Raw genomic sequence first — 230,686 nt, forward strand, 5'->3', positions numbered from 1 at the left:
CTCAGAAGTGAAACGTTGTAGCGCCGATGGTAGTGTGGGGTCTCCCCATGTGAGAGTAGGGAACTGCCAGGCATTAAATAAGACGAGAAAGCCAACCCAATGGGTTGGCTTTTTTGCGTTTGGAGTTTTTTATAGCTTAAAAGTCCAAAAATACAAGTCGCTTGTTTTATATTTAGGCTGTTAATAAGATAATTGCTAAATAATACCTTGGCTCCAACGAGAAAATTGCTCAATTCCCATTCGATTTAATATATAACGAAACCAAACACTGTAATTTTGTGCATTCTCTTCAATATCTTGATAAAGAGAATCGAGAGAGATCCAGCGATAATTCATAACTTCATCTGGATTGCTATGTGGTAATTCGTTACTAAACCCAAGAAATAGGTGATCAAATTCATGCTCTATCAGATCATCTGTCACTTTTTCGTTATACAGAATGGTTCCAATAGATTGCATATCACATTTCATACCTAATTCTTCATCTAAACGACGATGAATGGCATCTGAAAGTAATTCGTTTGGAAGCGGGTGACTACAACATGTATTTGCCCATAAACCACCAGAGTGATATTTAGATATTGCACGTTGCTGAATAAGTAATTGCTGTTTTGAATTAAAAATAAATATTGAAAAGGCTCGATGTAAGGCGCCTACAATATGAGCTTCCAGCTTTGGCATTGTTCCCAGCTCATTATCATTTTTATCTACGAGAATGACAGCGTCTTCCACAAGAAATCACCTTAATAAAATAATATATTGTTATAGCGTGAATATAACATGACTGTATATCAAATAACGATTTATTGTGTTGTTCTTTTTATGGCATCACAGGAATGATGCCTAGAATAAAAGGAAAGGAAGATCTAAGGGGTATAATATTGAACACCAATCTTAATAAGTTCTCTACCTTGTGATTTGCGATGCTTATTTGTATCTCTTAATGAATAAATACAGCCGCAATATTCTTGTTGGTAAAATTGTTCGCGTTTACTTATTTCGATCATTCTGGCAGAGCCCCCTTTTTTACGCCAATTATAATCCCAATAAACCATATTAGAATAAGGCGCTACTGCTCTTTCACCACAGCCATTTATCTGTTTCATATCTTTCCAGCGTGAGATCCCAAGCGAACTGGAAATGACGGAAAAACCATTTTCAGCGGCATAAAGTGCAGTTCTTTCAAAGCGCATATCAAAACACATTGTGCATCGAATACCACGTTCAGGCTCTTTTTCCATTCCTTTAGCTCTTTCAAACCAATTATCAGTATCATAATCAGCATCAACAAAAGGAATATTATGTTTTTTAGCAAAACGAATATTCTCTTCCTTACGAATTAAATACTCTTTTTGGGGATGAATATTGGGATTATAGAAAAAAATAGTGTAATCAATACCTGAAGCTTGTAATGCTTCCATGACTTCACCAGAACAAGGAGCACAGCAAGAGTGTAGTAAAAGCTTATTTGCATTTGCAGGTAATGTGAGCTTTTCTCGTATAAGAGTCATAGATGATCCTAAATAATATTATTTTAGTTGTAAAATGATGCCTTTATTATAGTAACAAATACGTAGATAATCTGCTTTTTTAAAATTATTTAAAAATAACCATTTGTTTTATATGAATTAAATATAATGAACGAAAATGATTTAGGTAATGACTATCAGAGAGTTTACTAGATTCATATTATGATGAGAGGTAAGATGAAATACTAATTCTGCTACTGTTTGTAGCAAAATCTAAAATAAAGGAATTTAGTTATGTCATCTATATTACCTCGCTCTGTAACCTCGCCAAAAAAATTCTTTATTGGTAGCCAATTACTGTCTTCTGTCGGTAAATATGTAAAAGATTTTGGTGATAACGCATTTATTATTAGTGATGAGTTTTTTTTAGAAAAAGTAACTAAAGAAGCAGTTCCTTCTCTAAAAGAAAATGGCATTGTCTCACTGGTTGAAAAATTTAATTATGAATGTACTGAGGCAGAAGTTAATCGCCTAGGTAAAATTGCCGTTGAAAATAAAGCGAATGTTATTATTGGTATTGGGGGCGGTAAGACATTAGATGTGTCTAAAGCTGTTGCTTATTATCAGCACATTCCTGTTATTTTATTCCCAACTATCGCTTCAACGGATGCACCTTGTACTGCATTGTCTGTACTATATAAAGAAAATGGTGAGTTTGATAAATATTTATTCTTACCACAAAACCCCGATGTTGTTATCGCAGATACCGCTATTATCGCATCAGCTCCACAACGCTTTTTCTCAGCGGGTGTTGGTGATGCACTAGCAACTTACTTTGAAGCTCGCGCTTGTTATCAAGCTGATGGCTTAAATTTAGTCAATCAACGTCCATCACGTACAGGTCTTGGTTTAGCAGAACTTTGCTTTGAAATGCTAAGTGAAAATATTGATAAAGCAATGGATGCGATTCGCCATAAAATTACCACTCCTGCATTAGAGCAAACTATTGAAGCAACAATCTACCTTAGTGGTGTTGGTGCTGAAGCAGGTGGCTTAGCAGCAGCTCACGCAGTAAATAATGGTATGTCTGCAGTTGAGTCTTTACACCGTGTCCAACATGGTGAAAAAGTCGTATTTGGTTTATTAACTCAATTAGTGTTAGAAAATGCACCACAAGAAGAAATTGATGAAGTGATCCGTATTATTAAAGCGGCAGAATTACCACTGACACTTGAAGATATGGGCATGAAAGAATTCATTGAAAACGAATGGCGCACTGTTGCTAAAATTGCCTGTGCTGAAGGTGACACTATGGGCAATATGCCAATGAAAGTAACTGAGGAAGATGTTTATAATGCAATGATTGCAGCTAACGCATTGGCTCATCGTTATAAATAATTCTTAGCTTGGCAAATGATTATCTTAAAACCCCAAATAGATTTTGGGGTTTTTCTTTAATCTAATGTTGGATTCATTTGGGCAAGATCGAACGGTGTTATCTGATAAACATAGTAGTTCAACCAATTAGCAAACAATAAATGCCCATGACTACGCCAAGAAGCGATAGGTTTTTTACTCGGATCATTATTAGGAAAATAGTTTTCTGGTAATTGAGGATCTAGTCCTGCTTTAACATCACGATGATATTCATCTGCTAGTGTATTGGGATCATATTCAGGGTGCCCCGTTGCAAAGACAACTCGCTTATCTTTTGATGCAAATAAATAAGCGCCAGCTTCTTCTGAAGTCGCAAGGATCTCCAAATCAGTATTATTTTGAATAAAGTCGATAGGAAAACCAGCATAACGAGAATGTGGAGCAAAGAAAGTCTCATCAAATCCGCGTGTTAACAGTGATAATGGTGAGCAAGTGTTATGACTATATACGCCTGAAATTTTTTGTTCTAGCGTATATTTAGGTAGGTCATATAAGATATTCAATCCAGCTTGAGCCGCCCAACAAATAAAGAGTGTAGAAGTAACATGCTCTTTAGCCCATGTGATCACTTCTTTTATTTCATCCCAATAAGCCACATCTTCAAATTCAACTAATCCTAAAGGTGCGCCAGTGACAATAAGACCATCGAAATTTTGCTCTTTAATTTGGTCAAAATCACAATAGAAAGTATCGAGATGCTCTACAGGCGTATTTTTAGGAATACGCGAGTCAATACGCAATAATTGAATATCAATTTGAAGAGGGCTATTCGAAAGCAATCGCAGAAATTGATTTTCTGTTTCTATTTTCTTTGGCATTAAATTAAGGATAAGCACTTTTAAAGGGCGAATGTCTTGAATACTCGCTCTACTGGATGTCATAACAAAGACATTCTCTTTTTGTAAACAACTGACTGCGGGTAGCTCATCGGGTACTCTAATTGGCATTTCAATAACCTCTAAAAAACATCTAGACATCTAGAAGCCTAAATTTAGCTAATAACCTTTTGAATGTCGAGGTCTTCATGTTGTGTATGAAGAATATTCATATAAGAAAAAGCTATATAGCCAAAATCATCAAGCATTAACATTCCTTTTCTCTGTTTATTATCGATCTCTTCCAGATCCCTCGAGTTATTTTTGAAATTTTGATTTTTGTACAATAAAAAAACACCGATGTAATCACATTGTTAAAAGTTATTTAAATAAAAATGGAATTCATTTTTGATTTTTGTAAAAACTGCATTAGTCTTAATCAGGTGTGCAAAAGCTTTTAGGGGAATGCAGAATGTCACAATCATTAACTACAGAAGAATTAAATTTTACGCAATCTTTTGGTGTTCAGGAAAAAGAGATATTAAATCATGATGTTAAATCGTTTTTAACTGATTTGGTAAATCACTTTTCAGATAGGCGCCATACTTTATTAGCTGAAAGAGATAGCTGGAAACAGAGAGTTGATAATGGCGAGCTTCCTAATTTTATTTCGGAATCAGATTCCATTATAAAATCAGAATGGAAGGTTAATCCTATACCAAAAGATCTTCAAGACCGTCGTGTTGAAATAACAGGACCAGTAGATCGCAAAATGGTCATCAATGCATTAAATGCCAATGTAAAAGTCTTTATGGCAGATTTTGAAGATTCCTTAGCGCCTACATGGGATAAAGTGATTGATGGTCAAATCAATTTGCGTGATGCCGTAGAAGGCACCATTTCTTATACCAATGAACAAGGCAAATGTTATCAGCTTAAAGCGTCACCTGCGGTATTGATTGCCAGAGTAAGAGGACTCCACCTTCCTGAAAAACATGTGTTATGGCAAGGCAAACCTATCGCAGGGGGATTATTTGATTTTGCTCTGTATTTTTACCATAACCACAAAGCCTTATTAGAAAAAGGGAGTGGTCCTTATTTTTACATTCCTAAATTGCAAACATGGCAAGAGGCTAAATGGTGGAGTGATGTTTTTCATTTCACTGAAAAGCGCTTTGGTTTAGCGGTAGGAACCATTAAAGCCACGGTATTAATTGAAACTTTACCTGCTGTTTTCCAAATGGAAGAAATTCTATTCCATATGAAAGAGCATATTGTTGGACTTAACTGTGGTCGTTGGGATTATATTTTTAGTTATATCAAGACACTAAAAAATTATCCTGATCGTGTATTACCCGATAGACAAGGGATCACGATGACTCAACCTTTCTTAAGTGCTTATTCGCGTTTACTGATCCAGACTTGCCATAAACGTGGTGCTTTTGCGATGGGTGGAATGTCTGCGTTTATTCCAAGTCGAGATCCAGAGCAAAACGGCATTATTTTGAAAAAAGTATTTGATGATAAAGAGCTTGAAGCAACAAATGGCCATGATGGTACTTGGATTGCTCATCCTGGTCTTGCTGAAACAGTATTGTCTGCTTTTGATGCCGTATTAGGGGCTCGCTCAAATCAACTCGATGTACAACGTAATGAAAAAATAACAGCAGAAATGTTATTAGCACCTTGTACAGGTGAACGTACAGAAAAGGGTATGAGAGCTAATATCCGCGTTGCTGTGCAATATATCGAAGCTTGGATTTCGGGTAATGGTTGCGTACCTATCTATGGATTAATGGAAGATGCGGCAACAGCAGAAATATCGCGTACTTCTATTTGGCAATGGATCCGCCATCAAAAAACACTGTCTGATGGGCAAGTCGTGACTAAAGATCTCTTTCGTAACATGCTGAAAGAAGAGCTTGAAGTCATACGCCAAGAAGTCGGTGACACTCGTTTTGAAGAAGGTCGTTTTAAAGAAGCGGCTTCTTTGATGGATAAGATCACAACCCAAGATGAATTAGTCGATTTTCTGACTTTACCGGGTTACCAACTTTTAAATTAAAAAAGATACGTCAAAACGTATTTATAAACTGCAAACATCATCACTACCGTATTTATAGGAGCTGTTTTTATGACTATTAGTAGATCAGAGCAAATCGCCCAATTAGAGAAAGAGTGGGAACAACCTCGCTGGAAAGGCATTACCCGTCCTTATAGCGCTGAAGATGTCATTAAATTAAGAGGTTCGGTTAACCCAGAACATACCTTAGCAAGACGTGGCGCTCAAAGGCTTTGGTCATCATTAAATGGAAAATCGAAGAAAGGTTATGTTAATGCATTAGGTGCTTTAACGGGTGGACAAGCGTTGCAACAAGCAAAGGCAGGATTAGAAGCTGTTTATCTTTCAGGGTGGCAAGTGGCAGCTGATGCTAACACAGCAGCAAGTATGTACCCTGATCAATCTTTATATCCAGTCGATTCTGTTCCTAATGTTGTTCAGCGTATCAATAATACGTTTAGACGAGCTGATCAAATTCAGTGGTCAAATGGTATTGGTCCTCAACATAAAGATTATATTGATTTTTTCCTTCCCATTGTGGCTGATGCTGAAGCAGGTTTTGGTGGCGTATTAAATGCCTTTGAATTAATGAAAGCGATGATCGAAGCTGGAGCTGCGGGTGTTCACTTTGAAGATCAGCTAGCGGCAGTAAAAAAATGTGGACATATGGGAGGAAAAGTATTAGTTCCAACCCAAGAAGCAGTACAAAAGCTGGTCGCTGCGCGTTTAGCGGCTGATGTGTCTGATGTGCCGACTCTGTTGGTTGCAAGAACAGATGCCGATGCTGCCGATCTTTTAACTTCAGATTGCGATCCTTATGATAGCTCGTTCTTAACTGGAGAACGTACACCTGAAGGTTTCTTCTGTACTCATGCGGGGATTGATCAAGCTATTAGTCGTGGTCTTGCTTATGCACCTTATGCCGATTTGGTGTGGTGTGAAACATCACTCCCGGATCTGAAAATGGCAGCGAAGTTTGCAGAAGCTATTCATGATAAATATCCCGGAAAAATGCTGGCTTATAACTGTTCGCCTTCCTTTAACTGGAAAAAGAATCTTGATGATCGCACGATTGCGCATTTCCAAGATGAGCTTTCTGCGATGGGCTATAAATTCCAGTTTATTACTTTGGCTGGCATTCACAGCATGTGGTTCAACATGTTCGATCTGGCACATGATTATGCCAAGGGCGAAGGTATGAAACATTATGTTGAGAAAGTACAAGAAAAAGAGTTTGCTGCACTTAATCAAGGCTATACCTTCTCATCGCATCAACAAGAGGTGGGAACTGGGTATTTCGATAAAGTAACGACGATCATTCAAGGTGGTATGTCTTCTGTAACAGCACTAACAGGCTCAACAGAAGAGCAACAATTCTAAGATCCCAAAATATCATTATCTGTTTTTGTGGTGATAATTCAGGAGCAGGATGCTCCTCTTTTTCGTGAGGTTGTTAATGACGCCAGAAGATTTGATTGCTCAAACAATTTTACAAGGCTTTGATGCCCAATATGGTCGCTTTCTGGAGATAACGTCAGGGGCACAATATCGTTTTGAGCAAGCAGATTGGCATGGTGTCCAAATAGCGATGAAAGAGCGCATCCGTTTATACGACAATCATGTTGGGTTAGTGGTTGAGCAACTTAAATGTATTCGACATGATATTGATAAAGAAAGCCTTTTTCTACAACAGGTGAAAGAGAATTATACGCAATTATTGCCCAATTACCCTCGATTTGAGATTGCCGAAAGCTTTTTTAATTCTGTTTATTGCCGTCTGTTTTACCATCGTGAATTGAATAAAAAGAATCTTTTTGTTTTCTCATCACAACCGGCTTATCGCTTTACACAAGCGCCTCGACCGTTATCAAAGCAGTTTGTTATTCAAAGTGATTTATCGACATTACTGCAAGATATTTTGTCTCGCTTACCTTTGCGACTACCGTGGCAAAATAAACAACGCGATATTCACTCTATTTGTAATGTACTTACTGCTCAGTTTTCTTCTGAACAATTGCACAATGCGGTATTTCATATTGCAAACGAACTTTTTTATCGTAATAAAGCGGCTTGGTTAATAGGCAAAATAGTGATTGATGATCAATATATTCCGTTCTTATTGCCTATTCATAATATTGAGCAGCAATTATTGATTGATACCTGCCTTATCTCTGCGGATGAAGCGAGTATTGTTTTTGGTTTTGCGCGTTCTTATTTTATGGTTTATGCCCCATTTCCTGCGGCATTAGTTGCTTGGCTAAGAGATATATTACCGGGTAAATCTATTGCTGAGCTTTATATGTCTATTGGATGCCAAAAGCACGGAAAAACAGAATATTACCGTGAATATCTTGCCTTTATGAATTTTTCATCAGAGCAATTTATTGAAGCGCCGGGTGTAAAAGGCATGGTGATGTTGGTATTTACGTTACCAACGTATGATCGTGTTTTTAAAGTAATCAAAGATAAGTTTGCACCCCAAAAAACGATCACTGCAGAGCGAGTAAAAGAGTGCTATCAGTTGGTTAAAGAACACGATCGCGTTGGACGAATGGCAGATACCCAAGAGTTTGAGAACTTTGTGATCGATAAGAAAAGAATTAGTCCTGAATTAATGACGATCCTTAAACAAGAGATCCCCAATAAGTTGGAAGATCTAGGTGATAAAATACTGATCCGCCATCTTTATATGGAACGTAGAATGATACCGCTCAATATCTATATGGAGCAGTGCGATGAAAATCAACTTAAAGCGGTTGTTGAAGATTATGGGCAAGCGTTGAAAGAGCTTATTGCGGCAAATATTTTTCCCGGCGATATGCTGTTTAAAAACTTTGGTGTGACTCGGCACCATCGTGTGATTTTCTATGACTACGATGAAATTAGTTATATGACAGATATGAATTTTCGCGCTATCCCGCCAGCTCGTTATCCTGAAGATGAATTAGCAAGTGAGCCTTGGTATAGCGTTGCGCTCAATGATGTATTTCCTGAAGAATTTCGCTATTTTCTATGTAGTGATAAGCGAGTTTGCCACTATTTTGAAGCTCAACATCATGAGCTTTTATCCCCAGAATATTGGCAGCAACAACAGCAAAAAATTAAAGAAGGGTATATCGAAGATGTTTATGCCTATTCTCAATCGAAGCGATTTACTTAATAAATAGCCCTGAGAAAAGATAAAAATAAAGGTAGGTACAAGGGGATACCTACCTTTATTGGGTAAAACCTATTTTTACACAGAGATAATTAACGTTGAGTGCCAGCGACGGCTTCTTTAGCTAATTCAGTAATACGTTGGAAATCACCTGCTTTTACTGCATCATTAGGCACTAACCAAGAACCACCAATGCAAAGCACACTCTCAAGTGCAAGGTAATTGCGGTAGTTTTCTGGTGAAATACCGCCTGTTGGGCAGAAGCGGACTTTTGAGAATGGTCCTGCAATTGCTTTTAATGCTTTCACGCCACCATTAGCTTCAGCTGGGAAAAATTTAAATTCATTTAACCCGTAGCTCATTCCCAGCATTAATTCAGACACTGTCGAAATACCCGGAATTAAAGGAATAGTTCCTGCAACGGCTGATTTGAGTAATGCTTCTGTTAATCCTGGGCTGATAGCAAATTGAGCACCTGCTTCAGTGACTTGAGCCAACTGTTGAGGATTAATTACTGTACCTGCACCCACAATGGCTTCAGGAACTTCTTTAGCAATACGGCGGATCGCCTCAATTGCGCATTCTGTACGTAATGTCACTTCTAAAACTTTTACACCACCGGCGACTAAAGCTTTTGCAACAGGGACGGCATCATCAATATTGTTGATAACAATAACAGGAACAACAGGCCCTGATTTTAGTACAGACTCTGCACTAGTATTCCAATGATCCATGATTGTATTTCCTAATCAGAAAGTGGCGAGCAAATGAATTTAATCTGCTCCTCGTTAAGCCTCAAAACTTGCCTACATTAAAAATCAATGCAACAAGCACCTTGTTCAGCACCTGATAAATGACGGCGTAAATTAACGAATAACTCACGACCACAGCCTGTATTATTGGCACTTAAATCAGGAATTTCATCTTGGCGAGTATTTAATGTTTGCTCATCGACAAGCAACGTTAACTCACCTGTTTTACCATTAACGCGAATGATATCACCATCACGCACTTTGGATAGTAAACCACCATTTACAGCTTCTGGAGTAACATGAATTGCAGCGGGTACTTTACCTGAGGCTCCTGAAAGTCGGCCATCTGTAACTAATGCTACCTTATAGCCTTTATCCATTAATACACCTAAAGGTGGCATAAGTTTATGTAATTCAGGCATACCATTCGCTTGTGGCCCTTGATAACGCACAACAACCACACAATTTTTATTTAGCTCGCCAGCTTCAAACTTAGCGGCAATATCATGTTGGCTATTAAACACAACAGCTGGAGCTTCGATAATTTTATTATCATCAGGTACTGCAGAGGTTTTCATTACGGCTCTACCTAAATTACCTTGCATCACTTGTGTGCCACCATGCGATGAGAATGGGGTATTAATATCCGCAATCACATCTTTATCTAAAGAGCTTATAGCGCCCTCACGCCAATCAAGTTTACCGTCATTTAACCAAGGCTCTAAGGTATAACGCTCAATACCAAATCCTGCAACAGTGTTCACATCACGATGAATTAAGCCTTTTTTCAGTAGCTCACGAATAATCAGTGCAATACCACCGGCTGCTTGAAATTGGTTAATATCGGCAGGACCATTAGGGTAAATGCGAGCAATAAGAGGAACAACTTGCGACAGTTCAGAAAAATCATCCCAATTAATAATAATACCCGCTGCTCGTGCCATTGCGACTAAATGCATGGTTAGATTAGTTGAACCACCGGTTGTTAGCAGCGCAATAATGCCGTTAACAATAACTTTTTCATCAACTAATTGGCCGATAGGAAGATAATTACCTGAGTTTTCTGTTAAGCGTACAATTTGATTTGCTGCCGCATCTGTTAATGCATCACGTAGTGGTGTATCTGGATGGACAAAAGAAGCGCCGGGTAAATGTAATCCCATCATTTCCATGACCATTTGATTAGAGTTTGCTGTACCGTAAAAAGTACAGGTTCCAATGCTATGATAAGACGCGGCTTCAGCTTCTAATAAAGCATTACGATCAACCTTACCTTCGGCATAAAGTTGGCGAATACGAACTTTTTCTTTGTTCGGCAAACCGCTAGTCATAGGACCTGCTGGAACAAAAATAGCAGGAAGATGACCAAAAGAGAGAGCCGCCATAGTCAGCCCGGGAACAATTTTATCGCAGATCCCTAAATAGAGCGCGCCATCAAACATATTATGGGACAAACCGACAGCCGCTGACATTGCAATAACATCACGGCTAAGGAGCGACAACTCCATACCATCTTGACCCTGAGTGACACCATCGCACATTGCAGGAACACCACCTGCCACTTGTCCTACTGCGCCAACAGCATGTAATGCCGTTTTAATTTTTTGAGGATAATCTTCATACGGCTTATGAGCTGACAACATATCATTGTAAGCAGTGATAATGGCAATATCATTATGAACCATATTTTTCAGGCGATTTTTATCTTCAGCCTGACAAGCAGCAAAACCATGAGCCAAATTACCGCAAGCCAATTGAGCACGATGCACGGTTTGGCTTTTTGCTGTTTCAATTTTTTTCAGATAAGCACGACGAGTCGCTTGTGAACGAGCAATAATGCGCTCAGTCACCTGTTTTACTGTCTCGTTAAGAGGGACAAAGTCGTTCTGAATTGGGTCATGATTTTTAGGGTTCATAATGATGCTTCCTTAATTCACACAAGGGTGATGAGCGTTACTATTAGCTTTAGAAAAAGAATATTTAAATTCGCCATAGTATTTGTTACCGGTAACATTGTTACGGGTAACAAGAGGAGTTGCAATACTCTTAATACGTCTTAAACAACATCTGTGATCGACATCAATTTTTTCAGGTGATAAATAACAGTTTTTTAATATTTGATGGGAATAGAGAGGGAAAAGTCGGTTTTTTACAAAGCTGAATCGTTTTATTTTGGAAAATACCTTCCTTGTTGTTGATGACAAGGAAGGCAAAAATAGGATTAACTTTTTACACCACCGTATTCACGGCTAATTTGTTTTGCTGCTTTGATAACCATCGCACCTAATTCAGTGATACGTGAATCTGTCATTCTGGAAACGGGCCCCGAAAGTGAAATAGCCGCAAAAGGCTGGTGGTGTTCATCATAAATACAAGCGCCAATACAGCGAAGACCTAAAGCATGTTCTTCATCATCGAAAGAAAAACCTTGTTTACGAGCTTGCTCTAAGTTTTCTTTTAGAGATGAAGGGAGTGTTCGGGTGTGAGGTGTATAAGCCATTAAGCCTTTTTTCTGGAGCAAAGGCAGTAATTTATTTTCTGGCAAAGTAGAAAGGAACGCTTTACCAGCACCAGATGCATGCATTGGTAATTTACCACCAATAGGTGCTGACATTCTCATTAGTGCATTACATTGCACTTGATCGACAATCACTGCATCAAATTCAATTTGGTCAAGAATAGCCAGATTAACGGTTTCGCCAGAGTCTTCCATCAATTGACGTAAAATAGGATGCACCATGACCAAAAGATTACGAGTTTGTAGAAAACTACTGCCAACAATAAAGGCGTGTGTACCCACAACCCATAAGCCTAAATCCCCGACTTGGCGGACAAAACCATGCTGTTGAAGTGTGGTGAGTAGGCGGTGTGTTGTGGAATTAGGTAATCCGGCTTGAAAGGCAAGATCTGTTAGGGCGATACCACCCGGAGATTCGGAAATATATTCCAATAATGTCAGTCCACGACTTAACGACTGAACAGGGCCTCCTTGTGCGGTGCTTTGAGTGGCAGTTGTTTTCGTCTTACGCACTTTTTTATTTGTAGGGGAAACTGTCATGCATACACTCCAGAAATGCTATCCATATTAATATCTATTATGAACTATCTGGTGTAATAAAACTCCTCCGATCACTGCATTTTTCAAAACAAAATGTGTGATAAGAAATATTTATTAAAAGCGTTTATCACTGAGTGAAAATCTCTCATCTTCGTCTTAGAAATCTTTGCAAAAAGATATGGTAGGATAAAAAAACAACGAAATAACAATAAAGAAAAACAAGCACAAAAGCATTCTCGATTAAGAGGAAACAACGTGGCAAACATAAAACAACAACTGGTGGAAGCATTAGGAAAACGTATCTTAGTACTTGATGGCGCAATGGGTACGATGATCCAGCAATATCAACTTACAGAAGCCGATTATCGCGGTGAGCGTTTTGCAGATTGGGATTGTGATGTTAAAGGGAATAATGACCTTTTAGTCTTAACACAACGTCAGATTATTGCAGATATACATGATGCTTATTTTCAAGCCGGTGCTGATATTGTTGAAACCAACACTTTTAACTCAACATCCATTGCGATGGCTGACTATCACATGGAGTCGCTCTGTTTTGAGCTGAATGAAGAGGCGGCAAAATTAGCGAAAGCCTGTGCAGAAAAATGGAGTGCTTTAACACCGGATAAACCTCGCTATGTAGCGGGTGTTTTGGGACCAACAAATAGAACAGCATCCATATCTCCTGACGTTAATGATCCCGCTTTTCGTAATGTTTCATTTGATAAGCTGGTGGAAGCTTATCGAGAAGCAACGCGCGGGTTAATTAAAGGCGGTGCTGATTTAATTATGGTCGAAACTATTTTCGACACACTAAATGCGAAAGCGGCTATTTTTGCGATTAAATGTGAGTTTGAATCGCTCAATATTGAATTGCCTGTGATGATCTCTGGCACCATTACAGATGCGTCAGGAAGAACCTTAACAGGTCAAACAACAGAAGCATTTTACCACTCTTTACGTCATGCTGATGCGCTCTCATTTGGTTTAAACTGCGCGTTAGGTCCTAAAGAATTACGTCAATATATTCAAACGCTTTCACAAATTTCTGAAACTTATGTCAGTGCTCACCCTAATGCGGGGTTGCCTAACGCATTTGGAGGCTATGATTTAGATGCCCAAGAAATGGCTGAACAAATTAAGGAGTGGGCACTAGCTGGTTTTCTCAATATTGTGGGTGGGTGCTGCGGAACAACACCTGCGCATATTCTCGCCATTTCACAAGCGGTAGAAGGTATTACACCAAGAAAATTACCTTCCTTGAAAAAAGCCTGTCGCCTTTCAGGTCTTGAACCGTTAGTCATTGATGAAAATTCACTGTTTGTGAATGTGGGAGAACGAACCAATGTTACAGGCTCTGCTAAATTTAAGCGCTTGATAAAGGAAGGTAATTATCAAGAAGCGTTAGATGTTGCACGTCAGCAAGTTGAAAATGGTGCCCAAATCATCGATATCAACATGGACGAAGGCATGTTAGATGCTGTTGAAGCCATGACACGTTTTCTTAACCTTATTGCTGGTGAGCCTGATATTGCTAAAGTGCCAGTGATGATTGACTCCTCTAAATGGGAAGTGATTGAAGAAGGCTTAAAATGTATTCAAGGCAAAGGAATTGTTAACTCCATTTCGATGAAAGAAGGGGAAATACCGTTTCTTGAACATGCTAAATTGGTGCGTAAATACGGTGCGGCTGTTGTTGTTATGGCGTTTGATGAAGTCGGACAGGCAGATACTCGAGAGCGTAAAATTGAAATTTGTCGTCGAGCTTATCAATTATTAACAGAGCAAGCGGGTTTTCCACCTGAAGATATTATTTTTGATCCTAATATCTTTGCTGTCGCCACAGGAATTGCAGAACATAATAATTATGCTGTTGATTTTATTGAAGTCTGTGCAGATATTAAATCTCAACTACCTTATGCCTTAATTTCAGGGGGGGTATCTAACGTTTCCTTCTCATTTAGGGGTAACGATCCTGTTCGTGAAGCAATTCACTCTGTTTTTCTTTATTACGCCGTAAAAAATGGTATGGATATGGGGATTGTAAATGCAGGGCAACTTGCTATTTACGACTCATTACCTGATGAACTGCGTAATGCAGTTGAAGACGTTATTTTAAATCGCCACGAAGAAAGCACAGATAACTTATTGGCATTGGCAGAGCGTTATCGTGGCACTAAAAGTGATGAACAAAATCACCAGCTTGCTGAGTGGCGACAATGGGATGTTGAAAAACGCCTAGAGTACGCGTTAGTTAAAGGGATCACTGAATTTATTGTTGAAGATACAGAAGCATGTCGCCAACAAGCATCAAGCCCCATTGAAGTGATTGAAGGACCATTGATGAATGGTATGAATACGGTGGGTGACTTGTTTGGCGAAGGTAAAATGTTTTTGCCTCAAGTTGTGAAATCAGCAAGAGTGATGAAACAAGCCGTAGCTTATCTTGAACCTTATATTCAGGCGTCGAAGCAAGCAGGTTCTTCGGCAGGTAAAATTTTATTGGCTACGGTAAAAGGAGATGTTCACGATATTGGTAAAAATATTGTGGGTGTTGTTTTGCAGTGTAATAACTATGAGATCATCGATCTTGGTGTGATGGTGCCTTGCGACAAGATCCTACAAACCGCGATTGATGAAAAGGTCGATATTATTGGCCTTTCTGGACTGATCACACCATCACTTGATGAGATGGTGAATGTTGCCAAAGAGATGGAAAGGCGTGGTTTTTCTTTACCCTTAATGATTGGTGGAGCAACAACCTCTAAAGCGCATACCGCAGTAAAAATAGAGCCGAATTATAGCCATCCTACCGTTTATGTACAAAATGCATCGAGAACCGTAGGTGTTGTTGCGGCACTATTATCTGAAACACAAAAAACCGATTTTGTTGCTAAAACGCGTCGTGAATATGAAGTAGTACGGCAACAATATGCCAGAAAAAAACCTCGTACTCCTCCTGTTTCTTTAGAGGTTGCGCGAAATAATGCGCTACAAATTGATTGGCAAAATTACATGCCACCAAAGCCCAATCAATTAGGTGTGCAGGAAATTACCGCTAGCATCGAAATATTGCGTGAATATATCGACTGGACGCCTTTCTTTATGACTTGGTCTTTAGCGGGTAAATATCCTCGTATTTTAGAAGATGACGTGGTTGGTGAAGAAGCAAAACGTGTATTTGCTGATGCAAATGCGATGTTGGATAAATTAAGCCGTGAAAAATTATTAACACCTAAAGGAATTATGGGGATCTTCCCTGCCAATCGTCAGGGTGATGATATTGTGATTTATCAAGATGAAAGTCGCCAACAAGTACTTTTGCAAAGCTGTCATTTACGTCAACAAACTGAGAAAAATGAGTTTCCTAATTACTGTTTAGCCGATTTTATTGCACCTGTTGAAAGTGGTATTGCTGATTATTTTGGGGCTTTTGCCGTCACAGGCGGATTAGAAGAAGATGCTCTCGCCAATGCTTATGATAATGCCCATGATGATTACAATAAAATTATGGTAAAGGCGTTATCAGATAGACTAGCAGAGGCATTTGCGGAATACCTTCATCAACAAGTGAGAACAAAAATTTGGGGTTATAGCCCTGATGAAGACCTCTCTAATGACGAACTTATTCGAGAAAAATATCAAGGAACACGACCTGCACCGGGATATCCTGCTTGTCCTGAACACACAGAAAAAGCAAAAATTTGGCAATTACTCGATGTTGAAAATCGCATTGGTATGAAGCTGACAGATGCTTATGCCATGTGGCCCGGCGCTTCAGTATCGGGTTGGTATTTTAGCCATCCTGAAAGTAAATATTTTGCTGTTGCTCAAATTCAAAAAGATCAGGTTGAAGATTATGCTAAACGCCGAGGAATGAGCATAAGTGAAGTTGAACGTTGGTTAGCGCCTAATTTAGGGTATGAGTCTTAATTTATTTTTATTCTCAGATCTCAATAATGTAATAAATAGTGAGGGGATAGCAATATCCCCTTGTTATTTTCACTAGTCGATCCCATTAAAGATGTTTAAGCTGTGAACCTGTATCAGAAAAAAGGACATTACAATGAACTATACTTTGTACCTTCAGAAAACCCCACCTGCTGGCGCTGAAGTGCCGTTTCCTTCTTTAGCCGAGGGAAATTATCTATTAAGTGAGGTTTTAATTAATGCTTTTTTAAATCTGATGCAACTCACAGGAAGCTTAGATACGGATGCTATTTTAGATGAAAAAGCATTTGATAAAATTTGGTTGAAAGCCGAAATGACACCAGCACGAATTGAAGAGGTTGGTGACTATATTTATCATAAAATTCCTACTTCTCCTGAACCGGTTGAAGAAGAAATCATTTTATTTAAGCAGGCGATGAAAGAAGAAGAAGCGTTATTAGCCAAAGAGAGTGGGAAAGAAGGAAATCTTCCTATTCATAAATTTGCTACAAATGATGGTTGGATAGTGACGCCAAAAGAGTGCGAAATAATTGCTTCTACATTGACAAAAAAGCTACTTGAAGAAAATCATGTATTTGTTGAACAGCTTGCAAAAATGTCTCATCTTGCACATCGTTCTTTAGAAATCGCTTTAATTGATTTTGGTAAATTTAATCAATTTGCTAAGAAATATGGCGGTTATCGGGTTTATTAAATTATTAAAAAATAGGCTTCTAAAAAGAAGCCTATTAGAAAACTTTAGTTTGGATTTATTTAAAAGATTAATTAATTTGTAAGTTCACTTCTTTTAATTTATCTAGATGATAGTTTAGCATATTTAAAATTTCACCATCAGATAATTTAAAATGGCGATCGCTAAGTATGTCTAATTCTTTTTCATATCTGTGAGTCATGCTATTTATTATTTCAATAAATTTATTTAGATTTTTATTATATTCTTGAAGTTCTTTTATATATTGTCTGAGTTCAGTAGGATCTGTTAAATCTTCATTGTTAATTTCATGGTTGTTTATTTTATCAATAAGTTCGGATTTGTATTTGTTATATTCATTTATTTTTTCAGGGATGTTTTTATCATCAGTATTTTCAATTTCTTTTGTTATTTCCTGAAAGCATTGATAATGTATATCAATGAGTTCTTTTATTTTCTCGTTAGGTCCTTTTATTTTATTAAATAGCTCTTCTTTAATTTTTAAAAGAGTTTCTTTTTTACTTGTTTCACTTTCTTGACTTATTTTTTTTATATTCTCTTTTTCAATTTTACTTAATATTTTGTTGTATTGTCCTATTGAGAAAATATCTTTATGCTTACACATATTATTTATTTTCATTATTGATTCAATACATTGTTGATCTAATAAAGAACTATCTTTTATATCATTAGAAGAAGTCTTATTTAACTCAATATTTTTTAAAATAGAGAGAGTGTTTTTCTCTGCTGTTGTATAACTTTGATTTGAGTTTTCGACCGAGGAAAGCTGATTTTTTATTTTTTTTAAAGTATTATCTGCGTTAGAGTATGTTACTTTTTCTGCGTTATTTTTTATAAAATTGCAAAGATTATCATAAATTTTCATTTTTATTACTCCATTAATAAAGTTAGATTTTGATTCTAATTATTATTAAATGAAGTTCTTTAAAGCTTACACCTTTTCAGCAATAAAGGTTGAATTTTGAGAGAGATAAAAATTTATCTCTCTTTTATATATTGATAATTGGTTATTAATTAAAACAAAGTATCATGTAATTTACGCACAATATTATCTGCATCTTTGCCATCAACTAATAAACATAAATTATGAGTACTTGCACCGTGGCTAATCATACGAATATTGTAATTTTCTAATGTGCCGAAAATCTTAATACCTAAACCATTTACCTGTGAAAGAGAGTTACCAATCACGGCAACTAACGCCAGATCTTCTTCTACTTCAACACGGCATAATGCAGAAAGCTCGGTTAATAAGGCATTCGTTAATAAACTGCCTGATGAATTTGTTGTACCCGTTGTATCAAGGGTTAAAGCAATACTGACTTCAGATGTTGTTATTACATCAACCGAAATATGATGGCGCGATAAAATGGTGAAAATTTCAGCCAAGAAACCACGTGCATGAAGCATTTTCAGGCTATGTAACGTGAGCAATGTTTGCTTTCTACGCAGTGCGATCGCACGGAATACAGGTGGATTTTCTGTTTGTGCACAAACTAAAGTACCGCCTTCTTCGGGAGCTTTGCTTGAGCCAACAAACACCGGAATGCCACTACGAACAGCAGGTAATAATGTAGCGGGGTGTAATATTTTAGCGCCAAAGGTTGCCATCTCTGCCGCTTCATCAAAGGCGATTTGATCAATACGATGCGCCTCTGGCACTATTCTTGGATCAGTGCTGTAAATGCCAGGTACATCCGTCCAGATATCGACACGAGACATTCCCAGTGCTTCACCAATCAAGGCGGCTGTATAGTCGCTACCGCCACGACCTAGTGTTGTGGTTCTGCCTTTTGGCTCTTGACCAATAAAACCTTGCGTGACAATAACCGTTTCTTCTAGGCGAGGTTGAATAAGACTTTTTGTGAGCTCAGTGAGTTGTGCCATATCAGGTTCAGCGTGACAAAATAGATCATTCGTTTTCATCACCTTTCTAACATCAAACCAATCTGCCTGTATGCCTTTTTCACGCAATAATTCAACGAAAAGCAAGGTTGACATTAACTCACCGTGACTGACTAATTCGTCTGTCAATGCATCTGATGTGGCAAGTGAAGCAGCTTCAGAAAGCATCTCAATATTCTCAAGCAGACGATTTATTTCTTGGGAAATAATTTCTGGTTGAGAAAGCTGGTTGATAATTGCGTACTCAATATCACGAACTTGTGAGAGTAAAGCTTCTCGTTGTGAGGGATCAGTACCTGCTGCAAGTTCAATCAGTAGATTAGTGATCCCAGCAGATGCAGAAAGGATGACGACACGAACTGACTTTTGTTTCAGGATAATATCTGCACATTTTTCCATTGCTGAATAGTTAGCAACACTCGTGCCACCAAATTTAGCGATAGTGTATGGTGATGATGAAGATGAAGGCGTAGCAGTATTATCAGTCATTGTCGTATTCCTTTAGGCAAAAATGAGATGTTGGACACAATTAGGAATATCGGTTATTAAGTAGAGAGTCAATGCAGAGTGAAGAATAATCAATTTAATTAATAATCAGCTCCGCATTATCGGTTTTACCTATGTAAGTAATTAGTACTAGATTTGTTGAATGGTTTTGACCAATATCATCAAATGAGAAAGAATTGACTGTAACTATTAAATGTCAGGCTACAATCTGAGAATATTGGATTGTAATCTTAAGAGAGTATTGTGAATGAAAAATGTAAACCCAACCCAAACCTTAGCCTGGAAGGCATTAGAAAACCATTTTTCGGTTATCAAAGATACCGAGATGAAAACACTGTTTTCTCAGGAGCCATCACGCTTTGAGCAATTTTCAAAGATGTTTTCAGACCAAATTCTAGTGGATTTTTCAAAAAACCGTATTACGAAAGAAACATTAGAGAAATTGCAGGCTTTGGCTAAGGAATGTGACGTTGAAGGTGCGATAAATAGCATGTTTACGGGTGAAAAAATCAACCGTACTGAAGATCGTGCTGTATTGCATACTGCATTACGTAATCGTAGCAATGCTCCCGTAATCGTTGATGGCAAGGATGTCATGCCAGAAGTTAACGCTGTGCTGAATAAAATGAAAAAGTTCAGTGAACGTATTATTAGTGGCGAGTGGAAAGGTTATACAGGTAAGGCGATTACTGATGTTGTAAATATTGGTATCGGTGGTTCTGATCTTGGTCCTTATATGGTGACAGAAGCATTACGTCCGTATAAAAATCATCTTACTATGCATTTTGTTTCTAATGTCGATGGTACGCATATCGCAGAAACATTGAAAAAATGTGATCCTGAAACAACGTTATTCCTCATCGCATCAAAAACATTCACCACACAAGAAACCATGACAAATGCGCATTCAGCAAGAGATTGGTTCTTAGCCTCTGCGAAAGAGAGTGCATTTGTTGCTAAACACTTTGTTGCGTTATCCACTAACAGCACCGAAGTGGCAAAATTTGGTATTGATACTGCCAATATGTTTGAATTCTGGGATTGGGTTGGTGGTCGTTATTCATTATGGTCAGCAATTGGTTTATCTATCGCATTATCTGTTGGTTATGACAACTTTGAGCAATTGCTGGAAGGTGCTCATGCTATGGATAACCACTTTAGAACAACAGATGCTGAAAATAACATCCCAATGATCCTTGCTCTGATTGGCATTTGGTATAACAATTTTTTTGGTACAGAAACTGAAGCGATTCTGCCATACGATCAATACATGCATCGTTTCGCTGCTTACTTCCAACAAGGTAATATGGAATCTAATGGTAAGTATATTGATCGTGATGGAAACAAAGTGAATTATCAAACGGGTCCTATCATTTGGGGAGAGCCGGGTACAAACGGTCAACATGCGTTTTACCAACTGATCCACCAAGGAACCAAAATCATCCCTTGTGATTTTATTGCGCCAGCAATTAGCCATAATCCATTATCAGATCATCATGCAAAACTGATGTCTAACTTCTTTGCTCAAACAGAAGCACTTGCTTTTGGTAAAACACGCGAGCAAGTTGATGCTGAATTTGCCGCAGCAGGAAAAGATCCTAAAACCATGGATTATGTTGCACCTTTCAAAGTGTTCGAAGGTAATCGTCCAACGAACTCTATTCTGTTAAAAGAAATTACGCCTTATTCATTAGGTGCATTGATTGGAATGTATGAGCATAAGATCTTTGTACAAGGTGTTATTTTCAACATCTTCACGTTTGACCAATGGGGTGTTGAATTAGGTAAACAACTGGCTAACCGTATCCTTCCTGAATTAAAAGGTAAGGAAAGTGTTAACAGCCATGATAGCTCAACAAATAATCTGATTAATCGTTACAAAGCATGGCGTTAATCGAATAAACTGAATATAAGTAGTTGGTTAGATAAAAAGGAGGTTTTTATAACCTCCTTTGTTTTTTGATTATTTAGTGCTCAATCTGATTTTCTTTTAACGCTTTTTTAGATTATTTATGCGAAATGTTATCAGCTTTTAACTTCCATTAGTCACATCATGATATCCTTATGCATCATGACTCACACAAGCTAGGATCATCAAAGCGTGATGATGAATAAATGTTCAAAAAATCAATAATTACCCCTGCACCTATCCATTGGCTACCCAGTGAGGAACATGCAACTATTCAAGAAAGTACATTAAGTTGGTTAATGGAATTAGGCTCAATGACACGGCGATTTGAACAATATTGCCAAAAAGTCACCGTAATGCCTTATCAAGAAGGATTTATTGACCTTATTGAATCCGCTGATGAAAGCGCGTGTTTACCCAAAAGTCAGCGTTATTGGTTAAGAGAAGTGGTATTGTGTGGTGACGATATTCCTTGGTTATTAGGGCGAACGCTAGTACCAGAAGAGACATTGACAGGCGAAGATAGAAAACTGGTCAATCTAAGAACCGTTCCACTTGGGCGTTATCTGTTTCAGGAAACAACCTTAAGTCGCGATTTTATTCATATCGGGCAACAAAATGGGTATTGGCTACGCCGTTCTCGTTTCCAGCTTTCAGATAAACCTTTATTATTAACCGAGATGTTTCTACCTGCATCACCAGTGTATAAGAAGTAATTAGGGGGAGCTAAAATTGGAGGGAAGTATGACGCAAAGTAAATGGCAAGCATATAGCCGTTTAATGCGTATAGATAAACCTATCGGAGCGCTATTATTACTTTGGCCAACTTATTGGGCTTTATGGATTGCTGCTAAAGGCTTTCCTGATTGGCATATTCTGATTGTCTTTACTATTGGCGTGTTCTCTATGCGTGCCGCTGGGTGTGTAATAAACGACTTTGCTGACCGAAAAATTGATGGCAGTGTTGAACGAACTAAAAATCGACCATTACCTAGTGGGGCTGTGACAGAAAAAGAGAGCAAAATTTTATTTATCGTTTTGGTACTCTTGTCCTTTGCATTAGTTCTAACACTTAATACCATGACTATTTGGCTCTCTGTTGCAGGGCTTGCGTTGGCATGGTTTTATCCTTTCGTTAAACGGTTTAGTAATCTACCTCAGCTTATTTTAGGTATGGCTTTTGGCTGGTCAATTCCTATGGGATTTGCTGCTGTTTCTGAAAGCTTACCGTTAGTATGTTGGCTATTATTTCTTGTCAACATTGTCTGGTCTGTTGTTTACGATACGCAATATGCAATGGTTGACCGTAATGATGATATAAAAATTGGGGTTAAATCTACCGCTATTCTATTCGGTCGTTATGACAAAATTATTATCGGTATTTTACAACTGGTGATGTTGGCATTATTGGTGGGTATCGGTATTTTGCTGAATCTGAAAGGTATCTACTACTGGTCGCTATTGTTAGTAACAGCGCTGTTTATTTATCAGCAGAAGCTTATTGCAGAGCGTGAAAGAGCACCGTGTTTCCAAGCTTTTATGAATAATAACTATGTTGGCTTTGTTTTATTTGCGGGTATTTTATTTAGTTATTTTTAAGATAAGTAAGCGCTGAAGTATTCTCTACTATTGGGTAGAAACAAAAAGGGATAAGCAATGAGCTTATCCCTTTTCTATTTCAGTAATCACACAGTTTACTGATTATTCATCAGCTTCAGACTTACTTTTTTCATCAACAGCTTGTACTGAATTGTTATCTTCAGTGATCCCCACGCTTTCAATGGTTAAGCGAATTTCTGGTGACATTAATTTTGCAATCACTTGGTAAAGGGCAGATGCATCTGCTTTTAGGATATCTTCATTATCATTGAGATAACCTTCTTCACGTAGTGTTGAAACTAAGGTAGAGAATACCGCTTTATCAAAGAATTCAGGTGCGTTGATACCATGCAAGACTGAAAGACGTTGTGCCAAGATACGGCTCTCTTTTTCCAATAATGCACGGCTAATTTCAGGAGCAAAATTGAGTAAGGAAAGCGTAATTCCATAGCGTTGCAATGTTTCTCTGACACTGGCAGCTAACAGTTGTAATGGACGAATACGCGCTGGATTAATACGCAGTAAGCCATCATTATCACAACAAATCAGGCGCTGACGGCACAGTTCTGTAATCAAAGTATTAATGACTTCAGGGAGCTCTTCTTTCTCATAACGAATAAATAGTTCCGCTTTAATAAGAGGGAAGATTAGCTCAACTTGTTTCATTAAATCATCACGATGAATTTTTTCATGATGTAAGACGATGCTTGCAATTAATGATGGAGTAATCATTAAGTGGATTGTGTTGTTGCGATAATAAGTCATTAATACCGCACTTTCACGAGGGAGCACCACAATATCACCCAGACTGTCTTTTTCGACTTGGAATTTATCAGATTGCAACGCGTGTTCTAATAAGGCTTCAGCATTTTTATCAGACACAATCATATCTGTCGAATAAGGCACATTGCGTAATAATTGCAGATAACAATCGACTTGCTCTAACAGTTGCTCTCTAGTGAGAGCACGCTGGCGAGATGCCAACAAGGCCGTTGAAACAAGGTTAATCGCATTAATAGATGCTGCATTATTAATATGAACCATAATGTTGTCTGCCAGTGTGCTTACTGTTGGGTTTAACCAACTTGGGCGTTGTGGCTCAATTGGGTCAATATCATCACGCCATTGTGGAACAGCCTGATTTAAGTATTGGACAACAGAAATCGGCTCACCAAAGTTCACATAGCCTTGACCAAGGTTACGTAATTTACGTAATCCTCTGACCATCTGCATAAAGCCTTCTTTCTCTTTTGTTGCGCCACGTAATTCTTTGGCATAGGTTGCCACTTCCATAACGTGTTCATATCCAATGTAAATTGGAACAACAGAGATAGGGCGTGTTTCACCGCGTAACATGGCTTGTACCGTCATTGAAAGTGTTCCTGTTTTAGGATCTAACAATCGACCTGTACGAGAGCGTCCACCTTCAACGAAATATTCAATCGAGTAACCGCGTGTAAATAGCTCACCTAAATATTCGCGGAAAATGGTGGAGTAAAGCTTGTTACCTTTAAAGGTTCTTCTGATAAAGAAAGCCCCTAAACGGCGGAAAATAGGCCCTGCTGGCCAGAAATTGAGGTTAATACCTGCCGCAATATGTGGCGGTACTAAACCTTGATGATAAAGCACATAGGAAAGCAGTAAGTAGTCCATGTGGCTACGGTGACAAGGAACATAAACGATTTCATGCCCATCTTGTGCGAGTTTACGTACTCGCTCGGCATTATAAACGTTGATACCTTGGTAGAGCTTATTCCATGTCCAACTTAATACGCGATCACTAATACGCACCGCTTCATATGAGAAATTAGCTGCAATTTCTTCCATGATATCTGTGGCATTTTTACGCGCTTTATCAAGTGAGATTTTCTTCGCTTTTGATTCATCTTCAATCGCTTTTTCAATGGCTTTCGATGAGAGCAATTTATTGAAGAGATCTTGGCGTGCTGGCAATTTTGGACCAACAGCTGCTAAACGCTGACGTGAAAAGTGGATACGCGCAACACGCGCAAGTTTTCGAGCTATACTGGTGTCAGTACCGTGTTCGTTCGCCATTTCACGCATTGAAACAGTGGGTGAAAAACGAACAAAGCTATCACGACCTAACCAGAGGATAGCGATAAATTTTTGGATACCGTTAAGCACACGTAAATGTGGAACGCCATTATGGCCTTCACGACCTGGAGAGCGTCCAAACATCACGGAAACCGGCAACATCTCGATATCAAGATGTGGGTTATTACGATGTGCATCAAGATAAGCGTGGAATGTCTTCACGGAATCTTTACGAGGATCAGGCGAGTAGTAACGGAATACTCTTGGGCCGTCATCAATAAAGACATACGCAGGAAGCTTAGTTCCACCGATCTCAATAGGTTGCAGCGGATCAGGCAACCCTAATGAAAGACACTGCTGTCGTAATGTCAGTAAGTCCGCCTTTGAATGATAAGGCAGAACGTAAAGGAAAGATCGCGACGTATCTAACCCTAATTCAGTGATAGGATCAGTCGGAACTCGTTTGCTTTTTACCAATAATTTTAGTGGTAAATTCAATGTGTTATAATATAGTTTACGCCAAGCTGACATAAATAGTTGTAGCCTCTTATTAGCAATACTTCGAAAGCATAACAGAAAGTCTTTCGTAGATCTGTGGTGCTGTGACAATATTAATAGAGAAAAGTGGCAAAATAATCGTTTGTTTTCGATAGAGTTTATTATGGCTAATCAAAATAAAGGTCTTACCCGAATCATCAAAGCTGGTGGCTATTCATACAAAGGCATTCGTGCCGCTTGGATTAATGAAGCCGCTTTTAGACAAGAAGCAATTGTGACCTTGGTTGCAATTATCCTTTCATTTTTCATCGATGTCAGTGGTCTAGAGCGCATTTTACTTATTGGTTCCGTTGTATTGGTTGTGATCTTGGAACTGGTAAACAGTGCAATAGAAGCCGTCGTCGATCGAATTGGATCTGAATACCACGAATTATCCGGACGTGCAAAAGATATGGGTTCTGCCGCCGTTCTGATTGCTATTATATTGGGATTATTTACTTGGGTAACCATTCTTTGGGGGCATTTCTTCGCATAAAGTTAAAAAATTCGATTTTTGTCGAAAAATAATCCAAAGATGCGTGTTTTATATTCATTTAAGGTTTCAAATCGTCATATACCTGTATATACTCACAGTCTGACTGTATAAACAAACAGGGGGCGGAATGAAAGCATTAACTGCAAGGCAGCAGCAGGTTTACGATTTGGTTCGTGATCACATTTCGCAAACGGGTATGCCACCAACACGGGCTGAAATAGCTTCCCAACTTGGGTTTCGCTCACCAAATGCGGCAGAAGAGCACTTGAAAGCTCTTGCTCGTAAAGGCGTGATAGAAATTGTCTCTGGTGCATCCAGAGGTATCCGTTTGCTAATGGAAGAAGAGCCAGAAGGACTGCCATTAATTGGGCGAGTCGCTGCTGGTGAACCACTTTTAGCACAAGAGCATATTGAAAGCCACTATCAAGTTGACCCAATGCTATTTAAACCAAGTGCAGATTTTTTATTGCGCGTTAATGGTATGTCGATGAAAGATATTGGTATTATGGATGGCGATTTACTTGCTGTGCATAAAACGCAAGATGTTCACAACGGGCAAGTTATTGTGGCTCGTATTGAAGATGAAGTGACAGTAAAGCGCTTTAAGAAAAGCGGTAATAAAATTGAACTTCATGCAGAAAACTCAGAATTTTCACCTATTATCGTCGATTTACGCGAACAAAGCTTTACTGTGGAAGGTTTAGCTGTAGGGGTTATTCGGAACGGCGAATGGCTGTAATTTATACCAAAGTAAGTCAATACAACTTATTTTAAAAAGATGCAGATGATGTGTAAAACCACAAAATCATCTGCATTTTTTATTTCTAATTTGTATAAAAAAACACCATCGCACTACAAATGTAATTACAATATGATGTGTTTTAATTACGGAGGTGCTTATGACAACGATACAAGTTAGAGTAGACGATGAGCTCAAAAAATAAGCTTATCAAGTATTTGAAAAAATGAACCTGTCTCCTTCAGATGCCATAAGATTATTTCTACGTTATGTTTCTGAAAATGAAAAATTACCTTTCTCAGAAGTTTCTGTCGTTGTTGGGGAGCTGGATGAAGATGAGGATATTTTAGCTGTTGTACGTGAACGTTTGAAAAAACCAAGTAAACGTATAAGAGTAAATATTAATGATCTTTAATATTGAGTTTGATAATCGTGCCTTGAAAGAATGGCAGAAACTCGATCAAAGCATTAAAGAGCAGTTTAAAAAGAAATTAAAAAATTGCAGGAAAACCCTTATATAGAGTTAGCTCGCTTAAAAGGTGATCTCGCGGGTTGCTATAAGATTAAATTACGAGCATCTGGTTTTCGATTGGTTTATCAAGTTATTGATTCTGAAGTTATGATTTTAGTTATTGCTGTTGGTAAATGTGAAGAGAGTAAAGCTTATTCATTAGCTGAAGTGAGAATTCAAAAGAACAACATGTATTAGCCAGCATTTAGCTGGCTTTTTGTTTTTATAAGCTCAACGAGGCTTATAGTCGCCGGTTTTTTTCTGTTTAAGATTATCATCCATACTGTGATCATGATGACAACCTTCAGGATGTGTACACTCTTGTGCTTCGTGGCACTGTGAACATAATCCATGAATTTCGATGACACTGTGTCGTAAATGAAATCCACTCTCTTTTGCTAGTAATGAAATTGCATCTTCGATTTTATGGCTATTCTTTTCAGTGACAGATAAACAGCGGTCACAAATTAGCATTACTGACGTATGTTCAACATCATCAAAATGATGGCAAAGCACATAACTGTTAGTGGATTCTATTTTATGGATAAATCCTTGCTCAAGTAAAAACTCTAACCCACGATAGACAGTAGGTGGTTTTGCTTGTGGCTCAACTTGGCGTAATAAATCCAATAAATCGTATGCGCTGATAGCAGAAGGTTGCTGCATAATCAGACGTAATACTGCCAGACGTTGTGAAGTCAGGCGAACACCTCGTTTCTGGCAGATCTTTTCTGCCTGAGCGAGCAATTTCTCTTCATTCATGGGGATAAGATGCTCTCAGACGTTGTTAATGACACAGATCCTATCATATTTTTCAAGAGTAAACCTTTGTGTAAAGTGGGGTTTTATGAAAATAACTGTGGCATTACGTCCTTTTTTAAAAGTATCTGTTGTTAGATAAAAGAACATGTTTTCTTTCAATATAAAGAATGAGTCTTTAGAAAGAGAGATAAACACATGAAAAGTTTATTGTGTAGAGCGAATTTATTCTATGTAAACCGGATTGTTTTATATGGAGAAATGGTTTTTCATGATGATAAATACTGATAACCAGCAACAAAAAACCCAGCCTGAGCTGGGTTAGTTTTTTAGATGATTTTAGATAAATTGTTCCGAAATACGATCAGAACGGGATATCGTCATCAAAATCCATTGGTGGTTCATTATTTGGCGCTGGTGCCGCAGCAGGTTGTTGTGCTGGGCGAGATTGTGCACCACCGCTAAATTGTTGTGATGCTTGTGGCTGTTGTGGTTGACCCCAACCGCCTTGGCCGCCTTGAGAAGGAGCGCCATCTTGACCACCACGGCCGCCTAACATCTGCATTGAGCCACCAATGTTAACAACAACTTCAGTGCTATATCTGTCTTGACCGCTTTGGTCTTGCCATTTACGTGTTTGTAACTGACCTTCGATATACACTTGTGAACCTTTACGCAGATATTCGCCTGCAATTTCCGCTAATTTGCCGAAAATTACCACACGGTGCCACTCGGTTTTTTCTTTCGTTTCACCGGTTTGTTTATCGCGCCAGCTTTCTGATGTTGCCAGTGTTAAGTTGGCAACTGCACCGCCACTTGGCATATAACGGATTTCTGGATCCTGCCCTAAATTACCGATAAGAATAACTTTGTTTACGCCTCTGCTCGCCATGTGAGGTACTCCTGCGAAAGTAAATTTTTTGAAATCATAAGCGAATAAGTTTATCACGTACGCTAAAATTTGAATATGACGTGTGATGAATTTCTCAATTGTGAACATTGTCGAAATTTTTCTGTCTCAAAATGACAGAGTTACATCACCATTCAATTTCACTATATATACTGTATATCCATTCAGTTAACTTTGTGTCATAATTATCCGATTCTTTCTTTTTCGGCGACTCTCTCAATCCGGGATATATTCATGGATAAAATCGAAGTACGGGGCGCTCGCACCCATAATCTAAAAAATATCAACTTGATCATTCCTCGCGATAAACTAATTGTTATTACGGGGCTTTCTGGTTCAGGTAAATCTTCTTTAGCCTTTGATACGCTTTATGCAGAGGGGCAGCGACGCTATGTGGAATCGCTTTCTGCTTATGCTCGTCAGTTTCTTTCGTTGATGGAAAAACCTGACGTTGACCATATTGAAGGTTTATCTCCCGCTATTTCGATTGAGCAGAAATCTACGTCGCACAACCCACGCTCGACGGTGGGAACGATTACAGAAATTCACGACTACCTACGTCTCTTATTTGCACGTGTTGGTGAACCTCGTTGTCCTGATCACGACATTCCGCTCGCCGCTCAGACGGTCAGCCAAATGGTTGATAATGTACTTGAGCAACCTGAAGGCAAGCGCTTAATGCTTTTAGCACCAGTGGTGAAAGAGCGTAAAGGCGAGCATATTAAGTTACTTAATAATCTTGCCGCTCAAGGTTATATTCGTGCTCGTATTGATGGTGAAGTGTGCGATCTCTCTGATCCACCAACATTAGAATTACAGAAAAAACATACCATTGAAGTGGTTATTGACCGCTTTAAGGTTCGTGACGATCTGGCTCAACGTTTAGCTGAATCATTTGAAACTGCATTAGAGCTTTCTGGTGGTACCGCCGTTATCTCTGATATGGATGATAGCAATGCAGATGATATTGTTTTTTCTGCAAACTTTGCTTGCCCGGTTTGTGGTTACAGCATGAGCGAGCTAGAGCCTCGTTTATTCTCCTTTAATAACCCCGCTGGTGCTTGTCCAACTTGTGATGGCTTAGGTGTTCAGCAATTTTTTGATCCTGAATTAGTGATCCAAAATAGAGAGATCTCTCTTGCTGGTGGCGCAATTAAAGGATGGGATCGTCGTAATTTCTACTATTTCCAGATGCTTCGCTCATTGGGTGAACATTATCATTTTGATGTTGAAGCGCCATTTGATTCGTTACCAGATAATATCCAGAAAGTCATTTTAACGGGTTCAGGCAAAGAGAATATTGAATTTAAATACACAAACGATCGTGGCGATGTTGTTGTTCGTCATCATCCTTTTGAAGGTGTATTAAATAATATGGAACGCCGTTACCGCGAGACAGAATCTAGTGCGGTGCGTGAAGAACTTTCTAAATATATTAGTAATCGCTCATGTGCCTCTTGTGGTGGTACACGTTTACGCCGAGAAGCACGTCATGTGTATGTTGAAAATACAACATTGCCAGAAATAGCCGATTATAGCATTGGTCATGCAATGACCTTTTTCCAAAATCTGAAATTGAGCGGTCAACGCGCGAAGATTGCAGAAAAAGTCTTAAAAGAGATTAGTGACCGACTAAAATTCTTGGTAAATGTGGGATTAAATTACCTTACACTTTCTCGTTCAGCTGAAACATTATCAGGTGGTGAAGCACAACGTATTCGTTTAGCAAGCCAGATTGGTGCGGGATTAGTTGGTGTTATGTATGTGCTGGATGAACCTTCAATTGGCTTGCATCAACGAGATAACGATCGCTTACTTGAAACGCTGATCCATTTACGTAATTTGGGTAACACTGTGATCGTTGTTGAGCATGACGAAGATGCTATCCGTGCCGCTGATCATGTTATTGATATTGGACCTGGTGCGGGTGTTCATGGTGGTGAAATTGTCGCTCAAGGGACTCTTGAAGATATCATTAATAACCCGAATTCATTAACGGGGAAATTCTTAAGTGGTGAGCGGCGTATCGCAATTCCAGAGCAACGTGTACCTGTTGATCGCGAAAAAATGCTGACTATCCTTGGCGCAAAAGGCAATAACTTAAAGAATGTAAATCTGAAATTACCAGTAGGTTTATTTACCTGTATTACAGGTGTTTCAGGATCAGGTAAATCAACGCTTATCAACGATACGTTATTCCCTATTGCCCAACGCCAATTAAATGGGGCTACAAATAGTGTACCAGCGCCTTATTTAGATGTTGAAGGGCTAGAGTATTTCGATAAAGTTATTGATATCAACCAAAGCCCAATTGGTCGTACTCCTCGTTCAAACCCTGCAACTTACACCGGTGTCTTTACACCTATTCGTGAGTTATTTGCGGGTGTACCTGAATCTCGTACTCGTGGTTATACGCCGGGTCGTTTCAGTTTCAACGTCAAAGGTGGTCGTTGTGAGGCTTGCCAAGGCGACGGTGTCTTAAAAGTTGAAATGCATTTCTTACCTGATGTGTATGTACCTTGTGATCAATGTAAAGGTCAGCGTTATAACCGTGAAACCCTTGAAGTTAAATACAAAGGAAAAAATATTCACGAAACGTTGGATATGACCATTGAAGAGGCGAGAGAGTTCTTTGATGCCGTACCTGCATTAGCTCGTAAACTACAAACATTGATTGATGTTGGTCTTTCTTATATTCGTTTAGGACAATCAGCTACGACTTTATCGGGCGGTGAAGCACAGCGGGTTAAGTTAGCAAAAGAGTTGTCAAAACGTGGAACAGGACAGACTCTCTATATTCTCGATGAGCCTACAACAGGGCTTCACTTTGCTGATATTGAATTGTTGCTTGAAGTTCTTCATCAGTTACGTGACCAAGGTAATACCATTGTTGTTATTGAGCATAATCTTGATGTGATCAAAACCGCGGACTGGATTGTCGATCTGGGTCCTGAAGGCGGAAGTGGTGGTGGTCAAATTTTAGTATCAGGCACACCAGAGCAAGTTGCAGAGTTTGAAGGCTCACATACTGCAAGATTCTTAAAACCAATCTTAGAGCGTGGTTATTAAGATTACATCACTTATTCCCTTATGATCTAAGCGCTACAGACAATAAACGCTTTACTGTTTGTAGCGCGCTTTCTTCAAGAAAAGTAAATCCGTGAAGGATGATAGAATTTAATTCTATCGAAAAAAGCATTCTCTTTTGGTTATACACTTCCTTATCTATTTTTATCTTATTAATCGCTCTTTTTGATAAAAAGCAGATTAAATGGTTAATTATGCTGTTTTGTAACAGTATTTTAACTAAATACGAGATAACAAAGCTAAATAGAAAGGATTATCATAGTATATCGTGATGGACAGCACAGTTTATTTGGTGATTTGTTTCAATTGTTATACTTGACTATTATTGTATAACAATAGTTCTTTTTCATTATTAATCAATGTGTTGTGTCTTTATAAAGGTTACAATAGAGGGAAGGTTATTATTTACTGTGCTCTTTGAACAGATAATCCTACTTTTCTCCTTACGATAGAATTTTTTTCCAAATCATTTCGGGCTATCACGATTTATAACAACTTTTTTCTCCGTAATATTCCCTATCATTTACCCCATAATAAATAATACCTGCAAAGAGTAAGGCTATTTCGACATCGCAATGTTAGATAGACTTTTTTACCCCCAAAAATTCGTTTTGCTATTAACAATTACAATATAAAAAGTGAGTACTAATATGGAAACGGCTTCCTCAAAAACAGAGACCACAAGCTATCCCGCAACTAGTGCTGGCGCTCGCCGCGCAGGTATGACTGAACAAGAATGGCGTGCGGCAATTAAATTCGACGGCAATGATGTGGGCTGGGTTATCATGAGTATCGGTATGGCTATCGGTGCAGGTATTGTGTTTTTACCTGTGCAGGTGGGTCTGATGGGATTATGGGTTTTCCTACTATCCTCGATCATTGGTTATCCGGCTATGTACCTTTTCCAACGTCTATTTATTAATACGTTGGCTGAATCTCCAGAGTGTAAAGACTACCCAAGCGTTATCACCGGTTATCTCGGTAAAAACTGGGGTATCTTATTAGGTGCGCTCTACTTTGTGATGTTAGTCATTTGGATGTTTGTTTACTCAACAGCAATCACTAATGACAGTGCTTCTTACTTACAAACATTTGGTGTTACTGAAGGTTTACTGTCAGAAAACCCATTCTATGGTTTGATCCTGATTTGTGCGTTAGTGGCTATCTCTTCTCGTGGTGAACAATTACTGTTTAAAGTATCAAGCTTTATGGTACTGACTAAACTGTTTGTTGTTGCAGCGTTAGGGATCTCCATGATTGGTATGTGGCATCTTTATAACGTAGGTGCATTACCACCAGCTGGACGTTTAATCAAAGAAGCAATCATTACATTACCTTTTACACTGACTTCAATTCTGTTTATCCAAACATTAAGCCCAATGGTTATCTCTTACCGTGGTCGTAATAAAAACCGTGAAGTTGCTCGTCATAAAGCGCTACGTGCAATGAACATCGCTTTCGGTGTGTTGTTCTGTACTGTTTTCTTCTATGCAATCTCATTCACATTAGCAATGGGTCATGATGAAGCGGTTAAAGCGTATGAGCAAAATATTTCTGCATTAGCGATTGCTGCGAAATTCTTCCCTGGTGGTTGGGTAACGGTTGTCAGCGTAATGCTGAACATCTTCGCCGTAATGACTGCGTTCTTTGGTGTCTACTTAGGTTTCCGTGAAGCGACACAAGGGATTGTGATGAACATCCTGCAACGTTATATCCCAGCAGAGAAAATCAACCAAAAATGGGTACAAAACGGCATCATGATTTTTGCTGTGTTACTGGCATGGGGTGCAATCATCCTTAATGCGCCAGTGCTGAGCTTCACTTCAATTTGTAGCCCAATCTTCGGTATGGTGGGTTGTCTTATCCCTGCATACTTAGTGTACAAAGTACCGATGTTACATAAATACAAAGGTGCATCACTTTACCTGATTATCTTTACCGGTTTACTGCTCGTTATCTCTCCGTTCTTGGCATTCTCATAGTCGCCAACTTCGGTTCTAGTTAGGAGTTGTTTTTAAAAACTAAATTAATCCAAGGTGTTAGATTATGAGCCAGAACAAAAATTCTCATTTATGGTCACAGTTTGTTCGTCAGTTACGTGAAGGTGTTAAACCCGCAGTAGGTTGTACTGAGCCGATTTCATTAGCATTGGCAGCCGCGAAAGCAACCGCACTTTTAGGCGAGCCTGTTGTTCGTGTCGAAGCTTGGGTTTCACCAAACTTGATGAAAAACGGAATGGGCGTAACAGTGCCGGGAACGGGAATGGCTGGGCTACCTATTGCAGCAGCATTGGGTGCGACAGGAGGAGATCCTGATGCAGGGCTGGAAGTCTTGTTAAAAGCATCCGCTGATGCAGTTGCTCAAGCTAAGACACTGGTTGCTCAAGGTAAAGTCACAGTGGGTGTAAAAGCGCCTTGCGAAGATGTTCTTTACTCTGAAGCGAAAGTGTATAGCCAATCTGGTTATGCCATCGTCAGTATCGCAAGAGAACATACACACGTTGTTCGTTGTGAATGTAACGGTAACGTTGTTTTTGAGGAAGATAAATCAGCGCTTACCAATAATTGCGAATGTACTGATGAAAAACCTTTTACTGATGTTTGTGCTGAAGATATTTACAACTTTGCACTTAATGTGCCAGTGAGCGAAATTGAGTTTATGCTCAATGCCGCTCGTTTAAATGGTGCTTTATCAGAAGAGGGGCTACAAAACACCTATGGATTAGCCATTGGTCGTACCTTAATTCTGCAACAAGAGAAGGGTTTGTTAGGTAAAGATTTACTTAATGAAATCATGATCAGAGCATCAGCCGCATCCGATGCTCGCATGGGGGGAGCGGTATTACCTGCAATGAGTAATTCAGGCTCAGGCAATCAAGGGATTGCTGCAACATTGCCTGTGATGGTTGTTGCTGAATTTATCAAAGCTGATGATGAAACCTTACTGCGTGCGTTGGTTTTATCTCACTTAATGGCAATCTATGTTCATAGCCATTTTCCACCTCTTTCCGCCCTTTGCGCTGCAACAACCGCTTCAATGGGAGCAGCCGCAGGAATGGCATGGTTACTCACAAAAGATTTCACCACGGTCAGTATGTCTATCAACAGTATGATTGGTGATATCAGTGGCATTATCTGTGATGGCGCATCGAATAGCTGTGCAATGAAAGTATCAAGTAGTGCAGCGAGTGCTTATAAAGCGGTATTAATGGCGATGCAAAATCAAAGTGTTGCGGGTACTGATGGTATTGTCAGTGACGATGTCGATAGCTCAATAGCGAATCTCTGTGCATTAGCCAGTCGTGCAATGCAACATACAGATATTCAAATCATTGAGATTATGGAAGAAAAAGCGCGTCGTAATGCTGGGGAAAAGAAGCAAGCTGTCAATATATAAAAGGCGAAAACCTAAAACGACAGTGATGTTGTTATGCAGTAAAAAGAAATACCTGCTTATGAGAATAGGCAGGTATTTTTTTATCATGAAATCACGTTGATTAGCTTAGATACTTACAGCGGCAAAGGCTTGAGCAATGCGTTGAACATTACCTGTATTAACACCTGCCATACAAACACGACCTGTACCGACAAGATAAATACCAAATTCATCACGTAATCTATCAACTTGTGCTTGTGTAAAGCCGGTATAGCTAAACATACCGCGTTGAGTTAATAGATGATCAAAATTCTTTTCAGGCAGGGCAACTTTTAAAGCTTCGACTAAAGTCACGCGCATCTCTTTAATACGGTCACGCATATGTGCGACTTCTTTTTGCCATTGTGCAGTTAAAACTTGGTCTGATAGCACTTTATTGACAATTTGTGCACCATAGTTTGCAGGGCTTGAATAGATACGGCGTACACCCGCTTTTAGCTGACCCAGTACGTGTTCGCATTCAGTGGCATTCTCACAAACAATGGATAATCCGCCTGCGCGTTCACCGTAGATCCCAAATATTTTTGAAAAAGAGTTACTGATAAGTATCGGTAATCCTGCTTTTGCCATAGTACGAATAGCATAAGCATCTTCATCTAAATTTTCGGCAAAGCCTTGATAAGCAATATCTAAGAATGGAATTGCTTGGCGAGCTTTTAATACTTCAGTGACTTGATCCCATTGATCTTTAGTCAGATCGGAGCCAGTTGGGTTATGGCAACAAGGGTGCATCAATACAATGCTTTTTTCAGGCAGTTTTTTAAAGCAATCTAACAGAGCTTCAAATTTTACGCCTTTGGTTTCAGGATCAAAGTAAGGGTAGTGATTCACTTTGAAACCTGAGCCCGCAAAAATAGAACCATGATTATCCCAAGTTGGATCACTTATCCACACTTCTGATCCTGGGAAATAGCGATGCAGAAAATCAGCACCCACTTTTAATGCACCTGATCCACCTAATGTTTGGATTGTGGCAATTTTCTTTTCTGCAATTAGAGGATTATCTGCACCGAAAAGGAGATCTTGAATTTCGCTACGATAAGGTGCGAGCCCTTCCATTGGTAAATAAAGTGTTGCGGTGGGTGTCATGGCATTGAGTTGCTGACGTGCAACTGAAACTGTTCCTAAAATAGGGGTCTTGCCTTCTTCGTCATAATAAAGACCAATGCTTAAATTAATTTTATCCTGACGTGGGTCTTTGTTATAAACATCCATCAATGAGAGAATCGGATCTCCCGGAAACGCTTCAACCTGTTGAAACACGGCTTCTTCTCCAATCACTTTTAGTGTGTCATAGGGATACAATATCGTGTGTATTATTGTTCGTCTAGGTATTCCATGATGACGCGCGAGGTTAATTTGGTAATCAACTCATAGGCGCTAATACCACTATATTTGGCAATTTCTTCTACGGGCAACACATCTCCCCATAAAATAGCTTCATCACCAACACTATCAATCAGTTCAGTGCCCAAATCGACGCTGATCATATCCATCGAAACACGCCCAACAATAGGCACTTTTCGACCATTGATCCACACTGGAGCACCTGAAGGTGCGCTACGAGGATAGCCATCACCGTAGCCAATCGCGATCACACCAAGATAAGTGTCTTTTTCACTTATCCATGTGCCGCCATAACCAACAGGCTCACCAGCTTTATGCTTACGAACAGCAATAAGGCTTGTTTTTAGCGTCATTGCAGGGGTTAAACCAAAGTCTTTGCCCGTTCTTTCATCACCAGTAGGAGAGATACCATAAGTGATAATGCCGGGGCGAACCCACTGATAATGGACTTGAGGCCAAAATAAAATACCCGCGGAAGCTGCGATAGACTTATCACCGGCTTTATCTTGAATAAAATCTTGAAACAGTGAGATTTGTTTTTGTGTCGCTTCAGGAACATCTGGTTCATCAGCACGACTAAAATGGCTCACAATATTGACAGGTTGTTGTACATTTTTACAGGCGGAAAGCCGTAAATAAAAGGCTTGTGCGTCTTCAGGACGTACTCCTAAACGATGCATACCCGTATCGATTTTCATCCATACTTTAACGGGTTCATCTAAATCAGCCTGTTCTAATGCTTCTAATTGTTCTTGACTATGAACAACGGTTTCAATGTGGTTGACGACTAAAATCGGTAGGTCAACGACATCAAAAAAGCCTTCTAACAGAAGAATGGGTTTTACAATACCCCCACTGCGTAAGGTTAATGCTTCACCAATACGTGCAACACCAAAACAATCAGCATTATCCATTAAGGTATATGCTGTTTCTAATAACCCATGACCATAAGCGTTTGCTTTCACGACAGCTATCAGGTGGCTATGTGGGGCATAGTCTCTCACATGCTGAAAATTGTGACGCAGAGCGCGGCGATCTATCACTGCGGTTGCCGCTTTCATATTATTCCAATACTTCCTTTAATTAAGTCAAGGTTAGTGATTATTCATCGTCGTAAGCAGGGCCAGCATAGTTATCAAAGCGTGACCATTGACCGTTAAAGGTAAGCCTTACCGTACCAATTGGGCCGTTACGTTGTTTACCGATGATGATTTCTGCAACACCTTTTAAATCGCTACTTTCGTGATAAACCTCGTCGCGGTAAATAAACATGATAAGGTCAGCATCTTGCTCAATAGAGCCTGATTCACGTAAGTCGGAGTTAACAGGGCGTTTATCAGCACGTTGTTCCAAACTACGGTTTAACTGTGATAGAGCAACCACGGGAACTTGTAATTCTTTAGCTAACGCTTTTAAAGAACGAGAAATTTCAGCAATTTCTAGTGTTCTGTTTTCAGATAATGAAGGTACTCTCATTAGCTGCAAGTAGTCAATCATGATAAGGCTTAAACCGCCATGTTCACGATAAATTCGACGAGCACGAGAGCGTACTTCTGTTGGTGTTAAACCCGACGAGTCATCGATATACATATTACGTTTTTCAAGCAAAATACCCATCGTGCTTGAAATACGTGCCCAATCTTCATCATCAAGCTGACCAGTACGAATTCTTGTCTGATCAACGCGGGATAATGACGCCAACATACGCATCATGATCTGGTTGCCGGGCATCTCTAAGCTGAAGATAAGTACAGGTTTTTCTTCTGTCATTGCCGCATTTTCACATAAGTTCATGGCAAATGTGGTTTTACCCATAGAAGGACGTGCCGCGACAATAATTAAATCGGATTTCTGTAATCCTGCGGTTTTCTTATCAAGATCTTGATAACCACTTGAAACCCCTGTGACACCATCATGAGGTTTTTGATAGAGCTGTTCTATTTTCTCAACGGTCTCTTCTAAAATTGCCTCTATCGCTTTTGGGCCTTCGTCTTTATTGGCACGAGTTTCAGCAATTTGGAACACTCTTGATTCAGCGAAGTCGAGTAGATCTTCACTGGTGCGCCCTTGAGGATCAAAACCGGCATCTGCAATTTCGTTGGCGACTTTTATCATATCGCGAACCACTGCACGCTCTCGGACGATATCCGCATAAGCATTGATGTTTGCTGCACTTGGCGTATTTTTTGAAAGCTCAGCTAAATAAGCAAAACCACCTACACTGTCTAGCTCGGCATTTTGTTCTAATGCTTCTGATAGCGTAATAAGGTCGATAGGTTTACCTAATTCCAGCAAGCGTTGCATTTGCGAGAAAATAGTACGATGAGGTCGACTATAAAAGTCTTCTGCGGTGACACGTTCAGAAACATTATCCCAACGTTCATTATCTATCATCAGACCGCCTAACACGGACTGCTCTGCTTCCAGCGAATGGGGAGGTAGCTTTAATCCCTCCATTTGTCGGTCTTTGATATCAGACATCAGCTTGTCAGTGGTCTTATTTCTGGCCATAAATCCTGCATAAAAATCGAAAAAGTGTCAGTACGCTCTAGTATACGCTAACCCAATTATCTGTGCCTTGTAGAAATAGCTATCCTTTGTCATTATCTCTAAAGGTCTTTAGAGCTCGCTTATTTAACCCTTCATCCTATAAGGAGATAGCAATGGCTAAACGTATTCAATTTGCAGCTCATGGCAGTGCTGATGTTCTCGAACTAGCAACATTCACACCAGCTCCTCTTGGTGATCACGAAGTTCAGGTTGCCAACAAGGCAATTGGTATTAACTATATTGATACTTATGTACGTAGCGGGTTATACCCTGTAAGCCAATTCCCTAGTGGATTAGGTACTGAAGCCGCAGGCATTGTTATTAAAACAGGTGCTAAAGTGACTTCACTAAAAGAAGGGGACAGAGTTGTGTATGCACAATCTCCGCTAGGGGCTTATAGCGATACGCATAATGTACCAGAAAATAAAGTGGCACGTCTGCCTGATAATATCTCTTTTGAACAAGCGGCAGCCTCTTTCTTAAAAGGATTAACGGTTTATTATCTCTTCAATGAAACCTATAAATTACAAGCAGGTGAAACCTTCTTATTCCACGCAGCTGCTGGTGGTGTTGGTTTAATTGCGAGCCAATGGGCGAAAGCAATTGGTGCAAAAATGATTGGTACAGCAGGTAGTGATGAAAAAGTTGCCAAAGCAAAAGCCGCAGGCGCATGGGAAGTGATTAATTACCAGACTGAGTCGATTGTAGAACGTGTTTTGGCACTAACGAATAACCAAAAAGTACCTGTTGTTTATGATTCTGTTGGTAAAGCAACTTGGTTAGATTCATTAGACTGTTTACAGCATCGTGGCTTAATGGTGAGTTTTGGTAACGCATCAGGTGCAGTAACTGGTGTTGATTTAGGTATTCTCAATAAAAAAGGCTCTTTGTATGTCACGCGCCCATCTATTTCGGGTTATATCACAACACGTGAAGAGCTAGATGCTGCAAGTGAAGCGTTATTTGCGTTAATTGGTAGCGGTAAAATTGATGTCAGTGTGCCAGATAATCAGAAATTTGCGTTAGCAGATGCGAAAGATGCACACCGTTATCTTGAAAGTAGACAATCTCAAGGATCAAGCTTACTTATTCCTTAATGATTGTTTGTAAGATTTAAAACCTGTTTGAAATCCATTAAACAGGTTTTAAATACTTATGTCTCAATTATTTTTCAGTCACAAATTTAAGTGCATTTTCTAAAACAGATAAATCAGCGCCTTGTTTGTGTGCATTTTCACTTAAATGACGACGCCATTGTCTAGCACCCGGAATACCTTGAAAAATTCCCAACATATGACGAGTTACATGACCTAAATAAGTGCCTTGTGAAAGCTCTTTTTCAATATAAGGATACATTGCTCTTACTGCCGCGACTGCATCAGCAATAGGTAACTGATTATCAAAAAGCTCATGATCGACATGTGCTAGAATTGACGGGTTTTGATAAGCCTCACGACCAACCATAACACCATCCATATATTTTAAGTGTTCCTTCGCTTCTTCTAATGACTTAATGCCACCATTAATTGCCATGGTAAGATGCGAGAAATCACGTTTTAATTGATAAACACGAGGATAATCTAAAGGTGGAACCTCACGATTCTCTTTGGGGCTTAAACCCGATAGCCATGCTTTACGTGCATGAATAATAAAGGTATCGCAGTTATTATCTCGGCTAACAGTATCAATAAAATCACAGAGAAATTCATAGCTATCTTGGTCGTCGATCCCGATACGTGTTTTTACTGTAACAGGAATATCAACGACATCGCGCATGGCTTTCACACAGTCAGAGACGAGTTGTGCATCTCCCATTAAACAAGCACCAAAGCGCCCATTTTGTACGCGATCTGAAGGACAACCCACATTTAAATTAATCTCATCATAGCCACGCTCTTGTGCCAATTTTGCACATTGCGCTAACGCTTGAGGATCGCTTCCACCTAACTGTAAAGAGACTGGGTGTTCTTCTTCACTGTATTTTAGATAGTCACCTTTACCATGAATAATGGCACCCGTTGTGACCATTTCAGTATAGAGCAACGTATTTTTACTTAATTGACGAAAGAAATAACGACAATGACGATCAGTCCAGTCGAGCATCGGCGCAACAGAGAAGCGGTTCAAATTATATTCTTTTGAATTGCTATTAACATCATGATTTTCTGTTGATTTATTGAGTTCTATATTTTCTGACATGTTGTAATTCTTTCGTCTATTTAGGCGGTGATTATCTCTAAATTGTTAAGGAGATAAAATGAGCGCGCATTATAGCATAGAGGATAGCTTACACATGCTGGATCTGATGCTAGATATATACTTAAAGAAGTATGGTTGTTAAGAGAATAAATAATTCAATTGGCTACTTTTGACAAAAATGACAAAAAAAGTATATTTGACTGGTCTGTTTATTGTACAATCCTCAAAGGTTTGATAGAGAATGGATGATTTAAATAATGATTAGACGCTTTGGTTTTAAAAATTTCTCAAGTTTCAAACAAGGCGCTGAAATTAGCTTTGAATATGATGGTAATACACCAATCAATATTTCTCATGGTAAACATATTGGTACTGTTATCGGTATTAAAGGTGCTAATGGTTCAGGTAAAACAAATATTCTCAAAGCGCTTTCTTTTCTATTTTGTTTCGTTACAAAAAGAATGACTACAAAGTATTTTAATACACTAGAAAACAGTGAGGAAGTGCGTATACCCATAGAATCATTTTTCTTTTCTAAAGAGAATATAGAATTTTATATCGAGCTGGAAATAGAAGGTATGATTTATTATTATGGTTTAGAAATAACAAAAGAAGGAATTAAAAAAGAAATTTTAATTAGAAATAAAAATGAAGATGGAAGTAAAGATGTTGTATTTATTGAACGATATAAAAATAAAATTGTTTCTTGTATATCAGAGTATCAAGAGTTAAAAAGAATAAAATTAAAAGAAGATCAATCTATAATTAGCTTAATCACGGATTTTAGTTTTAATAAAAAAATGACTGATCTACTTAATATAAAAAATTTCTTTGACTTATTTATTTTTAATGTTGGCTATGACGGATTAAAAAAGGATTTTGAAGAAAATACTAAGTATATTAGAGCTTCTTTCTATAAAAATAATTTAGATGCTCTAGATTTTGTTAAAAAGATAATAAAAAATAGTGATGATGGAATTAGTGATATTATCATTGAAACAGTAAAAGACGCATCTGGTAATAATGTCGATTTTCCTTTGTTTATTCATAAATATGGTGATAAGGAATTTAATCTTATTTATTCAGATGAATCTATGGGCACAAAAACACTATTTAATGTTCTTTTTAACTATTGGGCTATATTGAAGAGTGGAGGGTTATTAATTGTAGATGAATTTGATCTTCATTTACATGCTATGATATTACCAGAAATTATTAATTTATTTACAGATTTATCAATTAATACTAAAGGTGCTCAGCTTATTGTTACTACACATAATACTGAAATAATCGATAAGTTAGGACGATATCAGACGCTATTAGTAAATAAAGAAAATAATGAAAGTTATTGTTATCGTTTAGACGAAATTCCTTTATTAAGAAATGATAGAGCAATATCTCCTTTTTATAATAAAGGGAAAATCGGAGGTGTTCCTAAAGCTTTTTTTTAATGAAATAATCTAATAAAGTAAAAGGATGTTAAATGATTAAAAAGAATTTTAAAAATAATAGATTAGTCAGAGACTTTATTAAGGATATTCCTCATTATACCATTGATAAATCAGGTATTGAGAGTAAGTGTAAGTTTAATTTTGCTTATTTTGATGCTGATCAGGAAGCGGGACAAAGCTTTACTGATTGGAATAATAATATTGGTATTTCATCACTTGAAAATTTAATGGAAAAACTAAAAGAATATACAAAGGAACCATTAAATTATTGGCAGAACCAGCGTGTTGGTAGCGGTGGGCTTAAAATACTTGAATATTATGGAAAATTTCCTAGAAATACGGTTTTTAAACATCCCGCATTTGTACCTGAAGATGCTCATTGGGCAAGATTTAGATTAGGCAATAAAGTGCGGCTTATTGGTTTTGTGATCCATCCATCGACTTTTAATCATTTAACTGAAAAACATAAAGTGCAATTCGATACGAATACGTTTTATATTGTTTTTCTAGATAAAGATCATCTTTTTTACCAAATCGAAGATGAATAGCCAAAAAACAAAATAGGAAAACATAATGCCAATAGAAAAAAGAGCATTACCTTATTTTAAATATCACCCTGAACCGATAAAAACAGGTGCTTTTATCACAGATGATACCGTTATATGTGATTGTTGTGGAAAGGAAACCGATATTTACTACGAAGGGCCTTTTTTTAGTGTTGATGATATTGAAGCACTTTGTCCTTGGTGTATCGCAGATGGCTCTGCCAGTGAGAAATTTGAAGGTGATTTTCAAGATCTCTCCTCTGTTGAAGGAACATTATCAACCTATGACAGTAACGGTGAATATTCAGGTTATCAATCAGGTGTACCTAAAGAAAATCTTGAAGAGTTGATCCGTAGAACGCCGGGATATCAAGGATGGCAACAAGAACATTGGCTTATACATTGTGGCGATCTTTGTGCATTTGTTGGTTATGTTGGGTGGGAAGATATTGCTGATAAATTAGATGAATTTGTTTCTTTGGAAGACGATATTGGTGAAATAGGTATGAATATGGATGACTTACCTAATAATTTAACCAATGGAGACCATTGCCAAGGGTATTTATTTAAGTGTTGTTGTTGTGGAAAACTACGTCTACATATCGATTTTAGTTAAAAAACATTACTCAATTAATATTAAGTCTATTTTTAGTATATAGACTTAATATTAATTTTTTTAAAATAACCTATTTATATTATCTCTATTAAAAATGGAAATAGTCATTGCTCAATATTTTACGCTATAAAGCGAAAAAATAAAAAGAGGAGCATTGAATATGAACATTAAAAGAAAGATACTTATAAAATTAAACAATCTTGATTGTGATAATAAAAATCTGTCATTTCCTACTTCCCATGAAATGCATCACTCCCTTTTAACTAATATATCTTTAGTTCCAGTAATTTCATCTGTTCATCAATTACCACCTAGAAGTCATATTGATTCTATCTCAATAAACTTTAATGATCTAAATAAATATTATTATCTTAATTTACCAGAGAACAATCATTATGCTTTAGATGAAATTATTAAAGTATTAAAACAACACCCTGATATTGAATATATACAAACAGTGCCTATACAGCCTATTGAACCTCCTAATATTACGCCTGACTTTACTCAATATCAGCAATATCTAAATACACCAGAAAAAACGGTGAATATTAATAAAATTAAAGGGCTAGGAATTTGCGAAGCATGGGAACAAGAAGCCTATGGGCAAGGAATACAAGTCGCTGATATTGAGTGGGATTTTAATCTTTCTCATCATGATTTATCAACGGATAACATTACATCATTATTACCTTTTAATGAAAAAACCAGTCAGGCAGATCATGGAACGGCAGTAGCTGGCTTAATTATGGGGAAAAATGATGGTAAAGGGATCACTGGACTCGCTTATAAATTAGATATGTTTTATGCCATCTCCGAATTAACTTGTGGACGTATTGATGCGATCATCGCGAGTAAACGCATACTACATGCTGGTGATATCGTGTTATATGAAATGCAGACAATCTGCGAGCATCAAGCTTACGTACCTGCGGATTATGAAATGCATATTTGGGAGGCGACTCGCGCCTTAACCGATGCTGGGATCATTGTGATTATGGCGGCAGGTAATGGAGGGGTAGATCTAGATTTGCCTGCTTATGAAAGTTATCGACAGCGTCATGATAATAATTCAATACGTGTTGGTGCTGGTTCGCCCTATACATTAAATCGATTACCTTTTTCAACACATGGTTCACCTATTCATGTACAAGCGTGGGGAGAGGATGTTGCAACCGCGGGTTATGGTGATCTATTTCGAAGTGATGATAACCATACTTATACAGCTAATTTTAGTGGTACATCGTCAGCCAGTGCTTTAGTTGCGGGAGCGGCTGCTGTGATCCAATCTTGGTATAAAGACCATACAAACAGTGTGTTAACGCCGATACAAATGCGTGACTTATTAATTAGAACAGGCACTTTTCCACTGTTAAATGACAAAATTGGGCCTTTACCCAATGTGAATAACGCAATTCTGTATTTAAAAAAACTAATAAAACGTCATTAAGAACAATAGTATTAATTCTTTTAGCACCTCCTAAATATTAGGAGGTGTTATTTAAACTTCATCTCTATGATATATAAAGTTTTTATCACCATAATAATACTGAGATCTAAAAATAAGCACAATTTAATCCACTTTTCTGTATAAATAATAACCATAAAATAGTATTGCAAATAAACGTGATAATTAGTTTTTATAGGAAAATAAGGTGATTAGACAACTTCTAAGAGAAAATTTATTTAATCATAAACTTAGTCGTTTTTTACGATTTATATAAATCAATAGAATTTTGATTTTATTGAATTTTTATCATGATCCTCGAAGAGTGTGGTTTATTATGAAAAACTTAAATATGAATAGTTTTTCATTGTTTATGCACCTTTTTGCTTTCAATTTCACGCCACTGCGTTTATCATTTTCCGCTTGTACTATACATACGGCGTCGCTGGTTTTGGGCTTCTGTGGAGCATAATGCTCCGGCAGCTCACACAGTCTTTTCCAGTGGCGGTTCTATCTGCATTATTCTTCGGGATAGAGTATTACCTTAAATGACTGAGAAAACATCTCTGACACCAGTTGTCGAATTAAAATCCTTAAGTAAAGGTTTCGACGGAAAACAAATTATTTCCCGCCTCGATCTCACTATCAACCATGGCGAGTTTTTAACCATCCTCGGTCCTTCGGGCTGTGGTAAGACGACGGTTTTGCGTTTAATCGCGGGTTTAGAAGACGTTGACGATGGAAAAATTATCCTTGATGGGCAAGATATTACGGATATCCCAGCGGAACAACGTTTTGTAAATACGGTTTTTCAAAGTTACGCGCTTTTCCCACATATGACTGTTTTTGAAAACGTCGCATTTGGTCTTCGTATGCAGAAAACACCTGCTGATGAGATTAACATTCGCGTTGAAGAAGCTTTGCGTATGGTGCAACTTGAAGATTTCGCACAACGCCGTCCTGCACACCTTTCTGGTGGACAACAACAACGTGTCGCGATTGCGCGTGCTGTTGTGAATAAACCAAAGGTCTTATTGCTTGATGAATCATTATCTGCACTGGATTACAAATTACGTAAACAGATGCAAAATGAATTAAAAGCCTTACAACGTAAATTAGGGATCACCTTTATTTTCGTGACTCATGACCAAGAAGAGGCGCTGACGATGTCAGACCGGATCGTGGTGATGCGTGAAGGGCGTATTGAGCAAGATGGTACTCCACGTGAAATTTATGAAGAGCCAACAAATCTGTTTGTTGCGCAATTTATAGGTGAAATTAATATCTTTGATGCTCGCGTTCTCCATCGTATTGATGAAACGCGTATTCGTGCTGATGTTGAAGGTCATGAATGTGATATTTACACCACATTACCTGTGACACAAAACCAGAAACTCAAAGTATTGCTTCGACCTGAAGATCTCCGTGTTGAAGAAATTCACGATCTTGAAAACCTTCCTGGGCTAATTGGTTATGTTCGTGAACGTAACTATAAAGGCATGACGCTAGATTCTGTTGTTGAAATGGAAAATGGTAAGGTGGTGATGGTCAGTGAGTTCTTTAATGAAGATGATCCGGATGTTGATCACTCGTTAGACCAAAAAATTGCAGTAACTTGGGTTGAAAGCTGGGAGGTCGTGCTGGCAGATGAAGAAAACACGTAAACTATTTCAAAACATCGTAATTACCGGTGTTGTGGGTTGGTTGATGGTGTTCGTCTTCTTGCCGAATATCATGATCATTGCGACCAGTTTTTTAACACGTGATGATGCCAATCTTGTCGAGATGGTCTTTACACTCGATAACTACTATCGCTTATTTGATCCTATGTATGCAGAAGTGTTACTGCATTCTATTAATATGGCGGTAGTCGCAACATTAGCTTGTTTATTATTAGGTTATCCCTTTGCTTATTTTCTGGCAAAAATGCCTAAAAAAATACAGCCTCTAATGTTGTTTTTATTGATAGTACCTTTTTGGACAAACTCGCTTATTCGTATTTATGGATTAAAGATATTCCTAAGTACCAAAGGTTATTTTAACGAATTCCTGTTGTGGATTGGACTTATTGATAAACCACTCAGAATTATTTATACCCCAGAAGCAGTTGTACTGGGGCTGGTTTATATTTTATTACCTTTTATGGTATTACCGTTATATTCCAGCATTGAAAAGTTAGACAAACCTTGTTTAGAAGCAGCTCGTGATCTAGGTGCTAATAAATTTCAGACCTTTATTCGTATTATTATTCCATTAACAATGCCGGGAATTATTGCGGGTTGTTTACTCGTAATGCTACCTGCAATGGGCTTATTCTTTGTCGCTGATCTAATGGGTGGTGCGAAAAATTTATTAATTGGTAACGTAATTAAAAGCCAATTCTTAAATATTCGTGACTGGCCTTTCGGTGCAGCCACAAGTATTTGCTTAACATTGGTGATGGGATTAATGCTGTTTGTGTATTATCGAGCCGTGAAGCTACTGCATAAGAAGGTAGAAATAGAATGATAGGACGGTTATTGCGTGGTGGATTTATGTCCATTATTTACGCGTATCTTTATATCCCGATCATCATTCTGATAGTTAACTCTTTTAACTCATCACGTTTCGGGATTAATTGGAAAGGATTTACCACAGATTGGTACACCATTTTATTTAATAATGACAGTCTGCTTCAAGCAGCTGGACATTCATTAACAATGGCGGTCACTTCTGCGACATTTGCGACATTAATTGGCGCGTTAGCGGCAGTTGCTCTTTATCGCTACCGTTTCCGTGGCAAAAAATTTGTCGGTGGAATGCTGTTTGTTGTGATGATGTCGCCAGATATTGTTATGGCGATTTCGTTGCTTGTACTGTTTATGATCCTAGGTGTTTCATTAGGATTTTGGTCGCTTCTATTTTCACATATTACATTTTGTCTGCCTTTTGTTGTGGTTACTGTGTACTCACGATTAAGTGGATTTGATGTGAAAATGTTGGAAGCAGCTAAAGATTTAGGGGCAGGTGAATTTACTATTTTGCGTAAAATCATTATGCCTCTGGCGATGCCAGCAGTGGCTTCAGGTTGGTTATTAAGCTTTACGTTATCCATGGATGACGTTGTGGTTTCTTCTTTTGTGACGGGCCCAAGCTATGAAATTTTGCCATTGAAAATATACTCAATGGTAAAAGTTGGGGTTTCACCTGAGGTGAATGCGCTTGCAACCATCCTTTTAGGTCTATCCTTAGTATTAGTGTTAATTAGTCAGTTGATCTTAAGAGACAGAACTGGCAAAGCGTAAACATGTATTAGTGCGAGTTTCTCGCACTTTTTGGGGTCTTGAAGACCAATCTGTTGGAGGTAGGCTCGCTGCCTATTTGATATTAACGCATCAACCACTGAAGGAAACATAAATGAAAAAGTGGTCCTCAGTACTTGCTGCCAGCGTAATGGCATTAAGTATCGGCACAGCATCGGCTGATGATGGTAAGACATTATATTTCTACAACTGGACGGAGTATGTTCCGCCTGGTCTGCTTGAACAGTTTACGAAAGAAACTGGGATTAAGGTGATTTATTCCACCTACGAATCCAATGAAAGCATGTATACCAAGTTAAAGACCTATAAAGATGGTGCTTATGACTTGGTGGTTCCTTCTACTTATTTTATTTCTAAAATGAGTCATGAAGGAATGCTACAAAAAATCGATAAATCAAAATTAACCCATTTTGATAATCTCGATCCTAGTTTATTACATAAATCATTCGACCCCCAAAATGACTACTCCATTCCTTATATTTGGGGTGCGACCGCTATTGGTATTAATAGTGATGAAGTTGATGTGAGTGACATAACGTCATGGGCAGATTTATGGAAACCTGAATATAAAGATAGCCTGTTATTAACCGATGATGCCCGTGAAGTTTTCCAAATGGCATTATTAAAATTAGGCTATTCAGGCAATACAACCGATCCTAAAGAGATTGAAGAAGCCTATAAAGAGCTGCAAAAACTGATGCCAAACGTATTAGCATTTAATTCAGATAATCCCGCTAACCCTTATATGCAAGGGGAAGTTAATTTAGGGATGATTTGGAATGGCTCGGCATTTATTGCGCGCGATGCGGGTGCACCTATTGAAATGGTGTGGCCAAAAGAAGGGGGCATTTTCTGGATGGATAGCTTAGCTATTCCTGCGAATGCCAAGAATGTCGAAGGTGCACATAAACTGATCGACTTCTTATTACGCCCAGAAGTTGCAGCAAAAGTAGCTGAAAATATTGGCTATCCAACTCCTAACTTAGCGGCACAAAAATTATTGCCAAATACCATCACTAAAGATAATTCTCTTTATCCAACAGAAGAGATTATTAACAAAGGTGAATGGCAAAATGATGTGGGTGATGCAACCGTATTATACGAAAGCTATTACCAGAAACTAAAAGCGGGTCGTTAATCATTTTCATGTTTTATGCTAAAGCCACCTTTAAGGTGGCTTTTTTATAAGAGAAGAGAATACATTTTTTATTTAATTAAAAATAAAGAGAAGTAAAAGAGAGTCGGTGATGAGGAAAAGCGTAAATAGACTACGCTTAATTAAAATCATTCTTAATACAGCTTTCGGCAATTAACCGATTATTTTTTTCTTGAGTTTTTCTTCGTTGTTCAATACTTGAAGCATGATTACTTTGTAAGAAATAGCTAATATGAACATCAAATTTCTCAGAGATACGATAAATTAATTCTATACTGATCCTATTTGTTCCACGTTCATAACGAGAAAGCTGTTGCTGGCTTATCTCTAATTCTTTAGCAAATAAAGTACCTGAGCATTTTAATTTTTTTCGTAAATGGCGTATTCGCTGGCCTATACGAAAATTAATGGTTTTGCTGTTATCTATCATTTATCAACCTTAAAAATTCAAATCATTATTGATAAGAAAAAGTCAGACTGGCCAACCCGTTTGCTTTACCAGGTTTTAGTGTTCCAGTCGTGATATACCGAGTTGACAGGTTTAATGTGTAGTTTTCGTTATTAGATGTTGTTATATGAAGTAAGCGTTGATTAGGTTGTCCGGTAGCACTAATGTCAGGTCCATAAGTTACTGGTGTAGGGGTATCATTAAAGAAAAATTGAATACCAATACCTGATGCATCTGAATCTGATGTTAATGTGAGAATATCCGTATTATTAGAATAAGTAGATTGATCGGTCATGCTGGCATACAAGTGAACATTGGTATCACAAGTTACTGAAATGGGTTTTGTTTGTGTTTTTGAGGTCGACCCGATAGCACTCATATCTCTCATTGAGATATCACCCAACTCATAGGTTAGGTTTTTGGTATTTACTGTGCAACCACGGGCTTTAATGGTGATTGTTACGGGATTTATTGCGACAAGTGATGTGTTATTTCCCTTATGCCCACCCCCATATTCAGACCAAGTATTGGCAATTACGGTGTAAGGAATATTATAAACACCCGTTTCTAAGTGCTCGTCAGTGACAACAAAGACAACTTTTGCTTTTAATGAAACACGGTCTACGCCTTTATTTACTGTTGATCCTGCTGCGGGATAAATAATTGTTGCACTTGAGCCTGTGCCTACATCAATAGGAACATAAGAAACATTGTCATTATTATCTTTTAAACCAAAGGCATAACCAATACCTTTTACACCAGCAAGGGTATACACTGGATATCGATTGCTACCTTCGTAATAGTAGATCCCACTTAATTTTGAACCCAATGCATTAGCATAGAGCGTTTCAACCCAGCATTTTTGTAGAAATTTGTTCTCACATTTAAAACCATTATGAACGGATGTTTCTCCAATCCATGTTGAAGTGATTGGAGTACCAGCTGGCGTTCCATCCGCTGCACCATCAAAACTCATTGGTACAGGTGATACAATAAGAGGATCTGCCACTGCCCATGCCATTTTTTCAGGAATAAACACTAAAAAAACCAGTAATGATAAGAAAGAAAGGGAATATTTCATTATTGGTACTCCAGTAAAAAAGTCGTAGTCGCATTAGCTTGCCCTGAACTGACTGGTAAATGTGTTGCGATGTATTGGGCGTAGAATTGCAAGGTATTATCTTGATTAGGCAATAACAGGTAAGATTGGCTTTTTTCATTGATGGCAATAGGTGTGCCTGACTTATCCATAAGCGCAATAGCAACACCTTGAGCACCATCCTTATTAACTGCAAGTAATGTATTATCAGTTGCAGAAGGTGTTCCTTTAAAGCTGACTTTCACGCCGCTGGCTTCGGGTTGGCAATCTACCAACTTAATACTAAAAGGGATAATAGGTGTACGTTGTTGAGCGATCGTCGTTGAAGTGAAATCTTTAGTCGCAATATTACCTAGTTTTACCGTAATTGTTTTTGAGTTGGTTTCTACCGTGCAAGTGTTGCCAGTTACTCGGGCATTAATTTGAACCAAAGTGTCATAAGTATTGCCTTTACTTATAGAAAGCATCAATAAAGCCAAAACAAGCATTAATCTGCGCATTATTGGCACTCCTGTGTCATTTTTACAAAGGGCTCATTCTGTTGTTCAAGAGGTAGTTGATAGTTCACTTGGCAATGTTTGGACGATCCATTGCCCCAACGAATATCTAATAGACCTGAGAGCGGTACACCAGAGAGGTAGAGCAAACCATCATCGCCCACAATACCGGAGAGATTATTTAGCTTATCGGTGGCAATTGCACCGAAAGGTAGAGGTCGTCCTTGTTGTCTTAATGTCAGTAATAAGCGATATCCTGTTTTGGCGTCAAAGTTAACTTTAATAACTGCACCTTGAGTAGGAATAACTTGCTGAATATTTTGCTCAATTTCAACATTATCAGGGAGGGCTGTGGTATCAAGAGCAACTTTGTTTTGGCGATAAGCTGTAGCATAGGGAATGACTGCGAATCCTCGCCAATCAGTATAAATCCCCGTTGCATTATCAATAGGCACATCTGCTGTTTTGCCGGCATCAACTAAAATGGTATTTGAACTTAATGGCTGACTTAATGTGATCCCTTCACTATGTAACAACATACCACCTGCAAGGCTGTAATTAAGTTGTTGAGCATCTTGATGGTAGTTATAACCTGCATTGAGATTGCCATATCGGCTTTGATATCCAAGAGATGCACTTCCTGTATAACTGCCACCTTGATTGCTATATCCCTGTTGGACACTGTAATTTAATGTATTGTCATCGAGTAATGTGCCAGCAACACCTGCATTATGAGCAGAATAGCCGTTATTATTATGGCTGTAGTTATAAGTGAGATAGGCACTATTGGTGGATTGATAACTTGAAGGCATAAGAAGTTGTAACGGAATAGAAACCCCAAGAGAGAGTGTTTGATCTCGTTCTCCACTATTCATCATGCGGTTATAACTATAAATAATATTGTAAGAAAGCCCTTTGACATTGCCGTTATAACCCGTTTGTATTAATACATTTTTCTCATTTGTTCCCCAATAGTTTTGCCAGTGTGTTGTCATAAAAACAGAGCCATAATCAGCAAGTTGTTGTGACAAATTGATCTGGAGACTGCCTTTTTTATGATTACGCAGATCAAAATAGCGTGAAGGTGTTTGTTGATTATCTTCATAGAGATAACCAGACATACGCGTGTTGAGCGTCTCTTCTAAGGTGTAAAATCCAGAAGTAGAGTATCGATAGCCTAATAGTTGAAAATTTGTACCAAATTGGTTAAGTGATTTTGCGTAGAGAAAGCGTAAAGAGTAGCCCTCAGATATCGAGTCATCGGGTAGTTTGCTATGAGCAAAAGTGATATCCGTTGATAATGCGCCCAAAGTGCCCATATTTTTACCGGCCCCAAGTGCATAAGATTGATAATCCGCTGTAACTAAAGCCCCACTATATACTGTTGTGTCATAAGGCAATCCATAAATTAGGTGGCCTTGTAAAAAGCGTGGCTTTTTATTTTGGTTATTTTGGCGAATTTCTCCCGCTTGAATAACAAATTGTTTTTGACCTTCTCGCTGTAAAATGGGTACCGCAGAATACGGCACAACATAATCCTGTTTTCCGCCGTCATTTTCTTCAATAGAAACATAGAGATCTCCGCTATTTGATGTTGGATAAAGATCTCTAATTTCAAATGCTCCGGGAGCGACAAAGGTTTGGTAAATTATATAGCCATTTTGTCTTATAACGACTTTGGCATTACTATTCGCTATTCCTCTAACAATAGGAGCAAAACCTCTTTGACTATCAGGCAACATGGTGTCATCGCTTTCTAAGGAAATACCTCGGAAATTAATGCTGTCAAAAAGTGTTGATGACGTATAACTGTCGCCAATTTGTAATTGGCTTTTTAACGATACAATATTGCGTTGAAGATAAGTATTGATATGGTTCCACTGGTTTTTTCCATTCGATGAATTCCAAGTGGAATAATCTCTTAATCGCCAAGCACCAATATTGATCCCACTACGTAGATTTAGATAGTAACTATTATTATGGGAATTTCCCCAACTATTGGCTCCACTAAAGGTATAATTTAATATTCCCGCAGTAATACCGTTATCCCATTTCTCTGGTGGAATATAACCACGAGCTTTAAGATCTAAAGCAGCTTGAGGAATTTGAATTTTTAATGCTTGCTTCTCAATATCATAATTAACAACAGAGTCAGGAATAATGTCTTCAATATTAATACATTGATTATCTAAGGCATTCTCAATATCAGAAAATATTTTAGTATTAATATTTAATGATTGATAAAAAGATTTATTTAAACAAGGGATTACATTTTTATCTTGGCTAATAAAACGGATATTTTCTGTTTTCAGATATTCATGATTAAAAATAATATCAAGAGGGTAATCCCCTGGTTTGATACTATTTCCGGCCTCAAAATAGCTTAAATCAGCGACAGAATCGGGAGAGTCAGCCAAAAATGCAGGATTAAATCGGTTTGCACTGTGTGCTAAAAATGGCAACGCCATTAATATAGTGATAGCACCAGAAAAGAAAAAATGAGCTGTATTTTTATTAATCATGTTTTTTTGACCAAAAAGCTTGGAGCCGATGTAATCATTAATGAGAAATTTCTTTTTTTAATACAGCCGTCTGTGCGCCATAATCATTGATTGTTTGGAATGAAATTAGGTTCGCATTACTCTTTATTTTCCCTAAAATTAATTGAGATAACGGATTGATCATGATGCTTGCAGGAAGTTGATTATCCACTACTGCTAAATTGACCATAGTTATATGATAAGGCGTTGGATTATTCGCAATAAGCTCACCATTCAGGTAAGAAAAAGAAATCTCATTTGCAAATTTTTCATTATAAGCAGGTAAATTTCCGGGACGATAGAAAAGCTTTATTCGGCTCTGTATTGCGATTTGTAGTGTATTTTCCTTAGCTAGTTCATCTTGTAATGAAGGGATCACTTTTACATTCATCCAAAATAAACTTTCTCTATCTTCAGGTAATGGTACTCCGGTATACATAATTCTTAATGCATTTTCTTTATTGGCATCAAGAATATATAAAGGAGGTGTTACTATAAAATCATTATTTTTAATTCCTTGATTATCAGAAACCCATGACTGAATTAAAAAGCTATTTTCTTTATCTGAGTTAGTAATAACAAGATTGGTTTGTTTAATATTAGAGTTATAAATAATACGTGTGGCACCTAATGAAACACCATTAGAATAAGATAATAATGGAAAGAGAAAAATAAGAAGGAATATAAGTATTTTTTTCATAATATAAATATATTAGACAATGAATATAGGACAATTATTTTTTTGATAAAAATATGCCGTCCTTGGCAATAAGATATCAATCAAAAATGATTAGCGATTAAGAGTAAGTAACCATAAAGTTTGTGGTAACGTTTGCGCTACCCGCCTTAACAGTATCATCAGTTGAAACTAGAGATGCGTTATAATTTAATTGGTTTTCGCCCTCAATTAACTTTTGAGTAGTTGATGGCTGGCCTGGAATAACATTTTTACTGCTTGAGTCAGTAATTTTTAATGCTACATTTGCAGCCGCACCACTACCTTGTAATGCAAATGCGTTTGCATCGCCATCAGAAGCTGTACCATTAAAAGTAATTGCAGCTAATGTTGAAACTGTAATATCGCAGTTATTTAATTTAATACTAAAAGGAATGCGACCTGTTTCATCACCTTTTTTGGTAAATTCGGCAACGCGGAATTGACCTAAACGAACAGTTTGATTTGCTGAGCTACTATCAACACCACAGGCTGCATTAACAACAGAACCTTCAAAGTTAACAGTACCGCCATTGACTGTTACTTCTGTTGGTGCAGGAGTACCAGTGTCTTCTGCAAATGCAGGTGCTGCAATAACTGCCATTGCAGAAGTGATAATTGCAGATAATAATAACTTTTTCATTAATTGTTCCTATTTTTTAAATATATATCTAACCGTTAACTTAATAAATTAAGCTAACAGTTAACTCTATTTATTTCCTATTCTTAGATAGAGAATAAAAGGGGATAAATTATTTTTAGACGTGTGACGTAAGGCTATTTATATATATTCAACAGAGAGCTGATTACCGCAATTATCGTAAAAACGATAAAACAGTCATATTCACACCTAAGTCAAATTTTCAAAAATTATAGATGTGCTAAAAAAAATAGAGAAATCGTTTTAAACGATCGTTTTTAGCTTGTTTTATAGATGGTACCTATTGATGTCGTGATAACTATCGGTAATAGTTAGTGTTAAAAAGTGGATAAATATATTATTTTATCTAATGATTCTCAGAGTGTTTTGTATGATGTTGATATATATCATATTTTTAATTTTTGTTTTTGCTCTGTTATTTAATTCCAATAAAGAATGTCTTAAAAAGATGATGTAAATATACTTATAAGATGATGTTTCATAAAATATATTTCATAGTGAAACTATTTATAGAATGATACAAAAAATAACACTTTTTGTGATCAAAAAAGACAATATTGTCTGTTTCTTTATTCAAATATAAATTTTAAATTTATATTTTATAAAAAAAGTAGAAATATTATTTATTCATTTTAAGTTGAAATTAAAAGACATATTTTAAAAATATAAAATTGATGATACTTTTTTCACTACCTATGGGAGTAGATCAATGTGTTTTCTACTTGATATTAATTGTAACAAAATGTTTCACCATTCAATTTTTTTTATTATTTTTGCATAAAAGTGATTAAAGCAATTATGCTGGTTTTATTTTAATATCGGTTCTAATGATAAAATCTTAAATCTGAAGGCACAAAATGATATCTAGCGCATCAAAAGGGACGTTATATGGCATTGTTGCTATTTTTCTTTGGAGCACCATTGTTGGCTTAATTCGTAATATTAGTGAGTATTTTGGTGCCGTAGGGGGTGCTGCACTGATTTATACCACAGGCACACTCTTTCTTATTTTGATCTTAGGCGTACCTAAGTTATCACGCTTTCCTAAACGCTATCTCTTCTGGGGGGGACTATTATTTGTCACTTATGAAGTGTGCTTATCTCTGGCTTTAGGATTTGCAACAGACCGAACACAAGCCATAGAGCTAGGAATGGTTAACTATTTATGGCCTAGTTTTACGTTAGCCCTTGCCGTAATACTTAATAAACAGCGATTCTCTATTTTGCTGATTGTCGGATTATTATGTGCATTTAGTGGATTAGTTTGGGTTGTTAGTGGTGATAATCCGCTGACAATTGACGGTTTATGGACGAATATTCAAAGTAATCCATTAAGCTATATATTGGCGTTTTCAGGTGCCATCTTATGGGCGTTTTATAGTAATTTAACTCGCCTTATGTCTGGCGGGAATAACGGCATTGTACCTTTCTTTCTATTAACGTCACTTGCCTTGTGGGGGCAATACCTATTCTCAGCGCCAGTAGAGTGGATCGTTAATACAAAAAGCATCACGCTATTATTAATAACAGGTGCTGCTATTGGGCTTGCAAATGCCGCTTGGACAGTTGGTATGATCAGAGGCAATGTGACCTTATTAGCTACACTCTCTTATTTTACTCCCGTTATTTCTACTGCATTCTCATCAATATTATTGTCTACCGCACTCTCTTTCTCATTTTGGCAAGGGGTAATGATGGTGACTGGTGGCTCTTTAATTTGCTGGTTGGCAACTCGTCAAAAAACGATAAAACCACTTAAAATGGCAAAATAGAGGGTTCTTAAGTTAAATATTGATGTAAATAGAGGTCATTGGCTCAATAAATGCTATTTAAAAAAAGAAGCATTTGTGTAAGTTGAAATTTTTTCACTATGCGATGAGATGAATATCGGCTTATCTATACTCATCATATTTCAAGTTGTAGTGTTACTGATTAGTGACTTATTCACTTGTCGCCTAGCTGCATCTCGAATTATTTAGAGTATAAGTAATACTATAAGAACAAATGCAACAAAAAAGGAATTGCTATGAAACTTGAGACACTCTCTGTTCACGCGGGTTATTCACCTGATCCAACTACAAAAGCCGTTGCTGTACCTATTTACCAAACAACATCTTATGCATTTGATGATACGCAGCATGGTGCGGATCTCTTTGACTTAAAAGTGCCTGGTAATATTTACACCCGAATAATGAATCCAACCAATGACGTATTAGAAAAACGTGTTGCAGCATTAGAAGGTGGAATTGCGGCAGTTGCCGTAGCATCAGGCATGGCAGCTATCACTTATGCAATTCAAACTATTGCACAAGTGGGGGATAATATTGTTTCTGTCGCTAAGCTTTATGGTGGCACTTATAATTTAATGGCGCACACATTCCCTCGTATTGGTATTGAAGCCCGCTTTGCTCCTCATGATGATATTGCTGCTCTTGAAGCGTTAATTGACGATAAAACAAAAGCGGTATTTTGTGAAACCATCACAAATCCAAGTGGAAATATTGTCGATATTCAAGCATTGGCAGATGTAGCTCATCGTCATGGCGTACCTTTAATTGTTGATAATACGGTTGCAACACCTTATTTATGCCGTCCTTTTGAGCATGGTGCGGATATTATTATTCACTCTTTAACCAAGTATATTGGTGGTCACGGTAATTCTATCGGTGGCATTGTTGTTGATTCCGGTAAATTCCCTTGGGCTGAGCATAAAGATCGTTTTGAGATATTAAATACACCTGATGTTTCTTATCACGGGGTAAATTATGTCGAGCATTTTGGTGCCGCTGCTTATATAGCAAGATGTCGTGTTGCGCCTTTGCGTGGAACTGGTGCGGCGTTGTCGCCATTTAATGCATTCTTGATCCTACAAGGATTAGAAACACTGGCATTGCGTATGGATCGTCATACTGAGAATGCCCAAAAAGTGGCAGAATATCTGCAAAATCACCCTCAAGTTGCATGGGTGAAATATGCAGGTTTAAGCAATCACCCTGAGCATGATTTAGCGGTACGTTATATGTCAGGTAAACCAGCCGGTATTCTCTCTTTTGGGATCAAAGGTGGTGCAGAAGCAGGAGCTAGATTTATTGATGCATTGCAGCTTATTGTTCGTCTGGTGAATATTGGTGATGCAAAATCATTAGCATGTCATCCAGCTTCAACCACTCATCGCCAATTAAATGATGAAGAATTAGAACGCGCGGGTGTTTCACGAGATTTGATCCGTTTATCTATTGGTATTGAACATATCGACGATATTCTTGCAGATTTAGAGCAGGCATTAAAAGCTAGCATTTAATTACAGTTATCAATTATCAATTTAAAACCTTCTTTATTTAAAGGAGGTTTTTTTATACTTAAATTTCTTAAATTTACTAATCTATTTTAGAAGGATTAATTTTATTATTTTTAATATAAGGATATATAATGAATATTACTTCTATATTGAGAGATGCAGTGAATCAACTGACAACAGGAGCAGGAAAAGCAATAAACAGTGTTGTCGATTTTTTTTCTAGTCTTCGTTCGGGTATAACGGGTTTATTTAATAGTAATACTTCTTTTAGACAAGCAGCAACAGATCGGAGTCTTATTAATCATAATGATCCAAAAAAAACTTCACTCGGTAATTTAAAGGATTTTTTAAATGAAAAATGTGGAATGAATACGACAGAAGGTCAAGTAAATGGAGAAATAGATAATATAGAAAACGACATATATGAAGGGGGGAATATATATGAAGAAATGAATAATAAAGAAGAACCTATATATGATGAAATAAATGAAGATATTTTAGATTTAATAAGAAAACTCCCTGAGTCAAGGAATGAAAATAAATCATCAGCAATTGAAGATGAATATGGTATTGTTGTTGATAGCATAGAAGAAGCTAGTGAAAATATTTATTCTGAGCCTTACGAGGCTACTCTTTCTGATAAAAATAAATATAATACCATTTAAATGGTATTATATTTTTAATAAAATGTATCTGCATAAAGATATAATAATCTATATGCCCGAATAGTCGCAATTGAAAATAAAGAAATTAATTAGATATTGATTTCTTTATTTTTATTATTAGATGAAATAATAAACATATTTATTTTTTTGATAAAAATCAAATCTTAATCATCCTTAAGTTTCAATTTAATTAATTAGATCAATTTTATAAAATAATTTTATTTTTTAAATTAAGTTTTATTAAAAAATAAAGGAATGTGAAGTCAACTCCATTATTTACATATAATAAGCATCAGTCGAAATCAGATTGATTTCGATCAATAAGGAACATACCGACTGGTCGGTATCATCCTATGCATGAATACAACTGCGCATCACCGAAAAAAAGACCCTATCCGAGTTCAAGAGCAATTATTGGAAGCGGCAAGTATTATTGTGGCTAATGAAGGAATAGCTTCTCTTTCTTTAAATGCTGTAGCAAAAGAAGCGGGTGTAAGCAAAGGTGGGCTACTTCATCATTTCCCCGGAAAATTAGAATTAGTGCATGCAGTATTTAAACGGCTATTAGGTATTATGGATAGTCGAATTGCAGTTATTATGGAAAATGATCCTATTGCTGCGGGACGTTTCTCTCGCGCATATTTAACTTATATTTCTGATTTAAAACAGTCAGACGAAAGTCGCCAATTAGCCATACTGTCTTTAGCAATGCCAAACGAGCCTATTATGCGTAAATGCTGGCGAGATTGGATGTTAGATCATTTAGCCAAAGGCGATAAATTAGATAATAGCTATTTAGGTACATTAATTCGTTATGCCGCAGATGGTCTTTGGTTATCTGAATTAACAGAAGGCCCTACGATTTCACAAGAAGAGCGTAGCGCATTAGTTGAAAGATTATCTGAGATGACATTTGACTATATGGCAAACACAGCAAATCAGTAATTTTAATCAGGATGAATGAGGGCACAATGAAATACAAAATAAATGCCTTAATTTATTACGACGCAACGGATGGCGCGATATCGTTAGAAAAAGAGAGTGTAGATACACATCTTTCTATTACCGCAAATGCGTTACTGTTTTATTTTATTCAGCATCCAGGTGTTGTTAATCGTGATGAAGTATTAAAACGTGTTTGGGATGATAATGGGCTGGTTTCATCAAACAGTAATTTAAACCAATATTTGAGTTTATTACGAAAAACATTTCGTCATTATGGTATTGAAAATATCATTGTCACTATTGCGAAAGGGCGATTAGAGTTTAATCCGGATATTTCAGTTGAACTCATTGATGATTCAACGTTATTACCTTCAACTCAAACAAATGAAGAAGAACCTATTTTAGTTAAGGATGAAAACAAAATAGCCGTTGAAACAACGACACCTTTATCTTTAACTCAAGCACCTTTAGAGTCTACACAAGAAGAAGCACCGCAACAAAAACAGAAACCAGAAATTTGTTGGTATTTAGCCAGCATTGGTTTTCTATTAGGTGCAGTATTTCTTGCGGTGATCATTTTTTTTAATCAACACCAATCAAAGCCAATTTCGCTGACACCATTAACACACAATGATTGTGAGTTACTCTCTAATGAAGCCATGATTAACTCTGCGGTAAGTGATAATTATGTTCGAAATTTTGATGCTGTAAGAAAGAAGCTTAATTTACAGTGTGTGAAAGGTGAGCGATTTGTTTTCTTCTATGGTGATAAATTACAAACAAATGGATTGGGGCGAGTATTTTTAGCGCACTGTGCAAAGAATGAAGATAATCCATTTAGTTATTGCGACAATTACTTTTACTATTCTTGGAAATACTAATGAAAATCTCAGGGAAACTTTTATGTTTTTTATCGGCCCTGATTTTTATCTTGGTCGCCACTTATGCAGCCACAAGATTATTAACCATTAAAAATGAAGGTGTCATGGTTTGTTCAACCAAAGGCATTATGCGTTTTGAAAATATGGAAGATGAAAATGTAAATGGCAATATTCATTTTTCATTTGGTGCCAATGGTAAAGGATCGATTGTTGTTGAAGGATATACTACTTCAAAAGCAGGATGGTTGTATTTACAACGTTATGTGAAATTTGATTATACAACTAAACGAGTTTCACCGACTGAACGTCACTATTTTGTTAGCCAATGGGATGCGAGTGCATCATCAATCGATGAATCTCCAGACGTTATTTTTGACTATTTTATGCGTGAAATGTCAGATAGCCATGATGGGCTATTTATTAATGCACAGAAGCTAAATGAAAAAACATTACTATTAAGCTCGCTCAATTCACCGCTCTATATTTGTACCTTAAAACCGGGTAGTAAATTCGATTAATTGTCCTGATTATCTGGATCTATTTTTGCAAGGTGGCCTCTATATAGCCGCCTTTTTGTTTATTTAAAACTCAATGCATCCTATCCATTTTATTGACCTTCTATTCTCACCTAGCCTTAGGTTTAGCTCTTAGATTTTGCGTTTTACTTATTCCGTAATTTGAACGGATTGTCTGCATGATTTTTATCACATAAGAATACTCACCTTTATTTTTTATACAGTGCAACGAAGGTTTAGATTTAATAAATACGTTATCAACAAAAAAATAGCACGATTTGTATATAGACTCGATTTAGCCTTTTTCAATTATTGATCTCACATTGAAATATCAGTGATATCTCGCACATCTTTCTCGTCAATATGTACTGCCTTTTTGCACCTTTTCAACATCCTCCTAACAAAGTTAATTCGCCTGCTTTTTCATCTATTTTTTGCGGAAATCAATAAATTTATAACGATGAAAAAAACAAATTAACAGCATAGATATATAAATACAGGCATAAAAAACACTAAATGGCAGAGTTAAATTCTATATGTGTTCATATCATGGATTTATATTTTGTTTTCGTTTTTACGCGTTATAGTGATTTTGAAACCAAAGTCTGCGTTTAAAAAATCACCACGCAGACACAATGGGCAAACGTAAACCGTTAAACGGCTTCTCGGAGGAAATGAAAATGGGTGATGCATTAGGTCTGATCGAAACCAAAGGTCTGGTGGCATGTATTGAAGCCGCTGACGCTATGTGTAAAGCCGCGAACGTTGAACTTATTGGCTATGAAAATGTGGGTTCAGGTCTCGTGACTGCGATGGTGAAAGGCGACGTAGGCGCAGTGAAAGCTGCAGTAGATTCAGGTGTGGAGTCAGCACAGCGCGTGGGTGAAGTTGTTACATCGCTCGTGATTGCTCGTCCTCACAATGACATCAACAAGATTGTTATCAAACACAAGGCATAGTTTTTGCCTTAGGAGAACGTATGGGTGATGCATTAGGACTTATTGAAACTCAAGGGCTGGTTGCTTGTATTGAAGCAGCTGACGCGATGTGTAAAGCGGCAAATGTTGAGTTAATCGGCTACGAAAATGTGGGTTCAGGTTTAGTGACTGCAATGGTGAAAGGTGATGTAGGTGCCGTTAAAGCCGCTGTGGAATCTGGCTTAGAAGCTGCTCAACGTGTTGGTACTGTTGTGACTTCATTAGTTATCGCTCGTCCACATAACGATATTCAAAAAATCGTTGCCCAGTACAAAGTGACTGAATAACGAAGGAAATAAATATGAAAGAAGCACTAGGTCTAGTTGAAACCAAAGGTCTTGTCGCTTGCATTGAAGCTGCTGATGCAATGTGCAAAGCAGCCAATGTTGAACTGATTGGTTATGAAAACGTCGGTTCAGGTTTAGTGACAGCAATGGTGAAAGGCGATGTCGGCGCAGTAAATGCAGCGGTTGAGTCAGGTGTTGAAGCGGCAAAACGTATCGGCACTGTGGTGACTTCTCGTGTTATTGCAAGACCGCATAACGATATCGAGAAAATCGCACAACAGCACAAAGCCTGATTTTTCAGGCGTGCTGTAAAGCAAAGAAATAAGTTATTCAGCTAAATTTTTTAACTCCTGTATGGGGGAAGACATGGTTGCATTAGATAAAGATTTGCAATCCAGACAACTGGCTCGTGAGCTAGTTCGTAACGCGAAAAATGCACAACTTGTTTATGCTAAGTTTTCGCAGGAAAAAATCGACAGTATTGTAAAACACATTGCATTTGAAGCAGCTCGTCACGCAGAAGAGCTGGCAAAAATGGCAAACGAAGAGACAGGCTTTGGTAAGTGGGAAGACAAAGTCCTGAAAAATACCTTCGCGTCCTTGCGTGTGTATGAACATATGAAAGACATGAAGACCGTTGGCATCATCAATGACGATAAAGTGAAAAAAGTCATGGATGTTGGCGTGCCTTTAGGTGTTATCACGGCGTTAGTTCCTTCAACTAACCCAACATCAACCATTATCTATAAAACCCTAATTGCGCTGAAAGCGGGTAATGCGATTATTTTCTCTCCGCATCCAAATGCAAAACAGTGTAGTTTCCGTGCGTTAGAAATTGTTAAAAAAGCAGCGCTAGAAGCCGGTGCGCCAGCAGGTATCGTTGATGGTGTGACATTACTGACACTTGAAGCGACAAAAGAATTAATGCACAGCAAAGATGTGTCATTAATTTTAGCGACTGGCGGCGAAGGCATGGTGCGTGCAGCTTATGCATCAGGCACACCGACAATCAGTGGCGGTCCAGGTAATGGCCCTGCCTTTATCGAACGCAGTGCCGATATCAAAAAAGCAGTGAGCGATATCATCACCAGTAAAACATTCGACAATGGGGTTATCTGTGCATCAGAGCAATCCATTATCGTTGAACGTTGCATTTATAACGAAGTTCACCGCGAGTTATTAGCGCAAGGTGCTTACTTTATGAATGACGAAGAAGCAACAAAAGTGGCTTCAATGTTACTGCGTGCTAACGGCACAATTAACCCAGCGGTTGTGGGTAAAGATGCGATTTATTTAAGCCAGCGTGCAGGTTTTAGTGTACCCGCAAATACGCGAGTATTAATCGCATTACAAGATACTGTTTCACCAAAAAATCCGTATTCACGTGAAAAACTATGCCCAATCTTAGGGATGTATATCGAAGAAGATTGGAAATCAGCGTGCGATCGTGTGGTGCAATTACTGACTAACGAAGGTTTAGGTCATACCTTAGTTATTCATACCAAGAATGAAGATGTTATTCGTCAGTTCTCTTTAGAAAAACCGGTTAACCGTATTCTGATTAATACCCCTGCGGCATTAGGCGGTATCGGTGCAACAACCAATATTACTCCTGCACTTACTTTAGGTTGCGGTGCTGTTGGGGGCGGTTCTAGCTCTGACAATGTCGGTCCAATGAATCTACTGAATATTCGTAAAGTAGGTTATGGCGTGCGTACCGTTGAAGAGTTGAAACAACCTTGTCCTTTAGCACAAGAAGCTGCTCAACCTGCTGTTTCTGCTTGTGCTGTTTCTAGCGCAAATCACCAGACCAGCATTCTTGATGATGATCGTTTTCGTTCACCTTCTTTAACGCCTGTTCATGCTGAATGTGCAACTGCACAACGTCAAACTCAAGGTGATGATCGTTTTGGCGCATCTCCTTATGCAACGACGGTCAGTGCTTGTGCGCAACAAGTGGTTGAACAAGGTGATATTACCGAAGAAAACGTGGAACGCATTATCAAGGAAGTTCTCGGACGTCTGAGTAAATAACTCATTGATATAAGGCGATATAAACCATGATCCTCGCAAAGGTAATCGGACACGTAGTAGCGACACAGAAAAGCCCAGAACTTAAAGGTAGCAATTTATTAATGATAGCCACCTTAGATGATGAGCTTAAGCCACTGAAAAATAAAACGTATGTTGCAGTGGATAGTGTAGGTGCAGGTATCAACGATGTTGTGTTGGCTGAAGAATACTTCGCACTGAATAAAGAGCGTTACAAAGCGATGTCAGTGGTTGCCATTGTTGAGAAGGTTTATCGGGACAGTAAGGAGTAATAACGACATGAGTGAGTTTCTGATAAAACCCAAAATTCAGTTTGGCACCAATGCACTGGATTTTCTTTCTGGGTTAACTGCCCGCCGCGCATTTGTGGTGACAGATAAAGCAATGGTGAAGTTTGGCTTTGCAAATAAAGTTACTGACAAGTTAATGCAACGGGGTGTCGAGTTCCAAGTTTACGATGATGTTGCTTCAGATCCGGATATTTCAGCCATCGTAAGTGGCATGAAGATGATGGATGCGCATTATCCAGATTTGGTTATCGCACTCGGTGGTGGATCAGTGATTGATGCTGCGAAAGCCGTTATGTACTCCCTCTGGCATACCCGTAAAGAGAGCAACAGAACAAAACCACAATTTATTGCTATCCCAACCACTAGCGGTACCGGTTCGGAAGTGACCTCTTTTTCAGTGATCAAATCACGCAGTGAAAAACTGGTCTTGGTTGATGAGTTTATGTTGCCTGATGTCGCCATTCTCGATCCTGAGTTGGTGAAATCTGTACCACCTGCGATCACCGCAGATACAGGTATGGATGTCCTTTGTCATGCACTAGAAGCGTATGTTTCTAAAGCGGCATCTGATTTTTCTGATGCAATGGCAGAGAAAGCCGTCAAGTTAGTATTTGGTCATCTTATTGATTGCCACCATCAAGGTGACAACTTACCAGCTCGCGAAAAAATGCATAACGCATCTTGTATTGCAGGGATGGCATTTACTAATGCTTCGTTGGGTATTACTCACAGTCTTGCCCACGCATTAGGCGGTGTATTCCACGTTCCTCATGGTCGTGCAAATGCGTTATTGATGACACATGTCGTCGCCTTTAACGCCAATCTTCATGGTGATTGTAATAGTGAAGCAGCAAAACGTTACGCCTATCTTGCTCAAAGCTTAGGACTTCCGGCTAACACAGTAAGAGAAGGGGTAACCAGTTTAATCGTCGCCATTAATGTATTGAAAGATGAAATGGGTATGCCGAAGAGTATTCGCGATACCGGTGTCAGTGAAGCGGACTTTTATGCCCGTTTAACGGAAATGGTCGGACAGGCTTTACGAGATAGCTGTACGCCGACAAATCCACGTGACGTGAACACACACCAATTAGAAACATTGTATCGTCAGGCATTTGCCGGTGTATCACACAGTTAATGCTCAACCGAATTAATACCGATTAGGTCAAGTAAAGAACATCAGGAGAGCCTCACATGGCCAAATATTCTTTGACGCCACGCGTAAAAATGCTGGCAGAACGTTTAGTTTCACGTAATAGCTCAATCAGTACAGAGCGTGCGACAATTTTTGATTCATTGGACAACAGCATTGCGGGTGTTCCACAAGCGATTAAACCTGCACAACGTTTTTATGAGTTTATCCGTCATTTTCCAAGCTATATTGCACAAGATGAACTGATTATCGGCAGCCAGTCATCAACACCACGCGGTGCGATTTTTCACACTGAAGATGAAGTGCGTAGCGACTCTATCTATCGCTTCTTAAGTATTAATAATAGCGTTGCATCACCTGATTATATGCTGGTGGTAAACCAAGGTTTCTTAGCGATCAAAGCACAGCTTGAAGATAGAATTAGAAGCATTGGTAGTGCCGTAAATCGTAGCAGTATGGATGAAGCTAATTACTGTAAATCAGCTATTTATGCATGTGATGCAGCACTGTATTTTGCACAAATTCTGTCTGCAAAAGCAGAGAATTTAGCTGCAATGGAAGGTAACCCATACCGTAAAGCAGAATTATTAGATAGCGCAGCGGTATTACGTAAAGTACCTGCAAAACCAGCAGAAACCTTTAAAGAAGCGGTCCAAGTATTCTATTTACTGCAATTAGTCTTACATCTGGAAAATGGTAGCTATGCCATTAATCCAATGGGATTTGATAAAGCACTTTATCCGTTCTACCAACGTGATCTCGACCAAGGTCGTTTAACACAAGCACAAGCGTATGAAATTGTTGAAAGCGTATGGCTGAAATTAGCTGAGCTTTCAGAAGTGCGTGCGACTAAAGAAGTTGATGGTTATCCAATGTTTGATGCCATGACGCAAGGCGTTGATATCAACGATCCACGTGTCAGCATTAACGAATTATCAGAAATGTTGCTATCTGCTCGTGCTAATCTGTCAACTTTACATAGTTCACTGCAAGTGCGTTTATACAATGGTCGTATGAATTCACAACCTCAATACGCTGCACCTTCTGCAAACGTTGTTGCACCAAGCGCTGATGCAGGTGAATTCAAAGTGATGGAAGGTTTAACGCCTCGCTTACAACGCTTACGTAATCGCTATTTAGAAGCTCGCCCAAGTGTCTCTATCTACAGAGCATTAGCGTTTACTGAAATTGTCCGTAATAACCCAGGCTTACCACCGATTCTACTGCGTGCAAAAGCATTCCGTCGTGCATGTGAAACCGCACCTATCTTAATTCAAAATGAAGAACTGATTGTTGGACATCCTTGTGGAAAAGCGCGTGCGGGTGCTTTCTCTCCTGATATCGCATGGCGCTGGGTTCGTGATGAACTCGATACCATGAGCACACGTCCACAAGATCCATTCCAAATTTCAGAAGAAGACAAAAAAGTCATTCGCGAAGAGATTGTTCCATTCTGGGAAGGTCGTTCTTTAGATGAAATTTGTGAAGCACAATATCGCGAAGCGGGTGTGTGGGAATTTAGTGGTGAAACCTTTGTCAGTGACCTTTCTTATCACCAAATTAATGGTGGTGGCGATACTTGCCCAGGTTATGACGTATTGCTTTTCACTAAAGGTATGAACGGTATTAAAGCCGATGCGCAAGCAAAACTGGCTGAATTAAGCATGGAAAACCCTGCTGATATCGACCGTATCTACTTCTACAAAGCGTCTATTGAAAGCTGTGAAGGTGTGATTGCTTACGCCCATCGCATTGCAGAACATGCGCGTGAATTAGCATCAAAAGAGAGCAATCCACAACGTCGTGAAGAGTTACTGACGATTGCTCAAGTTAACGAAAACGTACCGGCTAATCCACCAAAAACACTGCAAGAAGCACTGCAAAGTATCTGGACGGTTGAGTCATTGTTTGAAGTGGAAGAGAACCAAACGGGTCTTTCTTTAGGTCGTTTAGACCAATACTGCTTCCCAATGTATGAAAACGATATCAAATCAGGTCGTTTAACACGTGAACAAGCACTGGAAATGATGCAAGCCTTTATCATCAAATGTGCTGAGTTAATGTGGATGTCGAGTGAGCTAGGTGCGAAGTATTTCGCAGGTTATCAGCCATTTATCAACTTAACTATCGGTGGACAAAAACGCTCTGGTGGTGATGCGTGTAACGACTTAACTTACCTGATTATGGATGCAGTGCGCTTTGTGAAAGTGTATCAACCATCACTAGCATGTCGTATTCATAACCAATCTCCACAGCAATATATGGAAAAAATTGTTGATGTGGTTAAAGCCGGTATGGGCTTCCCTGCATGTCACTTCGATGATTCTCATATCAAAATGATGCTACGTAAAGGCTTCGACTTTGAAGATGCGCGTGACTATTGCCTGATGGGTTGTGTTGAGCCACAAAAATCTGGTCGTATTTATCAATGGACATCAACAGGTTACACCCAATGGCCTATTGCGATTGAGTTTGTATTAAACCGTGGTCGTATGGTGTTGTTCGATAGCTATCAAGGTCTAGATACCGGTGATTTACGTGATCTGCGTACTTATGAAGATTTCGACCGCGCTGTAAAAGAGCAAGTTGCTCATATTGTTCGCTTATCCGCAATTGGTACTGTGATCAGCCAACGTGTTCACCGTGATGTTGCGCCGAAACCATTAATGTCTCTGCTGGTTGAAGGCTGTATGGAGCAAGGTAAAGACGTTACTGCCGGCGGTGCAATGGTTAACCATGGTCCTGGTCTTATCTTCTCAGGTTTAGCAACTTATGTGGACTCAATGGCAGCGATTCGCAAACTTGTTTATGAAGATAAAAAATACACCTTAGAGCAAATCCGTGATGCGTTATTAGCTAACTTTGAAGGCCAAGAAGAGTTGCTACGCGACTGCTTAAATGCACCGAAATTTGGTAACGATGATGATGTTGTTGACCAATATGCGCTAGATATTACGGAATGGACTGAGCGTGAATGCCGTAAATACAAAATGCTCTATTCCACTCTGAGCCACGGTACGCTGTCTATCTCTAACAATACGCCAATTGGTGAGTTAACAGCAGCCACACCAAATGGTCGCTTAGCATGGAAACCATTGTCAGATGGTATCAGCCCAACACAAGGTGCTGATAAACATGGCCCAACTGCGATTATCAAATCAATCAGCAAGATGAATGTTGAAACCATGAACATCGGTATGGTTCATAACTTCAAATTCCTGAAAGGATTATTAGATACCAATGAAGGACGCCAAGGTTTAATTACCTTATTAAGAACGGCTTCCATTTTGGGTAACGGCCAGATGCAATTTAGCTATGTCGATAATGAAGTGCTGAAAAAAGCGCAATTAGAGCCTGAAAAATACCGCGATTTGATTGTTCGCGTTGCAGGATACAGTGCTTACTTCGTTGAATTATGTAAAGAAGTTCAGGATGAAATTATCAGTCGTACTGTGATTGAGAAATTCTAATTACAGCTATAGGGATGGCGTAGGCTATCCCTTTTAATCGACAAGACAAGATTTAAATTTATCGAACAGGGATGTTTGATGCAGATTTGGAGGCGTAAAGATGGAGACGGCAGCAGAAATAAGAGGGCGGATATTTAATATCCAGAAATACTCTATTTATGACGGTGATGGTATTCGTACTCTCGTTTTTTTAAAAGGCTGTAATATCCGCTGCCCTTGGTGTTCAAATCCAGAAGGTCTTAGCAGTGAGTTTCAGGTGATGTACTCTCACGACAAATGCGTAGATTGCGGTAAATGCGTTGATGTTTGTCCGGCGGGTGTGCACTACATGACAACCAATGAAAGTGGTAAACAAGTTCATCGTGTTGATCGTGCTGTTGATTGTATTGGTTGTCGTAAATGTGAAGAAGTCTGTATCTCTGATGCCCTTGATATTATGGGAAAAGATGTTTCTGTCTCTGAGCTAATGAAAATCATCATGCAAGATTATGACTTTTACATCTCTTCAGGAGGTGGTGTCACAATCGGTGGCGGTGAAATGAGTTTACAAACTGATTTTGCGGTTGCGCTTTTACGTGAATGTAAAAAGATGATGATCAATACCGCGGTGGAAACACAAGCGACTACCAACGTGGCGAATTATGAAAAATTAGCGGAAGTAGTTGATCAATTTCTTATTGATATTAAACACATTGATACCACTCAGCATAAAGCGCTGTTTGGCATTGGTAATGAGAATGTTCGTCGTAACCTAGAACGTTTGATGGATCTCGGTGCAAACGTGGTGATCCGTATGCCTTTAGTACGAGGCTATAACGACTCTTATGACGCGATCACTGGGGCGATTAACTACGCAATGGAACTCTCTAAGCGCGGCAATATTCAGCGTATCGATATTCTTCCTTATCACCAATTTGGACGTAACAAATACGAAAAATTGGAAATGATCTACCCGATAAAAAACGATCCAAGTTATACGCCAGAAGAGTTAGACAGTTTAGAAGCCTTCTTTAAGAAATTTGATTTCGATATCCGTCTTGTCCGTCACTAAGTAGGAGAGAAAGATGAACAGTTTAGGTGTAATTGAAACACGAGGATTAACCGCAGCTATTCAAGCCGCAGATGCGGCTTGTAAAGCGGCAAATGTAGAAATTATCGGATACCGAAAAGTGGGATCTGGCTTGGTATCAATCTGTTTTCAGGGAGAGATCAGTGCAGTAAGAACAGCAGTTGATCATGGCGTTGATGTGGTGAGCCAAAAAGAGCTGGTGATTGGTTCATTGGTTATCGCAAGACCAGAGCCAAGCGTTATTACTAAACTGCTTACAGTAAAAGGTAAGAAAAAAGCCCCTATTGTTGCTGAAAAAGCACAAGAGACGGTCATTGAAAAAGTTGTTGAAACAGCCGTTGAAACAGCCGTTAAAACAAGAGTTGAAGCTCCTGTTAAAAACGAAATTGAGCACATTGAAACCACAAAAGAAGTTGCGGATTTGAAGGCTCAAAATATTGCTACTGAAACTAAAGCAGTAACAGATAAAGCACAAAGCAGTAAAAAAGAGATCAAACCAGAAAGCCGTAAAGGTAAAAAATAATGATTAATCAACAACTCATGGGAAAAATTCTCTCTCGCTTGCCCGCTCATGGAGTGATGCTAGGCGAGACACAAGGAATGGCTATCCCTGTTGGTATTTCTAATCGTCATGTGCATCTTTCACAGCAAGATGTTGAAGCGTTATTTGGTAAGGGTTATCAGCTCACACCGTTTAAAGACTTAAAACAACCGGGTCAGTTTGCAGCAAAAGAGTGTGTGATGGTTGTAGGACCAAAAGGCTCGATCAGTAAAGTTCGTGTTTTAGGTCCGGTTCGTCCACAAAGTCAGTTAGAAATTTCAAAAGCAGACTGTTTTGCATTAGGTGTTAAAGCGCCAGTACGTGAGTCAGGTGATTTGGTTGGCTCTGGTCAAGCTGTATTAATGGGACCTGCGGGTCATGTTGAATTACAAGAGCAAGTGATCTGTGCTCAACGCCATATTCATATGAGTGAAATTGACGCCAGAATGCTAAATGTCACCAATGGGCAAAAAGTACAGGTTAAAACAGAAGGTGAGCGTAGTCTGATTTTTGATGAAGTTGTCGTTCGTGTTAGTGAAAAATTTGCTTTGGAATTTCATATAGATACTGATGAAGCTAATGCTGCAGGACTTCGTAACAACGATAGCGTATTTATTGTCAGCTAAGACAATGAGGTGACGTAATGGACAATCAGTTAATTGAAAGGATAGTGGCTGAAATAGAAAAAAGAATGAAAAAGTCGGTGTTGTTGGCACTTACACCAGCACCGGGATATCAAGATGAAATCTGTCAGCGTATTAACACTTTTTCTCATATTCGATTTTCTCTTTTTGTTACAACATCGGCACAAGTCAGTCATGATTTGTCGAAATGGCGTCATCTGGGGGAAATATATAATGCGAGTGAGTTCGATTGCCTGCAGTTATCGACTTATCACGCACTGTTTGTTCCTTATTTTGATAAAAAGCTGGTGGGTGAAATTATTAACGGATTATTTATAAGTGAAGAAGGAAAGCTAATTCATTCTGCACTTGCTCAAAATATTCCTGTTATTGCATTACCTTATTTTTGCCAACCAGAAAGTGAATTAAATGAGATTTTAGGTTTAAATAAAAATAAAGAGTACAACCTGCTTATTCAGGAAAATATTAGCCGATTAAAATCAATGGGTATTATGTTTCACTCTATAAATGATGTTGAAGCTAATTTAATAAACCATGATGTTAAGCATCAAGCTAAACCTGAATATAAACCTGAAATTAAACAAGAGAATAATAATCGCTATATTACTTTGAATGAAGTAATGAATAAGCCTGGAGAATATCATTTATCGCAAGATAAATTGACGGATTCTGCTATTGAATATTTAAAAAGTTTGAAAAATTAATCTTAAATTATATCTGATAACTCAGGAGTCTTATTATGTCACCAAAAGCTAAATCATGGCTTTGGATGCTGGCGGTTATTATTTCAGAAACCTCAGCAACCTCTACTTTAAAAATGTTTGATAATAGTGAAGGAACAACCAAAACATTATTATTAGGCTTAATTGTTGTTTTATATGTTATTTGTTATTACTCATTATCACGTGCAGTTAAAAATATTCCTGTTGGCCTGGCTTATGCAACGTGGTCAGGTACAGGGATTTTAGTGGTTTCTTCTTTAGGTATGTTGTTTTATGGCCAACATCCTGATACGGCTGCCATGATTGGTATGGCTGTTATTGCCAGTGGTATTGTGATTATGAATCTCTTCTCGAAAATGGGTTCTGAAGAAGAGGAAGAAGAAACAACTGAAACCTCTAATATTAAACAAACTGCATCGCCAGTTAATAAATAAGTCTATTTCTTGATAAATATTTTTTAATAAATCTATTTTTAATAAGTCTATTTTTAATAATAGTTATTTTATTAAAACAAATAAGGATAACAATTATGTTTACCGGATTCTTATGGCTGGCGCTGTCTATTGGTTCTGAAATCACTGGTACGTCAATGATTAAAAAGACCAACGGTTTTAGTAAATTAGCCCCTTCTGTTTTAGTTATTGCTGCTTACTGTATTTGTTATTTCGCCTTAACACGCGCAATGGGATATATCCCTGTTGGTGTGGCTTATTCACTATGGTGTGGATTTGGTATTGTCGGTGTGACCTTAGTTGCGATGATTTTATATAAGCAAAAACCAGACTTACCAGCTATATTCTCGATGGCACTGATTATCTCTGGTGGGATAATTATGAATACATTCTCTACTATGTAGTTGCATATTAATTATTTTTAATAGAAACACTGAGTGTTAGATAAAATAGACTCAGTGTTTCTATTTTTTAAATATAAAAATCAAGATATGATATTTTTATACTATGATTTCAGTTAGCGATTTTTTTCAAAACAGATCTGAGTTTATCTTGATAACTTTAAAGATAAAATCCCCATTGCATTCACAATGGGGATTGGTTTTACGACATGATTGCTTTTTATTTATCTAAATTTAAAGATGAAATACACGACCTTCACCAGTAGGTAATTCAATTGTTAAGCTAAGCTTACCGCCTAAAGCTTCAACATAGCGTTTTAATGTTGCCAGTTTTAGATCGTTACCTCTTTGCTCGATTTGGGTAATCGCAGGTTGAGAAATTCCTAGGTGAGTAGCAAGTTCTCTTTGTGAAATATTTAACTCTTCTCTTAAGATTTGCAGCCCTGTTTCTAATATCAATTCATCAGCCATTTTTTTTATACGTTCTTGGCTTTCAGGAGAACGTTCAGCGATAGCTTGTTGAAGTGTTTTCATTGTCTTCTCTTATTGATAAAAGATATGAGGTAAACTCTCGATCCGCGATATGGATCATCGTTTGGTAAAATTTCTTATTGTTAGCTTTATTTCCTGCACATAACACAATAGCTTTTCTAGTTGGATCAAACGCAAAAAATATTCGTATAGGCTTCCCTATGTGTTGTATCCGGAGCTCTTTCATATTGGGATATTTTGAACCTTTGATGTTATCAGCATGGGGTCTTGGTAACCTAGGTCCATAAACCTCCAGATTCTGTAAGGCTGCTAAAATTCGTTCTTGTAACTCGCTACTTTGCTCTGATAACCAAGAATCAAAATTATTTGTAAGTAATACATTCCACACAGTTCACCTCATATAAGTTATAGCTTATTTTTAGGGTAATAAGCTACAACTTATATTTCAATACTCGTCAGAGTAGCAAGGTAGTGTTTATTTTTCAAAGTATTCCCATTAATAAATAAAATCCCCATTGAATTCACAATGGGGATTGGTTTTACGACATGACTGCTTTTTATTTTTTATTTTTACTGCTCACCGACTTGCTGTAACTGTTTTTGACGCTCAGTTTGAGCACTGATTTGATGGTTTCTAGCCAAGAAACTGTACATTGTTGGTAACACAAATAGGGTAAACAGTGTGCCGACTAACATACCTGACACAATAATCAGTCCTAATCCATAGCGACTATTAGCACCTGCACCACTGGCAAATAACAGAGGAATAAGTCCAATCACCATTGCTGCCGTTGTCATTAAAACAGGGCGCAGTCGGATTTTTGCAGCTTCAATAATGGCATCACGACGGTTTAGATTTTTATGAACTTGTAATTCATTAGCGAATTCAACCATTAAAATACCGTGCTTACTGATAAGCCCTATTAGTGTGACTAAACCAATTTGAGTGTAGATATTTAGCGTCACCATCCCTAAAGCGAGAGGAACTAATGCGCCGCAAATTGATAGCGGTACGGTAATTAAGATAATCAAAGGATCAACCAAACTTTCATACTGTGCCGCTAACACTAAATAAATAATGATAAGCGCGGCAATAAAGGCGAAGACTAACGTATTTCCTTCTTGAGTGAATTGGCGAGAATCAGATTGCCAATCATGGCTAAAGCCCGCGGGTAATGAATCTGCCACTGTTTCAAGAAACGCGACTGCTTGTCCCATCGTGACACCAGGTGCGGGGATCGCTTGGAAAATAGCGGCGTTTTGTTGATTAAACTGTGTCAGTTTATTGGGTTCAACTTGAGTTGTAATATTCACAACTGTTGATAATGGGATCAAAACATTATCTTGAGTACGAATATAGTGCCCAGCAAGTGCAGCTGGTGTTAAACGTTGGTGGCGTACACTTTGTGGAATAACATCATAAGAGCGACCATCCATACCAAAGCGATTGATATAGTGTTCACCGACTAATAGTGAGAGTGATTCACCAATATCCTGCATGCGAATACCTAAACTATTGGCCTTAGCTCTGTCTATGGCAACTTGAACGACAGGGTTGTTGTAATCTAAATCGCTATCCACCACGACAAATAAACCACTTTCTCTTGCTTGCTGTTTAATGTTTTCCATTGTTTCAAATAGAACGGGATAACCTAACGGGCTACGTAAAACCATTTGTACAGGCAATCCACCTACTGAGCCGGGTAAAGACGCTAATTGGAAAGCAAAAATGCTAGTACCTTCAACATTATTGACGCGGTTTTGTAAGTCAGCTTGGATTTGATCTGCGTCGCGATCACGTAAATCCCAACCATCAAAGTTAATACCACCAAAGCTGGCTGAAGGCCCATCTGTACCATTAATTATCCACGTACTGTCTGTTTCAGGCAGACTCATATAAATTTCATCAAGCTTCTGATTAAAGCGTTCAGCATAAGCAAGGTTTGCATGTTGCGGTGCTTTTACGGCAGTTAAGACACTCGCCTGATCTTCTGAAGGAGCTAGCTCTTGTTTTGTCTGACTATACAAAAACGGTAAGCTGACAAACACGGCTAAGGCAAAAACAACGGTTAACCAGCGATTAGCTAAAGAAAAATTGAGTACGTAACCATAATAATGAGCCAGTTTATCAAAGACATATTCGGCTATTTTGGCCATTCTGCCTTCATTTTCTTTTGGTTTTAACATTAACGAGCTCATCACTGGCGACAAGGTTAATGCCACAATACCGGATACAATCACACTGCCTGCCAATGTTATGGCAAATTCTTTAAATAATGCACCCGTTAATCCAGCCATCAAACCAATAGGAGCATAAACGGCGGCTAACGTGATCGTCATTGCAATAACAGGGCCCGCAACTTCTCTCGCACCGACTAAAGCGGCTTGAACAGGCGATAACCCTTCTTCAATATGGCGATGGACGTTTTCAACAACCACTATTGCATCATCCACAACTAATCCGATTGCTAAAACCATTGCCAGTAGAGTGAGCAAGTTAATACTAAAACCAAAGGCAAGCATTAAACCGGCGGCACCTAACATCGATAATGGAATAGCAAGTACAGGAATAAGAACAGAGCGGAACGATCCCAAACAGAGATAAATAACTGCAATAACAATTAAAATAGCTTCAATTAAGGTTTGTACTACTTGGTTAATAGAGGCTTTGATAAAACGTGAGGTTTCAAATGCCAGTTCTACATCGACACTAGGAGGTAAGGTTTTTTCAATATCGAGAAGATGATCTCTAATACCATCAACAATGACTAATGGATTCCCCGTTGGTGTCGGAAATAGACCTAAGAATACGGCTTTTTTACCATTCATAATACCGCTGGTTTCAGTAGCCGCAGCACCTAATTCGACAGTGCCGACATCACGTAAACGTACAAGGTTATTGCCATCATTAATGATAACCATGTCTTTAAATTCTTCGACATTAGTGAGATCAGTATTGACATAAACGTTGGCAATCACAAATTCGCCTTCAACTTTCCCGGGGGCGGCTTGATAGTTATTACGACGTACTGCATTTGCGACATCGCTTGCCGTTAAGTTACGACCAGCCAGTTTATCTGTATCTAACCACAAGCGCATCGCCAATTGTTGACCACCAAAAACCTGTACTTTAGCAACACCATTGATGGATGAGAACATCGGTTCCACAACACGAGAAAGGTAGTCAGTGAGTTCAGGGATAGAAAGCTGCTCACTTGAAAACCCGACATAAGCTACTGCTGTAGATTCTCCTGATGAAAGCTCAATAACAGGATCATAAGCTTGTTCTGGCAACTTATAACGAACTTGATTTACCTTCGCCATTACCTGCGTTAAGGCCTGAGTTGGATCACGGTTTAATTCCATTCTGACGGTGACTAAGCTTTTCCCTTGAACAGACGAAGAGGAAATATAATCAACGCCCTCAACAGAGGAAACAGCTTGAGTGATCGGTTGTGTCACAAACCCTTGCATCAGTTCAGATGATGCTCCGGGATAGTCTGTTGCAATTGTAATTGTTGAGTTTTGTAACATTGGATATTGGCGAACAGGCAGTTTACTGAACGCAAATGCGCCCAGTAAAAGGATCAGTGTGCTAACAACTAATGCCAAAACAGGTCGCCGAACAAAAATATCGGTAAACTTCATTATTAACTCCTGTTATGGTTTTGTTGTCGCTGATTGAGCCAACGCTAATGTATCTTGCTCAATAGGCTCAATTGAGATGCCATCACTTAATTTAACTTGGCCTGATGAAACAATTTGATCACCAAGGGCTAAACCCTCTTTTATTTCGATCATGCCGTTGTAGCGCAATCCAACTTTCACAGAGACACGCTTAGCGATAAGGTTTTTTTGATTGTCAGACTGCGCTACAAACACGGTATCTCCATAAGCAGTATAAGTGACTGCTGTTTCTGGTACGGTTAATACCATAGGACTATCTGGAGAGGTAACTTGTACACGAGCAAACATGCCCGCTTTTAATTTGTTATCGGTATTAGGTAAAACAGCTTGTACTTGTACAGTACGAGAAGGGCCAATAAGAGGATCGATGGCATTAATAGAACCTGTAAATACCATTTCAGGATAAGCATCGACTTCGATATTGATAGGCTGTTTTGTGGAAATTTTTGGTGCTGCTTGCTCATCAAGTGAGAAATTGAGTTTTAAATGGCTCGCATCGACAAGTGAAGCGACACGTTCACCCGCATTGAGATATTGTCCTTCATGAACTAGTTTTATCCCGACAATGCCATCAAAAGGCGCTTTTATTGCTTTTTGTGCAATTCTCGCTTTTACTTCGCGAATGGATGCGGCAATCATATCGCGCTCAGATAACGTACTGTCTAATTGCGCAGCGGCTGCGACATTTTTACTATAAAGCTGTCTTGTTCGGGAATAGAGTTTATCCGCGTTAGTTAATTGAGCTTGTAAACGTAATAATTCCGCTTGTTCAGGTTCATCATTTAATTTAGCTAAAACTTGGCCTGCTTTAACAGTTTGCCCTGACTCAAAATTAATCACAGCGATTCGACCATTGGTTTCAGCGGCTAAATAAACTTGGCGTGCAGCCTCTAATTCTCCAACACCTTGCATATTGTTTGGTAATTTTGATGATTGTACGGTTGCTAATGCCACTTTCGTGGGTGGGTAAGCAAATTGCTGTGTTGCATCTTCATCAGATGACGTAGTTGCATAAACCGCAGCACCTGCACTGAGTAAAAAGAGTGAGGCACATATCGTAATAGTAAGTTTTTTATTCATTTTATTGCCGATCCCATAGTGAAAGTTTTTATATTTCTTATCGTTTTATGCGTTAGTTTTTTTCCATAACGCTCTGAAATGACTTGCCATTGCTGTGGTCATTAATCCACCAATAACGGCTAGATGCTCTATTGCAAAAAACATCGACAACATGGCTTTTTCTCCCGTCATATCCCAAAAAGTATGAACAATCACAATAGTTAAAAATAAAAAGACAGCTAAAGCGCCAGCACCTAGCCATAGATAGCGATCGAAAAGCACTAAAAGTGAGCCACAAAGTAAGACGATCGCAGTGGCAATATTAAAGAACCAATCCGGAGTTAATCCTGCTGCACGCATTTCAGCCAAACTATTTTGGTAATCAAAAACCTTGGCAAAGCCAGAGGAGAGAAACAAAACAAGAATGAGTAATCTGGCGATAAGCCACATAGAGTGACTTTCAAGAATACGTGCAATTGAATTAGGCATTCATCTGACCTCAACATTCTTAAAAAATAAAAGCCAGCATCCGACTGACTTGACTTAATTTGAGGAGGAGACTATAAAACCTCAGGTTAAGTTGAGGTCAAGAGGAAAAGATGGAAAAAGAGAAAATAGATTTCAATAGAGCACTTACCGTCGGTGAGGTAGCAAAGCGTAGTGGTGTTGCTATTTCAACATTGCATTTTTATGAAGAGAAAGGATTGATAGAAAGTTATCGAAGTGCCGGTAATCAGCGCCGTTACCCACCCGTTGTATTACGTTATGTGGCGATTATAAAAGCGGCGCAAAGCACAGGTATTCCATTAAAAGAAATTCAGGAAATATTAGGAAAATACCCGCCAAATAGTAAATTAACGGCAGAACAATGGCACGAAATATCAACGGACTGGAAAGTGCGACTAGATGAACGTATTCGCCGCCTTAAACGGCTACGTAATGGGCTTGATCACTGCATTGGTTGTGGTTGTTTATCGTTAAGTGACTGCCCATTACGTAATCCTGATGATATTTTAGGTGAAAAAGGAGCGGGTCCTCAGATCTTATAATCAAAATGAGAATGAGGCGCTATCTGGTTTGAAAAAGCCATCATAGTCTTCTTGGTTATCTGTCATTCCTAATAATTCAAGGGTTACTTGATGGTAAAAACCTTGATAAGAAAGAAGCGAAACTAAAGCCTGATTAATCACATCTTTATCATCACTATTTTCTAATTCACTCGCTTGGCGTGCATACATTAAGAGAGTGACTTGGCGCTTTTCTTTTAAGGTTTGGTTGCCTTCATTTTTTACATCAAATTGATTTATAAGTGTTAATACATCTTGTACTTTATTAATTTTAGATACTTTTAAGAGTTGATAAAAAATAGGATTTAATGTTGCCATTATCGGATCTACTGTCTGGTCTGTAACACTTCTTGAGGTCGATAAATGGGATTGTGATTTATATAAAGTGTGTGGTGCTAAGGCATCAATCTTCATTATGATCTTCACTTATTGTGTCTATTGGAGAGGAGATATCGTCCGTTATATCAAAGGTCTCAATTAAATTTAGTAAAGCCTCTTTTATTTCTTGGGTGAAAATGGGCTGATAAGACTCAGAAAAAGGCCGATGAAATTGTGTTTTTAGATCATTAATTAAAAGAGCAGGATCAAAAAAAGTAATTTGATCACCAGCATGAATAGCGATCGTTTTACTGTTATGAGATATCAATTCAATATTGGCATTATTGAGTTTAGGTTCGAGATAGCGACGCAATGTCGCAGGAATATTCAACGTGATTTTTTTCTCTTTCGGAATAGCGGAAATTAAACGGTGAGTTAGTTCAACTTGTATATCGGGAGAGTCAAAAAATTGAGCAATCGTCGCTGTAACGTGTTCTCTTTGCTGAAATTCATAATGCGTCAACTTCTCTTGATATTGCACCGCAAAAGTTAAGATATCCCTTAATAATGCTTGTAACCCTTTGCTATAAGCTTGGCTTACTATCTCTTTATTATGTTTTTCTAGTTTATTGTTAAAATCTCGAATGATTTTTTTTGCTGCGTATTTGGCAGCTAATTCTGTTTTATAAATATTATCGAGTTGTCGAACATAGCGAGCTCGTATTAATACACCTTCACTCGTATATGTTAAAAGATCTTCAGGCAGAGAGCGCAGCATAATCAAGTACCAAAAGAAAAAGTGAACGAGACAAAAAAAGTGATTGAGGGAGTTCAATCGACAAGGATTGTGGTGGAAAAAGTAATGTAAAGCGCTGAGAAAGTGCAATTGAAATTGAATGAATGAAATCAAATAGCAATTGATAGCCGATATCCATTGGCGTGATATCTTTCAGAGAAATAGTTGTTTTCTTATCAATATTTAAAACTGGATAAAGAGATAAAAACGCTTTTAATTGTGGTTCTAGATGATAATAATTACCAGATAATAAAAGCGTTTCTCTAGAGTAAAAATAGCCTAAAAACAGAGCACAGCGAGGAAGTAATATCCAATGAGTAAAAATTTTTTCTACAATAATATCAATATCACAATCAAGTTGATTAATAAGTTGGTATTGCTTAATTAATTGGCGATTAGCTAATTTTTGCCAAATTGTATTTTCTTCTCTTGAAGCTAATACGTTGTAATCTGGATGAAGGTAACTGAGCGGTTCATACATTACATTAGATATTATTTCGAATTGTTCAGAAGTAAGATTAGTCATTATCCACCTCTTTCTGTGCTTTTTTCCGTCGGAATATTATTAATAAAATTACAATGATAGCGGCGATAACCACCAATAATAAGCTTAGAAATAACCAAGAATTAAAAAATGAATCAGAATTATTTTGAGAAAGCTGATTATTTATTATATTGAACTTATTAATATTTCGTGGATACAACAAAACGGTAATATTATCCTCATTCATATCATTAAAGGCGTTGTGAATAAAAGCACGAACATCTTCACCTAACTGATCATTATCGAGCGTACTTTCTTCATAAAAAACTAATGCTGAAGCATGAGGTGTCGGAATAATGCGTTCAGTCGGAGAAATGGGATAGCTCACATGAACTCTAGCATCAATAATATGATCAATAGTAAGTAATGATTGTTCTAATCGTTGCTCAATAGCAGAAATTAAACGTGCTTTTTCAGCTTGTGGTGATGATACCAAGGCATCTGATGGAAATAGCTGAGTCACTTCAATTCGGGATAATGTGGGTAATTGATATTCCTCTAAAATTTGAATTGCAATGCTCATATCTTCTTTGTTAACAGAAATATCAAATAACCCTTTTCCTAATGCTTTACGAGTACTGGTTATTTGGTGCTTCTGTAAAACAGCTTGAATTTCCGTTGCTTGTCTTTGATCCAAATTAGTGAGTAGTGATTGATCTTTACAACCACTTAATAATGGAAACAAGCAACATAATAACGCCAATAACAAATATCGTATTTTCATTACTATTGAGCCTTGAGTAATGTTTCGACAATATTCAGTGACTTTCTAGCCAAAGTACTCGCTAAATTCATTGTAATTGTATAATCATTAAGTGTGGTTTGTAGTTTGGTATAACTTTGAACATCACTTAATTGACTTAATGTCGTTAGTTTTTCTTGGATCTGTTTTTCATACTGAAAGCCGCTTGTTACAGTGTTAATCATCATTGAAGATAAATTATTATCACTATCACTGTTATCATTTGGCAGCGCTGCTAAATGCACAGGAACAACAGGATTAATTGCCATATACAATCTCCATTAAATAAAAATCAACGCATATTCCCGATAATGCTCATTGCCAAGTCTTTCACAACTTTAATCGACGTTGATTGTGCATTACGTGTAATATTATATTCAGCGAGTTTAGCTTGATAATCAGCTAAGGCTGCTGCATTTGATGTATCTGCTTTTAATGCATCTAATGCGACTTTTAATGCATCACTTTGGTTTTTAACTGGTTCTTGAAAATAGTCATCAATTTTATCAATAGAACTGACATCATCAGCAACAGGATAGGCTGGCATAATATTATTCCTCTAGTTTTAATACTAAGTTATGATCTTTAAATATCACTATTACCCTTGAGGAAAATAGCGATGTTGATTATCAAGAAAGATATATCCTCGTTCTTCTTGTAAGGTTGCTTTGTTTTTCAAAATTGGATTACTTATATTTTCACGATAAAAGATAAATTTTCTTCCAAAAATAGCCGTTTGTTTTTTGATATAAGTATCAAGATTTTCTTTATTCTTCTTATCTAATAAACCATCAAAAATAAATATTAGACCATTGTTTTTCTCTTCAATGGTATAACTTATTGTTTTAGTTAACTCTAATTTATTTATATCAATAATGATATTTGGAATTGAAATCTCTTTAATTGTAGGGGAACAATTTTCTGAGAAGTGATTATTTATGGCATCAATAATTTTTAGTTTTTCATTATCATTATGATAAATGAAGTTAACAATGGGTTTAGTTTTATCCTTTAAAATTAAATGTATTTTTTTATGACTATTTTCTATCATTAAATTTTCTATTTTTATTTTATCTATATAAAAAACTTTACTTTCTGAGCTGTTATTTGTTTTTGACAGAAGGTATAAATCATCAAAAACACAATAATACCCATTTTCTCCTTGAAAACCTTCAAAATTTAGACTTTTTGATACAACAGGTGTGGTTATTTTTTCTGTTGGTTTATTTATATAATATATAAATATTATAAGAAGTGGAATTAGCAACACCAATATTGTGAATATTTTTTTACTTGAAATTAATCTCTTTTTGTTTTTTTTGAAGTGAGATGAATTAATAGGTAGATCACCTCTATCACTGACTAAAAAGATAGGAATATCATGGGAATATACAGGTTTATTTAGTGGTAAAGAATATTCATTACCCACTTCTTCTGATATGAAACTACTCTCAATTATATATTTATTATTTTCACTATTATTTTCATCAAGTATAATAGCGAGCTTTTTTTTACATTCCTTATTATCACAAGGAATGTAAAGCACCGATTTTTCATTTTTTTCTTCATTATCATTGAGTTCTTCATTTTGTAAAAAAAATGAATAATGATTGGGCGGTAAAGGAACGATTGCTCCTTTTAATGGGCCAGAAAGAATATAAATGTAATACAGCATAGATTTAGCCTAATGATAAAATGTTATTAATTCATGATTTAAATATAGTTTAGTGAAATAATAATTAATATTCTTTTAAAAAAAAGCACATGTTTTTTATTTGATAGTGAGTATTGATATATTACTAGTACTTTTTTTAAATAATAAACACAAAAAATTTGTTATTCATGTTTATAGTTAATAATTAGTAATATTAATGTAGAATTATATAAAGAAAAAACATAAAACTAAATTAGTTGATAGCTTTCTATCTTTAATTCTTTATTGGTCAATAGGATAAGTTAAGGTATTTCTTATGTTAATAAATGATATAAAAATAAGTGGTGATAAAAATATTTTACTTGGAAATTCATTATTCTTTTGTATTCCTCTGAATGATGAGTTTCCAGTAAAAATACATGATGATAAAACGACTAAAATTATAAAAGGAAAGGCTTTTATTTATAATTCAAAAAATGAGAATGTTATTTTTCAATCTGAAAATCAGTCATGGAAAATTGAAAAACGCTCATTTTTTATTTGTGCAAGATTATTGGCATTCATTGATTATGCTCGTGATTTTTCAAAAATGACAGCAATAGGATCTGAATTTGATATTAATCAGCAAATTTTTTATATAGAAGATACTAATAAATCTCTTGAATACGTATTAATAAATGAAGCAATAAAAGCAGAAAGCCAATTAGAGCCTTTATTTGTCACGATAAGACATAGTGAAAGTTATTGGCTTATTTTACATCTCATTAGTTATTTAGATGAGAAGAAAAGTAATATTGCACAAATTGGAGAACGATATGGTGTATCAGGTACACATTTTAGACGACTGTGTAAACGTTATTTAGGTAATTGTGGAAAAAGTCAATTACGTTCATGGCGTGCGGCATCTTCCATTTTAACCACGCTATCAACTGATGAATCACTAACACAAATTGCCGTCGATAATGGATTTAGTTCAGCGTCTCATTTCTCAAATGAAATCAAGACGCTATTTGGTATTACACCAACAGAATTTCGTCGAATTGGTCAGCATCTTTATGAAAATAAAAAATAAGATTTATTGTGTCATTGGGCTAGTACTTTGTTGTGGTTTTTCTTTTCAAATCCAAGCTGCGCAAGGAAAGGTTATCTATACACATCAGGTAAAAAAACCTGATGTATTTATCGCTGTTGATACTCGGGTAGAACAATTCTTTCTTGTGCTATCAGATAAATTAAATAAACCTTTTATTCTGAGTAGCGCTGTAAAAAAGGAGAGAATTACTGGAAATTTTGATATTTCTTCACCAGAAGAAGCATTTGAATTGATGGTAAAACGCTTGTCATTGCTCTATTTTAACGATGGAAAATCAATCTATATTTATGAGAGTAGTGAAATTTTACAAGAACTCTTTCAGGTAAATAATATAAACCTAATCGAGTTAAAAGAGTATTTACAAGACGTAGGATTATATGACCCACGTTATCCACTACGTGCAGGTCGAGATCAACGTACTTTTTATATTTCTGGTCCACCGGTTTATATCAAATTGGTCAAAGCCGCAGCTAAATTTTTAGATAATAATGTTCAAGAGCAAATTAATGAAAATACAAATAACCAAGTGCCGGTGGGAAGTTCTCGCTATGGTGATGAGTTTGTACAGATATTTCCATTAAAAAATACCTTTGTACAAGATAGAGCTTATACCTTACGTGATGAAAAAGTGGTACTGCCAGGTATTACTTCTGTTTTACAGCAGTTATTTATGTCTTCTAAAGAAATAAAAAGAACAACGGTGGAGCCTCGTCAAGCTCTAGAAAATGACGATAGCCAGAAATACGATGAAGAGATAAATAGTCTTGAAGAAACTAATGCACCTATTATCACTAAAGTAGGGCAATATAACGTCGAATTAGTCCCCTTGCCGGGTTCAAATAGCCTTTTAGTGAAAACAAGCAGAGAAGGTTTGGCATTAATAGGTTCATTAATTGCTCAATTAGATAAACCCAAAAGACAAGTTGAACTGTCATTATGGATAATCGATATTTCTAAAAATAAAGCAGATAGTTTAGGTGTTAATTGGCAAGCAAGTTATGGCTCAGGTAAAGGCAGTTTCTTTTTTAATACAGCAAGTTTGAGTGCCGCATCTGGCTTTAATTTTTTAGGTAAAATTAAAGCATTGAGTGAAGATGGTGAAGCTCAGATGGTGTCTCGCCCGATTTTATTAACACAAGAAAATACACCTGCTATTTTTGATAACAACACGACTTTTTATACCCAAATAAAAGGTGAACGTGTTGCTTCATTAGAATCCACAACATTTGGCACAATGATCAGTGTGTTACCAAGAATTGGTAATTCAAATAAAGATATTGAGATGATCATTAATCTCGAAGATGGTGCTGAGAAAAAAAATGATGATGGCGACGATGAAAGTGTTGAAAAATTACCCGTTATTAATCGAACAAATATCAGTACAGTTGCTCGTGTTTCAGAAGGTGGAAGTTTATTGATTGGTGGATATACACGAGAAGATAATGTGAAGGCACAAAGTAAAGTGCCTTTTCTGAGTGCGATCCCTTTGATTGGCGGAGCATTCAAATATGAGTCTGACAATAATAAAAAGATGATCCGTATTTTTATGTTACAACCCCGTTTATTAGAAAAAACACAGGCTGAATTGTTAGAAAGTGTCACTGAGAATCCATTTGAACCGATAGACAAAAAAACGTCTCAGGCATTAAAACAGCTTCATGCTTTTATGGGGTGATACTATGATTGGGCCAATTAATACCTCTACTTCACATTTAATTAATAAAGAGAATAATGTTGGTAAAAAAAGCCAACAAGAGACTGAATATAAGCAGCCTAAAGTTAATGATCATCAAAATTACCAAAACCAATTAATCGAGATATCTGATGATATGTCTATGGTTGCAACCTTATTCTCTCAACGTTTTGGTCAATTATTAGATAAAAAAGCAAATAGAGGACAAAGTTCATTATATATTCTAGAAGAGGATGCTGATAAAAAACTTGATAATGTAATGATGTTATTTAAAAAGTCAGGGCGAAGTTTGCAAGATTTGCTTCGTTATTTACGTAAAATGTTTCCTGATGAAAGTGATCTCGTTATGGTTTTACGAGAATTACTTAGAAAGAAAAAATTAGGTTCTCAATTAGAAGGAGAAATTGAAGATGAAATAAAACATTTGCTTGAAGGTGAAAAGGGACGGGAAATTAGTGCTGGCATTAATATTGCTCTTCAAGCAAAGGCATTTGCAAAATTACTTTCTTTAGATGCATCAAAATTACGAGATCTCTATCGTAGTTATATTAATCTCGATCTTAAGCCTATTTATTTTTTTAAAATGTGGATAGAAGATTATGATATTAAGCAATGCACAATTATTTTAAGTTTTCTCACTCAAAGTTTGATTTGTGATATGCAATCATCACCATCACACTGTTTAGAATTTGGTTATTTATTTGATAAAATAAATAAGTTACGTGCGTTATATAGTTTTATAGAAATTAATATAGATAAGTTAGAAAAACAAAATCTTAGTAATAAAACGATAGAAAAAGAAATTTACCAGTTAGTTTTTTATGGAATGACATATCCAGAAGAAATGGAAAAATTGCTAATCTCTTTTCTAGAGAAAGAGTGGAAAAACTATTTAGTTAATATAAAAATGAAATTACTACAAGGGTTAAAAACAATGTTTAATAAATACCCTGAATCATTATATTTGTCTGATGATTTTAGAGATGAATGCCAAATAATTATACAGAAATTTATAGATAAATATCTTCCATTAGAACAATATCAGCAAAGAAAATAGACTAAAATAATTTATGGGTAATATTTATGATTTATAGATTTCTATTGGCAATAAAAAACAGACCAGAACTCATTGTATTATCTGTTATGATTTTGGTCATTATGATGTTAATTATTCCATTGCCAACCTACATTGTCGATTTTCTTATTGGATTAAATATTACTATATCTCTGCTTATTTTTATGAGTTCATTCTATATTACAAGAATATTGAACTTTATGACTTTCCCCGCATTATTACTTATCACGACTCTTTTTAGGCTTGCTCTTTCGATTAGTACTAGCCGACTAATATTATTAGATGCTGATGCAGGTGAGATTATTACTTCATTTGGTGAGTTTGTCATTGGTGAAAATTTAGTTGTTGGTTTTGTTGTTTTTTCTATTGTCACAATAGTTCAGTTTTTAGTTATTACTAAAGGTTCAGAACGAGTTGCAGAGGTTGCTGCTCGTTTTTCTTTAGATGGTATGCCCGGAAAACAGATGAGCATTGATGCTGATTTAAAGTCTGGCATTATTAATAACGAAGAAGTGAAAATAAGAAGAAAAGAATTAGGACAAGAAAGCCAGCTATATGGTTCTTTTGATGGTGCAATGAAGTTTATTAAAGGTGATGCCATTGCCGGCATTGTGATCATCTTTGTTAACTTAATTGGAGGGATCTCTGTTGGTATGGCGCAAATGGATCTCTCAATTACTCAGGCATTACATACGTATACTCTTTTAACCATTGGTGATGGGCTGGTTGCGCAAATTCCAGCATTACTGATTTCTATTAGTGCGGGTTTTATTGTTACTCGTGTTGGTGGTGAAAATAACAACCTTGGTTTTAGCATTATGAATGAGCTGCTTGCTCAAGACTTTGCTTTACTCGTGACTGCGATACTCGCTTTTACCATTGGTTTTTTACCTGGTTTTCCAACACCAGTGTTCCTTATTCTATCTGTCTTACTAGGGGGATATTTCTTTAAAAAACAATGGAAAAGTAAGAAAAAAGAAACGATAACGGATAATAAAGAAGATAAGAATGAAGATAATGATTCAGATACTGATGGTAAAAAAGGACTTATTTCAAATTTATTTTCAAATAAAAATGAGTCAGAAGGCGAAAATAGCTTATTAAAAGAGAATATCACATTATCTCAGGCTGACACATTACCTTTAATTATTACTGTATCATCTAAGAAAAAGACATATCTTTCGAAACTGGTTTTTGAAAAGTGGTTAAAAAAAGAATTCATTTTACAATATGGTGTATTACTTCCTGATCTTGTTATTCATTATTCAGATAAAATTGATGATAATAAAATTATTATTTTAATAAACGAAGTCAAGGCTGATGAGTTTGATTGCCCTTTTCCACTTTTTTATGTAGAAAACCCTAATGATGAATTTTTATCTCTAAATTTTAAAACAATAGAAACTCAAGATAATAAAATTAAAAATTATTGGGTGAGTAAAAATGATAAAGAAAAAATGGAATTATTAGGTTATAGATTAGAATTATCTGAGACTTATTTTTATAGGAAATTCTCTAATTTAATTACATCTAATATTGTTGAGTTCCTTGGAATACAAGAAACAAAAAATATTCTTGATAAAATAGAAGAAGGTTCACCTGAACTTTTAAAAGAGTGTTATAGGCAAGTTTCTATTCAACGTATTAATGATGTTTTACAACGTTTAATACAAGAGAAAATTCCTATTAGAAATATAAAAACAATTATAGGTGGATTAGTGCAATGGGGAAGTAAAGAAAAAGATCCGATACTTTTAACTGAGCACATTCGCTCTCTGCTTTCACGTTATATTAGCTATTTTTTTTCAGATAATGGGAAACTTAATGTGATTATTTTATCTCATGATATAGAAGAAATAATCCGAGGTGGAATAAGACAAAGTTCTTCAGGAACATTTTTGAACTTAGAACCTGCTGAGCTTGATATGATAATAGAGAAAATGTCTACTGCTATTGATGAAATTAAATATGTACAAGATTATATATTTTTAACAGCTATAGATGTAAGACGATTTGTTAAAAAGCTAATAGAATCACAATATCCACAATTATCTGTGTTGTCTTATGATGAAATTACATCAGATATTGAAATTAACGTTCTACAATCTATTTAGGAGAAATTATGTCTTTTGATCTGGCGAGTTTAATTATGGATGCTATGAATGTAATTGGAAGAAACGATTTATTCTCTGAAGGAAAATCTGTTGATAATCATTCAACAATAACAATTAGCTTAGGAGATATGCCGGATATAAATTTATTAGTTGTTGATGAAGTTCCTATGATCTGGTCTGTACTGGGTGAATATAATGAAAACTTATTATCACAAACAAGTACTTCATTATTATTAAATAATATTAATAATCAAACAGAAAGTTTTTATCCAGGTCAGCCTGCTTTAGTGAAAGTAGAATCTGAATTAGAGTTACGAGCTTCATTTATGCCTATTGCTTTACAAAATGGTGAATCAATGGCAAAAGCAATAGATGAATATTTTCAAATGATGAATACTATTCACCAACAATTTATCAATTAAAAATGAATAACGTATTTTCAATATTTCATCATGCAGCTCACCCTATACGAATACAAGGCAATATTCTTGAAGTGATGTTGCGTGATGTATTTATTGGAGAGATTTGTCTATTAAAAGATTCTATTATTAATGGACAAATTATTGGTGAAGCGATTGTGATTGGTTTTCGCAATGGCATTACGATTTTAAGTATGATGGGGAGTTCACAAGGTTATTCTTTGCAAATAATCGTAGTACCAACTGGAAATGCTTTTTCTGTTGCTTTAAGCCCTAATATTTTAGGGAGTATGATCGATATTAAAGGTAATTATTTATTGCGCTTCAGCGATAAAAAAGTGGTAGAAGAAAATTTCTATTCATATTTACCTATCGATGGTCATCCTCCCTCATTCAATGAAAGACGCCCGATTACAGAAATATTTGAATCTGGTGTTCGAGCTGTTGATGGCTTATTAAGCTGTGGATTAGGGCAGAGAATGGGAATTTTTGCCAGTGCAGGAACAGGTAAAACCATGTTGATGAATATGTTTATCCGTTTCTCTCAGGCTGATATTTTTGTTATTGGATTAATTGGTGAAAGAGGCCGTGAAGTAACCGAATTTGTCGAAGAGTTAAAACAAGATAAACGCTGTGAGAAAACAGTATTAATTTGTTCCACCTCGGATCAACCTGCAATAGAACGTTGTAACGCTGCGCTTGTTGCCACTACGGTTGCTGAATATTTCAGAGAGCAAGGCAAAAATGTCGTGTTATTTATTGATTCTATGACACGTTACTGTCGAGCTTTAAGGGATGTGGCTCTTACAGCGGGCGAGCTTCCTGTTCGTAAAGGTTATCCAGCTTCTGTTTTTGATAAATTGCCAGCAATTTTAGAAAGACCAGGGGTGACTCATCAAGGCTCAATTACAGCGTTTTATACTGTTCTGCTTGAAAGTGATGATGAACCAGATGCTATAGGTGAAGAAATCCGGTCTATTCTGGATGGACATATTTATCTTTCTCGAAAAATAGCGGCTTCAGGCCATTATCCAGCTATTGATATTTTAGGTAGTGTGAGTCGTATTTTTCAGCAAATAACGAGTACTGAACAACAAAAAGCAGCATTAAAAATAAGACAAATATTGATGCATTTGCAGGATATTAAGTTATTACAAGAATTGGGTGAGTATCGTGCAGGAGAGAATGAGTTAAATGATCTGGCCGTCAATAAACAATCGGCAATAGAAGCTTTTCTTATGCAATCATTTAAAGAAAAAGCAGAATTTAAAAAAACATTGAATCAACTTTATGCGCTTACCTCTTAATCAACAAAAATTGATAAAGGCGATAGCCAAACGCCAGCAAAGAATAGAAAAAGAGCAGTACAAATATCAACAGTTAACGGCAGAGGCAGAAAGTAAGCAAAGAGAACAGATATTATTAGCTTCAGCATTAAAAAATGAGATACCCATGTATGAAAAAGCGGGACTCTATTCTTTTATTTCTTTAAACAAACAAAAACGCAAACAAGCTATTGTTTTAGCATCATTGAATATTATCACTACTCAATTAAAAGAAATTGAATATCAAATTGAAAAATTAAAAAAAGGCAGCCTAAAATTACAACAAGAAAGAAATGATGTGATTAAAAAACAAAATAAAATGAAGCTTTATTTTGAAAGAAAAGCACTAGAAAAAGAGTTATATATTGAAAGATTAGAACAAAACGAAATTCAGGAGATGGTGTTATATGATGACCATAAAGACAGATAATTTAAGATTAAATAAAAGTTTAATCAATGAACAAAATAGTGAAAATAAAACTGTTTTTTCTAAAAAATCATCATCATTTTCTAAAGATATAGGACTATTACATATCGAGAAAGACCAATTGTCATCTGAAGAATTCAGTAAAATAAAACAGAAACTGAATGATTTCTATAATCTTGATTGTAAGGACGTTATTGAATTAAAAGATAGTTTAAAATTAAATATAAAAATAAAATCTGATAAACCAGTTGACGCATTAGATGATAAAGATGAAAAAACTGACTGTTCAAATATAGAGGGGTTATTATTAACTCAAAGAAAAATATATTCACAAATTTGCTCTTTTTCAAAAGAAAGTAAAATAGAAAAAAAAGATTTATTGAGTTATGGAGTTAATAAGAATAATAATCACAATGAGGTAATGATTAAAAATTCTCTAAAGCTAACAATGACTTCAGAGCCAAAGAGAGATAAAGGCATTGATATTTCTAATAATAAAAAAACAGTAAGTGAAAACCTTAATTGTCTAAATTATGGATTAAACAAAGATAAACAAAATCAAAAATTAGAAAGAAAAGATTATATTAATAAAATTAAAGAAAATATTGAAATTAAAAACTATAAGTATGAATTAAAAATAAATGGATTTGAAAGTAATAGTGTATTAAAAAATGAAGATAACAAGTTAAACGCTAATAAATATATAGTTATTGAACATGATGAAGTATCTGAAAAAATAGCTCATTCAAATAATAAAGAGATAAATAAAAATACTATTATAATGAGTGGTGAAAATAAAAAATCAAATATAGAAAGTCTACATAAAGAAAAAATAAAAAGAGATATCAGTGAAATACTCCCATTTAATAGTATAAAGCCAGAATCTCAACAAATGTCATCAGAACCATTACCTGATAGAAAAATACTTGATATACCGGCCTTTAGTGTTCTCTATAAAAAAGCATCCACCTTGTCTCAACCGCCTAGTATTACTTATGTTTTTAAAAAATGGGGAAGCGAACTTCATCAAATGAAGGTGAACTTTGATACTGATAAAAAGATCCAGTTAATTGCTTCTACTGGGCGAGTTTATCAATCTTCTTTAGACGGTGTTAGCCAATATCAAGGACGGTTATCGCTTTCATCAGGGAATGAGAATAGCCATTGGCATATTAATGCGATTGATCCTTCTTCTGAAAATAAAGAAGATGAAAAATGATAAGATTAGATCCTAAAAATAGTATTAATAATAAAGAAGATAGTTGTTCAATGGATATATTATCATCTTTATATACAACTCAGTTACCTATCTCTTCAGCTCATTATTTTAAGATAAAGGGTAATAATACATTAGGTTCATTTACAGGCATTGTCGAAGTTGGACAAGTAATGGATAAAATCTACCCTGAGAAAAAAATAGATTGGGGGCTTGTTCCTGAGACTTATCTTCACACACTTTTCTCTCAAAAATGTTCACAAATATTGTTTCCTTTTTCGAAAGAACCCGTGCCATTAATCATTGATAATATCTGTTTAGGAGAGCAAGAAAATTTTAGCTACCCTGTTATTAATACTGAAATTGGTGACATATTTATTTGTTCTTTCGAGAAATATTATGAATGGAGATTGTCATCAAAAAATAAAATTAATGCTATTGCTCAATTTCAATTTGGCAAAAGCACAATGTCATCTTCATTATTAAAAACGCTCTCTTTGGGCGATATTGTGTTGATTGATAGCGTAGATTTTTCACTCATTATTGGTGAAAAAAAATGGATACGTTATCTGTGGCAAGAAGGAGAAAATGCAGTGGTTTTAGATGAAGAGCTATTTACTAATAAAACAGAACGTGAAGAGTTAGTTGAAGACACAGAAATTACATTACAGAAAAAAATAGAGCTGAAAGCGATCCAATCTATTCCCGTTACACTCTCTTTTTTACTTGCAAGTAAAAGCCTGTTACTTGAAGAAATCGAAGAGTTATCACCTGGGCAACAAATTTCTTTACCAGATAATGCACTACGCCATATTACATTAATTGCTAATGGTGTCGCTATTGCTCAAGGAGAGTTAATTAAAATTGGTGAGCGATTAGCTGTTGAAATACAACACGCTTATTTACAGCAAGAATAAAGATATGGAAAGCTCAACAACACTCATTTTAACACTAGCATTAGCCACATTAGCACCTTTTATTATTGCTGCGGGGACTTGCTATTTAAAATTTTCTATTGTGCTGGTTATGACTCGTAATGCGTTAGGTGTTCAACAAGTACCTTCTAATATGGTGCTTAATGCGATTGCATTGATGATGGCTTTATTTGTTATGACTCCTATTGCAAAAAATACCTATCAGTACCTTATTGAAAACCCAATTGATGTTACTTCTTCTGATTCGCTTGAACGATTTTCAGATGATGCATTAGGGGAATATAAGCGATATTTGTACAAATATTCTGAACCCGAATTATTAGATTTCTTTGAACAAGCACAAGGTAATCGACCGGATAGCTACGGAGATAAAGAGAATATAGAAAATTCTTTATTATCATTACTTCCTGCCTATGCGTTAAGTGAAATAAAATCTGCTTTTATTATTGGGTTTTATCTTTATTTACCTTTCATTGTTATTGATTTGGTCGTTTCCTGCATTCTATTAGCTTTAGGTATGATGATGATGAGCCCAATTACATTATCAGTACCTTTGAAATTAATTTTATTTATTGCTATGGATGGTTGGACTCTCCTCGCTAAAGGATTAATTAATCAATATCTTGATCTCATGGCGGTAAGGTAATGGATATGGTTTATGCGGCGAATAAAGCCGTTTATTTAGTGATATTACTTTCAGCTGCACCTATTGCTATAGCAACATTTATTGGATTGGCAATTGGTCTTTTACAAACCATCACTCAAGTACAGGAGCAAACATTACCTTTCGGTGTAAAACTAGTAGGTGTTTTTGTTTGCTTGCTAGTCACGATGGGTTGGATGGGCGATAAAATATTAGTGTATGCCAAAGAGATGATGACATTAGGATTAGCAGGATAAATAAAATGTTAATACTGCAAGGGTATATACAACTTTATTTAATTGATCTTTTTTTACTTGTTGCAAGATTATTTCCAATTTTTCTTTTTATACCTTTCTTAAATAGCCGAGTATTAAATAGTCAACTATTAAAATATGTCATTATTTTTTATATTGCTATGGGAATAAAACCAAGCATTCTAATTACTGATGAAATAAGAAATACATGGGAAATAATAATCCTAAGTGAGTTAATTCTTGGTGTTTTAATTGGACTTCTTTTTGCTACTCCTTTTTGGATTGCTTCTGCTTTTGGTGAATTTGTTGATAATCAGAGAGGGGCAAGTATTGGGGATACTATTAATCCAACAACGGGAATTGAATCTTCTGAGTTTGCTTCATTAACAGGGTTATTTTGTGCGGCTTATTTTTTATCAGCAGGAGGATTAACCTCGTTAATGAGTACCATAAAGGATAGCTATGATGTATTTCCCATCGGCTATTTTAATAAAGAGATTGGTTATTCGTTTATTGGTCATTGGCTTAATAGCATGATCCGTACTGCGATTGTTTTAGTATCACCCGTCTTGATTATTATGTTTTTAAGTGAAGTGGCATTGGGAGTTTATTCTCTATTTTGTCCTCAATTAAATGCATTTTCTCTTTCATTATGTATAAAAGGCATTATTGCATTTATTTCACTGCTTTTTTTCTTTGCTTCTGTAATGACTTCAGAGTTGTATGAATTCTTTAATAATAGATACTTTTATACTATTTTTATGAGTATTTATCGTGGCTGAAAAAACAGAAAAACCAACACAGAAAAAACTTGATGATTCTGCAAAGAAAGGACAAAGTTTCAAGAGCAAGGAGTTAACATCAGGGCTTGTTTATCTTATTGGCGTTATGTATTTATTCCATCAAGTTGATTTAGATGAATTTAGTCGCTTTTATCAATCTCTTTTGCTTCATCCAACCAATATTACCTTAAAAAGCTATATTGATGTTATTTCAAAATTATTTTTTGATATTATTTTACCGATACTCATTGTTACCTTTTTATCTGGCGCTATTCCTTCTTTATTTAGTTCGCGTTTTAAACTTGCTACGGAAGCAATTAAAATCGATCTTAATCATATTAATCCTATTTCTGGATTTAAAAAAATATTTAGCATAAGAACAATAAAAGACTTTTTAAAAACATTATTATTTATAATTATATTTTTAGTAACTTGTTATGTTTTTATTATTTTACATGGCTCAGAAATATTCATACTATATCGCTCAAGTTTGCCTGTTGTTATTGATAAATGGTGCTCGTTAGTTGTTAGCTTTATATTTGTATTTTTTATTTTATCAATACCTATTCTTATTTTAAATATTATTGCTGATTTCTTTATTTTTATGAAAGATATGATGATGGAAAAGCATGAAGTTAAGCAAGAAAATAAGAATATGGAAGGCGATCCTGAAATAAAGTCAACACGTAAACAACTCCATCAAGAATTACTTGATGAACCGATGAAAAAAGTGATCCGAGATTCATCCGCCGTTATTGTGAATCCGACACACGTTGCAGTAGGTATTTATTTTGATCCTGATAATGGCATTATGCCATTAGTTTCACTGAGGTGTATTAATGATAAAGCATTAGCAGTAAAAGCCTATGCTAAAAAAGTGGGCACCCCCGTTATTCGTTATCCAGAACTTGCGAGAAAAGTTTATCATAAATATCATTTGTTTGACGTAATGATAGATCAAGATCTATTAGACGTGATGGATATTCTTATCTGGCTTAAAAAGATAGAAATTGAAGGTCTATTAAGAGAGGAAATGGATTATACACATCATTAATCATTGCTCTTAGGTTATTCATGTCTAAATTATAAAAATAACATATTTAATTTGCAATTATAGGCGTGCGTTTTATTAAAGAAATTAAATAATGAATAAATTATTATTTATTTATTAATTATTCATCATAGATGAAAGGATTAACACTATGTCTTTATATGAAAAAATGTCAGAGAAAGAACTTGATCAATTAGCAAGCTATATTGTTTCTATTGCTCAGAACGGAGCTTCACTCAAGGATGAGAATGCCATTCCAGAAGGATTTATGGAAGGAATTTATTCATTTGCATATGATTTTTACCAGAAAGGAAAGCTGGATGAAGCGGAAGCTATTTTTAAATTCTTATGCCTTTATGATTTTTATAATGTTGATTATATTATGGGGCTCGCAGCTGTTAAACAATTAAAAAAACAATATCAAGCAGCAATTGATCTTTATGCATTAGCTTATTTAAATGCAAAGAATGATTATCGACCTGTTTTTTATGCAGGGCAATGTAATTTATCATTAGGTGAAAAAGAAAAAGCTAAATATTGTTTTGATCAGGTTTCAAAAAATATCAATGATCTTTCTATAAAAGAGAGGGCTGATGTTTATTTAGGATCTTTAAAAGATGTTCCTCTTGTTGTTTTGAATACCGAGAAGGAAGAACAGTATGATTGAAATTAGTAAAAATGATGCTGTGTTATCTACCCCATCTACTTATAAAGAAGTAGAAAAAGTAACTAAAGATAACGTACAGCAGGCACAAAGAATTAATGCGGCAAGTGAGCACCTTGTCGCATCACAACTCAAGAATAAAGAAAATAGCTTTGTTATTCCTTTTCTTCGTGCTCCTATCGAACAAAAAAAGAATAATCAAAAAATCAATATTAAAGAAGATGTTAAATATAATATAAATGTTTTTTCAACAAAAAATGAGAGTGATAGCAGTAAACTTATTTTTAATAAGAATAATAAAATTAACGAGGATAAGTTAAATAAATCATTATCATCTATATCTTTAGCACCAACCCAGCCAGAAGATAAAAAATCTAATAAAGATTATGAATTCTTATTCTTACAGTTATCTTATCAAAACATTATTCATAAAAATGTTCTAGATAGAATTAAAGATCCTGATAAACTCGATTATTATCTCGATAAACTCAATATCTTATCTAAAGGTATTGATGGTTTAAGAGATCAAATAAACTCAGTTTTAGATGAAATTAAAAATAGTAAAGATGCTTACACTGACTATTGGATGGAAATAATTAATCAAATAAAAGAAAATGGTTTTAAAACAGAAGCTGAAGTTAAAAATTTCTTAAAAAATAAAAACATTCCTGACTCTTTTATAAATGAGTTACTCTCTGGAAAAATAAACTCTAAAGAAGATATGGAAGCGTTACTTGAAAAAACTTTCCCATTTATGAAATTACCTGATGATATTTCAAAAATGTCATTAGATGAATTAGATAAATTATATGGAAAGTTATCTAGCTTCTTTGATAATGCTTTTAAATATATGCCTAACGTGCCTATGAGCGATGATAAGATAAATCAAATTACATCCCATAGAGATGAATTAAAAGCATTAATTAATAAGAAAGAAAATGACTCAATCAAAGAAAAGCTGGAGCAAATAAAAGAGACCTATAGAACATTAACTCTTTCACAAAGTGCATTAGAGCTTGAAATAATGTCTGACTCATTATCAGGAATGGCATTACTGACTTTTTTGTTGGCTAAAACCCGAGAGCTTACATTAAAGGTGATGTTACAGCGTACTGAAAATGAGCAAAAGCTTTTTGAGGAAATGCAGGAAGTCACCGAAAAGTCGCTAAAAGATAAAATCGAAGATCAAAAAGCTCAAATTAAAAAACAAGAGGAAATTCAATTTTGGGCTGGCATAGGCTTAAAAATATTAGGTGGATTACTTGCACTTGTCGCAGGTATTGCTTCTATTTTTACAGCAGGTGCTTCAATGGCATTAATGGCTGTGGCAGTTGTATTATTTGTTGCAGATGTTGCATTAACAGTTGCTGATGAAGTGTATCAAGCCATTCATGATAAGTCATTTATGGATGAAATAATGGCGCCTGTTTCAGAAGCCATAATGAAGGCAGTCGATGCTATCGTTGATTTTCTTGCGGATGTCATTAACAGCACTATTGATGGGCTTAAAGGATTAGGTGTAGATAAAAAAATCATTGAAGAGATGAAAAATTCGATTCAAGAAAAACTGAAAATGGCACTAAAAATTGCAATTACTGTTATTTTATTTGTTGCTGCAATTGCATTGAGTTTTATTATTGGACCAGCAGCTAAAGGTATTTCAAATATTGCCAACAAAATATTTAACCAACAGGTTAGAGATACATTAAAAAGAGCATTACATGATTATCTTGAAGCCATGTTAGGTAAAATGATTAAAGAAATTATTACCCAAGCCCTCGAAGAGGCGATGGAAAAAATTAATAAATTATTAGCTAAAGATCTTAGTAAGAAAGCCGGTGTTATTTTACAAAGAACTGTGGTTACTTCTAAATTAGTTAATTCTACGGCAACTAATGCAGTCAATATTTATAGTAGTGTACTTTCTGCAAAAATTTTGCAGTCTATGGCTGACAGCAAGAAATTAGAAGCAATATTATCACTTATTCAAAAATTAATGGATAAAATAATGGAAAGTTATCATGAAAATATTGACTCTATAACTGAAATATTAAAAGAAATGAGTGAGAAATCTTCTATAAGCAGTAAAGCTAAGTCAGATATGATAAAAAATATATCTATTTAATAATATCAATTTTTATTGAGGTGTAAATATGAATATAAGTAATATTAATCATGAATTAAATCAGTATAAAGTAAATAAAACTAGCGAAAATGAAACTACTGTTTATGAAAATAAATTAAATAAAGAATTTGAACCTATAGTTAAGGAATTCGTTGAAAAAATAAAAGATAATATTAAACCTATTTTAGCAAAACCTGAAGTAAACAGCCCAGATTTAAAAAAGATATTAAAAGAATTAGATGTTGATAATGATAATGATGTTTATGATCATATTAAAACAGAAAATTTAGGCTCTTTTAATTTTTTGTCAGATGATATGATGAAATTAATTAATTTGATGGTTAGATATTTAGAAGCGATGATTAAAAAGTTTGAAGCATCCAGAGAAATGGGTGTTATGTTAATGAATGTTGAATTAAATATGGCAGAGCAAATAAAAGATAATCTTAATAAAAAAGCTAATATTATGATTGGTGCAGCGATTACGAGTGCAGGTCTTTCAATGGCAATTAATGGCATGGGAGCCTTTGTTTCTATTAAAGGTATGGGTAAAGATTTAGTTGGTCATTCAAACCCAACTATTATTACAGGTAATTTAATCTCATCAACAGCAGATCCTTTAGCAAGAGTTGCAGATCAAACATTACAGTCACAAGGGATTAAAATTGATGGTGAACAAAAAGTATTAGAAGCAAGGGCAAGTATAAATAGTCATGTTGTTAATAATAATAATGATATCCAACGTGAAATTACTGAAGTTGTAAAAGCGTTATTGCAAGCAATAGAAGCGATTATTCATGCACAGCAAGATGCGGCATCTTCTATTGGCGCTAATGTTAGAGGATAATAAAATGTCTAAAGCTATTGATTCAGGGATGTCTAATATAGCTGATTATTTGAAAATAACTTCATCAACCAGTAATAATATTTCAACTTTTAAAGATAAAATAGAAAACTTTGATGATATAGAAAACTTACTAATAAATATAAGACAAGATTATAAAGATTTTGATTTTAATAACTGGTTAAATTGTAATAGTTTAAAAGGAAAAACAGAGAGAGAAATATTTATTTCTCTCTCTGAACAGTATGATAGAAACATGATTGAAAACAAAAAGTGTTTAAATTCAATGGCTGAATTATCATCATTAACAAAAAATACACTTTCTAATCATAGTTATCCTACTGATTCATTGCACGATTTTTTCTCTGAAGTAAAACAATCAATTATTGTGGGAAAACATGATTATTTAGATATTCTAAAATCTATCTTTTCTAAATATATGGATTATGTTCGTGATCTAAGAGAGGCTATGACTTCATTAAGTCATAATACAAAAGCGGGGAAAAAAGATGGGCATATCAGCATCAATTTTATAAAATTTTATTATATACTAAATGAAGTTAAGAGAAAATATACAAGCATAAATGGTGAAAAACCATTTTTTAATATAAATTTATTATATCAGCATAAAAATGATGGAAGTTATCTTAGAGAAATAGACAAACAAGAAATTAATTATAAAAATAGTAGGCAAGTTAAACAGGCAATTTACTCTATAGGGCAATTATTAAAAGAAATAAAAGGAATTAATATTGTAGAAAAAGAAGGGCATGAAGTAGAAATGGAGAGTAATATACAACCGTCTATTTTAAATAACAAAGATATTATAACTGAGTTTAACTGTTATCTTGATTTTTCCGACCTTGATCATTTTCTGCAAAACTTTAATACTTATTTGTCATCTTCAGGTATTTTATCAGAAAACGATTTAGATAGAGAAAGAGCAAAGTTAATTGAGAAGAATAATATAAGAAAAAAAGAAATAAATGATCAATTAAATTCATCGGTAGAGTTTGAATCTATAAATCCTTTAATTAATGTTGATGCTGAAATAGATAGAATTAAAGAAGAAAATAATAATAAAATGAAAGGAAGTTTAATTTTTCATGATAAGTTACAAACTGAATTCGATTTATTTAAAAAGTCACTTGACGCATTAGAAAAGAAAATAAATACAAATCTTGATGAATTATCTAAAAAATACAGCTCAGCAAATAGTAATTATGATAATTTTGTAAAAATAGTGAGTAGTACCATGAATACATTATTAGAGATGGCAAAAGGTTTTTTGCGTTTCTAAACTTCATTTATTTAATATGAAGAATTATTTTTTAGAGAGAAATACCCAATAATGCTAATGCTATCTTTAATTTTAAATTTTTGTTTAAAATTTCCAATTATATATAATCAATGTATAAGGTTAATATTATGGCGATTGTTATTGATTCTAATGTTTCCAAAAGTAATAAAAAAATAGATGCAAATACTCAGTTATCTAATAATATAGATTATAATAGAGATGATTTCTCAAATAATACTCATTTTTTATTAGAGGAAGTAAAAAGAGAGTATCAAGATATTTTTACTTATGATCTTCAAAAAAATAAAAAATTAGAAAATCTATCACAAAAAGAGAGATATTTTTTTCTTGATGAACAATATGTCAAAAACTATGTTAATCAACAAAAAAGTTTAAATGAGATTAACAATACTTCTCGTACTATTAAAAATCTACAACCAGATAATAGCTATCCGACAGATTCATTAAGTGATTTATTTAATGATATAAAACAATCTATTATTGCAGGGAAAAACGATTACTTGGATGTACTAAAAGATATTTTTTCTAAGTATATGGATTTTGTTAATGCACTTAGGGAGGCATTATCAAAACTAAGTGAATATACTGAAGCAGGTGGAAAAGATGGTTATATTAATGTTGATTTATCAAAAATAGCTGATGAAATAAATAAAATAATTAACGAGTTTACAAATAACGAATCAATTGGAAAGTTATTTTTTGGATTTGAAATGTCTTATTTTCAAGATAAGGATGGTCGTTATTATCGCATAGTGAATAATGAAAAGATATATTATGAAAGTTTTTCCGATTTATATAATGCAAAGGCAAAGGTTGCTGATTTATTAAATGGAATAAAAGGTATTTTTTTTCATGAAAGCAGTTCTAAAGATCCCTCAACAGGGGAGGAGTGTTTTAAAATTGAAGCGGGTATTGATCTCTCTGATATTGAACGTTTTTTAAAATCATTAAAAGAAAATGGTCTAGGTAAAAAAGATATGTTACAAACAGAATTTGATCTCTTAAAGAAGGCTATTGATGCATTAGAGAAAAAAATAAATACTAATCTTGATGAGCTTTCTAAAAAATATAGTTCGGCAAATAGTAACTATGATAATTTTGTTAAAATAGTGAGTAGTACCATGAATACATTATTAGAAATGGCAAAAGGATTTCTACGTTTTTAATTTTATATAGAGTAATGTTATGGATAATAAAAATATTTTAGGGATAAAAAAGAGCTGATATCTGGTTAATATCAGCTCTTGAGTTTAAAAATAATTGTTTAGATTAGAATTTATATTCTACACCTAACCAGTAATTGCGACCGTCTTCCATATAACCTTGAGTGTACTCATAAGATTTATCGAAGAGGTTATTAACAGAAGCATTAGCAGAAATGCCGTAACCAAAGTCATAATCTAAACGAAGGTCAGTTTTTGCATAGCCTGCCAGTTTGTCATTTTCATCAATGCGGTTATAAGTCCAACCTTGTGCTTCTTCCATAATCGTAAAGCGAACTTGCTCAACAGGAATAAACGTCATCCACATATAGGCTTTATGTTTTGGTAAGCCTTCCACGTGTGCGACTTGTTTAGGGTCGCTATGGATATAGCTGTAGTTTAAGCCAAGCTCTAACCAATCTGTCACATTACCTTTAGTACCTAAATCAAGACCAATATAGTCAATACGTCCACTATTTTGATTTTGGAAAAAGGCAGTACCGTTACGATAAACAGTGTGTGCCATAATCGCATCACTGACACGGTTATAGTAAATGCTGGTTTGGTAACCCCATTTATCCGTAATGTGTCCTTCATAGGTTAGGTCAAAAGATAATGCACGCTCAGGATCTAAATCTGGATTGATAATTCCTTTTGATCCATCTTTTGGTTTTTCAGTGGTGTAACGCTCTTTTTGTGTCGGGAAACGGCTACGATCAGAAACAGAGAAACGAACGTTATCATTATTGGCTAATGAATATTTCGCCATCATTTCCCAGTTAAAGGCAGTTTGTTTGTTATCATCAGCCCCTTTATCAGTATCGACGCTATCACGCCAGTCGTAACTAATTGCACCGACTAAATCGAGATCATTTGTGGCAGCCCATTGATATTCTGTCGCTAAAGACCATGTTCTGTCTTTATAACGCATCCAATCACCATTTTTCTCTTTCTGAGAACGGTGAACGTCATCTTTCCAGTGAGCGGCAAAAGAGAGTAGGTCGCTTTCGCGTGTATCAATACCTAACTGTAATGCAGCACCGGTACTGTAGTCGTCATAGTGGCTATAATCAGCAGTGTCGCCTTTTTTAGGGTACATATAGAGGGTATTTTCGAACTTATCATGATATGCACGGCTTTGCAGATTAATACCATCTGTGATTTGAGTGATACCGCTATAGTAATAACTTTCTTTGTTGTAATCCGGCCATGCCCAATATTTATATTTACCTTTTGCATTAGCTGAAGTATTTGGTGGGCTATTTTTTTCACCGTCTTGTTTTACATAAGTCAGGGTATATTCGTCAGAAGCACGTGGCGTCCAACCTACTTTGATCATGCCGCGTTTATCATCAGTTGCTGAATTATCACGACGTCCATGAGTGCCTGCTGCTGCATTATTTTCATCGGCACCAGGAATTGGTGTAAAGCGTTGTTTTAATTGGCTACCACTGATTTGAATAAAGCCTAAGTCATTACGTGCACCTAAACGGGCACTCATGTTATGTGCATAATCAGCACCACGAGCAAAACCTTGAGAATAAGCAATGCTTCCTTCTAATGGTTTTTTTGGTGTCGCAGTGGTGATATTAATTGCACCACCCATTAAGTTAGGGCCTTGCAGTAATGAGGTATAACCTTTGTTAACTTCAATACTGGCCAGATCGTTAGTGGTAAAACGGGCTAAGTCTAAGTTGCCATCGTAAGGAACATACGTTGGTATACCATCAAAGAATACAGGTACTTGTCGGCTATCAAAGCCACGCACTTTTATGGTGTACTCATTGCGGTTGCCTGATTTTTGCATAACAACACCGGGTAATGTTGCAATAGCTTGTGCCGCATTCACTTTATTTTGTTCAAGCATCTGCTCTTGCGTTAACACGTCTGGGTTTGCTGCGATAGGGCTACTCCAAACGGTTAATAAGTCAGGTGTTGATTGCCCATAAGAGGTGTCAGCAAGTGCAATACTAGGCAGTAGAGCAAGAGATAAACAGTAGCATAGAGGTTTTAATTTCATCATTCCAATCTCAATTTACAATCTATATATAATTTTTTATATAACGATATGCGTAAAAATAAATGAATAAATTGAGTGCTGACAATGTGTTAGCACTCGTTTTTTATAAAATAAAGCAACAAACTTATATAAAAGAAGCTCAGCAAAGATGTTCCTCTATGCCACTACAACCATTTCCTTGTTATAACTTCTTTTATATTGAGTAGATGTTGTCTCTATTTATTGTTGATTAAATATGTAAATACTCACTTACTTGTAAGTTGCTATTTTTATTTAATCTTTTGGGTAAAGACGAACTTTAATATCCGTCGGTGGAGCATAATAAGGCGCAGACGTTACCATTAAGGTAATGCCTGTTTGTGCATATTTCTCGATAGTATTGAGGTTAATACCGCCAGCTACAGACAAGTGACAATGAGGCGCAATTTGAGGTGCTTCTTGTTGTAATTGTGAGATATCTTCAATTGAGAATTTATCTAGCTGTAAAATATCAGGCTGTGCTTTTAACGCTTCTCTTGCTTGTTCAATATCGTCAGCTTCTACAACAATGCATTTTTCAGGCGCAGCTTGGCGCAACTGCTTAACATGTTGTGCCCAATTATCAGGCTCTGATAAAAATCGACGATGATTAGCAAAGAGTAAAATAGTTTCAGAGCAGCCTTGGCGATGAATAACACCACCACCCGCAAGTACCGCTTGAGTTGCCAGTAATTTGGTATTAGGGATATTTTTACGCGTACACGCAATTTGCCCTTTAGGTTGATAGCGGTGATAGATTTCCAGCATTCTTGCCATATAGTCACTCACGCCACAACTCCACTCAAGCACGTTTTGCACGACTTTCCAGCCTTGGTGCAGTGCATCAGCACGGCCTTCGGCTGTGATTAAGCAATCACCTTTATCAGCAAAATCACCATCTTGTCGATGTGCTGTTACTATCAATCCTAATTTTTCTAGTAAACGGCAACCTAGTGTGATCCCACTGACACAACCTGCTTCACGGCGTGTAAATGTCATTGTACCTAGCTGATCACTAATATTGAGAGCTCGACTGGTGAGATCGCCATATTGGATATCTTCCATCAATAAATTATCAAGAAAGGCATCAGGATAATAAATCATAGGTTTAACTCGCTTTCAGGAACGACATCCCAAGAAACCATTGCCCAATCACGAGTTGGTGAAATCAGTGAAACGCCTTTTTCAATACTTTCATGATAGTAATTTGTTAGGCGTACAATTTCGTCTTCGCTTAAAGGCCCTACGGAGAAATTAATACCTTCAATAAATTGCTCAAGACTATTGAAATTACTTTGACAATTACGGCTACGGATATAATCCACTTTAGGGTGAATACCCATTTGGTTTAGCATATTCACAGCATAAATGTATGTTGGGAGCGTAGGAACTTCACGACCTAATAAACGAATAATGCGTTGGTCAACAAAGGTTGGAGAAACTGTATGAGTAGTATAAACACGTAATTTAGCTTGGCGATTCAGTTTTAAGAGTGCGGCTTGTAAATCCATCACTAATGTTGAGCGTGAAGCAACCGCGATATCACAACGAGGAAGATCATCCCAACTATCTTCCCATGAGCAAGTTATAAATTCAGCGTGGTTGATACCTGCTTGTTCAGCTCTGCGTTTAGCAACCGCTAACATACCTGTACTGTAATCAATACCAATGGTTTTTTTGAATTTATCTGCCACATGAATGCTAATAGATCCTGGGCCGCAACCCACATCTAATAGAGTTTCAGCACCAGTAAAATCCATCATTTCACGAAATTTTATTAAATAAGGATCATTAGGATTGGCACAAGTTTCTGCCATTTTTTCAGCTCGTTTATCCCAATGCTCAGGCTCTTTTTTGGTTCTTTCAGCCTGTACCATGTGGTTTTTATAAAGTTCAGCAAAATCCGTGGTTTCAATAGTGTTCATATTCTTGCCTATGGTCATTTTTATTATCAGAGTAGGCGTGAAAATGCGCCTGAATATCTGTTGGTTGTACACCATAAAGGTGCGCTAAATTATCGGGTGTCAGCAAAACTTCAGGGCTGTTTTGCAAAACGGGGGTATGAGGTGTCAGTAAAATAACATCATCCGCTAAAGAGGCAGCATGTTGAGGGTGATGTGTAGACATAAAAACACTGATCCCCAACGCTTTTAATGCCTTAACTTGGGTAAGCAGTTTGATTTGATTACCAAAATCAAGGCTTGCTGCGGGTTCATCCATGATCAGCAACTTAGGTTGTTGCACTAACGCGCGAGCAATCAAAACCATCTGTTTTTCACCGCCACTTAAAGTATCAAAAGTTCGGTGAGCAAGATGAGAAAGCGAGAGCATTTCTAAGGTTTCCATTGCCATCGTTTTATCTTTCGAGCTTGGCATAGAGAAAAAGGAGAGATGCGCACCTCGTCCCATCACAACCATATCAATGACATTAAAAGAAAAGGGGATATGTGTGGCTTGAGGAACATAGGCAACTACTTTGGCAAGTTCTGTTGGTGACCACTCACTTAGTGTTTTACCTGCAATATTAATCTCACCATCAATACAAGGTATTAACCCTAATAGTGTTCGCATTAACGTCGTTTTACCGCAGCCATTGGCACCTAATAAGCAGATAATTTGCCCTTGCTCGATGTGAAATGAGAGATCTTTAATTAAGGTCTTGCCTTTATAACCAATGGCGAGCTGCTTCGCATTAGCAATGATCATCAGCCTTTCCTCGTTCTAAGTAACAACATTAAGAAGAATGGCGCACCAATGGCAGATGTTAAAATGCCTAGTGGAAGTTCAATATTGGCAATTGTGCGAGCTAATGTATCTGTAATTAACAACATTATGGCTCCCACAAGTAAGGAAACTGGGAGTTGTTGACTGAAGTTAGCGCCCACTAACAGTCTTGCAATGTGGGGGACAATTAAACCTAACCAGCCAATAATACCCGCGATAGAAACCGCACTTGCAGTGATTAATGTGGCTGACAAAATAAAAACAAGCCGAGTGACTTCGACGTTTAAACCTAATGCTCTGGCTTCTTCATCAGATAAACTGAGAATATTCATACGCCAGCGTAATAAAATCAGTGGAATAAATCCGACTAACATTAAAGGTGCAACGGAAATTAAATCAGAAGCGGTAATAGTCGAAAGACCACCCAATAGCCAAAAGGTAATAGAAGGCAATTGAGTATAAGGATCGGCGAGAATTTTCATTAATGAGATTGCGGAGCCACATAAGGCACTGATAGCAATACCAACCAACACAAGGGAAAGCACTGGATCGTGTTGTTTCGCAAGCCTTGCAATAAAGTAGACAAGGGCAACTGTCGCCAAACCGCCAGCGAAGGCAAAAAGCTGGATCGATAACATCGATTGACCAAGAAAAATACCTAATACAGCACCCACGCCAGCACCTGATGAAACGCCGAGAATATCAGGTGATACCAAAGGATTGCGGAACATGCCTTGATAAGCTGCACCTGCAATCGCAAGTCCTCCACCAATTAAAATTGCCGCCAAAACGCGGGGAAATCTTATTTGCCAAAAGACAGTTTCTGTGCGGTTATACTCTACATTGCCCGTTAATTTATTACTTACCAGTGTCCACAGCTCACTAGTAGTAAGTGAATACTTACCACTTGTGATCGCAATTAACGCAACAATGGAAAATAATGCAAATAAAAGCGTGATGCGTACGGATTGACTCATGAATACCCCAGCAATTGCTGACATTGTTCAGCACTTAATTGCGTATGGTAAAAATGAGCAAAGTAAGTTTGCAGATCTTGAGCCGCTTGTTTTTCTATTCGAGCGTCAAAATGGCTTTGTAAGCGACGCATTCCCATTAAACGGTTGATCCCCGGAGGACCATCTAACCAACCAAATGGTAAGCCTTTAAATAGTAGCACTTTGTTGTTTTTAACGGCTTGAATACTTTTCCATACCGAGTCTTGCATAATTTGCTGATAGGCATTTTCATCTTGTGTGATGATAATTTCAGGGTCCCACATCAACAGTTGTTCTGGTGAAACATCAGTTAATCCAGTGAAGTCAGGAATATCTACCACATTTTCAAAGCCTAATGTTTCAATCGCTTCGGTATGAATAGAGCTTCTTGCACCCGTTTGTAGCCCTTTTGCACCACGGGCAAGGTAAAAACGAGGGTTTGTTTTTTGTGTAGAAGCAAACAAAGCGGCATCACTAAGATATTGCTCTGCAATAAGCGCTAATGTTTCTGCTCTTTCTGCAACACCGAGTAAAGCTCCTGTTTGACGTAATTGGGCAGGACTATCTTTTAATGTGCCATCAATTAACACATAAGGTACACCCGTTTGATCAGAAACACGTTTCGCTAATGAACGATAGGTTTCATCCACATTTCCGCTATCAATAATAATATCGGGCTCTAACGTCAGTAAGGCTTCTAAAGAGAGGGTACTTCCTCGTCCTGATAAGCGCCCTAAACGAGGCAATTTACGCAGGTCATCTGAAAACAAAGGACTTTTTTCTAAATTAAGTGAGGAAAAACCCAATAATTTTTCAGGCGCTAATGCAAGTAACAATTGATCAGTCGGAGGCCCTGCACTTATTACGCGATGGATCGCGGTTGATGCCGGAACATGACCGAATTGTGCTGCTATACGTGAGGTTATTGCTGCTCTTACAGAATGCGGAAGTGCTGATAATGTCGCAATTGTCGTGAGGTAAGTTAGAAATTGTCGTCTACGGATCGCCATAAGTTCACACTATTTATTGTTTTATATTGGTATCGTTGTTTCATTTATTATACAGCGAAGAATACTATATTTCCTTTGGCTTAAGTCAAGGGATCATCAGTCAAAATCAAATCTAAGCACACATCTGAAAAACTTTATTCGAAATAGTGTATAACCTAGGGCTATAATCAGCGTTCTTGGAAAATTAAAGCGCGTATTAATACGAGTGTTTTTGGATAGTTGCGATATAAAATGAAGAAAAAACGCCCCTCATTACAGGATGTCGCTTCACGAGTCGGTGTTACCAAAATGACGGTTAGTCGTTTTTTGCGTAATCCCGAACAAGTCTCTGAAGCTTTACGAGAAAAAATTGCGCGTGAATTAGATAGCCTCAATTATATTCCTAATCGCGCCCCTGATATTTTATCGAATTCGACCAGTCATGCGATTGGGGTATTGCTACCTTCTTTAACTAACCAAGTTTTTGCTGAAGTTATTCGTGGCATTGAATCAGTGACCGATAAATACGGTTATCAAACCATGTTAGCGCACTACGGATATCGTGCTGAAAAAGAAGAAGAGCGTCTACTTTCATTACTCTCTTATAATATCGATGGACTTATTCTTGCTGAAAGAACGCATACACCAAAGACAATGAAAATGTTAGAAACCGCAGGTATTCCTGTGGTGGAAATCATGGACAGTGTTTCGCCTTGTTTTGATTCGGCAGTAGGATTAGATAATGTTGACGCTTCAGAACAGATGGTCAATGAGATGATCAAACGTGGATGTAAACGTGTTATCTACCTCGGTGCAAGACAGGATGAACGAACCTTAATGCGGTTACAAGGTTATGAAAAAGCAATGCAAAATGCAGGCTTACCTATTGGCAATGTGATGACGCCAAAGAGCTCATCTTATTCGTTAGGTGCTGAATTATTACATGCTGCACGTAAGCAATATCCTGATTTAGATGGACTTTATTGCACCAATGACGATATCGCAATTGGTGCCATTTTTGAGTGTCAACGTTTAGGTATTTCTGTGCCAGAGGATATTGCGATATCGGGTTTCCATGGACACGATGTTGGACAAGTGATGACGCCTCGTCTGGCGAGTATCTTTACCCCTCGTGATGAAATGGGGCAACAAGCTGCTGATTTATTGCTTAAACGGATGAAGGGTAAAATTGCTCGTGGTCAAGTGATTGATGTAGGTTTCCGCATTATTACGGGTGAAAGTATATAATTAATTAACTTATTGATAATTTTGAAAAATAATGATTTTTAAGCCCTATTGTTATGTTTGTAACAGTAGGGTTTTTTATTGAGATGCCTTTTCTCTTTCAGTGTTATTACTGCCAATTTGGCTGTGAATAAAAAGAAGTTGGTCAGATATTTTGTTGTCATTTTGTAGATCATCTTACTTTCATTTGAGAGTCGCTTCACATTTTCACTTCTTAGTTGATCTTCGTTGTTGTATTTACCTTGTCACTTCGGATATGTTACCCGTAACAGTTACGGGTAACATTACAAAAAAGACTTAATATCTGCCTTAAAGGAGCATTCTATGAACGATACCCAATCCCTACACCATGTTTTCATCTTAATGGGGGTATCAGGCAGCGGTAAATCTGCGGTCGCAAGCGGTGTAGCACAACGTACAGGTGCTGCATTTTTAGACGGTGATTTCCTCCATCCTCGCTCAAATATTACTAAAATGGCATCAGGCCATGCTTTAAATGATGAAGATCGTAAACCTTGGCTACAAGCATTAAATGATGCCGCATTTGCAATGCAAAGAACCAATAGCGTTTCGTTAATTGTTTGTTCTGCATTGAAAAAACAGTATCGCGATATGTTAAGAGACGGCAATCAATGCCTGCACTTTTTATATTTAAAAGGTGACTATGAGCTGATTGAAAGTCGTTTAAAAGCACGTAAAGGGCACTTCTTTAAACCTCAAATGTTAGTGACACAATTTGAAACCTTAGAAGAGCCAACTACAGCTGAAAATGATGTGTATGAAATTGATATTTCAATGCCACTTGATGATGTGATTGAAAGTGCAATTAATAAGATAAATTCAGTCACTCAAGGGACTTTTGAAGGGGAAACGGTATGAGTACATTAACACTTGTGCTAACAGCAGTTGGCTCTGTTTTATTACTGCTCTTTTTTGTTATGTATGCACGCTTACATGCTTTTATTGCATTAATGATTGTTGCGATTGGTGCGGGTATTTTCTCAGGCATGCCTTTGGAAAAAATCACACAAACCATGCAAAACGGAATGGGAGGTACTTTAGGTTTCCTCTCTATCGTTGTCGCACTGGGTGCAATGTTTGGTAAGGTGCTGCATGAAACAGGGGCATTAGACCAAATCGCAGTACGGTTATTAAAGTATTTTGGTGAGAAACGTGCCAACTACGCATTAGGTATCGCAGGTTTAATTTGTGCCCTACCTCTGTTCTTTGATGTCGCCGTTGTTTTATTAATTGGCGTTGTATTTGCTGTCGCTCGCCGTACCGGTGGCAATGTAGTGAAAATGGCAATCCCTTTATTTGCGGGTGTTGCAGGTGCCGCAGCCTTCTTATTACCGGGGCCAACACCAATGTTATTAGCTGACCAAATGAATGCAGATTTTGGTTGGATGATCTTAATTGGTCTGTGTGCGGCTATTCCGGGCATGTTATTAGCAGGTCCTATCTTCGGTAACTTTATCAGCCGTTACGTTACCTTAGAATTACCAAAAGATTTGTCTGAACCAAGTTTAGGTCAAAACAAAATGCCTTCCTTTGGTTTCAGTCTTGCACTGGTGTTATTACCTTTAGTGTTAGTGGGATGCAAAACCATTGGTGCGCGTTTCGTTGAGAAAGGTTCAGAGCTGTACAACATTCTTGAATTTGTTGGCCATCCATTTATCGCTATTCTTGTCGCTTGTTTAGTGGCTATTTACGGCTTAGCAATCCGCCGTGGTATGAGTAAAGAAAAAGTGATGGAGATTTGTTCTGCTGCAATCCAACCTGCGGGGATCATTTTACTAGTCACAGGTGCGGGCGGTGTCTTTAAACAAGTGTTGGTAGATTCGGGTGTTGGTCCTGCATTGGGTAATGCTTTAATTGGTGCAGGTATGCCAATCGCAGTAGCATGTTTTATTCTGGCGGGTGCAGTGCGTGTTATTCAAGGTTCAGCAACAGTTGCTTGTTTAACTGCTGTCGGTTTAGTTTTACCTGTTATCAATGAATTGGGTTACAGCGGTGCTCAAATGGCTGCATTATCAGTTTGTATTGCGGGTGGCTCTATTATTCTTAGCCACGTTAATGATTCTGGTTTCTGGTTGTTTGGTAAATTTACAGGCGCAACAGAAGCTCAAACCTTAAAAACATGGTCATTAATGGAAACTATTCTTGGCACAACCGGTGCTGTAATCGGTATGATTTTCTTCGCATTTCTTTGATATCTAATCTTTATTTTTCAAATTATTAGCGCGTCCTTTGACGCGCTTTTTTCATTGCTATAAATGGCTATCAAATATGACAGAAAATACCTCGTGTCTCATTAACCTATAGGTTTCTTTATTCTGTGGGCACATTGGGGTTGTCATATTATGGTTGACTATAATTCGCTTTTCATTAAACACACGGATTGTAATATTCACACAATCACACTTATACGTGATTCGATTTTAGCATCAAGCAATAAGCTACAAGATAAGCTTAATTTGCTCGATGAGATGGAACATCTATTTGGCAAGATGCTGGATAATTCCCGCTTATTAACTCAATTTTTAAATGAGGTTGATACACATTTTACGCATAGCCGAGAAGAGATAGAAAATTTCTCTGGTTGGCTAAAAAAAATCAAAGAGAGCGCCAGTAATATTGATAGGCTTTCCAGTCAGGCGAATCTTTTATCGATAAATTCAGCGATTGAAGCAGGGCATATAGGGCGAGAAGGTGCGGGATTTTCAGTCTTAGCCCAAGAGATGAAAAAGTTATCATTAGAAATCCAGAAGCAAGCCTCTTCTATTGCCAGTATTAATAATAATTTAGGTGCTCGCTTTATTCCTGTGAAAGAAACCACAGAAAAAAACCAAGAGCAGGTTCAACAAATAAAAATACAGGTTGAAGAAGGGCATCAAAATTTAACATCATTGTCGGAACAAGCGAGCGAGCTTAAACATATTTTTACCTTTATTTCGATGCAGCAATTTTTTAATACCGTCAAACTCGATCATGTTTTATGGAAAGAAGCTATTTATATTCATTTATTAAATAATGACGATGAGCACTGCGTTAATCAGCACACTGAATGTCGATTAGGGAAATGGTATTACCAAGGTGATGGACGGAAATTTGCGGGCACAGAGGCTTTTCGTCGTTTAGATGAGCCGCATAAATTAGTGCATGAATGTGGTCGTTTAGCGCTAAGCGCTAATATAAAAGGTGATCAAGAAGCGGTAACGCAATATATAGAGCGAATGGAACAGGCCAGTGTCGATGTTATCAAGTATGTGGATGTTTTATTAAACTCAGTAGATTACTAATCAGCTAAATAAAAATAAGAAAAAAAGGAGCAATAAGCTCCTTTTTGTGTGTTGTAAAGCGTGAATTAGCCTTTGTTCATTAATGTGTTCAATTGGCTATAAAGTGTATTGGCACTGCTTTCATAACCTTCACGAGAAAGATGAACACCATCAGGTCTTGCTAAATCATACAATGCCCACGCTTTTATGGAGCACTCTCCACCCATATAGTCACGCCAATCCCAGAATAGCGTTTTCTCTTGTTGGGCGACTTCTTTTTGAATTCTGACAATATCAGTTAGCCATTGAGGCTGCTGTGAACGACAGTCAGAGGCTTCTTTATTTTTGATTGAGTCAGACGGCCCAATTAATAAAATAGCGCTATTAGGGGCTTGCTGGCGAATTTGGCGAATTTTATCCGTAAGCTGCTGGCGATAGGCACTTAAATCAAAAGTGTCATTAAAGGCTTCGTTTGTACCATAAGCCAAAATCACCATATCAGGATGTAATTGTCCTAATGTTTCGGTCCACTGTGAACCCCATCTATCCATCATATTAATAGTGGCACCGTTAATGCCTAATGAGGAAAGCATGACGCCGGGCTGTTGATTGGTGATCAACCAGCCGCCTAATTTAACAGGCTGGTTTTTGCTAACGGTAATACTGACAGGGAATGTCATGGCAGTCGGATTTGAAAATTGCCATTTACCTTGTGTTTGTGACAGTGAAAGGACTTTGCTTGTCGATGACTGTACATTCACCTGCGCTGTCGTTGGCGTTTTATAAAGTGCTTGTAATTGATAGCGCTGCTGAGTTACTGGATTTTCAGATAACTGCAATTTTGCCCATTTAGCTTGAGGTTCACTAATAAAACCCCCTAATGGGAAATCAGGATCGCTATCTTTTCTGCTTGAAAGCAGTGTCCAAGCTTTTTTGTCACTTTGGTATTGTACATTCGCAATACGCTGACCTGCGATATTCGTTGGAGGAATAAAACCAATACCGCCATTACCATAGTCAGCTTGAAAACGTTCACGTAACTTACCACTGAAAAAATCGGCCGCAGTATGGGAATCCCCTAACTGAACGATATGCACCGTTTGGCGACCTTGCTGTAATTTCTTAACAAAGCCGGCAAAGTGGGGATCATGATAGTTATAAAGCTGTCTCGAACCATCAGCAGGTAATACTGTTGGTGTAGGGAGCTTTACTGTTTTTTCAGTGTCTTGGTTACAAGCAACTAAGAGTGAAACTAAAGCCAGTATGATTGAGCTACTGACTAAAGTTTTACGCTCAAGGATGTGCGTTATTTGTTTCATTTACAATAACCGTGTTTTTATCTTTTACATCATCGACTGCATTATCTTCTTTAATTTCTTCTTGAAGATGAATACGTGAGAATACGTGTTGAGCAATAATTTGCTGACCTTTTAAGCTAAAATGAATGCCATCACCGGCTCTTAACTTAACACGACTGCTACCATCGCCCATATAATCAGAATAAATATCTTTCTCATATTTAAACATATCATTGACGGAAAGGTAAATTTCGCCCATTTTCTCAGCTTCTTCGCGGTAAAGTTTATCAAGATATGCCATACCTTCAGATAACTTCTGTTTACGCATATTAGGGGGACCAACCCAAATCACCGTGACATTATTCTGTCTTGCATTTTCTATAATGCCTGCAATACGTGATCGGTAGGTAGATTCCCATGCTTCACTGGCAAATTTTAAGTAGCGTCCTCCGCCATCAGGCGGCATATCCCAAGGATCGTTAGGGCCTAAAAAGACCACTAATAATTTGATGGAGTCGTCATTGGCTAAGCGTGTCGCAATAGTTTGTGGCCAATTGAAAAAGCGTGGATAGGCAAGTCCTGTACTTTGTTTACTTAAATCGATACTGCTGATGTTGTAATCCGTTTGTAGTTGACGTTTAAGTAAAGGTGCAACACCTTGCATCATTGAATCGCCCGCAAATAACACTTTATCTTCTGGTGATAAGATAATTTCTGTTTTTTGAACGATAGGTTTTAAGGCTTCTAATGCGGCATCAGACACGTCTGTAACAGAATGGTAAGGTAACCCACCCATTGCCTGCTTGCGCTCTAATAATTGAGGAAAGCGTTGCGTTAATTGAGTCGCTGGTCGTGTGTACCCATTAAAGAAGTGTAAGCCAACAGCAAAGCCTTCAGGGAGCTGCTCAGGGGCTGAGGTTTGCACTATTGGTTTAGCCTGATTATCAGGATGATTAACTTGTAGGTAATCTCCATAGCTTTCTATTGCAACGAATACGCCATCACGCAGTTGTCCACCCACTTGCCAAGCATAATAGTGAGAAAGTCCAGACCAAGGTGCAGGGTGATGATATTGTTGTTGCCAAAAACGCTCTAGTGATGTTTGGTTTAGCCAAATCAGAAAGAGGGTGCTGAATAGCACCATTAAGGCAACTTTTGCTGTCTTTTTTAAGTTTGAGCAGAAATCAAAAGCTGGCATAAATAAATCCTGGCACCCCATCTGGAGACAACATGAAAATAATCGTGAGGATCAACGCAAGTGGTAGCGGATAAACATACCACGGCACTCTTTTCTCAAGACGAGCCACAATATCCCTTAATGTTACAAAGCAAGGGTAAAGTAAGAAAAGTCCCCAGAACATAAAGAGGGTTAAGCCTTCAGCTTGTAATGACGCCCAAGCACCCACACTAAAGAGTTGCTGTATTAAAACAAAAGCATCTCCCACGGTTTGACTGCGGAAAAATATCCAAGCAAAGCAAACAAAGTGGAAAGTAATTATCCATGACAACAACATATTCAATGACGATAACGCGCTTGGTGGGGCATTTTTCTTCACTGGGAAGAGACGGTGTTTAATATTTAATAACACCACACCAATCCCGTGAATAGCACCCCAAATAATAAAGGTCATAGCAGCACCGTGCCATAATCCAGAAATTACCATCGCGGCAAAGGCATTAAAGTTTTGTCTAATCACTCCTTTACGATTACCCCCTAAAGGAATATAGACGTAATCACGAATAAAGGTAGATAAACTGATGTGCCAGCGACGCCAGAAATCCGCTAAGTTTATCGCTAAATAAGGCGCATTAAAGTTGCGAGGGACAACAAAGCCCAGTAATAAGGCAATACCTGTAACAAGATTGGTATAACCAGAGAAATTAAAATAGATATGCCATGCATAGGCATAAACCGCCGTCAGCACTTGCCCACTTTGCGCTAAATCAGGCGCGTTAAATACCGGATCAACATAGTTTGTTGAAAACCAACCACTTAACCAAAAGAGTTTTGCGATAGCTAAAACAATCAGCATTATCGCCCCTTTATAATCAATGATTTTTCGGGTTGGAGCCTGAATTTGTGGAAGAAATTCTTTAGCGCGATTAATCGGCCCCGCAACTATGCTTGGGAAAAAGCATAGATAAAGAACGACATCTAAAAACGGTGCTTTAGGGATCTCTTTTCGGCAAACAGAAACGACATAACTAACTGAATGGAAAATATAGAAAGAGAGTCCTAGTGGCGCAAGCAACTCAATAAGAGGCAGCTCAATACTGAGTCCCCATTGCTGGAATGCTTGTGTCAGCGTTTCTTGGAAGAATGAGTAATATTTAAAGGCAGTAAAATAGACCGCAACTAATAACCCTAATAGCCAGTATATGACTTTAGAGGACGTGTACTTAGTTAATATATTCGCCAGTAAATAAATAAAGAGCGTGTAACTTAATAAGATAATCGCAGGACGATAATCCGCATAAAAAAGAAAAGCGTAACTGACTGTTATCAGTAGAATATTTTGGATCTTGACGTGCTTTTGGAAGAGCCAGTATAGAACAAAAAAGCTAACAAAGGCTCCGAGAAACTCGAATGAAAAAAAATTCATAAAGGGCTCTAAGGGTGTGATTTAAAAGTCATACCAAACGTGTTACCCCATATATTATGAATTCTAAGCAGGCTTTCAATCAAAAGATTATCTTGTAATAAATAAAAGCCACTTTTCTCTAGAAAGAAAAGTGGCTTTTTGTCAGATGAAAGCTTGTTAAAGCTTAGCTATCTTGCTTCGACTGCAACTGAACTTGAGTGATCAGTTTTTTATTTGAGTCGAACATTTCGGTCAGATAATCGTTATAACTTGAACCCAATTCTGAGTAACCTTTCAAGTCAGTGATTAACTGGCGAGAGTCGAGTTGTTGCTGCGTCATTCTTTGTTGTGCTCTTGAGGAGCGCAATGAATTATAGGCGCGGTGCGTATTGAGATTACGCATATAAGCAATCACTGAGCCTTCAATATCAGGGTAGGCTGCATAGCCTTTGGTTTTCCCTGGAACGTTATTGCAAGACTGACTCCCACATCGCATACCGAATAGATTGTTATTTTGTTGTGCCAACTTCGATGTTCCCCAGCCTGATTCCGTTGCAGCTTGCGTTGCGACAAAGTGTGTCGGAATAATGTCAACGCGAGTTAATAACGAATCCCAATTTACTTTTTTCGGGCTGGTACATGTGACGCCATAGTATTGACAGATTTCACGCAGTTTTTTTAAATCTGCGCTGCCCCAGTGCTGGGCTTTACGTTGAGCAGTTAACCACTCACGATCTCTCATTATCTTATTATTAACATTGTCAATAATAGGAACTATGACATTTAAAAACGCTTTCTTACGCTGTGTTCCCGAAGGGTATCTTTTCAAATCTGGCAACGGTGTTGACGTGCTTTTGAAAGAATACGCCTGCAGTATCTGGGAACTGCCGGTACTGGTTGAAGCAAAACTTACACCAGTAAATAGTAGTGAAATCAAGAAAGCGAAGACGGCACTTGTCCTCATCAATTGAGAGGGCATTGCTTCTCCTCGTTTAACTGGATAAAAATCGAACGAATACTAGCAAATTACTTTTTTCATATCTACAAAATATCGCCTCACATTAGGATAACTACGAGTGATTTGTTAAATAAATGTATAAGGTTTACTGGAAAGCCTCGTTTTATAATCGCTTTTTTCCTTTAACAAAAAGTGCTTTTTCATCGTAAACTTAAATTTATCTTATGATAAAAGCAATGACTTAACCTAAATTTAGTAAAATTAAGGGTTTTTAATGTGTCAATTTTGTTTATTATTTAGTCAATTTTTGTTGTTTTTGGTCTAGTTTTATTATCAATTTCACGCGCTTTTTCTGTTAAATCAGTAAAATCCGCTTCACTCCAGTAGGTTTTAGGATGCGGTAAATTTCCCATTTCCTTTGTTGGCCAAAGCTGAAATTCTGCTAATTGTTCTAAAACGTAACCAGAATAAGCACTAGGTAAAGTGAGGTAGTGAGGCGACGTTATTTCCTCAAAAGGTAACACTGGATACCGTTGGTCTGAGATATGATAATCACGCAGTAAAACTAAGAATTTATCGGGGACTCGTTGCTGACTATCCCACCATTGTCCATCAATAACATCAAACCATTGTTGTGTTAATTGGCGAGGTTGAGCCTCTAATTGATAAAGTGCAGAAGGAATAATGCCCTGCATTGATTGATTATATTGCTCAAGGCTGGTGGCGTGACCCTTTAAAATAAGTGTAAGAGAAAGCCTTGCTCCAATTAAATTGGAGTAGAGATCTTCGGGTGAAAATGCAGAGATACCTTCTGAAAAACCGGGTACAGAGCGAAAACCATACCATTGTGCAATTTCATGCCATACCGCAAGGCGATAACCGAGGTGTGCAGCAAGATAGGCACTTAAGGTATAACGTTCTAATTCATTTTTAGGTGGTGTGAATGCATTAAAGCGGATTTTACGTTGTGCCAACTCATCACTTAACGTTAGCGTCCACTCTTGTCCTAATTTTGGATAGATATGGCTAAAGAGATAATAAGTATAATCCGCGGTATCACGAATATGGGCGATATCAAGAAATCCCCCTTTATGAGAATAAATTAAGCCTGATTTTTCACTTCCTAAGCCCAATACTGCGCCTGTACCTAGCCAAAAACTATCGTTATAACGATGATTACCCAATGCTGAGGCCTCAACAACGTTATCAATACGATAGAAAGGAATAGGGATTTCGAATGCTTTAACTTTTAAGTCGTAACCAAAGGCACAACAAGGTCTTAAGCCGTTGGGTGCTGTTAACGGTTCGGGTGTTTGCCAAAGCTGTGTTGCTTCTTCGTGGGTGACACTATCAAGATTGGCGTGCAGAGATTTAACAGGCATGACTTGAGTGCAACCTGCAATAAATAAGAAGAAGACAATGGTGTTGGTAAAAAGAAACCGCTTAAACATCAAAATGCTTCACCTACTTGAAAATAGAATCCTGTACTTTCTTTGCCTATACCAAAATCGAGACGTACATTCATACGTGGTTTAAATTCAAATCGATAACCTACTCCGACACTAGGTAGCCAATGGCCTTTACCTAAATCACTCGCTTGGTCGCTTAACGTACCACCACCAACCCAAAGTGCAATGCCATGACGCCAATCGAGTTTTTGGCGGTACTCTAATTGAGTTGAAAATACGTGATTATCTTGATATCGCCCTTCGTAATAGCCTCGCATTTGCTGTCCATTACTCAGTTTAGATAATTGGCTCCAAGGCACATCACCTGATGTGAAACGGGCATAATTATCAAATGCTAATACCGCATTATCACTTAAGGGATAATAGTAGTTATATTGTATCTGTGTCGCATTAAAACGATTATTACTGCCCGTATCTGGTGAGTAATGGGTATAGCTGATATCAAAAGCCTGACCTTGGTAAGCATTCGGTAAAAAATCGCGACTATCGTAAGTAAATCGAACTGTTATTCCTGAACTAGTTGAACGCAAAGGTAAATCACGTGCCTTCATATAGTCTTTAAAGGGATTATCTGGGGCAGCGGCTTGTAGATTGGAGTAATCCCACCCTAATCCTATATAAGTGTTTTTGGTAATTTGACGCAATAAAGTGGGGGTTAGACGCAATTCTTGAGAGCGAAACTCACCGAAATGATCTTTTACACGTCCTTCGTGATAACCCTCACCCCAATAATTGGTAGGGACATTATTTAATGTTCCTGTGAGATAAAAACGCCACGTATCATTCGCTAAATAGGTGTAGTTATTAAAGTTCATACCAAAAGCACCGGTTGATGAACCAAAACCACTTAACGAGAGAGACGAGATTTTGCTATCAGGGCGACTATCGGCTTGATAAAGACCAACAAGGGCAATGCCTACACCCAATTCTAGCTCTGGCGTATAAAATGGTCCCGGTAATATGCCCCAGTCGATAGTTTTACTGCGGTCGAAGTTATTTTCTCCCCCTAGTCCAACTAACCATTGGTCTATTTGTTGTCTATCGGGGAAGAGTTGTGCTTGTGCTGTATGCGAAATAAATAGGCTGGCAAATGCCAGCCCAAAAATAAAAGGGTATTTAACCATTAAAAACGGAACTCACCTGAAACAAAGAAGCTATTACGATTATTAAAACCAAGCTCAGTTGTGACGTTAAAATTACGCGTTAATTCTAAACGTGCACCAATAGTATTATTCCATTTATGGGCAAGATGCTGTTCAACATCGAATTTGATATTACCCATAAATGAAGAACCGAGACCCATTAAATCATCTAACCCATCAGGTAAATCTAGTCTGCTGACATCTCCCCTAAAACGTTGAGTAATATCTTGGTACATCGCACCTGTCCAGACTTGTAGTTTGGTATTGCCTTGACCCGAAATCAGTGGTGAGAAAATAAATTCATAGCCTACTCTAGGGGTGATCACTAACGCTTTAATATCACCGTCTAAAATATCAAGGTTCGTTTTGGTGTAGTTTAAATCGAAGGTACCAAAAAATTGGTTATATCCTCCAGCTAAGGTAAAACCAGCACCATAAGACTTGCCATCATAATTTAATTTAAAAGGAACATTTTCAACAGAAGGTTCAGTTGCATCAGCAAAGTAAACGGAGTTTAATTGTGCAACAGATGTACCCTTTGTTTTTCCATAAATCCCATACACATTCATAAAAGGAAAAACCCAAGTATCCAATTTTAACATATGGGATTCGTTGTTACTGCGAGTGTGGCCAACATCAATGTCAACAAGCCCAAGAAGAGCCTGGCCTATTGGAGTACTGGAGCTAAAACCAATTTTATCTACGATAACGTCTTGGCGTAGATTCATATAGTTGTAGCTAGCACCAAAAGGCTCTGCAATATCATAACCTCGGGCACGAGCTTCATCGCCCCAAATGGGTAAAACACGAGATTGGCTTGTTGGGGTACGGGTATCTAATGAACCTTCATTATTTAAAGCAGTACCACCGGATTGGCTAACACTTAAAGAAAGCAGTGGGCGATCGCTATCCGCGTAAGAAAAGCCAGTCGCAAGAAGAGAGGCGGTTAATACCACCTTATTTAAATTGGAAAAGTTCATACATAACCCACAGGAAATTAAAAAAGTAAGTAGTAAAAGAGTAGCGTAAAATTTTAATCTTTTTCTAATTGATGGTCACCAGCTATAAGTGCGATATACAGTAATTGATGCTTGTATTTCGCATTATTGTAGTATTATTAAGGGATTATTAAGTTAATATCCCTATTTTTCCTAAGAAAACCTTAATAAAACTAGTCGATTGAAATTATAAAAGAGAATGATAATTCTTCTTTTAATTATTACTATTTTATTTCTCTCGATATTACTGATGAAATTAACATCGAAATAAGCTATTTCGGTGATAAACCGTTATGATAATAGTTGCTTTATATGGACTCTTTTAATAAAGGAACGTTATGACCTATCAAGAGCTTTATCAGTACGCCATTTTTATGCTGTCTCGTCGTGATTACAGTACAAGCGAACTGCAACGTCGAATTGAACGTCGAATTCGCGAAACTGAGAAGGATTCACCGACTGCCCCCGAATGTTTGCCTCAAGTCATCGAGCGCTTACTTGAAAGCCAGTACCTTGATGATAATCGAACTATTTATAGTTTTTTTCGCAGTTATTTAAATAAATCCTATGGGCCGTTACGTATTCGCCAAGAATTACGCTTAAAAGGATTTCCTAGCGAAATTATTGAGCGTGTATTAGAAGAAACTGACACTGATTGGTACGCACTTTGCCAAGATCTGAAAGAGAAAAAATTCGGTACCGCTAAACCCAAAGACTTTAAAGAGAGAGCCAAGCAAATTCGTTATCTGCAATATCGTGGGTTTACCTCTGATTATATCAATGCGCTGTTTTGATTTTTTTATTGTAAGATTTTTTATAACGAAATTTATTTTAATAATTAAGAAGTTTGTAAATATTCTATTTAAGTATTTATTTACAACTTCATTTTTATTCTTAATAATATTAAGAAATTAATTTTATTTATTATTCCAGTAAAATATTATCATCTAATAAATATTAAATAACAGTGTTAGTTCCATTTTAATATTAAATTAAATAGCGATGTCGCTCACAAATATAAATAAAGGAATATTTAATTATCTTTTTTTGACTAATATATATTGTGATTGATGCAATCATTATATTTAAAAACACTTATTAATAATTATGAGGTTTTATTATGAAGAAAAATAAACTTATGGTATTCACTGCAACATTATTATTATCATCAGCGGGTTTTATTTCAACAGCGTCAGCTGATGTGACGTTAAAACATGGCTATATTGATGTCCCTCCCAGCAGAGCTTTCTTGTGTTCAGAAAAAGGGAAAAATTTAAATAAAAATTGTGGTCCAATACAGTATGAACCTCAATCAATTGAAGGGACAAAAGGCTTTCCTAACGATGGACCTGCTGATGGTCAAATTGCTAGTGGTGGAAAAGAAGTTTTTTCTGCTTTAAATGCACAAAGTGCTGATCGCTGGCATAAAGTGGCAATGAAAAGTGGAGAAAATACCTTTAAATGGACATTAACCGCTAAACACAGTACAGCTTCATGGCAATTCTTTATTACCAAACCAGAGTGGGATGTCAATAAACCACTGACTCGTGCTGATTTTGATTTAACACCATTTTGCCAACAAGATGATAATGGGAAAATACCAACAGCAACCGTAGAATTAAACTGTAATATACCCGAACGTTCAGGTTATCAGGTTATTTTAGGTGTTTGGAATATTGCAGATACAAATAATGCATTTTATCAAGTCATTGATGCTGACTTTAAAAAATAATCAATTTAACTTAATATAAAGAATTATTTAATATCAATAATAGCATTGTAGTTAATCTTATTTATTTTAAATTATAAATGGATAATAAATCTGAATTCTAAATTTGGGTAAGTGCTAATTTTTGTATTAAATAAAAACTATAACTATTTATTATCGTTATTTAATTAATAGCGCCTTTACTCGGGCGCTATTTTTATTGATCCCACTAGAAATCCCTCGCTTACAATGCTACTTTCTAATCTATACCTATAATTATTTAGCTTAAAACCAACATTATTGAGGCGCGATTATGGAAATCTATTTAGATACAGCGGATATCGAAGAAGTCAGAAAACTTTCTCAAGTTCTTCCTATTGCAGGTGTCACTACCAATCCGTCCATTATTGCTAAATCGGCACAAAATATTGAAACGTTACTACCTGAATTAAAAGCAGCTATGGGCGGTAAAGGTCGGGTATTTGCACAGGTCATTGCCAGTGATGTTGATACCATGATTGAAGAAGCATTGCGTATCGGAAATATTGCAGATAATACGGTGATTAAAATTCCGGTTACAGAAGCAGGACTTGTCGCCATTAAACAATTAAAACAAAAAAATATGCTGGTATTAGGCACTGCGATTTACAGTGTCTCACAAGGATTAATGGCAGCATTAGCTGGCGCGGATTATATTGCCCCTTATGTACATCGAATGGATAGACAAGGCTCTGATGGGGTAAGAGTGGTAAAAGAATTACAAACTCTGATTACGATGCATAATTTACCCACAAAAATCCTAGCAGCGAGTTTTAAAACACCACGACAAGTTGTTGATTGTTTATTGGCAGGGGCTTCTTCGGTGACATTACCGATTGAACTTGCTTACTCTATTATTCGTTCTCCCGTTGTGGATGATGCGGTAAATAGATTCGCCGATGATTGGCAAGCTGCATTTGATCGCCGCCTTTTATAATGGGATCTACTTAAACGTTATATGATCAAGCGCTATTCTATTTATATAGCGCTTAGTTGATATTTATTTGAGATAAGCGTAAATGAGTCTTATTTGAAATATTATTTCATTATTTTTAAATAAAAATAAATAGATATTCTTTGTTGAAATAATCTTCTTTTATTAGGGATTTTAAATAGAGCGATCATCTGTCTATTTTAGCTAATTTCATAGGATTATATTATAGATATATGATTTGTAATTATTATTATCTAGATACATTATTGATAATATAATAGGTAAATGAGTATTAAAATTAAATCCTTTCCTATCATTCTATTTAATCTTTAATTTTTCTAATGAATTTTTTATGGGCTCATCGGCAAGTGAAGATAAACGATTATTGATTTACATCTAATAATAAGCCACCTTTCTGGCAATCTAAATTAAAATCTATTACTATAATGTTAGTCTATAAATGGATTATTAATATAATCTATTTCTTTTTTATTTTGTTGTTTGAAATGCTTTTAAAATCAATGTGATAAATTCTGTTTTTAAAAGTATGTTTTATATTTTTATATTTAATTAATTTTTTGTTTTTACTCGGTTTAATTGTTATTACTTTGGCTTTAATAACAAAATAATAAATTGTGACGGGCGTGTTAATTAAAGAGTGTGGTTGTTAAAAATAAACTAAGTATTATTTTGATAAGTTTGTTAACTTCTCAAATTAACAGGGAAAACCGATACTCCGCGGTGCAATGATAATTAACATATATAGTTATTATCTTTATTTAGCGATAAATAAATTTCATTTGTGATATTGGAGTAATTATGTGTGAAGAATACATGAGTAAGCCACTCTATCTGTCAATTGCTGATTGGGTTCAAGAGCAAGAACGTTGGGTAAGTGCAAAGGAAATCGCAAAAAAATTCGATATTCCTCAATGCAACGCAATTAATATCGTTTCTTACATTCTTTCTGATGTAAAAGAAATTGAGTGTGAAACGAAAAGTGTTCCTAACCAACTAGAAGGTAGAGGCTGTCAGTGTCAACGGATGATCAAAGTCAGTCATATTGATCCTCAAGTCTATTCACGTTTAAAAGGCCATATTCAAGAAAAAAGTAGTCAAAGTTCTCCTGAAAAATTAGCGGCGATGATCCCTCATGGATTGAACCATGAGCAAAAATGGCAATGGATGTTGTCAAAATCCCAACGTCGCTAATTTACGTGACTTCGTTTCATACTAAACAATTTGAATAATGACGACAGGCGCTCGCAACGCCTGTCGTAGTTTGTTACTGACCTTTCGGCTTTACATCTGTTGTGCCACGTAAACGTGGGCGATTAGGTTCAGGTGCAGTTAAAGGTGTGGTTTCAACTAAGCTTTGGCGACAACGAACGGCCAAATCTTGATATTCGCGTGTGTTCATACGCTTCCATTCCATGTCATTATCAGTAATATCCCGCACATGTTTTGCAGGGCTACCAATCAGCATTTGCCGAGGTTGTCCTTGAAAGCCTGCTTTCACAAAGCTCATCGCGGCAACAATACTTTCTTCGCCAATCACTGCACCATCCATAATCACGCTATTCATACCCACTAAACTATCACGCTCGATAATACAACTATGGAGAATTGCGCCGTGTCCAATATGCCCATTTTCTCTAACAATGGTATCCATATCGGTATAACCGTGCATGATACAACCGTCTTGAAGGTTAGCACCTGTTTCAACAATCAAGCGCCCATAATCCCCTCTGAGTGATGCAAATGGACCGATATAAACACCTGCACCGATAATCACATCACCAATTAATACAGCAGATGGATGAACATAAGCTGTTGGATGAACCACAGGAATAAGACCTTCAAACGCGTAGATACTCATCAGTTTTCCTCTTTGTTGTATTATCGAGATCAACGATAATTACCGGCCTTTCCACTCAGGTGCGCGTTTTTCAGCAAAGGCTAATGGGCCTTCTGTGGCATCTTCTGAATGTAAAACGCTTGGGTAATGTTTTAGCACACCACTGCGCATAAGTTTGTAACCCTCTTCAATGGAAAGCTCGCTGGTGGCACGATAAATCTCTTTTAATGCAGCTACAGCCAGTGGGGCACTGTTGGCAATTTGGTCTGCAAGTTCACGTGCGCTGTCCATAAGTTCTGCGGAGCTGACAACACGGTTTGCAATACCCCAACGCAGTGCTTCGTCAGCATTCATGCGGCGACCTGTCATCAGCATTTCGTTGACGATAGCGGGTGGTAAACGTTTAGGCAAACGCAGAACACCGCCACTGTCAGGTACAATACCTAATTGGGCTTCAGGCAAAGCAAAAGAAGCATTGTCTGAACACACCATCATGTCAGCGGCGAGTGCTAATTCAAAGCCACCACCAAAAGCATAGCCATTAACCGCAGCAATGACAGGCTTATCCAGATTGAAAAGCTCAGTTAAACCTGCAAAACCACCGGCACCAAAGTCAGCATCAGGTGCTTCGCCTTCAGCCGCGGCTTTTAAATCCCATCCCGCAGAGAAAAAGCGTTCGCCTGCACCTGTAATAATTGCGACACGTAAGCTTGGATCATCACGAAAACGGAGAAAAACTTCGCCCATTTCATGGCTTGTTTTCGCATCAATAGCATTCGCTTTTGGTCTGTCTAATACAATTTCAAGTACTGAACCACGAGTTGTTAGGTGTAATGATTGGCTCATGTTGTATTCCTTTTCGTCATCAAAAATAAGCATTTATGATTGAGGTTATTAATTTGTGGTTAAACCTACCTATGCCTTATTTCAAATGCTTTTTAATCACTTTTCCTGAGCAGTTACGAGGCAATCCGTCTCTAAATTCAACTTCAGAGGGAACTTTGAATTTCGCCATATTTTGCTCACAGAAATGGAAGAACTCTTCTTCACTCAAGGTTTCATTTTCAACCAGCACGACAAACGCTTTAATTGCTTCATCACGAATATTGTCAGGTACACCAATTACAGCCACATCTTGAATTTTAGGATGTGAAGAAATGATATTTTCAATCTCAACACAAGAGACATTCTCACCACCGCGTTTGATCATATTGCAACTGCGATCAACGAAATAGAAAAAGCCCTCATCGTCACGATAACCATAATCGCCAGTATGTAACCAACCATCAGGCTCTAATGCTTTTGCAGTGGCATCAGGTCGGTTGTAATACTCTTTAAAAATAGTTTTTCCGGGCTCGCCTTTTACGCAAATTTCACCTACAACCCCATCAGGGACTTCGTTATTTTGTTTGTCTCTGATTTGAGCTTGATAGCAAAAACCGGGTCTACCAATTGATGGCCAACGGCGTTTATCGCCAGGTCTGTCACCAATTAGTCCGACAATGGTTTCTGTCATGCCATAAGAGGTGAGTAATCGCACGTTAAAGCGTTCAAGGAAGGCATCTTTTTCTTCATCGGCAAGATTGAGATAAAACATCACTTCACGTAATTTGTGCTGCTTTTCTTCTGATGAAACAGGTTGCGCCATTAAGGTTCTCATCATCATTGGAATACATTCCGCAACCGTTGCTTGGTATTTAAGGATCTGTTTCCAAAAGGCTCTGGCACTGTATTTTTCTAACAATACAAAAGTGGCACCCACTGAAAATGCAGCGAGTGATGCTGTGCATTGGCAGTCAATATGAAAGGCAGGCATCACTGTAAGATAAACGTCGTCTTCACGTAATGCGTTTTGCCATGATGAGTAATAACCCGCAAAGCGTAGATTATAGTGTGTGATAACTACGCCTTTGGGTTGAGAAGTTGTTCCTGAGGTAAAAAGAATTTCAGCAGTATCATCCACACTTAATGGTGTGTGATGATTAAGCGTAACAGGGTGCTTGGCTTTCTCTTTTAAAAAGTCGATAACGCCTTTTTCAGCAGGTAGACTGTTTTCTGTTATTAAAAACAGTTGCGTTAAAGGGCATTGTTCATCCTGCAACATAGGTTGGTAAATAGGATAGAAATTATCGCGAGTGACCACGTAATGGGCTTGGCAGTGATTGATTATCCATGCGCTCTCGTCATACATAAAGCGCGCATTAATTGGCACCATAACAGCGCCAATTTTTGCCAAGCCAAACCAGCAAAAGAAAAATTCAGGACAGTTATCAAGATGTAAGGCAACGTGATCGCCTTTTTTTATGCCACCAGCATGAAAAAGATTTGCGGTTCTATTTATCTCTTCATTTAATTCACTGTAGCTAAATTGTCTCACGTGTCCTTGTGCGGATTCAAAAATTAGCGCTGTTTTTGTACCATAAACCTCTGCCAAATCATCCCACATTTGACGTAAGTTTTGTTTGCCAATCACATCCATTAAACTGTTACCCTATTCTTTTGCTGTAAATTCAGACGTGTTTTATGCCTATACAACGCCTGAATTTTACAGTGTTACTTTACGATTTTAGCCAGTCCCTTATCGACCAGCCCCCTGATTTGTTCGTCGCTATAACCGATATTTTTCAAAATTGCATTAGTGTCCATGCCGTGAGATGGCATTCCACGCCAGATTTTTCCCGGATTATTTTTGAATTTAGGCATCACATTCGGCCCTTTACAGGTTTCGCCATTCATGGTTTGCCATTCGGTAATCGATTCACGTGCGACATATTGCGGATTGTCTTCAAGCTCTGGAATAGTCAGCACTTTAGCGCTGGCAATATTGAGCTCTGAAAGACGTTTAAGTACTTCTGTGATGGGTTGCTTAGCTAACCATTCATCTAATTTGTCTTCAAATAATTGACCATGTGGGCAATTAATACGGTGAATAAGTTGAGTGCCTTCAGGTACTTCAGGTGTACCAAGCAGATGAGCAAGTCCGATATCTTTGAAAATTTCTTGAATTTGAGTGATACCGACAACTTCCATCACGATATAACCATCTTGGCAACGGTAAAGCCCACAGCCTGCGTAGTAAGGATCTTTCCCTTTTGTCATACGAGGGCAGATTTCGCCGCCATTGAAATAGTCCATCATGAAGTATTGCCCCATACGCAGCATCACTTCATACATAGCAATATCAATGCTTTCGCCTTTCCCTGTTTGTTGAACTTTATACAGTGCTGCTAACGCAGAAGTGGTTGCAGTCATTCCTGAGAAATAGTCTGCGGTATAAGGGAAGGCTGGCATTGGCTGATCTTTGTCACCGTTTTGAATAAGGTAACCACTGAAAGCCTGAGCAATGGTGTTATAAGCCGGTAAGTTGGTGTATTGCGGATCGCCATATTGACCAAAACCAGATAAATGAGCGATAACTAATTTAGGGTTATGCTCCCATAATACTTCATCCGTAATACCGCGACGTGCAAAGGCTGGACCTTTACTCGCTTCGATAAAGATGTCGGTTGTTTCCATTAATTTTAGGAACGCATCACGACCTTCGTCTTTAAAGATATTTAACGATAGTGCATGAAGATTACGGCGAGAAAGTTGAGGGTAGTGAGGTTGAACGCGAATGGTGTCAGCCCATGCAACGTTTTCAATCCAAATCACTTCAGCTCCCCATTCTGCGAACATTTGTCCTGCGAATGGCCCTGCAATTTCAATTCCTGAAAACACAACACGAACCCCTGAAAGTGGGCCGAATTGTGGCATTGGTAAATGTTCTGTCATAGCGTCACCTCGTAAGTGGTCTGAGTGAAAACTCTCTCATCATTGGATGAGAGAGTTATTCGTGATTAATTAGCGATACTGTTTAAGTACTGAACGTCCTAATGTCAGGATCTGCATTTCATCAGAACCACCAGATACACGGTCAACACGAAGGTCACGCCAGAAACGAGAAATACGGTGCTCGCCAGCAATACCGACACCACCAAGCACTTGCATTGCACTATCAACCACTTCAAACGCCGCATTTGCACAGAAGTATTTACACATAGCTGCATCACCGGAAGTGATTAAGTTGTTGTCACTCTTCCATGCAGTTTCATATAACATGTTGCGCATTGAATTGAGTTTGATCGCCATATGGGCAAATTTTTCTTGAATAAGTTGGAAGCGACCAATTGCTTCACCAAATTGCACACGTTGGTTGGCATAACGCGCTGCATCTTCAAATGCACACATTGCTGTACCGTAGTTAGTGAGAGCCACTAAGAAACGCTCGTGGTCGAACTCTTCTTTCACACGGTTAAAGCCGTTACCTTCACGACCAAACATGTCTTTTTCTTCAAGTTCAACGTTGTCGAAAGTGATTTCACAGCAGCTATCCATACGTAAACCCAGTTTTTCTAACTTGTTTACTTTGATACCCGGTTTGCTCATATCCACAAACCATTCAGTGAAGATAGGTTTATCTGGAGATGCTGAGTCACGGCTCATCACAACAACGTAAGGGGTATAAGCACTACTGGTGATAAAGCACTTGCTACCATTGAGGTAAACTTTGCCATCTTTACGAGTATAAGTAGTTTGTAAGCTACCTACGTCAGAGCCTGCACCGGGTTCTGTGATAGCAGAGTTCCACATCTGTTTACCTGTACCACGGAACGCCATAATTTTATCAATTTGCTCTTGAGTCCCTTCACGCAAGACGGTGTTAAATCCACCCGGTAATTGATAAAGCACGTAAGTTGGCGCACCTAAGCGACCTAATTCCATCCAGATTGCAGCAACAGTAACAAAACCTGCATTTAAGCCACCGTGCTCTTCAGGGATAAGCAAATTGTCAATTTCCATATCCGCTAAGGCTTTGACAAAACGTTCTGGGTATTTACTTTCGCGATCACACTGTGCGAAATAAGCTTCCCAGTTTTCACTGGCCATTAATTCGCGGACACCGTCAACAAACAGTTCCTGCTCATCATTCAATCTAAAATCCATGTTAATAACCTCTTAATATGTCATTCTTTGCGTATAGCGGATCAGTCTTTCCAATGTACTTTGGCATCTTTAATAAAGGACAAGGTGACCATGATATTGACGAAAAATAGTGGGCATCCTCCAGCAATAATGGCGGTTTGAATTGGTTTTAAACCGCCAAGTGCGAGTAGAATGATGCCGATAACACCGACCAGCACAGACCAGCCGATACGCACTAATAAAGGTGGCTCAGAGCCTTCTTTCATAGAGCGACAAGTGGACATTGCTAGTGTGTAAGAACAGGCGTTAATTAAGGTGACAGTGGCAATAAAGCAGAGGATAAAGAAGCCCCACATTGTCGCTGTGCTCAACGGTAATGCCGCCCATGTTTCGATGATTGCGCGAGGTACACCGTATTGTTCAATCAGTTGTGGAATGTTGAGAATGTTTTGGTCAATTAGTTGTAAGGTGTTACCACCAAGAATTGTCCAAATTAACCAAGTTCCTGCGGTTAAACCTGAAACCATCCCTAAACATAATTCACGAACAGTACGGCCTTTAGAGATACGTGCTAAGAAGATACTCATTTGGATGGCATAAATAACCCACCATGCCCAATAGAACACAGTCCAACCTTGAGGGAATCCACCTTTACCGATTGGGTCTGTATAGAACAGCATACGAGGCATATACATCATCAATGTACCAACAGAGTCTGTGAAGTAATTGACGATAAAGCTCGCACCACCAACGATAAATACCCAACCCAGCATTAAGAAGCTTAGGTAAGTACGAATATCACTGGCGATTTTCACCCCTTTTTGCAGACCGAATGCCACGCAAATTGCGTTTAATAAGATCCAGCAAGAGATAATGATGGCGTCTAATTGCAGGGTATGAGGAATACCAAATAAGTATTGAATACATTCAGTCACTAACGGTGTTGCTAAACCAAGGCTAGTCCCCATTGCCAGAATTAAAGCAACAAGATAGAAGTTATCAATAATGGTTCCGACGATCCCATTAACGTGTTTTTCACCGATTAATGGGGTTAAGGTACTACTTGGACGGATAACTTCCATTTTGCGAACAAAGAAAAAGTAGGCGAATGCAACAGAAAGGAAACTATAAGTTGCCCAAGGTAAAGGACCCCAGTGGAACAAGCTGTAAGCAAGACCAATTTCTTTAGCTTGAGTTGAGTAAGCTTCCATCCCAAAAGGAGGGCTTGAAATATAGTAGTATATTTCAATCGAACCCCAGAAGAGGACGGCTGCTGATGTACAAGACGCAAACATCATAAAGATCCAGCTTGCGGTACTAAATTCAGGTTTATCGTCTCCTAGACGTTTATTGGCATAACGACCGAAGACTAACCAAAACCAACCCCCGAACATAATGACCATGTACCATTCGAAGGCCCAACCCCAGACATTGGTAACATAGCTGAATACGGCATTAATCACTTCATTTGAAGCGTCAAGATCACGTACCGTTAGCCAGCATAAAATACCAACAATGATTAATGGCGGAAAAAAAACCTTCGGTTCTATTCCTGCCTTTTTATTATCTTTGCTCATAGGTAAATTTTCCAAATATATTTAACGCAGAAGTTTAAGTAGTGTTAATTCCTAATGTCTAATAAAGCATTTGAGTTTATTTATGAGTATTTCGTCTATTGGTGTTTCATCATAATAGATAAATAAACTTATTGGCTAATCCACAAATCGATTAATGATGATGAATAATGGATATTATAAGAAATCCATTCTGTTATTTACTTCACACTATTCTTTTTGTCGATTTTATGTTACGTTTTATAACGTTTCGTTTTCATTGTAACTAATTGATAGTTATATCTATCATCTTGTATGTAATAGGGTTGTTATATTCCGTCTTTCAATATTGTTGATCTTGGTGGCAATATTGAACGTTAAATACCATTATCTTTATTATGTTCAATATTGTTGATCGATGTAGCAATATTGAAAGTTGTTCACTTCAATTAAAACTAATTTCAATATTGGTGATATGTTTAGCAATATTGAAACCTATCCATTCTTTATTTAGTAATGTTCAATATTGGTGACCTAGGTTTAATTTTTTAATCTCTTAATTGTGTTAATTCTATATTACATTGCCAGAGCAAATGACATTATTTATTAATTTCAGGAGATGTAATGAATATTATTACATGTTACAAGAGTGTTCCCGACGAGCAGGATATTACGGTAAATAGCGCAGATAGTTCGCTGGATTTTTCTCGTGCTAACACCAAAATCAGCCAATATGATTTAAATGCGATTGAAGCTGCTAATCAGCTTAAGACTCAACTTGATGGTATTCAAATCACGGCAATGAGTGTTGGTGGTAAAGCACTGACAAACGCGAAAGCACGTAAAGACGTTCTTTCTCGTGGTGCTGACGAACTCGTGGTTGTGGTTGATGATCAACTTGAAGCCTCTTTACCTTACCAAACAGCGGTTGCGCTGGCGGCGGCTGCGACTAAAAAAGGTTACGACTTAATTCTTTGCGGTGATGGCTCTGCGGATCTTAGCTCACAACAAGTTAGCTTGCTGGTGGGTGAATTTTTAAATATTCCTGCAATCAATGGTATTAACAAAATTGTTTCTCTTTCTAATGACTCAATTACGGTTGAGCGTGAATTAGAAAATGAAATCGAAACACTGACTATTCCATTACCTGCTGTTATCGCGGTTTCTACCGACATTAACACACCTCAAATTCCTTCGATGAAAGCCATTCTTGGCGCTGCCAAGAAACCTGTTCAGCAATGGAGTGTTGCCGATCTTGGTTTGGATGCGATGACTGCGCGTTCAGAGCAAACAGTGGCAGCGCCGAAACAGAAAGTGCGTCAACGCATCATTATTGAAGGTGATGGCGATGATCAGATTGCTGAGTTGGCAGAACATTTACGTAAAATTCTTAAGTAATAGGGGGAGTTATGAGCCAGTTTTCAACTGTTTGGGTATTTAGTGATGCACTTTCCCGTTTACCAGAATTAGTGGGTGGCGCTTCTTCATTAGGGCAATCTATCAATGTATTTACATTGAATGATGAACAAAGCGTTGCTGCTTTTAAATTAGGGGCAACAGAGGTTTTCCAATTAGAAGGTAAACCTGACGATCGCATTATCGAAGACTATGCGCAGAGCATGGTTGAAACCATCAAACAAAAAGGTGATGCAGGTTTAGTGCTACTGCCTAATACACGTCGCGGAAAATTATTAGCTGCACGTTTAGGTCACCGTTTAGACGCGGTCGTTTCTAACGACGCGCAATCTTTAAAGGCAGATGGTGATGCATTAGTGGCAAAACACATGGTTTATGGTGGTCTTGCCTTTGGTGATGAAACGCTGAAAACCCCTTATTGTGTGGTAACTGCAAGCGTGGGTGCTTTTGATGTTGCACCAGAAACTGGTGCTACGGGTAATGCACAAAAAGTCGCATGGATTGCTCCAGCTCAAACCATCGTTCGCAATTCAGTTCAACCACGCGCAATCAATGCGGTTGATTTAGATAAAGCACGCTTTGTTGTCAGCGTCGGTCGCGGTATTGGTAGCAAAGAGAATATCGCCATTGCAGAAGAGTTAGCGAAAGCCATTGGTGCTGAAATCGCTTGTTCTCGCCCTGTTGCTGAAAATGAGAAGTGGATGGAACACGAGCGTTATGTCGGTATTTCTAACCTGATGCTAAAACCTGAACTCTATTTAGCTGCCGGTATTTCAGGACAAATTCAACATATGGTCGGCGCTAATGGCGCACAAACCATAGTTGCTATTAATAAAGACAAAAATGCACCTATCTTCCAATTCGCTGATTACGGCATTGTCGGTGATTTAATGAAGATTTTACCTGCATTAACTCGTCAATTATCTAACTGATTTATTTAAGCAGGGAAGGAAACTTCTCTGCTGTTTATCGCAAATTCTGGAGATGTTATGTCCGATTCCGAAGATATTTTCGATGCCATTATTGTTGGCGCAGGATTAGCAGGATCTGTGGCTGCACTTGTTTTGGCAAGGGAAGGCGCACAAGTATTGCTAATAGAAAGAGGTAACTACGCTGGCGGGAAAAATGTAACCGGTGGTCGTATGTATGCACATACCCTTGAGCGCATCATTCCTGAGTTTGCGCAAGAAGCGCCTGTTGAACGCGTTATTACTCATGAAAAATTGTCATTTATGACCGAAACCGGCGCAATGACAATTGATTACCAAAATACAGAAGGAAAGAACCCAAAAACTGCCTCTTGGTCTGTATTACGTGGCGAATTTGACCAATGGCTAATGGAGCAAGCCGAAAACGCGGGTGCGCAATGTATTACGGGTATTCGTGTTGATAAGCTCGTTGAGCGTGATGGCAAGATTGTCGGCGTTGAGGCAGACGGTGATGTGTTAGAAGCCAAAGCGGTGATCCTCGCCGATGGTGTGAATTCCATCTTGGCTGAACAGTTAGGGATGACAAAACGTGTTGCCGCTGAAAATGTAGCAGTGGGTGTAAAAGAGATCATCGAACTGCCTGAAAGTGTCATTAAAGATCGTTTTAACCTAAAAGATAACGAAGGTGCGGCTTGGTTATTTGCAGGTTCGCCTACCGATGGATTAATGGGCGGTGGTTTTTTATATACCAATAAAACCACGCTTTCTTTAGGTCTTGTTTGTGGGCTTCACCATATTAAAGATGCAAAAAAATCAGTACCACAAATGCTGGAAGATTTTAAACAGCACCCCGTTGTTGCTCCGCTAATTGAAGGTGGAAAAATGGTGGAATATGGTGCACACGTTGTTCCTGAAGCTGGGTTGAGAATGCAAAACGAATTAGTACGTGATGGCGTATTGATTGCTGGTGATGCAGCAGGGATGTGTATGAACCTTGGTTTTACTATCCGTGGCATGGATTTAGCGATGGCATCAGGTGAAGCCGCAGCAAAAGCTGTGCTCTCTGCCATGGAGAAAAATGATTTTAGCAAGCAAACGCTAAATGAGTATCTCAAACATTTAGAAGATGGCCCGTTACGCGATATGAAAGCCTATCAGCGTATGCCTGATTTACTTGATAACCCTCGTATGTTCACCGCCTACCCTGAAATGGTAGTTGGTATCGCAAAAGATCTCTTCACCGTAACTGGCGAAGCGCCAGTACCAATGCGTAAAACCATGATGCGCCATACCAAAAAAGTGGGCTGGATGAATCTGATCAAAGATGGGATCAAAGGAGTAAAAGCAATATGAGTTCTCCCGTAAATGTCGATGTCAAATTAGGCATCAATAAATTTAATGTTGATGAGGAAAATCCACATATCGTCGTTAAAGAGCAGCCTGATATGCAGGTATTGGAAACTTTAGTCAAAGCATGTCCAGCAGGTCTTTATAAAAAACAAGAAGATGGCACCATCAGCTTTGACTATGCAGGGTGCTTAGAGTGTGGAACTTGTCGAATTCTTGGTTTAGATAGTGCGCTTGAAAAATGGGAATACCCACGCGGAACATTTGGCGTGGAATATCGTTACGGATGATGTATCGCTACTTTTCTCCCAGTGCTGCTCCGGCCTGGGAGCTTTTCTTTTTTGCTTTATTTAGAAAAATACCAGGACGCAGTCATGCAACCCAGAAACTTTGATGATATTCGCTTTACCTCTGTGCATCGTCGAGTGATGTTATGGGGGAGTGGTGGCCCTTTTCTTGATGGCTATGTATTAGTGATTATCGGCGTGGCGTTAGAGCAACTCACACCGTTATTACAGCTTGATACACAATGGATTGGTCTGCTTGGTGCGGCAACATTAGCAGGGCTTTTTATTGGTACGTCACTCTTTGGTTATATTTGTGACAAAGTCGGTCGTCGCAAAATGTTCCTTGTGGATATTGTGGCTATTGCCATTATTTCTATTGCGACGATGTTTGTTTCCACGCCAGTGGGCTTGTTGGTGATGCGATTTCTTATTGGAATTGTAATTGGTGCCGATTATCCAATTGCAACCTCGATGATCACTGAGTTTTCCAATAAAAAACAACGCGCTTTTGCCGTCGGTTTTATTGCTGCAATGTGGTATATCGGGGCGACTTGCGCCAACTTAGTCGGTTATCTTTTATATGATGTTGCAGATGGCTGGCGTTGGATGTTGGGCAGTGCTTTTATCCCTTGTGTCATTATTTTAATTGGTCGTTTTGATTTACCTGAATCACCGCTTTGGCTAATACGCAAAGGGCGTATTAAAGAGTGTAATGAGATGATGGTAAAACTCTTTGGTGAACCCGTCGTATTTGAAGCGGAAGATGCTAAAACAACGCGTTTTATTGAGCTATTTAATAAACGTCACTTCTCTTTTGTCTTGTTTGTTGCGGTTATTTGGACTTGCCAAGTTATCCCGATGTTTGCCATTTATACCTTTGGACCACAAATTGTCGGTTTATTAGGATGGGATGCGGGAAGAAGTGCGGCATTGGGGAATGTGGTTATTAGCTTGTTCTTTATGTTTGGGTGTATTCCCGCCATGTTCTGGTTAAATCAAACAGGGCGACGTCCACTATTGATTGGTAGTTTTGGCATGATGACATTGGCATTATTAGTGCTAGGTGTCTTCCCTGATTTACCTATCTTATTTGTCATCTTAGCGTTTGCGACTTACGCCTTCTTTTCTGGTGGCCCCGGAATTTTACAATGGCTCTATCCTAACGAATTGTTTCCGACAGATATTCGAGCATCAGCAGTGGGCATTATCATGTCAATAAGTCGCATTGGTACGGTTATTTCAACGTGTGCTCTTCCTGCCTTTATCGCCACTTATGGTATTAACACCACGATGCTGGTGGGCGCTGCGATCTCCTTATTCGGAATGATAGTTTCTGTCTTGTTTGCACCAGAAACCAAAGGACTAACACTCAATCAAACCTCAACTATGCCAATGCGTCGAGGAAAATAGTCTCTTGAATCGATGATTAATAAAATAAGTTAAGTAATTTAAATTATTTTTTATTTAGATGTTATAAAATTTAATCGTTATTGTATTTATTTTTATATTGTTTTTATTTAAATTATTACATTAATATTTATTGATAAGATTTGTTTATCTCTTAAAATGAGATGAGTATGTTTATATTAAAAAGAGAGTGGTTTTATTATTTTATTTAAATAAAATGACTCTCCTTTTTCTTTATTAAAAATAACACCTTTATAACGCCTTAGTTTCAAATTTATCTCATTGTTATTAATTACTCTTCAATTACAAATTGTATTTAACTCACCAAATCTAGACCTCAATCACAAATCTCTCTCAGACTATTCAAATGACGAAAAACAGTTCGTTATTTACCAAGAATGAATAATTTCCCCTACCCAGAATAAGGTCATTACAGACGTAAACACCAGCAAAGAAGCGGTTGAGTAGGTATTTATGACCTTATTAGAAACGACAGTTAAAGAATGTCTAAACAATGTAGTAAAGCAACATGCTTTACAAATAGCCTTGATTGAAAATCAAAGTAAAACAACACTGACTTGGCAACAATTACAACAAGAAGTAGAAAGTGTTGCGCGTGGTTTTTTAGCCATTGGTTTAAAAAAAGGTGATCGTTTAGGTATTTGGTCTGCTAATAGTAAAGAGTGGATAATCTGTTTTCTTGCAGCTGCTCAAATTGGTGTTCCTGTTGTTTGTATTAATTTTCATTTTAAGAAAAGAGAGTTATTAGATTTATGTCGATTAACTGGAATTAAAGCACTGTGTTTTTCAGATGGTTTTAAAAGTAATCATTTTATTGAAGTTATTAATTGCCTTTCTAAAAAAGCATCTGAAAATAAAGATGTATTACCTCAGTTATTTATTAGCATGGGAAATGAACATGCAGAAAAAAGTGTTTCTTTATCTCAATTAAAAGAAGTTAGCCAAAAAATATCAGATAAAGAATATCAACATGCGGTTGCACAAGTCAGTGTAAAAGATTTGCTGACAATTCAAATGACCTCTGGCAGTACTGCAATGCCTAAAGGTGTCATGCTAAGCCAATATAATGTCATTAATAATGCAATGCTGTCAGCACAGCGCTTAGGTGTTACGCATGACGATGTGATTTGTCTTGCAGTTCCTCTGTTTCACTGTTTTGGGCTTTCTTCCTGCCTCTTTTTTGCATTAACAACCGGATGCCAATTAGTTCTTCTAGATAACTACTGTGCTGAAGATGTTTTAAAAGTGGTGCAAGACTATCGTTGTACCGTTATGCATGGCGTACCAACGATTTTTAGCCGCTTAATGAAGCACGAGCAGTTTTCTCACTACGATTTATCTAGCCTTGATAAAGGCATTATCGCAGGAGCGAGTTTTCCTCCTGCGTTAATTGATGACATCGAAAATATCCTCGGCATGAAAGGGATCACCGTCTCTTATGGCCAAACAGAAGCTTCACCTTGTTGCACTCAAACTCTCCCTAATGATGCTTTAGAGATCAAACGCAGCTCTATTGGTAAGCCTTTACCTTTTGTCGAAATGAAAATTATCAATCCGAAAACAGGCAAACCTGTACCAATGGGCACTTTAGGTGAAATTTGTACGCGAGGCTTCCATGTAATGATGGGTTATGACAATGCGCCAGATAAAACCAAAGAAGCGTTAGACGAAGAGGGTTGGTTACATACGGGTGATATCGGCTGTATCGATGAACAAGGAAATTATCACTATGCCTATCGCATGAAAGAGATTGTGGTGCGCGGTGGTGAAAATATCAGTCTTTGTGAAATAGAAGAAGCGATTGCTGAATATCCCGGTGTTGATGCGACAAAAGCATTTGGGGTTCCATCTGCTGACTTAGGCGAAGAAGTGATTGCCACTATTTGTGTGCAAAAAGATCACCGCATTGGCGAAAGTGAATTACGTGAATTTCTACAAGAGCGACTGGCTCGCTACAAAATCCCCAAAGAACTCCATTTCTTTACAGAATTTCCTCATACCCCTTGCGGAAAAATTGATGTGCAAGCTCTGAAATTGCAACTGGGTTATAGCGTTTCAATCATGGATGAAAAAACCAAAGTAGCGGGTTAAGTGACAACGGATTTATCCACATTCTGACAACAGCAGTATGAAGTCTAAAAATAATTAGGAGAAGAAATGACAAGTCATAAAGCACTGGAAGGCGTCACCGTAGTTGAGTTGGCGACCTTTATCGCAGTACCTGCAGCAGGTCGTATTTTAGCTGATATGGGTGCGAACGTAATCAAAATCGAATCTCCAAGTGGCGATAACTTACGCTATACCGCACCAACAGAAGGTCGCCCATTAGATCAACATGAAAACACCAGTTTTGATTTAGAAAACGCCAATAAACGTGGAATTGTGTTAAATACGAAAACAGAAGCAGGGAAAAAAATCCTGTTTGAACTGCTAGAAAAAGCGGACATTTTCTTAACTAACTGGCGTCCCGGTGCAAGAGAGCGCGCAGGTTTAGACTATGAAACGTTAAAACAACGCTTTCCAAAATTAGTTTACGCCAGCGTGACCGGTTATGGTGATGAAGGTCCAGATAAAGATCTACCCGGATTTGACTACACAGCCTTCTTTGCGCGTGGCGGTATTTTAGGATCACTGTACCAAAAAGGCACAGTACCTATGAACGTGATCCCGGGTCTTGGCGATCACCAGTGTGCATTAGGCTTGGTTTCAGGTGTGTTAGCCGCTTATATTCGCGCTAAAAATATCGGTCAAGGCGAGTATGTTTCAACCAACTTGTTACATACCTCTATTTATACCCAAGCTATCATGATCCAAGCGGCGCAATACCCAGATTATGGTCAGCCTTATCCAATCGACCGTCGCAATACCACCAGTCCATTTATTCTGGCTTATAAAACGAAAGATGATCGTTTTATTCAAGTCTGCATGCCTGTTTACGACGCTTATTATCCAACCTTTATTTCTTGTATTGGTCGTCCAGATTTAGCGGAAGACGCGCGTTATACACGTCTACAAGAAGTAGCGAAAAATAATCGCTCTCCTGAATTATATGACCTGATTTGGCAACAAGTTGAGCAAAAAACAGCGTCAGAGTGGGCGGATATTTTCACCAAAAACGATATCCCATTCAGCATTGCACAAACTTGGGAAGAAGTGTTGGAAGACAAACAAGCTTGGGCAATCAACACCTTCTACAACATGAAATACAAAAATGGCAGTGAAAAAGCCTTAGTTCGTCCACCAATTGATTTCTTAGAGAGTGGTTTACCTGAATACCGCCGTGGTCCTTTGTTAGGTGAAGACACACCGTCTGTATTAGCTGAATTAGGGTATAGCGCTGAAGAGATAGCAAACCTTGAAGCCAATAAAGACGTGATGACGTGGAAAGAATAATCCACTTACTTTTTTAATTTTCAGGAGAGCAAAGGCATGCAACAAGACATTTTCACAATGGGCGTTGATATCGGATCGTCTGCATCAAAATGCATCATCATGAAAAATGGTGACGCTATTGTCGCGAAGTCATTGGCATCTGTCGGTGCTGGGACATCTGGCCCTGAAAAAGCGATCAATGAAGTCTTGCACCAATTTGGTGGCGATCTTAGTCAAATCAGCTGGATCTGCGCAACAGGATATGGCCGTAATTCGCTGAAAGAAGCCAACAAAGAAGTGAGCGAACTTAGCTGTCATGCGAAAGGCGCACACTTTCTTTTTCCGGGCGTGAAAACAGTGATTGATATCGGTGGTCAAGACGTTAAAGCACTTCATATGGATGGTGCAGGACGTTTATTAAACTTTGTGATGAATGACAAGTGCGCTGCTGGTACAGGACGCTTTCTCGATGTGATGTCGCGAGTATTAGAAACCAAAATTTCTGATCTCGCTCAAGAGGGGGCTAAGTCCACTAAAAAAGTCACGATTAGCTCAACCTGTACCGTGTTCTCTGAATCGGAAGTTATCTCCCATCTCGCAAATAACGAAACAATACCCGACGTGATTAATGGTATTCACCGCTCTGTGGCTAGCCGTATTGCTGGCCTTGCAAAACGGGTTGGTGTTGAAGCTCCTGTTGTTATGACAGGCGGTGTTGCCAGTAATTTTGAAGTTGTTCGTTATGTTAGCGAAGAGTTGAACGCCTCTATCGCCACCTCTCCATTATCACAATACAACGGGGCGATAGGTGCCGCCATTTATGCCTTTGAAGCGTACCGCCATCAACTGGAAGACGATGCGTTAACAATAGGAACATCAAAATGAGCAATGTAGATATGAATGCGCCGGATTATATTCCTGCGAAAAAACGACTGCAAAAAATCGCTGCTGATGCTTATCAGCGTGCGTGGGATGCGAAAAATAGCGGTGAAAAAATAGGGTGGTGTGCCTCTAACTTCCCTCAAGAAATCGCTGAAACATTAGGTTTATGTGTGGTTTATCCTGAAAACCAAGCTGCTGCAATTGCAGCGAAAGGTGCAGGTTTAAAAATGTGTGAACACGCAGAAAGCATGGGGTATTCCAACGACATCTGTGCTTATGCTCGCATCAGCCTCTCTTACATGGATATTAAACAGTGTGAAGAGATGGATATGCCACAGCCTGACTTCTTACTGTGCTGTAACAACATCTGTAACTGCATGATCAAATGGTATGAAAATATCGCTTATGAGCTGAATATCCCGATGATCCTTATCGATATTCCTTATAAAAATGACTATGACACTGATGATGTCACGGTGAAATACGTTCAAGCTCAATTTGATGATGCGATTAAACAACTCGAAAAAGTCACAGGCAAAGTCTTTTCTGAAGAGAAATTCAAAGAAGTTTGTGAGATCTCACAACGCACAGGGCGCGCATGGTTAAAAGCGGCAGAATATTGCCAATATGAACCGTCTCCAATGAATGGTTTTGATCTCTTTAATCACATGGCTGTTGCGGTTTGTGCTCGCGGTAAATTAGAAGCTGCACTGGCTTTTGAGCAACTGTGTGAAGAGATGGAACAAAACATCAAAGAGAAAAAATCGACTTATCGCGGTGAAGAAAAATACCGTGTTCTCTTTGAAGGTATTGCCTGCTGGCCTTATTTGCGTGCCACATCGACCCCGTTAAAAGAGCAGGGTATCAACGTTACCGCTACTGTTTATGCCACCGCATTTGGTGTGATTTATCAAAACAGCGACGAGATGATGCGCGCTTACTCTTACGTTCCTAACTGTGTCTCTGTTGAGCGTGCGGCAGATATGCGTATTGACGTTAGTCGTCAGAATAAAGTGGACGGCGCGATTATTCACGTTAACCGCAGTTGTAAGCTCTGGAGTGGCATCATGCCTGAAATTGAGCGCCGTATTCGTCATGAACTTAAGATCCCAACAGTAACTTTTGATGGCGACCAAGCTGATCCTCGTGTTTTCTCTGAAGCGCAATATGTCACCCGTGTTGAAGCATTGACTGAAATTATGGCTGCTAACAAAGCAGAAATGAAAAAGGGAGACATCTAATGAAAACATTAACGGAGTTGTTTGATGAGTTACAAGCCGTGGTGGATAACCCTGTTGCTCAATTAGAGGGTTTTATTCGCAGTGGCAAAAAGGTGATTGGTTGTTTTCCTGAATATACCCCGAATGAAATTGTCTATGCGGCAGGTATGGTGCCTTTTGGTATTTGGGGTGCCGAAGGACGTGAGATCTCAGAAGCGAAGAAATATTTTCCTCCTTTCTATTGTGCGCTAGTGCTTTCTTCTCTTGAGATGGGATTGGATGGGGCATTAAACAAATTGTCTGCTGCCTTAATTCCTTCTTTGTGTGACACCTTAAAATGCTTAGGGCAAAACTGGAAAGCCGGTGTACCGCAAGTTCCTTTTATTCAATTAGTCCATCCACAGAACCGTAAAACGCCAGCAGGTATTGCATTTTTAACTGAACAATACAAAAAAATTGCACTGCAATTAGGGGAAATTTCCGGTCAAGCAGTAACAGATGAAGCACTGAAAAATGCTATTCATCTGTTTAATCAGCGCCGTCGCGCATTACGCGAGTTTTCAGATATCGCGGCACTTCATCCAAATTTAGTCACACCACAACGCCGTAATACCGTGATCAAAAGTGGTTATTTTATGGATGTGGTTGAACATACCAAAGCCGTTGAAGCCATTGTTGCACAATGCAAAACCTTATCTCCAGAACCTTGGAAAGGGCACAAGATTGTTGTAACAGGCATTATTGCGGATAGCCCTTCAATTCTACAAATCTTGGCTGATAACAAGATGGCGATTGTGGCAGATGAAGTTGCACATGAGTCTCGTCAATTCCGCCAAGATATTCCTGAAAATAAAGCACCTTATGAGGCGATGGCAGAGCAAATCGCTCAGCTTGAAGGGTGTTCACTTTTGTATGATCCAGAGAAAAAACGCGGTCGTTTAATTGCCGATATGGTGAAAAACACAGGCGCTGATGGCGTCGTCTATTTACTGACGAAGTTCTGTGATCCTGAAGAATTTGATGCCCCTATTGTGAAGAAATTCCTCGATAGAGAAGGCATTCCTTCCATCATTATCGAAATCGATCAGCAAACTAAAACATATGAACAGGCGAGAACGGCACTGCAAACTTTTGCAGATGTGCTCTCTGCTTAACAACGTTAATCAATAGTCACAAAAGACCTGTGTGGATAGCACAGGTCAATTGAACCCTAACACATATAAGTGGGGCAATCATGGGTATTATTTGTTTAATCATCGGGCTAGCGATATTAATGATTATGTGTATGAAAGGCATACATATCTTCATTTCTGTCTTTACCACCAGCCTGTTTCTTGCTGTGACTGCATGGCTTGTATCACCAGATATGCTTAATCCTGTCGATGCACTATTACAAGTGTATACCGGCGGATTAGGTGGTTATTTTGGCAGCTTCTTCTTCATTTTCGTACTCGGTGCGATTTTTGGCAAATTAACCGCTATCAGTGGCGCTGCTGATAGTGTTGCCTCTTTTATTATTGGCAAATTTGGCGAAAGGGCCGTTATTCCTTCATTAGTTGCGGCTTGTGCCATTTTAGCTTACGGCGGTGTTTCAGTGTTTGTTGCACTGTTTACCGTTTATTCCATGATGGTGAGTTTATTCCGCAAAGCGAATCTTCCTCGCAGACTTATTCCAGCTGTCTATTTTGCAGGTGCGGGTACGTTTGTGATGATAATGCCGGGCTCGCCTCAGATCCAAAACCTTATCCCAATGAAATTCTTAGGTACTTCGGCTACGGCTGGTTTAGTACCAGGTATGTTGACGGCACTGTTCCAAGTTACCTTGGTCATTATTTACCTCACTTGGTTATTTAAGCGTGTAAAAGCAAAAGGCGAAGGCTGGGTTGAAGACGAAAAAACAGCAAAAGCAGAAGAAGGTAAGAAAGATCGTCAATTACCTAATGTGCTAGTCGCATTACTCCCTATGCTTATTCTGCTTGTCGTGCTGAATATCCTGAAATGGGACCCTGCTATTGCACTGTTCTGCGCGATTATTGCCGCCTTGATTGTGTATTTACGCTATCTCGATTGGAAAAAACTCGTCCCTAATTTAGCTGCGGGAACGATGGAAGGGGTGACCTCCCTCTTTAACACGGCGGTTATTGTTGGGTTTGGTGCGTTAGTCATGACCTTACCTGCGTTCAAAGAATCATTCCAAGCAATTGCTCAATCGGGTCTTAATCCACTTGTTGTGACTGCAATTTCAGTCGGTGCCTTGGTGTTTATCAGTGGTTCAGGCTCTGGTGCGTTAAGTATTGCTATGCCAATGATTGCTGCAATGTTCCCTGCAACGGTGGTTGATCAAGGCTCCTTACACCGTGTAGCCACAATGGCATCTATGAGTACAACACCTCCATTTAACGGATTGATTATTACCGTCTTTAGCGTCTGTGGTGTCAGCCATAAAGAGGGATACGGTCCTGTGGGTACATTAACCCTCGCTATCCCACTGTTAGCCATGATGTTTATGTTGCTGCTGTACACCTTTTTACCTGCATCTATAGCGACGATGTAGAAATAACGTTAACCCATTAATGCGTGCGATAAGGCGACAAACGTGAAATCGCACGCCATAGAGATAACCATAAATATTCTCAGAGGAAAATAAACATGGATTTTCAGCTAACAGAAGAACAAGTCCTGATCCGCGATATGGTCAGAGAGTTTGTTGAAAACGATATTAAACCAATTGCGGGTGCAATTGATAAAGAGCACCGTTTTCCAAGTGAAAGTGTCGCCCCTATGGCTGAATTAGGACTCTTTGGTTTCAATATTGATGAGGCTTATGGTGGTACAGAAGCGGATGCAATTAGCTATGTATTAGCAACAGAAGAGATGGCAAAAGTCAGTGCCTCTCACGCAATGATCATGGGTTCACAATGCTCTTTAACTGGTCCAATTATTCAAAAATATGCTGATGAAGAAACTAAAGCCCGCATTTTACCGGGTGTGGTTTCGGGCGAAAAATTAGGGTGCTTCTGTTTGTCAGAACCTAGCGCGGGTTGTGATGCTGCGGCTCAAGAAACAACTGCTGTTCGCCAAGGTGATAACTATGTGATTAATGGCTCTAAATTGTGGATCACCGCAGCACCTCAAGGTGCATTCTTTATCGTATTTGCCATGACAGATAAAAGCAAAGGTGTTAAAGGGATCACTGCATTCTTAGTTGAGCGTGATAACCCGGGTATCAGCATTGGTTTACCTGAAGACAAAATGGGCATGAACGGCTCTGAAACTTGCTCTGTGAGTTTTAGTGATTGCGTTGTTTCAGCCAGCGCCATGTTAGGCGAAGAAGGTAAAGGCTTTAATATCGCGATGGAAACCTTAGACGGTGGGCGTTTAAGTTGTTCTGCGCTTGCATTAGGGATCGCACAAAGTGCATTAGATGCCACGATTGCTTACACCAAAGAGCGTATTCAATTTGGTAAGCCAATTGCGGCTAATCAAGGTATTCAATGGGTATTAGTGGATATGGCAACTCGTGTTGATTGCGCACGTATGCTGGTTTATCGCGCTGCTGCTGCCAAAATGGCGGGTCTTCCTTATACCCGTGAATCTGCTCAAGCCAAACTTTATGCAGCAGAGGCTGCCACTTATGTGACTCAAAAAGCCGTCCAATTACATGGCGGTATGGGTTACACCAAATCCTATCCTGTTGAACGTCTGATGCGTGAAGCAAAACTCACCGAAATTTTTGAAGGCACAAGTGAAGTGCAACGCATGGTTATCGCTAAGCATATTTTAGCGTAATGGGATTTGAGCTTATTAATTTGTTGCATTGTGCAAAACGGAGAATGTGAATTATGAAACTTATTGCCTGCTGTAAGGTTGTTCATGACGAACAAGACATCACAACACGGCCTGATCGTACACTCGCAACCGATAATGCGGGTTTAAAAATTAGTTTGTATGACTTGAATGCCATTGAAACCGCAGTAGAAATTGCCTCTACCCTTGGTGATAGCACCGTAACGGCATTAAGTGTGGGTACAAGTGCAATGGTTGAAAACGCGAAAATCAAAAAAGACATTTTATCGCGTGGTCCTGATGCATTAATGCTAGTTGCTGATGATGCGTGTAGCGCTCTTTATTCAACAGATACTGCCAATATTATTGCGCAAGCTGCAAAAAAAGTCGGTTTTGACTTATTAGTTTTTGGTGAAGGTTCTGGTGATTTATACGCTCAACAAACGGGTTTGGCGGTAGGTGAATATTTAGGTTTACCTTGTGTCAACGCAGTAAACAAAATTACCGTTGAAGGCGACAAAATCATTGTTGAACGTGATTTAGAAAATATCACTGAAGAACTTGAACTGACATTACCGGCGATTGTGTGTGTCACTTCGAGCATTAACACACCCAAACTCCCTTCAATGAAAGCCATTTTAGCAGCGAATAAAAAACCTGTTGAAAAGCTGGGGTTAGGAGATATCGGTGTTGATATTTCTGCTCTGACTGTTGTGCAAACACAAGTTTGTGCGCCAGAGCAATCTGATCGCCTTGGTATTATTTTAGAAGGTGATTCAGATGAAAATATTGCCACTTTTGCTGAACATTTACGCCAAGCGGTTAATCAATAAGGAGATTAAAAATGGCTAGTTTACTACCTACTACCTTTGTTTATGCCGAAAAAGCGGATGATTTAGCAAAGCTGATTGCGTTTGCTCGTGGTCTTGGTGAAAAGGTTAATGTGCTGTTTATCGGTGATGATGAAAGCACGCGTGAGTGTGTCAACTTAGGCGCTGACTGTGTTTATTGTTTCGCACCACAAGAAGGTGTGATTGCTGACGATTATGCCGCCTCTTTTGCCGCCATTATTAAAGAAGCGGGCGAGAATGCACTGGTTCTTCTTGCTTCATCAAAACGTGCAAAAGCCATTGCCGCTCGCCTTGGTGTGACGTTAAAAGCCGGTGTTGTCAGTGATGCATTAAGTCTTGCTATTGAAAACAATACTGTGATTGCGACACACCAAGTTTATGGTGGTTTGGCACATGCTAAAGCAGAAATTCGCTCACCTTATGCGATTGCCACGGTGGGCAGTGCGCTTGATGTGGAAGCTATCAAAGACGCACCCAATGCACCAGTGGTGCAAAGTGCCTTTATCGCCCCCGCACATACATTAAAAGTGTTAGCACGTAAGCCAAAACAAGGGAGTACTGTTGATTTAGGTAAAGCGCATTGTGTTGTTGGTGTTGGACGCGGTTTTGCTAAGGCAGATGATATTGCATTAGCGTCAGCATTAGCGAAAGCCCTTCAAGGTGAAGTAGGTTGTTCTCGTCCAATCGCTGAAGGTGAAGGCTGGATGGAACATGATCGCTATATTGGTGTTTCAGGCGTGACCTTAGGCGCGGATGTTTATGTTGCTGTCGGTATATCTGGGCAAATCCAACATATGGTCGGTGTGGATAGAGCAAAAATCATTGTTGGTATCAACAAAGATAAAAATGCTCCAATTTTCAATATGGTGGATTACGGTATTGTTGGCGACCTCTACAAAGTGTTACCTGCATTAACCGCGAAGCTTGGCGGCTAATCACCGTAGGTCGCTTAGTGATAATTTGCTAAGCGACCACACATAATAAAAGGATAGGAAAGTATGTCAGACGATATTTTTGACGCCATTATTGTGGGTGGTGGACTTGCTGGTGGTACTGCTGCCTATGTATTAGCACAAGCAGGGTGTGATGTTTTAGTGGTAGAGCGAGGTAATTTCGCTGGCAGTAAAAATATGACAGGTGGGCGTTTGTACGCACATAGTCTTGAAAAAATCATTCCCAATTTTGCTCAAGAAGCCCCTGTTGAACGACTAGTGACGCGCGAAAAAATTTCCATGCTAACGGAAACCGATGGAGTCACTTTAGATTATCAACACACTCAGCAAGAAGAGGAAGCCGCGCGCTCTTATACTGTATTGCGTTCTTCATTTGATCAATGGTTAATGGAAAAAGCAGAAGACGCTGGCGCACAAGTGATCACGGGTGTTCGTGTCGATGAAGTGCTGGTAAAAGATGGAAAGGTGTGTGGTGTAAAAGCGGGTGATGATGAAATTGAAGCTCACGTCGTTATTCTCGCTGATGGTGTTAACTCGTTATTAGCAAAACAGTTAGGTATGACACAAAAAGTTAATCCTCACACTGTGGCGGTAGGGGTTAAAGAGTTATTGGAATTCACGCCACAACAAATGGAAGACCGATTTGGTTGTACTAATGATGAAGGTTTAGCTTGGCTTTTTGCTGGCGCGCCATCAGGCGGATATTTAGGCGGCGGATTCTTATATACCAATAAAAACACCGTTTCTTTAGGCCTTGTTTTAGGGCTACATAATGTCGATAAATTCGAAAAAACGGTTCCTCAATTATTAGAAGATTTTAAACAACATCCTGTTGTTGCACCACTTATCAAAGACGGCAAATTATTAGAATATTCAGCGCATATGGTGCCAGAAGGTGGCATGAATATGGTATCTGAATTAGTCAAAGATGGCGTATTAGTGGCGGGAGATGCTGCTGGATTTTGCCTTAACGTTGGCTATACCGTAAGAGGGATGGATCTAGCAATTGCCTCTGGTGAAGCAGCTGCAAAAGCAGTATTAATGGCGAAAGAACAAAACAGTTATAGCCAAAAAGAATTAAGTTGCTACCAATCTTTATTAAATGACAGTTTCGTCATGAAAGATATGAAGTTATACAAAGACTTACCTTCTTTCCTCGATAATACAAGATTCTTTACGGATTACCCGCAAATGGCTGCCAATGTCATGCATGATTTATTCGTGATTAATGGCCCAGAAAAACCTGTGCGTAAGAAAATACTGTCTCAAGTTAAGAAAGTCGGTGTGATGAACTTAATTAAAGATGGATTTAAGGGGGTACGTTCTTTATGAGTCAAGTAAACGTAGACGTTAAATTAGGCGTCAATAAATTTAATGTGGATGAAGAAAATCCACATATCGTTTTAAAGGATGATATCGATCCTGCACAATTTGAAATCTTAAGGAAAGCTTGCCCTGCAGGGTTATATAAAAAAGATGAAAAAGGACAATATCTTTTTGATTATGCAGGGTGTTTAGAGTGTGGTACTTGCCGTGTTTTATGTGGCGATACGATTTTAAAAAAATGGGAGTATCCGTGTGGCACATTAGGCATTGAGTTTCGTTACGGCTAATGAAATAAATTTTATCCCCCCTCTAGAATAACCTCCAAAATGTAAACTAGGGGGGAGATAATTAATCTATTTATCTTAATGAGTGTATTTTTCGATACTCGGAAGGTGTCATAAAAAATTCAGATTTAAATTTTCGACTTAAATTAGAAATATCGCTAAATCCACATTCATAAGCTAACTGTGTAATATTTTTCTCTGCCAAGAGAGGATTCACTAAAGCTGCTTTATAATTCTCAAGACGTTTTTGGTAGATCCAACGAAGTACAGACGTATTTTGTTCTTTAAATAACATCTGTAAATAGCGCACGGAGATCCCACAAGCATTTGCGCATTCATTAACACTCAAATCTGGATCAGAAAGATGTTGCTCAAGATAGTGCTGAGCAAAATAAAATAGCGTTGATCTTCCTAAGCTTTGCGGTGGTGTCGCTATACTGTATTCACTGAAAGCAGACGTAATTAAATTCAATAAAATATCGGCAAGTTGTTGTGCATGCTGTGGCGGCATTGAATCTAAGAACGGAATGTAGCGCATCACAAAGCTATAAACGAGAGAGCCGGTAATACTATTACCACGTATCGCTCTTGCAGTGAGATTTTGGGTATTACCTAAACGGGATGCCAGTTTCTCCCTTGGGATCAAAATTTTAAATAATGAGTAATCATTATCAAAAGACCATGATACGGGTCTTGCCATATCAAAAATACAAAAGTCGCCTTGCCGTAGAAATGCGGTTCTTCCATCTTGAGTTAGATGGCTGGTTCCTGAACGCTGGATCTCAATTTGAAAATGCTCTTCTAAGCTAAGTTTATGAGTTAATGGACGGCTACTCGCCCAGTGCCCGTTAGACTCTAGCTGAATAAAGCGCATATTGGTCACCTGCTGCTCGACAATATTGGCATAAAATCGAGAATGAGGAGGCAATTCGACTTCATTGCATTCATAAGACGATAAAAAGCGGTCTTTTATTGTATCCCTGAATACGGAAAACCGATCTACGTCAGGGAGTTCCCGAGTCGTAAACATGCTTTTCATAGTACGCCCACTTTTATTGAAAGTATTTTGTTGTGTTGCTACTTGTCGGGTATAAAAATGCCTTAAACCAGACAAAAATAGAATAATTTTTCGATAACTTTAATCTAAAAATTAGAATAGTACGTTTAAATAATTATTAATGAAGATATCTATTATCTTCCTTGTTAATAAATTGAAGACAATATATTTAAAAGTTTTTAATTTATTTAAACTAAAGTCATGTAAATTATAGAGTTAATTTATAGCATTTTTGATGCTATCATTTATATGCTATTAATCCTAAGTTAATTTCCTATCTTTAGAGAGAGATCTCATAAATAGATTAAGAGTGATTCTTATTAATATCTCGTTTATTTCATTCTTTTCAGAGTGTGAGTTAATATGGATTTTATGTACTGAATATAATGGGTTGTTAAATAATATTGTTATTTATTGTTAATCATAGGATTATTAATTATATAAATTGAAATTAAACTTTTATAAATTTAATTATTAATAGTGTTCATAATATATATTACAATAATTCTTACTTTGATATCATGATTTATTTATAACAAAAAATATTTTATCTTAATTATGTTTATGATATTTATTTGTTCAATAGTTATGAACGGGTGGGTATCGTGAACGTGAAATAGGTTTCTCGATTTATAAAACATTATTTATGTAGTATTTAGCCCACTAAAATCAGTGGGCTGAAAATGACTTTTTCTATCTTTAGCGTAGACTTTGCACACTTTCCACTAAGTTGGCTAACTGTGATACTACGCGGTCGCCAATATCAGCGTTATCACCACCCAATGCCTTATTACGCATAAAGTCTTTCTTGATTTGTGTCCAACGAGTAGCGTCTTTTTCGGTTAATTTTCCACGTAATTCAGCGAGTTTTAGTAAGTTCTCTTCAGCGCCCGTTGTTAGCAGTTGTGCTTCACCAAGATAGTGATCGTCTAGCAAGCGTTCAATTTCTTCATCATTCATTACCGCAGACACTTTCTCACTTAACTTATTCATATTGCGGTAACTACCTTGCAAACGGAATGACGGCTCTGTGCGATATTTATCGGATTGAGCGGCGCTGGCAATATATTGCTGATTCACTTTTAAGATAACATTTCGTAAGGTAATTAAGTGGTTAAGTACCATTACAATTTCATTAATTTCAGCATCTGAATATGGATAACTTAATGTGTTGGTCGAAACGGATTTCCCCATTGCTTTATCCACTAAAACATAGAGATCGTTAAGATCACGCAGAGCAAGTGGTGCTAATACCGCATTGGATGTTAGGCTGTTTTCGATATAACTCAGTGCAAAGGCTTCATCCATACCCCCTAATACTTCACCTAAGTTATAAATATCAGCACGGTTAGCCAGCATATCAGGAATACGGAAGACTTCGCCTGATTCGGTATAAGGGTTTCCTGCCATCACGACACAGAATTTTTTACCACGCATATCATAGGTTTTGGTTTTTCCTTTCCATACCCCTTCAATACGTCTTGTTCCATCACACAGCGAGATAAATTTCTGTAAGAATTCAGGGTGAGTATGCTGAATATCATCCACATACAGCATAACGTTATTACCCATTTCTAGCGCTAAGTTGAGCTTCTCAAGCTCTTGTCTCGCTGTTGCGTTGGGCGCTTGCTCTGGATCGAGTGATAGCACGTTATGTCCTAACGCAGGGCCATTGATCTTCATAAAAATCAGACCTAAACGTGCCGCAGCATATTCCATTAATGTGGTTTTACCGTAACCCGGAGGGGAGATCATTAATAATAATCCCATTAAATCGGTGCGCTTACCTTCCCCTAAAGCACCAATTTGTTTTGCCATATTGTCGCCAATAATTGGTAAATAAACATCATTAATCAGCTTGTTACGGACAAAAGAGCTTAACGGTTTGGCTTTAAATTCATGTAGTTTTAAGCGCTCACGTTCATCACTGACTATTTTCTGGCGCAAGGTAAGGTACTGTCGAAATGCAGGAATAAAGTTCTTTCTTTGCCCACGCATTCGACTGAAATAGTCATCTAAACTGAGCGATAACGCTTGGTTTTCAATCGTTGGGTGAGAGCCTAATAAGCCCGTTACTGTAAAGTATAAATCAGCTTCGCTATAACGCGCTGATGCGACTTTATCTAAAATAATGATGGCGATAGCACCCGGAATATAAGGCGTAAGATCGGTATAATCAGGTAGAGAGCATAACCCTTGTAGCCAATTTTGGATCAGTGCCCAACGCTGTGCGTATCGTGTACCTAAATTTTGTTGTGAACGATTAAAGTCCATCCACATATGGGCTTCTTCTAATCGACTTTGTAATGCAACCACTAACTCTTTAGCATATTTGCTATAAACCAATTCAATGGGTGTTCTCGCCAAAGCAAAGCTTAAATATTCAGAGGCTTGTATCGGAATATAGTGTTCGCACTCAATCGGATTATCATGAAGGAATAGGCGTATATCCGCTTCGATTTCAGCTTGCAGATCGGTTAACGCGTCATCTGTATGGAATAATTGCTGAATATTTAGTGCGGTTCTTGCACGTTCAGGCCACAGAGCAGGGTATTGCTCATTTTGTTTAGTTTCCCAAAATAGTGCGGCTACTGCGCGAGCAGTCGGGTTGTAGCGTAGAAGATCGGCACTTTCACCTATTGGGATCAGCTTTTTCAATATAGCGATCGCATCGTGATCGTGGATACCTTTTTCATAGCCTTCTTTATAACGTGGTGTTGCAAAATCGCGCACAAATTTTTCTAGCTTTTCTGGAATGGTGAGTGCTTCTTTTAGTGTTTCGTAATCAAGATCATCTTGACGTTTTGCCGCCGCATAAATAATGGAATAAGCGAGGTATTCTGCGCGATAAACGGTGTCAGATTCAGACTCAAGTGAGGCATTCCAATAAGGTTGTAATTGGGCTAGCTCTGCATTTTCAATCGGCTCTTGGTAATCTGTGCCTGTTAGGTATAACCAGAGTTTATCTTCTTTAGGTAAGATAGTGAGGTCAAGCTCTTGCGTATTAACACTAAAACGATGGCGAGGCCCTAATTTAATAACATTGCCACCATCTTCAAAAATATCGGTTTTATCTCGTAGGATACGAATAGCTTGATCACGAGAGGATTTTAGACGCGCATCAATATCATCAGCTTTGACGTTATCATTGATTTCTCTTAGCTTTTCAATGATTTCTCGTGTTTTTAATGATAGTGGATCGGATGCGAAAAATGCATTTAATTCATCTTGTGATTGCAAACGAGAAGTGCGACGTTGCAGATTTTCTAGCAAGCGATTTGCCGCAGTAAGCAGGCTTTGCGATCGACGTTGACGATCATCAAGCAGTACTTGTTTGTGCGATTCAAAGGTTTCAACTAACTCTTCACGTTTAGCGAGAATATCATCAAGAAATTCATCATGATGACTAAATTGGCTTTCAAGCTCCTCTAATTGAAGCAATAAGCGAGAAAGTTGATCGTCACAACGCTCAGGATCGGTTGCAAGAGATAATGCATTGGTGATCCCTTGGCTAAATAAGCGAAATTGTGCGCCAAATTGTGCCACGCTTTCGACACTACTTTGTGATTTGCGTTTTTGTTGTAGTCGAGCGCGGGATTGGTTTAGTTGAGCATAGATCTGTGAAATCGCATCAATAATATGGGTTTGTTGAGTGACATCTTGGAATGCTAAAGATGCCATTAAGTTAGAAAGCATATCCAAATCAGCAGACATTTTTTCCATGTCATTCATCGGAATATCTAACTGTGCACTGTTTTGTGCTTTTTCAATGAGATTTTCAAAGGTAACAAGCTGAGTTTTAAACGGTTGTAACGCTTTATCACTAGCAAGAAACAGCGCTGTGGCTTGAGAAACACGTTGCTGAGTTTCTGTAATTTCCGTTTCCATCGCGCTGAGCTTGGTTAAATCCATATAACGGAATTCACGCAAGGAAATAAGATGCCCGCGATGAGCATTCAGTAAATTTAAGCTATCAACAAATTGTTGTATATCATTCCAGCTATCAGGCAATGTTAAGGCGAGTAGTGATTTTTGGCGATTAACCGCTTCAAGCATGGATCTCGCAGATTGCTGACGAATACTTTCTACTTTTTCATATTCATCAAGTACTAATTCGCTGGTTTGAGCGATATCTTTGAGGAGTTTTCCAATACCTAAACAGTGCTCATCATTGAACCAATAATAGAGATCTAATAAATTTTTAGGTTGTGAACTAAGTTGCTCATATCGAGCAATAGAAATTTGATTACCTTCAATTTCTTTTGCGACATGCAATATTTCAGAAATCCCTCGTACTAAATCGGCATTACCAATTCTTCCATAGAAACCATTACGAGGCGGTTGCTTATCGGCAAATTCTTCAGAATAGAAAGGAGTTTGCCAAACTTGCATTGGATGAACGCGTGTTGCTTCTTCGCCTTCACCTTCAAACAGTACCATTTTCCCGTCTTCTAACATCGCATAGCCATGACCGACTAAAGGCACAGAAAGTTTGCGTTCAATCATATTGTAATTGAAAAGCGCAAGGCGACCTTGTGAAGGCGAGTAGAAAACATATAACACGTCTTCACCATTAGGTGAACGGCGTAGACGGCGGAAATACATACCTTCCATTGGTTGATCAAAGGTTTTGTATTCGCCATTTTGCAGGTAATAGCCACCAGGGAAAATAATGCCGTGATCTTCAGGTAATTGAACACAAGCTTGTCCAATTGCATCAATACGTTGGACGGTTTGCGCCAAAATGTTGTAGACCAAATAACGCCAATTTTCTTCGCGATACGGTAAGATTTTTAACAGAATTAAACTGCCTGTTTGAGCATATTCAATTTGTGCATCATCGAGAGATTGGTTTTTATCTAATACAGCTTCACGATAAATACCTAAACCATCTTCAGTATTATTTTCACATTTAACGGTTAGATCGCCACCAGTTGTTTCGACAAAAACGGTATCAAGAATATTGATATGAGGAAAACGGCCGTTGACCGTATCTTCACGTTGGGTTTTTGTCCATTCAAAATCATAAGCAGGAGGAAGAGCAATATCGCGTTCACCACGATTATCAATATATTCAATACGTTGCTTATCACTTGAAATTGACCAACGAAAAACACGCACATCAGTAATACGAGCACCAATCTGGAAACTGGCGAGTAACTTTCCGTCACGCTCAACTAACTGTAATAGTTGCGTATTTTTATAGTAAGTATAGAGCTCAGTAAAATCTTGAATAAAGCGATTGTCGTTTAAGAATGTATTTTCATAAGGTACGGCTTCAACATCAAACTCACCCTCATTTTCAATTAAACGATAAAGTGAAAAAACATCTTCAAGATGAATTTCACGTTTTAATCCAAGGAAAACGTTATAGCCAAATAGTAACCACTCACCTACACGAACAATATCTCTGGCTTGGCAGTTATTTTCAGTACGAATACGAATACGGCCAATAATATCCATTTGGCTTTGACCAAATTCATCTAAGCGATGCTGATTGAGCTCAGTGGCTTTTTGATGAAGTTGTTGACCTTGCTCAGTGAGGCGTTTGCGTAAAATTTCATACGCACCACCTTGTGCAACGGCGCTATCGAGTATTTCCTGCTCGCGATTCGTATCCAGAATTTCAGACATGGTATAACGGATTTCCTTGGCTTAAACGATAAAAACAAAAGAAAAGACACAGAGATAAACGCTATGTCTTTTCACCTCCTTTAAATAAAATTATTCTTCTTTAGAGGAGTCTGATTTAGTTGTCACATCTTTAACTAGCTGACTGGCGCCTTTTGTTGCCATAAATCCATTAATTAAATCTTGAACTTCAGGATTTTTTAATAAAGAAGCGATATCGAGTTTTTTATCTTGTTGAGTACGGTTAATCAGCTTTTCAACGTTCTCTTTGGCAAAACTGCTTTTATCCATAAAGCCATCAACAGCTTTACCTAAGCTTAATGCTTTAGAGAAGGTATTAAAGAAGTTGCCATCACCACCCACAATTTCAATATTGGTTTTGCTTAAAGCGGCTGCCAATACATCAGCTTGTTCGCGTGCAATTTCTTTATTGGCTTCAATAGACGCCATTGCTTGTTCAAATTGTTTTTCAAGACGCATACGGAACTCTTCGTGTGAACGTGCCGTATCGCTGAGGTGATCCATCGATTTAAATTTATCCGTTAAACCATCGGCTTCTGCTTTCAAGCGTTGGCGAATAACTTCGGCTTGTGCTGAACCTAATTGACCTTCACCACGTGCTTGAGCAGCGAGTTTTTCTTCAAGAATTTTCGCATCAGCAAGACCTAATTTCTCTTTTGCATTGGCTTGTTGTTCTTCACCACGTGCTTGAGCCGCTAATTTTTCTTCCAAGATTTTCGCTTCTGCAAGGCCTTGCTGTTGTTGGGCCTGTGCTTTAGCTTCCATCACTTGTGCTTCAGTTAAGCCTTTTTCTTTCATGCCTCGTGCTTCCGCTAATAGTTTTTCAGCGGTAACAGTAGCAAGCACTAAGCCTTCTTTCTCTTCAGCTTCTGCTGTTGCTTGACGTACACGAGCTTCAGCAAGACCTAATGCTGCATGCTCTGCTTCAATACCTTCAGCTAAACGTTTTTTCGCTTCGGCTTGTTTTACTGAGGCTTCTAATTCCGCTTTCGCCATAGTGCTGATTTCTTCAGCTTTATGTTTAGCACTAGATTCATCGGCTTCAGCTCTTTTCACTTGGCGAACTAAAGATTCTTCCGCTTCCGCTTGTGCATTAATCACAGTGACTTGGCGCATACGTTCAGCTTCTGAAACTTCACGTACTTCTTTAATGCGTTCTTCTTCTTGAGCTACGGTTTTTTCTACGGCAACACGTTCACGGATAACATTTGAGATGTTTTTACGTTCTTCTTCTAACGCTTTTTCTTTCTCAATACGTTGCAACTCAACTTCACGTTCACGAGCCACAATTTCTAACTCACGTGCACGATTTACACGCTCTTGTTCAATAGTGACGGCGCGGGTACGATTTTGTTGTGCTACTTCCACTTCGCGCATACGGTTTTCTTCACGGATCTCAATTTCTTGTTGAGTCTGAATACGAGCCTGTTCTGCTTTAAGACGCTCTTCTTCTTGAACGCGCAGTGTTTCTGACGTTTCACGAGCGCGAATATTATCGATTTCTCGTTTTTGACGTGCTTCTGCATCGGCTTGTTGGCGCTCTAAAGCCAGGCTGGCTTCGCGAGTTTCAACATTTTTCTTTTGAATAGCGAGCTCTTGATCGCGCTCTTTTTGGTTGGTTTCAATATTATGAATGGCGGTAATTTCCGTGATTTTACGGATACCTTCAGAGTCAAAAATATTATTAGGATCAAGCGCTGATTTCGGGGTTTGTTCTAAATAGTCGATAGCAACGTCTTCTAATGCATAGCCGTTTAGATCTTTACCGATGACATCAACAATGCGATCACGGAAATTTTGTCTATCTTCAAAAAGCTTAGACAGTTCAAGTTGTTTACCTACGGTTTTTAATGCTTCAGAAAATTTTGCACTAAAAAGCGTACTGACTGCTTGATGATCGGAGGCTCTATCAACACCAATGGCTTTCGCGACTTTTAGTACGTCTTCAGTGGTTTCATTAACACGTAGATAGAAAGCAACCGTGATATCTGCACGTAAGTTATCCTGACAAATCAGGCCATCTTTACCACGACGGTCTACTTCTAATGTTAAAAGAGAAATACGCATAAACTCTTTTTTGTAGATAACCGGATAAACCAATGCACCCGTAAAATGGACTTTAGGTTGTGAGGTCATATCGTTGACAATTAAGGCTGTACCTTGAGGCACCTTAATATAGAAAGCCTTAAATAATCCAAATAGCCCTAAAATAATTAGGATTGTGAAACCAACGACAGTTAAGAAAGGCATAACGAAAGCCAAATCCATACTTTTTTCTCCATAGGTTCAGACGATACCGTCATTTTTTAATAGTGTTTGTCTGTTAACTAAATTGTCTTTCATCAATGTGGATATTAGCGATGAAATTCATCTTCCGTTACGACTTGATAACTGTGAGTGGGCGCGTCATAACTAATAATAACTACGCTATCCCCTCGTTTAATATTTTCTGTTTCAGGCGCTCTAATTTGTAAAATTAAACCCGCGCCCCCATCTTCTAAAACAGCTTCACCTTTGTTTTCTGTTACATTGATTGACCGTACTAACGCTAATTTACCTACCAATTGGTGTACTGATTTAGGCTTATTACGTGACATCAGTTTTTTACGGATCGGTTTTAAACATACCGCCGTAAGATTAAGTGCAATAAAAGAGGTAATGATAAAGGTAACAAAGCCTGTTAAATAACGAATAAAATTCGTTTCAATAGCACTAATAATCCAATAATTAGTAAAGTAACTGATAAACCAGCCAAAAAGGGTGAAGAAAGTTAAAATAATGGTGACAGGAATACCGGCTAATCCTAATTTAGTTAACCAACCAGCAAGCCCTGTTGCATCAACATTGATATCCAATTCACTATCAATATTAAATAAATCAATATCTAATAATCCAAAAGCAGCGCAGAGCCAATAAAAAGAGATAATAATAAGTAATGCACTAAAAATAATGCTGGGAAACGCTAGGCTATTTTGGAAAAACAAATTCATAAAGGTTCTCTTAATTTAAGAAAATGGCAATGTTATTGTCATATTAATATCTCTTATCATACTTCAAAACGTTGAAAAAGCATGTAGTTATAATCACATTCTCTATTTATTTTTCGATTTTATCTTTTATAGAATTTAATATAACTTATTGAGATAATTATAAATAATATTCGGTATTATTGCGTATAGAATCAGATCATTCTCTAAAAAATAATAAAAACATTTTCATCTATTAAATATCATTTCTTTTTAAGTGAATAAGTATTTTGTTATAAAAAATAGAAATTTATTAAATAAAAACTCTATAACATTAAAAAAACGATACTGATTGTATTGTGTATCCCATGTAACACTATTGGTGCGATTAATGAACGAGTTCCTATCCTGATTTGGCAAAACACAACACCCACAATAAAAATAAGGATAAATGTAGTGATTGACTCATATTGAGTGTGCATCACTGCAAATAGAAGTGATGAGATAATAATGGCTACCCATTTGCCAATATTGCCATACCACATACCTGCATTTAGTAGAAAACCTCTAAAAATGATTTCTTCAGTAATTGGAGCAATAAAGATAACTGAGAGTGCAAATAAGAAGAAGGCAAAACCTGTAATAGATTCGATTTCTGTAACCCATGAATCATCTTCAGAGCCTAAAAATAGACTAATAAAATATAATCCCACTAAGGCTAAAAAGGGGGCTTTTAGTGTACTCCATTGAAGGCGACCTAACGGCATTAAATTAATATGCTTTTGATAGGCAAACCAAATAATTAGACAGTAGGGGAGATAAATAAAAAAACTGATTAATGAGATGATATAAGGCGATTGAAACAGTGCTGCAGGCGCTGGCGTCAGTAATAGACTAAAAGAGGAGAAAAAATAACCTATAAAGGCAAGTACGCAGATAAAGGAGTGATAAATTCGGTCTTTGGGAAATTCCATTTTTGTTGATCCTTGGGTGATAAATCATACCGTTTAGAGCGATATTATAGAAAACAGAGTTTAGATATTAATTATATCTAATGAAAACGAGATTACTCTACTTTAATAATTAAGATGAAAATCAATAATTATAAAATAGTTTGTATATTCTATTTTTCATTTTCAAAAAATGATAACGTTCTTCACTAAGAGATTTATTGTATTTCTAAAAATTATAGGTAAATATTCAATCGATTATTGACTTAATAAGAATTATCTTTTTTTGTAAACAAAAACTTATCACCTTAAAAAGTGATAAGAGATAGAAAATTAATGATCCTGACAGTCAGCTTCATTTATACAGTCACTAAATAAATCATTCCAATCTTTAGGCGGGTGACCTTTCTTTAGTTTTTTCTCAAAGACTCGGTAAGCATCAGTTTTATTGCCATAAGTTCGCAAAGTATCATTATCATTTATCCATGCCAGAATGATGATCTTTTCCTTAAAACTGAATCTAAAAAATAAACGATATCTTCCATTTACTAATTTAATTCGTGACCAATTTTTATTTTCTTCTCCTAAAGTATTACCCAACCTAAACTCTGGTGCCCGTGGATCATTTGTGATGTTTACTATAGATTTCAATACATGAGCAAAAATTTTTGTATCTGCTTTTTTCTGATAATCTTCGGGATATTTTTTTTTCAGTGTTTCAACTTTTTGTAGTAATTCATCATATTGTTGTTTAAAGCAAGGATGTGCATAGATTGTCCATCCATTCAAATCTGTAGGGAAATCCATATTATTTTATTCGTTATCGGTGATGTCATCGTCAAGGTTGATATCCATACCTTCAACTAATTCAAAACCGCGAGATATATCGAGAGGTTGAATGGTTTGAGGATGATTAGTTATATCTTGAGCGAGAAAATTAAGAAACGATGCCATAACAGGATCTTTTGATCCATCGCTGTGACGTGAGATAAGTACATCACCAGTGCTCAGTAATTTGTAGTGAATACGATCTCCACCACTAAGATGTAGAGCTTCTCTAATTGACGCGGGAATTGTGGTTTGATGACGTTCTGTTATTTTTGAATCAGCTTCAAGAGCGATGTTGTCAGTGCAAACGTGGGTTGGCATGATTTGCTCCTTTTACTTACGGTGTATGTTTTATGAACTGATTATAGATAATAGAAGAAAACAATGCAAATGCATTGCAATTTAATTGCATTGTTTTTTTGCTCTAAAATTAATTGAAAATCTATGAATACGGCTATGTCTTTAATGTATGAATTGATGTGAGGTTACGTCAGTGTTGTTAAATATATAAGAAAAGAAAATAGCTAGGATCTTGAGAGAATGATTTTCAAACCGCTAAAAAGCAAAAAACCAGCCCTAAGGCTGGTTTTTCTAAAGATGGTGCCCGAACTCGGAATCGAACCAAGGACACGGGGATTTTCAATCCCCTGCTCTACCGACTGAGCTATTCGGGCTAACGAGGCGCATTAAACCGTATTCAGCGTGATGCGTCAACGTCTTTTTAATAAAAAATGCAAAAATAAGTTTGTTTGCTTTCTTTTTATTCTATTCGAGTTTAATTTTTCATCATAAGCTATTTTTTAGTAAAAAATGCTTAAATAACAATCAGTAAAGATATTCACTTTTTTGCATATCAAAGAGAAAATTTTCTCTTTTTTTGATGATTTAATTTATTTTTCACTACTCAACAGAGAGAAATTGAGTACAAGCGAAAAAATAACTCATTTCTTTCGTTTTCCAACACTGAAAACTAACTTAGTGCACCATTTTTACGGCATTGAGCAATCTTGAGAATATCTTCTGCCAATAATTTTGCTGTAATAATATCATCAGCGTGATGATTCACCATTAAACGGCTTAAACAGCCTTCTAAGATGAGTTCCATCTGTTTGGCAACTAATTCACTATCTTCGATATCAAGCTCGCGTAGTAGCGTTCTAGAGTAATCAAATGAGCTTTGCTTTTGACGTTGGCTTAATTGGTGAATTTGAGAGTGCTCATCAGGATATGCGCTACAAGCCGCTACGAATAGACAACCGGGAAAACGATTTTTCTCTAAACGTATCGCCAGTTGATCATAACGAGCCAGTAATTTTTGTTCGATAGTCAGTTCTTCATCTAGCATGACTTGGCGTTGCCAAATATCAATTTGCTGTCCATGGTGGCGAAGACAATCAAAAATCAAGGCGTCTCTATCTGGCCAGAAAGGGTGAAGATCAGATTCATTGATACCAGAATCTCGAATAAGCTCAGGTAAGGTTGCAGCTAAGCCGTATTGCTCTAACTGGATAAGTACGTGGTCTAATAACGCTTCACGTTGCACGGAAATCTCCTTAAATCACGTTGTCGCGAGAACATCATAATTAGCAGACTTTAGCTAAAAATGAAAGCAAGGAACGACAGGCTAAAATGAAAATACCCCATCTTGCGACAGGGTATTTTCTTGTTTTTTTATTTCTTGTAAGCGCTAGGCGCTTTTTTGCAATGTTTTAATTTTTTACTTCAAACTACAGGATCATACCGCCGAAGAGGAAACCAAATCCGACAGCTAATACCACACCAATAGTACCTGGGATAAAGAATGGGTGGTTGAAGACTAATTTACCGATACGAGTTGTACCTGTGTCATCCATTTGAACTGCCGCAACCAGTGTTGGGTAAGTTGGCAGAATGAATAGACCAGAAACCGCAGAGAAAGATGCAATTGCAGTTAATGGAGATACACCTAATGCTAAAGCCATTGGCATTAACGCTTTCGCTGTTGCTGCTTGAGAATATAACAGAGCAGAACAGAAGAAGAAGATAACCGCTAATAACCAAGGATGGCCAGTGATTAAGTCACCCGCAGTCAGTTTGATCCAATCGATGTTGCTTGAAACGAAAGTATCACCTAACCATGCAACACCCAGAATACAAATACATGCACTCATACCTGCTTTAAAGGTACTTGAGTTGAGGATGGTGTCAGTTTTAACTTTACAGAAAACAGTGATAAGAGTTGCAACACTCAGCATGATGATAAGAATAGCGTTAGTGGTGTTCATTAACGGTTCTTTCACGATACCTAAGCTTGGGCTATTGATGATTGCATAAGTAACAACACAGATAACACCCAATAAGAACAGCATTACAGATGATTTAGCACCCGGTAATGTTTCTCTACGCGCTTGGCTACCACGTAATTCAACCAGACCTTGTTCTAAACGCTCACGATAGACAGCATCATCAGACAGTTTTGAGTTAAATACCCAAGACACGATGAATGACATCAGGATGATTGCAAGGAAAGTCGCTGGTAATAAGATAGACAGCAGAGTGATGTAGCTTACTGTATTACCTTCACCAACCATTGCTGGGTTTTCCATGACAGATGCCATGTAAACAACAGCAGCAGAGATTGGAGATGCAGTAATACCGATTTGAGCTGCAACAACACCAGTTGATAAAGGACGGCAAGGTTTGATGCCTTGTTCTTTTGCAACTTCAGCGATAACTGGCAGTGTTGCTAAAGAGATGTTCCCTGTACCTGCAAATAGAGTTAAGAAATAAGTCACAATTGGCGCAAGAATTGTGATGTATTTTGGATTACGTCTTAACAGTTTTTCAGTTTGGCCAACAAGGTAATCCAAACCACCAGCAACCTGCATTGCAGAGATTGCGGCAATAACAGCCATAATGATGGAGATAACATCAAAAGGGATTGAACCAGGTTTAACACCGATAGCAGCTAAAACTAAAACCCCTAAACCACCGGCAAACCCGATACCAATTCCCCCAAGTCTCGCACCGAGGAAAATGGCCAGCAGAACGATAATCAATTCTACGGCTAACATAGCGTTTACTCCTTGAGATAATTAAAAAAATGAGAAAGATAAGTTAAATTTTTGTTTTTACAATCAAGTAAAAAGGCACGTCTCTTAAAGAGTCCGTGCCTTGTGTTTTTAAGAGCTCATTCTTATGTTTAACAGTGTCATGTTATAAAACACAATTATTAATCATCGAAGCGTTTTGCTTTGTAAGCCGGGTTTTTTAAGTTCTCAACAGAGAAGATATCATCCAGTTGTTCTTCGGTTAATAAACCGCGTTCTAGAACAACTTCACGTACACTCTTACCTGTTTCAGCACAAATCTTACCAACGATGTCGCCGTTATGGTGACCGATGAATGGGTTCAGATAAGTAACGATACCGATTGAGTTGAATACGAAGTGTTCACAGATTTCTTTATTCGCAGTGATACCATCAACACATTTTTCTACTAAGTTACGGCAAGCGTTGCTTAATAGAGAGATTGATTCGAACATTGCTTGACCGATTGCTGGTTCCATTACGTTTAATTGTAATTGACCTGCTTCAGCAGCCATAGTCACACAAGTGTCATTACCGATAACTTTAAAGCAAGCTTGGTTAACAACTTCTGGAATTACTGGGTTTACTTTAGCTGGCATGATTGAAGAGCCTGCTTGTAGTTCTGGAAGATTGATTTCTTTCAGACCTGCACGAGGACCAGAGGACAGTAAACGTAAGTCATTACAGATTTTAGACATTTTCACAGCTAAGCGTTTTAATGCGCCGTGAACCATCACATAAGCACCACAGTCAGAAGTTGCTTCAATTAAGTCTTCTGCTGGAACACATGCTAAACCAGTAACTTCTGCTAATTTTTTAACAGACAGTTCTTGGTAACCAGGCGCTGTATTCAGACCAGTACCGATAGCTGTTGCACCTAAGTTCATTTCTAACAATAACTCAGCAGTGCGTTTCAGGTTTTTGATTTCTTCTTTCATCAGTACGGAGAAAGCGTGGAATTCTTGACCTAAAGTCATTGGTACAGCATCTTGTAATTGAGTACGACCCATTTTCAGGATGTCTTTGAACTCAACCGCTTTTCTATCAAAACCTGCTTTCAGCAGTTCGATAGATTCAGTTAATTTGATAACAGAGTTATAAACCGCTACACGGAAGCCACAAGGATAAGCGTCGTTTGTTGATTGGCTCTTATTGACGTGGTCATTCGGGTTCAGGTATTGGTATTCACCTTTTTGGTGGCCCATTAATTCCAGACCGATGTTTGCGATAACTTCATTGGTATTCATATTTAATGAAGTACCGGCACCGCCTTGGAATACATCAACTGGGAATTGATCCATGTGTTTACCTGTTTCTAATACTACGTCACAGGCTTTGATAATCGTATCAGCGATTTCGCGAGGAATAGTGTGAAGTTCTTTGTTTGCTAATGCAGCAGCTTTTTTCACCATTACCATACCGCGGATGAATTCTGGAACATCATTGATGGTACGATCACTGATGTAGAAGTTTTCAATAGCACGTAAAGTGTGGACGCCGTAATAAGCATCAGCAGGAACTTCTCTTTTACCTAACAGGTCTTCTTCGATACGAGTTTTATTTGACATGAGAACCTTCTTATTAAAATTTTAACTGTCTAGTTATGCGCTTGTTAATAAAATATATCGTTAACGGTTAATAATGTAATATAACTTACCGTTTTGCTTGGTACTGACACGATCATATTCGGGTTGTGAACAAATACCTTTAAGCTGGATCACTTTATAAGTAAATAACGTTTAAATATTTTCTTTTTGTGATCTATCTCATGGATTTTACAGTTCTACTTCTCTTTTTAACGCCCCTTGAAAAGGAGTGTTAGGCTCCCCATTATTATGTAGATAAACTAAGAAAAAGCGAGTTTGTAAACCATCACCTTAGATGTAGTTCACACTCCTTTCTATTAATAATATGAATCTTTTTTATAAAAAGGAGAACCAAGTGCGTTGGCTCCCATTAATTATTATCTGCCTTCTTATCTATATAGAAGCTGTTATTTTCGTCAATGTGGCATCTTCTATTGGCGTTCTTACAACACTATTCCTTGTGGTGCTGACTTCTTGTGTTGGTGTCTCACTGGTAAAAAATCAGGGCGTAAAAAATATTGCTTCAATGCAACAAAAACTTGCAGTAGGTGAAGTCCCCGCAGCAGAAATGGTGAAAAGCGTTTCGTTAATATTGGCGGGTATTTTATTGTTGATCCCCGGCTTCTTTACGGATTTCTTGGGCTTGCTGTTGTTATTACCACCATTGCAAGCGCTATTAGTGACGAAATTGATCTCTCGAATTCAAATTTATTCAGCAGGTCATGGTCAAAGTGGATTTTCTTCTAATCAGAATGGAACAACATTCGAAGGCGAGTTTCAGCGTAAAGAGGATTCACCGAGTAACCAGCTGAATAATAAGGCTGAAGATCAGGATAACGACCATTTTTCTGACAAAAAATAATTAGCCCAAAGCATAATCAACTGAAATGGGGAAAATTTGAAAAAAAATCACACTTCTCCCCTTGAAGTTTTACCGGATGCCCCCACCTGTATCGTCATGGTACTGGTTCATCTTGGGCACTGGTATCAACCTTAATCCTGATATGGACTTTTTTATAGGAGCACTATTAATGAAGATTCGTCCATTACATGACCGTGTTATTGTTAAACGTAAAGAAGTCGAAGCTAAATCAGCAGGCGGTATCGTACTGACTGGCACAGCGGCGGGTAAATCTACTCGTGGCGAAATTTTAGCCGTAGGTCAAGGCCGTATTATGGAAAACGGCGACGTTAAACCGCTGGATGTTAAAGTTGGCGATATCGTAATTTTTAACGACGGTTATGGCGTTAAAACAGAAAAAATTGATAACGAAGACGTGCTTATCATGTCTGAAAGCGACATTTTAGCAATTGTAGAAGAATAATTTTTCTCTTTTAAGATCTTCTTAAACTGAACGAATTCAAAGGAAATATACGATGGCAGCTAAAGACGTCAAATTCGGTGTAGATGCTCGTAATAAAATGTTACGTGGTGTTAATGTTCTTGCAGATGCAGTTAAAGTAACTTTAGGCCCTAAAGGTCGTAACGTTGTTTTAGATAAATCTTTCGGCGCACCTGTTATTACTAAAGATGGTGTATCTGTTGCACGTGAAATTGAACTCGAAGATAAATTCGAGAACATGGGTGCACAGATGGTGAAAGAAGTTGCTTCTAAAGCCAATGATGCGGCAGGTGACGGTACTACAACTGCAACAGTATTAGCACAATCAATCATTGCCGAAGGCTTAAAAGCAGTTGCTGCTGGCATGAACCCAATGGATCTGAAACGCGGTATCGATAAAGCCGTTGTTGCAGCAGTCGAAGAACTGAAAAAACTGTCTGTTCCATGTTCAGATACTAAAGCGATTGCTCAGGTTGGTACAATTTCTGCTAACTCTGATGAAACCGTCGGTACTTTGATCGCGCAAGCGATGGATAAAGTTGGTAAAGAAGGTGTTATCACCGTTGAAGAAGGTACTGGCTTAGAAGATGAGCTAGACGTTGTTGAAGGTATGCAGTTTGACCGCGGTTATCTGTCTCCTTACTTCATCAACAAACCTGAAACGGGCACAGCAGAATTAGAAAACCCATTCATTCTGTTAGTTGACAAAAAAGTTTCTAACATCCGTGAATTACTGCCTGTATTAGAAGGCGTTGCTAAAGCTAACAAACCTCTGCTTATCATTGCAGAAGATGTTGAAGGTGAAGCACTGGCAACATTAGTTGTGAACAACATGCGTGGTATCGTTAAAGTTGCTGCTGTTAAAGCACCTGGCTTTGGTGATCGTCGTAAAGCAATGCTGCAAGATATTGCAACATTAACTAACGGTGCTGTGATTTCTGAAGAAATCGGCATGGAGTTAGAAAAAGCGACATTAGAAGACTTAGGTCAAGCAAAACGCGTTGTTATCAACAAAGATACAACAACGATTATTGATGGTTTAGGTGATCAAGACGCAATTAGCGGTCGTGTATCTCAAATCCGTCAACAAATCGAAGATGCAACTTCAGATTATGACCGTGAAAAATTACAAGAACGCGTTGCTAAATTAGCTGGCGGTGTTGCAGTAATTAAAGTCGGTGCAGCAACTGAAGTTGAAATGAAAGAAAAACGTGCTCGTGTTGACGATGCTCTGCACGCAACTCGCGCAGCAGTTGAAGAAGGCGTTGTTGCTGGTGGTGGTACTGCTCTGGTTCGTGTTGCGAACGCTCTGCGTGAGATGGTTGGTGATAACGAAGAACAAACAGTAGGTATCCGCGTTGCATTACGTGCAATGGAATCCCCAATGCGTCAAATCGTTGCTAACGCAGGTGAAGAGCCATCTGTTGTTGTAAACAACGTGAAAGCAGGTGAAGGTAACTACGGTTATAACGCTGCAACAGATGTTTACGGCGATATGATTGATATGGGTATCTTAGATCCAACTAAAGTTACTCGTTCTGCACTGCAATTTGCTGCATCTATCGCAGGTCTGATGATCACAACAGAAGCGATGATCACAGATTCACCTAAAGACGACAAAATGGATTTAGGTGGCGCTGGTGGTATGGGCGGCATGGGTGGAATGGGCGGCATGATGTAATTCATCAGCTAACTGTTTTACACAAAAAACCCGAGCTTAGGCTCGGGTTTTTTTATGCATTTTTACTTCAGAAGTCTCTAATAATTTATTTTTTATATAATTAGAAACAACTTATTTCTTTACAACTAGACAACAGATCGTTTTTACTGCATCGCTTAAAAAATAATTAAATAAATTGGGGTGTTCACCATGTCTGTCGTCGCCATCGTGCTTATTTTTCTTTTTGCCGTGATTGTGAGTGTATTTATCTCTCGATTACTGTCAGAAAAAATTCCTTTGCCCTTGATCCAGATTGCTGTCGGAGCTTGTTTATCTATCTTTGGCTTTGAAGTTGATTTCGATCCGCATCTTTTCTTATTCCTGTTTATTCCTCCATTGCTCTTTTTAGATGGTTGGCGTATTCCCAAAGAGGCGTTATTCCAAGAAATTAAACCGATTATGTCGCTGGCAATTGGTTTAGTCGTAGTGACAGTGATTGGTATGGGCTTTTTTATTCACTGGCTTATTCCTTCAATTTCACTTGCGATTGCTTTTGCATTAGCGGCAATTTTGTCACCAACCGATCCTGTTTCAGTTTCGGCTATGACCGTAAATTCGCCACTTCCTTCGCGTATGACGCATATTTTAGAAGGCGAATCATTGCTTAATGACGCGACAGGTTTAGTCTGCTTTAGCTTTGCTGTTGCAGCTGCATTAACGGGATCTTTTTCTATTGCTTCAGCGACAGGACAATTTTTAGTTGTGGCTTTAGGTGGTGCTGCAATTGGATTAATTGTGGCGGGCGTTATTGGTCGATTAAATCAGTTTTTGGTTAAACGTACTGGTGAAGATCCGGCTATCCAAATCTTGATAAGCTTGTTGATGCCATTTATTGCTTATTTATTGGCAGAGCATTTCCATGTATCGGGGATCTTAGCCGCAGTTGTTGCTGGTATTGCAATGCACTACGAAAAAATCGTGGGTCGTATGCAAGCCGCTACACGTATGCAAAGTAAAGCGGTTTGGGATACTGTTCAAGTTGCACTTAATGGGATGATCTTTATTTTATTAGGTGAACAACTTCCTGCAATGTGGAAAGTGTTACCTGAAGTGACGCAATCAGCAGGCGCGACTAATCCGTGGGCGGTGGTAGGTTATATCATCATTATTACGATAGGGCTTGCCGTATTACGTTTTACATGGGTGTGGATCTCTATGTCGCTGACCGTGTTTCGCTCTCCTGATAAGCGTTTATCTCGCCATGATCTGCGCTTAATGGCCATTATGGCAACCGCAGGAGTACGAGGCGCAATTACACTAGCAGGTATCTTAACCCTTCCTTTATTAATGACAGATGGTTCACCTTTCCCAACCCGTGATCTCGCTATCTTTATTGCCATGGGCGTTATTCTCTGTTCATTATTAATTGCAACTATCGCGTTGCCGATTTTAACCAAAGGGCTATCAGAAGATTTACCGTATGAAGATGATGAAATACGCACTCGTTTAGCATTAAACGAAGCGGCGATTGCTCATATTAATGAATTGATGAATCAACCTTGTGAAGATCTCGATGAAATGTCATTGCGTATAGAAGCGGGTTCTCATTTATTAGAAATCTACAGCCGTCGTCTTGATAGTGAAGACAGTGTGCAAGAAGGAGCACTTGATCTTAAACGCTTGTTTAGTATGGAACGTAAATTATCGCGTAGTGCTTTAAAAGTTGAGCGAGATGCATTGCAACAATTACGCAAATCTCGTCATATTAGTGAACATATTTACCATCGTTTACGACATGAGTTGGATTTAAAAGAAGAAGCACTGAATCATCATTTGAGTTAATTTGGATAATATTATCTTCAGATAGCGGTTTGCTGTCTGAAGATTTTTAAAAAATGAACTAATTGTGTGTTCATTCTCGCACTGTATAGACCGAAAATAAGCCAGATCGTTTTAAAAGCATAAAAGCGGTGTAGAATAGAGGCATTATTGCTTTGTCTATCTCAAAGCTGAATTTGTACGTTAAAATAAGTTTAAAGCGAAAATAATATCTTAAGGCTATTGGCTAATGTGAGATAGCAATGATGATTTATTTTTGCGCATAATAGGGATGACAAGGTATATTGTTGTCGTGACTAAACGGACACTCAAATAAATGAGGGGATCATGCGAATTAAATTGTTATTGGGAGCTGCTGCAGCGTTGTTACTAGCAGGCTGTTCTGCAACAAACACATTAAGCACTGCGGGCTCACAGGTACAAATCACTGATACGCAACCAGGCAGTGAATGCCAATTATTAGGAACAGTGACAGGTGTTCAGAATAACTGGTTATCAGGTTCCCGTACTGAAAGCCAATCACTGCGAGGTGCTGCTAACGATCTACGTAACAAAGCAGCCGCAATGGGTGGTAACGTTATTTTTAACGTTGGTACTGGCGCAGGTAGCTTTGTTGATAGCTTTGCACCATTAGATAGCAAAATGAGTGGACAAGTTTATAAATGCCAATAAGGGCATTTAATTTATTCACTATTTATTAGTCTGCTAATAGATAAAAAAGCTGTAGTCACTTCATCTATTTGAACTGAACTACAGCTTTTTTGTTTTTGTGGTATTGATTATTGCTGGCGTAACCCAAGATCTAACAATGTTTTACTCGGTTCACCACCGATTTCACGCGTGAGTTTGGGAACCATATAACCTGAAACTAAGCTCATCAGTGCTTTCATAATTTCTCTCGCTTCACTGTCTGGCACCATAAAGTGAGCAGCACCTTGTACTTTATCTAAAACGTGTAAGTAATACGGCATAACACCGGCATCGAATAGTGCACGACTTAAATCCGCAAGGACTTCAGCACTGTCATTGACACCTCGTAATAACACACCTTGATTCAATAAAGTGACATTGGCATTTTTTAGTTTTGCACAGGCTTCTCTTAATGCATCATCAATCTCATTGGCGTGATTGGTATGCAGTACCATGATATTTTGCAAACGTGATTGTTGTAAGCGCTGACATAGCGCATCAGTGACACGTGCTGGAATGACCACAGGTAAACGAGAATGGATACGTAAGCGCTTAAGATGAGGAATAGCCTCTAATTGTGTAATCAACCAATCAAGCTCATCATCTTTCGCCATAAGGGGATCTCCCCCAGAGAAGATGATTTCATCGAGTTTTGGGTTATTTTTGATATACTCAATTGCTTTTTGCCAATTCGCTTTATTTCCTTTGTTATCTTCGTAAGGAAAATGACGACGAAAACAGTAGCGACAATTGACAGCGCAACCACCTTTGACCAGAAGCAATGCACGATTCTGATATTTATGTAATAAACCCGGCACCGCATTTTGTTGCTCATCTAACGGATCCGTAGAAAATCCCGGTGTTATGGTAAATTCAGCATTTGCAGTTAATACTTGTAAAAGTAATGGATCGTTAGGATCGCCTTTTTTCATGCGTGCAACGAATTCACGGGGAACCCGTAGCGGAAAAAGCCGTCGCGCCTGAGCCCCTTTTTGGAGATCAGCGTGATGTTCCAACGCTAAAAGTTGGAGTAATTCAACAGGATCACTGATTGCCTGCGCGAGTTGTGTTAACCAGACTTCTCTGGTGGGGTGATTATGAGTTACAATGTGTGCCATTTTTTGGCTATGCCATTTTAAATTAAAAAAGTTAGAGGATATTCATGGCTTCTTATAATACCAACGATTTTCGTTCAGGTCTTAAAATCATGTTAGATGGCGAGCCAGCCGTCATTACTGAATGTGAATTTGTTAAACCAGGTAAAGGTCAGGCATTTGCTCGTGTGCGTCTGCGTAAACTGATTTCTAACAAATTACTGGAAAAAACATTTAAATCTACTGATTCAGCAGATGGTGCTGATGTCATGGATATCAACTTAACTTACCTGTACAACGACGGTGAGTTCTGGCATTTCATGAACAATGAAACCTTCGAACAATTAGCAGCAGATGAGAAAGCTGTTGGCGAAAACGCTAAATGGCTGATCGACCAAGCTGAGTGTATCGTAACATTGTGGGATGGTCGTCCTATCGCTGTTGTTCCACCAAACTTTGTTGAATTAGAAATCGTTGATACTGATCCAGGCCTGAAAGGTGACACCGCAGGTACAGGTGGTAAACCAGCAACATTAAGCACTGGTGCGGTTGTTAAAGTTCCACTGTTTGTACAAATCGGTGAAGTTATCAAAGTTGATACTCGTTCAGGTGAATACGTATCGCGCGTAAAATAATCGCGTAGATTATTTTACTGAGTGCAACGTTAAGCACAATAAATAATTACCGCAGATAATGTTAAATATCTGCGGTATTTTTTTATTTTAATTTATAAATATTGATTAATAGGCAGTATTTTCTTTCTAAAAATTTGAGTGATTTGTATTACTGCATTATTTAATTTTTTGTGTTATTATTTTGTTTCTGATTTATTTATCCCTTCATTATATCTAATGCCAAAATAGAATGCCGTATTCAATATTGGAATTGGTAAAAAATAACCATTTTCTTAGAATGAATGTGTAGGTTGTTTTGGTAAAGATAATCCACAGCAATATTTATTTAAGTTATTTTGACTTTCCTTTAAGAGATATTGAAGAGTATAGATAAAAACATTAATCCTGTAATATTATTGATCTTTATTTTATATTTTAGTTGTACTAGGGAAACCCTTTCAATATAGACATTTACTTTGATATATCTCTTTTGTTTTTTTTAGAAACACTTTATTATCTATTTAATCCTTTCTATTGGTTGTTCATTTCTTTATTTTAAAATATTTTAACGTGTCCAAAAATAACGTTTCTATACCTATTTTTTTAAATATCCTATTTAAAAATTATTTATTATAAATAAAAAATTTATTTATTTTTCAAAGATTGAGCTAGTGCCATTTGCTCGCTACACTAAAAAATACTTAAAACAATAAATCAAAAGTAGGTGAACAATGGAACATCAACACTCTGATGCAGTAAATGCCCCATTACGTATTACCTCTAAAACCCGTGATGTTGGAGGGATTGAAACTTATCGTGCTTTACCTGATAAAAAACAACGCTTAATTGGACCGTGGTGTTTTCTCGATCATTTAGGCCCCACCGTTTTTAATGACTCTGTCGATAAATTAGCCATTTCGCCACATCCCCATATTGGCTTGCAAACCTTTACTTGGATGTTAGATGGGGAAATATTACATCGTGATAGCCTCGGTTTTCAGCAAGTTATTCGTCCTCAACAAGTTAATTTAATGACAGCAGGGCATGGTATTAGCCATTCAGAAGATAGCCATGGTGATAAAAAAGAAGTTCATCTGGCACAATTATGGATAGTGTTACCAAACGATAAAAGAAATATGCCACCGCGTTTTGATCACTATCCTGACCTACCCAAATGGCAAGCCGACGGTGCTGATTTCACGTTATTAATTGGTGATTATCAAAATCAGAACTCTCCCGTATTATGTTTATTACCCATGGTTGGCATGGATATTATGGCAAAACATGCCACTCGTATTCTTTTATCATTAAATCCTAAATATGAGTATGGGCTTTTTGTCTTAACGGGAGAAATGATAATAGAAGGGGAAACCTTTGCTGCGAATGAACTTGCTTATATTGGGATACAAAACCCAGAGTCATTAACGATTGAACTTAGTGATAATGCCCAAATTCTCTTTTTAGGTGGTGAACCTTTAAATGAAAAAATTTTGATGTGGTGGAATTTTATTGGTCGTAGCAAAGAGGAAATTCAGCAAGCAATTACCGATTGGAATGCGGGCAGTGAGCGTTTTGGTAAAGTGGTTAATGATGAAAGAACACCGCTGGTATCACCTTTAATGCCTTAATCCTATGTTATAAAGGTAAGTCTTAATATTACGCGTTTAAACTTAGCTGAGTTATCTAAATATAATTCAGCTATTTTTTTCTTTGTACTCCACCATTTTTGATACTTCATCATAGTGACGACGAAATTGTTGTTTAGAACACACCTCTTACTGTCAACGTCATTATTGTCGACACGTCATTCTTAGTCCCTCTCTTTATTTCTATCTGATTGATTTTTATCGCAAATAATTTAAATCCTCTCTTGGCATGAAATATGCTTTATCTAAAGAAAAATTGACGACAGTAATGCTGTTAAACGTTTTTCTCGGAGGATGTGGCGAATGAATCGCTTTGTAATTGCAGAGCCACAACGATGCATAGGGTGTAATACCTGTATGGCAGCTTGTTCAGAAGTTCACCAAGCTGTGGGTTTACAGGCGCATCCGCGTCTTACAGTGGTAAAAGTGGAGGATCAGACAGCACCGATGCTTTGTCGGCACTGTGAGGATGCTCCTTGTGCTCGCGTGTGCCCAGTCAATGCCATCACTCATGAAGATAATATGATCTTTCTTAATGAGAGCCTGTGTATTGGCTGTAAGTTGTGTGGTCTGGTTTGTCCTTTTGGTGCAATTACACCATCAGGCAGTAAACCCGTTAACTTACCGGCTGTTTTTGAACACTTTGTGCCTGAAGAAATGTTGGCTGATGTACCAGCAAGCCTTCCAACAACCAACCCATTCCTTGCATGGAATGTGGGTGTCCGCGCAATCGCAGTGAAATGCGATTTATGTGCTTTCTCAGATGAAGGCCCTGCTTGTGTCAACGTATGTCCAACAGATGCATTGCATTTAGTTGAAGAAGACAAACTTGAAGAGCAGATGAAAACGCGTCGCTTAGGCTCAGTGATGGAACCAATTACCAGTCTTGACGATTTATCTACTTTGACACAGGAGCGGAAGTAATATGGAACCTCTTCAGTTACTGCTGTGGTCAGTCATCCTGTATGTTGTTGGTGGCGTTATTGCACTGTTTTTAAAAAAACAGGAAGGGTTGGCAATCCTTATTTCAGGGATCAGCGCAATCATTGGTGGTGTCTTAGGTATTTTAAGTGCATTACCGGTTATTTTTGGTGGTGAAATCGCGACTTTTACTGCCGCAGGGCCTTTCGATTTTGCCGCCTTCGTAGTGCGTATGGATATGTTAGGCGCCTTTATGGTGTTCGTCATTTCATTACTGGTCAGCGTGTGTGCGCTTTATTCTCTTGCTTATGTACAAGAATATAAAGGACGTGGCGCTTGGAGCATGGGATTCTTTATGAATCTGTTTATTGCTTCTATGGTTGGCTTAGTCGTGATGGATAATGCGTTCTACTTTATTATCCTATTCGAAATGATGTCACTGGCTTCTTGGTTCTTAGTTATTGCTGACCAAAATGACGAATCTATTCACGCAGGTCTACTTTACTTCTTTATCGCTCACGCAGGCTCCGTGTTAATCATGATTGCCTTCTTCTTGATGTGGCGTGAAAGTGGTAGCCTAGATTTTGATTCATTCCGTCAACTTTCTCTTTCTCCTGCAATGGCCTCTGTGGTGTTCTTACTGGGCTTTTTTGGTTTTGGTGCCAAAGCCGGTATGTTGCCATTACACAGTTGGTTACCAAAAGCTCACCCCGCAGCACCTTCACATGCATCGGCATTAATGTCAGGTGTGATGGTCAAAATTGGTATCTTCGGGATAATCAAAGTGGGTATCGATTTACTGGGTGCAACAGAAATGTGGTGGGGGATTGTTGTCCTCGCATTCGGTGCAGTTTCTTCTGTACTGGGTGTTATGTACGCATTAGCAGAGCACGATTTAAAACGTTTACTTGCATGGCATACCGTTGAAAATATCGGCATCATCTTAATGGGTGTTGGTGTAGGTATGGTAGGAATGGCAACTGACCATCCTGTTATTGCTGCACTTGGCCTGTTAGGTGCTCTATATCACTTATTAAACCATGCGGTGTTCAAAGGATTATTATTCCTAGGTGCTGGTGCCATTATTAACCAAATTCACACTCGTGATATGGATAAAATGGGTGGGTTAGCCAAACTGATGCCTTACACTGCAACAGCATTTTTAATTGGTTGTATGGCGATTTCCGCGTTACCACCATTAAACGGTTTTGTAAGCGAATGGTATACCTATCAATCTCTATTCACGATGAGTCACGAAGGTAACTTTGTGATGCGCTTAAGTGGTCCTATTGCCATTATTATGTTGGCAATTACAGGGGCATTAGCGGCAATGTGTTTCGTTAAAGTCTATGGTGTTAGCTTCTGTGGTGGCCCTCGTAGTGAGCAAGCAACAAAAGCAAAAGAAGTGCCATTACCAATGACGATTGCGATGGGTTTATTAGCCCTTTTCTGTGTTGTGTTAGGTGTGGGTGCTGCTTTTGTCGCACCAATTATTGCAAATATTGCAATGTCTCTTAGCGAAACCAGCGCATTAACTGTGGCTCAAGGCTCTATGCTTGTTCCTGATGCTGCATCGCAAGCAATGTTCTCTCCAGCATTAACATTTGTTTTATTAATTGCTCTACCGCTTATCCCATTCCTGATTTACCTCGGCCTGAAAGGCAATCAACCAGCGTTCCGTCGCAAAGGTAATCCTTGGGCGTGTGGTTATGTGTGGGAAAAAGACATGGCAGTGTCAGCAGGTGGCTTTACTCAAGCATTACGTAGCATGTTTGCACCACTTTATCGTATGCGTAAACAACTTGATCCATCTCCATTGCTGTCTCGTGGTTTTAATAAAACACAGCTCGGTGCTGAAAAGGTCGAACCATTCTGGGATGAACGCATTATTTATCCTCTGGTTCGTGGTATCCAACGCTTTGCAAAACGTATCCAATGCCTACAAGGTGGGGATTTCAGACTCTATTGTCTATACGTTGTCGCAGCGCTGGTCATCTTGCTTTTAGTCATCGCAGCGTAAGGAGAGGGACTTATGACTTTCCAAGAAGCACCTACGTTAATGATGGGAATATTCGCACTTATACAAGCACTCTTTTTGCTGGCGATAACCCCATTATGTACAGGTATTTCGCGCACAATTCGCGCCAAGATGCACTCTCGTCAAGGCCCTGGAATTCTGCAAGATTATCGAGATATCTTTAAGTTATTTAAACGTCAATCAGTAGCACCTGAGCAATCTGGTGTGATCTTCCAAGTGATGCCATATGTGTTACTCGGAAGCATGTTGGTGGTTGCTATGGCGCTGCCTGTCTTTACAGCAACATCACTGTTTGCGGGTGCAGCGGATCTTATCGCACTGATTTATCTGTTTGCACTTTATCGTTTCTTCTTCTCTTTATCTGGTTTGGATTCAGGAAGCCCATTTGCGGGTATTGGTGCTAGCCGTGAATTAACACTGGGTGTGTTAGTTGAGCCAATCTTAGTGTTATCACTGATTGTGGTGGCTTTAATTGTGGGTTCAACCAACGTCGGCACTATCAGTGCAACACTTGCTCAAGGTTGGGTATCACCAACTGCCACACTGTTAGCGCTATTAGCTTGTGCTTTTGCCGCATTTATCGAAATGGGCAAAATGCCATTCGATGTTGCGGAAGCTGAGCAAGAGTTACAAGAAGGGCCATTAACTGAGTATTCAGGCTCTGGTTTTGCAATGGTAAAACTGGGTCTTGGTTTAAAACAAGTGGTTGTGGCTGAACTGTTCTTAGCCATCTTTATTCCTTTCGGTAAAGCAACAGAATTCACCTTTATTGCATTGATCATTGCGCTAGTTTTAATGGCAGTGAAATTGTTAGTAGTGTTTGTATTAGCGTCATTGGTTGAAAACAGTTTAGCGCGTGGTCGCTTTTTACTGACTCACCATGTGACATGGTTAGGATTCGGTGTTGCGGCACTGGCTCTTGTTTTCTATTTAACCGGTCTATAAGGAGCGATGATTACAATGGAAAATATAGCTCTTGCGACCTTACTCATCCCATTTGCGGGGGCGTTGATTACGTCCTTAATGCCAAATCGGATGGCGAAGTGGTTATGTACACTGTTCGCTTTATTAGCCACATTAGGAACGGTTGTTTTAGGTTGGCAGTTCCTCGCTGAAGGTAAAGTCGATACCACAATTACGCTAGTACAATATGGTGATGTTGCGCTCTTTGGTTTTACCATTGACCGTGTCAGTACATTGATTGCTTTCGCTGTTGTGTTCTTAGGATTGTTAGTGAGTTTTTACTCTACTGGCTATCTGACCAATGGCAACCGTGAGCATCCACATGATGGTACTCGTCGCTATTATGCCTTTTTACTGATTTTTATTGGTGCAATGGCGGGGTTAGTCCTTTCATCGACTATTTTAGGTCAACTCCTGTTTTTCGAAATCACAGGGGGATGTTCTTGGGGATTAATCGGTTACTACCAATCTGAAAAATCACTCCGCTCAGCAATGAAAGCGTTGTTGATAACTCACGTTGCTTCAATCGGTCTTTATCTTGCGGCAGCAACCTTGTTTGTGAGTACGGGTACCTTTGAGTTAACTGCAATTGCAACCTTAGATGAACCAACCAAACTGATTGTGTTTGGTGGAATTCTCTTTGCTGCTTGGGGTAAATCAGCTCAATTACCACTGCAAGCTTGGTTACCTGATGCAATGGAAGCACCAACTCCTGTGAGTGCTTACTTACACGCAGCATCAATGGTAAAAGTCGGTGTTTATATCTTTGCTCGTGCGATTATGTCAGCAGATGGTGATGTCCCTCATCTTATTGGTTGGGTGGGTATTACCATGGCGGTTATCACGTTGATTTATGGCTTTATGATGTATCTGCCACAAAAAGATATGAAACGCCTGTTAGCATGGTCAACCATCACTCAGCTCTCTTATATCTTCCTTGCATTATCTATTTCTATCTTTGGACCGCGCGAAGCGTTTGAAGGCGGTATCGCTTATATCTTTAACCATGCCTTCGCTAAAAGTTTGTTCTTTTTAGTTGCGGGTGCGCTGAGTTATAGCTGTGGTACTCGTATGTTGCCTCGCTTAAAAGGGTTAATTAACAAATATCCATTATTGGGTGTCGGTTTCTGTGTTGCCGCACTGGCAATCGCAGGAGTTCCACCAATGAATGGTTTCTTTAGTAAATTCCCAATTTTTGCCGCAGGTTTTGAACTGTCGAGTGTTTTCTGGGTGATGACACCAATTATGGTGCTAGTACTGATTGAATCTGTTGCTAGCTTCACTTGGTTTATCTACTGGTTTGGTCGTGTTGTTCCTGGCAAACCAAGTACAGAAGTTGCACAAGGGCAACCTGTTCCTATGGCAATGCAAATTGTGATTGGAATACTGATTGTTATGTCCTTTGCATCCAGTGTTATCGCAGTCACTTGGCTAGGATAAGGGAGATAAATCATGACTGGAGCACTTATCGTAAACAATTTGGCGGGGTTAATGATGATCACCTCGCTACTGGTGATTGGCGCTAAAAAGCCGATTGCTTCATGTTGGTTCTATGCATTACAATCTTTCGTTTTAGTGATGATTTTCGTCACTTTAGCCAATACATTGGATGCACACCAACTCACACTTTGGGCGATTACCGCCTTCTTTACTAAAGTTCTGCTTGTGCCACTTATTTTAGGATTTGCATTCCGTAAGTTATCCGATCCTAGTGCGAATATCAGTGTTATTAGCCCTGCACTTTTAATGTTGCTGGCTGCTGTTATCGTTATTTTAAGTTGGTTTGTGGTTGAGCCAATTCAAATACCAATGGTTGTTGATTTGAAACCTGCACTCGCGGTTTCTTTAGGACACTTTATGTTGGGTCTGCTTTGTATCGTGACTCAACGAAATATCCTAAAACAAGCTTTTGGTTACTGCTTAATGGAAAACGGCTCTCACTTAACACTGGCACTATTAGCGTGGAGAGCACCAGAACTGGTCGAAATCGGTATCGCCACTGACGCCATCTTTGCTGTGATTGTTATGGCAGTGTTGGCTCGTAAGATTTACCGCACGCTCAACACACTGAACGTGGATCAACTGACCGCGCTGAAGGGGTGAGGAGATGAACCAAACAACCATGTTAACAATTTTAATGTTTGCACCGTTGGTATTTTCAATACTGGCGTTTCTAAGTCCGTTATTAAAAGCGGGTGCGCGTCCTGTCGTGACGGGTATTCATGCTATTGGTATCACCGTATTGTTAATCGCTGCATTAGGGACTGTGGCAGATGTCATGTCTCATGGCGAAATATTGGCTGCTGCTAATTGGGTTCATGTGGATAGCCTCGGCGCATTATTCCTTGCCATCTTAGGTATTATCGGCTTTTTAACGGGGCTTTATTCTATTGGCTATATGAATCATGAAGTGGATGAGGGTGAAATCTCAGTGCGCACTTTGTGTAACTACTATGGTTTCTTCCACCTCTTTTTATTCACCATGTTATTAGCAATCACGAGTAATAACTTGATATTAATGTGGGCTGCGATTGAAGCAACAACCCTGAGTTCTGCATTCTTAGTCGGAATTTATGGTCAACGTTCTTCTCTGGAAGCTGCGTGGAAGTACATCATCATTTGTAGTGTGGGTGTGGCATTTGGCCTTTTCGGTACTATTTTGGTTTATGCCAATGCCGCAAGCTTTATGCCTGATCCAGATCAGGCTATCTTCTGGACTGAAGTGTTGAAATATACAGACCAGTTAGACCCAACACTGATGCATTTAGCTTTTGTCTTTATTTTAATCGGTTTCGGTACCAAAACGGGTTTATTCCCAATGCATGCATGGTTACCCGATGCGCACAGTGAAGCACCAAGCCCAGTCAGTGCGCTGTTATCAGCTGTACTACTGAATTGTGCACTGCTAATCATCATTCGTTACTACATCATTATTGATGCGGCAATTGGTACTGAATTTACACGTAACTTATTGTTAATCTTTGGCTTCCTCTCTGTTGCTATCGCGGCGTTCTTTATCCTTATTCAGCGTGATATGAAACGTCTTTTAGCATATTCCAGTGTGGAAAATATGGGATTAATCGCCGTCGCATTAGGAATTGGTGGACCGATCGGTATTTTGGCTGCTTTATTCCACACCTTAAACCACAGTCTGGCGAAAGCACTGTTGTTCTGTGGCTCTGGTAACGTGTTATTGAAATACGGTACTCGTGATTTAAATGTCGTGAAAGGCATGTTTAAAGTGATGCCATTAAGTGCCGCTCTTTTTGCTGGTGGTGCTTTAGCGTTAGGCGGTATGCCTCCTTTCAACGTCTTTATCAGTGAATTTATGATTGTTGTAGCAGGTTTAGCTTCTCAGCACATTGGCTTAACTATCCTATTATTATTGTTATTGACCGTGGTATTAGGTGGGTTAGTTCGTATGGTGGCTAAAACTGTCTTTGGTCCAAAACCTGATGTTGTTGCTAAAGGTGAACTGGGAATTTTAACCACATTACCAATGGTCATTCTGATTGCACTTATGCTGTTAATGGGAACTCACATTCCTAAGCCTGTTAGCGAGCTGTTAGAAAATGCCGCTAATATCGTGATGAATATTGATAAAAGTGAGTCACCTACTTATGCATGGCCAACGGCTTTAATCAGCAATCCATCCACATCGGTTCAGGAGATGTAACGTGAGCTACCAAAATTATGTCAGTAGAAAAGAGGGAAAAGAATTAGGCGGAGATTATGTTGCCAAAGTTCGTGAAAAATTCCCATCAGCTGTTCTTGATGAAGAGCGACAAACCGCTGATCAATTGACGATAACAGTAAAAACGGAATCACTTCCTGAAGTGGTGGAATACCTGTATTACGGCTTAGGCGGTTGGTTACCTGTTTTATTTGGTAATGATGAACGTAGTTTAAACGGGGACTATGCTGTTTACTACGCATTATCAATGGAAGAGGGTGAAAAGTGCTGGGTTGTTGTAAAAGCCCATGTTAGCCCAATCACTTTAGAATTCCCGTCAGTAACACCGCGTGTACCTGCTGCGGTGTGGGGCGAACGTGAAATCCGTGATATGTACGGCCTTATCCCTGTTGGTTTACCTGATGAACGTCGTTTAGTGCTTCCAGATGACTGGCCTGAAGAGATGTATCCACTGCGTAAAGACGCGATGGATTACCGCCAACGTCCAGCACCAGCAACTGAAGTTGAAACTTATCCTTTCTTGAATGAAGGTAAGCAAGATGCACGTGTTGTACCAATTGGCCCTATGCACATTACCTCAGATGAACCGGGACACTTCCGCTTATTCGTAGACGGTGAAAACATTGTCGATGCTGATTACCGCATGTTCTATGTTCATCGTGGTATGGAAAAACTGGCTGAAACCCGTATGGGTTATAACGAAGTTACATTCTTATCAGACCGCGTGTGTGGTATTTGTGGTTTTACTCACAGTGTGGCGTATGTGACTTCTGTTGAAAATGCGTTAGGCATTGAAGTGCCTCGTCGTGCGCATACCATTCGTTCTATCTTATTAGAAGTCGAACGTCTTCATAGCCATTTATTAAATATTGGTTTAGCTAGCCACTTTACAGGCTTTGATACTGGTTTTATGCAATTTTTCCGTATTCGTGAAAAATCAATGCAAATTGCAGAAATGCTGACCGGTGCGCGTAAAACGTATGGCTTAAACTTAATTGGTGGTATTCGTCGCGATATCTTAAAAGATCAGCGTCTGAAAACAATTCAGTTAGTTAGAGAAATGCGTCTAGAAGTCACTGAACTGGTAGATATTCTTCTATCAGCGCCTAATATGGAACAGCGTACAGTCGGCGTAGGTATTTTAGATAAGAAAGTGGCTCGTGATTTCAGCCCAGTAGGTCCAATGATCAGAGCAAGTGGCTTTAAACGTGACGTGCGTTTTGACCACCCATTTGCAGATTATGGCAATCTTCCACTGACTCTATTTAGTTATGAAGGTGGCGACGTATTCTCCCGTGTGATGGTACGTATCAAAGAGGTTTTGGATTCAATGGCAATGATTGAATACGCCTTAGATAATTTGCCAGAAGGTCCATTGTTAACCGAAGGCTTTACTTATCAACCTTATAAATTTGCACTAGGCTTTACTGAAGCACCACGAGGCGAAGACGTTCACTGGAGTATGTTGGGTGATAACCAAAAATTATTCCGCTGGCGTTGTCGTGCTGCAACTTATGCTAACTGGCCTGTATTACGTTATATGTTGCAAGGAAATACCGTCTCTGATGCGCCGTTAATTATCGGTAGTCTTGACCCTTGTTATTCCTGTACTGACAGGGTAACGCTCGTCGATGTGAAAAAACGTAAATCTAAAACAGTTTCTTATAAAGAAATTGAACGTTACAGCATCGAACGTAAAAATTCGCCGCTCAAGTGAGGGAATGAACGATGTTAAAATTGTTTAAAACCATAATCAAAACAGGCGAAGCAACGACCAAATATCCGTTTAAGCCTCTGGATTTACCTGATGGTTTCAGAGGAAAGCCTGAATATGATGCACAGCAATGTATTGTCTGTGGTGCTTGCACCGCAGCCTGTCCTGCTAATGCGTTAACGATGGAAACGAATTTGGAAACAGGCGAGCGTCATTGGCAATTATTCATTGGTCGCTGTATTTACTGCGGTCGTTGTGAAGAAGTTTGCCCAACAAGAGCGATTGTTTTATCCGATATGTTTGAAACGGCAGTGACTAAAAAGTCAGATCTTTATATTAAAGGGACTTTTAAATTATTGAATTGCCGAGAATGCCATCAACCATTTACGCCTAGAAAATCAGTTGAATATGCGATGGAACTATTAGTGCAATCAGGTTGGGATGAGCAAACTGTTGAAGCGATGCGCCCACAATTTGAAACTTGCCCTGAATGTAAGCGTAAACATAACTTGTTATCTGATGGTCGTGAAAATATTAGTATGGGCGAAATTGGGAGTACAATAAAATGAGTCTACCAGAAATTCCCATTAATCATCATGTTAGCCAACCGATCACCCTTGATGATCAGGTACAAAAGCTAAAACAGACATTGTTGAAAGATATTCAGCGTTCAGCCTATGTTTATCGTGTTGACTGTGGTGGTTGTAATGGTTGTGAGATTGAAATTTTCTCCGCAATTACACCGGTTTTTGATGCTGAACGTTTTGGTATCAAAGTGGTAGCCTCACCTCGTCACGCTGATATTTTATTATTCACTGGCGCAGTAACGCGCCAGATGCGTGTACCTGCATTACGTGCTTATGAATCAGCGCCAGATCCAAAAATCTGTATTTCTTATGGCGCTTGTGGCTGTGGTGGCGGTATTTTCCACGATCTCTATTGTGTATGGGGTGGTAGTGAATCTATCGTTCCTATTGATGTGTGGATACCCGGTTGTCCTCCAACACCAGCGGCAACGATTTATGGATTTGCTGTTGCACTGGGTTTGTTAGACCAAAAATTAAAAGGTGAATCACACATTGAAGTAGAAAATGAGAAAGCATCTCTAATTCTGCCTTCGATTCCTTTAGATGCTCGAGTGATGATTGAGCGTGAAGCACGACGTCTTGCTGGTTATTATCAAGGAAGACAAATCAGTGATCATTTCCTCACCTTATTAGAAGGTGCCACTATTCAAGAAGTAAGTGGACGTGTTGATGAATGGCTACGACAAGCAAACGATCCTCGTTTATCTGAGATTGTAAAACGTCTGGTCTATTCATTAAGCCAAGGGGGAATTTATGCCTGATGACGCTAAAGTTTACTTTTGGTCACTAAGACAAAAGTTTGTTGATAGCGATGATGATATTCCTGAGCAAGCGCAACAGGTGATGTACTATTCGCTCGCGATTGGTCACCATGTGGGTATGATTGATTGTCTAAAAACAGAGCTAGTCTGTCCTTTAGAAAAATATAAAGCATGGATTGATTTATTACCTGAAGGTGAAGCAAAACGCAAAATGCAAGGATTGCTGACATTCGGTGAAATCAATATTAACTCGGAGCATACTCACTTATTAGCGTTAGCCTTTGATCCTATTATCAAAAATGACGATCCTATTTTTAGTGAATGGAGTCAAACGCTGATTAAATTACTGGGTGAGATCCACGCAGAACCTGCTATTTATTTGATTGTGAAGAGAAAACCATGAGTAAAGCAATGACAGCACCTAAAGTGGTATTAACGGTTGGCAACAGCATGATGGGCGACGATGGTGCAGGTCCTCTGCTTGCTGAGTTAATGGAAGCAAATCCCATTGATGGATGGATTGTTATCAACGGGGGAAGTGCACCTGAAAATGTCTCTTATCAAGTAAGAGAACTACAACCTCAATGTGTTGTCATTGTTGATGCAGCTGATATTGGTCTAAACCCCGGTGAAATTAGGGTGATAGATCCTGATTACATAGCGGAAATGTTTATTATGAGCACCCATAATATGCCGCTGAATTTTCTTATCGATCAATTAAAAGATGATATTCCAGATATCACTTTCTTAGGTATCCAGCCCGATCTCGTCGGTTTTTATTATCCAATGACCGAAGCGGTAAAAAATGCCGTTGATGAAGTGTATCAAGGGATTAAGTCTTGGCGAGTTGATTACTTTCCAGAACTTGAAGTCTGCGATGAAGAAGATATTGAAGAATAAAAATACAACAAGTATCCACTGATTATTTATATAAATAAAAACTAAAACATCCGCTTTGCGGATGTTTTTCGTTAATGACACTTATATTACTCATTAACTACAAAAATGAGTGCTAATGACACTTATATTACTCATTAATTGGAAGGCGTTCTTTTAATAGTAAAGATAAAACATGTGGTGAAGAAGGAACAAGTCCTACCTTTAAGCCAAAAGGTTTGAATACTTTATTAATGATATCAGCAGAGTAATTACCTCTATCATTTTCTATTTCAGATAAGGTTTTGCGTGAAACATTAATGAGTTTTGCATAAAGATCTTGATTCAAACCTAGGACTCTAATCCTTAGCATTTTCAATGCTTCTCCTTGAGTTATTTCTCCGAATAACAGATGTGCCATAATCTTGCTAATGACTTGTTTTCTATCAGTTGTTGCTACAAACTGATGATTCTTAGAAGCTCTAGTGGGAAATTTATCTATGTGATTTTTATTTTCAACATTGTTCATGGTAATAATCCCCAGCGTTCTAATTTATTAGGTATGAAATCAAAGCCAAATGAAGGCATGGTCAAAATTTGCGTAGGTACATCCCTCATTTCTAATCTTTCTTTTAAAGTCAGTAATTGTTGTGCTGTTTCTTTTAATGCTTTAAGTAATTGTTCTGGCGATATAAAATCAGATAAGGAATCTGCAATATTAATAAAATTGTACTCACCACCAATTTCACTTTGAGAGCTCCATTTTGTCGTTCTAGCAATACCTTCTGGATCAGCTTTCATTGGGGCAAAATCATAAATAGGTGCGAGATAAATTGCGTTGTTATATCTTATAAAAGAAGTATTTCGCCCATGATTATCGCTATTACCAAAAATAATATTCAATAAATCTCGCCTTACCCATTCGATAATAAAATTTGCCGTATCAAATTGAAAACCAAATTCAGTAACCATATTACTGTGGGTAATCTTATCTATTAATTCTTTGATAACAGTTTCATGATATAGCGTTGTACCTGGTGCTTTATTCAATATGGAATAGACGGACTCCATAGCTAAACGAATAATTTTGTTATCTTCTATTTTTATATCAAACCGAGGCAGCCATAAAGAAGGGTAATTATCACCTTCTTCTAAACGCATATCATTAATTGGGATCGTATCAAATCCCATATCTGTGAGTTCGTGATAAAAATGATATTCTGCTCTTAAGATATTACAATCTACAGTTGAACGGCTTCCTCTAGGAAACTTAACTAAATAATGCTTATCAAGATTAGATATATCGTCTTGATAAGTATCAATCCAAACTTCCTCATTATCGTTGCATCTTAATAATAACTTAGGTGCCTCACCTCCAGCCCCTGTTGCGCCACCTGCTGCTGCTCCTTTACGTTGAGCATAATCTAAAAAATCACTCGCTCGATTTTTTACATCATTAATAGTGAAAAAAAGATTTCTATTTAAGGGAGATGGTATGGGTAATGACTCTTTCACCCTTAAGTTTCCAATGGGAGAAATCGTACCGTTATGAAGTAATTTATAATTTTGTTGTTCAATGCTAAGTTCAGCAATATCAAGATATTGGATCCAATATCGCCGACTCGCTCCACTAGGTACAATATCATCTAAGAATTTAAGCCAGCCTGGTGAGCCATTATCATCAAAATAAAGTTCAACAGGATGATTAATAGAAACGGCATGGTGATCATCTTGATAAAGATGCTCTATTGAATAACTTGTTTCATACTCCAACTCTGTAATTGGATAAGTAATATCATATTTATTGGCATATAACATGCGGTCATACTTAGGAAAATTAATAATGGCAATATCTGTCCATTCTTGATTCAGGAAGGCTTGTAATGTTATCTTTTCCATATCAATTATCCTTCATACCCTAATGAGTGATATATTACTCATTAAAGCATAAAAAAGAATTTAATGACACTTATATTACTCGTTAACTGCAAAGATGAGTGCTAATGACACTTATATTACTCATTAATAAATAGCACAACGACTGATAACATGTTTTTTCTGTATAAACCTTAATTTTTCCTTTAGTTATTTCTTTTAAAAAATAAACCACCTTAACCCTTTCTTCATGGGATATCTTCAAAGTTAACTATACTTATTCTTTATTAATAATGATTTTTACTTCGAATCGGCAGAAAAGTAACTTTTTATTTAAGCATAACGAGTGAATAGCAAGAATAGCTCCATATTGAGGTTGGTATCTTTGCTATCCTTAACCAATATGTTCAGAACGAAAGTTACTTATTAGAAAGAATAAAAGGTTGGTTATGTCTTCTTTTGTACCTCAATTAAGTATTATCGTTGCCGTTTATAATGGTGAGAAATTTTTATCGAAATTTTTTAACTATTTACAAGCGCAGAAACTACCGAGTTGGGAGCTTATTCTTGTTAATGATGGTTCTAAAGATAATTCACTGAAATTACTTTATGAATGGGAAGATAAATTCCCTGATGTCACTATTTTGACACAAGAAAACCAAGGCGTTTCCGTTGCTCGCAATACTGGTTTTCATGCTGCTCGTGGAAAATACGTCGCTTTCCCTGATATTGACGATGTTATCGATGCTAGAATGTATTCTCGTTTGCTCGAAATCGCTCTTGCTGATGATTTAGATATTGCGACTTGCAATGGTAATTATGTCTATGCAGATGGACGACCTTCACGACCTATATTCCCATCTAACCGATTACATTCAACCGATGTTTTAACTGGGCCACAATGGCTAGAAATGGCATTAAATTCTAAGAAATTTTTGCATGTGACTTGGTTAAATATTTATCGACGCGAATTTCTACTTGCTCATGGTTATTATTTTGAGCCTGGTTTACATCATCAAGATATTCCGTGGACAACAGAAGCATTATTAACCGCTAAACGTGTTAAATATATTGATGAGCGTTACTACGATTACTTTATTCACTCTGGATCTGTTTCTCACACAACACCTAATGATTCTATTCATGTTAGAACAATTCATAATTACATGAAAATATTAGAAATGCTTGATGCTATTAATCAAAAGCATAAGGAAGTGTCTCAAAATATCAATGCATGTTATTGGCAAATAGCAAAAGAGGGGTTGGGGATCATCCATTCAATTGGTTCTATTCAATCTATTGAAGTTAAAAAAAAGATAGTTAAAGAGTTTTTTGATAGAGGAATATGGTCATTAATTTGGAATAATGCGAAAGATTTTAGATTGCGTTGGCGTCTAGGACGACGCTATTTTAAATTAAAAAGAATATTAAATTCATAATCACAAGAAGGCACAATAATGTGCCTTTTTTATTTTCAGTGCATATTAAATAAAATGAAATAATCTAATTTCGTTAAAAAGTCACTTTATTTCGTTTTGCGCTCACTAATAAATTCAATGATAAATATATAACTTATTTATTAGAAAAATACTGTGCACTTGCTAGAAGTTTGCCATAATGAGTATTACTGCTTAATAAAAGTTTATGTAAAATCAATAAACTGTCGAATATTATTCGAGTAGTTGAATAAAAAAACTTATTATGATGCCACTGGTTTAGCCTTTATCTGTACCAAGTTGCAGAACATCATAATTATCATTGTTATTTATCTTGTTTCAGCCTCTTCATCTTATTTAGATAGAGACTGATGATAAGTCGTATCTAAAAAATCGGAGAATGTTTTATGTCTATTCGGTTTGGTTGGCGTCAATCATTAGTAACGTTAACTTGCTTAGCCGCGTTAAGCGTCCCTTTTGCAACATCTGCTCAAACGTTGAAATTAGCGATTGGTGAAGAGCCAACAGAGGGTTTCGACCCAATGCTGGGTTGGAGTCATGGCAGTTATTTACTTCTTCATAGCCCATTGTTAAAGCAAAATGCGGATCTCTCTTGGTATAGCAATATGTTAAGTGACTATCAGCCAAGTGAAGATGGTAAAACATGGAAATTAACGTTAAAGCCAGATTTAAAATTCTCTGACGGTCTGCCGCTTACAGCAAAAGATATCGTTTTTACCTATAACAATGCCGCTGCAAGTGGCGGTAAAGTTGATATGGGTAACTTCCTTTCTGCAAAAGCAGATGATGACTTACATGTCACTATTACATTAAAAGCGCCACAAAGTACTTTTGTTAACGTACTGGGCTCTTTAGGCATTGTTTCTGCTGATAAGTATGATGAAAAAACCTATGCACAAAAGCCAATTGGTGCTGGTCCTTATCGCATGGTCAGCTTCCAACCCGGTCAGCAATTAATTGTTGAAGCTAACCCTTATTATGCAGGACAGAAAAACGATTTTGAAAAACTCATCTTTGTTTTCCTTGATGAAGATGCCGCCTTTGCTGCTGCTCAAAGTGGGCAATTAGGCATTGTGCGTATTCCACCAGCAACGGCTGCAATCGCTAAGAATTTACCAAATACCAAATTGTGGGAAAGACCAAGTGTTGAAAACCGCGGTATTGTTTTCCCAATGGTAAAATCAGGTGAGAAGAACGCCCTAGGTTATGACATTGGTAACGACATCACCGCAGATATCGCAATTCGTAAAGCGATTAACTATGCTCTTGACCGTAAATTGTTATCAGAGCAAGTGCTTGATGGTTATGCCGTTCCTGCATATACCGGCGTAAAAGGTTTACCTTGGGATCAAACTGACGCGGCTTTCAAAGATGGTGATGTTGAAAAAGCGAAGCAAATTCTTGAAGATGCAGGTTGGAAACTGAATAAAAACGGTATTCGTGAAAAGGACGGTTTAGAAGCCAAACTGACCTTATGGTATACCAGTGGTGATGCAACTCGTCGCGATTTAGCCGAGTCAATTCGTGCGCTAGTGCAACCTCTTGGGATTCAAATGGATCTTAAATCAGGAAGTTGGGATACAGTAGAACGCTATATGCACTCAAATCCAACTTTATTTGGTTGGGGTAGCCTTGATCCTATGGAGCTTTATCATCATTACAGTGCTAATGCCGCTGGTGTTGGTTATTATAATCCGGGTTATTATAAAAATCCTGAAGTCGAAAAACACCTACAAGCCGCACTTGATGCCCATACGTGGCAAGAAGCTGTTCCTCATTGGAAAGCCGTTGAGTGGGATGGTAAAAATGGCGTTGGTGTAAAAGGTGATGCTGCTTGGGCTTGGTTGATGAATGTGCAACATACTTACCTAACTAACCCTTGTGTTGATCTGGGTACAGGAACACCTGAAATCCATGGTTCATGGTCATTATTAAATAGCGTAGATACTTGGAAGTGGACTTGTCAGTAATACGTCAAAGTGCGGGTTTTTTCCTGCGATTACTCTGCCTGCTGTTGGTGACAACAGCAGGTGTTTTTATTTTATTAAGTTTTTCACCGATCGATCCCATTAAGGCCTATATCGGTAGTGATCTACTGAATGTTCCTCCGGAACAATATCCTTTAATTGCGGCGCGTTGGGGAATTGACCAACCTTTATGGATGCGATTTTGGCTTTGGTTTAGCCAAATTATTCAAGGGGATTTTGGCTATTCCATGTTGTATAACATGCCTGTTATTGATGTTATTCGTGAGCGTGCCGGGCCTTCGTTTATCTTGCTTTTCTCAGCGTGGGTATTTTCAGGTGTTATTGGCGTTGTGATGGGATTAGTCGCAGGTCGATATCTTAATCGTTGGCCAGATAGAATTATCTCTACTTTATCTTATCTATTAGCCGCATTACCGACATTTTGGGTTGGATTACTGCTGCTATCTCTATTTTCTGTCACCTTACATTGGGCACCAATTTGTTGTGCGTGGCCGATGGGAAGTAGTGCCGAAACGGCAACATTAAGTCAGCGTTTTTCTCATCTGATCTTACCTATGATTGCGCTTGGATTATTAGGCACTGGGAATATCGCTTTGCATACTCGCGCAAAAGTCGCCGAAGTAATGGGCAGTGAATTTATCCATTTTGCTAAGGCTCAAGGTGATAAAGGGTGGGCTATGATGCTATTTCATGTTCTACGTCATGCCATTACACCTGCACTTTGCTTACAGTTTGCATCAATCGGCGAATTGCTTGGAGGCTCTCTCTTAGCAGAGAAAGTGTTTGCTTATCCAGGATTAGGGCAAGCAACGGTTGATGCTGGATTACGAGGAGATATTCCTCTGTTAATGGGTATTGTTGTTTTTAGTACTATTTTGATTTTCTTTGGCAATAGTATTTCTAACTTGCTATTGCGACGTATTAATAAAGGAATTTTGCGAGACTCATGATTTACGATCCAAATAGGCCTTTGTTGCGACTTTTATTAGTAGCCCTCGCGTTAATTGGGTTAGTGGCGTATGGCTTTTCTGTTTCTCATACGGATATCGCAATGGATTTTCTGGCTAGGAATCAAGCTCCGTCAGATCAGTATTGGTTTGGGACTGATAACTTAGGTCGTTCTTTATGGCTACGTTGTTTCCAAGGTATGTTGAGCAGTTTAAATATCGGTGTGACGAGTGCAGTTGTTAGTGGTGCAATCGCCTTAATTTTTGCTGGTATCTCCTCAATTAACCGTTATTGTGATTTTTTTGTAAGAGGCGTTGTTGACGCGCTTTTAGCATTACCTCATTTATTATTGTTGATTTTAATTTGTTTTACATTAGGTGGTGGGCAACAAGGGGTTATTTGGGCAGTGGCATTAACTCATTGGCCTAAATTAGCTTTAATTTTAAGAGGCGAAATTCAGCGTATTAGAGAAGCTGATTATGTGATGTTATCACGCCGTATTGGTAATACTCCTTTTGAGTGCGTGAAAAAACACTATATCCCTATGCTATTACCTCAGTGGATCGTGGGAACATTGTTAATGTTTCCTCATGCCGTATTGCATAGCGCAGCCTTAAGTTTCCTCGGTTTTGGTCAGGCAGCTCATGAACCTTCACTCGGTTTGTTACTGGCTGATGCACTGCGTTATTTAAGTACGGGCTCATGGTGGATGGTGGTGTTTCCGGGATTGATTTTGATGTGCTTGGTATTGATCTTCGATCAATTTGCTAAAGCAATGCAACAGTTATGGTTAAGAGGGGCAGGATGTTAAGTTTTGAACAGCTTTCCATTGATATCGCACAATTTCGTTGGCTAGGAAAACGAAATTGGCAACCGTTGCTAAAATCAATCTCATTGGATATTAAACCCGGAAAGATGCTGGCATTAGTCGGTGGCAGTGGTGAAGGTAAAAGCCTGTTATTACAAAGTGCATTAGGACTTTTGCCTGCCAATATGCGAGTCCGTGGTGCGATTAAATTGAATGGGCATACGCTAAGTGAACGGGAACTTATCGCTTATCGTGGGAATACCTTTTGTTATATTCCTCAAGGTGTCAGTGCCCTGAATCCGTTGATCTGTATCGGTGACCAATTAAGCCGCTCTGCGCGTTTAAGTGGCGCTGATGTTACGTCTGATGATATCGTGCAACAGTTAGGGCTTTATCATCTTTCAGGCTCATTGGTAAAAACATATCCAGCAAAACTATCTGGTGGGATGGCAAAACGTGTATTAGCCTGTAATGCGACGCTCTCTAATGCACAATATATTTTGGCTGATGAAATCACCTCGTGGCTTGATGATGAACATGCATGTTTGTTATTAGGACATTTAAGAGAGTTATGCAATCAAGGTAAATCAGTGCTTTGGGTGACGCATGATTTAGCTTTAGCTGCACGATTTGCGGATACGATCGCGGTGCTTAATCAGGGTGAAGTTAACGAGATTATTCCAGCTAATGTGCTTAATCGTCATGAAGGTAGTGAGTGGTTGAAAACACTTTGGAATGCATTACCTGAACAACAATTTATAAATACAAAAGAAGCATCACTTAACCCATTATAATATTGAGTTCTTAAGTTTTATTTTTATACATTTAATTTGTTATTTCTGGAGTTATCTTTATGCCACTTTTAGAGTTAAAACAATTATCTGTGGAGCAAGCAGGTAAAGTGTTATGGCAAGATCTCTCCTTTTCGTTAGATGCGGGAGAGCGACTCGGTATTTCAGCGCCAAGTGGCACAGGAAAAACGACATTAGGTCGTGTTTTAGCTCAGTGGCAAACGCCTACTCAAGGTTCAATTCTTGTTAATGGTAAACCATTATCTAACAAGGGGTATTGCCCTATTCAGTTAGTTCCTCAACACCCTGATAAATGTTTTAATCCCTTTCGAACAACGGGAGATAGTGTTCGTGATGCTTGGTCACCAGATGAAAGTTGGTTTGAAAAACTAAGGATCAAGCAAGAGTGGTTAACGCGTAGACCTAATGAATTATCTGGCGGAGAGCTTGCACGTATTGCGTTATTACGAGCATTAGATCCTCGTACTCAAATATTAATTGCTGATGAAGTAACGGCGCAGTTAGATGCACAAATTCAAGCCGATATTTGGCAAGTATTGATCGATGAAAGTCAGAAGCGTCCTTTAAGTTTGATTATTTTTAGCCACAATAAAGCACTACTTGAGAAGGTTTCGACCAAAGTGTGGTGGGTCGATAAAGAAGAGTATTTCTATAATAAGAACGGATAACTATCCTCTTTAATAAAAAAGCTTCCTATATTTTGATATAGGAAGCCAAATATAACTGCTAAATGTAACAATAAGGAATTAGAAGCGATAAGTGTAACTTACACCTATTTGCATATCGTGATTACGATAGGTTGTCATTTCCCAATTTACGGATGTATTGACGGAAGATTGGTTATCAAACTGATAAGTTAACCCTACATTAGCAAATGGGCGTTGCTTAAGTTGTTTTTTATTGTCGGCATAATTGATTTTCTGCTGACCGATATAATCAATATGGCTACGGAAATCATCTTGATGATGCGATAAGCTCCACAGTAAACCCGCCTTAGTATTAAATATGAATGAAGAACCTAGTAAATATTCCATCCCTAATCCCATTTTGGCTAATAGCGAATGTGTTTTCAGTGCATCGTAATGTACTAGAAATTGGGCATTCTGTGTTTCGCTATAGGCTGAGCGAGATATCTGGTTGAAAGTAAGTCCTACAAATGGCGTAAGCAGTAAATTATCTGATAATGAATAAGGATAATAACCTTGTAAATCAATATAGTATCCAGAGAGTCTGGCATTGCCTTTACCTGCTTCGGTATCTTCTAATGCTTGTCTTTCGATAGATACTTTACGACTTAAGTACGCCCCTTTTAATGACAGATGTAATGCATTGCTATTTAATTCTGCATTGAGTGATGGCATTAAATCTAAACTAAAACCAATTAAAGGTAATGCATAACCTTGATATTGATAGCCTTTAGGTAATGAAGAATAGACATCTGTATCAATGGCAAGCCCTACAATTAATGGAATATGGTTAATATCAAAACGATAAGCACCACTTAACCCAGTTTGTGTTGCATCGGCTTTATTTACATTTTGATAGTGTGCAAAGCCGCTAATACAGGCTTTTTCAGTACCCACAGAACAGGTTGCAGAAGCCAGATAACGTAATTGTCCTTGTTGCATATCCATTAATTTATAGCTATTTTCAGCCATTAATTGCATGGATTTATGGGTGTTTTCAATATCAATAGGTTTGCTAATAACAACGGATGGTTTGGTATCTGCTTTCTCTTTAGCGCGCAGTGCTAATTCGTCTTCAACGGGTAGTATTTCTTTCGCCAAATGCTCTTTCTCAGCTTGCTCTTTTTGTTTGGCAATCTGGGCTAAGTGTTCTTTCTCAGCTTGCTCTTTTTGTTTGGCAATCTCGGCTAAGTGCTCTTTCTCAGCTTGCTCTTTTTGTTTGGCAATCTCGGCTAAATACTCTTTTTCAGCTTGCTCTTTTTGTTTGGCAATCTGGGCTAAGTGTTCTTTCTCAGCTTGCTCTTTTTGTTTGGCAATCTGGGCTAAGTGCTCTTTTTCAGCTTGCTCTTTTTGTTTGGCAATCTCGGCTAAGTGCTCTTTCTCTGTTGTTGTTTTATCTTGATCCTCTTTATTTTTATTTATTACCATGCCTTGTTGTATATCAAGCGCTTCTTTGTATACGTTGAATTGATATTCGCTGGCTTTTAATTCAGGTGTTAATGCTAATGATTCAAAATTATTTAAAGTATTTTGTATATTATCGAGTTCATGTTGTGCTAAATTCTCGTTATCTTGATATTTTGTATATTCGCCAATGTATTTATTGAATAAATCAGGATCATCTAATTTTTTTTCTAAACTTAATTTATTTAAATTTGCTTCATTTCTTCTTTTTTCAGTCTCTTTTTGTTTTTCTAAAAGCGCGAGTCTAATTTTTTCTCTTTCTTTATTAATATCTAAGGAAAGATTATCAACTATATTCTTCATAGATGAAATGTTATTATTAGCAATTAATGCTTGATAATCTTTATCTATTTTATTGGCTTCTTCTATTTTCCAACTAACAAATTTCCAGATATTATCTTTATTATTAGCGACACCAAAAGCAACCTTTCCGTCACTTGAGATAGAGTGTGCTTCAGATTCTAACTCATTGGAATAGTTTAAGTTTGGTAGTAATAATGAAGTATCATTATCTCTAAAGTAGATAAAGGCACTTCTAGGATATCTCGATTCTAAATCTTTATTATAGTCAAAGCTTCTATTGATATTTCGTTTATATCCTTGCTCTACCCAGCCTACGATAGTATTACCATTGTCTGAAATTCCAGTAGCTTCTGAATTATAATAATCATTATTATCTGGGTTTATTCTGCTAGGAATAATGGTTTTGTTCTCTTTTGTATCGTAAATAAATGCTTGTCTAAGTAGTCTTTGATTTCGCTCATTTTTATACTTTACTCTATCTTCTAACCAGCCTACTGCAATATTGTTTTTTGACATTGCATTTATTTTTGCATCACCATATTCTGACTTTGAAATGAAATTAATGGTGTTGTTAATTGAGTCATAAATAAAAGCAGGTTTACTTTCTGAAATAGATGATGTTCTGTTCAACGTGCCATATAAATATTTTCCATCAAAAGAAATACCTGTCAAGATAGGTTTTCTATCTATAATGTTATTAATAAAATCTAAATTTAGGAAAGATTTAAATCTGTTTTTTTCTAAATGATTGTTTATGTCCGTATTTTCAATATCTTTTAGTGATATTGTTTTTTTAGTTTTATTATCATAGATAAAGTAGGACATTTTATTATAAGGAAGATAACCATTGTTAGCTTCTTTTATGGTTTCATACTCTGTTGAATAATCAGCATAAAGGCTAAACCTACCATCTTTTGTTGTAAGAAAATAATCTTCCTTATCATAATAAGTATCTTCTTTTGAATTAAATTGATGAACCGTTTTTAGATAAGTATTATAGATAAAAAATCGTTTTAATACATTTTTTTCTTTATTTTCAAGATGATTTCCATGAGCTGTAATGTAACGCCCATCTTCTGATAACGAAAGAAAATTTATATTACTATAATGTTCAATTTCTAAACCTTGGAAACTAACCCCAGCATCATAACTTATACTGTTTTTATTATTGTTAGATAGAATAATAATGTTTGAATATTTTGATGATAATATTGTTGGCGTTGTTTTAGATGATAGCTTTCCGTGATGATAAAAATTATTTGGTAGAGTTAAGTTATTTTTATTTACTTCATAAAATTTAAAATCAATAGGAGATGTTTCTATTAATTCGGAAGTGATATATTTAGAGTAACTTAATGAAGGGGTAATTATTAGCGATATAATAATTGAAATTTTTAATTTATTTTTATTTATAAGCATAAGAAATGACTCCGTCTATTTTGCAGGTTTTTGAAGATTAATTTGAACGTATAAACCTGTCAATATTAGAGTGTTTTATTTAAAAAATTTTATTTTAATTATTTTAGATATTATTAGTTTTTAATTTGTTTTATTTTATTTAATATATTTTTATTATGAATATATGTTAGGTGTTTTTATAAATGTGATATTTCTTTTATTAAGTTCTATTTTCAGTCGATTAATGTCATCTTTATTGGCAGATTGCCAATTTACAGCTTCTCCATAAACACCATGTTGATGAAATGCATTAATACGGATCAACACAGATTCACCAAGTGAATTAATAAACTGAGAAAGTAATTCAATATTCTCTAAATAATCAGTTTTCTCTGGAATATATAAAAGGCGTAATTCTGTAAGTAAATTATTATTAGCTAACCATTTGATTGATTCTTTAATCCGCTGATTACCTCTTCCAGTTAAATAAATATGGGTGTCTTCATTCCAACTTTTTAAATCAATCATCGCCCCATCCATAAAAGGTGAAATTTTTTGCCAACCATTAAGGGAAAGCGTGCCGTTACTATCAATTAAACACGTCAAATGTTTGAGATCAGGCGCTTCTTTGATTGCCTTAAAATAATCAATTAAAAAAGGAAGTTGTAATGTAGATTCTCCACCACTTACTGTTACGCCGTTAATAAATGCTGCATATTTACGTGTAATAGCCATTAATTCATCAACGGTATAGGTTAAGGTCATTGGGCTTGATTGACGTGGGCATTGCTGAATGCATGTGTCACATTGTTCACAACTGGTGCTATTCCAACGCATTACCCCATTCTGCAATGAAAGTGCTTGCTGTGGGCAAGTCGGAATGCAGTCACCACAATTGTCACAGATCCCCATGGTATAGGGATTGTGACAATTTTTGCACCGCAGATTGCACCCTTGTAGGAAGATGGCCAGACGATTGCCTGGGCCATCAACACAAGAGAAGGGGAGTATCTTATTTATCGAAGCGCATCTGCTGTTCATGACTGATAACTCGTGGTTTACGTTCAGCAATATGACAATTTGCCGTGGCTTCATCACCTAACCAAGTGGTATTAAGACGGGAGCCTTCTTCTTTATATTTTTTCAGATCAGATAAGCGCACCATATAACCTGTAACACGCACTAAATCATTTCCACCCACATTGGCGGTAAATTCTCTTAATCCGGAAGAAAATGCCCCTAAACAGAGTTGCATTAAGGCATCAGGGTTCTGTTTGATGGTTTCATCAACTGTTAAAATATCGCTGATCCCTGAAGTATAAAATTGATGGTGAGGAGCAACGGTCATTAAGTGGGTAACAGGATCTGGCTCTTTACCATAAGAAATTCGAGTCGCAGGAGTTGTACCAATATCAGAACTAATACCTGATTGAGCATGTAGCATTGCTCGGTGGTTCCAACCATATTTTACAGGTGTTTCAGTGACAAACTGTGCCAATTTTTCACTGATCATATAGCTAAGTTGGTTGGCAGATTCATTGTCACCATAAGCGACATTTTTACCTTCTTTTTCAAGTAAAAGCGCTACTGCTTCTGCCATTCCATAGATCCCAAACATAGGGGCAAAACGATCAGGTGAGATCAAACCTTCTTCAACTAAGAAACTCTGTTTAAAGAAGTTAGATTTTTCATAGAGAAACTCGCAACGAGCATCAATGATCTCAATCTGCTTTTGCATGTAAAAAGGCAATACATTATTAAGAAAATCGAGGCTATTTTGACTACGCTGTGCAACCTCTTTGAGGTTTATACGCACTAAGGTGCTACCACCACCACTTTGAGGCAGAGAGTTATAGCAACTGACAATTCCGTATTCATCTTTGCCAAATACCGCATCTTGCAACGTACCATTAGCAATGTGAGGTTTACTGCTGTGGCAAATATTGGTGATAGCTTGGTGAAGTAAATCAGCAGGCGTTGATTTTGCATCATAAATAAATGTGAGATTAGGTGCGACTTGCTGAAGCTCAACATCCACCTTAAGAATTAGACGTGTAAGAACAGAGTCTTCTGGACCAATATTGGCGTGCATAAAGGCATCGGGTAGCGTTCTATCAAGATAGCGCCAGAAGCGTTTTAATTTAGGGTAAAGCTGTTCTTCGGTTAGTTCACCAACATAAGGCAGTAAGATTTTATCAATACGCCCTAAATAAACAGGCATAGAAGTTACAGAAGGAACATGATGATAAAGAATAGTCAGCATGTTTAAGGCATCATCAAAATCTTGCGCAGGTTCCAGTTCTAAATAGCGAGAGCCTTGTGCTAAAAACTTCGCATAATCGGGTAAGACATAACGCGGTTTATAAGGGGCGTGACCTTCATACATATCACAGATAACCCGTTCATTAAGCGCTTTAGCCGCATCCTCAGGAAGTGAGGGATAAGGCAACATATTTTCAGCTTCTAAAGCGAGAAAATGACGTTTTTGTTCAGGGGAAAGGGTTGGGTTTTCTACGATTTGTTGACAACGTTGGATAACAGATTGTTCAGTCATAACCACCTCAGTACTCAAAGAGCCAGAAAAAGATTTAAAACCTATCTTTTTAGGTTAATGACTTGATTAGAATTTACCGTGACTTTAAACAAAACCCCTTTAAAGATTAAGGAAATAGCACGAAAATACGTATAAATTAGATATATCTAAATAAAGTTATGGTTAGCTAGAAATAAAAAAAGTGAGCTCAGCTAATGAATAACTCAACCCACTTAGTGACTTCTTAATGTAATAAAAATCTATGGCTTATCTGTTTTATTCTCGGTGTCGTTATCTTTCTCTTCATCACTCTCGTTTTCTTCTACTTCCTCTTTTTCAGTACGAGGCGGTAAGTTGGCAGTTAATAAATAAGGTGATTGTTGCCAATGAACAGGGGTTAACTGAAGAAGGTTATGAGAAAGCAAAAAGCCAATTGCAAGCGCAACTAATAACATGACACGTAGTAAATTTGTCGTGTTATCGACTTGGCTTGATTCAGTGACAAGCTGGTGAGTATCCAGAGTGAGTCTTAAAAAGCCTTTGGGTTTATCTTTGCCTGGTACAGGTACAACAAGTTGGTGATTAAAAGAACCGCCACTCTTTTGCCCTTCTAAAGCTAATCGCTCTTTAACAGTGACATTTTCACCACTATGCGCTATTTGTGTACCATCTTCTAAATAGAGACTGGCATCAAGCACCCGACTATCATGAGTCAGATGATTTAAATTAGCCATAATGAGGGGATTTACGTTATCTTTGCTACTGTCATCTATATAAGTGGATAAAGAGAACGCAACTTGTTCTGCCAGCGTTTTTGCAAGCTCTTCAAACTGAGTAATACGGGCGTGCTGATTTGCACGGCTAAAATAAGACGCGCCTTGCATAAGAAATGCCAATAGTGCGATACAAATCAGTATAATCGCCGTTTTTTGTAGTTTGAATTTTAGTTTGTCTTTAAGCATGTTCATCCTTTTGCGTAAGCAAGTATGTGCATGTTGCCAGATGAGCCAGAGATAGAATAGGCTGAATAACGATTATTTTGTTCAGACAGGGGAAAACAGGAGAATAAGTATGTCAAATAGTCTGACCTATTGCTATTTACCGGATGAAATCCGTAAATGGCCAGGTCTGCCGTTATCACTCAGCGGTGAAGAGGTAATGCCACTAGATTACCGCGCTGGCGATAGTGGGTGGTTACTTTATGGACGTGAACTTGATAAGAAAAGAATAAGCGAGTTCCAACATAAATTAGGTGTGGCAATCGTAGTGGTTTCTTCATGGCGCATTGATGATTACCAAGTTGTGCGTATTGCAGGTAGCCTAACTCGCCGTATCCGTCGTTTATCCGATGAATGTGGCCTAGATGTCGTTCCACTAGGTGAAATTCCTCGTTTACGTTCTCCTGGGCTTTTAGTGATGGATATGGATTCAACGGCTATTCAAATTGAATGTATTGATGAAATCGCCAAACTTGCTGGAGTAGGTGATAAAGTTGCTGCGATAACAGAGCGAGCAATGCAAGGTGAAATGGATTTTAGTGAAAGCTTAAAACTCCGTGTTGCTGAACTTAAAGGTGCGGACGCTTCTATTTTACAAAAAGTGATGGATGATTTGCCTCTTATGCCGGGGTTAACGAGCTTAGTGCGCAAACTTCAAGCAATGGATTGGCATATTGCTATCGCATCCGGTGGTTTTACTTATTTCGCTGATAACTTAAAACAAAAATTACGTTTAGTGGCTGCTGTTGCTAATCATCTTGAAATTAAAGATGGCAAACTGACAGGTAAAGTTAAAGGCCCTATTGTTGATGCGAAATATAAAGCACAAGTGCTTGCTCGTTTAGCTAAGGATTTAGAGATCCCAATAGAGCAAACAATTGCCATTGGGGATGGTGCAAACGATCTTAAAATGTTGAGAAAAGCAGGGCTTGGCATTGCTTATCATGCTAAACCTAAAGTGTATGCTCAGGCGAAAGTGGCGATCCGCCACGCTGATCTAATGGGTGTATTGTGCATTTTAAGTGGTGGCTTAAAACACGAAGAGCGCTAAAGGCGTTTTTCTAAAATAATTATTGTTGGGAGAGAAGTGTGGCAAAAGCAGCAAAAAGAGCCTTTGTATGTAACGAATGTGGTGCAGATTACCCTCGCTGGCAGGGACAATGTTCTGCTTGTCATGCGTGGAATACAATTACAGAAGTGCGCCTTGCTGCAGCTCCTTCTTCCCGCAATGAGCGTTTTAGTGGATTTGCGGGTGATGCAAAAGGTGTTAGCCGTGTTCAAAAACTATCGGAAATTAGCCTTGAAGCATTACCCCGATTTTCCACAGGATTTAAAGAGTTTGATCGTGTATTAGGTGGTGGTGTTGTTCCCGGAAGTGCCATTTTAATCGGGGGAAGCCCCGGCGCAGGTAAGAGTACTTTATTGCTACAAACCATGTGCCGTTTAGCGACTGAAATGAAAACACTGTATGTCACGGGTGAAGAGTCGCTACAACAAGTCGCTATGCGCGCTCATCGATTAGGTTTACCGACAGCAGAACTGAATATGTTGTCAGAAACCAGTATTGAACAGATTTGTTTAATTGCCTCACAAGAACAACCTAAATTAATGGTGATTGACTCTATTCAAGTGATGCATATGGCGGATATTCAATCTTCACCAGGCAGTGTTGCTCAAGTTCGTGAAACAGCTGCTTATCTGACTCGTTTTGCTAAAACTAATGATGTTGCCATTATTATGGTAGGTCATGTGACAAAAGATGGCACATTGGCAGGGCCTAAAGTGTTGGAACACTGTATTGACTGCTCAGTGATGTTGGATGGTGAAACAGACTCTCGTTTTCGTACTTTACGTAGTCATAAAAACCGTTTTGGTGCCGTTAATGAATTAGGCGTTTTTGCCATGACAGAACAAGGATTACGAGAAGTGAGCAATCCCTCAGCTATCTTTTTAAGTCGAGGTGATGAAGTTACATCGGGCAGTTCTGTGATGGTGGTGTGGGAAGGTACAAGACCTTTGCTGGTGGAAATTCAAGCATTAGTTGACCACTCAATGTTGTCTAATCCACGCCGTGTTGCGGTGGGATTAGAGCAAAATCGCCTTGCTATTTTACTTGCTGTTTTACATCGCCATGGCGGGTTACAAATGTCTGATCAAGACGTTTTTGTGAATGTGGTTGGTGGGGTCAAAGTTACAGAAACCAGTGCAGATTTAGCCTTGTTATTATCATTAGTATCAAGTTTTCGTAATCGCCCTTTACCGCGTGATTTAGTGATATTTGGTGAAGTGGGACTTGCGGGAGAAATTCGACCTGTACCGAGTGGACAAGAGCGTATTGCAGAAGCAGCAAAACATGGATTTAAACGGGCAATTGTACCAAGTGCAAATATGCCGAAAAAGAATCCCCCTGATATGAAAGTGTATGGTGTGAAGAAGCTGTCAGATGCGTTATCTGTCCTTGATGATTTGGAAGATTTCTAAAGGAGAAAAGTATGGGTTCTTTTGATTATATCAAACAGGCTATCAGAAAAAATGGATATACTTTACAACAAGTTGCTGATGAAAGTGATATGACGAAAGGCTATCTTAGCCAATTGATTAATAATAAAATCAAGAGTCCCAGTGCTCAAAAGATGTCGGCATTACACCAATTTTTAGGGTTAGAATACCCAGTGAAAAAGAAAACTATCGGTGTGATTTTTGGCAAATTTTATCCCCTTCACACAGGACATATTTATTTAATTCAACGCGCTTGTAGTCAAGTTGATGAATTGCACGTCATTTTATGTCATGACGAGCCTCGTGATAAAAACCTATTTATCAACAGTGCGATGTCACAACAACCGACAGTCAGTGATAGATTGCGCTGGTTATTACAAACCTTTAAATATCAAAAAAATATCCGTATTCATGAGTTTGATGAACACGGTATAGAGCCACAGCCTCACGGTTGGGAAATGTGGAGTGAGGGGATCAAAACATTTTTACGTGAAAAGCAAATAACCCCTGATTTTATCTATACCAGTGAACGGGAAGATGCGGATCAATATAATGCTTTCTTGGGTATTGAAACGGTATTGATTGATCCTGAACGCTCATTTATGAATATCAGTGGCAGTCAAATTCGCCAAGCACCTTTTAAATATTGGGAATATATTCCAACAGAAGTTAAACCCTTCTTTGTGCGCACAGTGGCGATTTTGGGTGGAGAATCTAGTGGTAAATCAACGTTAGTGAATAAGCTTGCCAATATTTTCAATACGACGAGTGCATGGGAATATGGTCGTGATTATGTCTTTTCTCACCTTGGTGGTGATGAAATGGCATTACAATATTCCGACTACGATAAAATTGCTTTAGGACATGCTCAATATATTGATTTTGCTGTTAAATATGCAAATAAAGTTGCTTTTATTGATACGGATTTTGTCACAACACAGGCATTTTGTTTACGTTATGAAGGTAAAGAACATCCCTTTGTTCAAGCTCTGATTGATGAATACCGTTTTGATTTAGTAATTGTTTTAGAAAATAATACACCATGGGTAGCGGATGGTTTGCGTAGTTTAGGTAGTGATAAAGATCGTCGCCGTTTCCAAACCTTACTAATGGAAATGCTCGATAAAAACAATATTGAGTATATTAAAGTTAACTCACCTGATTATGACGAACGCTTCTTAAGTTGCGTTGAATTAGTCAGAGAATTATTGATGATGCAATCAAAGCATATTGAGTGAATACGTTAATATAAAACGCCTTAAGGGGCGTTTTTACATTTTAGAATAAAAATAATCACGGTTCTCAAAACTCAACACTTTCCTCTCAGAGTAAATTCCTTTTATTTATTATTCTTTATCACTGATGCACTATCAGAACAAAATCACTCACCAAAAGATAAAAATACATAAAAAAATCTGTCAAATAAGCTATCTACGTAATAATGCTATTTTTTTCAATAAGGTGAAAAAGGTTACTGAAAATTAATTCGGGGATCTCTATTATAGATAACAGGTATGGATTTATCGGTGTGTATTTCTTTTGCCATTAGGTGTGAGGAGTCACACTCTCTATCTTCATTCGCTCAAGTGAAGAAGCAGACTATTTTTCGTAAAAGGACAAGATAATGGCGCAACCTTCCCGTGTTTCACTTCATATTAAGAAAACAGTCATTTCGTTAGCGATTGCCGCTTTAGGTTTTACCGTCTCATCCAATGCATTGGCTTATCAAAAAGTCCATCAACCAGATAATAGCTATCAGCAGTATGTCTCTCAGCGCCAAACGGTTGATAGTTTGATCCAAGATGCATTAGATGCCTTTAAGTCACCAGCGCGTGTCTCTGATGCTGGTTTTACGGGAAAACTGCCATCAAATATGGAAATTGTGGCGCAAAAACTGCAACAAGCTTATAAATTAGAACCTTATCGCCTCGATTTATTATTTAGTACTGCTAGCGCTTATATCTATAACAATGATGTTCCTCGTGCGATTACGATTTATAAACAGATCCTAGAAGCGGCTCCTGATGATATTGATGCGTTAATTTACGTCACTTCATGGACTCGTTTTGAAGGTAAAGACAAAGAGAGCGAAGCGTATTTCGCTAAATTGAAATCATTAAATCCAGCTAAAGCTGAAGAGATCAGCCGCTTCTTTGCACAAATTGATCGCGTAAGCACAATGCCATTAAGTGATAAATTAACACAAACAGATTTAGCGAAATTAAATAAAACCAAAGATAACAACGCGATTGTGACATTGGGTTATGCATTAAATCCCGATGGTACAATGAACAAAATCTTAATTGAGCGTCTAAATAAAACCTTAGAAGTGGCTAAGCAATTGCCTGAAGCCATGATTGTCGTTACGGGTGGTGTGCCTAAAGCTCATCAAACAGAAGGTAAATTAATGGCGGATTGGTTGGTGAAAAATGGTATCGCACCAGAGCGTATTTTCCAAGAGAACTACGCGCGTACAACCGTAGAGAATGCGTTATTTAGTCGCTATGCCTTAACCAAACATCGTATTAAAACAGCCGTTATTATTAGCTCTGGTAGTCATGTTCGTCGTGCCGATGCGATTTTCACGCTTGCAAGCTGGCAAAGTGGTCCAAGTGACATTACTTATCTAACGGTTGTTGCACCGGATAAGCCATTAGCTGAATTACAAAAGGCAAGCAAGTCAGATATACAAGGTATCTATCGTGATGGCTTAAAAGCGCTAGGATTATGGAGCTTCCGTAGTTATCCACTAGAAGAGCGTTAATGGGAGCGTTTTAACGTTAATTAGCTTAGAAAGGAAGCCTCCTCAATAACAAAAATGATTGAGGAGGTTTTTATTATTTTTTACTGAGGTACTAAATTTATTATAAATTTGTACACGCTTAATTTTTATTGAATTGATAACAATTATCATTACTATTGATTCTCACAATAGTTAATAATGAGAAATAAAGTGAGAATTCCTCTGATGATATGCGCATTGATGGCCTCTTTTCCCAGTTTTGCTAGTTGCTTAGCAGTAACTGAAAATAAAGAAATGACAGGTCAGTTTGATAATAATAATACGTTGTGTTTTACCGCTCATTTCGAAAGCCAACGTTATGTTGAATTAAACGCAAAAGGGATACAAAACCTACGGTTAGAGAAACAAGACGGCACTCATATTCGTAGTTTATTAAAGGATATTCCCGCTGATGGGCAACAAAAAGTACGCTTTTTATTACCTGAAACGGCAAATTATCAATTGGTTGCACAAGGTGAAGCTCAAAAACAGTGGCAATTCACGTTAACAACACAGCCTTATCAACCGTTAGATAAAGATGCAGGTATTGCACCAACAAGCCCCCGTTTACAAACACTCGCAAAACAGCTTAATCAACAAAATATTCAGGCGTTTTGGCAACAAATACGTCAGGAAGGCGCTCCTCTGATTGAGCCTTATGATAATGATAAAAAGCGAGTGACTTTTTTATGGCGAGGCGCAAAAAAGAATGTCTATTTATTGGGATCACCTGATGGTAATCATGATCCATTAACGCATTTAGCCAATAGTGATATTTGGTATCGTAGTTATATCGTGCCTAACGATACATTAATGCAATATAAGTTAGCGCCAGATGTACCTGTTATTGAAAATTCAGCGCCATTTGAGCAACGTCGCGCGATTTTAACCACAGCACAGGCCGATCCGTTTAATTCCCAAAATTCGCCAAGTCAATCTGAGGATATCTATAATCACTTTTCGTTATTGTCGTTAGACAGTAAACGTGAATGCCAATTGCCTGATATTCTTGATAGAACAATGAAAGGCAAAACAGAGATTGTTCGTTTTCACAGTGAGATCTTAAATAATGATCGTGAAATCGCACTTTATCAGCCAGCCCAAAAAATAGAAACACCGCGGATCTTGGTCTTATTTGATGGTCAAACTTATCGTCGCCAATATGGTATTGATCGGTTTTTTGATAAACAGATCGAGGAAGGCAAATTGGCACCTATGATGATCTTATTTGTTGATAGTATTGATAGCGATCGCCGTAGTGTTGAATTACCACCAAACCCCGATTTTTACCGTTTCTTAGCAGATGAACTATTTGTTTGGCTAGAAAAAGAGAAAGGCATTCACGTATCTGGAGAAGAAACGATTGTATCTGGCTCAAGTTATGGCGGATTAGCATCTTCTTGGGTCGCATTTAATCGCCCTGATCGCTTTGGTAAAGTGTTGAGTATGTCTGGCTCTTATTGGTGGGCGCCTGAAAATGAAGAGCCTGAATGGCTTATTCGACAATTTGAGCAAGCAGATAGAAAGCCATTGCAGTTTTTCTTAGAGGCTGGGCTATTTGAAAGTCGGGGAGATAAAGGCGGAATTTTAAATAATAATCGTCACCTTAAGCAGGCTTTAGAGCAAAAAGGTTATCCGGTTCAATCACTCGAAATGGCCAGTGGGCATGATTATATTTCTTGGTGTGAAACCCTGTATTTGGGGGCTAAAGCATTAACCCAAGAGAATAACTAGTTTAAGGCCTCAACTCGATACCTCGCTTTAACAATATGCTTTAATACAACAGAAGCTTATACATGCATTCGCGGTATAAGCTTTTTGTTTGTCATTAATTTGTCATAAAGTTGTCATCGAAATCGCTTTTACTCTTCATTTCTCTGTCATTTAACTGCCGTAAGCTTTTCCTGACTTAAAACATTAATCCTGTTTTTTTTACTTTAGAGTGCAAGGAAAAAGCTATGTCTCATCGTTACCAACGTTCTATTTTATCCGTTATTGTAACAACGCTATTGGCTGGCGCGAGTTTCTCTTCTTTTGCAGCTCCCGTTGCTGCTGATGCCATTTTGGCACAAGATCGCGCAGCAAAAGGTAATATCACGGAATTTGGCGGTGCTCGCCGTATGACTCAAGATCAAACTGAGGCATTAAAAGCAGCTTTAAATAATAACCAAGCAAAAAATGTGATCCTCTTTATTGGTGATGGTATGGGGGATTCTGAAATCACTGTTGCGCGTAACTACGCGGAAGGTGCAGGTGGTTTCTTTAAAGGTATCGATGCCTTACCGATGACGGGTCAATACACACACTATGCTTTAGATAGAAAAACACAAAAACCTAACTATGTAACAGACTCCGCCGCTTCTGCGACAGCATGGGCTTCGGGTGTGAAAACTTATAATGGTGCATTAGGAATTGATGTGTTTGGTAAGGATCACCAAACTATTTTGGAATTAGCAAAAGCCAATGGAAAGGCAACAGGGAATGTGACGACATCGGAAATTCAAGATGCAACACCTGCGGCACTGTTTTCGCATGTGACAGGACGTAAATGCTATGGCCCTGTTGAGACTTTAGAAAAATGCTCAACAAACGCATTAGAAAATGGCGGTAGAGGCTCTATCTCTGAGCAACTTTTAGTGACTCGAGCAGACGTTACATTAGGGGGCGGAGCGAAAAGTTTTGCTCAGACTGCGGCTGCGGGTGAGTACAAAGGTAAAACATTAGAACAGCAAGCAATTGAACGTGGTTATCAAATCGTGAAGGATGCAAAATCACTGGATGCGATTACGTTGGCAAACCAAGATAAACCAGTATTAGGTTTGTTCCACGAGGGCAATATGGCTGTGGCGTGGGAAGGTCCTAAAGCGACATATCATGGTAATTTGAACAATCCACCCTTAGAGTGCAAACCTAATTCTAAACTTGATCCAAATGCGCCAACACTGGCACAAATGACCAAAAAAGCGATCGACTTACTGAAGACCAATGAAAAAGGTTTCTTTTTACAAGTCGAAAGTGCCTCTATTGATAAGCAAGATCATAATGCTAATCCTTGCGGACAAATCGGTGAAACTGTTGCGTTAGATGAAGCCGTACAAATCGGTTTAGATTTCGCTAAGAAAAATGGTGACACTCTGATTATCGTGACAGCTGACCATGCTCATTCAAGCCAAATTATTGAAGCAGATGTGAAATCAAGTGGCTTAACACAAGCGCTTATCACTAAAGATGGTGCAGTAATGGTGGTGAATTACGGTAACTCGGAAGAAGAATCCCAAGAACATACAGGGGCTCAGTTACGTGTTGCTGCTTATGGCCCACACGCTGCCAATGTGGTTGGGTTAACTGACCAAACAGACTTGTTCTTCACAATGCGTGATGCGATGGGTCTGAAATAAATTTAAGTTGAATTTATAGTCTGTCTGAACTTGTAGTCGAATTGCCTTACTAAATTGTTGTATTTTTGCGCGACTTAGAGAGATACCCTCTGGTCGCGTTTTTTTATTAAAAACTTAGCCTATTTAAAATAAAATGATAATAAATCAATAGGTTATTTATAGGCTGATTTTGAAAGTTACACATTCTCTGCTATAATTAACAGAATTTACAAATTAATCTATGTAATATTCTCAACTTCTCCATTGATTATTGCACTTAAGTTGCAATATCTTTTTGTCTAATAACGCTCCACGTTATTAAGGCATTACCCGTAAAAAATCTTTTCTCAGATAGATTATCTGCTCGTGGTCTTTCTCTTTTTTATGAGATTGAAGGAGAACAGAGTCAAACAAACAACGATAAAAATAAGGTTATTCTTTCTATGCTGACACTGCTTCATTTACTCTCATCAGTCGCGCTTCTTGTCTGGGGAACACATATTGTTCGTACAGGCATTATGCGTGTCTTTGGTTCTGATTTACGCCGAATTTTAGGTAAAAGTATTAATAAGAAATCCAACGCTTTCCTTGCGGGGGTGGGAGTAACGGCATTAGTCCAAAGCAGTAATGCGACGGCACTTTTGGTTATCTCTTTTGTGACGCAAGGGCTGATTTCGATTACACCAGCACTGGTTATTATGTTAGGTGCAGATGTGGGTACTGCACTTATGGCGCGAGTGCTGACCTTTGATCTCTCTTGGTTATCACCACTGCTTATTCTTGTCGGGGTGATCACTTTTCTAAGTCGTAAAAAAGAGCGAGTTGGGCAATTAGGGCGCGTAGGAATTGGCCTTGGTTTAATTATTTTAGCCTTACAACTGATAGTCACCTCTGCCGAGCCAATTACCCATGCCAGTGCGGTACAAGCTATCTTTACTTCATTAAGTGGCGATACTGTTTTAGCGCTTCTCGTGGGTGCTTTATTTGCGATGGTAAGTTACTCGAGCCTTGCCGCCGTATTATTAACCGCGACACTGAGTGCAACTGGGCTAATGCCTTTATATATCAGCTTATGCATTGTGATTGGTTCTAATATTGGTAGTGGTTTGCTGGCGTTAATGAGTAGTCGAGGTCAAAGTGTTGTTTCACGCCAAGTAGTACTAGGAAGTCTATTTTTTAAATTGATTGGTGCGCTATTGGTTTTACCTTGGATTACCATCATTGCAAATAAAATTCAGCAATATGGATTTTCACCGGCTGAAGTCGTTATCTATTTTCATGTTATTTATAATCTTGTTCGCTGTATTTTGATGATCCCTTTTGTCGGCATAATGGCGAAATTATGTCAGCGACTTATTCCTGAATTACCGGTCACTGAATCTGAAATGGCTCCACGATATTTAGATCAATCCGCGATTGATACACCGTCGTTGGCAATTGCCAATGCGGTTAGAGAATCATTACGATTAGGTGATGTTATAGAACAAATGCTGCAACGTTTTACTGCATTAATGGAAGGCGATCGCCAGCAAAAAAGAGACATTAGCCAGTTAGAAGAAGAGGTAGAATTACTCCACAGCAGCATTAAATTGTATATGGCACAAATTCAACAGCATGATCTAGGAACTGAAGATTCTCGACGCTGGGCTGAAATTATTGATACAGCGATGAATTTACAACAATCATCCGCTATCATTGCGCGTATGTCGGCTGAAGTGGTGAGTAAAGGTTTAAATCATCACTTATTTTTATCGGAGGAAGGACGTCGTGAATTACAGACACTCCTTGAGCGTCTGCAAAGTAATCTGAATCTGGCGATGTCGGTATTTGTTTCCGGCAACATGGAACATGCTCGTAAATTACGTCGAGCAAAACATCGTTTCCGTTTACTCAACCAGCGTTACTCGTTTGCTCATGTAGAACGTCTTCATTTGCATAATATGCAAAGTATTGAAACCAGTTCTCTGCATACCAGTTTGCTCGGTGATATGAAACGGTTGAATTCCTTATTCTGTGCAGTGGCTTACCATGCATTAGAACGAAGTGAATCATCATCAGAACAGGTTAATCTTTAATAATGAAAAACAATATTCGTCAATTAACAAGAAATGAAATTCCACAAGTGTGGGGAATTGATAGAACCGAGCTTATTGAAAAGTTATATGTATTAAAAGAAGGGACGTTGCATTTATCAGAACAACGCTTTGATATGAAAGGCTGGCCAGAAGGTGAAGCAGAGCATTACACTCCGGTTTTACTCGAAAGTTTTGACCGAGGAGCGCCTTTCTGGGGCGTTTTTAAACAAGGTCAATTGGTTGCAGCTGCGAGTGTTGATCCACAAAAACGCGGTCAAAATGGCACTTTACTTCAACTCTCTTTTTTACATGTTAGCTACCAGCAACGTGGGCAAGGTTTAGCACGAATATTATTTGATTATTGTGTGGAATATGCGAAGAAAAAAGGGGCTGGTGGATTATATATCTCATCAACACCTTCTGAAAATAGCGTGAATTTTTATCAGCATTTAGGGTGTCGTTTAATTGATACTCCTGATCCTGAACTTTATGAAAGAGAGCCTGAAGATATTCATTTAGTCTTTCATTTTATCAAGTCAAATAACGCTTAGTTTCGTTTATTGATCAGTACAACACATAATAAAATTAAACGTCTTATCATGAAAATGATAAGGCGTTTTTTTGTTTATGATGCTAAAGAATAGACATAACCCTTTAAAAAATAAGGATATAAAGTAAGTTTTTTTCTTTATATAAGTTGATTTAGTATAGGTGTTATATATAATAATGAAAATCATTATCATTAATGGTGGCTTATTATGGCTAAACCAACACGTATATCTCCAGTGACATCTTGGACATCTCGCATTAGTTTATGGGAAATGTTGGCTGTTTCTTCCTTGCTAACAGTGATCACGCATTCTATTGCGGGAACATCTGCTTTTACGCTGGTTTTAGTGGTTTCAATGTTGTTATCCACCTTGATGCTGTTCCATAAAAAATTACAGATGTGGGTAATGATCCCCGCAGGTGTTGTATTAACCTACAGTTTGATGACACTTTTAGTCGCATATCATGGATAGAGAAGAGATATTCAGTGTGTAATCGAATGGGGGTTATCACAAGGAGAAAAAAGGTTATTGAGTGGTGCGAAGAGGGGGACTTGAACCCCCACGTCCGTAAGAACACTAACACCTGAAGCTAGCGCGTCTACCAATTCCGCCATCCTCGCAGTCTTACTCAATTAATTTTACTCTGGGCATTGTCTGTTTGGTGCGAAAGGGGGGACTTGAACCCCCACGTCCGTAAGGACACTAACACCTGAAGCTAGCGCGTCTACCAATTCCGCCACTCTCGCATTCAGACAGGAAGCGAATTTTATGCCTTTTATTTTTGGCGTCAATTATTTTTTATCAATAAATTATCTTGGTGATGAAAAATAAAACACCTTGAATTATCACTTAAAATCAGCCCCAAAAATAAAGCCCTGTTTTAGATAACAGGGCTTGTGATTAGTCTTTTTTGGTTGCTTGGTAAACTTTGAATTTACCTGTTGATGCAAGCACTTCATGAGAGCCAAATACATGATCCAATATATCTGGATAAGGGATAAACGAATTCGCCACAATTCGTAATTTACCGCCTCTTTTCAAATAATTTGGTGCAAGACGAATGATATCTTCAGCTGCTTCATAGCTTGTGCCTAAACCATCATGGAAAGGCGGGTTGGAGATTATCCAATCATAAGTTTCTTCAATTGCTGAATAGACATTACTTGCAATCACTCGACCTTCTAATTCATTCACGTTTAAGGTGGCGATACTAGAAGAAATTGCTGCGGCATTCACATCACACAGTGTCAGTTTTAACATTGGGTTTTTCTTACCGAGTACAGTGGCGAGGACACCACAGCCACATGCCATATCCAGTAAGTCGCCAACCATTGCATCATCAAAAGTTGAAAGTAATAAGCGGCTACCCTCATCTAATGCATTTTGGCTAAAGACGCCCGGTAATGCCATTACAGTAAGATCGTCATGGCGATAAGTTTGCCACCAGTTATTACGGTCAAACAGTGTTTGATATGTTTGAGTACCAAAAAATAAGCTGCAACGGCGTGCTGAATCTATTTTTTTTAGTTTAGCGATACCGTTCATTAATTCAGTGGCACTTTTAACACCGCTACGGTTTTCACCAACGATAAAGATTTCAGTACCCACTTGTAAGTTAGAGCAAAGGCTACGCAGTTGGAAAGTGGCTTCGTTTTTATTTTTAGGCCAAAAATAGATCAAGGTATTGCAATATTTCACAAAGGACTGATCTGCAACTAAACCGAAGAGTGCGTTATCACCCATTGATTTTAGTAATGGTAGCCACTGGTGATATTGGTTGGTATATGCTCTGACACTTTTCGCCTGAATTTGCGCCGCGAAAGTATCTTGAAGATCACCTGCAATAAGTACATGCCTGTCTGCGAAATGATCTAGGTGACGAAGAATAACTTCGCTAGCAGGGGACAGTGAGGACATTATGATTATTACTCCTTAAAAAACATGAGACGCATGATATCAGATATAAAGAAACCGACGCTATTTATTGGCGTAGTTTATGCCCTCTGATACTATGTACCGTTGTTCTACACTTGATAGGTAAGCATAATGAGCCGTAAAGACAGAATGTTATCCCAACTTGGAATTCGTCAGTGGGTACTTCGTAAGCCTGCTGTGTTAAAAGGCGAGCATTCTGTTCAATTTCCGGATACAACACGTTTACTTATCATTACTGATGATACCGTTGATCTAAATAACGGGCTTTTCTCTGATATTTTTAGCGCCATGGGGATAGATAAAGACGAAATCTATTGTATTACAACAGATGATGTGAGCATGCTCACAGAATCATTTGATCTTCCCTGCTGGTTATTAGGCACTGATCTCATACTTCCCTCTGAATATACTTCTCTGAGAAGCCCTTCATTACATCAGTTATATTTTGATGCTGATGCAAAACGCGATCTTTGGAAACAAATCTATCAATATGAAGACCATTTCACTCTTAAACCCTGCTGATTTACCTTTAGCATGGCAAATTGAAAAATTAAGTCATTCATTCCCTTGGAGTGAAGAAACATTTTATAGTAACCAAGGAAGTCATTATTTTAATCTGAAAATTTGCATTGATAATATTATTGTAGGTTTCGCAATTACGCAATTAATATTAGATGAGGCAACACTTTTTAATATCGCAATCCATCCTGATTATCAGGGGAAAGGTTACGGCAAAGCTCTTTTATTAGAACTGATTGAAACACTTGAGAAAAAAAATATCACTACCTTGTGGTTAGAGGTGCGAGAATCTAATGAAAAAGCGTTCAATCTCTATGAATCTATTGGATTTAATTTCGTTTCAAAACGCAAAAACTATTACCCAACAAAGACGGGGAATGAAGATGCGATTATCATGGCTTATCCTATTTCTTTCTAATTAAATCTTTATTTAAGTTAAATTTAAAACGCCTTCTATTAGGCGTTTTTTTATTTTATTTGAAGTATGAAGATTTTATTTTTTATTAATTGTATTTAAAATTTATCTTTATTTTTACTTAATGTAAATTTATCAAGTTAATTTCACTTTTGTCATTGTTTAATTTTAAAACGTTAGGTGATTATAACAGTGTTAAAAAGGTGAATAGTATTTGAAATAAGTAAATTGAGTATTTGTTTTTGTTTTAAATAAAGTGATTAGTCTCTAAATATAGACAAAATTAAATCTAAATAAAGGTGTATTTATATAGGATCTTATATTCAATCCCGATTTTAACCGAAAATAAATAGGCTAATTCAGGGCTTTATTAATGGTATTGGTTTTTTTTAATAGCAGAGTAGTCAATCAACAACTCTCAATGCACTTGCTACATTTATAAATCAAACCATGACATTCTTCACAGAACAAATGGCTAACTGGGTTAGAAATTGTAGATCTTTGTATGTAATGCATACAGAAAAGAAGAGTGGAAATTTGCTGTACAAGGTTGATTGGTTGAAATCTATGCAATATAATCTCTTTTGGTACGGAAAAGATACGTACAAAGGAGATTATATGGCAACAACACGTCTTGATATTCGGCTTGACGAAGAGATAAAAGCAAAAGCTGAAAAAGCATCAGCGTTGTTAGGGCTTAAGAGTTTAACGGAGTATGTTGTTAGGTTAATGGATGAAAATGCAACACAGGTCATTTTGCAACACGAAAGTATTGAAGTTAAAAATGATATTTTTGATGAGTTTCTAACAGCTTGTGATAATGCTAAAGCCCCTAACCAAGCACTTATTGATGCAGTCCAACTTGCAAATAAAAGTGGTATTAAGTGAGTATAGGCAAAGAGTTTGAAGAATTATGTAAGCTAAAACATGATAGGACGTCGTTTGATTGTGGGGAAGTGGAGCTTAATACATTTCTTCAAACCCAAGCAATTAAGCATATGCAAGCTGGGATAAGCCGGACAATGGTTTTACCCAGCAAACAGTTGTTGGATAATCAAAAATACTCGATATGTGCATTTTACAGCATAACGCCTAGTGCTATACATCGAGAAACATTACCAACAAGTTTAGCCAAAAAGCTCCCTCGTTATCCTATACCTGTTTTTTTACTTGCTCAGTTAGCTGTGCATAAAGATTTTCATGGCGTTGGTTTGGGGAAAATAAGCCTTGTTCGTGCGCTTCATTATTTGTGGAAGGTAAATACCTATATGAGAGCGTATGCAGTCGTTGTTGATTGCTTAACTGATGCCTCAAAATCATTTTATGCAAAGTTTGGCTTTGATGTTCTTTGTGAGCATAATGGGCGAGTTAGAATGTTTCTTCCGATGAAAACGATAAAACAGCTTTTTGAATAAGCTGATTCATCTCTCGCCAATAAAGCACCATAATACAGTGAGATCATAATTGATGAATGTTATTACCTATCACGAACACTAGGCATCACTCCCTCAAGCAGATAAAATAGTAACCATTGATTGTTTATACAGACAAGATAGGCGAAAATAAGCGCCAATTAAGATTAACTTACGGGTTGAATGTCTTTTATAGTCACTTTAATTATTACTTATCGCAATATATCAGTGCCTTACATTCTCTCGTCTATCAACCAGAAGATCACCATTGATGTCTAATCCTATTTTTCAGCAAGAAGTTGCTCGTCGTAGAACTTTTGCCATTATTTCCCACCCCGATGCGGGTAAAACAACCATCACTGAAAAAGTGTTGTTATTCGGACAAGCAATTCAACGTGCAGGAACCGTAAAAGGCCGTGGTTCAAATCAGCATGCAAAATCTGACTGGATGGAAATGGAAAAACAACGTGGTATTTCTATTACAACCTCAGTCATGCAGTTCCCTTATGCAGATTGCTTAGTTAACTTATTAGATACCCCAGGGCACGAAGACTTCTCTGAAGATACTTATCGTACTTTAACCGCAGTTGACTGCTGTTTAATGGTAATTGACTCCTCTAAAGGGGTTGAAGATCGTACTCGTAAGTTAATGGAAGTAACACGTTTACGTGACACTCCAATTCTGACTTTTATGAATAAACTCGACCGTGATATTCGTGATCCAATGGAAGTCATGGACGAAGTTGAAACAGAATTGAAAATTGCATGTAGCCCTGTGACTTGGCCTATTGGTTGCGGAAAACTCTTTAAAGGGGTTTATCACATTCTTAAAGATGAAACCTATCTTTATCAAACAGGTCAAGGTCATACTATTCAGGATTCTCGCGTCATTAAAGGGTTAGATAACCCAGAGCTTGATGAAGCTATTGGTGATGATTTAGCAAGCCAATTACGTGATGAATTAGAGTTGGTATTAGGTGCATCTCATGAATTTGATCATGAAGCATTCTTAGCTGGCGAATTAACGCCTGTATTCTTTGGTACTGCATTAGGTAACTTTGGTGTTAACCATATGCTTGATGGCCTTGTAAAATGGGCACCAGCACCAATGCCTCGTCAAACTGATATGCGTGAAGTTACCGCATCTGAAGAGACATTCACAGGTTTCGTCTTTAAGATCCAAGCCAATATGGACCCTAAACACCGTGACCGTGTTGCATTCCTGCGTGTAGTGTCAGGTATGTATGATAAAGGCATGAAGTTACACCAAGTCCGCATCAAAAAAGATGTGGTGATTTCTGATGCATTAACCTTTATGGCAGGCGATCGTTCTCACGTAGAACATGCTTATCCAGGGGATATCATTGGTCTTCATAACCACGGTACAATCCAAATTGGTGATACCTTTACTCAAGGTGAAATCCTGAAATTTACCGGTATTCCAAACTTTGCGCCTGAGTTATTTCGCCGTATTCGTTTACGTGATCCGTTAAAACAGAAGCAGTTACTTAAAGGATTGGTACAGTTATCAGAAGAAGGTGCTGTACAGGTCTTTAGACCACTGGCAAATAACGATTTAATCGTAGGTGCAGTGGGTGTGCTTCAGTTTGATGTAGTTGTTGCAAGACTTAAGAGTGAATATAACGTTGAAGCGATTTATGAATCCGTGAACGTTTCAACAGCTCGCTGGGTTGAATGTAACAACGAGAAAAAACTCGAAGAGTTTAAACGTAAAAATGAACAAAACTTGGCACTTGATGGCGGCGATAACTTAACTTATATCGCACCAACGATGGTTAACTTGAATTTAACGCGTGAGCGTTATCCTGATGTTGAGTTTCATCAGACGCGTGAACACTAATACTCGTCATACTTCAAGGTGTAGCGTTGTTGACGGCGTTCATTCGCACTAGTCACATACTTGTGTATGTTCCTAGCGACTCATTTAATTGTCGCCTAGCTACATCTTGAATTTACTCGTCATACTTCAAGCTGCAACGTTGTTGACTACGTTCATTCGCACTAGTCACATACTTGTGTATGTTCCTAGCGACTCATTTACTTGTCGCCTAGTTGCAACTTGAATTATTTAGAGTAATGGCATTGGCATACTTACAGTTGCAACTTGAATTATTTAGAGTATGTAATCTAATGAAAAGGCTATATTTCTTAATATAGCCTTTTTTGTTTCTTCGATTTTATTAGTTAAATCTACTCTGCATATCCCTAATATCCTGCCAAAAAGCCCTTCTTAATTTGGAATTACACTCTTTTTTTTCTGTTAACATTATGCTCGTTTTTATACTTATTTATAAATATATGTAAAATTTATTATAGTTTTATTTGTTATTATTAGAATAAAATTATTAGGATTAGTCTTTATTTGCTATTTTTTGCTTTATTTAACTCAAATAGCTTATTAGTGTAATAGCTTAGATTGTTAAAATTTTGTAGTGCTTCATAAAAATATAGATATTAAAACACACATATTTCCTATCGCAGTTATTGTGATTAGGGGGAGAGCAATGAAACAATATAAAACGCTAAAATTAGCGTTAGTGATGTCAATGGGCTTAGCTGTTGTTAGTATGGGTGCATCAGCTGAAACATCGTGGTATAGCGAAATCAATAACAGTGGAAATAACACGGGTTATTATTTAAGTGATACTTCCATCTCGAATAAAATTAAAGATACGCTATTACCAATGCAAGATATTGATAGTGAGAATATTTCTGTTCGCACTGAGTTTGGGCATGTTTTTCTTTCAGGTTTTGTTGATAGTAAAGCCCAAGAAGAAAAGATCTTACAACTTATTGAAAAAATTGAAGGCGTTAAAAGCGTAGACTCAGATGTAAATATCAAATCATAAACATGATTTTCTTTTGTATTCGTCATATTCTAAGAAGATATTGTCTAATTTATTTGTATGAATACGTAAAAATAATGACGTCAAAAAAATGTGCGGGTATCCTTTGATAAGTTGTATAAAGGAGACATTATGGGGAAGTATATACCTGTCACATTAAATAATATTACGGCACTCGAATTTCAATCCTCACTACCACAAGGCAAAGTCGCTTTAGTTTGTGAAGGCGGAGGTCAACGCGGGATCTTTACTGCGGGTGTCCTTGATGAATTTATGCGATCACAATTTGATCCCTTTGATATTCTACTTGGGGTGTCTGCGGGTGCGCAAAATTTATCTGCTTTTGCCTGTGGTCAGCGTGGATATGCACGTAAAATTATTAATCGTTATACAACCAATAATCAATTCTTCAATCCCATTCGCTTTGTCCGTGGCGGCAATTTACTCGATCTTGATTGGTATATAGATACGACAGCCAAAGAAATGCCTCTTGATATGCCAACAGCGCTACGCCGTTTTGATGCGGGTCGTGAGTTTTATATGGTGGCAAGTCGTTCTGATAATTTTCAGGCAAATTATTTTCAACCTGATGAACCGACTTGGCTTGAGATAATCAAAGCGTCCAGTGCTATTCCTGCTTTTTATCGTAATGGTGTCTTATTTCATGATGTTGTTTATCATGATGGTGGGATCAGCGATGCTATTCCTGTGAGAGAAGCTTATCGACGAGGTTGTCGTACTATTGTCGTTGTTCGTACTGTTCCTTCTGAATACCAATACACAACAGAGTGGGTTGAGCGTATGGGAAAATGGTTTGAAAATAGCCGTTTACAGCGCTTTATGGAGATGGCACAAGTACATATCGAAACCTATACCGAAACAATTAAATTTATCCAATCTCCCCCAGAAGATGTTGTGGTTATTGAAATTTATCCACCAACGACATTGCAATCTAGTGCATTAGGAAGTCGTTTAAGTGCATTAAATCATGATTATCATGTGGGTAGGCGTTGTGGCCGCTATTTTCTGGCGACAATTGGTCAGCACTTTTCTAAGAAAAAATTCAAACAGCACGATAAAAAAGTCTTTAGCTTATTTGAACAAGAAGCGAAGGCGGATAAAGCAGAGAATGCTTCTATTATTCAACAAGGAACTCGAAGCGTACATCCTGATGTGAGGCAAATTCAGAATGAATAAATTTATTGATACTCACTGCCATTTTGATTTCCCAGTTTTTTATGATGATATTGCCAATAGCTTGTCATTAGCGCATCAAGCTCATGTTGAAAAAATAATTATTCCTGCCGTTGCCCGTTGGAATTTTGATGTTGTTGCTGAGCTCGCTAATAATCATCATCAATTATATTATGCATTGGGATTACACCCTTTATATATTGAAGAGCACACTGAACAACATCTATTGGAATTAGAACAAAAATTAAAAACAGCTTCTCGTTGTGTCGCCATTGGAGAGATTGGGCTTGATGACTATATGGAAAATCCTCAGCCAGAGAAGCAAGAGGCATTTTTAATTGCACAGCTTAAGTTAGCGATTAAATTTGATTTACCCGTGATCCTACATTCACGTAAAACCCACGATAAACTAAGTGCGCTTTTACGCCGTTATGATGTGCCTCGTAAAGGGGTTATTCATGGTTTTGCAGGAAGTCTGCAACAGGCAGAAAAGTTTATTCAGCAAGGCTATTTTATTGGCGTTGGTGGAACCATTACTTATGAGCGAGCACAAAAAACTCGCCGTGCAATTGCCTCGTTACCGCTAGAATATCTGTTACTAGAAACAGATGCACCTGATATGCCTGTGAGTGGTTTTCAAGGTGAACCTAATCGTCCAGAACGTATTCAGAACGTTTTTTCCCAACTCTGTGAGCTACGTCAAGGATCACCAGAGGTGATCGCAGAGCAACTCTATCTCAATAGCCTACAATTATTTGGGCTCAACAATATTACCTAGCGCTTGAATGAAAATGCGGTTTATCTAAAGGTTAAAAACGCCCCTTATTTTAATCTTATTAATATGAATAGGGCGTTTGTTTATTCCCTCGATTTAAGATTGAAAATACGTTTTGTTAATCCCAAGCGTATTTTTTCTAATTAGCCTGTTCAACAAATGCGTTTTCTTTCTTGTTTATGTGATCAACTTCTCATTTGTGACTTTTGTGTTACTTTTTTCAGACTCTATTTGTGATGGATATTGAGGGTTCTTTTCTTAGACTAGGTATAATTATCCGGCAAAAAGAGTCAATAAGCTCTGGCAAGGGCATTATTGATAATCCATTAAATTTTTATGTGAACAGGGATCCTTCAATGCAACTCATTATGAGCTTGGTCGGAATGGTAACATTAATATTGATAGCCATTCTGTTTTCCAGCAATCGACGTGCAATTAGACTACGTACAGTTGGTGGCGCATTCCTTATTCAGATTGGCTTAGGTGCCTTCGTTCTTTATTCCGACGGTGGTCGCGAGGTGCTTCTTGCGGTTTCTGATGGCGTTAAGAATGTTATTGATTACGGCAATAATGGGATGAGCTTCCTATTCGCAGGCCTAGTATCAGATAAAATGTTCGAGTTGTTTGGTGGTGGCGGCTTCGTATTCGCCCTACGCGTACTACCTGTTATCGTGTTCTTCTCTTCATTAATTGCAGTGCTGTATTACCTTGGCATTATGCAAATAGTTATTAAAATTCTGGGTGGTGGCTTACAAAAAGTACTTGGCACATCACGAACAGAATCTATGTCTGCAACTGCAAATATTTTCGTTGGACAAACCGAAGCACCACTTGTTGTTCGCCCTTATATTGCAAGAATGACAACCTCAGAACTCTTTGCGGTTATGTGTGGTGGTTTAGCCTCTGTTGCGGGTTCAGTGCTCGCTGGATACGCGAGTATGGGCGTACCGTTGGAGTATCTGATCACAGCATCCTTTATGGCAGCTCCGGGTGGTTTACTCTTTGCTAAATTGCTGATCCCTGAAACAGAAACACCAGATGATCAAAAAGATGCGCTGGATAAAATGGCGGAAGACGAAAAACCTGCCAATATTATCGATGCCGCTGCTGCGGGCGCCTCTTCAGGTTTACAACTTGCGCTTAACGTCGGTGCTATGTTACTTGCTTTCGTTGCATTGATTGCATTAGTTAATGGTATCCTTGGTGGTATTGGTGGCTGGTTTGGTTATGAGAATTTCTCATTAGAACTAGTGCTAGGTTGGGTATTTGCACCAATTGCTTTCCTGATTGGTGTACCTTGGAGTGAAGCAACCATTGCAGGCTCATTTATTGGACAAAAAATTGTTATCAATGAGTTCTATGCTTACTCTGAATTTAGTAAATACCTAAAAGAAGATGCATTAGTTGCAGGTTCTGGATTAGTGGTGTTATCTGCTCAAACGAAGGTTATTATCTCCTTTGCATTATGTGGTTTTGCTAACCTCTCTTCTGTTGCTGTACTACTAGGTGGTTTAGGTGGAATGGCACCAAACCGTCGTAAAGATGTAGCGCGTTTAGGTATGAAAGCTGTGCTGGCTGGTACGCTCTCTAACTTAATGAGTGCAACAATTGCAGGATTCTTCTTTGCATTAACGGCAATGGCTGTTGTTGCTGCTTAATTGATTTATATTGTGAAGAGCAGATGGGGTTTGCCTATCTGCTCTTTTATGTTTGTTTTCTGCTGTAATGTTAACTACTTTTATTGTGTGAGATATTTCGCAATTTGTATTGAATAGGGTCAATAGCAATATCATTTCATATTGATCACGCTTTTTTTGCGTTATAAAGACGACTTAAAGGCGCTATTCGAGTAACATTAAACCAGAAAATGACCTAATTGTGATATTCATCACACTTTTATGTCATTGTTTGCAAGTTGCATTTGATTAGTGTGACGTAAAGCACATCTAATTGTTCCTTAGCGTGTTCAAATAAGATGTGCTGAAACTTCATGGAATGGCGAAGGCTCAATGACGGGTCGCCGAAGTGAGCATAGCGCGGTGAGAGGGAGCTCAGCTGTCGTTGTAGCGCAAGTTACAACAACATCTTCAAGGAACCAAGTCCGCTCGCCAACAAATTTAATCGCTAACCTTAAGCGTATGCCCAAAAGGGCTTGAGAAACATCGTTGGAGAGTTTTATGACAGATTTAACCGCTGCAGCGCGCCTTGCGCTGTCTTTGATGGATTTAACTACATTAAATGATGACGACACTGATGCAAAAGTGACTGCATTATGTCATCAGGCTAAAAGCCCAGAAGGCAATACAGCCGCTATTTGTATCTACCCACGTTTTATTCCGTTAGCACGTAAAGTGTTACGCGAACAGGGTACTCCAGACGTCCGTATCGCAACCGTAACTAACTTCCCTCATGGTAATGATGATTTAGATATCGCATTAGCAGAAACCAACGCGGCATTAGCTTATGGCGCAGATGAGGTTGACGTAGTTTTCCCTTACCGTGCATTTATGGCAGGTAACGAGCAAATCGGTTTTGATATCGTTAAAGCTTGTAAAGAAGCTTGTGCAGAAGCAGGTTCTTTACTGAAAGTAATTATTGAAACGGGTGAGCTGAAAGATCCAGCACTTATCCGTAAAGCATCTGAAATTTCAATCAAAGCAGGTGCTGACTTTATTAAAACTTCCACAGGTAAAGTACCTGTAAATGCAACACTGGAAAGCGCTGAGTTAATGATCCAAGTGATCCACGATATGGGTGTTGGCAAAGAAGTTGGTTTCAAACCAGCTGGTGGTGTACGTACCGCTGAAGAAGCCGCACAATACCTTGCATTAGCTAACCGCATTATGGGTGACAACTGGGTTGATGCCCGTCACTTCCGCTTTGGCGCGTCAAGCCTGTTAGGTAATTTATTAGCCACTTTAGGTCATGGCGAACAAAAATCGTCTAGTGGTTACTAATCCATTCGTGAAATATGCCCACTTTTCATTATTGTGGGCATTACCAATGCTATAAAACCAGGAGGTTGCAGTGTTTCTTGCCCAAGAGATTATTCGTAAAAAGCGTGATGGTCATCCTTTAACTGAGGAAGAAATTCGTTTTTTCATTAATGGCGTCAGAGATAATACTGTTTCTGAAGGTCAAATTGCTGCATTAGCAATGACTATTTATTTCCACGACATGACAATGCCAGAGCGTGTTGCTTTGACATTAGCTATGCGTGATTCCGGTACAGTACTGAACTGGAAAAGCCTAAATTTAAATGGCCCAATCGTTGATAAACACTCAACAGGTGGTGTAGGCGATGTAACTTCACTGATGTTAGGGCCAATGGTTGCGGCTTGTGGTGGTTATGTTCCTATGATCTCTGGTCGTGGATTAGGCCACACAGGTGGAACATTAGATAAGCTTGAAGCAATTCCAGGCTTTGATATTTTCCCTGATGATGAGAAATTCCGCGACATTATTCGTAATGTCGGCGTTGCTATTATCGGACAGACTAATTCATTAGCACCTGCTGACAAACGCTTTTATGCTACCCGTGATATTACTGCTACAGTTGATTCAATCCCACTTATCACTGCCTCTATTTTAGGTAAAAAATTAGCTGAAGGCTTAGATGCATTAGTGATGGACGTTAAAGTGGGCTCGGGTGCCTTTATGCCGACTTATCAGAAATCTGAAGAGCTGGCTGAGTCAATTGTCCAAGTAGCAAATGGCGCAGGCTGTCAAACCACTGCACTGTTAACTGATATGAACGAAGTATTAGCTTCTAGCGCAGGTAATGCGGTTGAAGTTCGTGAAGCTGTTCAGTTCTTAACAGGCGAATATCGTAATCCACGTCTATTTGAAGTCACTATGGCGCTGTGTGTTGAAATGTTAGTATCAGGCCGTTTAGCGGATGATCGTCAACAAGCTCGTCAAAAACTGCAAGATGTGTTGGATAACGGTAAAGCGGCAGAAGTCTTTGGTCGTATGGTTGCAGCACAGAAAGGCCCATCTGATTTTGTTGAAAACTACAATAAATACCTGCCAACTGCGGTATTAAGTAAACCTGTATTCGCTGAGAAAGCAGGATTTATCACTGAAATGGATACGCGTGCATTAGGTATGTCAGTTGTGACATTAGGTGGTGGTCGTCGTAAAGCAACTGATGCTATTGATTACAGTGTTGGCTTAAGCGACATCGTAGCGCTTGGTGCTGAAATCAATACAGATACACCTTTAGCGATGATCCACGCTAACAGTGAAAAATCATGGCAAGAAGCTGCGGCAGAAGTCCGTAAAGCGATGGTAATTGGTGACAGCAAACGCGAAGCTTCACCAATGGTGTACCGCCAAATCAGCGAATAAGAACTCAATTACGATTTATAAGTGACATATCCGTGGTCTACGGAGAATGACACAGGAGAGAGAATTATGAAACGTGTACATATCATGGTATTAGATTCCTTCGGTATCGGTGCTGCCGGTGATGCGGAGAAATTCGGTGACCAAGGTTCAGACACTTTAGGGCATATCGCACAAGCGTTTGCTGACGGTAAAGCAGATAGAGATGGTCGTAAAGGTCCTCTTCATTTACCTAATCTTTGCCGTTTAGGTTTAGGTAAAGCTGCGGAAGAATCAACAGGTAAATTCCCTATTGGTTTAGATAAAGACGCAGATATTATCGGAGCTTATGGCTACGCGAGTGAAATCTCTTCTGGTAAAGATACTCCGTCAGGCCACTGGGAAATCGCTGGTGTTCCTGTTCTGTTTGATTGGGGATACTTCAAAGAACTGAAAAATTCATTCCCACAAGAGCTGTTAGAAAACATCGTTAAACGTGCAAAATTACCAGGTTACTTAGGTAACTGCCATGCATCTGGTACAGTGATTTTGGATGAACTGGGCGAAGAGCATATGAAAACCGGTAAGCCGATTTTCTATACCTCTGCTGACTCTGTATTCCAAATCGCATGTCATGAAGAAACTTACGGTTTAGATGAATTATATGAGCTGTGTGAAATTGCTCGTGATGAACTAAACAAAGGCGATTACAACATTGGTCGTGTTATTGCGCGTCCATTTATCGGTGACAAACCGGGTAACTTCGCTCGTACAGGTAACCGTCATGATTTAGCGGTTGAGCCACCAGCACCAACTATGTTGAAAAAACTGGTTGATGAAAAACAAGGTCACGTTGTTTCTATCGGTAAAATTGCTGACATCTACGCAAACGTAGGTATCACTAAAAAAGTGAAAGCAACGGGTATTAATGCTCTGTTTGATGCGACAC

General features: G+C 38.0%; 201 protein-coding genes, 3 tRNA genes and 2 pseudogenes (1 of these 206 cut by a window edge). 133 read left to right on the forward strand and 73 right to left on the reverse strand.

Annotated elements, in window-relative coordinates:
- On the forward strand, nt 1-184 hold a 184-nt coding region (locus tag ABN236_RS06670), incomplete at its 5' end, for a hypothetical protein (RefSeq protein WP_349473622.1).
- Nucleotides 185-195: 11 nt separating this feature from the next.
- On the opposite strand, the gene idi is transcribed toward ABN236_RS06670, so the two are convergent.
- Both idi and ABN236_RS06680 read right to left on the reverse strand, forming a co-directional pair.
- A complete protein-coding gene (gene idi, locus ABN236_RS06675; protein WP_088494403.1) occupies nt 196-732 on the reverse strand; it encodes an isopentenyl-diphosphate Delta-isomerase in 537 nt (178 codons plus the stop codon).
- A 134-nt stretch (nt 733-866) separates the two neighbouring features.
- Complete coding sequence (locus tag ABN236_RS06680) at nt 867-1,511, reverse strand: epoxyqueuosine reductase QueH (RefSeq protein ID WP_102949447.1); 645 nt, start codon at nt 1,509-1,511, stop codon at nt 867-869.
- A gap of 252 nt (nt 1,512-1,763) precedes the next feature.
- On the opposite strand from ABN236_RS06680, the gene ABN236_RS06685 reads away from it, so the two are divergent.
- Nucleotides 1,764-2,867, forward strand: a complete 1,104-nt coding sequence (locus ABN236_RS06685; RefSeq protein ID WP_102949448.1) for a glycerol dehydrogenase — start codon at nt 1,764-1,766, stop codon at nt 2,865-2,867.
- A gap of 56 nt (nt 2,868-2,923) precedes the next feature.
- On the opposite strand, the gene metA is transcribed toward ABN236_RS06685, so the two are convergent.
- Nucleotides 2,924-3,853 (reverse strand): homoserine O-acetyltransferase MetA, encoded by a 930-nt coding sequence (gene metA, locus ABN236_RS06690; RefSeq protein WP_349473810.1) that lies wholly within the window; start codon nt 3,851-3,853, stop codon nt 2,924-2,926.
- A gap of 340 nt (nt 3,854-4,193) precedes the next feature.
- Here metA and aceB point away from each other — a divergent pair, with 340 nt between their 5' ends.
- From aceB to aceK, 3 genes are all read left to right on the forward strand, one after another.
- The gene (gene aceB / locus ABN236_RS06695) at nt 4,194-5,786 is read left to right on the forward strand and encodes a malate synthase A (protein ID WP_349473623.1); all 1,593 of its coding nucleotides are present in this window, start codon (nt 4,194-4,196) and stop codon (nt 5,784-5,786) included.
- Nucleotides 5,787-5,855: 69 nt separating this feature from the next.
- On the forward strand, nt 5,856-7,163 hold the full coding sequence (gene aceA, locus ABN236_RS06700; RefSeq protein WP_072065199.1) for an isocitrate lyase: 1,308 nt from the start codon (nt 5,856-5,858) through the stop codon (nt 7,161-7,163).
- A gap of 70 nt (nt 7,164-7,233) precedes the next feature.
- Nucleotides 7,234-8,943, forward strand: a complete 1,710-nt coding sequence (aceK, locus tag ABN236_RS06705; RefSeq protein WP_502929623.1) for a bifunctional isocitrate dehydrogenase kinase/phosphatase — start codon at nt 7,234-7,236, stop codon at nt 8,941-8,943.
- 89 nt (nt 8,944-9,032) lie between these two features.
- On the opposite strand, the gene ABN236_RS06710 is transcribed toward aceK, so the two are convergent.
- The 3 genes from ABN236_RS06710 to iclR all read right to left on the reverse strand — a co-directional run bounded on the left by ABN236_RS06710 (nt 9,033) and on the right by iclR (nt 12,750).
- Nucleotides 9,033-9,674, reverse strand: a complete 642-nt coding sequence (locus tag ABN236_RS06710; RefSeq protein ID WP_194951342.1) for a bifunctional 4-hydroxy-2-oxoglutarate aldolase/2-dehydro-3-deoxy-phosphogluconate aldolase — start codon at nt 9,672-9,674, stop codon at nt 9,033-9,035.
- A 77-nt stretch (nt 9,675-9,751) separates the two neighbouring features.
- Nucleotides 9,752-11,608 (reverse strand): phosphogluconate dehydratase, encoded by a 1,857-nt coding sequence (edd, locus tag ABN236_RS06715; protein ID WP_349473625.1) that lies wholly within the window; start codon nt 11,606-11,608, stop codon nt 9,752-9,754.
- Nucleotides 11,609-11,913: 305 nt separating this feature from the next.
- Nucleotides 11,914-12,750, reverse strand: coding sequence for a glyoxylate bypass operon transcriptional repressor IclR (gene iclR, locus ABN236_RS06720; protein WP_075673076.1), 837 nt, complete (start codon nt 12,748-12,750; stop codon nt 11,914-11,916).
- Nucleotides 12,751-13,005: 255 nt separating this feature from the next.
- Here iclR and metH point away from each other — a divergent pair, with 255 nt between their 5' ends.
- Together metH and ABN236_RS06730 are read left to right on the forward strand one after the other, a co-directional pair.
- Entirely contained in the window at nt 13,006-16,683 is a 3,678-nt protein-coding gene (gene metH, locus ABN236_RS06725) for a methionine synthase (protein WP_349473626.1), read from the forward strand.
- A 133-nt stretch (nt 16,684-16,816) separates the two neighbouring features.
- Nucleotides 16,817-17,395 carry a hypothetical protein gene (locus ABN236_RS06730; protein WP_227718967.1) on the forward strand — a complete coding sequence of 193 codons (579 nt, stop codon included), beginning with the start codon at nt 16,817-16,819 and terminating at the stop codon, nt 17,393-17,395.
- 67 nt (nt 17,396-17,462) lie between these two features.
- Here the strand turns inward: ABN236_RS06730 and ABN236_RS06735 are convergent, their stop codons facing one another.
- A complete protein-coding gene (locus tag ABN236_RS06735) occupies nt 17,463-18,278 on the reverse strand; it encodes a hypothetical protein (protein ID WP_349473627.1) in 816 nt (271 codons plus the stop codon).
- Between the two features lie 149 nt (nt 18,279-18,427).
- Nucleotides 18,428-19,807: a lysine-sensitive aspartokinase 3 gene (lysC, locus tag ABN236_RS06740; RefSeq protein ID WP_349473628.1), complete on the reverse strand. Its 1,380-nt coding sequence runs from the start codon at nt 19,805-19,807 to the stop codon at nt 18,428-18,430.
- A gap of 265 nt (nt 19,808-20,072) precedes the next feature.
- On the opposite strand from lysC, the gene pgi reads away from it, so the two are divergent.
- The 3 genes from pgi to ubiA all read left to right on the forward strand — a co-directional run bounded on the left by pgi (nt 20,073) and on the right by ubiA (nt 23,333).
- Nucleotides 20,073-21,719: a glucose-6-phosphate isomerase gene (pgi, locus tag ABN236_RS06745; RefSeq protein WP_349473629.1), complete on the forward strand. Its 1,647-nt coding sequence runs from the start codon at nt 20,073-20,075 to the stop codon at nt 21,717-21,719.
- Between the two features lie 221 nt (nt 21,720-21,940).
- Nucleotides 21,941-22,450 carry a chorismate lyase gene (ubiC, locus tag ABN236_RS06750; RefSeq protein WP_349473630.1) on the forward strand — a complete coding sequence of 170 codons (510 nt, stop codon included), beginning with the start codon at nt 21,941-21,943 and terminating at the stop codon, nt 22,448-22,450.
- 28 nt (nt 22,451-22,478) lie between these two features.
- Nucleotides 22,479-23,333 (forward strand): 4-hydroxybenzoate octaprenyltransferase, encoded by an 855-nt coding sequence (gene ubiA, locus ABN236_RS06755; protein WP_088494414.1) that lies wholly within the window; start codon nt 22,479-22,481, stop codon nt 23,331-23,333.
- A 102-nt stretch (nt 23,334-23,435) separates the two neighbouring features.
- Here the strand turns inward: ubiA and plsB are convergent, their stop codons facing one another.
- Nucleotides 23,436-25,919 (reverse strand): glycerol-3-phosphate 1-O-acyltransferase PlsB, encoded by a 2,484-nt coding sequence (gene plsB, locus ABN236_RS06760; RefSeq protein WP_349473631.1) that lies wholly within the window; start codon nt 25,917-25,919, stop codon nt 23,436-23,438.
- Nucleotides 25,920-26,049: 130 nt separating this feature from the next.
- Here plsB and ABN236_RS06765 point away from each other — a divergent pair, with 130 nt between their 5' ends.
- From ABN236_RS06765 to ABN236_RS06780, 4 genes and pseudogenes are all read left to right on the forward strand, one after another.
- Nucleotides 26,050-26,421, forward strand: coding sequence for a diacylglycerol kinase (locus ABN236_RS06765; RefSeq protein ID WP_006536373.1), 372 nt, complete (start codon nt 26,050-26,052; stop codon nt 26,419-26,421).
- Between the two features lie 127 nt (nt 26,422-26,548).
- Nucleotides 26,549-27,160: a transcriptional repressor LexA gene (gene lexA, locus ABN236_RS06770; RefSeq protein ID WP_349473632.1), complete on the forward strand. Its 612-nt coding sequence runs from the start codon at nt 26,549-26,551 to the stop codon at nt 27,158-27,160.
- A 160-nt stretch (nt 27,161-27,320) separates the two neighbouring features.
- Nucleotides 27,321-27,575 (forward strand): annotated as a pseudogene (locus ABN236_RS06775) (type II toxin-antitoxin system RelB/DinJ family antitoxin).
- Nucleotides 27,565-27,869, forward strand: a pseudogene (locus ABN236_RS06780) (type II toxin-antitoxin system RelE family toxin). Before ABN236_RS06775 ends, ABN236_RS06780 begins: the two co-directional pseudogenes overlap by 11 nt.
- Before the next feature lie 33 nt (nt 27,870-27,902).
- On the opposite strand, the gene zur reads toward ABN236_RS06780, so the two are convergent.
- Both zur and ssb1 read right to left on the reverse strand, forming a co-directional pair.
- Nucleotides 27,903-28,433, reverse strand: coding sequence for a zinc uptake transcriptional repressor Zur (gene zur / locus ABN236_RS06785; protein WP_088494416.1), 531 nt, complete (start codon nt 28,431-28,433; stop codon nt 27,903-27,905).
- A gap of 361 nt (nt 28,434-28,794) precedes the next feature.
- On the reverse strand, nt 28,795-29,322 hold the full coding sequence (gene ssb1 / locus ABN236_RS06790; protein ID WP_193015488.1) for a single-stranded DNA-binding protein SSB1: 528 nt from the start codon (nt 29,320-29,322) through the stop codon (nt 28,795-28,797).
- A gap of 252 nt (nt 29,323-29,574) precedes the next feature.
- Between ssb1 and uvrA the strand changes: the two genes are divergently transcribed.
- From uvrA to ABN236_RS06805, 3 genes are all read left to right on the forward strand, one after another.
- Complete coding sequence (gene uvrA / locus ABN236_RS06795; RefSeq protein WP_349473633.1) at nt 29,575-32,409, forward strand: excinuclease ABC subunit UvrA; 2,835 nt, start codon at nt 29,575-29,577, stop codon at nt 32,407-32,409.
- 668 nt (nt 32,410-33,077) lie between these two features.
- The gene (locus tag ABN236_RS06800) at nt 33,078-34,409 is read left to right on the forward strand and encodes an SLC5/6 family protein (protein ID WP_088494419.1); all 1,332 of its coding nucleotides are present in this window, start codon (nt 33,078-33,080) and stop codon (nt 34,407-34,409) included.
- A 64-nt stretch (nt 34,410-34,473) separates the two neighbouring features.
- Nucleotides 34,474-35,823: an L-cysteine desulfidase family protein gene (locus ABN236_RS06805; RefSeq protein WP_088494420.1), complete on the forward strand. Its 1,350-nt coding sequence runs from the start codon at nt 34,474-34,476 to the stop codon at nt 35,821-35,823.
- Nucleotides 35,824-35,928: 105 nt separating this feature from the next.
- Here ABN236_RS06805 and ABN236_RS06810 read toward each other — a convergent pair whose 3' ends face one another.
- From ABN236_RS06810 to dnaB, 3 genes are read right to left on the reverse strand one after another with little or no spacing between them, the layout of a single operon-like run.
- Nucleotides 35,929-37,125 carry an amino acid aminotransferase gene (locus ABN236_RS06810; RefSeq protein ID WP_088494421.1) on the reverse strand — a complete coding sequence of 399 codons (1,197 nt, stop codon included), beginning with the start codon at nt 37,123-37,125 and terminating at the stop codon, nt 35,929-35,931.
- A 53-nt stretch (nt 37,126-37,178) separates the two neighbouring features.
- Nucleotides 37,179-38,270 carry an alanine racemase gene (gene alr, locus ABN236_RS06815; RefSeq protein ID WP_349473634.1) on the reverse strand — a complete coding sequence of 364 codons (1,092 nt, stop codon included), beginning with the start codon at nt 38,268-38,270 and terminating at the stop codon, nt 37,179-37,181.
- Nucleotides 38,271-38,310: 40 nt separating this feature from the next.
- Nucleotides 38,311-39,720: a replicative DNA helicase gene (dnaB, locus tag ABN236_RS06820; protein ID WP_036934568.1), complete on the reverse strand. Its 1,410-nt coding sequence runs from the start codon at nt 39,718-39,720 to the stop codon at nt 38,311-38,313.
- A 152-nt stretch (nt 39,721-39,872) separates the two neighbouring features.
- Between dnaB and ABN236_RS06825 the strand changes: the two genes are divergently transcribed.
- On the forward strand, nt 39,873-40,856 hold the full coding sequence (locus tag ABN236_RS06825; RefSeq protein WP_349473635.1) for a quinone oxidoreductase: 984 nt from the start codon (nt 39,873-39,875) through the stop codon (nt 40,854-40,856).
- A gap of 67 nt (nt 40,857-40,923) precedes the next feature.
- Here the strand turns inward: ABN236_RS06825 and dusA are convergent, their stop codons facing one another.
- Entirely contained in the window at nt 40,924-41,958 is a 1,035-nt protein-coding gene (gene dusA, locus ABN236_RS06830; protein ID WP_349473636.1) for a tRNA dihydrouridine(20/20a) synthase DusA, read from the reverse strand.
- Between the two features lie 257 nt (nt 41,959-42,215).
- Between dusA and ABN236_RS06835 the strand changes: the two genes are divergently transcribed.
- From ABN236_RS06835 to potD, 8 genes are all read left to right on the forward strand, one after another.
- Entirely contained in the window at nt 42,216-43,409 is a 1,194-nt protein-coding gene (locus ABN236_RS06835) for an AAA family ATPase (RefSeq protein WP_102949525.1), read from the forward strand.
- 32 nt (nt 43,410-43,441) lie between these two features.
- Nucleotides 43,442-43,957, forward strand: a complete 516-nt coding sequence (locus tag ABN236_RS06840; RefSeq protein ID WP_349473637.1) for a hypothetical protein — start codon at nt 43,442-43,444, stop codon at nt 43,955-43,957.
- Nucleotides 43,958-43,982: 25 nt separating this feature from the next.
- Nucleotides 43,983-44,570, forward strand: a complete 588-nt coding sequence (cbrC, locus tag ABN236_RS06845) for a PF03691 family colicin E2 tolerance protein CbrC (protein ID WP_349473638.1) — start codon at nt 43,983-43,985, stop codon at nt 44,568-44,570.
- Nucleotides 44,571-44,730: 160 nt separating this feature from the next.
- Nucleotides 44,731-46,017, forward strand: coding sequence for a S8 family peptidase (locus ABN236_RS06850; protein WP_194951327.1), 1,287 nt, complete (start codon nt 44,731-44,733; stop codon nt 46,015-46,017).
- A 545-nt stretch (nt 46,018-46,562) separates the two neighbouring features.
- Nucleotides 46,563-47,678 carry a spermidine/putrescine ABC transporter ATP-binding protein PotA gene (gene potA / locus ABN236_RS06855; RefSeq protein ID WP_349473639.1) on the forward strand — a complete coding sequence of 372 codons (1,116 nt, stop codon included), beginning with the start codon at nt 46,563-46,565 and terminating at the stop codon, nt 47,676-47,678.
- Nucleotides 47,662-48,522: a spermidine/putrescine ABC transporter permease PotB gene (gene potB, locus ABN236_RS06860; RefSeq protein ID WP_023583058.1), complete on the forward strand. Its 861-nt coding sequence runs from the start codon at nt 47,662-47,664 to the stop codon at nt 48,520-48,522. Before potA ends, potB begins: the two co-directional genes overlap by 17 nt.
- Complete coding sequence (gene potC / locus ABN236_RS06865; protein ID WP_349473640.1) at nt 48,519-49,298, forward strand: spermidine/putrescine ABC transporter permease PotC; 780 nt, start codon at nt 48,519-48,521, stop codon at nt 49,296-49,298. The genes potB and potC overlap by 4 nt, the downstream gene beginning before the upstream one ends.
- Before the next feature lie 112 nt (nt 49,299-49,410).
- A complete protein-coding gene (potD, locus tag ABN236_RS06870; RefSeq protein ID WP_349473641.1) occupies nt 49,411-50,454 on the forward strand; it encodes a spermidine/putrescine ABC transporter substrate-binding protein PotD in 1,044 nt (347 codons plus the stop codon).
- 136 nt (nt 50,455-50,590) lie between these two features.
- Here the strand turns inward: potD and ABN236_RS06875 are convergent, their stop codons facing one another.
- From ABN236_RS06875 to ABN236_RS06900, 6 genes are all read right to left on the reverse strand, one after another.
- Nucleotides 50,591-50,902, reverse strand: a complete 312-nt coding sequence (locus tag ABN236_RS06875) for a helix-turn-helix domain-containing protein (protein WP_088494433.1) — start codon at nt 50,900-50,902, stop codon at nt 50,591-50,593.
- Between the two features lie 25 nt (nt 50,903-50,927).
- Entirely contained in the window at nt 50,928-52,001 is a 1,074-nt protein-coding gene (locus ABN236_RS06880) for a fimbrial protein (protein WP_088494434.1), read from the reverse strand.
- Entirely contained in the window at nt 52,001-52,519 is a 519-nt protein-coding gene (locus ABN236_RS06885) for a fimbrial protein (RefSeq protein ID WP_349473642.1), read from the reverse strand. Before ABN236_RS06885 ends, ABN236_RS06880 begins: the two co-directional genes overlap by 1 nt.
- The gene (locus ABN236_RS06890; protein WP_349473643.1) at nt 52,519-55,038 is read right to left on the reverse strand and encodes a fimbria/pilus outer membrane usher protein; all 2,520 of its coding nucleotides are present in this window, start codon (nt 55,036-55,038) and stop codon (nt 52,519-52,521) included. The genes ABN236_RS06885 and ABN236_RS06890 overlap by 1 nt, the downstream gene beginning before the upstream one ends.
- A 37-nt stretch (nt 55,039-55,075) precedes the next feature.
- The gene (locus ABN236_RS06895; protein ID WP_349473644.1) at nt 55,076-55,756 is read right to left on the reverse strand and encodes a fimbria/pilus periplasmic chaperone; all 681 of its coding nucleotides are present in this window, start codon (nt 55,754-55,756) and stop codon (nt 55,076-55,078) included.
- Nucleotides 55,757-55,853: 97 nt separating this feature from the next.
- The gene (locus ABN236_RS06900) at nt 55,854-56,414 is read right to left on the reverse strand and encodes a fimbrial protein (RefSeq protein WP_088494438.1); all 561 of its coding nucleotides are present in this window, start codon (nt 56,412-56,414) and stop codon (nt 55,854-55,856) included.
- Between the two features lie 875 nt (nt 56,415-57,289).
- Between ABN236_RS06900 and yddG the strand changes: the two genes are divergently transcribed.
- The 19 genes from yddG to ABN236_RS06995 all read left to right on the forward strand — a co-directional run bounded on the left by yddG (nt 57,290) and on the right by ABN236_RS06995 (nt 74,797).
- Nucleotides 57,290-58,204: an aromatic amino acid DMT transporter YddG gene (gene yddG, locus ABN236_RS06905; protein WP_349473645.1), complete on the forward strand. Its 915-nt coding sequence runs from the start codon at nt 57,290-57,292 to the stop codon at nt 58,202-58,204.
- Nucleotides 58,205-58,458: 254 nt separating this feature from the next.
- Nucleotides 58,459-59,733: a bifunctional O-acetylhomoserine aminocarboxypropyltransferase/cysteine synthase gene (locus ABN236_RS06910; RefSeq protein ID WP_088494439.1), complete on the forward strand. Its 1,275-nt coding sequence runs from the start codon at nt 58,459-58,461 to the stop codon at nt 59,731-59,733.
- Between the two features lie 128 nt (nt 59,734-59,861).
- The gene (locus ABN236_RS06915) at nt 59,862-60,395 is read left to right on the forward strand and encodes a hypothetical protein (RefSeq protein WP_349473646.1); all 534 of its coding nucleotides are present in this window, start codon (nt 59,862-59,864) and stop codon (nt 60,393-60,395) included.
- Nucleotides 60,396-60,752: 357 nt separating this feature from the next.
- On the forward strand, nt 60,753-61,340 hold the full coding sequence (locus ABN236_RS06920; RefSeq protein WP_311755239.1) for a TetR/AcrR family transcriptional regulator: 588 nt from the start codon (nt 60,753-60,755) through the stop codon (nt 61,338-61,340).
- Nucleotides 61,341-61,366: 26 nt separating this feature from the next.
- Nucleotides 61,367-62,221: a transcriptional regulator gene (locus ABN236_RS06925; RefSeq protein WP_311755240.1), complete on the forward strand. Its 855-nt coding sequence runs from the start codon at nt 61,367-61,369 to the stop codon at nt 62,219-62,221.
- Nucleotides 62,221-62,739: a FidL-like protein gene (locus tag ABN236_RS06930; protein WP_006536331.1), complete on the forward strand. Its 519-nt coding sequence runs from the start codon at nt 62,221-62,223 to the stop codon at nt 62,737-62,739. The genes ABN236_RS06925 and ABN236_RS06930 overlap by 1 nt, the downstream gene beginning before the upstream one ends.
- A gap of 677 nt (nt 62,740-63,416) precedes the next feature.
- Nucleotides 63,417-63,695 (forward strand): BMC domain-containing protein, encoded by a 279-nt coding sequence (locus tag ABN236_RS06935; protein ID WP_004249182.1) that lies wholly within the window; start codon nt 63,417-63,419, stop codon nt 63,693-63,695.
- A 20-nt stretch (nt 63,696-63,715) separates the two neighbouring features.
- The gene (locus ABN236_RS06940) at nt 63,716-64,000 is read left to right on the forward strand and encodes a BMC domain-containing protein (protein WP_006536329.1); all 285 of its coding nucleotides are present in this window, start codon (nt 63,716-63,718) and stop codon (nt 63,998-64,000) included.
- Nucleotides 64,001-64,014: 14 nt separating this feature from the next.
- The gene (locus tag ABN236_RS06945) at nt 64,015-64,293 is read left to right on the forward strand and encodes a BMC domain-containing protein (RefSeq protein ID WP_006536328.1); all 279 of its coding nucleotides are present in this window, start codon (nt 64,015-64,017) and stop codon (nt 64,291-64,293) included.
- Between the two features lie 73 nt (nt 64,294-64,366).
- Nucleotides 64,367-66,034, forward strand: a complete 1,668-nt coding sequence (locus tag ABN236_RS06950; protein ID WP_349473647.1) for an acetaldehyde dehydrogenase (acetylating) — start codon at nt 64,367-64,369, stop codon at nt 66,032-66,034.
- A gap of 26 nt (nt 66,035-66,060) precedes the next feature.
- Nucleotides 66,061-66,324, forward strand: coding sequence for a EutN/CcmL family microcompartment protein (locus ABN236_RS06955; protein ID WP_036934514.1), 264 nt, complete (start codon nt 66,061-66,063; stop codon nt 66,322-66,324).
- 7 nt (nt 66,325-66,331) lie between these two features.
- Nucleotides 66,332-67,480, forward strand: a complete 1,149-nt coding sequence (locus ABN236_RS06960) for a 1-propanol dehydrogenase PduQ (protein WP_088494444.1) — start codon at nt 66,332-66,334, stop codon at nt 67,478-67,480.
- Between the two features lie 56 nt (nt 67,481-67,536).
- Nucleotides 67,537-70,965, forward strand: a complete 3,429-nt coding sequence (cutC, locus tag ABN236_RS06965; RefSeq protein WP_349473648.1) for a choline trimethylamine-lyase — start codon at nt 67,537-67,539, stop codon at nt 70,963-70,965.
- Nucleotides 70,966-71,065: 100 nt separating this feature from the next.
- Entirely contained in the window at nt 71,066-72,016 is a 951-nt protein-coding gene (cutD, locus tag ABN236_RS06970) for a choline TMA-lyase-activating enzyme (protein ID WP_194951319.1), read from the forward strand.
- Between the two features lie 13 nt (nt 72,017-72,029).
- On the forward strand, nt 72,030-72,557 hold the full coding sequence (locus ABN236_RS06975) for a BMC domain-containing protein (RefSeq protein WP_349473649.1): 528 nt from the start codon (nt 72,030-72,032) through the stop codon (nt 72,555-72,557).
- On the forward strand, nt 72,557-73,201 hold the full coding sequence (locus tag ABN236_RS06980) for a phosphate propanoyltransferase (protein ID WP_349473650.1): 645 nt from the start codon (nt 72,557-72,559) through the stop codon (nt 73,199-73,201). The genes ABN236_RS06975 and ABN236_RS06980 overlap by 1 nt, the downstream gene beginning before the upstream one ends.
- Before the next feature lie 17 nt (nt 73,202-73,218).
- Nucleotides 73,219-73,923 carry a hypothetical protein gene (locus ABN236_RS06985; RefSeq protein WP_349473651.1) on the forward strand — a complete coding sequence of 235 codons (705 nt, stop codon included), beginning with the start codon at nt 73,219-73,221 and terminating at the stop codon, nt 73,921-73,923.
- Nucleotides 73,924-73,958: 35 nt separating this feature from the next.
- Entirely contained in the window at nt 73,959-74,375 is a 417-nt protein-coding gene (locus ABN236_RS06990) for a DMT family transporter (RefSeq protein ID WP_088494450.1), read from the forward strand.
- Nucleotides 74,376-74,470: 95 nt separating this feature from the next.
- Nucleotides 74,471-74,797, forward strand: coding sequence for a DMT family transporter (locus tag ABN236_RS06995; protein ID WP_004245856.1), 327 nt, complete (start codon nt 74,471-74,473; stop codon nt 74,795-74,797).
- A gap of 231 nt (nt 74,798-75,028) precedes the next feature.
- Here ABN236_RS06995 and ABN236_RS07000 read toward each other — a convergent pair whose 3' ends face one another.
- From ABN236_RS07000 to ABN236_RS07020, 5 genes are all read right to left on the reverse strand, one after another.
- The gene (locus ABN236_RS07000) at nt 75,029-75,328 is read right to left on the reverse strand and encodes a helix-turn-helix domain-containing protein (protein WP_075673532.1); all 300 of its coding nucleotides are present in this window, start codon (nt 75,326-75,328) and stop codon (nt 75,029-75,031) included.
- Nucleotides 75,300-75,674 (reverse strand): type II toxin-antitoxin system RelE/ParE family toxin, encoded by a 375-nt coding sequence (locus ABN236_RS07005; RefSeq protein ID WP_194951315.1) that lies wholly within the window; start codon nt 75,672-75,674, stop codon nt 75,300-75,302. The genes ABN236_RS07000 and ABN236_RS07005 overlap by 29 nt, the downstream gene beginning before the upstream one ends.
- Nucleotides 75,675-75,856: 182 nt before the next feature.
- On the reverse strand, nt 75,857-78,934 hold the full coding sequence (locus ABN236_RS07010; protein WP_088494452.1) for a MexW/MexI family multidrug efflux RND transporter permease subunit: 3,078 nt from the start codon (nt 78,932-78,934) through the stop codon (nt 75,857-75,859).
- Nucleotides 78,935-78,946: 12 nt separating this feature from the next.
- The gene (locus ABN236_RS07015; protein ID WP_088494453.1) at nt 78,947-80,053 is read right to left on the reverse strand and encodes an efflux RND transporter periplasmic adaptor subunit; all 1,107 of its coding nucleotides are present in this window, start codon (nt 80,051-80,053) and stop codon (nt 78,947-78,949) included.
- A gap of 45 nt (nt 80,054-80,098) precedes the next feature.
- Entirely contained in the window at nt 80,099-80,521 is a 423-nt protein-coding gene (locus tag ABN236_RS07020; protein ID WP_349473652.1) for a DoxX family protein, read from the reverse strand.
- Nucleotides 80,522-80,631: 110 nt separating this feature from the next.
- On the opposite strand from ABN236_RS07020, the gene soxR reads away from it, so the two are divergent.
- Nucleotides 80,632-81,081: a redox-sensitive transcriptional activator SoxR gene (gene soxR, locus ABN236_RS07025; RefSeq protein WP_088494455.1), complete on the forward strand. Its 450-nt coding sequence runs from the start codon at nt 80,632-80,634 to the stop codon at nt 81,079-81,081.
- Here soxR and ABN236_RS07030 read toward each other — a convergent pair whose 3' ends face one another.
- From ABN236_RS07030 to ABN236_RS07060, 7 genes are read right to left on the reverse strand one after another with little or no spacing between them, the layout of a single operon-like run.
- Nucleotides 81,082-81,513 carry a hypothetical protein gene (locus tag ABN236_RS07030; protein ID WP_088494456.1) on the reverse strand — a complete coding sequence of 144 codons (432 nt, stop codon included), beginning with the start codon at nt 81,511-81,513 and terminating at the stop codon, nt 81,082-81,084.
- On the reverse strand, nt 81,503-82,195 hold the full coding sequence (locus tag ABN236_RS07035; protein ID WP_349473653.1) for a type III secretion protein: 693 nt from the start codon (nt 82,193-82,195) through the stop codon (nt 81,503-81,505). The genes ABN236_RS07030 and ABN236_RS07035 overlap by 11 nt, the downstream gene beginning before the upstream one ends.
- On the reverse strand, nt 82,176-82,739 hold the full coding sequence (locus ABN236_RS07040) for an OrgA/MxiK family T3SS sorting platform protein (protein ID WP_349473654.1): 564 nt from the start codon (nt 82,737-82,739) through the stop codon (nt 82,176-82,178). Before ABN236_RS07040 ends, ABN236_RS07035 begins: the two co-directional genes overlap by 20 nt.
- A complete protein-coding gene (gene sctJ, locus ABN236_RS07045) occupies nt 82,732-83,481 on the reverse strand; it encodes a type III secretion system inner membrane ring lipoprotein SctJ (RefSeq protein WP_349473655.1) in 750 nt (249 codons plus the stop codon). The genes ABN236_RS07040 and sctJ overlap by 8 nt, the downstream gene beginning before the upstream one ends.
- A 2-nt stretch (nt 83,482-83,483) precedes the next feature.
- Nucleotides 83,484-83,768, reverse strand: a complete 285-nt coding sequence (sctI, locus tag ABN236_RS07050; RefSeq protein ID WP_270755474.1) for a type III secretion system inner rod subunit SctI — start codon at nt 83,766-83,768, stop codon at nt 83,484-83,486.
- 23 nt (nt 83,769-83,791) lie between these two features.
- Nucleotides 83,792-84,046, reverse strand: coding sequence for an EscF/YscF/HrpA family type III secretion system needle major subunit (locus tag ABN236_RS07055; protein ID WP_109402429.1), 255 nt, complete (start codon nt 84,044-84,046; stop codon nt 83,792-83,794).
- Nucleotides 84,047-84,097: 51 nt separating this feature from the next.
- Complete coding sequence (locus ABN236_RS07060; RefSeq protein ID WP_349473656.1) at nt 84,098-85,174, reverse strand: PrgH/EprH family type III secretion apparatus protein; 1,077 nt, start codon at nt 85,172-85,174, stop codon at nt 84,098-84,100.
- Between the two features lie 295 nt (nt 85,175-85,469).
- Here ABN236_RS07060 and ABN236_RS07065 point away from each other — a divergent pair, with 295 nt between their 5' ends.
- The 18 genes from ABN236_RS07065 (at nt 85,470) to ABN236_RS07150 (ending at nt 104,300) form a co-directional block, all read left to right on the forward strand.
- Nucleotides 85,470-86,225, forward strand: coding sequence for a helix-turn-helix domain-containing protein (locus ABN236_RS07065; protein WP_349473657.1), 756 nt, complete (start codon nt 85,470-85,472; stop codon nt 86,223-86,225).
- Nucleotides 86,209-87,921: a type III secretion system outer membrane ring subunit SctC gene (gene sctC, locus ABN236_RS07070; protein ID WP_349473658.1), complete on the forward strand. Its 1,713-nt coding sequence runs from the start codon at nt 86,209-86,211 to the stop codon at nt 87,919-87,921. The genes ABN236_RS07065 and sctC overlap by 17 nt, the downstream gene beginning before the upstream one ends.
- Nucleotides 87,922-87,925: 4 nt before the next feature.
- Nucleotides 87,926-88,996, forward strand: a complete 1,071-nt coding sequence (gene sctW, locus ABN236_RS07075) for a type III secretion system gatekeeper subunit SctW (RefSeq protein ID WP_349473659.1) — start codon at nt 87,926-87,928, stop codon at nt 88,994-88,996.
- Nucleotides 88,997-89,022: 26 nt separating this feature from the next.
- The gene (locus ABN236_RS07080; RefSeq protein WP_349473660.1) at nt 89,023-91,128 is read left to right on the forward strand and encodes an EscV/YscV/HrcV family type III secretion system export apparatus protein; all 2,106 of its coding nucleotides are present in this window, start codon (nt 89,023-89,025) and stop codon (nt 91,126-91,128) included.
- Between the two features lie 8 nt (nt 91,129-91,136).
- Complete coding sequence (locus tag ABN236_RS07085; RefSeq protein WP_349473661.1) at nt 91,137-91,550, forward strand: InvB/SpaK family type III secretion system chaperone; 414 nt, start codon at nt 91,137-91,139, stop codon at nt 91,548-91,550.
- 2 nt (nt 91,551-91,552) lie between these two features.
- Nucleotides 91,553-92,854: a type III secretion system ATPase SctN gene (gene sctN, locus ABN236_RS07090; protein ID WP_349473662.1), complete on the forward strand. Its 1,302-nt coding sequence runs from the start codon at nt 91,553-91,555 to the stop codon at nt 92,852-92,854.
- Nucleotides 92,838-93,302 (forward strand): SpaM family type III secretion system protein, encoded by a 465-nt coding sequence (locus ABN236_RS07095; RefSeq protein WP_349473663.1) that lies wholly within the window; start codon nt 92,838-92,840, stop codon nt 93,300-93,302. Before sctN ends, ABN236_RS07095 begins: the two co-directional genes overlap by 17 nt.
- Nucleotides 93,280-94,518 (forward strand): hypothetical protein, encoded by a 1,239-nt coding sequence (locus tag ABN236_RS07100; protein WP_349473664.1) that lies wholly within the window; start codon nt 93,280-93,282, stop codon nt 94,516-94,518. Before ABN236_RS07095 ends, ABN236_RS07100 begins: the two co-directional genes overlap by 23 nt.
- Nucleotides 94,515-95,432: a FliM/FliN family flagellar motor switch protein gene (locus tag ABN236_RS07105; RefSeq protein ID WP_349473665.1), complete on the forward strand. Its 918-nt coding sequence runs from the start codon at nt 94,515-94,517 to the stop codon at nt 95,430-95,432. The genes ABN236_RS07100 and ABN236_RS07105 overlap by 4 nt, the downstream gene beginning before the upstream one ends.
- Before the next feature lie 4 nt (nt 95,433-95,436).
- Entirely contained in the window at nt 95,437-96,096 is a 660-nt protein-coding gene (locus ABN236_RS07110) for an EscR/YscR/HrcR family type III secretion system export apparatus protein (RefSeq protein WP_088494471.1), read from the forward strand.
- Nucleotides 96,096-96,350, forward strand: coding sequence for a type III secretion system export apparatus subunit SctS (gene sctS, locus ABN236_RS07115; RefSeq protein WP_036934456.1), 255 nt, complete (start codon nt 96,096-96,098; stop codon nt 96,348-96,350). Before ABN236_RS07110 ends, sctS begins: the two co-directional genes overlap by 1 nt.
- Before the next feature lie 5 nt (nt 96,351-96,355).
- Nucleotides 96,356-97,129: a type III secretion system export apparatus subunit SctT gene (gene sctT / locus ABN236_RS07120; RefSeq protein WP_349473666.1), complete on the forward strand. Its 774-nt coding sequence runs from the start codon at nt 96,356-96,358 to the stop codon at nt 97,127-97,129.
- On the forward strand, nt 97,122-98,183 hold the full coding sequence (locus tag ABN236_RS07125; RefSeq protein ID WP_349473667.1) for an EscU/YscU/HrcU family type III secretion system export apparatus switch protein: 1,062 nt from the start codon (nt 97,122-97,124) through the stop codon (nt 98,181-98,183). The genes sctT and ABN236_RS07125 overlap by 8 nt, the downstream gene beginning before the upstream one ends.
- A gap of 148 nt (nt 98,184-98,331) precedes the next feature.
- Nucleotides 98,332-98,847 carry a type III secretion system translocator chaperone SicA gene (gene sicA, locus ABN236_RS07130; RefSeq protein ID WP_349473668.1) on the forward strand — a complete coding sequence of 172 codons (516 nt, stop codon included), beginning with the start codon at nt 98,332-98,334 and terminating at the stop codon, nt 98,845-98,847.
- Complete coding sequence (sctE, locus tag ABN236_RS07135) at nt 98,840-100,969, forward strand: type III secretion system translocon subunit SseC family protein (RefSeq protein WP_349473669.1); 2,130 nt, start codon at nt 98,840-98,842, stop codon at nt 100,967-100,969. Before sicA ends, sctE begins: the two co-directional genes overlap by 8 nt.
- A 28-nt stretch (nt 100,970-100,997) precedes the next feature.
- The gene (locus tag ABN236_RS07140; protein ID WP_349473670.1) at nt 100,998-101,816 is read left to right on the forward strand and encodes a type III secretion protein; all 819 of its coding nucleotides are present in this window, start codon (nt 100,998-101,000) and stop codon (nt 101,814-101,816) included.
- 4 nt (nt 101,817-101,820) lie between these two features.
- Nucleotides 101,821-103,113, forward strand: a complete 1,293-nt coding sequence (locus ABN236_RS07145) for an IpaD/SipD/SspD family type III secretion system needle tip protein (RefSeq protein ID WP_349473671.1) — start codon at nt 101,821-101,823, stop codon at nt 103,111-103,113.
- Nucleotides 103,114-103,241: 128 nt separating this feature from the next.
- On the forward strand, nt 103,242-104,300 hold the full coding sequence (locus ABN236_RS07150; RefSeq protein ID WP_349473672.1) for an IpaD/SipD/SspD family type III secretion system needle tip protein: 1,059 nt from the start codon (nt 103,242-103,244) through the stop codon (nt 104,298-104,300).
- A gap of 103 nt (nt 104,301-104,403) precedes the next feature.
- On the opposite strand, the gene ABN236_RS07155 is transcribed toward ABN236_RS07150, so the two are convergent.
- The 6 genes from ABN236_RS07155 to ABN236_RS07180 form a co-directional block, all read right to left on the reverse strand.
- The gene (locus ABN236_RS07155; protein WP_349473811.1) at nt 104,404-106,356 is read right to left on the reverse strand and encodes a TonB-dependent receptor plug domain-containing protein; all 1,953 of its coding nucleotides are present in this window, start codon (nt 106,354-106,356) and stop codon (nt 104,404-104,406) included.
- A 273-nt stretch (nt 106,357-106,629) separates the two neighbouring features.
- Nucleotides 106,630-107,478: a ModD protein gene (modD, locus tag ABN236_RS07160; RefSeq protein WP_349473673.1), complete on the reverse strand. Its 849-nt coding sequence runs from the start codon at nt 107,476-107,478 to the stop codon at nt 106,630-106,632.
- Complete coding sequence (locus ABN236_RS07165; RefSeq protein WP_311755250.1) at nt 107,475-108,299, reverse strand: class I SAM-dependent methyltransferase; 825 nt, start codon at nt 108,297-108,299, stop codon at nt 107,475-107,477. Before ABN236_RS07165 ends, modD begins: the two co-directional genes overlap by 4 nt.
- Nucleotides 108,286-109,080 (reverse strand): ABC transporter ATP-binding protein, encoded by a 795-nt coding sequence (locus ABN236_RS07170; RefSeq protein WP_349473674.1) that lies wholly within the window; start codon nt 109,078-109,080, stop codon nt 108,286-108,288. The genes ABN236_RS07165 and ABN236_RS07170 overlap by 14 nt, the downstream gene beginning before the upstream one ends.
- Nucleotides 109,080-110,075 carry a FecCD family ABC transporter permease gene (locus tag ABN236_RS07175; RefSeq protein ID WP_349473675.1) on the reverse strand — a complete coding sequence of 332 codons (996 nt, stop codon included), beginning with the start codon at nt 110,073-110,075 and terminating at the stop codon, nt 109,080-109,082. Before ABN236_RS07175 ends, ABN236_RS07170 begins: the two co-directional genes overlap by 1 nt.
- The gene (locus tag ABN236_RS07180; protein WP_088494485.1) at nt 110,072-111,103 is read right to left on the reverse strand and encodes an iron ABC transporter substrate-binding protein; all 1,032 of its coding nucleotides are present in this window, start codon (nt 111,101-111,103) and stop codon (nt 110,072-110,074) included. Before ABN236_RS07180 ends, ABN236_RS07175 begins: the two co-directional genes overlap by 4 nt.
- 231 nt (nt 111,104-111,334) lie before the next feature.
- On the opposite strand from ABN236_RS07180, the gene gntR reads away from it, so the two are divergent.
- The 4 genes from gntR to ABN236_RS07200 all read left to right on the forward strand — a co-directional run bounded on the left by gntR (nt 111,335) and on the right by ABN236_RS07200 (nt 115,629).
- Nucleotides 111,335-112,330, forward strand: coding sequence for a gluconate operon transcriptional repressor GntR (gntR, locus tag ABN236_RS07185; protein ID WP_088494486.1), 996 nt, complete (start codon nt 111,335-111,337; stop codon nt 112,328-112,330).
- 321 nt (nt 112,331-112,651) lie between these two features.
- Complete coding sequence (gene gntK / locus ABN236_RS07190; protein ID WP_194951282.1) at nt 112,652-113,206, forward strand: gluconokinase; 555 nt, start codon at nt 112,652-112,654, stop codon at nt 113,204-113,206.
- On the forward strand, nt 113,203-114,540 hold the full coding sequence (gene gntU, locus ABN236_RS07195) for a gluconate transporter (protein ID WP_088494488.1): 1,338 nt from the start codon (nt 113,203-113,205) through the stop codon (nt 114,538-114,540). Before gntK ends, gntU begins: the two co-directional genes overlap by 4 nt.
- Nucleotides 114,541-114,690: 150 nt before the next feature.
- Entirely contained in the window at nt 114,691-115,629 is a 939-nt protein-coding gene (locus ABN236_RS07200; RefSeq protein WP_349473676.1) for a methyl-accepting chemotaxis protein, read from the forward strand.
- 65 nt (nt 115,630-115,694) lie between these two features.
- Here ABN236_RS07200 and ABN236_RS07205 read toward each other — a convergent pair whose 3' ends face one another.
- From ABN236_RS07205 to ABN236_RS07235, 7 genes are all read right to left on the reverse strand, one after another.
- Complete coding sequence (locus tag ABN236_RS07205; RefSeq protein ID WP_318621204.1) at nt 115,695-116,927, reverse strand: SGNH/GDSL hydrolase family protein; 1,233 nt, start codon at nt 116,925-116,927, stop codon at nt 115,695-115,697.
- Nucleotides 116,902-118,104, reverse strand: coding sequence for an SGNH/GDSL hydrolase family protein (locus tag ABN236_RS07210; protein WP_349473677.1), 1,203 nt, complete (start codon nt 118,102-118,104; stop codon nt 116,902-116,904). The genes ABN236_RS07205 and ABN236_RS07210 overlap by 26 nt, the downstream gene beginning before the upstream one ends.
- A complete protein-coding gene (locus ABN236_RS07215) occupies nt 118,091-119,509 on the reverse strand; it encodes an MBOAT family O-acyltransferase (protein ID WP_088494492.1) in 1,419 nt (472 codons plus the stop codon). The genes ABN236_RS07210 and ABN236_RS07215 overlap by 14 nt, the downstream gene beginning before the upstream one ends.
- A gap of 163 nt (nt 119,510-119,672) precedes the next feature.
- Nucleotides 119,673-120,467, reverse strand: a complete 795-nt coding sequence (locus ABN236_RS07220; protein ID WP_088494493.1) for a protein bax — start codon at nt 120,465-120,467, stop codon at nt 119,673-119,675.
- 275 nt (nt 120,468-120,742) lie between these two features.
- Nucleotides 120,743-121,897: a DUF4056 domain-containing protein gene (locus ABN236_RS07225; RefSeq protein ID WP_349473678.1), complete on the reverse strand. Its 1,155-nt coding sequence runs from the start codon at nt 121,895-121,897 to the stop codon at nt 120,743-120,745.
- The gene (locus ABN236_RS07230) at nt 121,897-123,039 is read right to left on the reverse strand and encodes a BamA/TamA family outer membrane protein (RefSeq protein WP_088494495.1); all 1,143 of its coding nucleotides are present in this window, start codon (nt 123,037-123,039) and stop codon (nt 121,897-121,899) included. The genes ABN236_RS07225 and ABN236_RS07230 overlap by 1 nt, the downstream gene beginning before the upstream one ends.
- On the reverse strand, nt 123,039-124,037 hold the full coding sequence (locus ABN236_RS07235; protein ID WP_349473679.1) for a hypothetical protein: 999 nt from the start codon (nt 124,035-124,037) through the stop codon (nt 123,039-123,041). The genes ABN236_RS07230 and ABN236_RS07235 overlap by 1 nt, the downstream gene beginning before the upstream one ends.
- Before the next feature lie 356 nt (nt 124,038-124,393).
- Here ABN236_RS07235 and ABN236_RS07240 point away from each other — a divergent pair, with 356 nt between their 5' ends.
- From ABN236_RS07240 to caiF, 4 genes are all read left to right on the forward strand, one after another.
- Entirely contained in the window at nt 124,394-124,849 is a 456-nt protein-coding gene (locus ABN236_RS07240; protein WP_075673485.1) for a regulatory protein RecX, read from the forward strand.
- Between the two features lie 326 nt (nt 124,850-125,175).
- Nucleotides 125,176-125,787, forward strand: coding sequence for a lytic polysaccharide monooxygenase (locus tag ABN236_RS07245; protein WP_088494506.1), 612 nt, complete (start codon nt 125,176-125,178; stop codon nt 125,785-125,787).
- Between the two features lie 289 nt (nt 125,788-126,076).
- Nucleotides 126,077-126,739 carry a fructose-6-phosphate aldolase gene (fsa, locus tag ABN236_RS07250; RefSeq protein WP_088494507.1) on the forward strand — a complete coding sequence of 221 codons (663 nt, stop codon included), beginning with the start codon at nt 126,077-126,079 and terminating at the stop codon, nt 126,737-126,739.
- Nucleotides 126,740-127,555: 816 nt separating this feature from the next.
- Complete coding sequence (caiF, locus tag ABN236_RS07255) at nt 127,556-127,948, forward strand: carnitine metabolism transcriptional regulator CaiF (RefSeq protein ID WP_088494508.1); 393 nt, start codon at nt 127,556-127,558, stop codon at nt 127,946-127,948.
- A 73-nt stretch (nt 127,949-128,021) separates the two neighbouring features.
- On the opposite strand, the gene caiE is transcribed toward caiF, so the two are convergent.
- The 6 genes from caiE to caiT form a co-directional block, all read right to left on the reverse strand.
- On the reverse strand, nt 128,022-128,615 hold the full coding sequence (caiE, locus tag ABN236_RS07260) for a carnitine operon protein CaiE (protein WP_349473680.1): 594 nt from the start codon (nt 128,613-128,615) through the stop codon (nt 128,022-128,024).
- A gap of 39 nt (nt 128,616-128,654) precedes the next feature.
- Nucleotides 128,655-129,440, reverse strand: coding sequence for a crotonobetainyl-CoA hydratase (caiD, locus tag ABN236_RS07265; protein WP_088494510.1), 786 nt, complete (start codon nt 129,438-129,440; stop codon nt 128,655-128,657).
- Nucleotides 129,441-129,516: 76 nt separating this feature from the next.
- Entirely contained in the window at nt 129,517-131,073 is a 1,557-nt protein-coding gene (gene caiC / locus ABN236_RS07270; protein ID WP_349473681.1) for a crotonobetaine/carnitine-CoA ligase, read from the reverse strand.
- A 74-nt stretch (nt 131,074-131,147) separates the two neighbouring features.
- Nucleotides 131,148-132,368: an L-carnitine CoA-transferase gene (caiB, locus tag ABN236_RS07275; RefSeq protein WP_088494512.1), complete on the reverse strand. Its 1,221-nt coding sequence runs from the start codon at nt 132,366-132,368 to the stop codon at nt 131,148-131,150.
- 69 nt (nt 132,369-132,437) lie between these two features.
- Nucleotides 132,438-133,580, reverse strand: coding sequence for a crotonobetainyl-CoA dehydrogenase (gene caiA, locus ABN236_RS07280; RefSeq protein WP_023582983.1), 1,143 nt, complete (start codon nt 133,578-133,580; stop codon nt 132,438-132,440).
- A 41-nt stretch (nt 133,581-133,621) separates the two neighbouring features.
- Nucleotides 133,622-135,136, reverse strand: coding sequence for an L-carnitine/gamma-butyrobetaine antiporter (caiT, locus tag ABN236_RS07285; protein ID WP_196532892.1), 1,515 nt, complete (start codon nt 135,134-135,136; stop codon nt 133,622-133,624).
- Nucleotides 135,137-135,736: 600 nt separating this feature from the next.
- Here caiT and ABN236_RS07290 point away from each other — a divergent pair.
- The 16 genes from ABN236_RS07290 (at nt 135,737) to ABN236_RS07365 (ending at nt 153,196) form a co-directional block, all read left to right on the forward strand.
- A complete protein-coding gene (locus ABN236_RS07290) occupies nt 135,737-136,510 on the forward strand; it encodes an electron transfer flavoprotein FixA (protein ID WP_194951268.1) in 774 nt (257 codons plus the stop codon).
- 11 nt (nt 136,511-136,521) lie between these two features.
- Complete coding sequence (locus tag ABN236_RS07295) at nt 136,522-137,460, forward strand: FAD-binding protein (RefSeq protein WP_088494515.1); 939 nt, start codon at nt 136,522-136,524, stop codon at nt 137,458-137,460.
- Nucleotides 137,461-137,517: 57 nt separating this feature from the next.
- Entirely contained in the window at nt 137,518-138,810 is a 1,293-nt protein-coding gene (gene fixC / locus ABN236_RS07300) for an FAD-dependent oxidoreductase FixC (protein WP_349473682.1), read from the forward strand.
- A complete protein-coding gene (gene fixX, locus ABN236_RS07305) occupies nt 138,807-139,094 on the forward strand; it encodes a ferredoxin-like protein FixX (RefSeq protein ID WP_023582978.1) in 288 nt (95 codons plus the stop codon). The genes fixC and fixX overlap by 4 nt, the downstream gene beginning before the upstream one ends.
- Nucleotides 139,095-139,178: 84 nt before the next feature.
- Nucleotides 139,179-140,501, forward strand: coding sequence for an MFS transporter (locus tag ABN236_RS07310; protein WP_088494517.1), 1,323 nt, complete (start codon nt 139,179-139,181; stop codon nt 140,499-140,501).
- Between the two features lie 471 nt (nt 140,502-140,972).
- Nucleotides 140,973-142,610: an AMP-binding protein gene (locus ABN236_RS07315; RefSeq protein WP_349473683.1), complete on the forward strand. Its 1,638-nt coding sequence runs from the start codon at nt 140,973-140,975 to the stop codon at nt 142,608-142,610.
- 66 nt (nt 142,611-142,676) lie between these two features.
- Complete coding sequence (locus ABN236_RS07320) at nt 142,677-143,912, forward strand: CaiB/BaiF CoA transferase family protein (protein WP_088494519.1); 1,236 nt, start codon at nt 142,677-142,679, stop codon at nt 143,910-143,912.
- A 36-nt stretch (nt 143,913-143,948) separates the two neighbouring features.
- Nucleotides 143,949-144,776 (forward strand): acyl-CoA dehydratase activase, encoded by an 828-nt coding sequence (locus ABN236_RS07325; RefSeq protein ID WP_349473684.1) that lies wholly within the window; start codon nt 143,949-143,951, stop codon nt 144,774-144,776.
- Nucleotides 144,773-146,014, forward strand: coding sequence for a 2-hydroxyacyl-CoA dehydratase subunit D (locus ABN236_RS07330; protein ID WP_036934372.1), 1,242 nt, complete (start codon nt 144,773-144,775; stop codon nt 146,012-146,014). Before ABN236_RS07325 ends, ABN236_RS07330 begins: the two co-directional genes overlap by 4 nt.
- Nucleotides 146,014-147,147, forward strand: a complete 1,134-nt coding sequence (locus ABN236_RS07335) for a 2-hydroxyacyl-CoA dehydratase subunit D (protein ID WP_088494520.1) — start codon at nt 146,014-146,016, stop codon at nt 147,145-147,147. Before ABN236_RS07330 ends, ABN236_RS07335 begins: the two co-directional genes overlap by 1 nt.
- Nucleotides 147,148-147,227: 80 nt before the next feature.
- The gene (locus tag ABN236_RS07340) at nt 147,228-148,547 is read left to right on the forward strand and encodes a GntP family permease (protein ID WP_072069069.1); all 1,320 of its coding nucleotides are present in this window, start codon (nt 147,228-147,230) and stop codon (nt 148,545-148,547) included.
- Nucleotides 148,548-148,642: 95 nt separating this feature from the next.
- A complete protein-coding gene (locus tag ABN236_RS07345; RefSeq protein WP_088494521.1) occupies nt 148,643-149,782 on the forward strand; it encodes an acyl-CoA dehydrogenase family protein in 1,140 nt (379 codons plus the stop codon).
- Between the two features lie 53 nt (nt 149,783-149,835).
- Nucleotides 149,836-150,612: a putative electron transfer flavoprotein FixA gene (fixA, locus tag ABN236_RS07350; RefSeq protein WP_349473685.1), complete on the forward strand. Its 777-nt coding sequence runs from the start codon at nt 149,836-149,838 to the stop codon at nt 150,610-150,612.
- Nucleotides 150,613-150,623: 11 nt separating this feature from the next.
- Nucleotides 150,624-151,565: an FAD-binding protein gene (locus ABN236_RS07355; protein ID WP_318621240.1), complete on the forward strand. Its 942-nt coding sequence runs from the start codon at nt 150,624-150,626 to the stop codon at nt 151,563-151,565.
- A gap of 63 nt (nt 151,566-151,628) precedes the next feature.
- Nucleotides 151,629-152,915: an FAD-dependent oxidoreductase gene (locus ABN236_RS07360; RefSeq protein ID WP_088494524.1), complete on the forward strand. Its 1,287-nt coding sequence runs from the start codon at nt 151,629-151,631 to the stop codon at nt 152,913-152,915.
- Entirely contained in the window at nt 152,912-153,196 is a 285-nt protein-coding gene (locus ABN236_RS07365; protein WP_349473686.1) for a ferredoxin family protein, read from the forward strand. The genes ABN236_RS07360 and ABN236_RS07365 overlap by 4 nt, the downstream gene beginning before the upstream one ends.
- A 70-nt stretch (nt 153,197-153,266) precedes the next feature.
- Here the strand turns inward: ABN236_RS07365 and ABN236_RS07370 are convergent, their stop codons facing one another.
- From ABN236_RS07370 to aspA, 11 genes are all read right to left on the reverse strand, one after another.
- Nucleotides 153,267-154,232 carry a helix-turn-helix domain-containing protein gene (locus ABN236_RS07370; protein ID WP_088494525.1) on the reverse strand — a complete coding sequence of 322 codons (966 nt, stop codon included), beginning with the start codon at nt 154,230-154,232 and terminating at the stop codon, nt 153,267-153,269.
- Nucleotides 154,233-154,949: 717 nt separating this feature from the next.
- Nucleotides 154,950-159,884, reverse strand: a complete 4,935-nt coding sequence (locus ABN236_RS07375) for a DNA repair ATPase (RefSeq protein ID WP_349473687.1) — start codon at nt 159,882-159,884, stop codon at nt 154,950-154,952.
- 90 nt (nt 159,885-159,974) lie between these two features.
- Nucleotides 159,975-162,170, reverse strand: coding sequence for a hypothetical protein (locus tag ABN236_RS07380; protein WP_349473688.1), 2,196 nt, complete (start codon nt 162,168-162,170; stop codon nt 159,975-159,977).
- Between the two features lie 86 nt (nt 162,171-162,256).
- The gene (locus tag ABN236_RS07385) at nt 162,257-162,892 is read right to left on the reverse strand and encodes a ubiquinone biosynthesis protein UbiH (protein ID WP_349473689.1); all 636 of its coding nucleotides are present in this window, start codon (nt 162,890-162,892) and stop codon (nt 162,257-162,259) included.
- A 302-nt stretch (nt 162,893-163,194) separates the two neighbouring features.
- Complete coding sequence (locus tag ABN236_RS07390) at nt 163,195-163,842, reverse strand: CPBP family intramembrane glutamic endopeptidase (protein ID WP_349473690.1); 648 nt, start codon at nt 163,840-163,842, stop codon at nt 163,195-163,197.
- Between the two features lie 309 nt (nt 163,843-164,151).
- On the reverse strand, nt 164,152-164,625 hold the full coding sequence (locus ABN236_RS07395) for a type II toxin-antitoxin system YhaV family toxin (RefSeq protein WP_349473691.1): 474 nt from the start codon (nt 164,623-164,625) through the stop codon (nt 164,152-164,154).
- Nucleotides 164,626-164,631: 6 nt separating this feature from the next.
- On the reverse strand, nt 164,632-164,967 hold the full coding sequence (locus ABN236_RS07400) for a type II toxin-antitoxin system PrlF family antitoxin (RefSeq protein WP_349473692.1): 336 nt from the start codon (nt 164,965-164,967) through the stop codon (nt 164,632-164,634).
- Nucleotides 164,968-165,244: 277 nt separating this feature from the next.
- Nucleotides 165,245-165,320, reverse strand: a tRNA-Phe gene (locus ABN236_RS07405).
- 296 nt (nt 165,321-165,616) lie between these two features.
- Nucleotides 165,617-166,189, reverse strand: coding sequence for a division control transcriptional repressor DicD (dicD, locus tag ABN236_RS07410; RefSeq protein ID WP_349473693.1), 573 nt, complete (start codon nt 166,187-166,189; stop codon nt 165,617-165,619).
- 184 nt (nt 166,190-166,373) lie between these two features.
- The gene (locus ABN236_RS07415; RefSeq protein ID WP_088494533.1) at nt 166,374-167,699 is read right to left on the reverse strand and encodes an anaerobic C4-dicarboxylate transporter; all 1,326 of its coding nucleotides are present in this window, start codon (nt 167,697-167,699) and stop codon (nt 166,374-166,376) included.
- A gap of 158 nt (nt 167,700-167,857) precedes the next feature.
- Nucleotides 167,858-169,282, reverse strand: coding sequence for an aspartate ammonia-lyase (aspA, locus tag ABN236_RS07420; protein WP_088494534.1), 1,425 nt, complete (start codon nt 169,280-169,282; stop codon nt 167,858-167,860).
- Between the two features lie 373 nt (nt 169,283-169,655).
- On the opposite strand from aspA, the gene ABN236_RS07425 reads away from it, so the two are divergent.
- The 5 genes from ABN236_RS07425 (at nt 169,656) to ABN236_RS07445 (ending at nt 174,814) form a co-directional block, all read left to right on the forward strand.
- Nucleotides 169,656-170,162 carry an FxsA family protein gene (locus tag ABN236_RS07425; protein ID WP_088494535.1) on the forward strand — a complete coding sequence of 169 codons (507 nt, stop codon included), beginning with the start codon at nt 169,656-169,658 and terminating at the stop codon, nt 170,160-170,162.
- A 169-nt stretch (nt 170,163-170,331) separates the two neighbouring features.
- Nucleotides 170,332-170,625, forward strand: a complete 294-nt coding sequence (locus ABN236_RS07430; RefSeq protein ID WP_036914050.1) for a co-chaperone GroES — start codon at nt 170,332-170,334, stop codon at nt 170,623-170,625.
- Nucleotides 170,626-170,677: 52 nt separating this feature from the next.
- Nucleotides 170,678-172,324, forward strand: coding sequence for a chaperonin GroEL (gene groL / locus ABN236_RS07435; RefSeq protein ID WP_088494536.1), 1,647 nt, complete (start codon nt 170,678-170,680; stop codon nt 172,322-172,324).
- A gap of 189 nt (nt 172,325-172,513) precedes the next feature.
- Nucleotides 172,514-174,145 (forward strand): Na+/H+ antiporter, encoded by a 1,632-nt coding sequence (locus ABN236_RS07440; protein WP_088494537.1) that lies wholly within the window; start codon nt 172,514-172,516, stop codon nt 174,143-174,145.
- 324 nt (nt 174,146-174,469) lie between these two features.
- Nucleotides 174,470-174,814: a DUF4156 domain-containing protein gene (locus ABN236_RS07445; RefSeq protein WP_023582946.1), complete on the forward strand. Its 345-nt coding sequence runs from the start codon at nt 174,470-174,472 to the stop codon at nt 174,812-174,814.
- Nucleotides 174,815-174,921: 107 nt separating this feature from the next.
- Here the strand turns inward: ABN236_RS07445 and epmB are convergent, their stop codons facing one another.
- Nucleotides 174,922-175,950: an EF-P beta-lysylation protein EpmB gene (gene epmB / locus ABN236_RS07450; protein ID WP_088494538.1), complete on the reverse strand. Its 1,029-nt coding sequence runs from the start codon at nt 175,948-175,950 to the stop codon at nt 174,922-174,924.
- 44 nt (nt 175,951-175,994) lie between these two features.
- Between epmB and efp the strand changes: the two genes are divergently transcribed.
- The 13 genes from efp to hycI all read left to right on the forward strand — a co-directional run bounded on the left by efp (nt 175,995) and on the right by hycI (nt 189,764).
- Entirely contained in the window at nt 175,995-176,561 is a 567-nt protein-coding gene (efp, locus tag ABN236_RS07455) for an elongation factor P (protein ID WP_088494539.1), read from the forward strand.
- 710 nt (nt 176,562-177,271) lie between these two features.
- Nucleotides 177,272-178,168, forward strand: a complete 897-nt coding sequence (locus tag ABN236_RS07460) for a pirin family protein (RefSeq protein WP_318621266.1) — start codon at nt 177,272-177,274, stop codon at nt 178,166-178,168.
- 321 nt (nt 178,169-178,489) lie between these two features.
- On the forward strand, nt 178,490-179,110 hold the full coding sequence (locus ABN236_RS07465; protein ID WP_075673437.1) for a 4Fe-4S dicluster domain-containing protein: 621 nt from the start codon (nt 178,490-178,492) through the stop codon (nt 179,108-179,110).
- Between the two features lies 1 nt (nt 179,111).
- Nucleotides 179,112-181,127 (forward strand): hydrogenase 4 subunit B, encoded by a 2,016-nt coding sequence (gene hyfB, locus ABN236_RS07470; RefSeq protein WP_349473695.1) that lies wholly within the window; start codon nt 179,112-179,114, stop codon nt 181,125-181,127.
- A gap of 12 nt (nt 181,128-181,139) precedes the next feature.
- Nucleotides 181,140-182,090, forward strand: coding sequence for a respiratory chain complex I subunit 1 family protein (locus ABN236_RS07475; protein ID WP_006536164.1), 951 nt, complete (start codon nt 181,140-181,142; stop codon nt 182,088-182,090).
- 6 nt (nt 182,091-182,096) lie between these two features.
- Nucleotides 182,097-183,548 carry a hydrogenase 4 subunit D gene (locus tag ABN236_RS07480; protein WP_088494542.1) on the forward strand — a complete coding sequence of 484 codons (1,452 nt, stop codon included), beginning with the start codon at nt 182,097-182,099 and terminating at the stop codon, nt 183,546-183,548.
- A 12-nt stretch (nt 183,549-183,560) separates the two neighbouring features.
- Complete coding sequence (hyfE, locus tag ABN236_RS07485) at nt 183,561-184,211, forward strand: hydrogenase 4 membrane subunit (RefSeq protein ID WP_036934333.1); 651 nt, start codon at nt 183,561-183,563, stop codon at nt 184,209-184,211.
- A gap of 4 nt (nt 184,212-184,215) precedes the next feature.
- Entirely contained in the window at nt 184,216-185,784 is a 1,569-nt protein-coding gene (locus tag ABN236_RS07490) for a hydrogenase 4 subunit F (RefSeq protein WP_088494543.1), read from the forward strand.
- A 1-nt stretch (nt 185,785) separates the two neighbouring features.
- Nucleotides 185,786-187,519, forward strand: a complete 1,734-nt coding sequence (locus ABN236_RS07495) for a hydrogenase large subunit (RefSeq protein ID WP_088494544.1) — start codon at nt 185,786-185,788, stop codon at nt 187,517-187,519.
- 11 nt (nt 187,520-187,530) lie between these two features.
- Complete coding sequence (hyfH, locus tag ABN236_RS07500) at nt 187,531-188,085, forward strand: hydrogenase 4 subunit H (RefSeq protein ID WP_069369752.1); 555 nt, start codon at nt 187,531-187,533, stop codon at nt 188,083-188,085.
- Complete coding sequence (locus ABN236_RS07505; protein ID WP_072069032.1) at nt 188,082-188,864, forward strand: NADH-quinone oxidoreductase subunit B family protein; 783 nt, start codon at nt 188,082-188,084, stop codon at nt 188,862-188,864. Before hyfH ends, ABN236_RS07505 begins: the two co-directional genes overlap by 4 nt.
- On the forward strand, nt 188,857-189,267 hold the full coding sequence (locus tag ABN236_RS07510) for a formate hydrogenlyase maturation HycH family protein (RefSeq protein ID WP_088494545.1): 411 nt from the start codon (nt 188,857-188,859) through the stop codon (nt 189,265-189,267). Before ABN236_RS07505 ends, ABN236_RS07510 begins: the two co-directional genes overlap by 8 nt.
- Nucleotides 189,264-189,764, forward strand: coding sequence for a hydrogenase maturation peptidase HycI (gene hycI / locus ABN236_RS07515; RefSeq protein ID WP_088494546.1), 501 nt, complete (start codon nt 189,264-189,266; stop codon nt 189,762-189,764). Before ABN236_RS07510 ends, hycI begins: the two co-directional genes overlap by 4 nt.
- A 127-nt stretch (nt 189,765-189,891) precedes the next feature.
- Here hycI and ABN236_RS07520 read toward each other — a convergent pair whose 3' ends face one another.
- A complete protein-coding gene (locus tag ABN236_RS07520; protein ID WP_270755359.1) occupies nt 189,892-190,269 on the reverse strand; it encodes a helix-turn-helix transcriptional regulator in 378 nt (125 codons plus the stop codon).
- On the reverse strand, nt 190,266-191,639 hold the full coding sequence (locus tag ABN236_RS07525; protein ID WP_349473696.1) for a type II toxin-antitoxin system HipA family toxin: 1,374 nt from the start codon (nt 191,637-191,639) through the stop codon (nt 190,266-190,268). Before ABN236_RS07525 ends, ABN236_RS07520 begins: the two co-directional genes overlap by 4 nt.
- A gap of 425 nt (nt 191,640-192,064) precedes the next feature.
- Between ABN236_RS07525 and ABN236_RS07530 the strand changes: the two genes are divergently transcribed.
- From ABN236_RS07530 to ABN236_RS07555, 6 genes are all read left to right on the forward strand, one after another.
- The gene (locus ABN236_RS07530) at nt 192,065-193,054 is read left to right on the forward strand and encodes a glycosyltransferase (RefSeq protein ID WP_349473697.1); all 990 of its coding nucleotides are present in this window, start codon (nt 192,065-192,067) and stop codon (nt 193,052-193,054) included.
- Between the two features lie 404 nt (nt 193,055-193,458).
- Nucleotides 193,459-195,042, forward strand: coding sequence for an ABC transporter substrate-binding protein (locus ABN236_RS07535; RefSeq protein ID WP_088494550.1), 1,584 nt, complete (start codon nt 193,459-193,461; stop codon nt 195,040-195,042).
- Nucleotides 195,027-196,010 (forward strand): nickel ABC transporter permease YntB, encoded by a 984-nt coding sequence (gene yntB / locus ABN236_RS07540; protein ID WP_088494551.1) that lies wholly within the window; start codon nt 195,027-195,029, stop codon nt 196,008-196,010. The genes ABN236_RS07535 and yntB overlap by 16 nt, the downstream gene beginning before the upstream one ends.
- Nucleotides 196,007-196,819 carry a nickel ABC transporter permease YntC gene (gene yntC / locus ABN236_RS07545; RefSeq protein WP_088494552.1) on the forward strand — a complete coding sequence of 271 codons (813 nt, stop codon included), beginning with the start codon at nt 196,007-196,009 and terminating at the stop codon, nt 196,817-196,819. Before yntB ends, yntC begins: the two co-directional genes overlap by 4 nt.
- Nucleotides 196,813-197,610, forward strand: a complete 798-nt coding sequence (yntD, locus tag ABN236_RS07550) for a nickel ABC transporter ATP-binding protein YntD (RefSeq protein ID WP_088494553.1) — start codon at nt 196,813-196,815, stop codon at nt 197,608-197,610. Before yntC ends, yntD begins: the two co-directional genes overlap by 7 nt.
- A gap of 59 nt (nt 197,611-197,669) precedes the next feature.
- Nucleotides 197,670-198,296: an ATP-binding cassette domain-containing protein gene (locus ABN236_RS07555; protein WP_194951250.1), complete on the forward strand. Its 627-nt coding sequence runs from the start codon at nt 197,670-197,672 to the stop codon at nt 198,294-198,296.
- A gap of 78 nt (nt 198,297-198,374) precedes the next feature.
- On the opposite strand, the gene ABN236_RS07560 is transcribed toward ABN236_RS07555, so the two are convergent.
- The 4 genes from ABN236_RS07560 to ABN236_RS07575 all read right to left on the reverse strand — a co-directional run bounded on the left by ABN236_RS07560 (nt 198,375) and on the right by ABN236_RS07575 (nt 204,974).
- Complete coding sequence (locus ABN236_RS07560) at nt 198,375-201,500, reverse strand: autotransporter domain-containing protein (protein ID WP_349473698.1); 3,126 nt, start codon at nt 201,498-201,500, stop codon at nt 198,375-198,377.
- A gap of 153 nt (nt 201,501-201,653) precedes the next feature.
- Nucleotides 201,654-202,520 carry a YjjW family glycine radical enzyme activase gene (locus ABN236_RS07565; protein ID WP_349473699.1) on the reverse strand — a complete coding sequence of 289 codons (867 nt, stop codon included), beginning with the start codon at nt 202,518-202,520 and terminating at the stop codon, nt 201,654-201,656.
- Nucleotides 202,492-204,033: a YjjI family glycine radical enzyme gene (locus tag ABN236_RS07570; RefSeq protein ID WP_349473700.1), complete on the reverse strand. Its 1,542-nt coding sequence runs from the start codon at nt 204,031-204,033 to the stop codon at nt 202,492-202,494. Before ABN236_RS07570 ends, ABN236_RS07565 begins: the two co-directional genes overlap by 29 nt.
- Nucleotides 204,034-204,272: 239 nt before the next feature.
- Nucleotides 204,273-204,974: a YtjB family periplasmic protein gene (locus ABN236_RS07575; protein WP_349473701.1), complete on the reverse strand. Its 702-nt coding sequence runs from the start codon at nt 204,972-204,974 to the stop codon at nt 204,273-204,275.
- A 109-nt stretch (nt 204,975-205,083) separates the two neighbouring features.
- Here ABN236_RS07575 and serB point away from each other — a divergent pair, with 109 nt between their 5' ends.
- The 9 genes from serB to ABN236_RS07620 all read left to right on the forward strand — a co-directional run bounded on the left by serB (nt 205,084) and on the right by ABN236_RS07620 (nt 216,765).
- The gene (serB, locus tag ABN236_RS07580; RefSeq protein ID WP_075672712.1) at nt 205,084-206,061 is read left to right on the forward strand and encodes a phosphoserine phosphatase; all 978 of its coding nucleotides are present in this window, start codon (nt 205,084-205,086) and stop codon (nt 206,059-206,061) included.
- Nucleotides 206,062-206,099: 38 nt separating this feature from the next.
- Complete coding sequence (radA, locus tag ABN236_RS07585; RefSeq protein ID WP_311755276.1) at nt 206,100-207,491, forward strand: DNA repair protein RadA; 1,392 nt, start codon at nt 206,100-206,102, stop codon at nt 207,489-207,491.
- 11 nt (nt 207,492-207,502) lie between these two features.
- Nucleotides 207,503-208,747: a multifunctional transcriptional regulator/nicotinamide-nucleotide adenylyltransferase/ribosylnicotinamide kinase NadR gene (gene nadR / locus ABN236_RS07590; protein ID WP_311755277.1), complete on the forward strand. Its 1,245-nt coding sequence runs from the start codon at nt 207,503-207,505 to the stop codon at nt 208,745-208,747.
- Between the two features lie 386 nt (nt 208,748-209,133).
- A complete protein-coding gene (locus ABN236_RS07595) occupies nt 209,134-210,273 on the forward strand; it encodes an ElyC/SanA/YdcF family protein (protein WP_194951244.1) in 1,140 nt (379 codons plus the stop codon).
- Nucleotides 210,274-210,492: 219 nt separating this feature from the next.
- A complete protein-coding gene (locus ABN236_RS07600; protein ID WP_349473702.1) occupies nt 210,493-212,025 on the forward strand; it encodes an alpha/beta hydrolase-fold protein in 1,533 nt (510 codons plus the stop codon).
- A 224-nt stretch (nt 212,026-212,249) separates the two neighbouring features.
- Nucleotides 212,250-213,689, forward strand: a complete 1,440-nt coding sequence (phoA, locus tag ABN236_RS07605; protein WP_349473703.1) for an alkaline phosphatase — start codon at nt 212,250-212,252, stop codon at nt 213,687-213,689.
- Nucleotides 213,690-214,111: 422 nt separating this feature from the next.
- Entirely contained in the window at nt 214,112-215,743 is a 1,632-nt protein-coding gene (locus ABN236_RS07610; RefSeq protein WP_088494565.1) for a Na/Pi cotransporter family protein, read from the forward strand.
- A 2-nt stretch (nt 215,744-215,745) separates the two neighbouring features.
- Nucleotides 215,746-216,294: a GNAT family N-acetyltransferase gene (locus tag ABN236_RS07615; protein ID WP_349473704.1), complete on the forward strand. Its 549-nt coding sequence runs from the start codon at nt 215,746-215,748 to the stop codon at nt 216,292-216,294.
- A 207-nt stretch (nt 216,295-216,501) separates the two neighbouring features.
- Nucleotides 216,502-216,765, forward strand: coding sequence for a DUF1435 family protein (locus ABN236_RS07620; RefSeq protein ID WP_088494567.1), 264 nt, complete (start codon nt 216,502-216,504; stop codon nt 216,763-216,765).
- A gap of 62 nt (nt 216,766-216,827) precedes the next feature.
- Here ABN236_RS07620 and ABN236_RS07625 read toward each other — a convergent pair.
- From ABN236_RS07625 to rsmC, 3 genes are all read right to left on the reverse strand, one after another.
- Nucleotides 216,828-216,914 (reverse strand) — tRNA-Leu (locus ABN236_RS07625).
- 39 nt (nt 216,915-216,953) lie between these two features.
- Nucleotides 216,954-217,040 (reverse strand) — tRNA-Leu (locus tag ABN236_RS07630).
- Between the two features lie 154 nt (nt 217,041-217,194).
- Nucleotides 217,195-218,211 (reverse strand): 16S rRNA (guanine(1207)-N(2))-methyltransferase RsmC, encoded by a 1,017-nt coding sequence (gene rsmC / locus ABN236_RS07635; RefSeq protein ID WP_088494568.1) that lies wholly within the window; start codon nt 218,209-218,211, stop codon nt 217,195-217,197.
- A 129-nt stretch (nt 218,212-218,340) separates the two neighbouring features.
- Between rsmC and ABN236_RS07640 the strand changes: the two genes are divergently transcribed.
- The 12 genes from ABN236_RS07640 to deoB all read left to right on the forward strand — a co-directional run.
- On the forward strand, nt 218,341-218,751 hold the full coding sequence (locus ABN236_RS07640; RefSeq protein WP_023582915.1) for a DNA polymerase III subunit psi: 411 nt from the start codon (nt 218,341-218,343) through the stop codon (nt 218,749-218,751).
- Complete coding sequence (gene rimI, locus ABN236_RS07645; protein WP_023582914.1) at nt 218,720-219,166, forward strand: ribosomal protein S18-alanine N-acetyltransferase; 447 nt, start codon at nt 218,720-218,722, stop codon at nt 219,164-219,166. Before ABN236_RS07640 ends, rimI begins: the two co-directional genes overlap by 32 nt.
- 615 nt (nt 219,167-219,781) lie before the next feature.
- Complete coding sequence (locus ABN236_RS07650) at nt 219,782-220,051, forward strand: type II toxin-antitoxin system TacA family antitoxin (RefSeq protein ID WP_194951238.1); 270 nt, start codon at nt 219,782-219,784, stop codon at nt 220,049-220,051.
- Nucleotides 220,048-220,578, forward strand: coding sequence for a GNAT family N-acetyltransferase (locus ABN236_RS07655; RefSeq protein WP_194951237.1), 531 nt, complete (start codon nt 220,048-220,050; stop codon nt 220,576-220,578). The genes ABN236_RS07650 and ABN236_RS07655 overlap by 4 nt, the downstream gene beginning before the upstream one ends.
- Before the next feature lie 268 nt (nt 220,579-220,846).
- Nucleotides 220,847-222,436 (forward strand): peptide chain release factor 3, encoded by a 1,590-nt coding sequence (gene prfC / locus ABN236_RS07660; RefSeq protein WP_098941888.1) that lies wholly within the window; start codon nt 220,847-220,849, stop codon nt 222,434-222,436.
- Nucleotides 222,437-223,100: 664 nt separating this feature from the next.
- Entirely contained in the window at nt 223,101-223,445 is a 345-nt protein-coding gene (locus ABN236_RS07665; protein ID WP_088494570.1) for a BON domain-containing protein, read from the forward strand.
- A 129-nt stretch (nt 223,446-223,574) separates the two neighbouring features.
- Nucleotides 223,575-224,639, forward strand: a complete 1,065-nt coding sequence (locus ABN236_RS07670) for a patatin-like phospholipase family protein (RefSeq protein ID WP_194951234.1) — start codon at nt 223,575-223,577, stop codon at nt 224,637-224,639.
- A complete protein-coding gene (locus ABN236_RS07675; RefSeq protein ID WP_349473705.1) occupies nt 224,632-225,414 on the forward strand; it encodes a TatD family hydrolase in 783 nt (260 codons plus the stop codon). Before ABN236_RS07670 ends, ABN236_RS07675 begins: the two co-directional genes overlap by 8 nt.
- Before the next feature lie 353 nt (nt 225,415-225,767).
- Nucleotides 225,768-227,069: a NupC/NupG family nucleoside CNT transporter gene (locus tag ABN236_RS07680; RefSeq protein ID WP_088494573.1), complete on the forward strand. Its 1,302-nt coding sequence runs from the start codon at nt 225,768-225,770 to the stop codon at nt 227,067-227,069.
- Between the two features lie 519 nt (nt 227,070-227,588).
- On the forward strand, nt 227,589-228,368 hold the full coding sequence (deoC, locus tag ABN236_RS07685) for a deoxyribose-phosphate aldolase (protein ID WP_064721106.1): 780 nt from the start codon (nt 227,589-227,591) through the stop codon (nt 228,366-228,368).
- 70 nt (nt 228,369-228,438) lie between these two features.
- On the forward strand, nt 228,439-229,761 hold the full coding sequence (gene deoA, locus ABN236_RS07690) for a thymidine phosphorylase (RefSeq protein ID WP_006536108.1): 1,323 nt from the start codon (nt 228,439-228,441) through the stop codon (nt 229,759-229,761).
- Nucleotides 229,762-229,827: 66 nt separating this feature from the next.
- Nucleotides 229,828-230,686, forward strand: partial view of a phosphopentomutase gene (gene deoB / locus ABN236_RS07695; protein ID WP_088494575.1) — the 5' portion only. It continues 368 nt past the right edge of the window; 859 of the gene's 1,227 nt are visible here — the first part of the coding sequence; the start codon lies at nt 229,828-229,830; its stop codon lies off the right edge, out of view.

The organism is Proteus sp. fly-1013, assembly GCF_040140245.1.
Lineage (GTDB): Bacteria > Pseudomonadota > Gammaproteobacteria > Enterobacterales > Enterobacteriaceae > Proteus > Proteus mirabilis_B.

Excerpts from the sequence above, each read along its gene's own strand:
- ABN236_RS06680 (WP_102949447.1), bottom strand. The coding sequence starts at position 1,511 with ATGACTCTTATACGAGAAAAGCTCACATTACCTGCAAATGCAAATAAG.
- ABN236_RS06685 (WP_102949448.1), top strand. The coding sequence starts at position 1,764 with ATGTCATCTATATTACCTCGCTCTGTAACCTCGCCAAAAAAATTCTTT.
- metA (WP_349473810.1), bottom strand. The coding sequence starts at position 3,853 with ATGCCAATTAGAGTACCCGATGAGCTACCCGCAGTCAGTTGTTTACAA.
- aceB (WP_349473623.1), top strand. The coding sequence starts at position 4,194 with ATGTCACAATCATTAACTACAGAAGAATTAAATTTTACGCAATCTTTT.
- aceA (WP_072065199.1), top strand. The coding sequence starts at position 5,856 with ATGACTATTAGTAGATCAGAGCAAATCGCCCAATTAGAGAAAGAGTGG.
- ABN236_RS06710 (WP_194951342.1), bottom strand. The coding sequence starts at position 9,674 with ATGGATCATTGGAATACTAGTGCAGAGTCTGTACTAAAATCAGGGCCT.
- edd (WP_349473625.1), bottom strand. The coding sequence starts at position 11,608 with ATGAACCCTAAAAATCATGACCCAATTCAGAACGACTTTGTCCCTCTT.
- iclR (WP_075673076.1), bottom strand. The coding sequence starts at position 12,750 with ATGACAGTTTCCCCTACAAATAAAAAAGTGCGTAAGACGAAAACAACT.
- ABN236_RS06730 (WP_227718967.1), top strand. The coding sequence starts at position 16,817 with ATGAACTATACTTTGTACCTTCAGAAAACCCCACCTGCTGGCGCTGAA.
- ABN236_RS06735 (WP_349473627.1), bottom strand. The coding sequence starts at position 18,278 with ATGAAAATTTATGATAATCTTTGCAATTTTATAAAAAATAACGCAGAA.
- lysC (WP_349473628.1), bottom strand. The coding sequence starts at position 19,807 with ATGACTGATAATACTGCTACGCCTTCATCTTCATCATCACCATACACT.
- pgi (WP_349473629.1), top strand. The coding sequence starts at position 20,073 with ATGAAAAATGTAAACCCAACCCAAACCTTAGCCTGGAAGGCATTAGAA.
- ubiC (WP_349473630.1), top strand. The coding sequence starts at position 21,941 with ATGTTCAAAAAATCAATAATTACCCCTGCACCTATCCATTGGCTACCC.
- ubiA (WP_088494414.1), top strand. The coding sequence starts at position 22,479 with ATGACGCAAAGTAAATGGCAAGCATATAGCCGTTTAATGCGTATAGAT.
- plsB (WP_349473631.1), bottom strand. The coding sequence starts at position 25,919 with ATGTCAGCTTGGCGTAAACTATATTATAACACATTGAATTTACCACTA.
- ABN236_RS06765 (WP_006536373.1), top strand. The coding sequence starts at position 26,050 with ATGGCTAATCAAAATAAAGGTCTTACCCGAATCATCAAAGCTGGTGGC.
- lexA (WP_349473632.1), top strand. The coding sequence starts at position 26,549 with ATGAAAGCATTAACTGCAAGGCAGCAGCAGGTTTACGATTTGGTTCGT.
- zur (WP_088494416.1), bottom strand. The coding sequence starts at position 28,433 with ATGAATGAAGAGAAATTGCTCGCTCAGGCAGAAAAGATCTGCCAGAAA.
- ssb1 (WP_193015488.1), bottom strand. The coding sequence starts at position 29,322 with ATGGCGAGCAGAGGCGTAAACAAAGTTATTCTTATCGGTAATTTAGGG.
- uvrA (WP_349473633.1), top strand. The coding sequence starts at position 29,575 with ATGGATAAAATCGAAGTACGGGGCGCTCGCACCCATAATCTAAAAAAT.
- ABN236_RS06800 (WP_088494419.1), top strand. The coding sequence starts at position 33,078 with ATGGAAACGGCTTCCTCAAAAACAGAGACCACAAGCTATCCCGCAACT.
- ABN236_RS06805 (WP_088494420.1), top strand. The coding sequence starts at position 34,474 with ATGAGCCAGAACAAAAATTCTCATTTATGGTCACAGTTTGTTCGTCAG.
- alr (WP_349473634.1), bottom strand. The coding sequence starts at position 38,270 with ATGAAAGCGGCAACCGCAGTGATAGATCGCCGCGCTCTGCGTCACAAT.
- dnaB (WP_036934568.1), bottom strand. The coding sequence starts at position 39,720 with ATGGCCAGAAATAAGACCACTGACAAGCTGATGTCTGATATCAAAGAC.
- ABN236_RS06825 (WP_349473635.1), top strand. The coding sequence starts at position 39,873 with ATGGCTAAACGTATTCAATTTGCAGCTCATGGCAGTGCTGATGTTCTC.
- dusA (WP_349473636.1), bottom strand. The coding sequence starts at position 41,958 with ATGTCAGAAAATATAGAACTCAATAAATCAACAGAAAATCATGATGTT.
- ABN236_RS06835 (WP_102949525.1), top strand. The coding sequence starts at position 42,216 with ATGATTAGACGCTTTGGTTTTAAAAATTTCTCAAGTTTCAAACAAGGC.
- ABN236_RS06840 (WP_349473637.1), top strand. The coding sequence starts at position 43,442 with ATGATTAAAAAGAATTTTAAAAATAATAGATTAGTCAGAGACTTTATT.
- cbrC (WP_349473638.1), top strand. The coding sequence starts at position 43,983 with ATGCCAATAGAAAAAAGAGCATTACCTTATTTTAAATATCACCCTGAA.
- ABN236_RS06850 (WP_194951327.1), top strand. The coding sequence starts at position 44,731 with ATGAACATTAAAAGAAAGATACTTATAAAATTAAACAATCTTGATTGT.
- potA (WP_349473639.1), top strand. The coding sequence starts at position 46,563 with ATGACTGAGAAAACATCTCTGACACCAGTTGTCGAATTAAAATCCTTA.
- potB (WP_023583058.1), top strand. The coding sequence starts at position 47,662 with ATGAAGAAAACACGTAAACTATTTCAAAACATCGTAATTACCGGTGTT.
- potC (WP_349473640.1), top strand. The coding sequence starts at position 48,519 with ATGATAGGACGGTTATTGCGTGGTGGATTTATGTCCATTATTTACGCG.
- potD (WP_349473641.1), top strand. The coding sequence starts at position 49,411 with ATGAAAAAGTGGTCCTCAGTACTTGCTGCCAGCGTAATGGCATTAAGT.
- ABN236_RS06875 (WP_088494433.1), bottom strand. The coding sequence starts at position 50,902 with ATGATAGATAACAGCAAAACCATTAATTTTCGTATAGGCCAGCGAATA.
- ABN236_RS06880 (WP_088494434.1), bottom strand. The coding sequence starts at position 52,001 with ATGAAATATTCCCTTTCTTTCTTATCATTACTGGTTTTTTTAGTGTTT.
- ABN236_RS06885 (WP_349473642.1), bottom strand. The coding sequence starts at position 52,519 with ATGCGCAGATTAATGCTTGTTTTGGCTTTATTGATGCTTTCTATAAGT.
- ABN236_RS06890 (WP_349473643.1), bottom strand. The coding sequence starts at position 55,038 with ATGATTAATAAAAATACAGCTCATTTTTTCTTTTCTGGTGCTATCACT.
- ABN236_RS06895 (WP_349473644.1), bottom strand. The coding sequence starts at position 55,756 with ATGAAAAAAATACTTATATTCCTTCTTATTTTTCTCTTTCCATTATTA.
- ABN236_RS06900 (WP_088494438.1), bottom strand. The coding sequence starts at position 56,414 with ATGAAAAAGTTATTATTATCTGCAATTATCACTTCTGCAATGGCAGTT.
- yddG (WP_349473645.1), top strand. The coding sequence starts at position 57,290 with ATGATATCTAGCGCATCAAAAGGGACGTTATATGGCATTGTTGCTATT.
- ABN236_RS06910 (WP_088494439.1), top strand. The coding sequence starts at position 58,459 with ATGAAACTTGAGACACTCTCTGTTCACGCGGGTTATTCACCTGATCCA.
- ABN236_RS06915 (WP_349473646.1), top strand. The coding sequence starts at position 59,862 with ATGAATATTACTTCTATATTGAGAGATGCAGTGAATCAACTGACAACA.
- ABN236_RS06920 (WP_311755239.1), top strand. The coding sequence starts at position 60,753 with ATGAATACAACTGCGCATCACCGAAAAAAAGACCCTATCCGAGTTCAA.
- ABN236_RS06925 (WP_311755240.1), top strand. The coding sequence starts at position 61,367 with ATGAAATACAAAATAAATGCCTTAATTTATTACGACGCAACGGATGGC.
- ABN236_RS06930 (WP_006536331.1), top strand. The coding sequence starts at position 62,221 with ATGAAAATCTCAGGGAAACTTTTATGTTTTTTATCGGCCCTGATTTTT.
- ABN236_RS06935 (WP_004249182.1), top strand. The coding sequence starts at position 63,417 with ATGGGTGATGCATTAGGTCTGATCGAAACCAAAGGTCTGGTGGCATGT.
- ABN236_RS06940 (WP_006536329.1), top strand. The coding sequence starts at position 63,716 with ATGGGTGATGCATTAGGACTTATTGAAACTCAAGGGCTGGTTGCTTGT.
- ABN236_RS06945 (WP_006536328.1), top strand. The coding sequence starts at position 64,015 with ATGAAAGAAGCACTAGGTCTAGTTGAAACCAAAGGTCTTGTCGCTTGC.
- ABN236_RS06950 (WP_349473647.1), top strand. The coding sequence starts at position 64,367 with ATGGTTGCATTAGATAAAGATTTGCAATCCAGACAACTGGCTCGTGAG.
- ABN236_RS06955 (WP_036934514.1), top strand. The coding sequence starts at position 66,061 with ATGATCCTCGCAAAGGTAATCGGACACGTAGTAGCGACACAGAAAAGC.
- ABN236_RS06960 (WP_088494444.1), top strand. The coding sequence starts at position 66,332 with ATGAGTGAGTTTCTGATAAAACCCAAAATTCAGTTTGGCACCAATGCA.
- cutC (WP_349473648.1), top strand. The coding sequence starts at position 67,537 with ATGGCCAAATATTCTTTGACGCCACGCGTAAAAATGCTGGCAGAACGT.
- cutD (WP_194951319.1), top strand. The coding sequence starts at position 71,066 with ATGGAGACGGCAGCAGAAATAAGAGGGCGGATATTTAATATCCAGAAA.
- ABN236_RS06975 (WP_349473649.1), top strand. The coding sequence starts at position 72,030 with ATGAACAGTTTAGGTGTAATTGAAACACGAGGATTAACCGCAGCTATT.
- ABN236_RS06980 (WP_349473650.1), top strand. The coding sequence starts at position 72,557 with ATGATTAATCAACAACTCATGGGAAAAATTCTCTCTCGCTTGCCCGCT.
- ABN236_RS06985 (WP_349473651.1), top strand. The coding sequence starts at position 73,219 with ATGGACAATCAGTTAATTGAAAGGATAGTGGCTGAAATAGAAAAAAGA.
- ABN236_RS06990 (WP_088494450.1), top strand. The coding sequence starts at position 73,959 with ATGTCACCAAAAGCTAAATCATGGCTTTGGATGCTGGCGGTTATTATT.
- ABN236_RS06995 (WP_004245856.1), top strand. The coding sequence starts at position 74,471 with ATGTTTACCGGATTCTTATGGCTGGCGCTGTCTATTGGTTCTGAAATC.
- ABN236_RS07000 (WP_075673532.1), bottom strand. The coding sequence starts at position 75,328 with ATGAAAACACTTCAACAAGCTATCGCTGAACGTTCTCCTGAAAGCCAA.
- ABN236_RS07010 (WP_088494452.1), bottom strand. The coding sequence starts at position 78,934 with ATGAAGTTTACCGATATTTTTGTTCGGCGACCTGTTTTGGCATTAGTT.
- ABN236_RS07015 (WP_088494453.1), bottom strand. The coding sequence starts at position 80,053 with ATGAATAAAAAACTTACTATTACGATATGTGCCTCACTCTTTTTACTC.
- ABN236_RS07020 (WP_349473652.1), bottom strand. The coding sequence starts at position 80,521 with ATGCCTAATTCAATTGCACGTATTCTTGAAAGTCACTCTATGTGGCTT.
- soxR (WP_088494455.1), top strand. The coding sequence starts at position 80,632 with ATGGAAAAAGAGAAAATAGATTTCAATAGAGCACTTACCGTCGGTGAG.
- ABN236_RS07030 (WP_088494456.1), bottom strand. The coding sequence starts at position 81,513 with ATGAAGATTGATGCCTTAGCACCACACACTTTATATAAATCACAATCC.
- ABN236_RS07035 (WP_349473653.1), bottom strand. The coding sequence starts at position 82,195 with ATGCTGCGCTCTCTGCCTGAAGATCTTTTAACATATACGAGTGAAGGT.
- ABN236_RS07040 (WP_349473654.1), bottom strand. The coding sequence starts at position 82,739 with ATGACTAATCTTACTTCTGAACAATTCGAAATAATATCTAATGTAATG.
- sctJ (WP_349473655.1), bottom strand. The coding sequence starts at position 83,481 with ATGAAAATACGATATTTGTTATTGGCGTTATTATGTTGCTTGTTTCCA.
- sctI (WP_270755474.1), bottom strand. The coding sequence starts at position 83,768 with ATGGCAATTAATCCTGTTGTTCCTGTGCATTTAGCAGCGCTGCCAAAT.
- ABN236_RS07055 (WP_109402429.1), bottom strand. The coding sequence starts at position 84,046 with ATGCCAGCCTATCCTGTTGCTGATGATGTCAGTTCTATTGATAAAATT.
- ABN236_RS07060 (WP_349473656.1), bottom strand. The coding sequence starts at position 85,174 with ATGCTGTATTACATTTATATTCTTTCTGGCCCATTAAAAGGAGCAATC.
- ABN236_RS07065 (WP_349473657.1), top strand. The coding sequence starts at position 85,470 with ATGTTAATAAATGATATAAAAATAAGTGGTGATAAAAATATTTTACTT.
- sctC (WP_349473658.1), top strand. The coding sequence starts at position 86,209 with ATGAAAATAAAAAATAAGATTTATTGTGTCATTGGGCTAGTACTTTGT.
- sctW (WP_349473659.1), top strand. The coding sequence starts at position 87,926 with ATGATTGGGCCAATTAATACCTCTACTTCACATTTAATTAATAAAGAG.
- ABN236_RS07080 (WP_349473660.1), top strand. The coding sequence starts at position 89,023 with ATGATTTATAGATTTCTATTGGCAATAAAAAACAGACCAGAACTCATT.
- ABN236_RS07085 (WP_349473661.1), top strand. The coding sequence starts at position 91,137 with ATGTCTTTTGATCTGGCGAGTTTAATTATGGATGCTATGAATGTAATT.
- sctN (WP_349473662.1), top strand. The coding sequence starts at position 91,553 with ATGAATAACGTATTTTCAATATTTCATCATGCAGCTCACCCTATACGA.
- ABN236_RS07095 (WP_349473663.1), top strand. The coding sequence starts at position 92,838 with ATGCGCTTACCTCTTAATCAACAAAAATTGATAAAGGCGATAGCCAAA.
- ABN236_RS07100 (WP_349473664.1), top strand. The coding sequence starts at position 93,280 with ATGATGACCATAAAGACAGATAATTTAAGATTAAATAAAAGTTTAATC.
- ABN236_RS07105 (WP_349473665.1), top strand. The coding sequence starts at position 94,515 with ATGATAAGATTAGATCCTAAAAATAGTATTAATAATAAAGAAGATAGT.
- ABN236_RS07110 (WP_088494471.1), top strand. The coding sequence starts at position 95,437 with ATGGAAAGCTCAACAACACTCATTTTAACACTAGCATTAGCCACATTA.
- sctS (WP_036934456.1), top strand. The coding sequence starts at position 96,096 with ATGGATATGGTTTATGCGGCGAATAAAGCCGTTTATTTAGTGATATTA.
- sctT (WP_349473666.1), top strand. The coding sequence starts at position 96,356 with ATGTTAATACTGCAAGGGTATATACAACTTTATTTAATTGATCTTTTT.
- sicA (WP_349473668.1), top strand. The coding sequence starts at position 98,332 with ATGTCTTTATATGAAAAAATGTCAGAGAAAGAACTTGATCAATTAGCA.
- sctE (WP_349473669.1), top strand. The coding sequence starts at position 98,840 with ATGATTGAAATTAGTAAAAATGATGCTGTGTTATCTACCCCATCTACT.
- ABN236_RS07140 (WP_349473670.1), top strand. The coding sequence starts at position 100,998 with ATGAATATAAGTAATATTAATCATGAATTAAATCAGTATAAAGTAAAT.
- ABN236_RS07145 (WP_349473671.1), top strand. The coding sequence starts at position 101,821 with ATGTCTAAAGCTATTGATTCAGGGATGTCTAATATAGCTGATTATTTG.
- ABN236_RS07150 (WP_349473672.1), top strand. The coding sequence starts at position 103,242 with ATGGCGATTGTTATTGATTCTAATGTTTCCAAAAGTAATAAAAAAATA.
- ABN236_RS07155 (WP_349473811.1), bottom strand. The coding sequence starts at position 106,356 with ATGAAATTAAAACCTCTATGCTACTGTTTATCTCTTGCTCTACTGCCT.
- modD (WP_349473673.1), bottom strand. The coding sequence starts at position 107,478 with ATGATTTATTATCCTGATGCCTTTCTTGATAATTTATTGATGGAAGAT.
- ABN236_RS07165 (WP_311755250.1), bottom strand. The coding sequence starts at position 108,299 with ATGAACACTATTGAAACCACGGATTTTGCTGAACTTTATAAAAACCAC.
- ABN236_RS07170 (WP_349473674.1), bottom strand. The coding sequence starts at position 109,080 with ATGATCATTGCTAATGCGAAGCAGCTCGCCATTGGTTATAAAGGCAAG.
- ABN236_RS07175 (WP_349473675.1), bottom strand. The coding sequence starts at position 110,075 with ATGAGTCAATCCGTACGCATCACGCTTTTATTTGCATTATTTTCCATT.
- ABN236_RS07180 (WP_088494485.1), bottom strand. The coding sequence starts at position 111,103 with ATGGCGATCCGTAGACGACAATTTCTAACTTACCTCACGACAATTGCG.
- gntR (WP_088494486.1), top strand. The coding sequence starts at position 111,335 with ATGAAGAAAAAACGCCCCTCATTACAGGATGTCGCTTCACGAGTCGGT.
- gntK (WP_194951282.1), top strand. The coding sequence starts at position 112,652 with ATGAACGATACCCAATCCCTACACCATGTTTTCATCTTAATGGGGGTA.
- gntU (WP_088494488.1), top strand. The coding sequence starts at position 113,203 with ATGAGTACATTAACACTTGTGCTAACAGCAGTTGGCTCTGTTTTATTA.
- ABN236_RS07200 (WP_349473676.1), top strand. The coding sequence starts at position 114,691 with ATGGTTGACTATAATTCGCTTTTCATTAAACACACGGATTGTAATATT.
- ABN236_RS07205 (WP_318621204.1), bottom strand. The coding sequence starts at position 116,927 with ATGAAACAAATAACGCACATCCTTGAGCGTAAAACTTTAGTCAGTAGC.
- ABN236_RS07210 (WP_349473677.1), bottom strand. The coding sequence starts at position 118,104 with ATGCCAGCTTTTGATTTCTGCTCAAACTTAAAAAAGACAGCAAAAGTT.
- ABN236_RS07215 (WP_088494492.1), bottom strand. The coding sequence starts at position 119,509 with ATGAATTTTTTTTCATTCGAGTTTCTCGGAGCCTTTGTTAGCTTTTTT.
- ABN236_RS07220 (WP_088494493.1), bottom strand. The coding sequence starts at position 120,467 with ATGCCCTCTCAATTGATGAGGACAAGTGCCGTCTTCGCTTTCTTGATT.
- ABN236_RS07225 (WP_349473678.1), bottom strand. The coding sequence starts at position 121,897 with ATGTTTAAGCGGTTTCTTTTTACCAACACCATTGTCTTCTTCTTATTT.
- ABN236_RS07230 (WP_088494495.1), bottom strand. The coding sequence starts at position 123,039 with ATGGTTAAATACCCTTTTATTTTTGGGCTGGCATTTGCCAGCCTATTT.
- ABN236_RS07235 (WP_349473679.1), bottom strand. The coding sequence starts at position 124,037 with ATGAACTTTTCCAATTTAAATAAGGTGGTATTAACCGCCTCTCTTCTT.
- ABN236_RS07240 (WP_075673485.1), top strand. The coding sequence starts at position 124,394 with ATGACCTATCAAGAGCTTTATCAGTACGCCATTTTTATGCTGTCTCGT.
- ABN236_RS07245 (WP_088494506.1), top strand. The coding sequence starts at position 125,176 with ATGAAGAAAAATAAACTTATGGTATTCACTGCAACATTATTATTATCA.
- fsa (WP_088494507.1), top strand. The coding sequence starts at position 126,077 with ATGGAAATCTATTTAGATACAGCGGATATCGAAGAAGTCAGAAAACTT.
- caiF (WP_088494508.1), top strand. The coding sequence starts at position 127,556 with ATGTGTGAAGAATACATGAGTAAGCCACTCTATCTGTCAATTGCTGAT.
- caiE (WP_349473680.1), bottom strand. The coding sequence starts at position 128,615 with ATGAGTATCTACGCGTTTGAAGGTCTTATTCCTGTGGTTCATCCAACA.
- caiD (WP_088494510.1), bottom strand. The coding sequence starts at position 129,440 with ATGAGCCAATCATTACACCTAACAACTCGTGGTTCAGTACTTGAAATT.
- caiC (WP_349473681.1), bottom strand. The coding sequence starts at position 131,073 with ATGGATGTGATTGGCAAACAAAACTTACGTCAAATGTGGGATGATTTG.
- caiB (WP_088494512.1), bottom strand. The coding sequence starts at position 132,368 with ATGACAGAACATTTACCAATGCCACAATTCGGCCCACTTTCAGGGGTT.
- caiA (WP_023582983.1), bottom strand. The coding sequence starts at position 133,580 with ATGGATTTTAGATTGAATGATGAGCAGGAACTGTTTGTTGACGGTGTC.
- caiT (WP_196532892.1), bottom strand. The coding sequence starts at position 135,136 with ATGAGCAAAGATAATAAAAAGGCAGGAATAGAACCGAAGGTTTTTTTT.
- ABN236_RS07290 (WP_194951268.1), top strand. The coding sequence starts at position 135,737 with ATGAATATTATTACATGTTACAAGAGTGTTCCCGACGAGCAGGATATT.
- ABN236_RS07295 (WP_088494515.1), top strand. The coding sequence starts at position 136,522 with ATGAGCCAGTTTTCAACTGTTTGGGTATTTAGTGATGCACTTTCCCGT.
- fixC (WP_349473682.1), top strand. The coding sequence starts at position 137,518 with ATGTCCGATTCCGAAGATATTTTCGATGCCATTATTGTTGGCGCAGGA.
- fixX (WP_023582978.1), top strand. The coding sequence starts at position 138,807 with ATGAGTTCTCCCGTAAATGTCGATGTCAAATTAGGCATCAATAAATTT.
- ABN236_RS07310 (WP_088494517.1), top strand. The coding sequence starts at position 139,179 with ATGCAACCCAGAAACTTTGATGATATTCGCTTTACCTCTGTGCATCGT.
- ABN236_RS07315 (WP_349473683.1), top strand. The coding sequence starts at position 140,973 with ATGACCTTATTAGAAACGACAGTTAAAGAATGTCTAAACAATGTAGTA.
- ABN236_RS07320 (WP_088494519.1), top strand. The coding sequence starts at position 142,677 with ATGACAAGTCATAAAGCACTGGAAGGCGTCACCGTAGTTGAGTTGGCG.
- ABN236_RS07325 (WP_349473684.1), top strand. The coding sequence starts at position 143,949 with ATGCAACAAGACATTTTCACAATGGGCGTTGATATCGGATCGTCTGCA.
- ABN236_RS07330 (WP_036934372.1), top strand. The coding sequence starts at position 144,773 with ATGAGCAATGTAGATATGAATGCGCCGGATTATATTCCTGCGAAAAAA.
- ABN236_RS07335 (WP_088494520.1), top strand. The coding sequence starts at position 146,014 with ATGAAAACATTAACGGAGTTGTTTGATGAGTTACAAGCCGTGGTGGAT.
- ABN236_RS07340 (WP_072069069.1), top strand. The coding sequence starts at position 147,228 with ATGGGTATTATTTGTTTAATCATCGGGCTAGCGATATTAATGATTATG.
- ABN236_RS07345 (WP_088494521.1), top strand. The coding sequence starts at position 148,643 with ATGGATTTTCAGCTAACAGAAGAACAAGTCCTGATCCGCGATATGGTC.
- fixA (WP_349473685.1), top strand. The coding sequence starts at position 149,836 with ATGAAACTTATTGCCTGCTGTAAGGTTGTTCATGACGAACAAGACATC.
- ABN236_RS07355 (WP_318621240.1), top strand. The coding sequence starts at position 150,624 with ATGGCTAGTTTACTACCTACTACCTTTGTTTATGCCGAAAAAGCGGAT.
- ABN236_RS07360 (WP_088494524.1), top strand. The coding sequence starts at position 151,629 with ATGTCAGACGATATTTTTGACGCCATTATTGTGGGTGGTGGACTTGCT.
- ABN236_RS07365 (WP_349473686.1), top strand. The coding sequence starts at position 152,912 with ATGAGTCAAGTAAACGTAGACGTTAAATTAGGCGTCAATAAATTTAAT.
- ABN236_RS07370 (WP_088494525.1), bottom strand. The coding sequence starts at position 154,232 with ATGAAAAGCATGTTTACGACTCGGGAACTCCCTGACGTAGATCGGTTT.
- ABN236_RS07375 (WP_349473687.1), bottom strand. The coding sequence starts at position 159,884 with ATGTCTGAAATTCTGGATACGAATCGCGAGCAGGAAATACTCGATAGC.
- ABN236_RS07380 (WP_349473688.1), bottom strand. The coding sequence starts at position 162,170 with ATGGATTTGGCTTTCGTTATGCCTTTCTTAACTGTCGTTGGTTTCACA.
- ABN236_RS07385 (WP_349473689.1), bottom strand. The coding sequence starts at position 162,892 with ATGAATTTGTTTTTCCAAAATAGCCTAGCGTTTCCCAGCATTATTTTT.
- ABN236_RS07390 (WP_349473690.1), bottom strand. The coding sequence starts at position 163,842 with ATGGAATTTCCCAAAGACCGAATTTATCACTCCTTTATCTGCGTACTT.
- ABN236_RS07395 (WP_349473691.1), bottom strand. The coding sequence starts at position 164,625 with ATGGATTTCCCTACAGATTTGAATGGATGGACAATCTATGCACATCCT.
- ABN236_RS07400 (WP_349473692.1), bottom strand. The coding sequence starts at position 164,967 with ATGCCAACCCACGTTTGCACTGACAACATCGCTCTTGAAGCTGATTCA.
- ABN236_RS07415 (WP_088494533.1), bottom strand. The coding sequence starts at position 167,699 with ATGTTAGCCGTAGAATTGATTATCGTTCTGCTGGCCATTTTCCTCGGT.
- aspA (WP_088494534.1), bottom strand. The coding sequence starts at position 169,282 with ATGTCAAATAAAACTCGTATCGAAGAAGACCTGTTAGGTAAAAGAGAA.
- ABN236_RS07430 (WP_036914050.1), top strand. The coding sequence starts at position 170,332 with ATGAAGATTCGTCCATTACATGACCGTGTTATTGTTAAACGTAAAGAA.
- groL (WP_088494536.1), top strand. The coding sequence starts at position 170,678 with ATGGCAGCTAAAGACGTCAAATTCGGTGTAGATGCTCGTAATAAAATG.
- ABN236_RS07440 (WP_088494537.1), top strand. The coding sequence starts at position 172,514 with ATGTCTGTCGTCGCCATCGTGCTTATTTTTCTTTTTGCCGTGATTGTG.
- ABN236_RS07445 (WP_023582946.1), top strand. The coding sequence starts at position 174,470 with ATGCGAATTAAATTGTTATTGGGAGCTGCTGCAGCGTTGTTACTAGCA.
- epmB (WP_088494538.1), bottom strand. The coding sequence starts at position 175,950 with ATGGCACACATTGTAACTCATAATCACCCCACCAGAGAAGTCTGGTTA.
- efp (WP_088494539.1), top strand. The coding sequence starts at position 175,995 with ATGGCTTCTTATAATACCAACGATTTTCGTTCAGGTCTTAAAATCATG.
- ABN236_RS07460 (WP_318621266.1), top strand. The coding sequence starts at position 177,272 with ATGGAACATCAACACTCTGATGCAGTAAATGCCCCATTACGTATTACC.
- ABN236_RS07465 (WP_075673437.1), top strand. The coding sequence starts at position 178,490 with ATGAATCGCTTTGTAATTGCAGAGCCACAACGATGCATAGGGTGTAAT.
- hyfB (WP_349473695.1), top strand. The coding sequence starts at position 179,112 with ATGGAACCTCTTCAGTTACTGCTGTGGTCAGTCATCCTGTATGTTGTT.
- ABN236_RS07475 (WP_006536164.1), top strand. The coding sequence starts at position 181,140 with ATGACTTTCCAAGAAGCACCTACGTTAATGATGGGAATATTCGCACTT.
- ABN236_RS07480 (WP_088494542.1), top strand. The coding sequence starts at position 182,097 with ATGATTACAATGGAAAATATAGCTCTTGCGACCTTACTCATCCCATTT.
- hyfE (WP_036934333.1), top strand. The coding sequence starts at position 183,561 with ATGACTGGAGCACTTATCGTAAACAATTTGGCGGGGTTAATGATGATC.
- ABN236_RS07490 (WP_088494543.1), top strand. The coding sequence starts at position 184,216 with ATGAACCAAACAACCATGTTAACAATTTTAATGTTTGCACCGTTGGTA.
- hyfH (WP_069369752.1), top strand. The coding sequence starts at position 187,531 with ATGTTAAAATTGTTTAAAACCATAATCAAAACAGGCGAAGCAACGACC.
- ABN236_RS07505 (WP_072069032.1), top strand. The coding sequence starts at position 188,082 with ATGAGTCTACCAGAAATTCCCATTAATCATCATGTTAGCCAACCGATC.
- ABN236_RS07510 (WP_088494545.1), top strand. The coding sequence starts at position 188,857 with ATGCCTGATGACGCTAAAGTTTACTTTTGGTCACTAAGACAAAAGTTT.
- hycI (WP_088494546.1), top strand. The coding sequence starts at position 189,264 with ATGAGTAAAGCAATGACAGCACCTAAAGTGGTATTAACGGTTGGCAAC.
- ABN236_RS07520 (WP_270755359.1), bottom strand. The coding sequence starts at position 190,269 with ATGAACAATGTTGAAAATAAAAATCACATAGATAAATTTCCCACTAGA.
- ABN236_RS07525 (WP_349473696.1), bottom strand. The coding sequence starts at position 191,639 with ATGGAAAAGATAACATTACAAGCCTTCCTGAATCAAGAATGGACAGAT.
- ABN236_RS07530 (WP_349473697.1), top strand. The coding sequence starts at position 192,065 with ATGTCTTCTTTTGTACCTCAATTAAGTATTATCGTTGCCGTTTATAAT.
- ABN236_RS07535 (WP_088494550.1), top strand. The coding sequence starts at position 193,459 with ATGTCTATTCGGTTTGGTTGGCGTCAATCATTAGTAACGTTAACTTGC.
- yntC (WP_088494552.1), top strand. The coding sequence starts at position 196,007 with ATGATTTACGATCCAAATAGGCCTTTGTTGCGACTTTTATTAGTAGCC.
- yntD (WP_088494553.1), top strand. The coding sequence starts at position 196,813 with ATGTTAAGTTTTGAACAGCTTTCCATTGATATCGCACAATTTCGTTGG.
- ABN236_RS07555 (WP_194951250.1), top strand. The coding sequence starts at position 197,670 with ATGCCACTTTTAGAGTTAAAACAATTATCTGTGGAGCAAGCAGGTAAA.
- ABN236_RS07560 (WP_349473698.1), bottom strand. The coding sequence starts at position 201,500 with ATGCTTATAAATAAAAATAAATTAAAAATTTCAATTATTATATCGCTA.
- ABN236_RS07565 (WP_349473699.1), bottom strand. The coding sequence starts at position 202,520 with ATGAACAGCAGATGCGCTTCGATAAATAAGATACTCCCCTTCTCTTGT.
- ABN236_RS07570 (WP_349473700.1), bottom strand. The coding sequence starts at position 204,033 with ATGACTGAACAATCTGTTATCCAACGTTGTCAACAAATCGTAGAAAAC.
- ABN236_RS07575 (WP_349473701.1), bottom strand. The coding sequence starts at position 204,974 with ATGCTTAAAGACAAACTAAAATTCAAACTACAAAAAACGGCGATTATA.
- serB (WP_075672712.1), top strand. The coding sequence starts at position 205,084 with ATGTCAAATAGTCTGACCTATTGCTATTTACCGGATGAAATCCGTAAA.
- nadR (WP_311755277.1), top strand. The coding sequence starts at position 207,503 with ATGGGTTCTTTTGATTATATCAAACAGGCTATCAGAAAAAATGGATAT.
- ABN236_RS07595 (WP_194951244.1), top strand. The coding sequence starts at position 209,134 with ATGGCGCAACCTTCCCGTGTTTCACTTCATATTAAGAAAACAGTCATT.
- ABN236_RS07600 (WP_349473702.1), top strand. The coding sequence starts at position 210,493 with ATGGCCTCTTTTCCCAGTTTTGCTAGTTGCTTAGCAGTAACTGAAAAT.
- phoA (WP_349473703.1), top strand. The coding sequence starts at position 212,250 with ATGTCTCATCGTTACCAACGTTCTATTTTATCCGTTATTGTAACAACG.
- ABN236_RS07610 (WP_088494565.1), top strand. The coding sequence starts at position 214,112 with ATGCTGACACTGCTTCATTTACTCTCATCAGTCGCGCTTCTTGTCTGG.
- ABN236_RS07615 (WP_349473704.1), top strand. The coding sequence starts at position 215,746 with ATGAAAAACAATATTCGTCAATTAACAAGAAATGAAATTCCACAAGTG.
- ABN236_RS07620 (WP_088494567.1), top strand. The coding sequence starts at position 216,502 with ATGGCTAAACCAACACGTATATCTCCAGTGACATCTTGGACATCTCGC.
- rsmC (WP_088494568.1), bottom strand. The coding sequence starts at position 218,211 with ATGTCCTCACTGTCCCCTGCTAGCGAAGTTATTCTTCGTCACCTAGAT.
- ABN236_RS07640 (WP_023582915.1), top strand. The coding sequence starts at position 218,341 with ATGAGCCGTAAAGACAGAATGTTATCCCAACTTGGAATTCGTCAGTGG.
- rimI (WP_023582914.1), top strand. The coding sequence starts at position 218,720 with ATGAAGACCATTTCACTCTTAAACCCTGCTGATTTACCTTTAGCATGG.
- ABN236_RS07650 (WP_194951238.1), top strand. The coding sequence starts at position 219,782 with ATGGCAACAACACGTCTTGATATTCGGCTTGACGAAGAGATAAAAGCA.
- prfC (WP_098941888.1), top strand. The coding sequence starts at position 220,847 with ATGTCTAATCCTATTTTTCAGCAAGAAGTTGCTCGTCGTAGAACTTTT.
- ABN236_RS07665 (WP_088494570.1), top strand. The coding sequence starts at position 223,101 with ATGAAACAATATAAAACGCTAAAATTAGCGTTAGTGATGTCAATGGGC.
- ABN236_RS07670 (WP_194951234.1), top strand. The coding sequence starts at position 223,575 with ATGGGGAAGTATATACCTGTCACATTAAATAATATTACGGCACTCGAA.
- ABN236_RS07675 (WP_349473705.1), top strand. The coding sequence starts at position 224,632 with ATGAATAAATTTATTGATACTCACTGCCATTTTGATTTCCCAGTTTTT.
- ABN236_RS07680 (WP_088494573.1), top strand. The coding sequence starts at position 225,768 with ATGCAACTCATTATGAGCTTGGTCGGAATGGTAACATTAATATTGATA.
- deoC (WP_064721106.1), top strand. The coding sequence starts at position 227,589 with ATGACAGATTTAACCGCTGCAGCGCGCCTTGCGCTGTCTTTGATGGAT.